Raw genomic sequence first — 227,159 nt, forward strand, 5'->3', positions numbered from 1 at the left:
TCGCGCCGCCCGACTCCGCAAGAACCTTCGTGATCGCCGCCGTCAGCGACGTCTTGCCATGGTCAACATGGCCAATCGTGCCAATGTTGCAGTGAGGCTTCGAACGGTTGAACTTCTCTTTGGCCATAACTCGTTTCCTTCAGCGACATACGGGCCGCGAAAATCGGGCCGTGGGATAGGCGGTTTCCAGCCATTCCGCAAGTGCCGCGCTGCAACGGAGCGCCACTGTCCCGCCGCCAGACCGATACAAACACCCCGGCGCGCTTACGAAGGGGGCGCCGCGCCCTTGTCGGTCCAGTCGGGCGGCAGGCCAAGCCCGTCGCCGACAAGGTCGGCAAAGCCCGGCGCGCGGCCGAAGACGGCGCAGGCCGGGTATTTCGGCGTGCCCTTCAGCGCCATCTGAATCTTCTCCTGCGAGGGCATGTCCGGCAGCTTGCCGAAGGGCGTATCGCCGGTCGAAACCAGCTTGCTGAAGTCCGCGCCGAACTCGGCGGCAAGGACATAGGCATCCCCCTCCTCCGCCACGCGCGAGGCGCCGACCAGGGCGCTGGCGCCGCGCGCCCAGGTCATCGCGACGATCTGATGACCGCTCGGCCCGTAAGCCCCGGCCTCCATCGACAGGCTGCCCAGCCCGATCGGCAGGCGCGGCGTCGGCGCGATGAAATCGGGCAGGAACACGCTTTTGGCGATGCCGAGCCCCTTCGACACCCCCACCATCGTGGCGTCGGTGCGCGTGACATGGGTAACGCTCGCCCGCACCGTCAGGTCAGCCGGCGCATCCGCCGCGACCACCTCGAACCGTTCGCTCAATCCGGCACACAGGGCACGGTCGACCGCATTGGTGACGATGGCGCGCTGCTTCGGCGTGAACGGCGTTGCCAGCGCCGCCGGGGTGAACTGCGTCGGCACGATGCGCACCGTGCGCGCCGCCAGCACCTGTTCCTTGTTGGCGCGCAATGCCGCGCGCGTCAGCGCGCCGTTGGACGGCGCGAGGTCGCTATAGGAGGACAGCGTGCCACCCTGCTCCAGCGGCGCATTGGCACAGCCCCCGATCATGAGGCTGGTGAGGACGCCCATGAGGCGCGGCGCCCGGCCCCTCATCATCCGCCCGACCTCGCGCCACCGGCCTCGCGGGCGGAGGCGCCCATCTTCACTGCGGAGGCCAGCGGGAATCGCGTTCATCGGCTCACTAATTTGCACCAAGTGTAATTTTGCACTGGGTGACGTTTGGCTGTGGCCGATCTATGGCTTAATTCCAGTCGCCAAAGCTGGCGCGGGCGCCCCGCAAGGGGTGCCCGGCGAATCAGAGGGCGGGACGATGGCGAGCATGGCCGGCAAGCCGCAGGGGCTGCGCGCCCGCAAACGCGGCCAGACGCAGAAGCGCCTGCGCGAGGCGGCCCTGCGGCTATTCCTTGAAAACGGCTACGACGCGACCACGCTCGATGACATCGCGGCGGCGGCGGGCGTGTCGCGGCGAACGATCTTCTACTACTTCAGAAGCAAGGACGAGATCGTCTTCCAGCCGATCGACCAGTTCCGCGCGACCTTGGTCGAGCAGGTCGCGACCGGCCTGCCCGACCAGCCTCCCCTGCCCTTGCTGAGGGCGGCGATCATCGGGCTCTGCAGCGATGTTGACGTGCGGCTGGCAATGCAGACCGCCCGGCTGCTGCACGGCACCGATGAGTTGAACACACGCCGCATACTCCGCCACATGCAGCTTGAAGCGGCGATTTTCGAAGCCCTCTGCCAGCGATGGCCCTCGCCCGGGCAACACCCACGGCTCCGTTTCGTGGCCATGATGGCGATCGGCGCCTTGAGGCTCGCCTTGGACGCCTGGATCGGACAGGACGGGACATCATCCCTCGTCTCCTGCGTCGAGGAGGCGTTCGACACGCTGGAGCAGGCGCTGGAGTGGCCTTCCGAGGCACCCGGCGACAGCGGGCGCGCGACATAGAGACCCCAGCCGCATCCGACGTCGGGCGGAGCAGGCATTGCCGGCGCCCTAGCTCACTGGCGCGAAACATTCGGAGAGGAAGGCTGGAGCGGGTGAAGGGAATCGAACCCTCGTCATCAGCTTGGAAGGCTGTTGCTCTACCATTGAGCTACACCCGCGAGGGCCGAGGCAAGCATAGCGGAGAGCGACGTGGTGGGGGAGGTAGGACTCGAACCTACGAAGGCGTAGCCAGCGGATTTACAGTCCGCCCCCTTTGCCGCTCGGGACACTCCCCCTTGCACGTCGGTCGCGCCGCGAGGGCATCGACCACCGACCGTCAAGGTCGTCGGAAACGACACATGAGTATGTGCCGTGACCGTGCGGCGCGCTTTATGGTGGGGTGCCCCTGCCCTGTCAACCCCGCCGGCCCCGGCTATCCCCTGCCGCGGCGCATCGCGACCGGCCGCGCTTCTCCGCCACGGCAAATTGCCAAGCGCCGCGCGGCGTGACAGAAGGCGCCATGAACGACCGTCCGCGCCGCCCTTCCGATCGCCCCACCCACCCCGCCAAGCCCGGCTTTGGCGGCGCCCGCACGCGCGGCGATGGCGCTGGTGGAGGCAAATCCGGCTCGAAGACCGGCGGGCGTCCCCGTCCGGCCGGACGTCCCTTCGGCGAATGGCCGGACGATGTGGCGATTCTCTATGGCTGGCACAGCGTGGTGGAAGCCCTGCGCAACCCGCGCCGCAAGGTGCGCCGACTCATGGCCACGGAAAACGCCCTTAAGCGGCTCGAAGACGAATCGATTCCGCTCAAGACCCCACCGGAACTGGTGCGCCCCGGCGAGATCGACCGCCTGGTCGGGCCGGATGCGGTGCACCAGGGCCTGTTCGCCGAATGCGATCCCCTGCCGTCGCTCGGCCTCGACGACGCCGCCGAGAACGACCTCGTGCTGGTGCTCGACCAGATCACCGATCCGCACAATGTCGGCGCCATCGTGCGCTCGGCGGCGGCGCTGAAGGTCGGCGCCATCATCACCACGGCCCGCCACAGCCCGGCGGCCACCGGCGTGCTCGCCAAGAGCGCCAGCGGCGGGCTGGAACATGTGCCGTTCTGCTTCGTCGGCAATCTCGCCCGGGCGCTGGAAGACCTGAAGAATCGCGGCGTTCAGGTGGTTGGCCTCGACAGCGAGGGACCCGCCGACCTGATCGACACCAAGCTGCGCCGTCCCGTCGCGCTGGTGCTAGGCGCCGAGGGCAAGGGGCTGCGCCAGCTCACGCGCCAGACCTGCGACACGCTCGCCCGCATCGACCTGCCCGGCGCCATCGTCAGCCTGAACGTGTCGAACGCGGCCGTGCTGGCGCTGCATATCGCCCGCCGCGCCATCGGCCAGCCGGGCTGAGCCGAGCACTTCCCCTCAAGACAGAACTAAGCCGGCATAATTCTTTCGCATTGCAGCAAAGACGCCGTTACGACCAATTGCCAATCGTCAAACGCTTACGTTTTCGCCAAGGTTTCCTTTGAGGCAGTGGCGGAACGCAAGAATTCCGCGCGCCGACATCCGGGGCCGGCGCCGCACACGCTTTCGAGCGGGCCGCTTCCGGGAGGAAATGGCCCGGTCGGTGGCGTTCCCAGAGGGACTCCCAAGATCGTTCGGCAAGACTGACGAGGCTCCATAGGGAGTCTGTGGTGTTCAACGCGCATTCAGACGATGCGCGAAGGCATTCTCGCGCGATTATTCTGGGGAAGGGACGAGATCATGAGCGTGACGACGGGAGGGGCGCCAGCAAAGGCGGCGCCGATGACCAAGGAAGAGAGGAAGGTCATTATCGCCTCCTCCGCCGGTACGGTATTCGAGTGGTATGACTTCTATCTCGCGGGCTCACTGGCCGCGAATATCGCAATGACCTTCGTGCCCGGCAGCAACGACACCGCGAAGTTCATCTTCGTGCTGTTCGGTTTCGCCGCCGGCTTCGCGGTGCGCCCCTTCGGCGCGCTGTTCTTCGGTCGCCTTGGCGATCTCATCGGCCGCAAATACACCTTCCTCGTCACCATGACGCTGATGGGCATCGCCACCTTCGCGGTGGGTCTGCTGCCGGGCTACGACACGATCGGCTATGCCGCGCCGGTCATCTTCATCCTCTGCCGTCTCGCCCAGGGCCTCGCGCTCGGCGGTGAGTATGGCGGCGCAGCGACCTATGTCGCCGAGCACGCCCCGCATGGGCGGCGCGGCTTCTACACCTCGTGGATCCAGACCACGGCCACGGTCGGCCTGTTCCTGTCGCTGCTGGTCATCCTGACCCTGCGCCTGTCCATGTCGCCGGAAGACTTCAACGCCTGGGGCTGGCGCGTTCCGTTCCTGCTGTCGATCATCCTGCTCGGCTTCTCGATCTGGATCCGCCTGCAGCTCAGCGAATCCCCGGCCTTCCAGAAGATGAAGGCAGAGGGCACGCGCTCCAAGGCGCCGCTGACCGAGGCCTTCGGCCGCTGGTCCAACGCCAAGATCGCCCTGATCGCCCTGTTCGGCGGCACCGCCGGCCAGGCCGTCGTCTGGTACACCGGCCAGTTCTACGCGCTGTTCTTCCTGACCCAGACACTGAAGGTGGACGGCACGACAGCCAACCTGCTGATCGCCGCCGGCCTGCTGATTGGCACCCCGTTCTTCATCCTGTTCGGCTGGCTGTCGGACAAGATCGGCCGCAAGCCGATCCTGATCGCCGGCTGCCTGATCGCGGCGGCGACCTATTTCCCGCTGTTCGAGAACATCGCCCGCATCGCCAATCCGCAGCTCATTGCGGCGACGGAAAATGTGAAGATCAACATCACCGCCGATCCCGCGAGCTGCGGCACGCTGTTCGACCCGGTGGGCGTGCGCATCTTCACCCGGCCGTGCGATCTCTACCGCCGCACGCTGGCGACCAACTCGATGCACTATGAACTGCAGCCGGGACCGGCGGGCTCGCCCCTCGTCGCCTCGGTCAACGGCACGCCCGTCACCATCGCCGATACCGACAAGGCTGGCGCGGCGCTCGTCGCGGCGGCCCAGGCGGCCGGCTACCCGAAGGTCGGCGACCCGTCGATCCTGAAGCAGCCGACCATTGGCGGCGTCCTCAGCGATCCTCGCTCGCTGTCGGTCATCGGCCTGCTGTTCATCCTCGTGCTCTATGTGACGATGGTCTACGGCCCGATCGCCGCCCTGCTGGTCGAACTGTTCCCGACCCGCATCCGCTACACCGGCATGTCGCTGCCCTACCACATCGGCAATGGCTGGTTCGGCGGCTTCCTGCCGCCCACCGCCTTCGCCATCGTGGCGGCCACGGGCAATATCTTCTCCGGCCTGTGGTACCCGATCGTGGTCGCGCTGATGACGGTGGTCATCGCCATCATCTTCCTGCCGGAGACCAAGGACCGGGACCTCGAAGACTGGCATTGAGCCTTTGCCAACACGCCGGCGGCGCCTTCGGGTGCCGCCGGCCCCATATGAGAACGGCCCCGTCGCAGGACGGGGCCGTTTTTCGTTCAGCGTCACTCGTTCAGTGCGTCTGGAGCGCGGCGATCAGACCGCGGCGGTGACGACGATCTCGACCAGATAGTCCGGGGTGGCGAGCGCCGCCTCGACGGTCGCGCGGGCCGGGGTGTGGCCGGCCGGCACCCAGCCGTCCCACACCGCGTTCATCTCGCCGAAGGTGGCGATGTCGGCGAGGTAGATGGTGGCGGCGAGGATCTTGGTCTTGTCGGTACCGGCGGCGGCCAGCAGCGCGTCAATCTGGTCGAGCACGCCCTTGGTCTGGGCGGCGACGCCGTCGCCGAGCGCAACCTGTCCGGCGACATAGACGACCGAGCCATGGACGACCGCCTGGCTCATGCGCGGGCCGATCTCGATTCTCTTGATGCTCATCTGACAAACTCTGGTTTTCAAAAGGAAAGGCCGGCGGAACGCCCTGGAGGCGAACCGGCCGGCCTTGGTAGCACAGGAAGAACGGGAGCGCCGCCCCCGCCCTTCGGTCAGATGCCGCTCACTGCGGGTTGGTGACGGCCTTCGGCATCGGGCCCATCGTGCCGATGTTGAAGATCTGCACGCGACGATTGATCGGGTCTTCCGGCTTGGACGGCACCTGCAGCGCCTCCTGGCCGAGACCCAGCGCCTGAAGGCGCTCCGGCGACACCTGATAGACCACCACCAGCGCCTGGACGATGGCGTCCGCGCGCTCCTGGCTGAGCTTCAGATTGTACGCGCGGGTGCCGGTCGTGTCGGTGTTGCCCACCACCACGAACTTGTAGTTCCACAGGATCGGGTGATGCAGCGCATCGGCGATGGAACCCAGCGTCTCGTAGGACTCGGGGCGGATGATCGACGAGTTCAGCGCGAACTGAATCTGCACCGTGATCTGCGCCAGCTTGTCGAGCCGCTTGGCGATCTCGGACTTGTCGAGCGGCAGCGGCTTGTTCGCCGCTACGGCGTCCTGCGCCATCTTGCGCAGCAGTTCGACCGTGAGCGAGGGATCGTCATTGGTGACGCCCGACAGCCCCTGGATGATCTGCTGATTGCTGAGGTCGGTCTGCGCCGACGCACTGGTCGCGAGCGGTGCCGCGAGAGAGGCGGCGAGCGCGAGGCCGCCGACGAAACGGATGAAACGGGTCATGATCTGTCTATCCCTGGCTTTGCCGTTTTCGTCAGTTGGCCCAGCCGGCATCGAGCAGCACCTGCTTGCAGGCAGGCCGCACGACCTTGGTCGAGGCGAGCAGGCAGTCCAGCATCTGGGCATCGCCCGGCCGGACGCCGGAGCAGAATTCCTGCGCGCTGGGAGCGCAGATCTTGAACGAGCCCGACTGCGCGGCGACGCGCTTGGCGATCGAGGCCTGAGCGGCCGCGAAATCGTCGAAGCACGCGCGCGGCACCTGATCCTGATGCTGCATCAGGCACTGCATGACCTGACCCGTGCCGATGTTCACCTTTGAGCAGAAACGCTCGATGGAGGGGCCGCAGCTCTTGGCGATCAAGGCGCCGGCCTGCGCATAACTCATCGTCTGCGCGGATGCCGTGCCGGCGGTTGCCGCAAGCAGAAGGGCCCCCAGCCCAAATACGATACCCTTCATGTGTATCTCGCCTCCGTGCGAGTTAGTCGCGGCATACGGGCCGCCCCCGATTCGACGCCCTCGTCGAGCGACGATGGTAATTCTGTCGCAGAACGCAGCGTCATGCGCAATGATTGAGCATCCTGCAACTTTAGGGAAGCTCCGGATTGCCACCTCCCCCCGATGAGCCGGCAGCGCGGGAACAGCTCGCGTGGACCGCGGCGGCAGTGTCTTGACGCCCGGCGCCAGTTGCGGGAAGACGACGCACCCGCCCGGCTGGCGCCCTTCCGCCGGCATGGGACCGGAATGCCGGCTTAGCACAGCGGTAGTGCAGCGGTTTTGTAAACCGAAGGTCGGGGGTTCGATCCCCTCAGCCGGCACCAGTTCCTCACGCCACCCGCCGCAGCCAAAGGCTGCCGCCGCGCCGTGCCAGGAAGTCCGGCAGGCGCGCCGCGAACACCTCCGGATGGTGCCGCGCCATGAACGAATTGAACAGCAGGATTTCAAAGCGTTCGTTGAACTGCAGAAAAGAGCGGACCATATAAGCCTCGTTCCAGGCGCGCCCTTCCTTCAGCCAGTTTTCCGGGTATTCGAACGGCCAGAGGATGTCGTGAATGTGCACCACGACACCCGGCGCGAGACGGGGAATGACTTCGCGGAACGCGAAGTCCACGTCACTGCCTGTCTTCACCACATGCGAGCTGTCGATAAACAGGATGTCGTCGGCTTCCAAAGTGGCGAACAGGCTGTCAGGCATGTCCTGGAGCCTCGCCACGCGGATGTCGCAGCGCAATTTGTCGTCGGCGGTCAACCGACTCAGCAACCGCTCGGGATAGGGCTCGATGAAGGTAAAGCGGGTCTCCAGCGCCGGATCCGCATCCACCGTGTCCAGCATCAGCGCGGAGGAATGCCCGGAACCGACCTCGATGACCCGTTTCGGCCGGAAATGGCGCATCAGCGCGTAGGCCGCCCACGCGTCGGCGAATTCGAAGAACTTATTGTTCTGGTGGTAGCGCGAGAGCGGGCTGGGCTCGGGCAGGCTGCCAAATCGCTCAATCAGAGAAGCTGCGAAGGCGCACTGCGCTTCGGCCCGGAGGTCAATTCCCGGCAATTCTGCTTGCGCCCGTCGAGCCTCCCGTCCGGCCTCCTCCAGAAGCAGCTCCGTCGAGGGTACCGGCGAATAAAAATGTCCCGGTTTGGCAAATTTAAGAAAGGGGTTTGCCTCGGCCAACAGGCCGGCCTGCACGATCCGGCGAAACCGGGAAAAGGGTAGCTTTAACGTGGCAAGCATGGGTGACCTCGTCGTGAATGGCCGATTTTTCAGCACGTTCCCGGTCGCGGTTGGACAGCACTCTGGTCAAAAGCCGGCCCCGTCGAGCCGCGCTACTTTCTTGACCCGCCGAAATCCATCCGAGACAGTGACCTACAATGCACTGCACATGGCGACCATTACACGCAACACGTCGCTAAATACATTTGATAATATCACAACAAATAATATCTTATGATATGCATTATTACTCATTCATGACGTAGAGATATATTCCTCGACATCATCGCCTGTGCCACCACCGACTCCATCGAAGGCCGCGCAGCGGACACGCAGCCCCGCGGACCGTCGCGCGCGGGACGGATCGCGTGCACCGACCGTCCCGCTCCGAGATTCCGCATCATTTATTTCGCGTAAGGCCCTCAGATTCCTTCGAATCAGCTATGTTGATTCAAATTCAGGGGGATCTGGGGATTCCGGACATGCAATCCAAATGGCGGGCACCTGCGTGCTATGTCGGCGTCGCCGTGATCTGCGCTTTGTACCTCTCGGTCGTGCCGGGTGTCAGCATCACCGATGTCTGCGCCGGCGCCGGTCTTGGGGCCGCAGTGATGTGGGCGATCAATGAATGGGAGACCGGCAAGTGGAACGTGGCGGTTCCCGGTCAGGCGGTCGCCGCGACGGCCATCGCCATGCCTTCTTCCGCCATGCCTTCCCCCATCTCGGCGGGCGGGGCGGTGACAGCCGCTCTCGCGGCCACGGCCGCGCCGTCTGACGCGACGGCCGCGCCTTCGGAGGCCATCGCCGCCGAGTCCCGTCCCCGCATTGACTCCGGCGTCGCAACGCCGGAATCGCTGGCGAAATGGGAGATCGACGACAAGGAGCCGAGCTGGGACCCATCCGCTCTCGCGGAAACCTGGGCCAAGCTGCGGCGCGAACTTTCCATCAGCGGCCCGCGACGCCCGCAGGTGGCGCCCGATCTGCCGCGCACCGCTCAATTGGCCAAGGGACCGGTGAATGGACCGGTCACCCCCGCCTCCAAGAGCAGCGTACCGGCCCGCAGCACGGCGCCTGCCGCCCCGGCCAAAGCTGTTCCCGCCCAACCTGCCCCCGCCAAGCCGGCGCTGGGCAGCCTCTCCAAGGCCTATCAGGAAAGCCAACGGGCCAGCGGCACCGGTTCCAAGCCTGGCTCGGTCAGCACCACCGCCAGCCTTGCCGGCAGCAAGTCGTCCTACACGCCCGGCAGTTCCTTCGCCGCTCCTGCCTCCTCCACCGCCACGCCGGCCCGCAAGGTGGCGGGCGGCAGCGCCGAGCCGGCGCGGCCAAATTCTTTCCTGCGTCCGGGCCCGATGCGCCCGCGCTGAGCGCGGCCTTCCCCGGCCGATCGAGCGTTTTAAAGCTCTAGAGACGACAAAGGCCGGAGGGGCACCCCTCCGGCCTTTTTCATTGTGCGCCGCGCCCGCTCATTCCTCGTCGGAATAGCGTTGCTCGGTCCAGGGATCGGCGTGGTTATGATAGCCGCGCTGCTCCCAGAAGCCCCGCTGGTCGGCGGTGCGGAACTCGATCTGCTTGAGCCATTTGGCGCTTTTCCAGAAATACAGATGCGGCACCACCAGCCGCGCCGGCCCGCCATGCTCGGTGGTGAGCGGCTGCCCCTCCCAGCTATGGACGATCAGTGCGGCCTCGGCGCCGAAATCCTCAAGCGTCAGATTGGTGGTGTAGCCATCATAGGAGTGGAGCATCACATGGCTCGCCTCCGGCTTCGGCATCACCAGATCGAGCAGGTCGCGGGTGGCGAGCCCCTCCCAGCGATTGTCATAGCGTGACCAGGTGGTGACGCAGTGGATGTCGGTGGTCTCCTGCGTCTGCTTCTGCGCGCGGAAGGTTTCCCAGTCCCAGGAGAGCGGCTGCTCGACCGCGCCGGTGACATCGAGCCGCCAGCGGTCGAGCGGCAGGCGCGGCTGCATGCCGAGATCGAGCACCGGCCAGTCGCGCACAAGGTGCTGGCCGGGCGGCAGACGGGCGCTTTCCGGGCGCGTCGCCTTGCCGGTCAGGAACTTGCCCTCGCGGGCCCATCGTTGCTTGGTGGTGGTCAGCTTGCTGTCCGCCGGCAGAGCGGCCTCGGGGGCGCTCGCGGGGCTGTCGCTGGTCTCGGACATGGGGGCGGCTCCATCGAAAGGGACGCCCGATCATAGCATGTCCGGCAGCGCGGCCTTGCCGATGGCCACGCTGCCGGATCAGGGATGTGTCTTCCGCGCCGAGAGCGGACAAAGCCCCCGGCGCGGATCAGGCGTGCTTCAGTGAGCGCGCCGGCGGCGCTGCACCATGTTGAGCGCCTCGATACCCGCCGAGAACGCCATGGCCGCGTAGATGTAGCCCTTGGGCACATGCGCGCCGAACCCTTCCGCGATCAGCGTGGTGCCGATCAGCAGCAGGAAGCCGAGCGCCAGCATGATGATGGACGGGTTGTGGTTGATGAAGTTGGCGAGCGGGCCGGCCGCCAGCAGCATGGTCATCACCGCGAATACGACCGCGATCACCATGATCGGGATATGCTCGGTCATGCCGACGGCGGTGATGATGCTGTCCACCGAGAACACCAGATCGAGGATCAGGATCTGCACGATCGCCGCGCTGAAGCTCACCTTGATGAGTTCGCCGGTCGCCTCCTGCTGCTCCTCGTGCGGCGCCATGGTGTGGTGGATTTCCTTGGTCGCCTTCCACACCAGGAACAGGCCGCCGGCGATCAGGATCAGGTCGCGCCAGGAGAAGGCCTGCCCGAACACGGAGAACACCGGCTCGACGAGCTGGACGATGAACGCCACCGTGCTCAGCAGGCCGAGGCGCATGACCAGCGCGAGGCCGATGCCGATCTTGCGCGCGCGGGGACGGATGTCCTCGGGCAGCTTGTTGGTCAGGATCGAGATGAACAGGAGGTTGTCGATGCCCAGCACGACCTCCATCGCGATGAGCGTGACGAGGGCCGCCCAGGCTGCCGGGCTTGCGGCAAGTTCAAGCAGATATTCCAACGGATCACTCCCCGAGAGCGGAACGGCGCGGCGAGCGCGCGCGGTTGCGGTTTCCGCGCTGCTTAACGCCGCGACGGCTGTGATGTTCAATGATGGAAATGAGTGACATGCGAACAGAGGACTCCAGCCGGCGCGACATCGGAAGCGATCCGACATCACGCGAATGCCAGCTCGAGCTTCGCGTCAGAGGGGCCCGGATCAACGGGTGCGACAAGACTAGGGCAGGAGCCGCGCCTTGGCAGCGCCCCGGCATCATGACAGATTGTCGCACCCTCGCCACAAGCACTGAACGCCGCTCCGTAAGGTTTGTTGAAAAGCGACATAAATCTTGACCAAAAGCGACATTGCCGAGCCCCCGCCCCGCCCCGGCTTCCGGGACAGAGGGCGTCATGTCATCGTCCGTTCATCGCCCCTGAATAGAGCGAACCCGGTTTTGCCCCTGGGGGCCAAGGGAGGTACCTATGATCCGCTTTTCTCGCCGTGACATGATGAAGGCCGGCGCCTTTGCGCTGGCTGCGCCGGCCGTGCTGCGCGCCCATGACGCGCTCGCCACCTCCGGCTCGATCACCGTTTATGCCTGGGGTGATTATTTCGACAAGAATACCGTGCTGGCCGACTTCACCAATGCCACCGGCATCAAGGTGAACCTGTCGACCTACGGTTCGAACGAAGAGTGCGAGAACAAGCTGCGCGCCGCCGGCGGCAAGGGCTTCGACATCATCTTCCCGTCGGTCGACACCGGCCCGAACTACTACAAGGACAACCTGCTTCAGCCGATCGACGAAGCGAAGTTCAAGGTCGATCAGGTCGTTCCCTCGATCTATCGCAACTCGCTCACCCTCGGCGCCGCCTATCGCGGCAAGCGTTACCTCGTGCCGTTCGACTGGGGCACCGAGGGCGTGACCTGGGATTCGACCAAGTTCGACAAGAAGTCGGGCGAGATCTCCTATGGCGACATGTGGCTCGCCGATCACCCCAAGCAGACCGCCATCCGCCAGAAGTCGGTGTTCAACGGCGTCGCGCTCTATCTCGACGCGACCGGCCAGGTGCCGTCCAACCGCGGCCTCGACCTCTACAAGTCGGAAGCCGATTCGCGCCGCGTGTTCGAGGGCGTGCTGAAGTACATCGTCGCCCATAAGGGCAATATCGGCGCGTACTGGAACAATGCGACGGAAGCGACCGCCGCCTTCACCGACGCGGGCTGCACCATCGGCCAGACCTGGGACACGACCGGCATCCTGCTGCACCGCAACACCGACAAGAAGTGGCGCTACGGCATGCCCAAGGAAGGCGGCCTTGCCTGGACCGACACCTTCGGCATCCCCGCTGGCGCCGCCAGCGTCGAGCAGGCCTATGCCCTCCTGAACTTCCTCTACCAGCCGGACATCGGCGCCAAGTTCGCCAACACCACCGGCTATAACAGCTGCGCCAAGGGCGCCGAGCAGTTCCTCTCCGAGGACGCCCGCGCCGCCTTCGAAGCCGCGTATCCGGCCGGCACCATCGACAACCTGTTCTGGTGGCCGATGCAGACCGACTTCTACGCCAAGCTCCGCGGCGAATATGTCGAGAAGCTGACCAACAGCTGATCGGGCGCACCCCGGCCCCGCAGGCCGGTTCTTCCCTGACGACGTCATCCCCGGGCTGGTCCCGGGGATCCCCGCCCGCCTCACCGGCGGGTCCACGGACGTGGATGGCCGGGCGCCCGCCCGGCCATGACGGCCCTCATCATGGCTGATGGATTCCCATGCGCGGCAAGGACGTTCGTCTCGACCAGGTCTCGATCCGCTTCGGCGACGCCACCGCCGTGCAGCCGACCGACCTGTCCATCCATGCCGGCGAGTTCTTTTCGATCCTCGGCCCCTCGGGCTGCGGCAAGACCACGATCCTGCGCACCATTTCCGGCTTCATCGAGCCGACGGCCGGACGTGTGCTGATCGGCGGCGAGGACATGGTGGGCAAGGGCCCCAATGAGCGCCCGACCGCCCTCATCTTCCAGAATCTCGCGCTGTTCCCGCTGATGAGCGTCGCCGAGAATGTCGCCTTCGGGCTGGAGGCGCGCGGCGTCGCCAAGGCCGAGCGGCTGCGCCGGGCGCAGGAGCTGCTCGAACTGGTGGCGCTCGGCGGCTATGGCGACAAGAAGCCGGCCGATCTGTCCGGCGGCCAGCGCCAGCGCGTGGCGATCGCCCGGGCGCTGGCGGTGGAACCCTCCGTGCTGCTGCTCGACGAGCCGCTCTCCGCCCTCGACCTCAAGCTGCGCCAGCACATGCGGGCGGAGCTTCGCGCCATCCAGAAGCGGGTCGGCATCACCTTCATCTACATCACCCATGATCAGGGCGAGGCGCTGGCCATGTCCGACCGCGTGGCGGTGATGAGCCGTGGCCGGCTGGAGCAGGTGGCCGATGCCGACACGCTCTATGCCGACCCCGCGACGCCTTTTGTCGCCACCTTCGTCGGCGAGCAGAACGTGCTGCGCGGCACGGTGGCGACGCTGAGCGACGACGATGCGGCCATCGATACGCCGGTCGGGCGGATCATCGGCCGGGCCAAGGGCCCGCTCAAGGTCGGCGACAGCGCGCTGGTGCTGGTGCGGCCCGAGCGGATCACGCTCGGTGGCACCGATGACAACCAGGTGCCCGCCCGCCTCACCGCGCGCAACCTCGAAGGCGCCGCCGTGCACCTGCACTGCGCCGCGCCCGCGCAGAACTTCACCGTCACTGTGACGAACGGACCGGAAGTGCGCGCCCTGCCGGACGAACTGATCCTCTCCTTCAGCCGGCGCGACGCGCTGGTCTATCCCGAAGGGACGCTGGCCCATGGGTAGCCTCGCGCGCGCCTATGGCCGCCCGCTGGCGGCGGTGATCGCCGGCATCACGCTGGTCTGGATCCTCGTCCTCATCCTCGTGCCGCTCGGCGCCATGCTGGAGCAGTCGCTGTGGTGGCGCGACGCCAAGGGCGACGTCTCGCTCCAGATCGACCGCCTCTACAACGAGATTTCCACGCTTCAGCTCGACCGCGCCGGCGCTGCCGATCCGGCCCGCCAGGCCCAGCTCGACGCCGCCATGGCGCAGAAGCAGGCGGAAGCCACGGCGCTGGAGGCGCAGGAGAAGAACCCGCCCAAGACCTATGGGCTGGACAATTTCACCCGCATGAGCGGGCTGCATCTCTACATCTTCGTGCGCACCATCCTCTATGCGCTGATGGTGACGGGGCTGGCGCTGATCGTCTGCTATCCTGTCGCCTATGTGGTGGCGCTGGCGAGCGGGCCGCGCAAGGCGATCATCCTCACCGTCGCGCTGATCGTGCCCTATGCCATCAACGAATTGCTGCGGGTCTATGCCTGGCTGATGATCCTCGACTATCGCGGCGTCATCAACGGCGTGCTGGCGTGGCTGGGCTTCATCAATCTCGATGCCCGCGAGTGGATCCCCTTCCTGGAGAATCCCTCCGCTGTCTTCCTGGCGATGATCTACACCTATGTGCTGTTCATGGTGTTCCCGATGGTGAACACGCTGGAGACGCTCGACCGCAACCAGATCGAGGCGGCGCGCGATCTCGGCGCCTCGACGCTGCGCATCCACCGCCGGGTCATCATTCCCCACGCCAAGCCCGGCATCGCGGTGGGCTGCATCATGACCTTCATGCTGTCGGCCGGCTCCTATTCCGTGCCGGCGATCATGACCCGCGGCCAGGGCGGGGACTGGTTCAGCCAGCTCGTCTACCGGCAGTTCTACGAGAGCAACAACTGGAACATGGGCTCGGCCTATGCGGTGTCGCTGCTGGTGGTCTGCACCGCCTTCATCCTGCTGATGATGCGCCTGTTCGGCGTCGGGCTGCGGGACATCGCGAAATGACGATGTCCCGCGTGTCTCATCCCCCTGTCGACATCCACGCCACTTGCCTCTCCCTCTCCCCCTCGGGGAGAGGTGGCCCGCGAAGCGGGTCGGTGAGGGGCTTTCGCGATTGCGGAGCTTCAAGCCCCCTCACCCCACCCCTCTCCCCGTCGGGGAGAGGGAGTCATGGCGCGCACCGTCTAACGGGAGTCACCCCATGAGCAGCTCGACCGAAAGCGCCGGCGCGCGGCTGGTGCTGAACATCTATATCGGCCTGTTCGTGCTCTATCTCTTCCTGCCGCTGGCGGTGATGTCGGCGGCGGCGTTCAACTCGTTCGACTACCCCTCGGTCACCCAATGGCGCGGCTTCACCCTTCAGTGGTTCGTCGCGCTGGCGCATGACCAGCGGCTGCTGCAGGGCCTCGCCAATTCCGTCATGGTGGCGCTCGGCGTGATCGCCGTATCGATCCCGGCCGGGCTGTGCGGGGCGCTGATCCTGACCCGGCTCGGCCAACGCTCGGGCACCGTGCTCTATTCCGTGCTGGTCTCGCCGGTGCTGACGCCGGGCATCATCCTCGGCATTTCCAGCCTCATCTTCTGGCGCGAATTCGGCGTGCCGGGTGGTCTGTTCGTGGCGGTGATGGCGCAGTCGAGCTTCATCGCCTCCTATGCGATGCTGCTGTTCCTCGCCCGCCTGCAGCGGCAGGACCGCACGCTGGAAGAGGCCGCGCTCGATCTCGGCGCCAGCCACACGCTGGTGTTCCGCCGCATCACCCTGCCCTTCCTCGCGCCGACCTGCTTCACGGCGGCGGTGGTCGCGTTCCTGCAATCTTTCGAGAACTACAATACGACGGTCTTCGCCATTGGCGGCGAGTGGACGCTGGTGACGGAAATCGCCTCGCGGCTGCGCTTCGGCCTGTCACCGGTCATCAATGTGGTGGGCGTGATCTTCGTCGCGCTGACCCTGATCGCCGCCACCACCTATGTGCTGCTGAAAAGCCGCCCGGCACGCTGACGGCGCCCGACGCCGTGTCATCGACAAGCGTATCCGCACCGGGTGTCGCATTCGGCTCTCGGGGTGCTAGAAACTGGCGGGTAGACAGGGCCTTTCGCGGAATCGGAGCCGTTCCATGCACCACACTCTTGTCGCTCGCCTCGCCGCCCTGCCCGTTCTGCTGCTCCTCGCGGCTGGGCCGGCGCTGGCGGGCAGCACGACCATCTCCGGGAACGTGACCACGGAGCGCGTGCCGGACGATTTCGATGCCACCAAATCGACCGACTGGGGCCTTGGCGTCTCCCACACCTTCGACAACAGCGTGATTGTCGCGGTCAACGGCAAATATTACGACACGGCGAATACGAGCAACTACAAGGTCAATCTCGACACCTCGCTCGGCTACACGCATAATTTCGGGGCATTTTCCCTGACCGGCATGGCGGGTGTCGGCCAGCATTTCATCGAATCCGACGATTCGAGCAGCTTCCCCTATTATTTCTTCAGCTTCGCCGCCGACATTCCGATCACCAAGCAGTTCACCTGGACCGCGGTGAAGCTGCGCTACCGCAACGCCTTCGATACCGACAACGACTACAACACCCCTGAAGTCGCCACCGGCATCAGCTTCTGGGCGACCGAGCACACAGCTGTCACCCTGTTCATCGAGCGCGACTGGACCGATGGCGATGTCGCCTATAACGGCATCGAACTCGGCTTCAAGCACAAGTTCTGAGCCGGCTAGGCTCACCCGAACGTGATGCGTCCCGTCGTGACCGTCTGATGCAGCGCCACTAGCTTGCAGCCACGATCCCGATGGGGCCTTCCATCACAACGGAGCCTGCGATGACGATGATCTCCCGCCGCCATGTGCTTGCCGGCGCCGCGAGCCTGCCGGTGCTCTCCGCCGTTCTGCCGCTGCTCGCCGCCAGCACCTCCCCGGCCGCCGCACAGACCACCTCCGGCCAGCAGGTGCCGGGCCTCTACCGCTACAAGATCGGCGATATCGAGGTCACCGCCGTCAATGACGGCGTGCGCTCCTTCCCCCTGCCTGACGGCTTCGTGAAGAATGCCAGCCGCGACGAGGTGAATGCCGCGCTGGAAGCCGCCTTCCAGCCCAAGGACCGGATGAGCATCCAGTTCAATCCGCTGCTCATCAACAATGGCGGCAAGCTCACTTTGATCGACACTGGCAACGGCCCGCAGGAAGGCAATGCGACGGTCGGCCGGCTGATGGCCAATCTCGGCTGGGCCGGGGTGAAGCCGTCGGATGTGAACACCGTGGTGATCTCGCATTTCCACGGCGACCACATCAACGGCCTGCGCGCCGCCGATGGCAGCCTCGCCTTCCCCAATGCCGAGGTGCTGGTGCCCGCCGCCGAGTGGAAATTCTGGATGGACGAGGGCGAGATGAGCCGCGCCCCGGAAGGCCTCAAGGCTAATTTCCAGAATGTGCGCCGCGTGTTCAAGGACATTGACAGCCGGGTGAAGCCCTATGAGTGGGACAAGGAAGTCGTCCCCGGCCTCACCGCGGTGAACGCCGCCGGCCACACGCCTGGCCATACCGCCTATGTGCTGGCCTCCGGCGACGGCAAGCTGTTCATCCAGTCCGACACCACCAACACGCCGATGCTGTTCGCGCGTAACCCGGAATGGCAGGTGCAGTTCGACATGGACGGCGCCAAGGCGACCGAGACCCGCAAGCGGATCTACGACATGGTGGCGGCCGAGCGGCTCCAGCTCACCGGCTATCACTACCCCTTCCCCGCCACCGGCTTCATCGAGAAGGACGGCAACGGCTATCGCGTCGTGCCGGCGGTCTGGAACCCGGTGCTGTAAAGCCGGCCCCACGCATCGCCGCTATTGGCAGGAGCCGGGGGTGAGGCTGTGCCTCGCCCCCGTCTTTCATTCTGGAGCGGGCGCGGCTATGTCTCGCCCCCGACTTTCATTGCAGAGCGAGCCCCTTCATGAGCGACACGCTTCCCGACCGCCTCTCCAGCGATCCGACCAGCCCCTATCACGACGAGGCCCTGCTGGCGCGCGGCGTCGGCATCCGCTTCAAGGGCGTCGAGAAGACCAATGTCGAGGAATATTGCGTCAGCGAGGGCTGGATCCGCGTCTCCGTCGGCAAGGCCCGCGACCGCGCCGGCAACCCGATGACCGTCCTGCTCAAGGGCCCGGTGGAGCCCTATCTGCGCGACGCGCCGCAGCCGGAAGCCCCGCAGGAATAGGCGGCGAATAGGCGGCGGGCCCCGTCGCGCGACAGAGGCCGGGCACACAGCTCAGCCGTCCGTCTCGTTGGCGATCCAGTCGAGATAGTCGGGATCGCCGTCGACGATGGGAATGACCACCACCGACGGCACCTCGTAAGGGTGGCGCGCCCGCACCGCCTGCGCGACGGCGGGGGACAGGTCCTCGCGGGTCTTGAAGATCATCACCGTTTCCTGCGCCCGCTCGATCTCGCCCTGCCAGCGAAAGATCGCCACCATGCCCGGCAATATGTTCACGCAGGCGGCCAGTCCGTCGGCGACGATGGCCCGGCCCGCCGCTTCGGCCTCGACGGCGCTCGGCCAGGTCGTATAGATCATCACCGTGCTGTCCTGATCCGCCGTCATCCTCACCCCTGTCCGGGCTGTCCCGCATGAACGAAGTCGCCCGCCCCACGGACCCGAATGAGGAAGCTGACGCTACGCCAGCATATGGCCGAATCAGCTTTGTCGCGAGCGATGCGCCGGATGCGCAGCAGGCGCGCGCTTTGCTGGTAGAGCGTTACGGCGACGAGCCGGTGGACGAGGCGGACATCGTCGTCGCGCTCGGCGGCGACGGCTTCATGCTCCAGACCCTGCACCGCTTCCGCGACAGCGGCATCCCGATCTACGGCATGAATCGCGGCTCGGTCGGCTTTCTGATGAACAGCTTCCGGCAGGACGACCTGCCCGCGCGCATCGCGGCCGCGCAGCGCGTCGTCATCCATCCGCTGATGATGGAAGCGACCGATGTGAATGGCCGGCTGCACCGCGCCCCCGCCATCAACGAGGTCTCGCTGATCCGCCAGTCCTATCAGGCCTCGAAGCTGCGCATCGCGATCGACGGCAAGATGCGTATGGAGGAGCTGATCTGCGACGGCGTGCTGGTCGCCACCCCGGCGGGCTCGACCGCCTATAATCTGTCGGCACAGGGGCCGATCCTGCCGATCGGCACGCCGCTTCTGGCGGTCACGCCGATTTCCGCCTTCCGCCCCCGCCGCTGGCGCGGCGCGCTGGTGCCGGATCGCGCGCGGGTCGACATCGCCGTGCTGGAATCGGAGAAGCGTCCGGTCAATGCCACGGCCGACCATTTCCAGGTGCTGAACGTGGTGGCGGTGCGGGCCAAGCTCGACCCCAACTCGTCGATGACCATGCTGGTCGACCGCGACCACTCGATGGAAGAACGCATCCTGCGCGAGCAGTTCGGCTGAGGCTCGCCTGAGGCCGGATCAGGCGGCGATGCCGCGCCCGCCCGCCTCGTCCCGCCAGCCGCGCAGCATGGCGAGCAGCCGCTCGGCGCCGGGCTGGCTCTCATAGCGGGCGATCACCTCGTCGAGAATGCGGCGCTTGAGGGCGGCGGTGTCGTCCGACATCTCGCCCGTCTCCTCCGCCTGAACCACTTCCAGCGCGGTGCGGAAGGCGACATAGGCGCCGCGCGGCAGGCCGATGCGGTCATAGACGGTGCGGAAGGAGCGGCCGGAGCGATCGGCCAGCATGGCGGCGACCTGCCCGCTCGGCAGATCGGCCAGCACCGAGACCATTTCCCGGAACAGCCCCACCTCGCCGGAGAGGATGGCGCGCAGCGCCAGAACCGGCGTCAGCTTGCCCTTGGCCCGCATCGTCTCCACCGCCGCGCGCAGCTCGGCAACCGGATCGGCGCGCGTATCGGCGACCGGCTCATGCACCGGGTCCACGCCCTCGGATTCGCAGGCCTCGCGAGCGACGCGCGCGGCCTCGTCCGCGCTCATCCAGCGGCGCTCGGCCACGAAGGCGGAAAGCGTGCCGGCCACTTCGCGGATCAGCGCCTGATGCGTCGACGCCGGCAGATTGGGCCGGGCCAGCAGCGCCTCGCGCATCGCCGGCACATGGCCGTAGCGCGCGACGAGGCAGGCGAGAGTGCCCTCGGTGAGATCGGCGGAGCGGTTGCCGACCAGCGCGAGGCAGGCCTGCGGCCCGGCCTTGCGCGCCAGCACGGCGGCGATTTCGGCCGCGAGATCGCGGCGGGCGGCGATGGCGACGCGCAGCATCTCGTCGTCGGTTTCGCAGAAATGGATGAGTTCGCGCAGGCTCGGCACCGGCGAGCGGGCCAGCATCACCGCGCCCGGCGCCCCGCCCTGCGCGGCGATGCCCAGCACGAGATCGGCCGGCACGAGGGGATGGTCGGCGAGCGCGGCGGCAAGGGCGAGCCGCACCTCGGGAGCAGGATCGCGCGCCAATGCCGGCAGCGCCGCCTCGATCTGCGAGCGGTCGGCGGCGCCGAGATCGGAGCGCAGATAGGCCCGCGCCAGCGCCGAGGTCGCCTTGGCCCGTGCCTCGTCCGGCGCGGTACGGGCCCAGAGCAGAAACTGGCGAACGATCATGGCGGAACCCCTTCTCATCATCGGCGCGGTGATGATGCGGGGTGCCGCCTTAAGAAACGGTTGACCATAAGCCTCGCGGCGACGTTCTCAGTCGCCGCTGCCTTCCTCGGTGTTCAGGCTCGGCGGCGTGGCCTGCTCGCCCACCAGCACGTCGACCGGCTCGTCCTTGCCCGCCTCGACCTTGAAATCCTTGCTGTAGGTCTTGCCGTCATGGCGGGCGACCGCCGTGTATTCGCCTTCCGCCAGCACGAAAGTCGGCGTGGAGTTGATCGATTCCTTGATGCTGTCGCCACCGGGGCTCAGCACCGACCATTGCGCGTCCGCGATCGCCTCGCCACCCGCCGAATTGACCAGCCGCAGCACGATTTCCGCCGCGCGGTGATGCAGCGTGGCGTCGGTCACCTTGCCGGGCGCCACCGAAATATCCGCCTGGATGACCGCATTGCCCTCGCCATAGGTCGAGACGACGTAATAGTCGCCGGCCGGCAGAATGACGAGGTCGCCGGCATTGGCATCGCGGAAATAGGGGCGGCTGGAGGCCCGGCCCTGAAGGAAGCTGCCCTCGAAAATGTCGAAGGTCACCTTCTGCGCGGGGATCTGCTTGTCGCCGATATCGGCCTGCAGCTTGATGCCGCCGGCCGGAAGGGTGATCTGCTCGCGGCGCGATTCATCCCCCACCACGATGCGGCGGGCGATGCTGGCGAGACCGAAGGAGACGTGCACCACATAGCCGCCGGGCGACAGGAAGAACACCGGCGCCGGGTCGGCCGCCTCCGCCACCAGCGGGTAGGCGCCGGAGGGCTCCGGCCGGTCGGCGAAGACGCGCCAGACGAGGCCGCGCGGCACCAGCCCTTCCTTCTCGCCGAAGCGCGCGCTCATGCCGATCGCCGCCTTGCCCGGCGGGGGCTGCGGCAGGATGGTGTGCGGGTCGGCCGCCGCCTTCGGCGCCGCGCCCGCCGGCGCTGTCGCGGCGGGCTTGGCCGCCGGCTTGGTCGGCGTGGCGCTCGGCGTATTGCCCGCGAAGGGCAGCGCCGGCACCACCGTCCCGGCGGAGGGCAGCGTATTCGCGCTCATCTGCTGCGCCAGCGCACCGCCGGGAACGGCGAGGAGCATCAGCGCGGCCACCACCGGCAGGCGCCGGCGCGACAGGCGTGAGGGTTCGGGGCGGCGAGCATCAACCATGGCCGCTTGGTGCCCCCAAAGAGGGGCGAATTCAAGTCAAACCGGCGCCCCCCGCGCCGTGCCGGAACAGGCGCCGCCCGGAGCCGGGGCCGCGCCGGCGCCGGGCCCCGCCTTCGCCTTGGTCGGCGGGCGTGGCCGTGCTACCGGGAGCGCAGCAGAGGACGGATGAATGACCGACGCGCTGACGCTGCTCAAGACCCGCAAGAGCCCGAAAATCTTCGACCTCACCGGCCCCGGCCCCTCCCCGGCCGAGATCGACGAGATGCTCACCATCGCCTCGCGCGTGCCCGATCACGGCAAGCTCGCGCCGTGGCGTTTCATCGTGTTCGAGGGCGAGGCCCGCGCCCGCGCCGGAGAGGCCATCGCGAGCGTCTTTCTCGCCGACCATCCCGATGCCGGCGCCGATCACATCGCGCTGGAGCGCGGACGACTGATGCAGGCGCCGCTCGTCATCGCCGTGGTCTCCAAGGCCGGGCCGCATGCGAAGATCCCGGAATGGGAGCAGACGCTGTCCGGCGCCGCCGCCTGCACGCTGCTCGGGCTCGCTGCCCATGCGCTCGGCTATGCCGCCACCTGGCTCACCCAGTGGTACAGCTACGATGCCCGCGTGCGCGCCGCGCTCGGCCTGTCACAGAGCGAGCGTATCGTCGGCTTCGTCCATGTCGGCACGCTCGCCCGCCCGCAGGAGGACCGCCCCCGCCCGGCGCTCGCCGACATCGTGACGAGGTTCTGACCCATGTTCTACGAGCCCGCCCGCCGCAATCACGGCCTGCCGCATGATCCGCTGAAAGCCATCGTCGCCCCGCGCCCGATCGGCTGGATCTCCACCCTCTCGGAAGACGGGGTGGCGAATCTCGCGCCCTATTCCTTCTTCAATCTGGTGAGCGAGCACCCGACCATCGTCATGTTCTCCAGCGCCGGCCTCAAGGACACGGTGCGCAATGCCCGCGCCAGCGGGCAGTTCGTCTGCAATCTGGCGACGCTGGCGCTGGTCGAGCAGGTCAATCTCACCTCCAAGGCAATCGCGCCGGACGAATCGGAATTCGACCTCGCGGATCTCGCCCGCGCCCCCTCGCGCATGGTGAAGCCGCCGCGCGTCGCGGCCGCGCCCTGCGCGCTGGAATGCGTGGTGACGGAGAGCTACGACCTGAAGGACCGCCACGGCGCGCCCAGCGGGCGCCATGTCACCTTTGGCGAGGTGGTGGGCGTGCATATTGACGACGCTTTCATCGAGGGCGGGCTGGTGCGCACCGACAAGCTCCAGGCGCTCACCCGCTGCGGCTATTTCGACTACGCCTGGGTCGACACGCTGATCTCCGTGCCCCGGCCGGAATGAACCCGTTCACGCGCTCGGCAACCACTTGTTCACCATAATCGCAGTAATATGCCCGCAGTGGACGGGTGGAGGCTTGTTTTAAGATGCGTCGTTTCGATCGCCGTGCCGTGCTGGGCTTCTCGCTCGCCGGTGTCGCCCTGGCTCTTGGCGGGTGCAAGCGCACCACCACGGCGGGCACGCCGCTGACCCCGATGTCGCCGATCTCGTCCTATGCCAGCATCAACCCGGCCGGCACTTACGGCCCGGTCGCCGACCGCTTCCCGATCCAGGCCTTCGACACCTCCTCGATCAACCCGGCCTATACGCGCCGCGAGGTGCCGTTCTCCACCACCGAGCCGGCCGGCACCATCATCGTCGATCCGCGCGAGCACTTCCTTTATTACGTGCTGCCCGGCGGGCGGGCGATGCGCTACGGCGTCGGCGTGGGCAAGGAAGGCTTCGGCTGGTCCGGCACCGCGACCATCAATTCCAAGCAGGAATGGCCGGACTGGTACCCGCCCAAGGAGATGATCGAGCGCCGCCCGGACATCAAGCCGCAGCTCAGCCAGCTCCAGAGCGGCGTCGGCGTGGCCGGCGGCCTGTCGAACCCGCTCGGCGCCCGCGCCATGTATCTGTGGCAGAACGGCAAGGACACGCTGTACCGCATCCACGGCACGTTGGAGCCGCAGACCATCGGCACCAATGTGTCCTCCGGCTGCATCCGCATGATCAACCAGGACGCCATCGACCTCTATAACCGCGTCACCGTTGGCACCCGGGTCGTAGTGCTCGGCGCCCGCACCGGCGTCTGATCGCAAAGCGGCCTGAACGGCATCCGCCCTGCGTCATCGCGGGGCGGATTAAACGGTTGCCCCCCGCCGGTTGCAGTGCAACCTTCGGCATGGCGGGAGACATGATCGAATGAGCGGGCACATCATCACCATCGCCCAGCAGAAGGGCGGCTCCGGCAAGACCACGCTGGCCGCCCATCTCGCGGTCGCGCTGATGCGCAGCGGCGGGCGCGTGGCGCTGCTCGATTGCGACCCGCAGGGCAGCCTCGGCGAGTGGTTCGAGGCCCGCGAGCAGACGCTCGGCGACGACAGGACCGGCCTGTCCTTCCGCACCGCCAGCGGCTGGGGCGCCCGGCGCGAGGCCCGCAGCCTCGCCCGCGACTATGACTTCATCGTCATCGACACCCCGCCGAAATCCGACGTCGAATCCCGCCCGGCCATCGAGGCCGCTCACCTCGTCGCCGTGCCGGTACAGCCGACGCCGATCGACCTGTGGGCCACCCAGCCGACGCTGGAGATGATCGCCAAGGAAGGCACGCCGAGCCTTCTGGTGATCAACCGGGCGCTGGCGCGCGGCGCCCTCACCAAGGAAATCACCGACGCCATCCACGCCCTCGGCCACCCCGCCGCGCAGACCCGGCTCGGCAACCGCGTCGCCTTCGCCTCCAGCATGGGCGAGGGACTGACGGTGATGGAGATCGACCCCGGCAGCAAGGGCGCACTGGAGATGGAAACGCTGGCGCGGGAACTCGTCGCGGCGCTGCCGGGCTGAGCCGCGAGAGACCGGCGGGGCCGGCCTTTTGGAACGGACAGCCCCGAATTCAACCCGAGTCACGCCCAATTTATTGCACAAACGCAATCCGTTCACGTCCCCGCGACCGGGGAACCAGTCGCGCCGCAATGACTTGTCCTCCCGAACGCTCGCTGACGGCCCGGCGCCCCGGAGCAACGCCATGCCCCGGCCCGGCCCGGCGAGTGGATGACACCAAACGGAGACGTGACATGAAGAAGCTCATCATCGCGACCGCCACTGTTGCTTCGCTCGGCTTCGCCAGCGCCGCCTATGCCAACCAGCAGAGCTACAGCAACACCACCCGGCAGCAGACCGTCACCGGTACCTACGACTATGGCTATGACGCGCCGCGCCCCGGCTACCGGACCGCGCCGGCCTACGGGTACAATGGCGGGGTCTATGAGGGCCGCAACGCCACCATGGTCGATCCCGACCGCGCGATGGCCGGCTCCTACAGCGATTCCCGCTATGGCGACGGCCTCACGCCCTATCAGAGCAATCCGGGCGTCGAGCCCTATATCGCCAAGCAGATCGAGATGGATCAGCGCGGCGGCAACTGACGCCGCGGTCCCGCGACCCGGTGACAAAGGCAGGCGCGGCGCCCCTTGCGGGCCCGCGCCTTTCCGCGTGAGAGCCGCTTTTGTCGGCCCGCATCCCATGAGCGCCCCCCTCTCCATACCGGCCTGCGGTTGACGGAGCGCCCGCGGGCGGGCAATCAGACAGGTGCTTTCCATACGGCAAGCCAAAATTCATAGCCGTGAGCGTATCATCGCGGCAAAGTGGTTCGGGCGGCATCGTGCCCTGCCCGGTTCACCGGTCCCCGGACCGCTTTTGCTCGGGTTTGAAAAATTGGCGTGTTGCGTAACAAGAGAGCTGTGTCGACCGAAGCCCGCCTTGCGGGGTGCCTTTGTCGCGCTCTCGGTCATGCTCGCTTTGCCCGCCCCTGCCTTCGCCCAGACAACGCCGGCGGCCGAGCCGGCCCAGACCCCGACCAACGACGCCCAGCCCCAGCCCGGCCTGTTCAACTCCTTCCTCAACCTGTTCAACCCGAACCGGATGGCCGATGACGGCCCGCCGTCCCCGGACGCCACGCCCTATAAGGTGGAGATCGAGGTCAAGGACGCCGGCCGCTCCCTGCGCGAGGCGGTCGAGCAGGCGTCGACGCTGGAAAGCCTCTCCCACCGCCCGCCCTCCGGCGCCGCCGGCCTCGTGCGCCGCGCGCTGTCGGACCGCAACAACATCACCGCCGCGCTCTATGGCGAAGGCTATTATGCCGGGCTGATCCGCATCCGCATCGCCGGGGCGGCGCCGGAAGCCGCCAATATTTTCGAGATCGTCGAGGCCGCCCGCAAGAACGGCCCGGTCCCCGTGCGGGTCGAGGTCGAGCCCGGCCCGCTGTTCACCTTCGGCAAGGTAGCGATCCTCGACGCCCGCACCCGCCGCCCGCTGCCCGACGCGCCGCCGCTTCGGCGCCTGCGCCTGGAGCCGGGCGAACCGGCGCTGGCCCGCAACATCGTGCGGGCGGAGAGCGCGCTGGTGGACCATTGGCGCGCCTGCGGCCACCCCTTTGCGCGCGTCGCCAGCAAGGATGTGGTGGCCGACCATGCCACCAGCACGCTCGATGTCTCGATCTATGTCGAGCCTGGTCCCGTCGCCACGTTCGGTCGCTTCACCGTTTCGGGCGCGGATTTCCTGACGCCCCGCTTTGTCGAGGACCGCATCGAGATCGCGCCGGGCACGCCCTATTCGCCCGAGGTGCTGAACCGCCTGCGCCGCCGGCTGATCGGCTATGAGGCGATCGCCAGCGTGCGGATCGAGGAAGCCGACAAGCTCGATCCCGATGGCAGCCTGCCGATCACGCTGGTCGTCGAGGCCCGCAAGCCGCGCTATGTCGGCTTCAGCGGCACCTATTCCTCGACCGACGGCTCCGCCCTCAACGCTTATTGGGGCCACCGCAATTTGTTCGGCGGTGGCGAGACGCTGCGGCTCGACGCGCAGGCCTCCTGGTTCGGCGAGAAATCGGAGGCGGTGCCCGACGCCGACCCGTTCGGCTACAAGGTCTCCGCCTCCTTCGTGAAGCCGGGCATCTACACCGCGCAGGACGACCTCGTCGCCCAGGCCGCCGTGCTGCGCGAGGTGACCAACGCCTATGTGCGCGAGGCGGTCACCCTGCTGGTCGGCGTGCGGCACCGCTACAACGACAATCTCTCGCTTCAGGTCAGCATCGACCTTGAGGAATCCCGCGTCGAGGACACCACCGGCACCGGCGATTACGGGATTGCCGGCGTGCCCTTCGAGCTGACCTATGACACCCGCGACAACGAGCTCGACCCCTCGCGCGGCGTCCGCTTCGCCGGCACGCTGGAGCCTTTCGCCTATCTCGGCGAGGCCGGCGCCGGGCCGGTCATGGTCAAGGGCGTGTTCTCCGCCTATCACGCCTTCGACGAGGACAAGCGTTTCATCCTCGCCGGGCGGGTGGCGGCGGGCAGCGTGTTCGGCGCCGATCTCACTGACGTTCCGCCGCAGCGCCGCTTCTATGTCGGCGGCGGTGGCTCGCTGCGCGGCTATGACTACCAGTCCGCCAGCCCGCGCAACGCGGACGGCATCATCATCGGCGGCCGCTCCTTCTTCGAGGCGTCGCTGGAAGGGCGCATCCGCGTCACCGACACGATCGGCATCGTGCCCTTTGTCGACATGGGCTCGGCCTATATCAGCGAATGGCCGGATTTCGACGGGCTGAAATATTCCGCCGGCGTGGGCCTGCGCTACTACACCGCCATCGGCCCGCTCCGCCTCGATCTCGCCTTCCCGCTCAATCCGGGGCCGGATGACGGCGATTTCGGCCTCTATGTCAGTCTGGGGCAGGCGTTCTGATGATGCGCATCGTGAAAAGCCTCGCTTTCCTGCTGCTCGGCCTCGTGCTGCTGGCCGCTCTGCTGTTCGGCGCGGTGCAGACCCCGCCGGGCAAGGCGATGCTGGCGCGCCTCGCCTCCTCGCTCGCCTCCTCGCCGCAGATGACGGTCGAGATATCCGACATATCCGGCCTGGTGCCGTTCGACATGCGGATCGGCGCCATCGCCGCCTCCGATGCCGACGGTCCCGTCGCGCGGGTGGACGATCTTCATCTCGCCTGGCGCCCGCTCGCGCTGCTCGACCGCACGCTGGACATCACCCGCCTCGCCGCCGCGCGGGTGCATCTGCTCCGCCTGCCGGCGCCGCTGCGCGAACCGCCCCCGCCCGGCGAGCCGCCCTCCTTCGCCCTGCCGATCCGTATCGCCGAGCTGAGCCTTGGCGACATCGTGCTCGACGAGCCGGTGCTCGGCCATGCCGCCCGGCTCACCCTCACGGGCTCCGCCGACATCGCCTCGCTGGCTCATGGCCTGTCGCTCGATTTCGCGCTGCAACGGCTCGATGCGCCGGGCAGCGTCACCGGCCATGCCGCCTTTGCGCCGGATACAGGGCGCCTCGATCTCGACATCGCCGCGCGCGAACCCGCTGGCGGGCTGATGGCGCGCGCTGCCGGGCTCGACGGCCTGCCGGAGATCGCCGCCACGCTCAAGGGCGCCGGCCCGCTCAATGCGTGGGACGGGCAGCTCGGCCTCAGCGTCGGCGATATCGCGCAGGCCTCGGGTGCCGCCGGCATCCGCGCGGTGCCGCAGGGCCACCGCCTGACGCTGGCGATCGACGCCGACATGGCCCGCCTGCTCCCCGCCGACATCGCCCCGCTGTTCGATGGTCGCACGGAACTGGCCGGCGCGGCGGTGATGGACCCGACCCGCCGTATCACGCTGGAGCCGACCACGCTGCGCGCCGCCGGCCTCGGCGCGGTGGTCAGCGGCACGCGGGCGCCGGACGGCACGCTCGACCTCACCTTCGACGCCAAGGCCGGCGATGCCGCGCGCTTCGCCGCGCTCGCCCCCGGCCTTGGCTGGCAGACGCTCGGCCTCGCCGGCACGCTGAAGGGAGATCCCGCCCGCCCCTCGCTCGACGCCGGCCTCACCGGGCAGGGCCTGGCCGGCGCGGGCTATGGCGCGGCGACGCTGCGGGCCACGCTGCGCACCGTGCCCGAGAATACGGGCGCGCTGGCCGTCATCATCGAGGGCGATGCGGAGGGGCTCTCGGCTGAGGACCCGGAGGTCGCCAGCGCGCTCGGCACCGCCGGCAGCTTCAGCGCCACCGGTTCCCTGCCCGCGAACGGCGCCATTACCCTCACCGAACTGACCGCGCGCCTCACTGCACTGACCGCGCATTTCACCGGCACCGCCACCACGCAGGTGATCGACGGCGATCTGGACGTGCAGCGGCTCGACCTCGCCGCCTTCGGCCCGCTCGCCGGCCGCCCGCTGGCGGGGCAGGCCGCGCTCAAGGCCCGCGTCGCCGCCAGCGCCGATTTCGCGCGCCTGTCGCTGGACATGGACGGCACCGCCACCGGCCTCGTCACCGGCATCGCCCAGCTCGACCGCTTGTTCGGGCCGAGCACGCGCATCGCCGGCGCGGTGGCGCGCGACGGGGCGAACGCCATCGCCATGCGCGACCTCAAGATCAATACCGACGGCCTTGCCGTCACCGTCGATGGCCGCATCGCCACCGACCTCGCCGACCTTACCGCCAAGGTGGCGCTGGACAATCTCAACCGCCTCGACCCGCGCGTCACCGGCGCTCTGCAGGGCGAAGCGGCCTTCTCCGGCACGCTGGACAAGCTCGGCGTCACCGCCACCCTGCGCATCCCGCAGGGCACGGCGCTGGAGCGCCCGCTGCGCGACATCGCGCTCGACGTCACCGCCACCGACATCACCGGCGCGCCCAGTGGCACGCTGCGCCTGTCCGGCGACATTGCCGGCAAGGCGGCGACCGGCACCGGCACGCTCGCCAGCGTCCCGGATGGCGGCTACCGCCTGTCCGGCCTCGATCTCGCGGTCGGATCGGTCACCGCGCGCGGCGATCTCGCGCTCGCCGCCGACCTCAAGGCCACCGGCCGGCTGACCCTTGCCGCCGGCAATCTCGCGGATATCTCCGCCCTAGCCCTCACCGAGGTGACCGGCCGGCTCAATGCCGATGTGACGCTGGATGTGGTCAACGGCCAGCAGCGCGTCGCCGCCACCGGCGATGCCGCGAGCCTCGGCTTTGCCGGCCGCAGCCTCGCCAGCGCCCGCATCGACGCCACTGTGACCGACCCGCTCGGCGTACCGCTGATCAATGGCAGCGCCGATCTGCGCGGCCTCGATCTCGATGGCACAACGGTGGAGAGCGCGACCGTGAAGGCTACCGGCAACGCCTCCGGCACCGATATGAGCGTCGAGGCGCTGGCACAGGGCTTCACTCTCCGCGCCGCCGGCCGGCTGTCCCCACAGGAAGGCGGCGCCCGGCTGCGGCTCGACCGGCTGGCCGCCACGCGCGGTTCTCTGGGTATCACCAGCGCCGCCCCGGCCACGCTGACGCTGAATAACGGCGCCGTGGCGATCGACCGGCTGGTGCTGAACGCCTCGGGCGGCAGCGTCACCGTCGCCGGCACGGCCGGCCAGACGCTCGACCTCACCGTCGATGCCCGCGCCCTCCCCCTCTCCCTCGCCGATCTCGCCTCGCCCGGCCTTAACCTGTCCGGCACGCTGGCCGGCAATGCCCGCCTCACCGGGCCGGCCGGCGCGCCCAATGGCAGCTATGATCTGCGCGTCACCCGCCTCTCCAGCCCGGACCTCGCCCGCTCCGGCGCCGGCCCGTTCGACATCGCCGCCACCGGCGCGCTGGCGGGTGGCCGGGCCACCGTGCGCGCCACGGTGAACGGGCAGAACCTTCAGGGTCTGACGATCAACGGCTCGGTGCCGGTCGGCCCGGGCGATCTCGACCTCGCCATACGCGGCGCCATCAATCTCGCCATCGTCAACCCGATGCTGGCGACCACCGGCGCGCGCGCGCTTGGCACCGCAAATGTCGACGCCACCCTTCGCGGCACGGCGGCGGCACCGCGCGCGGGCGGCACGGTGCGCATCTCCGGCGGGCGCTTCGACGACAATGTGAACGGCGTGGCGCTCGACCAGATACAGGCCGTGCTGACCGGCACGGACCGCTCGATCACCCTCACCTCCTTCACCGGCCGCACCACCAATGGCGGCTCGGTGACCGGCCGCGGCACCATCGCGCTCGATCCGGCGGCGGGCTTTCCCGGCCGCATCGACCTCGATCTGGTCAACGCCGCGATCGTCAACAGCGACCTGATGCGGCTGGTGGCGGAAGGAAGGCTCGGCGTCGAGGGCGCCTTCCTCAACGGCCCGCGCCTCACCGGCCGCATCACCCTGCGCGCGCTCGACATTTCCATTCCCGACCGCTTCGGCGGCGGGGTGCGGGCGATCAATGTCCGCCACGTCAATGCCAGCAAGGCGTTCACCGCCAAGCGCGAACTGGCCCAGTCCCGCCCCACCGGCGCCAGCCGCAATGACGGCATCGGCCTCGATCTGGTTCTGGCGGCGCCGAACAACACGGTGTTCGTCCGCGGCCTCGGCATGGACGCGCAGCTGGGCGGCGAATTGCGGCTCACCGGCTCAACCCGCGCGCCGATCGCGCTGGGCGGCTTCGAGCTGCGGCGCGGCACTTTCGATTTCGCCGGACGGCGCCTCACCTTCACGCGCGGGCGCATCACCTTCACCGGCACGACGGACCCGGAGCTGGACTTCGTGGCGGAGACCACGAGCAACGAGGTGACCGCCCGCATCCTCATCACCGGCCCGGCCTCGCGCCCGGAGGTGAGCTTCACCTCCACCCCGACCCTGCCGCAGGACGAGGTGGTGGCGCGGCTGATGTTCGGCCGCTCGGCCGGCAATCTGAACGCCGGGCAGGCGGTGCAGGTGGCGCAGGCCGTTGCCCAGTTCTCCGGCGGCTCCGGCGCGCTGGAGAATCTGCGCCGCTCGCTCGGCGTCGACAGCCTCGACATCGGCACCAACGAGGCCGGCACCGGCGGTCAGGTCGGCATTGGCCGCCGGCTCAACGACAACATCTATCTCGGCGTGCGGCAGGGCACGACCTCAGGATCGAGCAAGGTCACGGTCGACATCGACGTCACCCGCAACATCCGCCTGCAGGGCGCCACCGGCGCCGATGGCTCGGCCGAAGTCGGCATCGGCGCGCAGTGGGATTACTGACCGCCGTCAGACGACCGGCTTGGCCGTGATGGCGTAGCGCAGCGCCGGGTGCTGGAGCGACAGGCCGGGCTGCAAGGCGAGGCGTGCCGCCGTCACCGCCTCATAGCCGGCGGCATCCGGCAGCGGCGGAATGGTGATCGCCTCACCCATGTCGAGCCCGGCCAGCGCGGCGTCGACCAGATCCTCGGCGCTCATCACCGCCTCGGCCGGAAACAGGTTCTCGTCGAGACCGGCCCGCGCGAAGAACTCGGTCCGCGTCGCACCCGGCAGCACCGCCTGCACCCGCACCGGCCCGCCCTGAAGTTCGCTCTGCAGCGACTGGCTGAAGGCGAGCACATAGGCCTTGGTCGCGGCATAGGCGCCGGGGAAGCCTTCCGGCACCAGCGCCACCACCGAGGCGATGTTGATCAGCGTGCCGCGCCCGCGCCGGGCGAAGGTGTCGACCGCCGCCACCGCGAGCCGGGTCAGCGCCACCACATTGAGCTGCACCATGGCGTCGATCTTGCCGGCATCGGCGCCGACCACGGGCCCCTCCGTGCCCGAGCCGGCATTGTTCACCACCAGCGTCAGCGTCGGGTCTTCGACGATCCGGGCGGCGACGCGGGCGGCGTCCTGCGGCTCGGCGAGATCGGCGGCGAGCACCTCGATCCTGCGGCCCGTCGCGGCCGCCAGCTCGCCCGCCAGCGCCTCCAGCCGCGCGCGGTTGCGCGCGACGAGGATGAGATCGTAGCCCCGCTTGGCGAGGCGGTCCGCATAGACCTTGCCGATGCCGCTGGACGCACCGGTGACGAGGGCGGTACCGGGTGAGGCGTGGCTCATGAACATCTCCTGTGAGGCGGCATCCGCCGTTTTGATGATGACTATCAGGATTATGTCGGGCGCGATGAATCGGCAAGGCCGCCTTGGCGAGAATGAACGGCACGCGGCCGATCCGGGCGGGCGATTCCGACGTAGACTGCGCACCTGTTTCCTCGCCCGGCCGTGATCATGCCCCTGTCCTGCGAACGCCCCGCCCTGGTCTGGCTGCGCGACGATCTGCGCCTGTCCGACAATCCCGCGCTCACCGCCGCCGCGCAGGGCGGGTGTCCGCTGGTGATCGCCTATGTGCTGGAGGAGGACCCGGCTCTGCGCCCGCTCGGCGGCGCCGCCCGCTGGTGGCTCGCCCGCGCCCTCGCCAGCCTCTCCGCGGAGATTGCGCGGCGCGGCGGCACGCTGGTGCTGCGGCGCGGGCGCGCGGCCGACATCATTCCCGCGCTGGCCGAGGAGATCGGCGCCGGCGCGGTCCATTGGAACCGGCGCTACGAGGCCGCGCAGATCGCGCAGGACAGTGCGCTGAAGGCCACGCTGCGCGCGGCCGGCCTCACGGTCGAGAGCTGCAACGGCGCGCTGCTGCACGAGCCCTGGACGGTCGCCACCCAGTCGGGTGGGCCGTTCAAGGTGTTCTCGCCGTTCTTCCGCGCCTCATCGCAGCAGCCGGTGCGTGCGCCCACACGCCTGCCCCCGGTGCTGCGTTTCGCCCCGCCTCCGGCGAGCGAGGCTCTGGCCGACTGGCAGATGGAGCCCACCGCGCCGGATTGGGCTGGCGGCCTGCGCGCGGCGTGGGAGCCGGGCGAGGAGGGCGCGCGGGCGGTGCTGGAGCGTTTTCTCGCGCACGGCCTCGCCGGCTATGCCGAGAACCGCGACCGGCCGGACCTTGAGAATGTCTCGCGCCTCTCGCCCTTCCTGCGCTTCGGCCATCTGTCGCCGCATCAGGTGGTGGCCGCCGCCCGTCATGCCGAGGCGGCGGGCAGCGCCGGCCCGAAGGACATCGCGAAATTCGTCAGCGAGCTGTACTGGCGGGAATTTTCCTATCACCTGCTCTATCACTTCCCGACGCTGGCCACGACGAACTTCAACCCGCGCTTCGACGCCTTCGGCTGGGCCGACAACCCGGCGCAGGAGCGGGCCTGGCAGCGCGGCCGCACCGGCTACCCGATCGTCGACGCCGGCATGCGCCAGCTCTGGGAAACCGGCTGGATGCACAACCGCGTGCGGATGATCGTCGCCTCCTTCCTGATCAAGGACGCGCTGGTGGACTGGCGGCGCGGCGAGGCATGGTTCTGGGACACACTGGTAGACGCTGATCCCGCAAACAACCCGGCGAGCTGGCAATGGGTGGCGGGGTCGGGGGCGGATGCCGCGCCCTATTTCCGCGTCTTCAACCCGGTGACGCAGGGCGAGAAATTCGATCCGAACGGCGATTATGTCCGCCGCTTCGTGCCGGAACTCGCCCGCCTGCCGGCGGAAGCGATCCACAAACCATGGGCGGCCAAACCCGATGTGCTGCGCCGCGCCGGCGTCACGCTCGGCCTCACCTACCCGCACCCGATCCTCGACCACGCGGCCGCCCGCGAGCGGGCACTGGCCCGTTTCGAGGCCATTCGCGGGTAAACGGCGTGGCTCACCCCGCCAATCCGGTTGCCGCCGCGCCGATGGCTGACTAGTTTCAGGCACTTTCCAACGGTGCTTCCAAAAGTGCTTTCCAAGTGGCGGTGATTTCAGGCGATGGACATCCGAAACGGTCTGGTCGAGGCAATCGGCAACACGCCCCTCATCAAGCTCAAGCGGGCATCCGAGATGACCGGATGCACCATTCTGGGCAAGGCGGAATTCCTCAATCCCGGCCAGTCGGTGAAGGACCGCGCAGCGCTCTACATCATCAAGGACGCGGTGGCGCGCGGCGCGCTCAAGCCCGGCGGCGTTGTGGTGGAAGGCACGGCGGGCAATACCGGCATCGGCCTCGCTCTGGTCGGCAATGCGCTCGGCTACCGCTCGGTGATCGTCATTCCCGAGACGCAGAGCCAGGAAAAGAAGGACATGCTGCGGCTCGCCGGCGCCACGCTGGTGGAGGTTCCCGCCGTCGCCTACGCCAACCCGAACAATTATGTGAAGGTCTCCGGCCGCCTCGCCGAGGCGCTCGCCAGGACCGAGCCGAACGGCGCCATCTGGGCGAACCAGTTCGACAACATCGCCAACCGGCAGGCGCATATCGAGACCACCGGCCCGGAGATCTGGGAGCAGACCGAGGGCGAGATCGACGGTTTCGTCGCGGCGGTGGGCACGGGCGGCACCCTGGCCGGCACCGGCATGGCGCTGAAGCAGCGCAATTCGCGCATCAGGATCGCGCTGGCCGACCCGTTCGGCGCCGCCCTCTACAGCTATTACACCACGGGCGAACTCAAGGCCGAGGGCTCCTCGATCACCGAGGGCATCGGTCAGGGGCGCATCACCGCCAATCTCGACGACGCACCGATCGACGTCGCCTATCGCATCCCCGACGCTGAGGCCGTGCAGATCGTGTTCGATCTGCTGGAGCATGAGGGCCTGTGCCTCGGCTCCTCCTCCGGCATCAATGTAGCCGGCGCTATCCGCCTCGCCCGCGAGCTGGGCCCCGGCCACACCATCGTGACCATCCTGTGCGACTACGGCACGCGCTACCAGTCCAAGCTGTTCAACCCCGTCTTCCTGCGCGAGAAGGGCCTGCCCGTGCCGGGCTGGCTGGAGCGCAGCGTCGACCTGCCGAGCGTGCTCGTCTGATGGCCACCCAGCTCCTGTTCCGCGACGACGCCTATCTGCGCGAGACCACGGCCACCGTGACGGCGCTCACGCCCGAGGGCGGCATCGTCACCGACCGTACCGTGTTCTACGCCAATGCCGGCGGCCAGCCGGGCGACACGGGCCTGCTGCGCCGCGCCTCCGGCACCGAGATCGCGCTGGCCACCGCCGTCTATGGGCCGGACAAGGCGGAGGTGATCCACGTTCCCGCAACCGCCGACGGTGAACGGCCTGACATCGGCGAGAGCGTCACACTGGTGCTCGACTGGGACATCCGCCACAAGCGGATGCGCATGCACACGCTGCTGCATCTGCTCTCGGTTGCCCTGCCCTACCCGGTCACCGGCGGCTCCATCGGCGATGCGGAAGGTCGGCTCGATTTCGACATTCCCGAAGCCAATCTCGACAAGGACGCGATCACGGCCAAGCTCGCCGAGATGATCGCCACGGGCGCCGCTGTCACCGAGAGCTGGATCAGCGACGAGGAACTGCTCGCCAATCCCGGCCTCATCAAGACCATGTCGGTCAAGCCGCCCATGGGCACCGGGCGCGTGCGCCTCGTTGCCATTGAGGGGCTGGACCTCCAGCCCTGCGGCGGCACCCATGTGCGCAGCCTGACCGAGATCGGCGCGGCGCAGGTGACCAAGATCGAGAAGAAGGGTCAGCAGAACCGCCGCGTGCGGGTCGGGTGGGCCTGAATCGCCTGGGCGTGAGCTTCTGGGCCTGAAACAGGGCGGCGCATGCCGCCATCGGAGTGAACCATGTCCTATGATCCGCGCTTCGTCAGCACCGAATGGCTCGCCGCCCATCTCGGCGCGCCCAATCTCGTCATCGTCGATGCCTCCTGGCACATGCCGGCGAGCGGGCGCAGCGGCCGGGCGGAATATCTGGAGCGGCACATTCCCGGCGCGGTGTTCTTCGACATCGACGCCATCTCCGACACGTCGAGCCCGCTGCCGCACATGCTGCCGACCGAAATCGTGTTCCGCGCCGCGATGGAATCGCTCGGCATCGGCCGCTCGATGAAGATCGTGGTCTATGACACCGCCGGCCTGTTCTCCGCCCCGCGCGTCTGGTGGACGCTGAAGGCGTTCGGCGCGGTCGACGTGCAGATCCTCGATGGCGGCTTCCCGAAATGGCTGGCGGAAGGCCACCCGGTCGAGGCGGGCGAGCCGACCATCTACCCCGCGAGCTTCGAGGCGCATCTCGACAAAAGCTGGGTCGCCAGCATCGACGAGGTCGCCACCCGCCTCGCCAATGGCAGCGCGCAGGTGCTCGACGCCCGCGCCGCCGAGCGCTTCCGTGGCGAAGTGCCGGAACCCCGCGCGGGGCTGCGCGCCGGCCATATGCCGGGCGCCCGCAACCTGCCGGTTTCCGAGGTGGTGAAGAATGGCCGGCTGGTCGATTCCGACGCCATCCGCGCGGCGGTGGAGGCGGCCGGTATCGACACCAAGCGCCCGATCATCACCAGCTGCGGCTCGGGCGTGACCGCCGCCATCCTGTGGCTGGCGCTCGATGTCATCGGCGCGCGGCCCAAGGCGCTCTATGACGGCTCCTGGACCGAATGGGGCGGCTCCGACCGCCCGGTGGCGACCGGCCCGGCGACGCCCCTGCCCAAAGACTGAACACCCTACCCCGCCAGCGTGAGGATCAGCGGGCCGTTCCGCGTGGCGACCACCGTGTGCTCATACTGCACGGTGAGCGCGCGCGGCTCGCTGTAGAGCGTCCACGGGTCGTCGCCATCCTCGGCGTGCTCCGCGCCGAGCGAGAGGAACGGCTCGACGGTGAAGACCAACCCCTCGCGCATCACCCGCCGCTCCGACGCATCCGGCCAGGTGGCGATTTCCTTCGGCTCCTCATGCAGGCTGTGGCCGATGCCGTGGCTCGCGAGGTTGCGCACCAGCGTGTAGCCATTCTTGCGGGCGAAGGCGCCGACCGCCTTGCCGATGCCCGCCAGCGGTCGGCCGGCGCCGACCTCGCGCAGCCCCGCCCACATGGCGCGGCGCCCATCCTTGCACAGCCGCTCGACCGCGCGGGTCACCGGCGGCACCGCGAAGGACGCGCCGGTGTCGCCGAAATAACCGCCCTTCTCGGCGGAAACGTCAATGTTCACGAGGTCGCCCGGCTGGATCACCCGCGCGCCGGGGATGCCGTGGGCGATTTCCTCATTGACGCTGATGCAGGTGGCGCCAGGAAAGCCATAGACGCTCTCCGGCGCCGAGCGCGCGCCCGCCGCTTCCAGCAACCCGCGCCCGATCTGGTCCAGCTCCGCCGTGGTGATGCCCGGCTCGATCGCTTTGCCCATCGCCTCCAGCGTCACGGCGACGATGCGGCCGATCTCCTTCAGCGCCGTCAGCTCGGCCTCGCTCGTCACCACCATGGGGCTTTCTCTCATCCGGTCGGGAACGGGCCCGAGCGGGCGCGGCAACAATGCGGCCCGCTTTAGCGGGCGGGGCCGGTCCGGGCAAGACGGGGACACGGCCCGGGCGAGCGTCGCATGCCGGAAGGCTTGGCCCGATCGGCCGCATCGGTCATTTTCCGAGACACACTGGCCTGATCGTCCACCTCACTGCACTCACGCGTCATTCGCGTGCAAATAAAAACGGCCGCCCATGACAGGCGGCCGTTACTTTACATTACTTCACCTCGACGCAGACGCGCGCGAAGGCAAGAAAAATGCCTGTATCAGTGCAGAATTTGACTGAGGAACAGGCGGGTGCGCTCGTGCTGCGGGTTGGAGAAGAAGGCTTCCGGCTCGTTCATCTCGATGATCTGGCCGGCATCCATGAAGATCACGCGGTTGGCAACTTGCCGGGCGAAGCCCATTTCATGGGTGACGCACAGCATGGTCATGCCTTCTTCGGCGAGGCTCACCATGGTTTCAAGAACTTCCTTGACCATTTCAGGATCGAGCGCCGAGGTCGGCTCGTCGAACAGCATGATCTTCGGCTTCATGCACAGGGCGCGGGCAATGGCGACGCGCTGCTGCTGACCGCCGGAGAGCTGGCCGGGGAATTTATGCGCCTGCTCGGGAATCTTCACCTTGGTCAGGAAATGCATCGCCAGTTCTTCGGCATCCTTCTTGGGCATCTTGCGAACCCAGATCGGCGCCAGCGTGCAATTTTCCAGAATGGTGAGGTGCGGGAACAGGTTGAAGTGCTGGAAGCACATCCCGACTTCACGGCGGATTTCGTCGATCCGCTTGAGATCATTTGTCAATTCAATGCCGTCGACGACGATGGAGCCCTTCTGGTGCTCCTCCAGCCGGTTGATGCAGCGGATCATGGTCGACTTGCCGGAGCCCGACGGGCCGCAAATGACGATGCGCTCGCCCCGGCGGACCCGCAGGTTGATGTCCTTCAGCACATGGAATTCGCCGTACCATTTATGGACGCCGACCAGTTCAACCGCCACGTCCTTGCCGGGCGGCGTGTGCACGGCGGGAAGTTCGTCGCTGGAAACGATCGAATGTTGTTCAGTCATCTTGGGTCTCCGTCGTTCAGCGTCTGTGGGAAGTATTGAGGCGGCGCTCCACGAAGAGAGAGTAGCGCGACATGCCGAAGCAGAAGAAGAAATAGACGATGCCGGCGAAGGCAAAGCCCGTATACAGCGTCACCGGGCTGGCCCAGTTCGGATCGGTGAAGGAGGCGCGCAGCTGGCCGAGGAAGTCGAAGATCGAGACGATCAGGACCAGCGTCGTATCCTTGAACAAGCTGATGAAACTGTTGACGATTCCGGGAATGACCAGGGTCAGCGCCTGCGGCAGGATGATGAGCCGCATCATCTGGCTCCAGGTCAGCCCCATCGCCATCGCGCCTTCATACTGGCCCTTGGAAATGGCCTGCAACCCGCCGCGCACCACCTCCGCCATATAGGCGGCGGAGAACAGCGCGACACCCACCAGCGCGCGCAACAGCGCGTCGGGATTGGCGCCCTGCGGCAGAAACAGCGGCAGCATGTAGGTCGCGAAGAACAGAACGGTGATGAGCGGCACGCCGCGCCAGAATTCGATGAAGATCACCGACAGCAGACGCACGATCGGCATTTGCGAACGACGCCCCAGAGCGAGCGCAATACCCAGCGGCAGCGACGCCACGATGCCGGTTACGGCGATCACCAGAGTAACAAGCAGCCCGCCCCATTGCCGCGTCTCGACATAGTCGAGGCCGACATCGACGTCCCACGCCATCACCAGCACGCCGAAGGCGGCGAAGACGTAGAGCGTCGAGCGGGCCGCGGACAGCGCCGCGCCGCCGAGCGCGCCGATCAACGCGCCGATCGCCGCCGCGACGATGAGGGCGGTCAGCACGAAATCCACCCAGAAGGTGAGGTTCACCCCGGCGATGGTCGCCCCGCCGGTAAGCGGGCTGATCAGGCCGAACCGCTCCAGCAGGAAGGCGGACGCGTTGATGTTTCCGCCGGTCAGCAGGACGAAGGCAATGATCGGGTACACGACGAAAAACAGCAGCGAATTCAGCCGCTTAATCGGCGCGCTCGGCACCATCAGCGGCACCAGCAGGATGGCGCCGAGGGCAAACACCACATTGGGCCGCCAGCGTTCGGCGATGGGATAGAAGCCGTAGATCAACTGGCCGAATTTGGCATGGATGAAGGGCCAGCAGGCCCCGACATCCGGCCCGAGGCAGGCCTCGCGGTTTTCGCCGGTCCACACCGCGTCGATGAACAGGAAGCGGATCAGCGGCGGAAAGATCAACAACGCCAAGGCGATGCCGACCAGCGTCAGCAGGCCGTTGAGGAAGCTGGAGAACAGGTTCTCCCGCATCCAGCCGATGACACCGAGATTGCGGGACGGCGGCGGAAGCGGCGTCTCCAGTTCGGAACGGATGAAGGTGCCGTCATCAAAGGTCAGGCTCATGGCGCGATCCTCACCGTTCCACAAGCGCGACGCGCTTATTATAGGCGTTCATGATAACCGAGGTGATGATGGACAGAACCAGATAGACGCCCATGGTCATCGCAATGATCTCGATGGCCTGCCCGGTCTGGTTCAGCGTCGTTCCGGCGAATACGGCGACCAGATCGGGATAGCCGATACCGACCGCGAGCGACGAATTCTTGGTCAGGTTGAGATATTGGCTGGTCAGCGGTGGAATAATCACCCGCATCGCCTGAGGTATGACCACCAAGCGCAAGGTTTGACTGTTGCGCAACCCGAGAGAATGGGCCGCTTCGGTCTGGCCGTGGCTCACCGCCTGAATGCCCGCGCGCACATTTTCCGCAATGAAGGCCGCGGTGTAGGTGGCCAGCGCGACGGTGAGGGCGACGAATTCGGGGATGACGCGCGCGCCACCAGAGAAGTTGAAGCCCTTCAGTTCCGGGCGTTCGATGCCGATGGGAAAGCCCGTCACATACATGGCGGCGAGCGGCACAAGGATGAGGATCGCGAGGCCGATCGGCAGCATGGGCAGCCGGCGCCCCGTCTCCTCCTGGCGCGCCCGCGACCAGTAATGGATAAGGATAACGGCAAGAATTGCCGCCCCTATGGACCACAGAACCGTTCCCGTACCCTCATTGAACAGTGGGCGAGGAATGATGATACCGCGGTTCGAGATGAAGACTTCATCAAACAGATTGATACTGTTGCGCGGGCCGGGCATCGCGCTCAGCACCGCGAGATACCAGAACAGGATCTGGAACAGCGGCGGCAGGTTGCGCAGCACCTCGACATAGACGGTCGACAGAAGGCGAACGACGAAGTTCTTCGACAAACGTCCGATGCCGACCAGAAACCCGATGACGGTGGCAAGGATAATGCCGACAACGCCGACGAGAATGGTGTTCAGCAGGCCGACAAAGAAGGCCCGGCCATAAGTCGACGTCTCGCTATAGGGGATGAGAGTCTGGTTGATGCCGAAGCCGGCGGTGTTGTCGAGAAAGCCGAAACCTGTGGCGATCTTCTGTGCCGCCAGATTTTCACTCGCATTATCGACAAACATCCATCCCAGGAAAACGACCGCTAACAGGGCGATCAGTTGCAGCCCGATGCTGCGCACCTTTGGATCGTTGATGAAAGACGTCTTCCCGCCTGATGCGGGCGTTGCCAGGTCCGTCATGGTCCCCCTCACCTCTTTCGAGGCTCACTGCGTCACCCGGCGCCGAACTTTCCGTCAGCTTTCCGGTCGGAAAAGGCTCCCGGCACACTGGCCGGGAGCCCGTTTCGTCAGATCTCAGCGGATCGGCGGGGCGTATTGCAGGCCGCCCTTGCTCCACAGCGCATTCACGCCGCGGGCCAGCTTGAGGGGGGTGTCGGGACCGACGTTCTTGTCATACATCTCGCCGTAATTGCCGACGTTCTTGATGATGAGGTAGGCCCAGTCATTGCCGATGCCCATGCCTTCGCCATACTTGCCCTCGGTGCCGAGCAGACGCTTGACCTCGGGGTTGGCGGTGGACTTGAGCTGCTCGTCGACGTTCTTGGAAGTAACGCCAAGTTCTTCAGCGTTGAGCTGGGCGAACAGGACCCACTTCACGATGTCGAACCACTGGTCGTCACCGTGAGCAACCACCGGGCCGAGCGGCTCCTTGGAGATGATCTCGGGAAGAACGATGTGATCATCGGGATTGGTGAGCTTCAGACGCTCGCCGGCGAGGCCCGAACGGTCGGTGGTGAGCACGTCGCAACGGCCGGCGTCATAGGCCTTGACCACTTCGTCATTGGTAGCAAAGGCAATGACTTCGTAGTTCATGTTGTTGGCGCGGAAGAAGTCCGCCAGGTTCTGCTCGGTGGTCGTGCCGGTCTGCGTGCAGATCGAGGCCCCCGAAAGCTCCATGGCCGAGTTCACCTTCTTGTCCTTGCGGATCATGAAGCCCTGGCCGTCATAATAGGTCACGCCGGTGAAGTTGAGACCAAGTGACGTATCGCGGGTGATCGTCCAGGTCGTGTTGCGCGACAGGATATCGATGTCGCCCGACTGCAGAGCGGTGAAGCGATCCTTGGCGGAGAGCGGCGTATACTTCACCTTCGACGGATCGCCTAGAACGGCCGAAGCGACCGCGCGGCAGAAATCCACGTCGAGACCGGTCCAGCTACCCTTGTCGTCGGGCGTCGAAAAGCCCGGCAGACCCTGGCTCACGCCGCACTGGACGAAGCCCTTCGACTTCACCTGCTCGAGCTTCGTCGCGGCCTGCGCGCCGGATGCCGCGAGGCCAAGGGCGCCCGCGACGGCAAACGTGGAAATGAGGCGTTTCATGTGTGCAGCCTTCTTCATAGGTTTTGAGCTGACGCGCCGCTCGTGGCCCGAACGGCACGCTGCGACAGTTAAAGCAATTCACGTGCCGCTTTGGCTTTAATGAGCGCGGCCCGGCCTGCCCCCTTCGTCTATGACCGCCCCGCACCGTGCGATACGATGCAGCGGAAGACGTTGGGTCATCAGAACGCCGTATTACCCCCCGGTCAAGCACCACCCTCACCCATCCACGCGACTTAGGTCGGTACAAAAATACCTTAGAGTGACTCCACAGCATGACTACTGCCCCCAAAGACCAGACGCCTGCGTCCTATTCAGTGGAAACGGAACTCGTGGTGGCCGGACGAGATCCGGCCCGCTTTGACGGCTTCGTGAATGTACCGATCGTCCGGGGCTCCACCGTGCTGTCGCCCACCGTCGCCGGCCTTGAAGGCCACACCGGGCGCTACACCTATGGACGGCGCGGCAACCCGACCGTGGAGGCGCTGGAGCAGGCGCTGACCGTCATCGAGGGGGGCGCGGGCGTCGTCCTGACGCCGTCCGGTCTTTCGGCGGTCAGCGTCGGCCTGCTGTCGGTTCTCGCGGCCGGCGATCATCTGCTCATGACGGACAGCGCCTACCAGCCGACGCGGCATTTCTGTAATGGCGTGCTGCGCCGATACGGGATCGAGACCACCTATTATGATCCGTTGATCGGCGCCGACATTGCCGGACTGATCCGCCCGAACACGCGGGCGATCTTCATGGAATCGCCGGGCTCGCAGTCCTTCGAGATGCAGGACGTTCCCGCCATTGTGGAGGTCGCGCGGGCCCACGACATCGTCACGCTGATCGACAATACATGGGCGACGCCGCTTTTCTTCCGCCCGCATGATGTCGGCGTCGATCTCTCGATCCAGGCCGGAACGAAATATCTGAGCGGCCATTCGGATCTCAACATCGGTACGATTTCGGCCAATGCGCGGACCTTCGCCCAGGTGAAGCAGACCCATGGCGATCTCGGCATCACCGTTGCACCGGAGGACGCCTTCCTCGGCTCGCGCGGCTTGCGGACCATGGCCGTGCGCCTCGCACGCCACCAGGAGTCCGCGCTCACCCTCGCCCATTGGCTCGCCAGCCGCCCGGAAGTCCTGCACGTACTCCACCCTGCCCTGCCGGAGCACCCCGGCCATGCGCTCTGGAAGCGCGACTTCAAAGGCGCGAGCGGCCTGTTCAGCATCATCCTGAAGCCCGTGCCGAAGGCGGCAACGGATGCCTTCCTCGACAGCCTCGCCTTGTTCGGCCTCGGCTATAGCTGGGGTGGCTTCGAAAGCCTGGCGATCCCGTTCGACTGCAGTACCTACCGCACGGCGACCACATGGGAGCCCGGCGGACCCGGCATCCGGCTCCATATCGGTCTCGAAGGCACGGACGATCTCATCGCTGACCTCGAACAGGGCCTCTCGCGGCTGCGCCGGATGGCCCGCTGAGGTCAGCCGCCGACCCGGCGGTAGAGCGAGAGGCGCACGCCGCGTCCGTCGGCATAGGCGACACCGCCGATGTCGGCGGTGCGCTCGAAACGCAGGCCGAGCGCCTCGGCCCGGCGGACGAAGCGCACCTCCTGCCGCCGCTCGATGAGCACGATGTGGCAGCCGCCCTCGCGCAGGAAATCCGCCGCGGCGGCGCCATCCATCAGGCGGATGCTGCCCGGCAGGAGGAAGGCGAGGCTCGGCTCGTCATAACCGGCCGCCCCCAGCACCAGAGGGCCGCTGCCCGCCGGGCAGTTCTCGCGGCCGACAGCCTCCACCACGCGGGGCGACACCCACAGGCTGCGCATCTGGGGCAGCAGAAGCTGCATCACGCCGAAACCGGAAATCAGCATTCCGACGACCGCCAGCAGAGACGCCTTCTCCGCCCCATACTCGCGAAAGGCTGCCGCCGCCGTGACGAGGGCGAAGAAACCCAGCAGAAGCAGCGGCCACGCCAGCAGGCTGGTTGTGCGGTCGAAAATGGCGAGGCCGAGCAAGGCGAAGACCGCGATGGCGGCGCCGATCACCGGCCAGAGCCAGACCAGCCGGACGAGGCGGGCGTCGGACAGAGCCAGCGCGCCCCGCTCGAGCGCAAGCCCGACAGCAATGGCCACCGCCGGAAAGAGCGGCAGGAGATGGGCGGGAAATTTGGTCGGGATCAGTTCCAGCACAATCCAGGCCGGGATCACCCAGGCCAGCAGAAACTGCACCGCACGCTGGCGACGGGCCTTCCATAGAAGCGGTACGGCCAGCGCCGCCAGCGGCGCGCCCGGCCAGAACATCCCCCAGAATGTCACCAGCAATGTCCCCGGCGGCCCGCCGGCTCCCGAGAAGGAGGGACCAAGGCGCCCCATCAAGGCCCTCCCTGCCGCGACGGCATCACGGTCATCCATCCCGAAATGGCGCAGCAAATACCACAGCAGACCGACCACCCCGCACAGCGCAACCCCCACCACAGGGGCCGTGGCCCGGAGGGGACGCAAAGAGCGATCGACAGCCATCAAGCTGCACAGGGCGAGAAGCGGATAGAAAAGCGCCAGCAGCCCTCGCATGAACAGCGCCGCGGCAATCGCGCCCCAGAACAGGAGGACCAGAGCCCGCGTCGCGTCGGATGGCAGCAGCGTGGCGTGTTCGCCGGCCCGCTCCGGCAAATACAGGCGCGCCAGCGATCCGATCATGGCGGCAGCCGCCGCGAGCATAAGGGCATCCGGCATGGCGAGACGGGCGGCGACACCGACCGAGGCCGAACCCGCGAGCAGAATGGCGGCAAAAAGCGCCGCACGGCGGCCCGTGAAGGCCAGCGCCGCCCAGAAGGTCAGCAGAACGGCGGCTATTGCCGCGAACAGGGAGGGAAGGCGATAGAGCCAGATCGTTCGATCCGCCCGATCCATGCCGATGGCGTCGACACTCGCCACCAGCCCGGCTTGCAGCCAGTGCCATCCAAGAGGGCGTGTATGAGCCCCCTCGCTGCCGATCCGCACCTCCGCCAGCTGGCCGGTCTCGACCATCTGCCGGGTGACAAGGGCGAAACGCGCCTCATCCCGGTCGAGCACCGGAATGGAGAAAAAACCCGGAAGGAAGGCAATGCAGCAGAGGAGGACAAGAATCAGGCTGCATCGACGGTTTGACCGGGAAGCCCAGTCGACGAGCATGACGATACGGCTCGCCAGCCGAAGCCCCCGCAGCGACAACGCTGTCTTCGAACTGTCGTCCTGCAGGGATACGGGCTTCATGATGGTCGTCCGATTCGGTATGATCCGACCATATCAGAAGGGCTTAGCGCCCGCCGTAAAGCGCCCGGCCGGTCAACTCAGCGCATCGAGCGGAATCGTCGTGCCGCAGTAGGCTGCCGCTTCCGCGTTCCAGCCCTTGAGCAGCGTGGGGACCCGCGAGGCGGGGAGCGCCTTCGAGTAAAGGTAACCCTGCGCATAGTCGCAGCCATTGGCACGGAGATAGGACGCTTGTGAGGATGTCTCGACCCCCTCCGCCACCGTCTCTATGCCGAGGCTATGTCCGAGATTTATCACCGCGCGGACGATGGCGGCATCGTCGATATCGTGTTCGATGTCATGGACGAATGAGCGGTCGATCTTGATCCGGTCCACCGGAAACTGCTTCAGATGGCTCAGGGACGCGAAGCCGGTGCCGAAATCATCCAGCGCGATGCGCACGCCGGCCTGGTTGAGCAGCTGAAGGCTCTGCCGTACCGTCTCCGTCCCCCGGCCGAGGAACACCGTCTCGGTCACCTCGATGGTGAGCCGGTCGGTGCCCAGACCGGCCAGATCCAGCGCGGTCAGCACGCGCTCGGGAAGCTCCCCCTGCGCGAATTCGGGCGAACTGACGTTGATCGCGACATGACCATAGTCGCAGCCCATGGCGCCCCAGTTGGCCATGTCACGGGTGGTGAGTTGCAAAAGGCGCTCACCGATTTCGACCGATAGATGGGGATCGTCGAAGATCGCGCTGAACTCCTGCGGACCGAGCAGCCCCTTGCGCGGATGCCGCCAGCGCAGCAGGGCTTCGAAGCCGATGATGGCGCCCGTGGAAAGCGATATCTTGGGCTGGTAATAGGGCAGGAACTCGCCGTTCTTCAGCGCCAGCCGCACGCGCGCCACGAGTTGCACGCGATTTTCCGTCGCCTGCTGCATGCGCGGATCATACTCGATGGCGACTCCCCGCCCGGCCGATTTTGCCCGGTAGAGCGCAATGTCGGCGTTCTTCAGCAAGGTCGAGGGGTCCGTGCCGTGATCGGGGGCGATGGTCACACCGATGCTGCCCCGGCAGGAGAGCGAGGAGCGTCGCGAAACAAAGGGCAGGCTGAGCGCGGCAAGAATGCGCTGTGCCACCACCATGCCATCGCCGGGATTTTCCATCCGGGACAGAAGCACGATGAACTCGTCGCCGCCGAGGCGCGCCACCGTATCGACTTCGCTCACGCTGGCGCTCAACCGCCGCCCCACCTCGATCAGCAGCGCGTCGCCGGCATCATGACCCAGCGTATCGTTGACGTCCTTGAAGTGGTCGAGGTCGACAAGCAGCAGGCCGACATAACCGCCGCTCCGCCGCGTGCGGCGTAACGCGACGTCGAGCTTGTCGCGCATGAGCCCGCGGTTCGGAAGATTGGTCAGCGCATCATGGTTTGCCATGTGCCACATGCGCTGCTCGGATTGCTTCTGCTCCGTTATGTCCTGAAGGATTCCGAAGGCGCGGACAACCTTGCCTCCCTCGATCTCCAATTCGCAACTCTGCCGCACCAGGCGGTGGTGCCCCTGTGCATTGACGAAGGGCAGCTCGATCTCGAAAGGGTCGCCGCTGCGGAGCGCATGCTCGAACTTGCGCAGGAAATGCTGCCGCGCCTCGACCGGGAGATGCGACATCGCCAGTTCCGGCGTCGGCTCGACCCCCGGCAATAACCCATAAATGCCGTATATGCCGTCCGACCAGATCATCCGCGCGGTAGCGACCTCGAACTCCCAGCCACCCACCTTCGCGAGGCGCTCGGTTTGCGCCAGCAAGGTCTGGCGGCGCCAAAGTTCGCGGCTCTGCATTTCGAGCAGGCTTTGGCTCGTGCGGCGATGTTCCAGTTCACGGGTTGTGCGACGGGTCGCTTCGTGGAGACGGAACTGGTCGACGATGACCTGCGTCAGATGCGCGACGATCTCAAGCTCGGCGGGACTGATCTCGCGCGGCTCGGGCCCGAACAGACAAAGGGAACCGATCGGCAGGCCGGGGCGAAGTGCAATCGGCGCGCCCACATAGAAGCGGATATGGGGCTCTCCGGTGACATAGATATTGTCCTGGAAGCGCGGGTCGCGACTGGCATCGGGAATGACCAATATGTCGGACGTCATGATGGTCCAGGCACTGAACGAGTGCGCTCTGGACGTACCCTCGGCATCCCCGAAGCCGGAATTCGCCTTGAAACATTGGCGATCACGATCAATCAGCCCGATGCAGGCGGAAGGCAGACCGAACATCTGCCGCGCCAACACGCAGACCCCCTCCAGCACCGGCGAGGCCGGCGAGTTGAGGATATCCAGCGCATGAAGCTCCGCCAGCCGTTCAGCCTCGTTCTCCGGGATCGGAAAGGCCATTGCTCACCTGGTGGACAGCGGAAGCGGATGGTCGGAATCGGTGGGGCACGGCCGCCGAATCCGCGAAATCTCAGCCGGTTCTGAATGCGTTACAGATCATTTCAACATCAACATCACAGAACGACAATAGGCGCTTACTCGGCAGCCGGCTGCGCGGCCGTCACCAACCCGCCGGCCTCTTCAATGAAGCGTGCAACCTCCTCCACGCCCACGCCAGCGCGAATGTTGGAAAACACGAAAGGCCGCCGTCCCCGCATCCGGCGGGCGTCGCGATCCATCACCTCAAGCGAGGCCCCGACATAGGGCGCGAGGTCGATCTTGTTGATGACAAGCAGGTCGGATCGGGTGATGCCAGGGCCACCCTTGCGCGGTATCTTCTCTCCGGCCGACACGTCGATCACATAGATCGTCAGGTCCGCGAGTTCCGGCGAGAAGGTCGCGGCAAGATTGTCCCCGCCAGACTCGATCAGGATAAGATCGAGATGGGGAAAGCGTCCCCTCATCTCCCCGATCGCCGCCAGATTGGCCGAGGCGTCTTCGCGGATGGCGGTGTGGGGGCAGCCGCCGGTCTCCACGCCCATGATTCGATCCGCCGGCAGGGCGCCCGCTCGGGTGAGGATTTCGGCATCCTCCTTGGTGTAGATGTCGTTGGTGATCGCACAGAGATCGTAGCGGTCGCGGAAGATCCGGCACAGCGCCTCCATCAGCGCCGTCTTGCCGGAACCGACCGGCCCGCCAATGCCGACACGAAGCGGCCCGCTGCTCTCATATGCCATGGAAATCCTCGCCTTCAGCTTCTGAATAGCCGCGTATACTGCGTCTCGTGACGCATCGACGCGATGTCCGATGCAAGCGCCGCGCCGCCAAGCCGGACAAGCGGCACCTCGGCTGCCCGCCGCGCAACCCGGCGAGCGACCTTGGTCGCCGCCGCCAGGGCGATGTTTCCATCCGTCTGCCCAAGCGGCACAAGGCGCACCGCCGAGGAGATCAGATTGGCCGCCACCGCGCCGAGATAGGCCGACAGGGTCGCTGGCAACGGAAGGGCATGGGCCGCGCTCGCGATACCGACCGCCGCCGGATAGGCGACGCGCCCGCTCCAGACCGACGGCAGCCGATCAATGACAGGCGACGGCCAGGCGACCCGCGTGGCGGCGATGAAGGCGTCGCCCTGGTTCAGCGTCTCCATCTGCCGCTCGCGCGAGGGAGCGAAGGCCGCGGCGAGTTCAAGCACCTCCCGCAGAGCCACATCGTCCTGATCGTCCACCGCACTATACGCATGCGCCAGCAGAACCGCGTCGGCGAAGGGGCCTCCGTGATGGAGGAGATCGTCCACCCAGGCGATCAGCGAACCGACATCGACGATGGCCTGCGTCTCCACCGCCCATTCGAGCCCATGGGAATAGGCAAAGGCGCCAACCGGATAGGCCGGCGACAGCCAAACGAACAGCGGCAGGAGATCGGGTAAGGCGCCGACCAGCTCAGTCTCCTCACCGGTCATGCGCCGTGCCTAATGGCCATGATCGCCGGCGCGCTTGTGATCATGATCGTGGTCGTGATGCTCGTGGTCGGCATGTTTATGGTCATGATGGTCATGCCCGCACCCACAATCATCACCATGGGCGTGCTCATGCTTGTGTTCATGAGCGGCCTCCTGGACATACAGCACGTCGCGAGCCGGAGCAGCATGCGCGTGATGCTCATGCTCGTGATGGCCGTGATCATGGTCATGCCCGCAGCCGCAGGCGTCTCCGTGCGCGTGCTCGTGATGATCGTGCGCGTGGCCATGGGCGAGGTGTCCATGCGCCTCAGCCGCCTCATAGGCCCCGCCTTCCGGCTCGAAGGCCGCGTCGACGATCGCCACCGTCGCCCCAAGGCCACGCGCCATCTCTTCCAGCACCGTGTCGCGGGCAATGCGAATGCGGTCGGCAAGCAGTTCCGCCGGCACATGCCGGTTGCCGAGATGCCAGGCGAGGCGAGCCAGGTGATGGGCGTCGTGGGCGTAGATTTCCGCCACCGGCTCCTCGGCGGCGACCACCACGACGATGCGGCCATCGTCCAGCGCCAGGCCGTCGCCCTGCTTCAGTCGGGTGGCTTCCGGCAGATCGAGCAGGAAAGCGACATCACCGTCGCCACGCATGGCGATGCGGCGGCGGTAGCGGCCGTCATGCGGCAGCACGACGCGATCAGCGGCGGTGGAGGCATCCCAATTGCCGGCGGGCAGGAGCGAACGGGCACGGATCATGATCGGTCTCCTCGAAGCATGTGCCGCAAAGGTGGTGTGCCTTTGCGGCGAAGCCATGCCTCGGCTGATGAAATCGCGGCGCGCGGCGCCGACCGATGCTTAGAACAGGAAATAGCGCTGCGCCATGGGCAGTTCGCTCGCCGGCGCGCAGGTGAGCAACTCGCCATCGGCCCGCACCTCGTAGGTCTCGGGGTCGATCTCCAGCTGCGGCGTCGCGCTGTTGTGGACCATCGACGCCTTGGAGATGCCGCCGCGCACATTCTCGATAGCGACGAGGCGCTTCTCCAGCCCGAGCTTGGCACCGACATTCAGTTCGATTGCCGCCTGCGACACGAAGGTAAGGCTGGTCGCGGTCCGCGCCTTGCCGAAGGCACCGAACATGGGACGGTAATGCACCGGCTGGGGCGTCGGGATAGAGGCATTGGGGTCGCCCATCTGCGCCGCGACGATCATTCCGCCCTTGATCACCATATCCGGCTTGGTGCCGAAAAAGGCCGGTGACCAGACAACGAGATCGGCCAGCTTGCCGGTCTCCACCGAGCCGATATGGCGCGACATGCCGTGCGCGATAGCCGGATTGATCGTGTATTTGGCGATGTAGCGCTTGGCGCGCGCATTGTCGTTGCGCTCGCTGTCGCCCGGCAGAAGGCCGCGCTGCAGCTTCATCTTGTGCGCGGTCTGCCAGGTGCGCGTGACCACCTCGCCGAGCCGGCCCATGGCCTGGCTGTCCGAGCTCATCATCGAGATGGCCCCGAGGTCGTGCAGGATATCCTCCGCCGCGATGGTCTCCTTGCGGATACGGCTCTCGGCAAAGGCGAGGTCCTCGGCGATCAGAGGGTCGAGATGGTGGCAGACCATGAGCATGTCGAGATGCTCATCGAGCGTGTTGATGGTGAAGGGCCGCGTCGGATTGGTGGAGGACGGCAGCACGTTCGGCAGGCCGACCACCTTCATGATGTCCGGCGCATGCCCGCCGCCCGCGCCTTCCGTGTGGAAGGCGTGAATGGTGCGGCCCTTGAAAGCGGCGACGGTGTCTTCCACGAAACCGCTCTCATTGAGCGTGTCGGTGTGGATCATCACCTGAATATCGTACTCATCGGCGACCGAGAGGCAGTTGTCGATGGCGGCCGGCGTCGTGCCCCAGTCCTCGTGAAGCTTGAGCGCGCAGGCGCCCGCCTCGATCTGCTCAACGAGCGGGCCGGGCAGAGAGACATTGCCCTTGCCGGAAAAGGCGAGGTTTACCGGAAAGCTGTCCGCGGCACGGAGCATCATCTCGATGTGCCAGGGGCCGGGCGTGCAGGTTGTGGCATTGGTGCCCGCTGCCGGACCCGTTCCGCCGCCGAGCATGGTGGTGACGCCGCTCATCAGCGCGTGCTCGATCTGCTGCGGGCAGATGAAATGGATGTGGCTGTCAAAGCCGCCCGCCGTGATGATCTTGCCCTCGCCGGCAATGATCTCGGTCGAGGCGCCGATGATGATGGAAACGCCCGGCTGGATCGCCGGGTTGCCGGCCTTGCCGATGCCGCAGATGCGACCATCGCGGACGCCGATATCGGCCTTCACGATCCCCCAATGGTCGAGGATCAGCGCATTGGTGATGACGGTGTCCACCGCGCCGTCGCCGCGCGTGACCTGGGACTGGCCCATGCCGTCGCGAATGGTCTTGCCGCCGCCGAACTTCACCTCCTCGCCGTAGACGGTGAAGTCCTTCTCCACCTCGATGATCAGCGAAGTGTCGGCGAGCCGCACGCGGTCGCCGGTGGTCGGCCCGAACATCTCGGCATAGGTGGCGCGGGAAATCTTGATCGACATGGCACATCCGTTTCGGCGATCGGGCGAGCAAAAGGCGCGGAAGTCAGGGTGTCAGAGACGGCCCATGATGGCCTGGCGGAAGCCATAGACCTCCCGCTGGCCGGCGAGCGCGACGAGCTTGACCTCGCGGCTCTGGCCCGGCTCGAAGCGCACCGCCGTACCCGAGGGGATGGCAAGGCGCATGCCGCGGGCCTTGTCGCGATCAAAGCTGAGAGCCGGGTTGGTTTCGAAGAAATGATAGTGACTGCCAACCTGGATCGGCCGGTCGCCAGTATTTGCCACGGTGAGGGCGACGATCTCGCGCCCGGCCAGAAGTTCGACCTCCCCTTCCTCCAGCAGCATCTCACCGGGAATGCCCGCGGGATGAGCGGACGGAATGGGCTCATGCACGGTGACGAGCTTGGTGCCGTCCGGGAAGGTCGCCTCGACCTGGATGTCGTAGATCATCTCGGCGACACCCGGCATGACCTGGTCGGCGGTGAGCACTTGAGTGCCCAATGTCATCAACTCCGCGACCGTCTTGCCATCGCGCGCGCCTTCCACCACCACATCGGTGATCAACGCCACCGCCTCGGGATGATTGAGCTTCACGCCGCGCTCAAGGCGACGGCGGGCGACCATGGCGGCCATGGCGACGAGGAGCTTGTCCTTCTCGCGCGGGCTGAGGTTCATCAGTCAGGTCTCCGGCAGGGCAATGGCAGTCGGTGGAAAATCAGGCTGTGGCGGCAAGTGTCGCTCGCTTGCATCAGCAATGCCAGATGCGAGGGACCTCGGCGATGCCGAGCGCCGTGATGGCGCGGCGGATCGCCGTCTCCAGCGGGGCGCCGTCGCGCGCGAGCAGCCGCACGCAGAGCATCCCGTCCCAGGCACTGACGCCCGCATCGAGATGATCGGGCAGGTCGTCCGGCAATCCTAGCGCCTCGCGGACCGCATCCAGGCGGCTTTCCGCATCTGGAGCGACGAGCAGCAGCGTGGCGAAGGCCGCCCATCCGCCCGCACATGCCCGTCGATCCAGGATCGCGGAGATGTCACCCTCAAGCACCATGCCGTCGGCGAAAATGAGTTTTCCGGCCCGCCTTATGCGCCAGCTATCAACCAGTTCGCCATGCGAGAAACGCTCGCCACGCGCCGTTCGGCCGAGAATGACCGGCTCCACCAGCAGCAGCCGGGCATCCCCTGCCACCTCTGCCTGAATGGAGCGTTGCACCCGCGCGCCATCGAACACGATCGTCGCCTGTGGCATCCATTCGAGCACCGTACCGGCCTGGGCCATGAGGTCGACCATAATGCCGGTGACGGCGCCATCGGAGCGGTAGATCTTCTCAGCCGCCTGCGTCGTGACCACGAGTTGGGCAGTCTCTGCCGCGCGAATGATCGTTTGCGAGGTATCGCCGCCGGTCAATCCACCGCCGGTATTGATCAGCACCGCCTCCAGCGCACGACGGCGCCGGCCCGACAGCGGAAAACGCGCACGGGCGAAACCCGACTCTTCAATGCGTCCCCGTATGGTTCGCTCGCCGAGTCCCACCGCCTCGAACAGGATCCGCCCATGCCCGCGCCGTTCGACCGGAATGGTGGCGGCAGCGTCAGACGGCAATTCGATTGCGTACATCCGGGTCCTCAAGGGCGGCGCCGTCGCCCGACATCACCACCGCGCCGCGCTCCATCACGATGAAGCGGTCGGCCAGTTCCTTGGCGAAGTCGAAATACTGCTCGACCAGCACGATGGCGATATCGCCCTTGCTGCGCAAGTAGCGGATGGCGTTGCCGATATCCTTGATGATGGAAGGCTGGATGCCTTCGGTCGGCTCATCCAGCACCAGTACTTTAGGGCGCATTACCAATGCCCGGCCAATGGCAAGCTGCTGCTGCTGGCCGCCCGAGAGATCGCCGCCGCGCCGGCGCATCATCGAATCGAGCACCGGAAACAGCGAGAACACATCATCGGGGATGAAGCGGTCGGCGCGCTTGAGCGGCGCGAAACCGGTCTGGAGATTTTCCGCCACGGTAAGCAAGGGGAATATCTCGCGCCCCTGCGGGACGAAGGAGATGCCGCGCCGCGCCCGCTCGGCGGGCGCCATGGTGGTTATGTCCTCGCCATTGAAGCGGATGGCCCCCTTGGCGACGGGCGCCTGGCCGACAATGGCGCGCATGAGGCTGGTCTTGCCCACGCCGTTGCGGCCCAGCACGCAGGTGACCTTACCCGGCTCCGCCACCAGCGAGACACCCCGCAGCGCCTGTGCGGCGCCGTAGAACAGATTGACGTCCTGAACTTCAAGCATGAGCCTAGCGTCCCAGATAGACTTCGATGACGCGCTCATTGGCGCTGACCTGGTCGAGCGTGCCCTCGGCCAGCACGGAGCCTTCATGCAGGCACATGACCCGCACGCCGAGATCGCGCACGAAGGTCATGTCATGCTCGACGACGACGACCGAATGGCCGTTGGCATTGATCTCGCGCAGCAATTCGGCGGTCTGTGCGGTCTCGGCATCGGTCATGCCGGCCACCGGCTCGTCGACCAGCAGAAGCTTGGGGTCCTGCGCGAGCAGCATGCCGATCTCCAGCCACTGTTTCTGGCCGTGCGAGAGCTCGCCGCCCAGCCGCCAACGGTGATCGGTGAGCTTGATGGTCTCGAATATCTCGTCGATCAGCGCGCGCTCCGCCGCGCTCTCGCGGCGGAAAATGTTCGGCAGGGCCGAACGCTGCCCCTTGAGGGCGAGGCGCAGATTGTCGATCACCGTGTGACTCTCGAACACGGTCGGCTTCTGGAACTTGCGGCCGATGCCGAGCGTGGCGATCTGCGTCTCATCCAGCTTGGCCAGATCGGTGGTGCCGCCGTTAAAATAGACGTCGCCCTTGTCCGGGCGGGTCTTGCCGGTGATGACGTCCATCATGGTGGTCTTGCCGGCCCCGTTGGGGCCGATAATGGCCCGCATCTCGCCGGGATCAACGGTGAAGGAGAGCGAGTTGAGCGCCCGGAAGCCATCGAAGGTCACGGTGACGCCGTCGAGGTAGAGCAGCGCCTCGGTCAGCGACTTCTTCTCGGCGCCGAGGCCATCGGGAGCTTCAGGAGCCACCATATCGATCGCGTTCATCGTGGGGCTCCTCATTCGGCCGGCTTGGGCGAGGCGAGCGGCGCATCCGCGCCGTCCGGCGGTGGGCGCCGCTTCTCGCGCCACTCATAGAACGTGCCGACAATGCCCTTGGGCAGGAACAGGGTCACGGCGACAAACAGGCCGCCGAGCATGAACAGCCAGTAGGGTGCGAGCATGCCCGAGGTGAAGTAGGTCTTGGCGTAGTTCACCAGAACGGCGCCGAGCGCCGCGCCGACCAGCGTGCCGCGCCCGCCGACCGCCACCCAGACGATGATCTCGATCGAATTGGCCGGCGAGAACTCGGACGGATTGATGATGCCGACCTGCGGCACATAGAGCGCGCCGGCGATGCCCGCCAGCATGGCGGAGACGACGAAAGCGACCAGCTTGTAGTTCTCCGCCCGGTAGCCGGTGAAGCGGACGCGCGTCTCGGCATCGCGAATGGCGATCAGCACCTTGCCGAAATGCGAGCGCACGAGGAACCGGCACAGCACATAGCCGAGCCCCAAGGCCAGGGCGGAGAGGACGAAGAGAACAAGGCGCGTACCGTCGGACTGGATGTTGAAGCCGAGAATGTCCTTGAAGTCGGTCAGGCCGTTATTGCCGCCGAAGCCCATGTCGTTGCGGAAGAAGGCCAGCAGCAGGGCGAAAGTCATCGCCTGGGTGATGATCGACAGATAGACGCCTGTAACGCGCGAGCGAAACGCAAACCAGCCGAAGACGAGAGCAAGAATACCCGGCGCCAGCAGCACCATAAGTGCGGCGAAGGGGAACATGTCGAAGCCGTACCAGAACCAGGGTAGCTCCTTCCAGTTCAGGAACACCATGAAATCCGGCAAAATCGGGTCGCCATAGACGCCACGCGTGCCGATCTGGCGCATCAGATACATCCCCATCGCATAGCCGCCGAGTGCGAAGAACGCGCCATGGCCGAGCGAGAGAATGCCGACATAGCCCCAGATCAGATCGACCGAGAGGGCGAGCAGGGCGTAGCAGAGATATTTGCCGAGCAGCGAGACCACATAGGTCGGCACATGCAGCGCCGAATCCGGCGGCGTCATCAGGTTCAGGGCGGGCACCAGAACGGCAGCCGCCACCAAAATCGCGAGGAAAATCATGCCGCTAGGACCAAGCAGCGCGGGTTGACGTGTATCGCTCATGCTCATGCTTCGATCGACCTCCCCTTGAGGGCGAAGAGGCCTCGGGGGCGTTTCTGGATGAAGAGGATGACGATCACCAGCAGGGCGATCTTGCCGAGCACCGCGCCGGCATAGGGCTCCAGCATCTTGTTGGCGATGCCGAGCGACATGGCGCCGACCAGCGTGCCCCAGAGATTGCCGACGCCGCCGAAGACGACGACCAGGAAGCTGTCAATTATGTAGCTCTGCCCGAGGTTTGGCGACACGTTGTCGATCTGGCTCAGGGCGACACCGGCAATTCCGGCGATGCCCGAGCCGAGGCCGAAGGTCATCGCATCGACCCAATTGGTGCGGATTCCCATCGCCGCGGCCATGCGCCGGTTCTGTGTGACGGCCCGCATTTCGAGGCCGATGCGGGTGACGCGCAGTACAGTGAGGAGTGCAATGAAGACAATCAGTGCAAAAACGATGATCCACAGCCGGCCATAGGTCACCGACATGTGGCCGAGCTCGAACGAGCCGGACATCCAGCTCGGCGCCCCGACCTCGCGGTTGGTCGGCCCGAAGATGGTGCGGATCGCCTGCTGGAGGATGAGCGAGATACCCCAGGTCGCCAGCAGCGTTTCCAGCGCCCGCCCATAGAGAAAACGGATCACCGTGCGCTCGATCAGCACGCCGATCAGCCCGGTGAACAGAAAGGCGAGCGGGATGGCGATGATCAGCGACCAGTCGAACAGGCCGGGATAATTCTGCCGGATCACCTCCTGCACCACGAAGGTGGTGTAGGCGCCGAGCATGACCATCTCGCCATGCGCCATGTTGATGACGCCCATCACGCCGAAGGTGATGGCGAGGCCGATGGCGGCGAGCAGCAGGACGGAGCCGAGCGAGACGCCGTACCAGATATTCTGCGCGATCGCCCAGGTGGCGAGGTTGCGCTCGATGCCGGCGATGGCGTCGGTCGCCGCCTGCTTCACCTCGGGCGCCGCGCTGTCCGGCACGCCGCGCAGGATGGCCAGCGCCTCCTGATTGCCTTCGGCGGCGACCAGCTGAACGGCGGCGATGCGCTCGGCCGGGGTGATGCCCTCCTTGGCGATGAGGATGGAGGCGCGGGCCAGCACCAAGGCGGTCTTGACCTTGGGGTTGCTCTCCTTGGCGAGCGCGGTGTCGAGCGCCGGCAGCGCCGCCTCGTCGCGCGAACGGGCCACGGCGATGGCGGCGTCGATACGCTTGGCAGGATCGGGGCTGACGAGCGACAGCGCACCATTGGCCGCCTCGATGGCGCGGCGCACCCGGTTGTTGACGCGCACCGGCTTCACGGCGGGCGCCGGCGCAACGGCCTGCATCGTCAGCGGGTCGATCAGGCCGGTATCGGTGCGGATGAAGATCTGCCGGGGCGCGGTCGAGGAATAGACCAGCTTGCCATCGGCGAGCGCCGCGACGATCTGCGCGGCGGCGGGGCTGCCGCTCAGGGCCAGCGCGCCAAGCGCGGCTTCCGTGTCGGCGTAATTGTCATTGGCGAGCTGCGCCAGCGGGGCGCTGATATCCTGCGCCTGCGCGGCGCGGGACAAGGCCAGCGAGCCGGCGAGCGAGCCGGACAGCATGGCGCAGAACGCCAGGAGGGCGACAAGCAGGGCGCGGCCGGAGCCACGGAGTCGTGCGCGGGAGTTCATCATCATCCGTCGGTGTGCGGAGACGTAGGGCCGGAGCGCGCTCCGGCGGCGACGGCGGGCGGCACTGAGCTTTCCTGTCGATCAGATGTTCGATCCGATCGGAAAGGGCACCAAGGCACCGCAGGTGCCGGCCGCCCGTGGGCGACCGGCGATGCGAGGACGGTCAGGCGTTGCGGCTCACTGGCCGGCGCCGCCGCACTTGCCCGTCTTGACGTTGAAGTTGCCGCAGTTCAGCGGCTTGCGCCAATCCGCGATCAGGTCCTTCGACCCTTCGAGGTGGGGCGACCACTCTTCGGCAACGATCAGGCCCGGGGTCTGCTCGACGATGTCGAACTGGCCGTCATCCTTGATCTCGCCGATCAGCACCGGCTTGGTGATGTGGTGGTTCGGCATCATCGCCGAATAGCCGCCCGAGAGGTTCGGCACGGAGACGCCGATGATCGAGTCGATCACCGCGTCCGGATCGGTGGTGCCGGCCTTCTCGACCGCCTTGACCCACATGTTGAAGCCGATGACGGTGGCTTCCATCGGGTCATTGGTCACGCGCTTGTCGTTCTTGGTGTAGGCCTGCCACTTCTTGATGAAGTCCTTGTTCTCCGGCACGTCGACCGACTGGAAGTAGTTCCACGCGGCGAGGTGGCCGACGAGCGGCTTGGTGTCGATACCGGCGAGTTCTTCTTCACCGACCGAGAAGGCCACGACCGGGATATCGGTCGCCTTGATGCCCTGATTGCCGAGTTCCTTGTAGAACGGCACGTTGGCGTCACCATTGATGGTGGAGACCACCGCGGTCTTCTTGCCAGCCGAGCCGAACTTCTTGATGTCGGCGACGATGGTCTGCCAGTCGGAGTGGCCGAACGGCGTGTAGTTGATCATGATGTCCTCGGCCTTGACGCCCTTGGACTTCAGATAGGCTTCGAGGATCTTGTTGGTCGTGCGCGGATAGACATAGTCGGTGCCGGCGAGCACCCAACGCTGCACGTCCTCGTTTTCCATCAGATAATCGACGGCCGGGATCGCCTGCTGGTTCGGGGCGGCACCGGTGTAGAACACGTTGCGCTCGCTCTCCTCGCCCTCATACTGGACGGGGTAGAACAGCAGGCCGTTCAGTTCCTTGAACACGGGCAGCACGGACTTGCGCGACACCGAGGTCCAGCAGCCGAACACGACCGCGACCTTGTCCTTGGACAGGAGTTCGCGCGCCTTCTCGGCGAACAGCGGCCAGTTGGACGCGGGATCGACGACCACAGCCTCAAGCTTCTTGCCGAGCACGCCGCCCTTGGCGTTCTGCTCCTGCACCATGAACAGCACAGTGTCCTTCAGCGTGGTCTCGCTGATGGCCATGGTGCCGGAGAGCGAATGCAGCACACCGACCTTGATGGTTTCCTGGGCGTGCGCGGGCACGCCGGCGCCGGCCAGCGCGAGGGCAGCCGCGCCGAAGGCGGCGCGACCGGCGACCCGCCGCGCCTGACTGAACAGGTTGAGCATCTTATTTCCCTTCTGGATTTCACACGCAGGACCCCCGTCCGCGTGCCGATGGGGAAGTTTGCAATGCCCGTGCCAAGTTCCGCGATGCCGCCCGGAAACGCTGCGCAATAGTAATTCAAATTTCGATCCATCGAACTTGCCTAAGAAGCATGCAGCAGCATCATGAAATAGGCGAAGAATGTTCGACCTTTGTCTTATGTGTATACATTTCAGGTCTACCTGCCCGCTCCTCAACCGTGCCGGACATCGCCAAGGCGCGCGAGGGCGAGATCGAGCGTGGCATCCGTCTTGGCAAAGCAGAAGCGGACAACACTGCGCACCGCCTCCTGCGCGTAGAAGGCCGAGACCGGGATCGCCGCCACCCCGCGCTGCGTCACCATCTGCTGGCAGAACGCCGCATCGTCGATGTTGAGGGCGAGCGGGGCCAGATCGACATTGAGGAAATAGGTCGCCGACGAGGGAAGCACGGGAAATCCCGCCTGCGAGAGCCCGAGAGCCAGCCGGTCCCGCGAACGCTGCAACTCGGCGCGGGTGTCCAGAAACCAGTCACGCGGCTTGCCCAACCCATAAGCCACGGCGTGCTGGAGGGCCGGCGGCGTGGTGAAGGTCAGGAACTGGTGCGCCTTGGACAGCACCTTCATCAGCCCCGGCGCGGCGCAGACGAAGCCGACCTTCCAGCCGGTCATGCCGAATATCTTGCCGGCCGAGCCGATCTTCACGCTGCGCTCGCGCAGGCCCGGCAGGCTGAGACAGGACTGGTGGATGTGCCCGTCAAAGATCACATGCTCCCACACCTCGTCACTTACCAGAACCGCGTCCGAGCGCCGGCAGAACGCGGCCAGCAGCTCCAGTTCCCCGCGCGAAAACACGCGGCCGGTGGGATTATGCGGGTTGTTGAACAGCACCAGCCGGGTCTTCGGCGTGAACGCCGCCGAGAGCGCCTCTTCGGTCAGTTCCCAGTAAGGCGGCGCCAGGCGGACCAGCCGCGCGACGCCGCCGGCACGCTGCACCAGCGGCAGATAGGCATCATAGAGCGGCTGGAACAGCACCACCTCGTCGCCCGGTTCGATCAGCGCCAGCAGCGCACCGGCCAGCGCCTCGGTGGCGCCGGAGGTGATCATCACCTCGGCTTCCGCGTCGAGGTCGAGCCCCTGCCAGTGGCGGTAGTGATCGGCGACGGCGTGCCGAAGCTCCGGCAGGCCCATCATGGGCGGGTACTGGTTCCAGCCATGCACCACCGCCTGCGCCGCCTTCTCGCGCACATCCAGCGGGCCGGGATCATCGGGAAAGCCCTGCCCGAGATTGACCGCCTGATGCTCGCGCGCGAGGCGCGACATGGTCTCGAACACCGTGGTCGGCAGGTTGGCGAAAAGCGTGTTCATTCCACAGTCCCGGAACGGAAACGAAAAGCTTGGACACAAAGCGCGCGTCCTTATCGTTCCCGCCGGGACAAAAGAAAAGGGGCCGCGCCGAGGGTCCCTTGCCGATCTCCATCCGATCCGATCAGACGCGGGAGTTCAGCGCCTCGGTTCAGGCAACAAGAGCCGCGTGGTTGTCGAAGCGCAGGTTCTTCTTGACGCGGCTGACCACACCGACCGATTCCCCATCCGTCGCCAGCAGCGCGATCTCGCCAAGACCGCTTGTCGCCAGGAACTGGCCCGCCTCACGCGTCGGGGCGAGGCCGCAGCCATCCACCAGCGTCAGACCGCCGATGAAGCGTCCGTCGCGGCGCCACACCGCGACGCGGTTGCCGCGCGGGCTGGCGGCGGCGACATAGGCGCCGGAAGCGTCGAAGGCGACCGAGCCGACATAGGTGCGCAGCCCGCGCCATTCCGCGTCCGGCGCGTCGAAAGCGGTGAGCCGCGCGTCCGCCACCGCATAGAGCAGCGGGCGGGCGAGGCCGTCGGCGAGCAGGTCCTGCGCCGCGACGACGGTGAAGCCGTCCGGCGCGCGGGCGAGATGGCGCAGCGAGAGCGAGGCGAGATCCTCCTCCAGCGCCGCCACCGCGCGGGTGGCCCCGTTCAAAGGGTCGAGCCGCGCGACGCTGGCGCCGGCGATCTCCGCGCCCACGGCCTCGGGCGTGTGCGGCTCGACCCCGCCATTGGCGACGATGAGCGCGCCGCCCGCCGGCAGCAGGTCGTGCGGACCGATGCCGGACGACGTCCATTCCGCCTCGATGGCGAAGGCCGCGCCGACGATGCGGCGGGTCACCACGCCCTGCCCGCTCGCCCGCTCGATCTCCACCGCCAGGAAGCGATCCCCACCGTCGATGAACCGGCCATGGCCGGAGAAGACGCGCCCCTCCCCCGGCTCGAAGGTCGCGAGCACCGTGCCGGCGCGGCGGTCGAACAGGATGGCGGTGGTGCCGGGCCGGCGCGCGACCGCGATGGCGGTACGCCCGTCCGGGCAGGGCTCGACCCAGTGCAGCCGCTGCCCGCCCAGCCCGACCGGCGTCGCGTTAAGGTCCGGGGACAGCACCACCGGCGCGAAGCCCTCGCCAATGCCCGCCGTGCCGACCCATTCGGCGTCGAGCTGATGATCCTGCGCATGGGCGGCGCCGCCGAACAGCACGCGCGGGGCCGCCGCGAGAGCGCCGAGCACGCTGCGACGGGAAAGTTCGAACAGGCCCATGCTCGTCTCCTCAGTCGCCGTCGAGCGCGTTGAAGCCGAGCGGCACGCCGAGGCCGGAGGCCAGCGGACTGGCAACGCTCGCCTGCGCCGCCTTGAAGGCGGTGATCGCGGCCTGAAGCGTCTTGCGCCCCGCGGCCGTGGTCGCCGCCTCGCCAATGTCCTCGGGCAACGCCTTCGCCGCCGCGTCGGCCCCCGCCATGGTCTTCTCGATAGTCGCGCGGCCCTTGGCGTCCAGCCCCACGGCGAGCCTGTTGGCCAGATCGTCGGCGCTGGCGATGATGGCGAGGATGGTCGCATGCGAGAGGCCGCTGCGCCGGCGGTCCGCCAGCAGCGGCTTGGCGTCGTCCGCGCTCTTGCCCAGCACCACCAGAAGACGCTGATCCACCACGCGCTGATAGGCGCCGGCCAGATCGGTGACGATCTGGCTCAGCAGGGCCTCGGGATCCGGGAAATAGACGGCGTCGGATTTGCCGGCCAGCAATTGCGCCAGCAACCCCGACTGCCGGTCGCCCCAGCCCTCACGCAGCTCAGCGGCGATGGTCGCGAGGTTGAGCGCGATCGCCCGGCCAAGGGCGCAGCGACGCGTTGCCTCCGCCCCAACCACCAGCGCCGCCGCCGCGCCGTCATCATAGAGGACGCGCTCCAGCGCCGGCAGGCCCTGCACCGCCGCGCTCAGACGGAAGAAGCGGTCCGGCCCCAGCCGCTCATCGGTCGCGTCGCCGATGATCTCGGCCACCGAACGGCCGACCGCGTTGCGCCGCTCCGGGAACAGGTTGAAGCGATCCGGCCGCAGCGACAGCATGACCGGGCCGAAGGTGATGAACTCGACCGAGGCCCAGGCGTCGGAGACCGCGGCGAAGCGGGTCTTGAGTTCGGCGACGCCCTCCGCTGTCGGTTTGGCGCAGAAGGTCTCCCATGCTTTTTGCTGGGATCGGGTGGCGGCGAGCAGCGCGTCATAGCGCGGCAGCAGCCATTGCTCGACCACCTCGGGCGCGGAGATGACGGCGGCATTGGCCCGGCTGACCAGCAGGCCCGAGAGCAAAGCCGTCGCGCCGGCGACGCCCGGCAGTGCTTGCGCCGCGTGACCGATCTGGCTTGCCAGCGCGAGCGCCAGCGCAAAGGGAGAACGGTTCATTGGCGGCCTCGGTCAGAGTGAAGACACATAGTCGAGCAGGAGACGGCGCTGGCGGTCATCCAGCGCCTCGAAGCGGGCACGGGCCCCGGCGGCCTCGCCGTCGTGCCAGCGCACCGCCTCCGCGACGGTCGCGGCGCGGCCGTCATGCAGCAGGCCCTGAGCGCGCGCCAGCGAACGCGACAGGCCGGCCAGCGGCGCGGTGCGCCATTCAGCGGCATCCGCTCCCGGCACGCCGGAACTGTCCGCCAGCCCCTCGCCCATGTCGTGCAGCAGCACATCGGTGAACAGGGCAAGGCTGGCGCCATCGCGCGTCGGCAGCGAGGGGCGATGGCAGGTGGCGCAGCCGGTGGCGGCGAACAGCTTTTCGCCGCGCCGGTCGGGCTCGCTGGCTGGCACCTTCAGGCTGCGCAGATAGGTGACGATGCGGGAGACGATGGCGTCGGAGATTTCCGGCTCGCCTTCCGCCTCGCGGCCATGAGGGGCGTTGCGGCAGGCGGTCTGCGCGTCCGTGCAATCGCCCCAAGGCTCGGGGCGCAGCGGCGTCGAGAGGCCGAGATCGAGCGCAAAGGCTTCCGATGTCTGGCTGGCGAGATCGGCATGGCTCGCCTTCCAGCCGAAGCGGCCGATCATCGAGCCCCCTTCGGCGTGGTCGAGCCGGCGCGCGCGTCCCCGCACGCCGTCGCCATCGCGGTCCTGCGGGTCTTCCAGCGCGAGAATGGCGGCATCGTCGACGCGCTCCAGCCGACCGCGTCCGCGCAAATCCGGCGCCGAGCGCAGCGAGATATGGGTGGCGGGATCGAGCGGGCCATAGCCCGGATCATCCGCGCGCGGCACGCGACGCCTCTTCTCATCGGCGACGCCAATAGTGCCCTCGGCGGGCACGCCCGGCAGCGTCATGGTCTCCAGCCGGTGGCCATAGACCGGGTCCGGCCCGCCATCGGGCTGGAACAGGGACAGCACCAGCCCGAGCCCTTCCGGCCGCCCCTCCGCATTCACCGCCGTCGCGCCCCGGCCGGCGCCGAGATGGCAGGCGGAACAGGAGCGGGCATCGAACAGCGGACCCAGACCGTCATTGGCGCGGGTGGAACTCGGCGCCGGCACCCAGGGCCGCTCGAACAGCGCCTTGCCGATGGCGACGTCCAGCCCGTCCTCCGCGGCGGTGGCGGGGAGCGGCAGCAGCAGGGAGGCGAGCAGCAGGGGGATGGCGCCGATCCGGGATACAGCGGAGACTCCGCCGAAGGCGCCCTCCCCCTCACCACAGCCCTCTCCCCGACGGGGCGAGGGAGCAAGCTCGGCATGGCCGAATAGGCGTGAGCGGGCACCCATCACACCACTCGGAACCAGCCCATCATGCCGGTCTCCATATGTTCGAGGATGTGACAGTGGAAGACCCAGTCGCCGGGCGCGGCGACGAAGGCGATGTCGACCGCCTCGCCGGGCTGCACCAGCACGGTGTCGGCGAAATGCAGCGGCAGGCGCCCCTTGCTGGAACCGAGCACGGCGAAGGCGTGGCCGTGCAGGTGGATCGGGTGGGGAAAGCGTGTCTCGTTCTTGATGGTGATGCGGTAGCTCTTGCCCACCTCCATGCGCGCCAGCGGCGGCGGCAAGCCGAGCCGCGTGCCGGCCGACCAGGAAACCTGGCCGATCGACCAATAGGTCGCCGCGCCCACGCAGAAGCTCGCCACCAGCGCCTTGGCGAGCGGATCGTCGGGCGGCAGGCCGAGTTCCTGAACGGCGGCATCGGTCGCCTGCTGGAGGGTGAAGGAGAGCGCCTCGGCCTTCTTCAGCTCCGGCGCCGGCAGCGTGGCGGGCGGCAGGGCGAGCGGACCCTTGCGCGGCTTTGTCCGGCCCCGCGCGGTGAGCGTGGCGAAGGCATAGACATCGGATGCGCGGTAGTCGCCCAGCGTCACCGGCGCGCCTGAGGCCGGCATGCGCACATGCAGGTCGATGCGCTGCGCCGGACCCATGCGCCAGATGCCATCCGGCAGGTCGTCGAGCTTCACCGGCTTCAGCGCATGGCCGTCCACAGCGATCAGCCAGGCCTCGCCGCCCTCGACGCCAATATCCATCACGCGGGTGGAGTCGACATTGAGGATGCGCAGGCGCACATCGCCGCCGGCGGGAGCGTCGAGCGCGAGGCGCGGCTGGCCGTTGCAGGTGCGGGTGGCGCCATAGGTGCCGGCCTTGGAGGCGCCGTCGGCCTCGGTGAGCGGCAGGAAGCTGCCGTCCTCGGCGAGGCGCCAGTCCTTCAGGCAGAGCACATGCTCGGCATCGAAGCGCGGGTCGCGCGGATCCTCGACGATGAGCACGCCGACCAACCCGCGCCCGGCCTGCCCGGTCTCGTCGCAATGGGGGTGGAAGAAAAAGGTGCCGGGATCGTCCAGCGGCAACTGGTGGACGAAGCGCCCGCCCGGCTCGACCAGCGGCTGGGTCAGCGGGGGCACGCCGTCGAATTCGTTCGGCATGCGGATGCCGTGGAAATGCAGCGAGCTGCCCTCATGAAGCCCGTTCGCATAGGTCGCCTCAAGCCGGGCGCCGCGTGGCAGACGGATGAGGCGGAAGGGCTCGCCATCATAGGCGTAACAGGGCGTCGCAGGTCCGTCCGGGCCGAGCAGGCGCATGTCCAGCGGGCCGGCGGCGAGTGTCAGCCGGTCGGTCGGCAGGAAAGGCGCCGGCGCGCGCGCCTGCCCAAGGCGCGAGGGAGCGATCGCTCCCAGCGCACCGAGGGCCGCGCCCGCGCCGAGAAAGGCGCGGCGCGAGAGACCCGCGCCGCGTGACCTCATGACGGCCTCACTGACCGACCTTGGAGGGGTCGTCCAGGCTGTCCGAACCCTCGACCTTGATCTTCAGCTTCAGCGCGGCGACCACGCCCTCGAAGCCGCGGGTCTGGGCGACCAGCGAATCGACGCCGGTCTGCACCAGCTTGTTGCCGGCCGCGTTGCCCTCGCCGATCATCTGGTCATAGGCTTCCTTGCCGCTGTCGGCCTCGTCCTTGATCGCCTTCAGCGCGGCGAGCGCGGCGTCGACCTTGGCGTCGGCTTCCTTCGCCGCGTCCGGCGCCTTGGCGGCCGCATAGGCGGCGACCGAGGGGCCTTCCACGACCGTGCCATCCACGCGGGTGTACTTGCCGCGATAGATCGAGGCGATGCCCAGCTCGTCGTAATAGTGCGAGTTGTGGGTGTTGTCGGAGAAGCAGTCATGCTCCTCCTCCGGGTCGTGCAGGATGAGGCCGAGCTTCATCCGCTCGCCCGCCAGCTCGCCATAGGAGAGCGAGCCGAGGCCGGTGAGGATGGTGCCGAGCGCGGCCTTGTCCTTCTGCTTGAGCACGGCGGCGCGGGCCTTGCCCTTGGCGCTCCACGCCTTGGCCATGTCCTCGAGGTCCGACACGAGCAGGTCGGTCGCGGCCTTGAGATAGGCGGCGCGGCGGTCGCAATGGCCGTTGGTGCAGTTGGCGGTGTCGTAATCGGTGGCGGGACGCTTGCCGGCGCCCGGCCCGGTGCCGTTCAGATCCTGGCCCCACAGCAGGAACTCGATGGCGTGATAGCCGATGGCGACGTTCGACTCGACGCCGCCGGCCTCCTGCAGGCTGTCGAGCAGCTTGGGGGTGATCTTGCTGGCGTCGATGGTCTTCTTGCCGACGCGGATCTTGGTGTTGGCGATCACATTGGCGGTGTAGAGCGGGTTCTCGTCCGAGGCGTCGCCATAGGACTTGGCGTCGACATAGTCGATCAGACCCTCGTCGAGCGGCCAGGCGTTCACGCGTCCTTCCCAATCGTCGACGATGGCGTTGCCGAAGCGGAAGCCCTCGGTCTGCTGGTAGGGCACGCGGGCGGCCTTCCACGCAGCCTTGGCCGCGTCGAGATTGGCCTGCGTCGGCGCGGCGATGAAAGCGTTGACCGCGCTCTGCAGGTCCTTGGCCGTCTTCAGGCTGTCGCCATACATCGCCTCGGCGATGTTGGCATAGGTGACGATAACGTCGTGCACCTTCGGCGCCGCGGTCTGCGCCGCGGCCGGACCGGCGGCGATGATGGCGCCGAGCGCAACGGCGGCCAGCAGCGGTGCGGCAAACAAGGTTTTGGCTCGCATGGTTTCTCCTCCCGTCGCCCCCACAGGCGTTCGTGATCGGAGACTCCTACGCCAGCCCTGCAAGACGTCGCAAGTGTTCGGCTGTCAGATTAGAATTATTACATACTTTCGATATTCAAAGACCGCGCGGCGTGACCGTCAATACGTTGCGTTACTTTTGACAGCGATGACAATTATGACGCAGCGTCGAGAAGGGGTTGCAGCGCCTCGCGTAGGTCGTCATCCGAGACGCGCGCCAGCGGGCAATAGAGCTTCGCCGCCTCGGTGCGCCGGCCCGGCCGCATCACCAGCACGACCGTCTCGGCTCCGCCGCAGGCCGGGTCACCGCAGGCGATCTCGGTGATCGACACGGTGGTGTCCTCGCCAACGCCGAGTATCGCCCGTGCCCGCGTCGCGAGTTCGCGCGCGGCGTCGGGGGCCGCTTCCTCGCTCTGCCCGCGACGGAAAAACAGACGTGCCATCACGCTCCTCCTCAGGCCGGCGATGCCGTGCCCGCCAGCAGGTAAGCCCCGCCGCGCTCCGCCGCAAGCGCCGGACGCACCGCTGTCCGCCGCCAAACTATAGACGACTGTCACTGTTTAGAACTATAATAATAACGGAAGATAATCGTTGTTTATTCTCTTCGCTCCGAGTAATCATCTCCTCGCTGGCAGCTTCATCTAACCGCTGGCGACGTTATTGCTGCCGCTTTCTCAAAGCGGCACAGGTTTCGCGAGGCCCTTTCCCGGCAGGTCTCGTGAACCGCGCGGGACGATGGCACGCGCTCCCTCAGCCGTCGTCCCGCGCTTCAGCCCGCTCCCGCGGGCGGGCGCACCATTCCCCCGACCAGATATCCGGCGTCTCCCGACCGAGACGGGCCAGTACGCCTTTGGCGGCCGCGACACCCGTCGCGAAGCAGGCCTGCAGCAGATAGCCGCCGGTCGGCGCCTCCCAGTCCAGCATTTCGCCCGCGAGGAACAGGCCGGGCCGGACACGCAGTTCCAGCCCTTCGGTCAATTCATCGCGCGACACGCCACCCGCCGATGAGATGGCCCGCTCCAGCCCGGCCATGCCGGTGACGGTGAGCGGCAGATGTTTGATGAGGGCGGCGAGGCCGGCGGGGTCCGAGGGCAAGGCTCCCGAGGCCCCCGCCCCCTCGCGCAGCAGGCCCGCCGCTGCCGGCGAGAGACCCGCCGCCTTGCGCAGACGGTTGGCCAGCGACTCGCCCTTGCGGCTGGCGCCGAGGCGTTCCGCGAGACGCTCAAGGGAGAGGTCGGGCCGCAGGTCGAGGGTGAGGATCGCGCGGCCATCCCGCGCCACCACGTCGCGCAGCCGGCCCGAAAGGGCGTAGACCGCGCCCCCCTCAAGCCCGGAAGGGTCGATCATCGCCTCGCCACGCACCGTTGCGCCATCGACCGTCAGCGCGATGCGCTTGAGCGGCTCACCGGCGAAGCGCGAGCGGAACATATCGGACCAGCCGATCAGCGCGCCGCTATTGGCCGGCCGCAAGGCGGCCACTTCAACGCCGAGGCCACGCAGCCGAGGAACCCAGCCGCCATCGCTGCCCAGACGCGGCCAGCTTGCCCCGCCGAGCGCCAGCAGCGTGGCATCCACTGTAATGGCCTCCTCCCCCTCCGGCGTCGCGAAGCGCAAGGCGCCGGCCGCGTCCCAGCCCAGCCAGTGATGGCGCGCGGCGAGGCGGACCCCGAGACCGTCCAGCCAGCCAAGCCAGGCCCGCAGCAGCGGCGAGGCCTTGAAGCTCTCCGGGAACAGCCGGCCGCTGGAACCGATGAAGGTGGCGATGCCCAGCCCCTCCGCCCAGCCCTGCAAGCGGCCGGGCGGAAAAGCGTCGATCATCGGCGCCAGCCACTCCGCCGCCGCGCCATAGCGGGCGAGGAAGGTCTCGCGCGGCTCGGAATGGGTGAGGTTCAGACCGCCCCGGCCGGCGATCAGGAATTTGCGGGCGGGCGAGGCCATCCGCTCATAGAGGGTCACCGCGCAACCGCCGCGCGCCAGCACCTCCGCCGCGATCAGCCCGGCGGGTCCGGCGCCGATGATGGCGATTGTCGGCTTTCGCGAGTCGGATGAAGGCTTTGCGTTCACCGGTTCACATTCCGATTCCGTGTGAAGTCCGGCGCAATTGCCGAGTCGGCTCCAAGGGATAGAAGCGGATTGCGCGACACCGATTCAGTCCCACTGCGCGAGGCTGAAAGACTGATTCAACTCGGTGCCATCGCGATTCCGAAAACGGCGCCATCTTATTGATCTTTCAGGTGATGTCGGGAATCGCGACATCGCAGACCCGCAGATTGACCTGCGTGCGGCCCTGCCAGCTATCAAGTTCCAGCATGCCGGCGACATGGACGGTCTGGCCGCGCGCGGCGAGCAGCGCCTGCCCCAGCGGGGTGTTCACCGCGCGGAAGGCGACACCAGACAGAACCGTGCCGTCCGAGCTTCGCAAGCGCAGGCGCACCTGTTCGGAATTGCCGGGCTCGGCATAGACCAGACGATGCGCCGGGAAGGCGAAGATCGGTTGCGGATTGCCGGCACCATAGGGACCGGCCCGCTCGATCAGTTCGACCAGTTCCGGCGTCGCCCCGGCGGCCGAGAGCGCGCCGTCGATCACCGTCTCGTCGACGCCCCTCGCCTCCTCGACCGCGCCGGAAAGCACCTCGTCGAGATAGGCCCTGAGATCGCCGAGCCGCTCGCGGGCGATGGTCAGCCCGGCCGCCATGGCGTGGCCGCCGCCCTTGACCAGCAGCCCGCGATCGACCGCGCCGCGTACCGCACGCCCGACATCGACGCCGGGAATGGAGCGCGCCGAGCCGGACCCCATCGGCCCGGTGAAGGCGATGGCAAAGGCCGGACGGCCGAACTTCTCCTTCAGCCGGGCAGCCACCAGCCCGACCACGCCGGGATGCCAGCCCTCACCCGAGGACAGGATCACCGTGCCCTCCCCGGCAAGGCCGAGCGAGGCCTCCGCCTCGGCTTCCGCCTGCGCGACGATGGCCCGCTCGACCTGCTGGCGCTCGGTGTTCAGCCGGTCAAGCTCGGAGGCGATCACCGCCGCTTCGATAGGGTCGCGGGCGAGCAGCAGCTTGGTGCCGAGCGCGGCATCGCCGATGCGCCCGCCGGCATTGATGCGCGGCCCCAGCAGGAAGCCGAGATGCCACGCCTTGGGCGGACCGGACAGCCGCGCCGCGTCCATCAGCGCCGTCAGCCCCGGCCGCAGGCGCTGGCGCAGCACGATCAGCCCCTTGGTGACGAAGGCGCGGTTGAGGCCGGTGAGCGGCACCACATCCGCCACCGTGCCGAGCGCCACGATGTCGAGAAAGGACAGCAGGTCGGGGGCCGGTCGGGCATCGGTCCAGAAGCCGCGCTGCCGCAATTCGCGCACCAGCCCGACAGCGGTGACGAAGACGAGGCCGACGGCGCAGAGATGGCCGAGGCCGGAGAGGTCATCGGCCCGGTTCGGGTTCACCAGCGCGGTGACTTCCGGCAGGCTCTCGCCGGCCTGGTGATGGTCGATTACCACCACGTCCATGCCGAGTTCGCGGGCGCGGGCGAAGGGCTCGAAGCTCATCGTGCCGCAATCGACCGTCACCAGCAGCCGGGCGCCCTGCGCCGCCAGCCCTTCGATGGCAGGGATATTGGGGCCATAGCCTTCGAAGATGCGGTCGGGAATGTAGAAGGCGGGGTCGAGACCGCCGGCCCTGAGCACCTCGACCAGCAGCGCGGTCGAGGTGGCGCCATCGACATCATAGTCGCCGAACACCGCGACCGGCTCGCCCTTCTCCACCGCATCGGCGAGGCGGGCGACGGCGGGCGCCATGTCGGTCAGCGTATCCGGGTCGGGCAGCAGCCGGCGCACCGTGGGGTCGAGATAGGCCTCGACCTCGTCGATGGCGACGCCGCGCCCGGCCAGCACGCGGGCAAGGATTTCCGGCACGCCCTGGCGCTGGACGATGGCAAGCGTCACCTGCGCGCCGCGCGCGTCGAGCCGCTCGCGCCAGAAACGGCCGCAGGCGGAGTGCTTCACGCCAAGGAAGGGACGCGGGGCCGGGGCGGCTGTGGGAAGGGTCAGACTCATGAAGCGAGGATAAGCCCTAACTTGGCGGGCGCGTCGAGGGGGCGGAACGGCCGGCGGGCGCTGCCGGACGCGGAGGGTCATGAACATGTCGTGCGATTGTGGCCGCAGCGACATGGAGGACGGTCAGGAAAGGCGATCTCGGCTCACCCGATCCTCACGACAGGAGACCCGTCATGTCGCTGCGTTCCTCGCTGCTCGCCAGTGCCGCTGTCGCGCTGTTGGCGCTTGCCACCGCCGGCACCGCCGCCCGCGCCGACCAGACCTATCCGGCGACGCTCGCCGGCCATGCCGCGCTGCCGGCCGAAACCTTCATCGAGATGCCGGCCGACGCGCCGGCAGACCTCAAGACCTCCGGCAAGTTCACCACCGGTACCCGTGTCGAGGTGCTGGGCTCGGTGATGGGCAAGTCGGCCGGGCGCCCGACGGGCGTCTCGGTGCCGTTCAAGGGCCAGCCGGTTCAGGGCCATTCGGGCATCAAGGTGATGCCGGACGGCTCGTTCTGGATCATCACCGACAATGGCTTCGGCTCGAAGGCCAACAGCCCCGACGCGGCGCTGTTCCTGCGCCATTACACGGTCGACTGGGCGGCGGGCGCGTTCCAGCCGGTCGAGACCATCTTCCTCACCGATCCCGACAAGAAGGTGCCGTTCCGCATCGTCCATGAGGGCACGGACAAGCGTTACCTGACCGGCGCCGATTTCGACATTGAGAGCTTCCAGATCATCGGCAACGATCTGTGGATCGGCGAGGAATTCGGTCCCTTCCTGATCAAGGCGGATCTCACCGGCAAGGTGCAGCAGGTGTTCGAGACGGTGGCCGGCGAGACGCCGGTCCGCTCGCCCGACAGCCCGTCCGTCACCTCCCCCGCCGCGCCGAACGCGCCGACCGCCTTCAATCTGCGCCGCTCCAAGGGCTATGAGGGCATGGCCGCCTCCAAGGACGGCAAGTTCCTCTACGCCCTGCTCGAAGGCCCGCTCTGGGACGCTGACAAGAAGGACTGGCAGAAGACCGCGGACGGCAAGGAATTCCTGCCGATCCTCGAATTCGACGTCGCGGGCGGCAAATGGACCGGCCGGATGTGGCAGTACGTTCTCGAGCAGAACGGCAACGCCATCGGCGACTTCAACATGATCGACGGCACCACCGGCCTGATCATCGAGCGCGACAATGGCGAAGGCACCAAGGACAAGGCCTGCGCCGAGGGCACGAAGGGCCCGGACTGCTTCCACGATCTCGCCAAGTTCAAGCGCATCTACAAGATCGAGCTGACCGACGCCAATGCCGGCCAGCCGGTGCGCAAGATCGGCCATATCGACCTGATGAACATCGCCGACCCGAACAAGGTCGCCCGCAAGCCGCTGAATGACGGCGTGCTGACCTTCCCCTTCTTCACCATCGAGAATGTCGATGTGGTCGACGCCACGCATATCGTGGTCGGCAACGACAACAACCTGCCCTTCTCCTCCTCGCGGGACCCGGCGAAGGCGGACGACAACGAGCTGATCCTGCTCGACGTGGGCGATTTCCTGAAGGCGAAGTGAGCTTCGGGTGAACTGAGCCTCGCGACATCGGGGGCCGGGGCGGCGACGCCCCGGTCCTCACGCCGTGTCCGGCAGGGTCGGCGGCGCGGCCGGCTTGCGCAGGATGAGCGCGACGCCGACCACCATCACCAGCGCCCCCAACAGCTTCACCGGCGAGGGCTCGTCGCCGATCAGCACGATGCCGAACAGCACGGTGAGCAGCGGGTTGAGCATCGAATAGGGCACAACCTCATTCACCGAATGGCGCTGCAGCAGCCAGTACCAGATGCCGTAGGCGAGGATGGACGAGCCGATGGCGCTGTAGATCACCGCCATCCAGCCATGCAGGCCGGCCGTCTCGATCATGCCCCAGCGATCCACCTCGAAGAACCATGAGGCGAGGAACAGCTGCGGCACGGAGAACAGCGAGGACCAGCCCATCATCGTCATCGGCGAGACACCGGGCAGCCGGTTGACGATGAGATTGGTCACCGCCCAGCCGGTCGCGCTGGCCACCAGCAGGCCAAGACCCAGCGGGCTCGGCAGGGTCGGGCCGGCGGCGAGGATGAGGATGCCGGCCAGCGAAATGGCGAGCCCGGCGCTGCGCAGGCGGCCCAGCGGTTCCTTCAGCAGCAGACAGGCCAGCACCGTCGCGATCGGCGCCCCGAGCTGGATCACCACGGCGCTGGTGCCGGCCTCCGCATGTTCGAGCGCGGCGAACAGCAGGCCGAAATGCACCGTGCCGAAGGTGAAGGACACCAGGATGATGCCCGGAAGCTGCGCGCGGCTCACACGGGTAAAGGGCACCACCAGCACTGAAACCACGACGAATCGCAGCGCCGTGGTCAGCAGCGGCGGGATCTCCGCCACACCGAGCTTGATGACGATCATGTTCAGCGCCCAGACACCGACGACGGCGAGGGCAAGCAGCTTGTCGCGAAGGGGCATGAAGCGGAGCACTGGCGAGGCGAGGAAGAGGCGGCCCCGGGCGGAAACCGACCACCGGCGAGAGCGAGTCCGGCCAGCGCGACGCTGATAACCCCAGCAGGCGACAAAGCAAAGGCGGCGATCGCCATGCCTGCCCCGCGCCTTCCTCATGATGAGCCGCGGCGCCCTGCCCTCTTGCGACAGGAGGCGAGCGCATTAAGGTGCGCGCCATGCTCGATCTCTCGCTTCTCGGCCGCCTTTCCTTTCAGCACGCCGCCCCTTTCAAGCCGCCGCTGCCGCCCGGCCGGCATGATCTCGGCCTGTTCGACACGCGCGACTATGTGCTGATCGTGCCGGAGGGCATCGACGCCGCCCGCCCGACGCCCCTGATGTGCCTGTTCCATGGTGGTGGTGGCAGCGCGGAGAAAATCCTGCCGATCATGCGCCGCCATGCGGAGGAGCGGGGTTTCCTGCTGCTGGTACCGCAATCGCTGTTTCCGACCTGGGACATCGTCATCGCCGGCAATGGGCCGGACCGCGAGCGGCTCGATATCGGGCTGGCCGAGGTGGCCTCCCGCTTCACGCTGGATCCCACCCATGTCGCCTTTGCCGGCCATTCGGATGGTGGCAGCTATTCGCTCTCGAACGGGCTCAGCAATGGGCAGATCGTGACCCACATCCTCGCTTTCTCAGCCGGCTTCATGACGGTGCTGGCGCAAGAGGGCTCGCCCAAGGTGTTCATCGCGCACGGGCAGCAGGACACGCAGACGCCGATCGACACGGCCGGCCGCTCGCATGCCGCGACGCTGCGTCATGCCGGCTATGAACTCACCTATGTCGAGCATGGCGGGCCACACGCCTCGCAGCCGGCCATGGTCCGGCTCGGGGTGGATTACTTCCTGAAGGACCTCACGCGGCCGGCGTGAGCGGTCCGGCGTCGTCGCCCCGCTAGCGGGCTCCTGGGGTGGGCTTGGGTCGATCTTGGGCCGGACCCTTGGACCGGCGGGCCTGACGAGGATTACCTAACGGCACGCCAGAAACAAAAAGGCCGGCACGAGGCCGGCCTTTCCTGGCGATCGGTCGGGGACGCGATCAGGCGACCTTCTTCACCGACTGGGCGATCTCGGCCACTTCGGCATCGTACTTCGCGAGCAGGCTGGCGAAGGCATCGCCGCCGGCCTTGAGCGCCGACTTCACGTCGGACGTCCAGGTCGTGTTGCGCAGCGTGAAGGTCGTGGTCGCCGACGAACCGTACTTCGTCGACAGATGAGCATTGACCTTGAAGGGGATCGGCTCGGACGCCAGGTAGCTGGTCGTCGGGTGCTCCGTCACGAAAGCCGTGTAGGTCTCGGCGACCTCCTTGTAATTGCCGGCCGCGATCAGCGTATCGATCGTCTTGAGGAAGGCGGGGAGCTCGGAGTGAGAAGCGGGCATGGGTCGTTCCCTTCGCAATTGGCGTTGCATTCTTGCGGAATGCTGGTCGGCGATGGCCTTGGTATACAGCACACCGGACCGCTTCCATAGCCCGAGGTAAGCCCAAGCCGGCGATCCCGCAACCCTCCTCACACGCCGCCGGCATGGCCGGAGGGTGGGTTAAACGCAACAGGGCGCCCTGCGGCGCCCTGCTCCATCGCGAATATGTCCCGGCGCTCAGTCGAGATGGAACTTGGAGAGGTCGCGGTGCTCGGCCTCGATCCAGCGGACGGTGCCGGAGGCGGAGCGCATGACGACGGTATGGGTCTTCACCACGCCCCGCTCATATTTCACGCCCTTGAGCAGATTGCCGGTGGTCACACCGGTGGCCGCGATCAGGCAGTCGCCACGCACCATGTCGGTGATGGTGTAGATCTTCTTCGGGTCGGCAATGCCCATCTTCTTGGCGCGCTCGCGCTTTTCCTCGGTGTCGAGGATGAGGCGCGTATACATTTCGCCGCCGATGCAGCGCAGCGCCGCAGCCGCCAGCACGCCTTCCGGCGCGCCGCCCGTGCCGAGATAGATGTCGACACCGGTCTCGTCCGGGTTGGTGGTGTGGATGACGCCGGCCACGTCACCATCGGTGATGAGCTGCACGGCAGCGCCGGTCTTGCGCACCGCCTCGATCAGCGCCGCATGGCGGGGACGATCGAGGATCAGCGCGGAAATCTCCGACGGCTTCACACCCTTGGCCTTGGCCAGAGAGTGGATGTTGTCCTCGGGCGAGCCGTCAATGTCGATCGTGCCCTTGGGATAGCCCGGCCCGATGGCGATCTTGTCCATGTAGACGTCGGGGGCGTAGAGCAGCGTGCCGCCTTCCGCCATCGCCATCACCGCGATCGAGCCGGGCATGTTCTTGGCGCAGAGCGTGGTGCCTTCCAGCGGATCGACGGCGATGTCGACGGCGGGGCCCTTCCCCGTGCCGAGTTCCTCACCGATGAACAGCATCGGCGCCTCGTCGCGCTCACCCTCGCCGATGACGATGCGGCCGGCGATCGGCAGGCGGTTCAGCTCGCGGCGCATGGCGTCCACCGCGGCCTTGTCCGCCGCCTTCTCGTCCCCACGCCCGCGCAGGCTGGCCGACGCCACCGCCGCACGCTCGGTGACGCGCACCAGTTCGAGCGTCAGGATGCGCTCGAGCGCCTGACCCGCCTTGACCGTAATCTCTTCCGCCATCGTCCAGCCCCTCTTAGTCCTTTTCGATCCGAATCACCTGCGGCGGCAACGCGATCACGCCGTCGATCTCGATGGCGGCGATCGCGCGGCGGACCGCGTCCTCGTTGGTGGCGTAGGTGATCAGCACCACGGGTGCCGGGTCCTCCGCGCTTTCCGCACGATCGCCCCCGTGAGGCCGACCGCGGCGGTGCTGCATTATGGACTCGAGCGAAATATTCTGCTCGGCCATATGACGGGCAATGGCTGCCGCCGTTCCGGGCCGGTCCACCGCCGCCAGGCGGATATAATACCCTCCTTCATGACGCTGGATTGCCGCCTTGCCGGCCGGACGCAGCGTTTCCGCGCGCCAGCCAAAGGGTGTGCCCGACGAGCCACTGGCGAGATCGCAGATATCGCCGACCACGGCCGAGGCGGTGGCATCGCTGCCCGCACCGGGACCCACCAGGGTCAGCGCCACCGCATCGCCATCAATGGCGACGGCGTTGGTGACGCCGGAGACCTGGGCGATCGGCCAATGTTTGGGAACCATGGTCGGGTGCACACGCAGCTCGACCGTGCTTTCCGTGCGCGCCGCGACACCGAGCAGCTTGATGCGATAGCCAAGCTCATCGGCGGCCTCCAGATCGGCCAGCGTGATGGAGCGGATGCCCTCGACATGGATGGCATCGGGGTCCGGCTGCACGCCGAAGGCCAGCGCGGCGAGCAGCGAGAGCTTGTGCGCGGTGTCGAAGCCATCGACGTCAAAGGTGGGATCGGCTTCGGCATAGCCGAGCTTCTGCGCCTGATCGAGGCAGGATTCGAAGGACAGGCCCTCGTCGCGCATCCGGGTCAGGATGTAGTTGCAGGTGCCGTTGAGAATACCGGAGACGCGGGCGATGCGGTTGCCGAGCAGCGCCTCGCGCAGCGTTTTGATGACCGGAATGCCGCCAGCGACCGCCGCCTCGAAACGGATGCCGACGCCCTTGGCCTCAGCCGCGCTGGCCAGCGTCACACCATGATGGGCGAGCAGCGCCTTGTTGGCCGTGACGACGGTGTGGCCGGCCGCGATGGCGACCTCGACCGCCGCTTTCGCGACGCCTTCATGACCACCGATCAGTTCGACGAAAACGTCGATCTCCGGATCGCCCGCGAGCGCCACCGCATCGTCGAACCAGCGCAGACCGGAAAGGTCGCAATCGCGATTGCGGGATGGGTCGCGGGCGCTGACGGCGACAACCTCGACGGCCCGACCCGTGCGGGCGGCGATCTCATCCTTGCGACGCGCCAGCATGCGCACCACGCCCGCGCCGACCGTCCCGAGGCCGGCGATGCCAATTTTCAGCGGCGGCGCCATAATGTGTCCGAACTCAACAGAAGACCAGAAAGCGGCGCCGCCCGGGAGGACCGAGCGTCAACGCGCCGCAGCGAGAGGGACGACGTTGTGCAATGTTTCCGCACCCGTTTCAAGGAACCGCCGGACATTGCGGGCGGCCTGCCGGATACGCTGCTCGTTCTCCACAAGCGCGATGCGGACATAGTCGTCGCCATGCTCGCCAAAGCCCACGCCCGGCGCGACCGCCACATCCGCCTTTTCGATCAACAGCTTGGCGAATTCGACGCTGCCCATGTGGCGGAACTTCTCGGGGATCGGCGCCCAGGCGAACATGGAGGCGCTCGGCACGGGAATGTCCCACCCCGCCTTGCCGAAGCTCTCCACCAGCGCGTCGCGGCGCTTCTTGTAGACCGCGCGCATGTCGGCGATGCAATCCTGCGGGCCGTTGAGCGCCGCCGTGGCCGCCACCTGGATCGGCGTGTAGGCGCCGTAGTCGAGATACGACTTCACCCGCGCCAGCGCCGCGATCAGCCGCTCATTGCCGACCGCGAAGCCCATGCGCCAACCGGCCATGGAGAAGGTCTTGGACATGGAGGTGAACTCGACCGTCACATCCATGGCGCCCGGCACCTGCAGCACCGAAGGGGGCGGGTTGCCGTCGAAATAGACCTCGGAATAGGCGAGGTCGGACAGCAGGATCAGGTCGTGCTTCTTCGCGAAGGCGACGCAGTCCTTGTAGAAATCGAGATCGGCGACGCACGCCGTCGGGTTCGACGGGTAGCAGAGCACGAGCGCCAGCGGCGAGGGAATCGAATGCGCCACCGCGCGCTCCAGCGCCCGGAAGAACTCCGGCCCCGGCTCGCAGGGCACGGAACGGATCGCCGCGCCGGCCATGAGGAAGCCGAAGGCGTGGATCGGGTAGGACGGGTTCGGCACCAGGATCACGTCGCCCGGCGCGGTGATGGCCTGCGCCATATTGGCGAAGCCTTCCTTCGAGCCGATGGTGGCGACCACCTGCGTATCGGGATTAAGCTTCACCCCGAAGCGGCGCTCATAATAGGCCGCCTGCGCGCGGCGCAGACCCGGAATGCCCTTCGAGGCCGAATAACGGTCGGTACGAGGGCGGCCGATAGTGTCCTTGAGCTTCTCCACCACATGGGCCGGGGCATCGAGGTCCGGGTTGCCCATGCCGAGATCCACGATATCGGCGCCGCCGTTGCGAGCGATGGCCTTCACACGGTTGACCTGCTCGAAGACGTAGGGCGGCAGCCGGCGGATACGGTGGAAATCGGTCATCGGTCTCAAGCTCCCAACCGCCCCGATTCATCGGATAGCGGCACATTGGCGCTACATATCACTGTTCCTGCGCCCGCACAGCGAGAGATCGCAGGCAAAACGGGCAGAAGCGTGATGATAACTGTCGCAGCGCCCGTATCCGCAAGTCAGTTCACGCAAAGGCCTACTGCGGTTGCTCGCTTTCGGTCTCGACTTGCTGCTGTTGCCGGGCAAGACCCTGCAGGTCCGTTTGCATTTTGGCGGTCTGCGCCGGTGTCATGACCGGGCGATCGCCGACCTGCGCCGGGGCGCCGAAATTCGGATAGGCCTGTTCCTGATGTGGCAGGATTGGCTTGGCCATCTCCGGCGGCACGAACGCGGAACATCCGGCGAGCGCCAGCGCCGCGAGGACGGCGGCCATGGCCGCGATCCGGGCAGGATGTGTCATGCTCTTCATCTCCCGGTTATCTCCCGCGCTCACCGTCCATCCGCTCCATCGGGCTGATACGCACTCGCACCCGCCCGACGGCACGTCTATGATGCCCCACCTATGGACGCACGCACCCGCGGGGACAAGCGGTGAGTAATCGACGCACGATCGGAAAACCGGCCGCCGACGACACGACGCAGCCGACCCGCACGCCACGATCCGCCGCCTCGGCCAGCCAGCCGACGCCGTCCAGGAGCCGCAAGGGCAAGGCACCCGCCCCCCCGGAGGCGGACGAGAAGCCGATTCCTGCGCCGGCTGAACGCGCGCCATCCAGCGCGCGGAAATCGACCAAACGTCCGGCTTCGACATCCGAATCGCCCGCCGCATCCCCTGCCGCGGTCAGGACAGTGAAAACTGCCGCCGCCAAGACAGCCCGGTCCGGGTCATCCAAGACCGCGCCCGCCGCCACGCCCCGCTACGCCATCCGCCCCTCGCAGCGCCGTGCAAAAGCGGCCGGCGAGAGCGCCGCCGCGGCCGAATCCGCGGCGCCCATGCCGCCATTGCGAATCGAGCCAAAGGCCGAGGTGGCGCGCACGCCCTCACCCGCCTCGCCCCCCCCGCCCGAGCCGCTGGCCACCGGGCCGATCGACCTCCAGGCCTTCGCCGGCAACCTCGCCCGGTTGGTCGAAGAGGGCGGCAAGGCGATGGCGGCCTATATGCGCCCGCGTGAGGAAGGGCTGATTCAGGACGACGTCGCCGAGGATATCGCCGACGTGATGAAGACCATCGGCAACGTCGCCGAGTACTGGCTTGCCGACCCCAAGCGCACCGTCGAGGCGCAGTCGCGGCTGATCGGCGGCTATCTCGAATTATGGTCGTCGACGCTGAAGCGGCTCAGCGGCAAGGAGACCAAGCCGGTGGCCGAGCCGCCGCCGCGCGATGCGCGATTTACGGATTCGGAATGGACCAGCAATCCGTTCTTCGACACGTTGAAGCAGACCTATCTGCTCACCGCCAACTGGGCGGAGACCATGGTCGATGAAGCCGACATCGACGCCCACACCAAGCACAAGGCGGAGTTCTATGTCCGCCAGATTGCCGGCGCCGTCTCGCCCTCCAACTTCGTGCTGACCAACCCGGAACTGCTGCGCACCACCCTCGCCTCTAATGGCGAAAATCTGGTGCGCGGCATGAAGATGCTGGCCGAGGATATCGAAGCCGGCGGTGGCGACCTGAAGATCCGCCAGACCGACAACAGCAAGTTCCGGGTTGGCGAGAACCTCGCCTCCACGCCGGGCAAGGTGATCTTCCAGAACGAATTGATGCAGGTCATCCAGTACGCGCCGCAGACGGAGAGCGTGCTGGCGGTACCGGTGGTCATCATCCCGCCCTGGATCAACAAGTTCTACGTGCTCGATCTGACGGCGGAAAAATCCTTCATCCGCTGGGCGGTCGAGCAGGGGCTCACCATCTTCGTGGTCTCCTGGGTCAATCCGGGCCCCGAACTCGCCGGCAAGGGGTTCGAGGACTACATGAAGGACGGCGTGCTCACCGCCTTCGAGGTCGCGAAGAAGGCCAGCGGCACGAAGGAACTGCACGCGGTCGGCTATTGCGTCGGCGGCACCATGCTGGCCATGACGCTCGCCTGGCTGGCGGCAACGGGGCGGGAGGTCGGCCTGCGCTCGATCACCTTCCTCACCACGCAGGTCGACTTCACCTTTGCCGGCGATCTCAAAGTGTTCATCGACGAGGAACAGATCAGCCATCTCGAACGCAAGATGCTGGAATCCGGTGTGATGGACGGCCGCAAAATGGCCAACGCCTTCAACATGCTGCGCGCCAACGACCTGATCTGGCCCTATGTGATCAACAACTACCTGAAAGGCCAGGCGCCGTTTCCCTTCGATATCCTCTACTGGAACTCGGATTCAACGCGCCTGCCGGCGGCGAACCATTCGTTTTATTTGCGCAATTGCTATCTCGACAACCGGCTGGCGCAAGGCAGCCTGATGCTGGGCGGCAAGCTTCTGGACCTGAAGAAGATCGACCTGCCGATCTACAATGTGGCGACGCGTGAGGATCACATCGCGCCCGCCGCCTCGGTCTTTCTCGGCGTGCAATTGTTCGGCAATCCCGGCCGCTTCGTGCTGGCGGGCTCGGGCCATATCGCCGGCGTCATCAACCCGCCGGCACGCGGCAAATACCAGTACTGGACCGGCGGCCCGCCAACCGGAAAGCTCGACGACTGGATCGCCAAGGCCGAGATGCACCCCGGCTCCTGGTGGCCGGACTGGTTCGCCTGGATCGAGCAGCAGGACGCCCAGCGCGTGCCGCCCCGCCTTCCCGGCAAGGGGCCGTACAAGGCGATCGAGGACGCGCCCGGCAGCTATGTGAAGGTGAAGGCGTAGCGGCCATCGCCCTCGCCGCGCCCGGCCCTTCCGTCACTCCATGTCATCCCGGCCAAGGCGCAGCGTAGAGCCGGGACCGCTCCTTCATCGGAAGCGTTACCGCGTCACCCGATCCCGGATCGGCCTACTGCCGTCCGGGATGATGGGTTTTACCTCACGGGAACATGGCGATCTGGTCGATGCCCATCGTCTCGGGATAGCCGAGCACGAGATTCATGTTCTGCACGGCCTGGCCCGACGCGCCCTTCACGAGGTTGTCGGTCGTCGAGATGACGATGACGCGGTCCGCCGCGCGGTCCTTCACGACGCCGATAAACGCCATGTTGGAGCCCTTCACGAAGCGCGACTGCGGTATCTGGCCGAGCGGCAGCACATGCACGAAAGGCTGGCCCTTGTAGAAATCCGACAGCACCCGATGCACGCCCTCCGCGCCGATGCCCGGCCCGGTCTTGACATAGATCGTCGCATAGATGCCCCGGCTCATCGGGATGAGATGCGGCGTGAAGCTCGGCACCACGGCGCGCCCGGCGGCCTTGGAGAATTCCTGGTCGAGCTCCGCCATGTGGCGGTGGCTGCCGACGCCATAGGCGTGCATCCCGTCCGTCACCTCGGTGTAGAGCAGGCTTTCCTTGGCCGAGCGGCCCGCGCCGGTGACGCCGCTCTTGGCGTCGATGACGATATGCTCGGGGTCGATGGCGCCGGCCTCGATCAGCGGCACCACCGGCAGGATCGCCGTCGTGGTGTAGCAGCCGGGATTGGCGACGAGCCGCGCCTTGCGGATGTCGTCGCGATAAAGCTCGACCACGCCATAGACGGCTTCCTGCTGAAGCTCCAGCGCCTGATGCGGGTGGCCGTACCACTGCTCATAGGCGCCGGGATCGCGAAGCCGGAAATCGGCCGAGAGGTCGACCATCTTGATATGCGGCGCGCTCTCGAACACACGCTTGATGACCTGCTGCGTGGTCCCGTGCGGCAGGGCGCAGAAGGCGAGGTCGACACCCGACCAGTTCACCTCGTCGATGGTGATCAGCGTCGGCAGGTGCAACGGCGCGAATTGCGGGAAGACCTCGGCCATGCTCTGCCCGGCCTTGCGGTCGGCCGTGAGGGCGACGATCTCGACGCGCGGATGGCGGACCAGCAGGCGCACCAGTTCCGCACCGGTGTAGCCCGAGGCCCCGAGGATGGCGATCCGTGCCTTGCTGTCCGTCATGTCGAGCGTTCCTGTCGCTAAGCGTGGAACCCGCGCCATTACACCGGATGCATGGCGCGGGAAAGACAGGGATGCCCGCGCGGCACGCATAGCCGAGGCGCGGCAGCAGCCGGAACAAGCAAGGTCGCCGCGACTTGCCACTCGCGCTCCAGCGGCGCGCCCCTTGGAATGGACCTCCCCATGATGCACCCCCTCGCCTTCTTCTCGCTCGGTATGGACATGGCCCGCCTCGGCCTCGACGCACAGGCGGTGGTGGCCGAGCGCCTGACCCGCCTTGCCCGAGGGGACCTCGCCGCCGGCATCGAGGCGTCCCTCATGATGAGCGAGAAGGCGCTGGCCATAAGCGAGGTCAATGCCCGCCTCGCCACCGCTGCCGCCACCGGCAGGCTGGACACGGTCGGCGCGGACATTGTGCGGCTCTATGGCCGCAAGGTGCGGGCCAACCGCACGCGCCTGCGCTGCTAGATATGTTCCCCTCCTGTTCACGCGCCTGACTCGGACGGGCATAATGTGGTCTAATGGAATCGCTCTCCTGCCAGACCTAGCGAAAGCCCGCCTGCCCCATGTCCGATCCGAACCTGTTCGACCTCCCGCCTGAGGCGCCGCGTCCGGCTGCGTCGAAGCCCGCGCGCTCGGCGGCCCCTGCTCCCGCCACGCTGCCGGGCGAGAGCGGTTATACCGCGGCCCATATCGAGGTGCTGGAAGGGCTGGAGCCGGTACGGCGGCGGCCGGGCATGTATATTGGCGGCACCGACGAGAAGGCGCTGCATCACCTCTTCGCCGAGGTGATCGACAATTCGATGGACGAGGCGGTCGCCGGCCATGCCAGTTTCATCGAGGTTGAACTCACCTCGGACGGCTTCCTGACCGTCACCGACAATGGCCGCGGCATTCCGATCGAGGAACACCCGAAATACCCCGGCAAGTCGGCGCTCGAGGTGATTCTCACCACGCTGCACGCCGGCGGCAAGTTCGACAGCAAGGTCTACGAGACCTCGGGCGGCCTGCATGGCGTCGGCATCTCCGTGGTCAATGCACTGTCCGACGTGCTGGAGGTCGAGGTGGCGCGCGGGCAGATTCTCTACCGCCAGCTTTATTCGCGCGGCCTGCCGACAGGGCCGATCCAGGAGATCGGCCGCGTGCAGAACCGGCGCGGCACGCGCGTGCGCTTCCACCCGGACGCGCAGATCTTCGGCGAGAGCGCGCAATTCAAGCCGGCCCGCGTCTTCAAGATGGCGCGCTCCAAGGCCTATCTGTTCGGTGGCGTGGAGATACGCTGGCAGTGCGATCCCGCCCTTGTCGCCGGCACGGATATTCCGCCCAAGGCGGTCTTCCGCTTCCCCGGCGGGCTCAAGGACTATCTGTCGGCCGACATTGAGGGCCACGCGCTGGTCCATTCGGACATCTTCGCCGGCAAGACCTCGCGACCGGGTGGGCATGGCGCCGCCGAATGGGCGGTGGCGTGGCTGGGCGACGCGGACGGCTCGATTTCCTCCTACTGCAACACCATCCCGACCGCCGAGGGCGGCACCCATGAGACCGGGCTGCGCGCGGTTCTGCTCAAGGGCCTGCGCGACCATGCCGAGCGCACCGGCAACACCAAACGCGCCGCCATCATCACCGCCGACGATGTGATGACCGGCTGCGCGGCGATGCTCTCGGTTTTCGTGCGCGAGCCAGAGTTTCAGGGCCAGACCAAGGAAAAGCTGGCCACCGCCGAGGCCGCCCGCATCGTCGAGGCGGCGCTGCGCGACCCGTTCGACCATTGGCTGGCCGGCAACCCGCCGCAGGCAATCCGCCTGCTCGACTGGGTGATCGAGCGCGCCGAGGAGCGGCTGCGCCGCCGGCAGGAAAAGGAAGTCTCGCGCAAGAGCGCCGTGCGCAAGCTGCGCCTGCCCGGCAAATTGGCGGATTGCTCCAATAATTCCGCCGCGGGGTCCGAACTTTTCATCGTCGAGGGCGACTCGGCCGGCGGCTCGGCCAAGCAGGCGCGCGAGCGCCAGACCCAGGCCGTGCTGCCACTACGCGGCAAGATCCTCAACGTCGCCAGCGCCGGACGCGACAAGCTGGCGCAGAACCAGCAGCTCTCGGACCTGATCCAGGCGCTCGGCTGCGGCACCGGCGCGCACTATCGCGACGAAGATCTGCGCTATGAGCGCGTGATCATCATGACCGACGCCGATGTCGACGGCGCCCACATCGCCTCGCTACTGGTCACCTTCTTCTTCCGGCAGACCCCGAAGCTGATCGAGAACGGCCATCTCTTCCTCGCCGTGCCGCCGCTCTACCGCATCACGCAGGGCGCCAAGACGCTCTACGCCCGCGACGAGGCGCATCGCGACGAGCTTCTGCGCAAGGAATTTTCCAGTCGCGGCAAGGTCGATATCGGTCGGTTCAAAGGTCTCGGCGAGATGATGCCGGCGCAGCTCAAGGAAACGACGATGAGCCGCAAGACGCGCATGCTGCTGCAGGTCACCATCGACGACGCCGAGCGCGCCGCGACCGTCGATATCGTCGAGCGGCTGATGGGCAACAAACCCGAAAGCCGCTTCGCCTTCATCTCCGAACGCGCCGCCTTCGCCAGCGAGGAGCTGCTGGATATTTGAGGGTGGGCGGCAGCGTCTACCGCCGCTCCAGCGCAATCCGTGCCGCGAGCGCCAGGAATATGCCGCCGGTCGCCATCTGAAGCGCGCGGGCAATGTGGGCGCGGGTGCCGATCCAGCCACCAAGACGGCCGGCAAAGGCGCCCACGGCGATGTTGATGATGGTCCCGCCGGTATTGAGGATGGCGCCGAGGATCAGGAACTGGACAAAGGTCGACCCGCGCGCCGGGTCGACGAATTGCGGCAGGAAAGCCAACACGAAGACCGCGACTTTCGGGTTGAGCAGGCTCACCACCACCGCATCGCGCCAGGCCTTGGCGGCAGAGCCACGCGCCAGACCGGGAGAGGTCAGGAGCGGGCTCGGCGCGCGAAACGCCTGCACCGCCAGATAGATCAGATAGACCACGCCGGCCCAGCGGATCGCCTCGAAGGCGGCGGGATGGGTCGCCAGCACGGCGGCGAGGCCGATGCCGGCGGCGAGCGTGTGGAGCAGCACACCTGTGGCAATCCCGAAGCTCGCCGCCACGCCGGCGCGCGGGCCCGATTTCATGCCCTGCCCCAGGCAGAACAGCATGTCGTTGCCGGGCGTGAGGTTGAGCGCCAGCGCCGCCGGCACGAAGACGAGAAGCGTGTCGGCGGGAACGAGCATCAGGCGTCCTCCTCCGTCTCGGGCGTGGTGTCGACGTCGATGATCTCCATGACACCGGCGGGCAGGATCACCTCATCGCCGATCCACTTGCCCAGCAGGGTGCGCGCGACCGGCGAGACCCAGCCGATGCGACCGTCGCGGGGCTCGGCCTCGTCCTCGCCGACGATGCGGAAGCGCAGGCAGCGGCCCGTCTCATCCTCCAGCGTGACCAGCATGCCGAACGTGATGGCCTCGCCATTCTGCGGCGGATCCGTCGGCTCGGCATTGGCGCGGCGCGCGGACCAGTAGCGCAACTCCCGCGAGGCGCTGGCGACAGCGGCGCGATCCCCCGCCACGGTGGCCGCCGCGAGCGCCTCGCGCTGCCGGGTTATCGCCCGCTCGATCAGCACGACGCCGCGCCGGGTGACGAGATTGCGGTGGGGGCTGACCAGCCTTTCGGGCAGGCTGTCCCCGCCGCCATCCTCCTTCACGAAGGCCCGGCTCATGGAGACACCCGTTGATGCAACATTCCCTTGCGGCGACGCTTGCCGGCCGAGCCGGCGGAAGTGGCGATTTTCATTGACTTTCCGAGCTTTGTGCCTAAGGTGCGGCCGTCGTCTGACCTTAACCGACTGATGCGCTCCGCGCGACGACAACTCAGCCGGCCCCGGTTACGGCTCGGGGCCAGGCGGGCGGTGCGCAGCCGCAGAATTGATCCCAGATGCCTTTTAAAGAACTGGGCCTGAGCGACAAGGTGCTCTCGGCCGTTGCCGATACCGGTTACACCGAACCGACGCCGATCCAGGCGCAGGCCATTCCGCACGTGCTCGCCCGGCGCGACGTTCTGGGACTTGCCCAGACAGGTACCGGCAAGACGGCGGCCTTCACGCTGCCGATGCTCACCTTGCTCGAGCAAGGCCGCGCCCGCGCCCGCATGCCGCGCACGCTCATCCTTGAGCCGACACGCGAGCTGGCCGCACAGGTCGAAGAAAACTTCGTCAAATACGGCAAGAATCACAAGCTCAACGTCGCCCTGCTGATCGGCGGCGTTTCCTTCGGCGATCAGGATGCCAAGCTGGTGCGCGGCGTCGATGTGCTGATCGCCACGCCGGGCCGCCTGCTCGACCATATCGAGCGTGGCCGCCTGTTGCTCTCCGGCATCGAGATCCTCGTCATCGACGAGGCCGACCGCATGCTCGACATGGGGTTCATCCCGGACATCGAGCGGATCTGCAAGCTGGTGCCGTTCACCCGGCAGACGCTGTTCTTCTCGGCCACCATGCCGCCGGAGATTCAGCGCCTGGTGTCGCAGTTCCTGTCGAATCCGGTGCAGATCGAGGCCTCGCGCCCCTCGTCCACCGCCTCGACCATCACGCAATTGCTCGTCGCCTCCGGCAAGGAGGACTATGACAAGCGCGAGACCCTGCGCAAGCTGATCAACGAAGGCGAAAACCTTCAGAACGGCATCATCTTCTGCAATCGCAAGAGCGAAGTCGCGGTGGTGCACAAGTCGCTGCTGCGCCATGGCTACAAGGCCGTGTGCCTGCATGGCGACATGGACCAGCGTTCGCGCATGCAGGCGCTGGACCAGTTCCGCACTGGCGATGCCACCCTGCTGGTGGCGTCCGACGTGGCGGCGCGCGGTCTCGACATTCCCGCCGTGAGCCATGTGTTCAACTATGACACGCCGCATCACGCCGAGGACTATGTTCACCGCATCGGCCGTACCGGCCGGGCCGGTCGGGCCGGCGCCGCCTTCACCATCGTGACGGCGGGCGAGGTCAAGTCGCTGGCGGCGATCGAGAAGCTCATCGGCCGCCCCATCGACTGGAAGGACGGCGTCTCGCTGGACGCCCTGCCGCCTTCCGAGCCGCGCCGCGAGCGCAGTGGCGGCGAGCGCAGCGAGCGGGGAAGCGAGCGTGGACGTGGCGGCCGGGATCGCGGCCGCAGCCGTGCCCCCGAGCGCGACGCCGAGGATCGCGACCGCAAGGGCGCGCGTCCGGCCCGTCGCCGCACCGCCGAGGAAGCGGGTCCCGTCGAGGCGGCGGAAGCTGTGCCGCTGGCCATCGTTGCCGACGCCCCGCCGAAGCCGTCGCGCCGCCGTGCCAAGGCCCCGGCTCCGGCCGACGCCGATGCGGCCATTGCGCCGGTTGCCGAACCCGTGGCTCCGCGCGCGCCGCGTGAACCCCGCAATGGTGGATCGCGTACCGAGACGCCGCGCGCCGCCAAGGCCCCGGCCCGCGCGCCGGTCACGCCGCTGACGCATCGCCGCGAGGAGCGTTCGGCGGCCGACGAGCCGGCCGATACCTCGCACCTGCCGGCCTTCCTGCTGCGCCCCGTGCGCATCAAGGTCAGTTGAGCCGCACGGCCTGGCACAGTGCCCCCTCTATCAAGAGGGGCGCCACGCTTCAGGTTGTTCTCGGGATCGGGGCGCGCCGTCGGGGCGCCTCGGCTTTGGCGCGGTGCGCAAGGACGAGCGCCTGCCGCGCCAGCGCAGCCGCCTCCTCCGGGTCGTCAAATGCGGCCTCAGGCATCGACCAGTAGCCGAGACTCACGCGCCGGCCACGCGCCTCATAGGCAAACGGCTCACAGCCGCGCGACGACAATTCGTCCGCGAAAGCCTTGTCGGCCTTGAGGTAGAGCCGCCCCTGCGCGACGAGGGCGAACATCACGCCCTCGGCGTAAACGCCCAGTCCCCCGAACATGCGGCGGCAGCGAATCTCTCCGAAGGCGATGAACAGATCGGCAAGCGACGCTTCATCCATTCGGCTCTCCGGTCAGGCCGGGCGCGCCTCGGTGAGCTCGGAGTGGACCGGCGTGATCGCCACCGATTCGCCGCAGCCGCAGGCGGAGGTCTGGTTCGGGTTGTTGAACACGAACTGGGCGGCGAATTTGTCGGTCTTGTAGTCCATCTGCGTGCCGAGCAGATACAGGATCGCCTTCGGGTCGATCAGCACCTTCACGCCCTTGTCCTCGACCACCTCGTCGAAGCGGCCCGCCTCTTCCGCGAACTCCATCGTGTATTCCATCCCGGCGCAGCCGCCATTCTTCACGCCGATGCGCAAGCCCGCCACGGGCTTGTCGGAGCGGAAGATGATCGCGCGCACGCGTTCGGCGGCGGCGTCGGTCAGCGTCAGGACAGGCGGGCGGGAGCGGATCTGGGTCATGATTTCTGGTCTCCTAATCGGCGCCGGTTCAAGGCCGACGGATCGGTTCCATTAAGATGGGGTATGCCGGCATCGCAAGCAAGCTCGGCAAGGTCGAGGCATCACGCCTCACGCATCAATAGTTCGGCCAAAGGCCTGGCGTCGCCAGTTCGACCATGTTCTGGTCAGGGTCGCGGAAATAGAGGCTGACGCCCCCGCCCTTCCAGTCGACGCGGCTCTCGATGGCCACACCATGGGTGTCCAGATGCCCGCGCCACTCTTCCACCGAGGTCGCGGGAATCCCCAGCGCGTAATGCAAAGGTCCATGCCCGTCATGCGGGGGAATGGACCCCTCCGCCATGTGCACGGTTTCGAGCGTGGCGCCCCGCAGGAACAGCAGGAGGACGCTGCCCGGCCCGGCGTCATAGGCGCAGAAGCGGTCATCCGCGATCATGGGCGTCAAACCCAGCACCGTCTCGTAGAAGGTGCGGGCGCGGCCGAGATCGTCGACATACAGCCCGGTCTCGACGACACCGGAGATTGGCGGGGCCTGCTTCGCCGCCGCCGTCACCCGCGTCACCACAGGTTCAGCGTCAGCCGCGCCTCTTCCGACATGCGGCCCTGATCCCAGGGCGGATCGAAGGTGAGGTTGACGGTGACGCCCGAAATGCCGCCGACACTCGCCACCGCGCCTTCCACCATACCGGGCAACTCGGCGGCGGAGGGGCAGTTCGGCGTGGTCAGCGTCATCTCGACGGCAACCTGCCGGTCATCGGCGATATCGACCTTGTAGATGAGGCCGAGCTCATAGATGTCGACCGGGATTTCCGGGTCGTAGACGGTTTTCAAAGCAGTGACGATCTCGTCCGTCAGCCGCTCCAGTTCCTCCTGCGGAATGGACGAACCGAAGGCTGCCGCGTTGGGCGCGTCGGAGGCGAGGTTTCCGGTGGCTTCGCTCATGCGAAAAGATCCTGAGCCTTGATGAGGGCGTCGGCGAGAATGTCGACTTCCTCATGCGTGTTATAGAGCGCGAACGACGCCCGGCACGTCGCTGTCACACCATATCGCCCCAGAAGCGGCATCGCGCAATGGGTGCCGGCGCGAACAGCGACGCCCGCGCGGTCGATGATGGTGGCAATGTCGTGCGGATGCGCGCCCTTCACGTCGAAGGCGAAGATCGCGCCCTTGCCCGGCGCGTTGCCATAGATGGTGACGGAATTGATGCGCGAGAGCCGGTCCTTGGCATAGGCGGCGAGCGAGGCCTCGTGCGCGGCGATGCGCTCGCGGCCCAGGCTTTCCATATAGACCAGCGCCTCGCCGAGCCCGATCGCCTGCACGATGGGCGGCGTGCCGGCCTCGAAACGGTGGGGCGGCTCGCCATAGGTCACGCCCTCCTCGGTGACGGTGCGGATCATCTCGCCGCCGCCCTCGTAAGGCGGCATCTTCTCCAGCAGCGCGCGCTTGCCGAAGAGGACGCCGATACCGGTCGGCCCATAGAGCTTATGGCCGGTGACGGCATAGAAATCGGCATCGAGATCCTGCACATCGACCGGAATGTGGACGGCAGCCTGCGCGCCATCGACCACCACCAACGCCCCGGCCTCATGGGCGAGGCGGATGATCTCCTTGAGCGGCGTCACCGTGCCCAGCACATTCGACATGTGGGTGATGGCGACGATCTTGGTGCGCTCGGTCAGCAGCGCCTTGAAGGCGTCGAGATCGAACGCGCCCTCTTCCGTCACCGGCGCCCATTTGATGACCGCGCCCTTGCGCTCGCGCAGATAGTTCCAGGGCACGATGTTGGAATGGTGCTCCATAATGGAGAGCACGATCTCGTCACCCTCGCGGATCGACTGGCCGAGCGAGGACGCCACCAGATTGATCGCACCGGTGACGGAGCGGGTGAAGATCACCTCGTCCAGCGTCGGCGCGTTCAGAAAGGCCCGGCAACGCTCGCGCGCCTGCTCATAGGCTTCGGTCATCGCATTGGCGAGATAATGCAGACCGCGATGAACGTTGGAATATTCGTTCTCATAGGCGTAGCGCATCCGGTCCAGCACCTGCACCGGCTTCTGCGCCGAGGCGGCATTGTCGAGATAGACCAGCGGCTTGCCATAGACCTGCTTCGACAGGATCGGAAAATCCTGTCGGACGCGGGCAACGTCGTAAGTGCCGTTGGAAACGGCGGGGTGGGTCATGGTCATCGGCTGCACCCGTCATGGACGGCGCGTGCATCACGCCGTCATGCCCGGGTTTATCCCGGGCACCCACGCCTTACGCGTGGCAGGAAGACGTGGATGGCCGGGACAAGCCCGGCCATGACGATATCAACGGACGCGCAGCGCCCTCACGCCCGCGCCTTCAGCCAGGCTTCCGCCCGCTCGACCAGCGCCTCGCGCAGCCCGTCATGCTCGACCGTCTCGATGGCCTCGCCGACGAAAGCCTGAACCAGCAGGCTCTGCGCTTCCTTGTGCGGAATGCCGCGGGCGCGCAGGTAGAACAGCAGATCGTCGTCGATCGCCCCGCAGGTGGCACCATGGCCGCACTGCACGTCGTCGGCGAAGATCTCCAGCTCCGGCTTGTTGTCCATCTCGGCTTCGTCGCCGAGCACCAGCGCGCGGCTCATCATCCGCCCATCGGTCTTCTGGGCGGCCTGACGCACGATGATTTTGCCCTGGAACACGCCGCGGGTCTGGTCGTCGAGCACGGTCTTGAACAGCTCGCGGCTCTCGCAGCCCGGCACCTGGTGATCGACCAGCAGGGTCGAATCCGCGTGCTGGCGGCCTTTCAGCAGGGTGGCGCCATTGAAGCCGACATGGCTGCTCTCGCCGGACAGCGTCGCGTAGAGCGAGGTCCGCGCCACCGCCGCGCCGATGCCGAAGGAGAAGGCATGCACCTGCGCCTGCCGGCCCACATCGAACAGCAGGGTCGACAAATGGAAGGCGCCGGTGCCCTCTTCCTGCAACCGCACGACATCGAGATGGGCGTCGTCGCCGACGGTGAACTCGGTGGCGCTGTTGGCCTGATAGGCCATCGCCTCCGGCCCCTCGAAGCTCTCCGCATAGGTGAGCTTGGCGCCCGCGCCGACCACGACGAGCGAGCGCGCATAGCTCGCCGCCGCGCTGGCCCCGGCGAACACATGGGCCACATGGATCGGCCGCTCGATCACCGCGCCCGGTGCCACGGTGACGATGACGCCATCCCTGGCCAGCGCCGTGTTGAGTGCCAGTGCCGCGTCATAGCGGCCCGGCAATATACCGCCGATGCGGCTGAGCACCTCGTCGCCCGCCGCTGTGGCGGCGGCCAGCGTGGTGACGCTCAGACCCGCCTCCAGATCGGCAAGGTCGGACAGCTCCGGCACCACGGCGCCATTGGCGACGACGATGCGGCGCGCCTCGACGCCGCGCAGCAGCGTGGCGCGCGCATCCGCCTCGGCGACGGCGGCGGTGCCGGCGACCGGGACGGCCTCGCGCATCAGCGTGCGCAGATCGGTGTACTTCCATTCTTCGACCCGCCGGTGCGGCAGGCCGTGCTCGGCGAAGCTGCGGGCGGCGGCGAGGCGCAGATCGGCCAGCCGGTCGCCACTCGCGGGCAGCCCGTCCAGAGCGGCGATGAACGCCTGCTCGGCCGGGGTCCGGATGGGACGGATTTCAGCGTTCATCTCATCCACCTCAGGCCGCGTCCTGCTGATACTCGGCATAGCCATTGGCTTCGAGCTCGAGCGCCAGTTCCTTGCCGCCCGACCGCACGATCCGGCCCTTGTGCATCACATGCACGAAGTCCGGCACGATGTGGTTCAGCAGGCGCTGATAATGGGTGATGACGATCATCGCCCGGTCCGGCGACCGCAGGGCGTTCACGCCCTCGGACACGACCTTGAGGGCGTCGATGTCGAGGCCGGAATCGGTCTCGTCGAGGATGCACAGCTTCGGCTCGAGGATCGCCATCTGCAGGATCTCGGCGCGCTTCTTCTCGCCGCCGGAGAAGCCGACATTGACGCCGCGGCGCAGCATGTCCTGGTTGATGCCGAGGTTCGCCGCCTTGTCCTTCACGAGGCGCAGGAAGTCGGGCGTGGAGATTTCCGCCTCGCCGCGCTTCTTGCGCTGCGCGTTCAGCGCCGAGCGCAGGAAGGTCATGGTGGCGACGCCCGGCACTTCGATCGGGTACTGGAAGGCGAGAAACACGCCCTTGGCGGCGCGCTCGTCGATTTCCATCTCCAGCAGATCCTCGCCGTCGAGGCTCACCGAACCGTCGGTGACCTCATAGTCTTCCTTGCCGGCGAGGATGTAGGAGAGCGTGGACTTGCCGGAGCCGTTCGGCCCCATGATGGCGTGAACCTCACCCGGGTTCACCGTCAGCGAGAGGCCCTTGAGGATCTCCTTGCCGTGATCGCCGTCGATCTTGGCGTGGAGGTTGTCGATGTTGAGCATGGCCATGTCGTTCATTCCGTATCTGGAGCGCGGCGTCCCGGTCGGGGCGCGCTGAAAGTCTGGGACACGATCCCGGAGCGCGGCGGCGCCGCCTCCGGGAGGATGGTGACGGGCGTCAGCCCACCGAGCCTTCGAGGCTCACGGCGATCAGCTTCTGCGCCTCCACGGCGAACTCCATGGGGAGTTGCTGAAGCACGTCCTTGACGAAGCCGTTGACGATCAGCGCCGTCGCTTCTTCCGGGTCGAGGCCGCGCTGGCGGCAGTAGAAGAGCTGATCCTCGGAGATCTTCGAGGTGGTCGCCTCATGCTCGAACTGGGCGCTGCTGTTCTTCGACTCGATATAGGGCACGGTGTGCGCCCCGCATTTGTCGCCGATGAGCAGGCTGTCGCAATTGGTGAAGTTGCGCGCGCCGGTCGCCTTGCGGTGCGCCGTCACCAGGCCGCGATAGGTGTTGTCCGAGTGGCCGGCGGCGATGCCCTTGGAGATGATGCGGCTCGACGTGTTCTTGCCGAGATGGATCATCTTGGTGCCGGAATCGACCTGCTGGTAGCCGTTGGAAATCGCGATCGAGTAGAACTCGCCCTGCGAATTGTCCCCGCGCAGGATGCAGCTCGGGTACTTCCAGGTGATGGCCGAACCGGTCTCGACCTGCGTCCAGGAGATCTTGGAGCGGTCGCCACGGCAGTCGCCACGCTTGGTGACGAAATTGTAGATGCCGCCCTTGCCGTCCTTGTCGCCCGGATACCAGTTCTGCACCGTCGAGTATTTGATCTCGGCATCGGCCAGCGCGACCAGCTCGACCACCGCCGCATGCAGCTGGTTCTCGTCGCGCTGCGGAGCGGTGCAGCCTTCGAGATAGCTCACATAGGCGCCTTCATCGGCGATGATGAGCGTGCGCTCGAACTGGCCGGTGTTGCGCTCATTGATGCGGAAATAGGTCGACAGCTCCATCGGGCAGCGCACGCCCTTCGGCACATAGACGAAGGAGCCGTCGGAGAAGACCGCCGAATTCAGCGTGGCGAAATAGTTGTCCGTCACCGGCACGACCGAGCCGAGATACTGGCGCACCAGCTCGGGATATTCGCGCACCGCCTCGGAGATCGGCATGAAGATCACGCCGGCCTTGGACAGCTCCTCCTTGAAGGTGGTGGCCACCGAGACCGAATCGAACACCGCGTCGACCGCGACCTTCGAGCCGCCGCTCTGGATTCCGAGCAGCGCATCGCGCTCGCGCAGCGGGATGCCGAGCTTCTCATAGGTGGCGAGGATTTCCGGGTCGATGTCGTCGATCGACAGGGCTTCCTTCCGCTTCGGCGCGGAATAGTAATAGAGCTCCTGATAGTCGATCGGCGGGTAGCTGACGCGGGCCCAGTTCGGCTCCGGCATGGTCTGCCAGCGACGGAAGGCCTCCAGCCGCCACTCCAGCATCCATTCCGGTTCATCCTTCTTGGCAGAGATGAAACGGACGGTGTCTTCGGTCAGACCCTTGGGTGCCTTCTCGGATTCGATTTCCGTGAAGAACCCGTACTTGTACTGATCGACATCTAAGGAGCGGACCTGGTCCACTGTCTCCTGAACGGCCGGCATCGCTTTTCTCCTCTCCCACGCGGGTTCAAGGCCCGCGGGTCAGGCCAACACTTCCATAAAGGCACCGTGCGACGGTACCTATACGCACGACCGCGCCACGCGGACGTGGCGCCCTTCTCCATCACGCCGCGGCGCGACGACGCAAAAGACCCGGCAACACCCGGCGAATTACGCCGAGCGCCCGGTCAACATCCTCTTCCCCGCTCGACCATCCGAAGGACAGCCGGAAGGCGGACCGCGCGATCCGCTCGGGCACGCCCATCGCGGTCAGCACATGCGATGCCGCCACCTTGCCCGAGGAGCAAGCCGCGCCGGCACTCACCGCAAGGCCGGCGAGATCGAGCGCGATCACGATCGTTTCGGCCGGCACGCCCGGAAGCGACAGGCACGAGGTATTGGGCAGGCGATCAACATCACCGACGAGCAGAACGAGCTCGGGGAACTCGCACCTTAGAGCGTCTTCAAGCCGTTCGCGCAAGGCATGGATGCGGGTTTGTTCGCTCTCCACGCTCGCGCCGGCGCGCTCGGCCGCGGCTCCGAAGGCAAGAACCGCCGGCACATTCTCGCTGCCGGCCCGCAGCCCCCGCTCCTGTCCGCCGCCGGCGAATACCGGCGCAGGGCGAAGATCGGGATCGGCCATGACCAGCGCACCCGACCCCGGCGCGCCGCCGAGCTTGTGGGCCGAGAGCGAGGTCAGGTCCGCTCCGAGCGCCGGCAGAGAAATCGGAATGCGGCCCGCCGCCTGCACCGCATCGGTGTGGAGCAATCCGCCTCGCGCATGCACCCGTCGGGCGATCTCCGCCACCGGCTGGATCACGCCGGTTTCGTTATTCGCCAGCATCACCGAGGCGAAGACGCGCCGCCCGGCCGCCGCATGGCGCTCCAGAGCCGCATCGACCTCGTCGAGCCGCACCCGGCCCCGCGCATCCACCGGCAGGATATCGAGCTGATCCGCCCGGAAACGATGGCCGCGCAGCACCGCCGCATGCTCCACCGCGCTGGTGAGCAGGACGTCGAAAGAGAGCTTTTCCTCGCCGTGGCGATAATCCGGCGTCAGCGCCAGCGTATCGGCCTCGGTGCCGCCCGCCGTGAAGACGACGCCGCGCGGGTCCGCGCCCAGCAAGGCCGCCACGCGCAGCCGCGCCGTCTCCATCGCCGCGCGGGAGGCCCGCCCCTCGCTATGCACGGAGGAGCCATTGCCCGTCGCGGCCAGCGCGTCGAGCAGAGCCTGCCGGGCCTCAGGCCGCACCGGCGAGGTGGCGTTATGGTCGAGATAGGTTCGTTCGGTCATGATGTCCGTGCTGGCAGTCTCAAGCTACGGCACTATATAGGTTGGCGTCGCCCGATCCGCCCGCGCTTTCTGCGCGAAATGCTTGCAAATTAAGGCCGCGTCCTTCATAGGTTGGCGTCCGTCATCTTCGAAGGGATGTCTTGGCTCTACAGGTTGTAGATGCTTGCCGCGCAACCCGACGTAGAACATTAGAATTATTCTAATAAGTTAGGGCTCACACCCCGTGTCGTCAAGGCGCCTGCGGTAGAAAGCGGTCCTGCAGGACGGCGGGCAGCCAACCGGACGCCTCCCTCCGACGGACAACTGATTCCCGGCACCGCATCCCAAGGTCACTGAACTTCATGCCTGAGGTCATCTTTACCGGCGAGAAGGGGCGGCTAGAAGGCCGCTACCAGCCCGCCAAAACCCGTCATGCGCCGATTGCCATCATCCTGCATCCGCACCCGCAATTCGGGGGCACGATGAACAATCCGGTCGTCTACAACCTCTACTACCAGTTCGTGAACCGTGGCTTCTCCACGCTGCGCTTCAATTTCCGCGGCGTCGGACGCAGCCAGGGCTCGTTCGATCACGGCCAGGGCGAACTCGCGGATGCCGCCGCCGCTCTGGACTGGGCCCAGTCGATCAACCCGGATGCGCGGGCCTGCTGGATCGCCGGCTTCTCCTTCGGCGCCTGGATCGGCATGCAATTGCTGATGCGCCGCCCGGAGGTGGAAGGCTTCATCTCCATCGCCGCACCCGCCAATCTCTATGATTTCTCGTTCCTCGCGCCCTGCCCCTCCTCCGGCCTGTTCGTGCATGGCGACAAGGACGCGGTCGTGCCCTTCTCCGCCGTCACCGGCCTTGTGGAGAAGCTGAAGACGCAGAAGGGCATCATCATCGAGCAGCAGACCGTGGCCGACGCCAACCATTTCTTCGACGGCAAGACCGAGGATCTGATGGAGGTGATCGGCGGCTATCTCGACCGGCGCCTGCCGGAGACCGCCAAGAAGACCGGCGCCGCCTGAACCACTGGCGCCGATAGCCCCCAAACAAAAAGCCCGGCATCTCTGCCGGGCTTTTTCTTTACGACGGCCGGTCGCTCAGTTGAGCACGAGGCGGGACGGGTTGGTCACCACCACGTCCTCGCCGCGGCGGGCGATCTCGACGAGGCTGGCAGCGGTACCTTCCGCGCCGGGCACGGAGAAGCTCACGGCCTGTTCCGGCTGCAGCGTCGCGGCAACACGGATCGGCGCACCGCCGCCGACGCTCAGCGTCGCGACGACATGATAGCCGTCCGGCCGCGGGGTGTAGTAGGCGACGCCACGGATGTAGCCGATATTGATGGTCTGGGCGGTCGCCGGACGAATGCCCGCCTTCTCCGACGCGCGGACGGGGGCGATGATGGCGACGGCGAGAAGCCCGGCCGCAACGGCCAAGGGCAGAATGTCACGAGAGAGGCTGCGCATCTCGATTGCTCCAAGTTTCTGTCCAGGCCTGTTGATTCAGAAGCTGCCTGCCTGGCGAGCCGGACTTCCGGGAGCCCTCAAGATACGCAAAATATTGTGCGCTGCATCATATGTTTGCGCAACGCACCATTGCGTTTAAGGAATACTGCGACATTCTGCACGTGGATTTAGTTTTTCTGAATTAACCGTTCAGATTCGCTGCATGCCCGGCCGCAGGACGACGCCACCCGTGAGCGGATGCGCCACGCCGGTGGTGGACGGAAAGCTCAGCGGCAGGCCTTTCAGCGCGCGCACCGCGAGGAAGGCGAAGGCCTGCGCCTCCATGTCGTCGATCGACCAGCCGACCTTGTCCGCCGCCACCGTCTCGATGCCGGTGCGAACGCTCAGCATGCGCAGCAGCGTCGCATTATGCGCGCCGCCGCCAGCGACGATCAGACGGGTGGGCCGTGCCGGCAGGAACGGCAACACCGCGTCCACGCTCGCCGCGCTCAAGGCGGTCAGCGTCGCCGCCCCATCCGCCGTGCTCATGGCGTCCAGCCCGGCATGCTCATTGACCCAGGCGCGGAAATCATTGCGGTCGAGCGATTTCGGCGGCGGCCGGTGGAAGAACGGATGGGTCATCAGCCGCGCGACGGCCGCTTCGTCCACTTTGCCCCAACTGGCGATCAGACCGTCCTCGTCGAAGGGCAGATCGGTGCGGGCCTTGATGAAATCGTCGACCAGCGCATTGGCCGGTCCGGTGTCGCAGGCGATCGGATCGCTCATCCCGTCGACATAGGTGACGTTCGCCACCCCGCCGAGATTGAGCACCAGCAACGGCTTGGGCGGCCCGAGCCCACGCGCCAGCGCCCGGTGATAGACCGGCACCAGCGGCGCCCCCTGCCCACCGGCCGCGACATCGGCGGCGCGCATGTCATAGACCAGCGTCGCCCCCTCCCCGGTCGTCATCCCCTGCACCGCACGCGCCAGCGCCGGACCATCGCCAAGCTGCACGGTCAGCCGGATCTCCGGCCGGTGCAGCACGGTCTGGCCGTGATAGCCGATGACGTCGACATCGCGGTAAGCCGGGAACTCCTTGAAAAAGCTCGCCAGCGCCTGCCCGTGGCGCTCGGTCGAGAGCCGCTCCACGCGGGCGAGGACGCCCGGCCGGGCGTTGCGGTCGGTCATCTCGCGCGCATCGGCGATCGCCCGGACCAGCAGGTCGCGGAACGCCTGTTCGTACACATAGGTCCGCCCCGGCCCAAACGAGGCGACGCTCTCGCCATCGGTCTCGATCAGCGCCACGTCGATGCCGTCGAGCGAGGTGCCGCTCATCAGCCCAATCGCCTTCAACGGCCGGTCCATATGGTTTCCTCGGGGTGCTTTCGCTGCGCGAAGCTGTTAAATCACCCGCCCGTTCCTAAGATCGCGTTGATGCCGGCAGGCCTGTCATGACCAAGTTTCGTTCCGATTTCCTCCGCACACTCGATGAACGCGGCTTCATCCATCAGATTTCGGATGAGGCGGGCCTTGATGCGCTGTTCGCGACGGAAACCGTGACCGCCTATATCGGCTTCGACCCGACCGCGCCCAGCCTGCACGCGGGCGGCCTGATCCAGATCATGATGCTGCACTGGATGCAGGCCACCGGCCACCGTCCGGTCTCGCTGATGGGCGGCGGCACCGGCATGGTCGGTGATCCGTCCTTCAAGGACGATGCGCGTCAGTTGATGACGGTCGACACCATCGAGTCCAATATCGCCTCGATCAAGCGGGTATTCGCCAACTACCTCTCTTACGGGGCTGGTCCGCGCGATGCGCTGATGATCAACAATGCCGACTGGCTGCGCGATCTCAACTATCTCGAATTCCTGCGCGATGTCGGCCGGCATTTCTCGGTCAACCGCATGCTGTCCTTCGACAGCGTGAAGACCCGGCTCGACCGCGAGCAGTCGCTGTCCTTCCTCGAATTCAACTACATGATCCTGCAGGCCTACGACTTCGTCGAGCTGAACAAGCGGTACGGCGTGCGCCTGCAGATGGGCGGCTCCGACCAGTGGGGCAACATCGTCAACGGCATCGATCTCGGCCACCGCATGGGCACGCCGCAACTCTACGCCCTCACCTCGCCGCTGCTCACCACCTCGTCCGGCGCCAAGATGGGCAAGTCGCTGTCCGGCGCGGTGTGGCTGAACGCGGACATGCTCGGCCCTTACGAGTTCTGGCAGTACTGGCGCAACACCGAGGATGCCGACGTGTCGCGCTTCCTCAAGCTCTACACCACGCTGCCGATGGACGAGATCGCGCGCCTGTCGACGCTGGCGGGTTCCGAGATCAACGAGGTCAAGAAGATCCTCGCCACCGAGGTCACCGCCATCCTGCACGGTCGCGCGGCGGCGGACGCGGCGGCGGAGACCGCACGCAAGACCTTCGAGGAAGGCGCCATCTCCGGCGATCTGCCCACGGTCGAGGTGTCGATGGGCGAACTGGAAGCCGGCATCGGCGTGCTCGCCGCCTTTTCCGAGAAGACCGGGCTGGTCGCCTCCAATGGCGAGGCGCGCCGGCAGATCAGGGGCGGCGGCCTCAAGGTGAACGATGTCACCGTCACCGACGACAAGGCGATATTGACCCCGCGCGACCTCACCCCTGAGGGCGTCATCAAGCTGTCCTTCGGCAAGAAGAAGCACGTCCTGCTGAAGCCGGTCTGAGCCCTGCGGGCGTCATCCCGGACGGCCGCAGGACCGATCCGGGATCGTGCCCCTTAAGCAGCGATCCCGGCTCTGCGCGTCGCTACGGCCGGGATGACGCTTCGCGATCCGGGCGGCCGCGCGAACGCCTACCGCGTCGGGATCGTCGCCGGAGGCGTCGGGTCGGGGGCCTGGCGGAACTCGAAGATCTTGCGCAGAAAGCCCGGCGCGACCGCCGAGATCGGGTTGATGCGCAATGTCGGACCCGACAACGGGCCGACAATCTCATAAGTCACGCCCACCAGCCCCTCATTGGGTCCGCCGCCGAGGAAGAAGCCGAGCACCGGCACGCGGCTGAACAGATTGTTCAGCCCGTAGGCGGGCACATAGGTGCCGCGCACCGAGATCCGGTCGGCGGCGAAATCCAGATTGCCGTCGAAGGTCGAGCCGATGGACGGGCCCCATATGGCGCCGTCCTTGATGTCCAGCACTTCCGCCGTGCGCACGAAGTCCACCTGCAGCTTGCGAAAGACGATGGCCGAGCCCGGGGAGAGCTTGCCGTCGCGCTGCGCGGCCGGCGCGGCGGCGATCAGGCGGTCGAGGCCGGTTTCCCCGCGAATGATGAAGTCGCGCATATTGACGACGCCGGCCTGCGCCGCCCCATCGCCGCGCGGCGCGTCGACCTCGATCCACAAATCGCCGCCATAGATGCGCGGGTAGAGATTGATGAAGCGCAGCAGCGCGCCGGCATCGGTGGTCGTGACCCGCAGCAAGGGCCGCCCCCGGTCGCGGGCAACCAGCTCGCCCTTTACCCCGCCATCGCGGCCGACCAGCGCGCCGAGCGAGAAGGCCCGCAGGTCGCCATTGCGGCGCGACAGCTTCAGCACGGCCTGACGCATGGTCTCGCCATTATTGCCGACCACCACGCCGAGATTGACGTCGAGATCGACATCGGCCGGCTTTTCGTTCTGGCGTCCGGCAACAGGGGCTTCGAGCAGGCTCTTGAGGAAGGCACGCGCCTCGATCACCTCGCCGCGGACGGTGATCTTCATCGCCCCGTCGGCGGTCTCCGCCTTCACGCTGGCATTGTCGCCGTCGGAAAGCTGGAAGGTCGGCAGGTTGGCGCTGATGAAGGCCGCCTTGGAGTCGAGTTCCACGGTGCCGCGTATGTTGACGCCCTGCCCGGTGACCACGAGATTGTCGAGCCTTGTGCCCTTGGCGGTCAGCGTCGCATCGGCGGTCAGGCGTGCCGCCTTGCCAATCGGCTTCGACCAGCCGGGAACGAGTTCGGCGAGCCGGGCACCGGTGAGATCGAGATCGACCTCGATCGACTTTGTCTTGGGTCCGATCGAGCCGGTGAGCTTGACGCCGACGTTCCCGGACAGGCCGCCGAGGTCGAGGGCGAGCCTAGTGCGGGCCGCGTCGTCGAGATTGGCGGCAAGGGTGAAGGTGGCGTTGCCCTGGGTCGGGCGGGTATATTCGAAACTGGCGGGCGCCCCGCCGATCTTGCCGTCACCGCGCAGTACCGCCGCCGCCGGAGTGACGAAGACCTTGACCGAGGCGTCCTCAAGCTTCTGGCCCATGAGGATATTGTCGAGGCCGAAGCCGGTCAGGCTGGCATCGAAGGCATAGTCCACGTCGGCAGGCTGGATATTTTCCGACAGGCGGATGTTGACCTGAGCCGAGCCGGCGATGTCGCCCTTGACCGCCGTGGGATCAAGCCTCTCCTCGGGCGGCACCGGAAGCGGCGACAGGCCGATGAGTTCGACCGCCGCCGCGGCAGATCCCTCGAGCGAGAACTGCACCTTGGCCGCCGGCTTGTCCATGATGGTGTTGGGCACATCGAACACGCCCTGCGGCAGATTGAGACGACGCCCCGCCGGGCTTTCCATGTAGCCCTTGGTCGCCGTCACCTGGGCCGAGCGGCCCTTCCCGTGCACCAGAATGTCGGCACCGCGCACGGCGGGCATGTTCGGAACCGGCTGGAAGATGCCATTGGTGCCGGAGATAAGGATATCCACGGCATCGTTTGGCAGCGGCTTCTGCTTGTTGCCGATGGACGACAGGGGCGCCAGGAATGAGATCTTGGCCGACTGGACCTCGCCGGAGATCATATTGTCATAGACCCATTGCCGCACTTCCGGCGCGGCGACCAGCGGCCACATGCGCTTGAGCGACGTGGCGGACATCGGCGTTGCCGACATGTTCAGGCCGAGAGCCGGCTCCTCACCGGACAGTTCGAGCCCGCCGGACAGATCGATACCGCCCTGCGCGCCGCGCAGCACACCCTTGTCGATCGCGATCCGCTTCGCCGCGGGATCGTAGGACAGCGCCAGCTGGTTATTGTCGAGCACAAAGGGCGGATCCTTGTCGGCATAGCGCCCACCACCGCCGAAACTCGCGGTCGAGCGGGTGGCCTCAAGCGTCCAGCGGCCCTCGGCGGTGTCGGGAACCGACAGCCGCGCGGCGATATCCATCATGAACGGCCCGGCATGGGCGGCCAGCGTGTCGATCATCACGACTTTCGCGGCGGGATCGAAACGGAAGGCGATCGTCACCTCGTCGAGCATCATCCGGCCGGCGACGTCCGCCCCCATCTGGAACTCGCCCGCCCCGGCCACAAGCCGCCCGGTGCTGGCCAGCACCAGACCGGTCGGGTCGATATCGGCGGAGAAATCGACCGACAGCGGCGAGGTGGCATGAATGTCATCCCCGGCCTTGCCGGCGGCGATCAGCAGATCGCGCGGCGCGAGATCGCGCACACCGACGCTCACCGTCCGGCGGCCATCCGCGAGCGGGCCGATCGCGGCGCGCGCCGACCACGGCCCATCCGTGCCGCCCGACTTCAGGTCAAAGGCCATGCCCCCGGTCTCCGGGCTGGAGACGCTGAGGTCGATATCGTTGAACGTCCACTGGCGCCCGCTCGCCTCGCTGCGCACGATGAGCGTGCCGTCCTTGAGGCCAAGCTGGCTGAGCGCGCCGCCGTCAAGGCCACCCTGATCGAACCCCTTGGCAATGGCGGCAAGCGCCGGGATGCGCAGCGGAAGAAGCGGCGTGCCGTCCGCCGTCGCCTCGGCCGGGGCCGATGACGCCTCGTTCGAGGCGGGCGCGGCCGAGGGGTCTTTCACGGCGACAGGCGCGAGCGGCGCCTGCAGCGGCTTTGCTCCCTCGGTGGAAATGGCGACGGTGCCCTGCGGGTCGATTCGCACCGTGACCGTGACGCCGACAAGATCGACCCGCTGCGGTCGCATCAACCAGGGCAGCAGGGTGTCCTGCATCTCGACTTCGGCTTGCGGAGCGGTCGCGATGATTTCGCCGGCGGCATCGCGCACCACGATATCGCTGGCACGCAGCAGCATGCCGCCATCCGCGGCCCGGTCGCCCGTGATCGCGCCGATCTGCACCGTCTGGCCCGGCGCGAGACGCGCTTCGAGCGCGCGCTCCACATAAGGCCGGGCCATGTCGATGGTGAGCACGCCGAACAGGAAGAAGGCATAGACCAGCCCCGCCATCAGCAGCGTGCCGCCGAAGACGCTGCCGACGGACCAGCCGCAGACGGTCAGCCATCGCCGACGCCGACGCGAGGGCGGCACCTCGCATACTTTCGGAAGGCGGCGCAGGCGCGGGCGCTTGCCCGGCCCCGCGCGGCCCTCGCCGCCCTTGCGCGTCGTCGTCTCGTTCATCTACCGACCGAATCTCCAATCGCGGTATAATGCCTGCGCATAGGCTCTATCGCGACATCCTGTCTGCAACTTGTCGGCCGCCCGATCTGCGGCCACCGCCGACGCGTAAAAGTCAGGAAGCCCTGCGGAAATCGCCGCAAAAGCCGACGAAAGGAAGGCAGATGACGACCCTTGCTCCTGGCATGCCCGCTCCCGACTTCAGTCTCGTTTCCGATACGGGAGAAACGGTCAGCCTCACCGGCTGCCAAGGCCGCAAGCTGGTGCTCTATTTCTATCCAAAGGCCGGCACGTCCGGCTGCACGGTGGAGGCGCACGATTTCAACCGGCTGAAAAGCGCGTTCGACTCGGCCGGCACGACGGTTGTCGGCATCTCGCCCGACCCGGCCAAGGCGCTGGCGAAATTCCGCGCCAAGGAAGGCCTCACCTTCCCGCTCGCCGGGGACGAGGAGCATGGAATGCTCGAAGCCTATGGCGTATGGGCGGAAAAGTCGATGTACGGCAAGAAGTACATGGGCGTCGAGCGCACCACGGTGCTGATCGACGCCGCCGGCAAGATCGCGCAGGTCTGGCCAAAGGTGAAGGTGGCCGGCCACGCCGAGGAGGTGCTCGCCGCCGCCAAGGCGCTTTGATCGACGAGACACGGTCGGCGGGAGCCTGAAGCGGCTCCCGTTTTGCGTCAGTCGACGTCGTCGATGCTCGACGGCCCGCCGCCATAGGCGCGCTGGGCGAGCGCCGCTTCCATGAAGGGATCGAGATCGCCGTCCAGCACCTCCTGCGGCGTACCGGAGGTGACGCCGGTGCGCAGGTCCTTCACCAGCTGATAGGGCTGGAGCACATAGGATCGGATCTGGTGGCCCCAGCCGATATCGGTCTTGGCGGCCTGATCGGCGGCGGCCTGCGCCTCGCGCTTCTTCAGTTCCATCTCATAGAGCTTGGCGCGCAGCATTTCCCACGCCGTGGCGCGATTCTTGTGCTGCGAGCGATCGCCCTGCGCCACCACGGCGATGCCGGTCGGAATATGGGTGAAGCGCACCGCCGATTCGGTCTTGTTCACGTGCTGGCCGCCCGCGCCGCCCGACCGCATCGTGTCGATGCGCAGATCGCTTTCCTTGATGTCGACCACGATCCGGTCGTCGATCACCGGATAGACATCGACGGAGGAGAACGAGGTCTGGCGCCGCGCGTTCGAATCGAAGGGCGAGATGCGCACCAGACGGTGCACGCCGCCCTCGGTCTTCAGCCAGCCATAGGCATTGTGGCCCTTCACCAGAATGGTCGCCGATTTGAGGCCGGCGGTCTCACCCGCCGATTCTTCGATCAGCTCGACCTTGAAGCCGCGCCGCTCCGCCCAGCGCGTGTACATGCGAAGCAGCATCAGGGCCCAGTCCTGACTGTCGGTGCCGCCGGCGCCGGCATGGACTTCGAGATAGCTGTCATTGGCGTCGGCCTCGCCCGACAGCAAGGCCTCGAGCTGGCGGCGGGCGACTTCGGCCTTCAGCTTGGCCAGCGCGGTCGCGGCCTCGGCGACGATGCCCTCATCGCCTTCCATTTCGCCCAGCTCGATCAGCTCGACATTGTCATTCAGCTCGCGCTCGATCCGCTCCAGCGAATTAAGCCCATCCTCCAGCGTGCCGCGCTCCTGCATCAGCTTCTGCGCGCGCTCGGGGTCGTTCCACAGATTGGGGTCCTCGGCGAGAGCATTGAGCTCGGCGAGGCGGGCCTTGGAACGGTCGAAATCGATGTGCTGCCGCAGCAGGACGGCGGCTTCGCGGATTTCGTCGACGCTCGCGGCGAGCTCGGCGCGCATGATCGGTCACTCTCGAAAGGACGTGAAAGGCGGCGGAAAATAGAGAGGTTGGCGGAGGCTGTAAACGCCCCGCCGGCAAAGCACCCGCCGCCGTGACGGGACTTGCGTCGTTGTATGGCCCGGCTAGCCTTGCCGCATCAACCAGGAAAGTCCCCCATGCATCTCATCGGCATGCTTGATTCCCCCTATGTGCGCCGCGTCGCCGTGTCGCTTCGGCTGCTCGACCTGCCCTTCACTCATGAGGCGGTGTCGGTGTTTCGCCATTACGACCGCTTCGCCGCCATCAATCCGGTGGTGAAGGCGCCGACGCTGGTGACCAATGACGGCATTGTGCTGATCGATTCCACCCTCATCCTCGACCATGTCGAGCGTCTGGCCGATCCGGCGCGCTCGCTGGTGCCGGCGGATATCGCCGCCCATGCCCGCAGCCAGCGCATTATCGGCCTGTCGCTGGCGGCCTGCGAAAAGGCGGTGCAGATCGTCTATGAGCGCGAGCTGCGCCCGGAGGAAAAGCGTCATCAGCCCTGGCTCACCCGCATCACCGGCCAGCTCGCGGCCGCCTGCCGGCTGCTCGACGCGGAGATCGCGCCAGCCGAGGGCTGGCTGCTCAGTGAGCGACCGATGCAGGCGGATGTCTCCACGGCGGTGGCGTGGACCTTCATCCGCCATATGGTGCCGGACGAGGTCCCCGCCGACGCCTATCCGGCCATCGCGCGGCTGGCCGCGCGCGCCGAGGCGCTGCCGGCCTTCATCGCCTTCCCGCATGAGGGCTGACGGTCATCGCGAAAGGACCGGCGCGCCTCAGTAGAGGCCGCCCGTCCCGCTGCCGCCGATCACCCGATCCGCTTCCGGAGAGACGCCCACCGGGCGCCCCGACGAATCGGTCGCGCCGATGATCGAGTAGCTGTCCGGGGGCGCCGTGCCGGGCTTGAACGCTTCGAGAATCGAGCCCTCGCCCGGCCCGGCCCGCAGGCCGGTCTTCGGGTTGATGCGGATCAGCTTCATGCCCGGCGGCACGCGGAACGGCACGGCCGGACGGTCCGCCAGCGCCATCTGCATGAAATCGCGCACTACAGGCGCGGCGATCAAGCCGCCCGTCGAGCCCTTGCCCATCGGCTTGGGCGTATCAAAGCCGAGATAGACCGCCACCACCATGTCCGGGGTAAAGCCCACGAACCAGGCGTCCTTCTCCTCATTGGTGGTGCCGCTCTTGCCCGCCACCGGCTTGCCGAGAGCCTTCAGCGCCGTGCCGGTGCCGCGCTGCACCACGCCTTCCATCATCCCGACCAGCTGATAGGCGGTCATCGGGTCGAGCACCTGCTCGCGCCGGTCGATCAGCGTCGGCTCGGGCTGGTCCTGCCACTGGGCGGCATCGCAACCGCGGCACTCGCGCTCGTCATGCTTGTAGATGGTCTTGCCGTAGCGATCCTGGATGCGGTCGACCAGCGTCGGCTTCACCCGCTTGCCGCCATTGGCGAAGATCGAATAGCCGCCCGCCATCCGCATCACCGTGGTCTCGCCGGCGCCGAGCGACATGGAGAGCACCGGCAGCAGGTTGTCGACGATGCCGAAACGCTTGGCGTAATCGACGATGATCGGCATGCCGAGGTCATTGGCGAGGCGGACCGTCATCACGTTACGCGACTGTTCGAGGCCGAAGCGCAGCGTCTGCGGGCCGTAGAACTTGCCGGAATAGTTTTCCGGCCGCCACGTCGCCTGTCCGGCCTGGTTCAGCTCGAACGGCGCGTCGAGGACGATGCTCGACGGCGTGTAGCCATTGTCGATCGCGGCGGCGTAGACGAAGGGCTTGAAGGAGGAGCCCGGCTGGCGCTGCGCCTGCGTCGCGCGGTTGAACTGGCTCTCATCGAAGGAGAAGCCGCCGGCCATGGCAAGCACACGGCCGGTCCACGGGTCCATCGCCACCAGCGCGCCCTCGACGCGCGGCTGCTGGCGCAGGCGCCACTGGTCCGGCTTGCCCTGCACCTGTTCGACATAGATCACGTCGCCGGGCTTCAGGATGCTGGCAACGCCGCCCTTGGCGCCGCGCACGGCCCATTTGGCGCCATCGGCGGTCACAATACCGACATCGCGCTGCGAGGAGAGCGCGCCGGAACGGTCGCGCTGCGGCTGGAGGCCGATGCGCGCGCCCTGCGCGTCCGATTCGAGCACCACGGCAAGCCGCCAGGGGATGTCGGTATAGGTGCGCACATCGGCGAGGCGCGCGCCCCAGTCCCCACCGGTATCGATGCGGTTGACGACGCCGTGCCAGCCGCGCTGCTCGTCATAGCGCGTCAGCCCGGCGAGCAGCGCCTCCTTGGCGATCTGCTGAAGCTTCGGGTTGAGCGTGGTGCGCACCGAGAGGCCGCCGCCATAGAGCTTGTCCTCGCCATAACGCTCGAAGATCTCGCGGCGAACTTCCTCGGCGAAATATTCGGCGGAGAAGATGTGCGCGCCGGTCGGGCGCACGACGACGGAGAGATCGGTCGCCTTGGCCTCGGTCGCCTGCTGCTCGGTGATGTAGCCGTTCTCGGCCATGCGATCGATCACCCAGTTCCGGCGCTCGACCGCGGCCTCGTGACGGCGGAACGGGTGATAATTGTTCGGGCCCTTGGGCAGAGCGGCCAGATAGGCCGCCTCGGGAATGGTCAGTTCCGAGACCGACTTGTCGAAATAGAGCAGCGAGGCGGCGGCGACGCCATAGGAGCCGATGCCGAGATAGATCTCGTTGAGATACAGTTCGAGGATCTTGTCCTTGGAATAGGCGCGCTCGATGCGCAGGGCGAGCAGCGCTTCCTTGATCTTGCGGTCGAACGAGACCTCATTGGTCAGGAGGAAGTTCTTGGCCACCTGCTGGGTGATGGTCGAGGCGCCCTGCGGCCGCCGGCCCGAGCCGTAATTCTGGGCGAAGGCATAGGCGGCGCGGCCAATGCCGGTGACATCGATGCCGCCATGCGAATAAAAATTCTTGTCCTCGGCCGAGATGAAGGCGTCGAGGACGAGCTTGGGGATGTTCTGGATCGGCAGATAGAGCCGGCGCTCCTTGGCATATTCGGCCAGCAGCGAGCCGTCGGCCGCGTGCACGCGCGTCATCACCGGCGGCTCGTAATTCTGCAGCTGGGAATAGTCGGGCAGATCCTGGGAGAACTTCCAGACAAAATAGCCGGCGACCGCGCCGCCGACCACGAACAGAATCGTGCCCAGGGCGAACAGGAAGCCCAAGAACCGCAGAAGCAGCCGCATGCGGCCGTGTCCCCTCAAGCTGGGACATCGCCCGCGCCATGCGCGATACGAGTCCAATAATGTGACGTCGCCCGCGCCCCCTGTGCGGGGCAACTATGGCCGTATCGCGGCCAGTCAGGGCGTGGAGCCGGCGGCGGAGTCGCCCGACGGGCGACCCATGCTGGCCGGCATTGCCACGGCCGGCCCGTCTGCCGGCCCCTGAGCCGCGAAATAGGCGTTGATGGCCGAGACCATGGCGTCGGTGACACTAGACTGCCAGTCCGCCGATGTCATGAGCTCAAGATCCTTCGTGCTGGAAAGATAGCCCAGTTCGAACAGTACCGAGGGGACGTCCGGCGCCTTCAGCACCTTGAAACCCGCCGATTTCAGCGGCGCCTTGTGCATCCGCGCGGTTTCCGCGACGCTGCCCACCAGCGTGCGGGCAAAATGGGCGGAAAAGTTGCGCGTCTCGCGCTGCGCCAGATCGAACAGGATGCCGGCGACATCGGCCGGCTCCTCGGAAAGATCGAGCCCGGCGATCATGTCCGCCTTGTTTTCCGAATCAGCGAGACGCTGCGCCTCGGCGTCGGAGGCACGGTCGGACAGCGTATAGATGGTGGCGCCGCGCGCATCGCCGTCGCGGGCCGACAGCGAATCGGCATGCAGCGAGATGAACAGCCGCGCATTGTTCTCGCGGGCAAAGCGCACGCGCTGGCCCAGCGCGACATAGGTGTCGCTCTCGCGGGTCAGCAGGGCGCGGTACTTGCCGGTTTTCTCCAGCTTGTCGCGCAACTGGGAGGCGATGGAGAGCACGATATCCTTTTCGGTCACGCCGCGCGCCGCGTTCACCGCCCCGGAATCGATGCCGCCATGGCCCGGATCGAGCACGATCACCGGCCGGAGGTCGCCGGCGGCGGCGGCTTCGGATTTCGGCATTTCCGGCTGCTGCGAGGGGCGCACCGGCGCGGCGACGCTTTTCAGGAAGGTGGCGCGGTCGGTCTTGATGAGGTCGATGACAAGACGCGCCGGCTGGCCGTCCATCGGCTCCAGCACGAAGGCCTTGTCCACCGTCACCGGCGCGGCGACATCCATCACGATACGCGCTTTGCCCGGCGCGAACAGGCCGAAGCGGTAGGCGCTGACCAGGCCCCGCCCCTCGCGCCCGGCACTCGCCGGCAGGGCGAACACCACGCCCGGCACGTCGATCACGACGCGGTAGGGATCGGCCAGGGTGAAGGCGCCCAGCGGCACGGCGCGCGAGAGGTCGATGACGAGGCGGGTACGTTCCTTGTCGCCCGCCAGCCGCGCATCGGTGGCGACCGCCGGCTCGGCGCCCGCAACCTCATCCGGGATAGCCGGTCCGCCCGTCGCCTGCGCGAGAACAGGCATGCCCGCGCCGGCGCACAGAAGCGCCGCCGACAGAACCAGCCCGATCATCGCGTTTCGCCACATCATCGCGTCAGCGATCCTCCAGCAGGACTGTGTGAGGGATAAGGCGCGCGCCTGCGCCTTCCAGCGGATTACTATCCGAATAGGAAGCCACGGTTAACCATTCCTTGCCAGCCGGGTGCCGACTTGCCCGGCGCGTGTCCGGTCGGCAACGCGGCCCGGACGCAAATGGGACACGATCCTTGCCAAATCGGCACGCATGCCGCTATTAAGGGCATGCATATGGTTCGCATTCCGGGTCGCTCGCTTGACATCCGGCTTTCGCGGTCCGACGGCGGGGCGTCCCTCACCGGGATGTCCGTCCACGGTCATGATTGGGCCCCTTCGCGGGCGCGTGGCTTTGACAGCGGAAGATTTTCCGCGCGCCTTCGCATCGCTGGTGCCGACGTCGTTTCCGGGTCCCGGCCGCAGGATGATCGTGCGCTCATTTGCGCGCATGTCCGCGGGGCAGGCGATCATGTGCCTCGAGCCGGATCGGCCCCGATCGCGGCTTGCCCTGTTCGGTCGAGGAATGGACGACAGCACACGATGACGCGTCAGCCGGCAAGTGCGGATCAGGTGGCAGACGGTGTTTTCCGTCGCGCTCATATCCGCCGGGCCGTGTCGTCCTCATGCCGTCCGCGCCGCGTGAATGTGGCGTCGCTTCCTTATTCCCCCTTCTGCGACCTGTTTTTGGTCCGCGCTTACTGGCACGGCCCCAGCCGTCCGGCGTCCCAGGGGACGTCGCCGCTGCCGTTGCCGCATATGAGAGTTCAATGGCCAACAAGATGCTCATCGACGCCACCCACCCCGAGGAGACTCGGGTCGTGGTGGTGCGCGGCAACCGAGTCGAGGAATTCGACTTCGAGGCCGCCAACCGCAAGCCGCTGCGCGGCAACATCTACCTCGCCAAGGTAACGCGGGTAGAACCTTCCCTTCAGGCCGCCTTCATCGAATATGGCGGCAACCGGCATGGCTTCCTCGCCTTCAGCGAGATCCATCCCGATTACTATCAGATCCCGGTTGCCGACCGGCAGGCCCTCCTCGACGAGGAAGAGCGCCAGCAGCGCAAGGAAGCCGAGGCGGAGAACGAGGACCGGCCGACCCGCGTGCGCCGTCGTGGTGCCGCCAAGGATGCCGGTGGCGACGAGACGGTCTCCGAGGCCGCGTCCGGCGAGGATGGCGACAACGACGCCGCCGAAAAGCCCCGTGGCCGCTCGCGCCGTCGCCCCTCCCCCGATGACGAGCCCACCGGCGAGGTCGAGGAAATCGCCGGCGAGGAAGATGTCGTCGAGCAGGTCGGCTCCGATGACGCGATGGAAGAAGTGCCGGAGCGGGGCACCCCGCGCGTGCGTGCCCGCCAGTACAAGATCCAGGAAGTCATCAAGCGCCGGCAGATCATGCTGGTGCAGGTCGTCAAGGAGGAGCGCGGCAACAAGGGGGCGGCGCTGACCACCTATCTGTCGCTGGCCGGCCGCTATTCGGTGCTGATGCCGAACACCGCGCGGGGCGGCGGCATTTCCCGCAAGATCACCTCGGCCGAGGACCGCAAGCGGCTCAAGGAAGTCGCCTCCGATCTCGACGTGCCGGAGGGGATGGGCGTCATCCTGCGCACCGCCGGCGCGAACCGCACCAAGACCGAGATCAAGCGCGACTTCGAGTACCTGCTGCGCCTGTGGGAAAATGTGCGCGAGCTGACCCTCGGCTCCACCGCGCCCTCGCTGGTCTATGAGGAAGGCTCGCTGATCAAGCGGTCGATCCGCGATCTCTACAACAAGGACATCGACGAGGTTCTGGTCTCCGGCGACGAGGGTTATCGCGAGGCCAAGGACTTCATGCGCATGCTCATGCCGAGCCATGCGAAGAATGTGAAGCCCTACAAGGAATTGCAGCCGATCTTCACCCGCTTCGGGGTGGAGAGCCAGCTCGACGCGATGTTCCTGCCGCAGGTCCAGCTGAAGTCCGGCGGCTATCTCGTGATCAACCCGACCGAGGCGCTGGTCTCGATCGACGTGAACTCGGGCCGTTCGACCCGCGAGCACAATATCGAGGACACCGCGCTCAAGACCAACCTCGAAGCGGCCGAGGAAGTCGCCCGCCAGCTGCGCCTGCGCGATCTGGCCGGCCTCGTCGTGATCGACTTCATCGACATGGACGAGAAGCGCAACAATCGGGCGGTCGAGCGCAAGCTCAAGGACTGCCTGAAGAACGACCGCGCGCGCATCCAGCTCGGCCGCATCTCGCATTTCGGCCTGATGGAGATGAGCCGCCAGCGCATCCGCACCGGCGTGCTGGAAAGCTCCACCGAGGTCTGCCCGCATTGCGGCGGCACCGGCCATGTGCGCTCCTCGCCGTCGGTCGCGCTGCAGATGCTGCGCGCCGCCGAGGACATTCTCCAGCGTTCCAACACGCATAATCTCATCATCCGCACCCGGAACGAGAACGCGCTCTATGTGCTCAACCACAAGCGCGCGCATCTGCACGAGCTGGAGGAGCGTTTCGGCGTCCTCCTCACGATCAGCGCCGATCAGACCCTGACCGGCCTCACGCCCTTCGCCATCGACAAGGGCGAGGCGGTGCTCAACCCGATCCCGCTGCCGCGCCCGGCCGAGATCGTAATGGAGCCGGAGGAGATCGAGCCCGAGATCGCCGAGGAACCCGAAGAGGAAGTCGAGGAAGTCCGCGTTGTCGAGCGCGAGAGCGCCCCGGCACCGGCCGCCGCGAATGGCGAGGCGGATGGCGGGGAAGGCAATCGTCGCCGTCGCCGTCGGCGCCGTCGGCGGCGCGGGGGTGGCCAGAATGGGGAAAACGGCAACCGCACCCAGGATGAGGGCGGCGTCGAGACCTCCGGCATCGAGTTCGAGGATGACGACAGCGACATGGATGGCGAGGCCGGCGGCGACGCTTCCCACGCTTCCGTGCCGGATGCCCCGGCGGAGATCACCGCCGAAATGGCCGCTACCGCAGACGTGACCGCCGAAGCGCCGGTGGCCGGTGACGAGGCGGCTCAGGCTGTCGAGCTCGCCGAAGCCGCCGGCGACAGCGTGGCGCCCGCCTCCGCCGAGCAGACGGCCGTCGAGGAGACGCCCGCCGAAGACGCCAAGCCGCGCCGTGGTCGCCGTGGCGGTCGCCGCACCCGCAAGGGTGATGCCGAAGCCGGCGAGGCCGCGCCCGAGGCTGCCGCCTCTGAGGCCGTCGCCCCGACAGCCGACGTGACGGTCGAGGAACCGAAGGCCGAAGAAGTGAAGGCCGCGCCCAAGCCGCGCCGCCGTCGCTCCACCGTGCGCGAGGCCGCCCCGGCGGTCGCGACGGATACGGCCGAGGCCGTGGTGCAGGAAGCCGTGACGCAGGAACCCGCGCCTGCCGAGTCCGTGGCTGCCGAGTCGGCGCCAGCGGAAGCGGCGCCGGTTGAGGTTTCTCCTGTCGAGGCCTTTCCTGTCGAGGCAGCCCCGGTGGAAACGGCCCCGTCCGCGACCGAGGCCCCAACCGAAGCGCCCGCCGACCCGGATCGCCCGCGCCGCACCGGCTGGTGGCAGCGCAAGATCTTCGGCGAGTAAGCCCCTCTTCGGCGCGTGAGCCGACGGGTCAACGACCCATCCCAAACAGCAAAACGGCGCCTCGCGGCGCCGTTTTCTTTTGTCGTGTCGCGCGGCTCAGGCCTTCAGCGCCGCCACATTGTCGGCCACCCAGCCGGCGAGCGTGCGCGGGGCATGGCCGGTCAGCCGCTCGACATCGCCGGTCACCACCGCCGTCCAGCCTTCCCGCACCGGGTAGAAGATGGAGGCGAGGAACGCCGCATAGTCCGCCGGCACGCCGGCGCCGGTGAGAATGCCGATGAAGGTGGCATCGTCCACCGCCTGGTAGGCCACCGGCTTGCCGAGCGCCGCCGCGAGGATATCCGCCGCCGCGTCATAGCCGAGCGCCTCCGGGCCCGTCAGATCATAGGCCGCGCCGTCGAAACGGTCGCTGGTGAGGGCGGCCGCCGCGCTGTCGGCGATGTCGCGCGTGTCGATGAAGCTGGACTTGCCCTCCCCCGCCGGCACGGCAATGACGCCGGCATGGTCGATGCCGGGCTTCCAGAAGTTCAGGAAATTATCGGCGAACCAGTTCGGGCGCAGCACGACATAGGGCACGCCGGAACGCTCAAGCGCCAGTTCGACCTGACGATAGGGAATCGACTCGTCGGCATTGGCCCCGAGCACGCTGAGGAAGACCACCTTCACCCGCCGCGCCACCGCCGCCTCGACCACCGGCATCAGCAATTCGGTGATCGCGGTGTTGCCGGTCGGCAGCATGAGGAACAGCCGGTCGGCACCCTCAAGCGCCGGCCCGAAGGTGGCGGGGTCGGCGAAGTCGAACGCGACGCCTTCCGCGCCCTCCACCGGGCCGCCGGAACGGGAGGCAGCCTTCACCGCCGCTCCCTTGGCCAGCAGCGCCTTGACCAGCGGACGCCCGATCGTGCCGGTCGCGCCCAGTACGAGAACCTTGCCTGTCATCCTCATGCTCCTTAGTATCCATTTGAAACCATGTTTCGAATGGATACATATCCGCTGCCGAAGATCGGCAAAAGAGAGCACTTTCAAGTCACAAGGTAGCCACGAGGTAACTGCCTCGGGCAGGCGGACTCACAGAGCGGGATCACAGAATGGACGCCGGCCCCTTTCCTTTCGACGTGTATGAGGACCAGTGCCCGACGCGCATGGTGCTCGACCGCCTCGCCGACAAATGGGCGCTGCTGCTCATGCTGCGGCTGGCCGACGGGCCGTTGCGCTTCAATCAGCTGCGCCGGGACGTGAAGGGCATCTCGCAGAAGGTGCTCTCGCAGACGCTGAAGAAGCTGGAGCGCGACGGGCTGGTTACCCGCACCGTCTATCCCACCGTTCCCGTGACCGTCGAATACGCCCTCACCCCTCTGGCGCAGACGCTGCGCGAGCCGGTGGAGGCCCTTACCCGCTGGGCCGAATCGCATATGGACGCCGTGCAGGCCGCCCAGCAGGCCTATGACGCAGGGGCAGCGGCGCGCTGAGGCGCGGCCGCGCCAGCGCCATTACGTCATCCCTTGCGCAGGAAGTCGCCGATCCGCTCCACCGCTTCGCGCATCTCGCCGGCCGAACCGGCATAGGACAGGCGCAGATAATGGTGGCCGCGATGCGGGTCGAAATCGACGCCCGGCGTCGCCGCCACATGCGCCTCATCGAGCAGGCGGCGGGCGAAGGCGGCAGAATCCTCGGTGAAGCGCGACACATCGGCATAGAGATAGAACGCGCCGTCCACGGGCAGGAACTCCGGCAGCCCCGCCTTGGGCAGGCCGTGGGTGAGGATCAGCCGGTTCTCCTCATAGCCGTGCTTCACCGCCTCCATTTCCGCCGCGCCATCAAAGGCGGCCTCGGCGGCGATCTGCGAGAGAGTGGGCACGGAGATCATCAGATTCTGCTGCAACCGCTCGACCGCCCGCACCAGCGGGGCCGGCATCACCATCCAGCCGACGCGCCAGCCGGTCATGCAGAAATATTTCGAGAAGGAATGGATCACCGCCGCCTGCGGGCTGATCGCGGCCGCCGTCGCGGCGGGAAAGGCGTAGTCGAGCCCGTGATATATCTCGTCGGAGATGAATCGGATGCCCAGCCCCTCGGCGGTGGCGATCAGTTCCGCCAGCGCCTCCGGCCGCATCATCGTGCCCGTCGGATTGGCCGGGCTCGCCACCAGCCCCCCCTTCAGCGGAGCGCGGGCATGGGCGGCGCGCAGCGCGTCGGGGGTGATGACCCAGCGCGACGCCGCATCGGTCTCGATCAGCACCGGCTCGCAACCCAGCGCGGTCAGGATATGGCGATAGGGCGGGTAGCCGGGATTGGCGATCGCCACCCGGTCGCCGGCCTCGAACATGGAAAGAAAGGCGAGCAGGAACCCGGCCGAGGAGCCGGTCGTCACGACGACGCGCGCCGGGTCGAGATCGAGATCATAGGTCTCGGCATAATGGCGGGCGATGCGGGCGCGCAGCCCCGGCAGGCCGAGCGCGGTGGTGTAGCCGATCCGCCCATGCTCCAGCGCGCGCTTCGCCGCCTCGCGGGCACTGTGCGGGGCGGGCGCGGCCGGCTGCCCGACCTCCATGTGAATCACCTGCCCGCCGGCTGCCTCGATGCGCGCGGCGCGCTCCATCACGTCCATGACGATAAAGGGGGCGATGTCGCTGCGCCGGGAGGCTCCGGCGAGAAGGGTGGCAGCTTGTTCGGGAGAAGGAGCGGGCATTGCGGTTATGTTGCTCAACTTTGCCGTTCCGTCGTATCCGTGCCGCAATCTCCGGCTGGTGTCGGAACGTGTTCAATGGAAGATGATCGGCGGATGGGTTGACCCTGACCCGACGACAGCGTCAGGTCGCCGCGACCGCCAGCACTCGATGGATGATGCCTCTGAGCCGCATTGACAACCCCTTGCTTGCGCCAATGACGCTGCGCACGGTTCGCCCCGCGCGCGAGCGCGGCCTGTTGCGCGGGATTGCCACCACCCTCGCCTTCCTGGCCGCCGGGGCTCTCCCCGTCGCGCCGGCCCAGGCGCAGTCCCAGCGCAACCCGACGATCATCCGCGACGCGGAGATCGAGGCGCTGATGCGCGACTATACCCGCCCCATCTTCAAGGCGGCCGGCCTGACCCAGCAGAACATCCAGGTCGTGCTGATCGGCAATGACTCGTTCAACGCCTTCGTCGCCGACGGCAAGCGCATCTTCATCAATACCGGCACGCTGAAGCAGTCGCCGACCCCCAATGAGGTGATCGGCGTTCTCGCCCATGAGACCGGCCACATTGCCGGCGGTCATCTCGCGCGGATGCGCCAGCAACTGGAATCGGCGCAGACCGCCGCCATCGTCGGCATGTTGCTGGCGGCCGGCGGCGTCGCGGCCGGCGCCTCCGCGGGCTCCAGCATGGCAGGCAACGCCGCCGCCGGCGCCATGACCATGCCGCAGGAGATGGTCCGGCGCACCATGCTGGCCTATCAGCGCAGCGAGGAGCAGGCCGCCGACCGCTCGGCGATCACCTATCTGAACGCCACCAAGCAGTCACCCGCCGGCATGCTGAAGACCTTCGAGCGGCTGCAGAACGACCAGATCTTCATCAGCCAGCGAATCGACCCCTATGCGCTGAGCCATCCGATGGCCGCCGAACGCATCGCCGTGCTGTCCGACCTCGCGCATAAGAGCCCCTATTTCAACGTCAAGGACTCGCCCGAGCTTCAGGCCCGCCATGACATGATGCGCGCCAAGCTGGTCGGTTATACCCAGTCGCCCGATGCGGTGGCGCGAATCTATGGCTCGCAGGGCAATTCGCTGCCGGCCCGCTATGCGCGGGCGATCTCGGCCTATCGCTTCGGCAGCATCGCCGATGCCACCCGGCAGATCGACGGGCTGATCGCCGAGCAGCCGCGCAACCCTTATTTCTACGAGATCAAGGGCCAGTCCCTGCTGGAGGCGGGGCGCCCCCGCGAGGCCATCGCGCCGCTGCGCCGGGCGGTCGAACTGTCGAACGGCAACCCGCTCATCCGCATGATGCTCGGCCAGGCGCTGGTCGCCACCAGCGACAAGTCGATGATGGACGAGGCGGTGCGCGAGCTGAATTTCGGCCTGCAGCGCGAACCCGCCTCGCCCATGGGCTGGCGCTATCTCGCCATGGCCTATGGCCAGCGCGGCGATTATCCCAATGCCGATCTCGCCTCCGCGCAGTCCGCACTGCTGAATGGCGAATATCGCCTGGCCCGTGAACTTGCTACGCGGGCCAAGACCAAGTTTCCGCTCGGCTCGCCCGGCTGGCTCAAGGCCGACGACATCCTCAATTTCAAGCCGCCGCAGGAAGCCATGCGGCGCAAGCCCACCTAACCGGAGAGAGATATGCCGCCGCTGAACCTACTTCGCCGTGCAGGCCGCGGGCTGCTGGCCGCGTCCCTTGCCCTCGGCATCGGCATCGCTCCGGCAGCGGCGCTCGACGACACCCAGCGCAAGGAATTCGAGGGCGTGATCCGCGATTACCTCATCAAGAATCCCGAGGTGATCCAGGAAGCCATCATGGAGCTGCAAAAGCGCCAGGCGGCCAGCGAGGCCACCCAGCGCCAGCAGGCGCTCGCCACCATGAAGCCGCTGGTGTTCGATTCCCCACGCGGGGTGATCGTCGGCAATCCGCAGGGCGACGTCACGCTGGTCGAGTTCTTCGACTATAATTGCGGCTATTGCCGCCGCGCGCTGGCGGACCTGCAGCAGCTCATGAAGAACGACCCCAAGCTCAAGGTCGTGCTGAAGGAATTCCCCGTGCTCGGACCGGGCTCGGTCGAGGCGGCGCAGGTTGCCGTGGCCGTGCGCCTTGCCGCGCCGGACAAATATTACGCCTTCCACGAGAAGCTGCTGAGCGAGCGCGGCCAGGCCAACAAGGCCAAGGCGATCGAGGCGGCGGTGGCGGTCGACGTCGACAAGGCGGCGCTGGAGAAGGCGCTGGCCAACCCGGAAGTGAACGCGACGCTTCAGGAAAGCCTGCAGATCGCCGACTCCCTCGGCATCGACGGCACGCCGTCCTATGTGGTGGGCGACGCGGTGATCGTCGGCGCGGTTGGTCACGACCAGATCAAGGGCGCCATCGATTCCATGCGCAAATGCGGCAAGGCGCAGTGCTGAGCACGGCCCCGGCGCGTTTCGCCGCTGGGGGTTAATGGCGCCTGATGCCTGCAAGGGCTTGGCGTGCGCGCGCCCTTTGCCTATAACCCCGCGTCCCCCCGGCACGCGCCGGGGGAAGCTGGCTCTTTGAGGCGCGATGACGGACACCGTCCACGTCCTGAACGGACCGAACCTGAACCTGCTCGGCACGCGCGAGCCGGAGGTGTACGGCCGTGCGACGCTGGCCGATGTCGAAGCCGCCTGCCGTACCGCCTGCGAGCGGCACGGACTTGGCCTCGTCTTCCGCCAGAGCAACCATGAGGGCGAGCTGGTCACCTGGCTTCAGGAGGCGCGGGGCAGTCTTGGCGTGGTGCTCAATGCCGCCGCCTATACCCACACCTCCATTGCCCTCGCCGATGCGATAAAGGCCGTCGGCCTCAATGTCGTCGAAGTCCACTTGTCCAACGTCTTCGCGCGCGAAGCCTTTCGTCATCATTCCTATATTTCGCCGGTCGCTCGCGCGGTGATCTGCGGGCTGGGGATTGATGGCTACCGGCTCGCCATAGACGCGCTGGCCGCGAGCCGCGTGAACTGAGGGGGACGGGGCGACCGTCACGGGATCATGATGAAAACCAACAAGCCCAACATCGACCCCGCGCTGGTGCGCGAGATCGCCAATCTCCTCTCCGAGAGCGACCTCACCGAGATCGAGGTTCAGCACGAGGATCTGCGCATCCGCGTCGTGCGCGCCGCGCCCACGGTCTATGCCGCGCCGGCGCCGCTCGCCGTTGCCGCCCCGGCCGCCGCGCCGGCAGCGGTGGCTCCTGCCGCCCCGGCGGCGAGCGAGGATCCGTCCAAGCATCCCGGCGTCGTGCCCTCGCCGATGGTCGGCACCGCCTATCTCGGCCCGGAGCCGGGCGCCCGTGCCTTCATCGAGGTCGGCACGGTGGTGAAGGAGGGGCAGACCCTTCTCATCGTCGAGGCGATGAAGACCATGAACGCCATTCCCGCGCCGCGCGCTGGCACGGTCACCCGCATTCTCGTCGATAATGGTCAGCCGGTCGAATATGGCGAGCCGCTTGTGATCGTCGAGTGAGGAGCGCCTGATGTTCGGCAAGATCCTCATCGCCAATCGGGGCGAGATCGCCTTGCGGGTGCTGCGCGCCTGCAAGGAACTCGGCATCGCCACCGTGGCGGTGCATTCCACCGCCGACGCCGACGCCATGCATGTCAAGCTCGCCGATGAGAGCGTGTGCATCGGCCCGCCGGCCGCCAAGGACAGCTATCTCAACATTCCCGCCTTGCTGGCCGCCTGCGAGATCACGGGCGCCGAGGCGGTGCATCCGGGCTACGGCTTCCTGTCCGAGAATGCCCGTTTCGCCGAAATCCTGATCGACCATGGCGTCGCCTTCATCGGGCCCAAGCCCGAGCATATCCGCATCATGGGTGACAAGATCGAGGCCAAGCGGACCGCCAAGAAGCTCGGCATTCCCTGCGTGCCGGGCTCCGAGGGCGGCATCACCTCCGATGAGGAGGCTTCGCGCGTCGCCGACGAGATCGGCTATCCGGTCCTGATCAAGGCCGCCGCCGGTGGTGGCGGACGCGGCATGAAGGTCGCCCGTTCGTCGGACGAACTCTCCTCTGCCCTGTCGCAGGCCCGCTCGGAAGCCCGTGCCGCCTTCGGCGACGATGCGGTCTATATCGAGAAATATCTCGGCACCCCCCGCCACATCGAGATTCAGGTTCTCGGCGACGGCCAGGGCAACGCCATCCATCTCGGCGAGCGCGATTGCTCGCTGCAGCGCCGGCACCAGAAGGTGTGGGAGGAAGCGCCCTCCCCGACCATCACCGCCGAGCAGCGCGCCCGCATCGGCGAGACCGTCGCCAAGGCGATGCGCGACATGAAGTATCTCGGCGCGGGCACCATCGAGTTCCTGTACGAGAATGGCGAGTTCTACTTCATCGAGATGAACACCCGCATCCAGGTGGAGCATCCGGTGACCGAGGCGATCACCGGCATCGACCTGATCGCCGAGCAGATCCGCGTCGCCGCCGGTCAGGCCCTGACGATCCGCCAGGAAGATGTGGTGCTCAACGGCCATGCCATCGAGTGCCGCGTGAATGCCGAGCATCCGCGCACCTTCCGCCCCTCGCCGGGCAAGATTTCCTACTGGCACACGCCGGGCGGGCTGGGCGTGCGGGTCGATTCAGCGGTGTATCAGGGCTATACGATCCCGCCCTATTACGACAGCATGATCGGCAAGCTCATCGTCCACGCCAAGTCGCGCGAGGAATGCCTCAACCGCCTGCGCCGGGCGCTGGACGAGTTCGTCGTGGAAGGCATCGAGACCACGCTGCCGCTGTTCCGCGAGCTGGTGCAGAACGCCGACATCAAGCGCGGCGCTTATGACATCCACTGGCTGGAGCACTTCCTGGCCGAGGGCGAGCCGGGTTCCTGAGCCCGCCGCACCAGCGCCGACAATCACGATGGCCGGGCTTGTCCCGGCCATTGGCGTTTTCAGGCCGGCTGGCGGTTGGCCGCTACCCGCCTGCCCGGACTTGGTGCGCGCGGCCTGGGCGAATTGTGACGTTGCCCAAGGCGGCTGGCCTTCACAGCACCGCCCATCTCCTTCATTCTGGCGTCATGTCACGCCCGCGCGAACATCAGGTCGAGATCACCCCGGAAGTCCTGCTGAAGGCCTATGCCTGCGGTATCTTCCCGATGGCCGAAAGCGCCGATGATCCCGGCCTCTACTGGATCGAGCCGGAGCGTCGCGGCGTCATTCCGCTGGGCGATTTCGCCATCTCCAGCCGCCTTGCCCGCACCGTGCGCTCCGACCGCTTCGAGGTGCGGATCGACTATGATTTCGAGGCGGTGATCGATGGTTGCGCCGCCCCGGCGGAAGGGCGCGGCTCGACCTGGATCAACCGGCGCATCCGCAAGCTCTATTGCGATCTCTATGAACGCGGCTTCTGCCACTCGGTCGAGACCTGGGAAAATGGCGAGCTGGTCGGCGGCCTCTATGGCGTGCGGCTCGGGCGCGCTTTTTTCGGCGAGAGCATGTTCCACACGGCGCGCGACGCCTCGAAGGTGGCGCTGGTGCATCTGGTGGCGCGGCTGCGCAAGGGCGGCTTCACCCTGCTCGACACCCAGTTCGTGACCGATCACCTGCGCAGCTTCGGCGCGGTCGAGGTGACGCGCCGGCATTATCACCGGCTGCTGACGCAGGCGCTGGAGGGCGAGGGTGATTTCTACTGCTGGCCGCCGGGCGAGGCGATCACCGGGTCGCTCTGCTTGCAGTCGCTGAGCCAGACGTCATAGATCGGGTGCTCGACACCGTGCAGGCCGGGGCTGGATGCGAACATCCAGCCCCCGAACAGCGGCTGCACCTTCCCGTCCAGCGTGATCTCCTGCACCTCGACGAAGCCCGTCGTGTTCTGCGACTCGGTTGAGGGGCGCGTGTAGCAGGCGCGCGGGGTGATGCGCAGCGCGCCGAACTGCACGGTCTCATTGATCGCCACGTCGAAGGAGATGATGCGGCCGGTGATCTTGTCGAGGCCGGAGAAGACGGCGGTCTTGTTGACGATCTTCTCGGCCGGGGGCTGCACCACCTCGATATCGCCGCTCGGGCCGATCGTCGCCTGTCCGGGCACGTCGGGCTGCGCCGGCGCGGGCACGCGCGGCTCGCTGCCCTCCACCGGTTCCATGATCGAGGGAACGCCCACCCCGCCGGGCGGCGAATCGGGGTTCTCGACCGCCCCCGGCGGCGGGGCGAGCGGCTGCGATTCGACCCCGCCCTGCCAGCCCTGCTGGGCGGCAAGCGGACCGCTCACGGCAAGGGACGCCACGGCGGCGAGGAGCAGGGAACGCATCGAAGCGGAAAGCATCGCAAGGCCTCGGAAATCGCGCGCCGGGCGGGGCGCGCGCCTCGCGTCAAGATGCGGGGCAATGCGGCGATGTCGGGGCGGGCCCGGTGAAAAGCCCGGCAGGGGCGCGGGAAGTGTCACCCGCGTCGCCTCACCGGCGCGGTCCGATCACTCGGGCGTCCACGCCTTGTAGTCGCCGGTGACGGTCGGGCGATGGCCGAAACCGACGGTCGAGCCGGCCGGGCGATAGGCATTGGCCGTGCCGGTCGGGTTCGGCCGGTGCGGCTTCTCCCACTCGCGGGCGACATAGGTTTCCTGCGGCGGGGCCACATCGCTGCGCTGATGCATCCAGGCGTGCCAGCCCGGCGGAATGGCGGTTGCCTCGGCCAGGCCGTTATAGATCACCCAGCGACGCTCGAAGCCGAGCGCCGGGTCGATCTTGCCGCCCTTGGTCCGGTAATAGGTGTTGCCGAACTCATCCGTGCCGACCAGTTCGCCATAGCGCCAGGTGTGGAAGCGCGTGCCCATGGTCTGGCCGTTCCACCAGGTGAAGGTCTCGATGAGAAAGTCGGAAAGCTTCACGGAAATCGTCCCTGCGCCGGCTGCAAGATGCGCCGGAACATGCCACCCGGACCGGCCCATGTCCAGCGCGGGCGGCGCTCTGGCGGCGTTTAACCACGGGCGCAGATAGCCGTAAGTCAGCCAGAACACGGGGTGTCACACGGAAACCGGCGCCCGGCCGGGGGCGAAGGATGGCGCTGAGGCACCCTTTCGACATATCCGCTCCCGCATCGCTGCACACGCCACGCGCCAGCACTGCCAAGCCCCCACTAGTAGTAGGTCAACGGCACTGCTCTACCGCATGTCGCGCGCTGAGCCGCTCAGGGTGTTGCGCATCGACACGGCCCGGTTCATCCTGTTTTCAAGCTTCGATTCTGGACGTGCGTCACATAAGTCGCGTGAGCACCAGTGCGTAAAAGCGGTGATCCCCGCTTTCCAGCCAATTCAATGCCGAAAGCACGAGCTGGGACGGATCGGTACACCTGAACTCGCGTTCGCGTTAATATCCTGGCAACATCTGGATGAGACACTACATCTAGACGACAGCGGGTCGCCATCCACAACAGATCGCGCCCAGGTTCAAATCGAGGTTTGCCTCCGGACCGGAATCGGGGCACGTTTATGTCACAATCACGAAACCGGTTGGGCCGGGTTTTCAAACAGTCCGCCCCATAGTTGCTGGCCCCTTGCGGTGTCCGGCACGGGCTTTTTTGACCATGGATGGGCGCCCTCAGCGGCGCTGCGAGGGACGACGATCATGCGCATCGAGCGCCGCTATACCAAAGCCGGCCAGTCACCTTACGCCGCGATGGCGTTCCGCAAGGCGACGAGCGAAATTCGCAATCCCGACGGGTCGGTGGTGTTCCGCCTCGAAGGCATCGACGTGCCCGAGCACTTCTCGCAGGTCGCGACCGACATTCTCGCGCAGAAGTATTTCCGCAAGGCCGGCGTTCCCGCCCGCCTGAAGAAGGTCGAGGAAGAGACCGTCCCCTCCTTCCTGTGGCGCGGCACGCCGGACGACAAGGCGCTCGGCGCCCTGCCGGAGAAGGAGCGTTTCATCGGCGAGCACGATGCGCGCCAGGTGTTCGATCGTCTGGCCGGCACCTGGACCTATTGGGGCTGGAAGGGCGGCTATTTCGACACCGACGAGGACGCGCAGGCCTTCTTCGACGAGCACCGCTACATGCTGGCCATGCAGATGGCCGCGCCGAACTCGCCGCAATGGTTCAACACCGGCCTGCACTGGGCCTATGGCATCGACGGCCCGAGCCAGGGTCATTTCTATGTCGATTACGTCACCGGCAAGCTGACCCGCTCGAAGTCCTCCTACGAGCATCCCCAGCCGCATGCCTGCTTCATCCAGTCCGTGGGCGACGACCTCGTCAATGAGGGCGGCATCATGGACCTGTGGGTGCGCGAGGCGCGCCTGTTCAAATATGGTTCGGGCACGGGCTCCAATTTCTCGGCGCTGCGCGGCGAGGGCGAGAAGCTCTCCGGCGGCGGCCGCTCCTCCGGCCTGATGAGCTTCCTGAAGATCGGCGACCGCGCCGCCGGCGCCATCAAGTCGGGCGGCACCACCCGCCGCGCCGCCAAGATGGTGGTGGTCGATGTCGATCACCCGGATATCGAGACCTATGTCGACTGGAAGGTGAAGGAGGAGCAGAAGGTCGCCGCTCTCGTCACCGGCTCCAAGATCGTCGCCAAGCACATGAAGGCCGTGATGAAGGCCTGCGTGAATTGCGAGGGCGAGGGTGACGACTGCTACGACCCAGAAAAGAACACCGCGCTGAAGCGCGAGATCCGCGCCGCCAAGAAGTCGCTGGTGCCGGAGAACTACATCCTGCGCGTGATCCAGTTCGCCAAGCAGGGCTACACCGACATCGACTTCCCGATCTACGACACGGATTGGGATTCCGAGGCGTATCTCACCGTCTCCGGCCAGAACTCGAACAATTCGGTGCGCGTCGACGACGCCTTCCTCACCGCGGTCGAGGCCGATGGCGAGTGGAACCTCACCTCGCGCATCACCGGCAAGGTGACGAAGACGCTGAAGGCGGCGGAGCTGTGGGAGAAGATCGGTCACGCCGCCTGGGCCTGCGCCGATCCGGGCATCCAGTTCCACACCACGGTCAATGACTGGCACACCTGCCCGGCCGCCGGCCCGATCCGCGCGTCCAACCCGTGCTCGGAATACATGTTCCTCGACGACACGGCGTGCAACCTCGCCTCGCTGAACCTGCTGCAGTTCCGCCAGGCCGATGGCACGTTCGATGTGGCGAGCTATGAGCATGCCTGCCGGCTGTGGACGGTCGTGCTGGAAATCTCGATCCTGATGGCGCAGTTCCCCTCGAAGGAGATCGCCAAGCTCTCCTACGAGTACCGCACCCTCGGCCTCGGCTACGCCAATATCGGCGGCCTGCTGATGACCTCCGGCATTCCCTATGATTCCGACGAGGCCCGCGCCTATTGCGGCGCCCTCACCGCGATCATGACCGGCGTCGCCTATGCGACCTCGGCCGAGATGGCCAAAGAGCTCGGCCCGTTCGCCGGTTACAAGCCGAACGCGACCGAGATGCTGCGCGTCATGCGCAACCATCGCCGCGCCGCCTATGGCGAGAAGGGCGGCTATGAGGGGCTGAACACCAACCCCGTGCCGCTCGACCATGCCAAGGTGAAGCAGCCTCAGCTGGTGGAACGCGCCAAGGCGACCTGGGATCTGGCGCTGGCGCTGGGCGAGGAGCATGGCTACCGCAACGCCCAGACCACGCTGCTCGCGCCCACCGGCACGATCGGCCTCGTCATGGATTGCGACACCACCGGCATCGAGCCCGACTTCGCGCTGGTGAAGTTCAAGAAGCTGGCCGGCGGCGGCTATTTCAAGATCATCAACCGCGCCGTGCCGGAGGCGCTGCGCACGCTCGGCTATTCCGAGAGCCAGCTCGCCGAGATCGAGGCCTATGCGGTCGGTCACGGCTCGATCACCCAGGCGCCGGCCGTCAATCATGGCTCGCTGCGCGCCAAGGGCTTTGACGACGCGATGCTCGCCAAGGTCGATGGCAGCGTGAAAAGCGCCTTCGACATCAAGTTCGTGTTCAACCGCTGGACGCTCGGCGACGAGGCGCTCGCCAAGCTCGGCGTGCCCGCCGACAAGATGGTCGATCCCACCTTCGACCTGCTCACCTTCCTCGGTTTCTCGAAGAAGGACATCGAGGCCGCGAACATCCATGTCTGCGGCGCCATGACCCTTGAAGGCGCGCCCTTCCTCAAGGTCGAGCACTACCCGGTGTTCGACTGCGCCAATGCGTGCGGGCGCATCGGCAAGCGTTACCTCTCGGTCGAGAGCCACATCCTGATGATGGCGGCGGCGCAGCCCTTCCTGTCGGGCGCCATCTCCAAGACCATCAACATGCCGAACAACGCCACGGTGGAGGACTGCAAGCAGGCCTACATGCTGTCCTGGCGTCTGGCGCTGAAGGCGAACGCCCTCTACCGCGACGGCTCCAAGCTCTCCCAGCCGCTCAACTCGCAGCTCATCGCCGACGAGGACGAGGAGGAGGATGCGGTCGAGACGCTGCTGGAGAAGCCCGCCGCCGCCCGCGCCACCCAGATCACCGAGAAGATCGTCGAGAAGATCATCGAGCGCGTGGTCGCCATCCGCGACCGCGAGAAGATGCCGGATCGCCGCAAGGGCTATACCCAGAAGGCCGTGGTCGGCGGCCACAAAGTGTATCTGCGCACCGGCGAATATGATGACGGCCGCCTCGGCGAGATCTTCATCGACATGCACAAGGAAGGCGCGGCGCTGCGCTCCTTCATCAACAACTTCGCCATCTCGGTGTCGCTGGGTCTCCAGTACGGCGTGCCGCTGGAGGAGTATGTCGACGCCTTCACCTTCACCCGCTTCGAGCCCGCCGGCCCGGTGCAGGGCAACGACACGATCAAATATGCGACCTCGATCCTCGACTACATCTTCCGCGAGCTGGCCGTGTCCTATCTCGCCCGCAACGACCTCGGCCATGTCGACCACAGCGAGTCGAATTTCGACGCGCTCGGCAAGGGCGTGGACGAAGGCAAGGCGGCGCCCGGCGTCACGTCCGCCTCGCGCATGGTGTCGAAGGGCCTGACGCGCGGCCGCTCGGTCGGGCTGATGGTGGTGCCGGCCGGCTCCACTGTGACACCGACCACGGCGCAGGCGGCCACCAACGTCACCGCGCTGCGCGGCGCCGTGCAGGGCGCGACCGCCCTCAAGGCGGAGCCGGAGGAAGAGACCGTCGGCGCGACCGACGCCCTGCCCTGGGCTGCCCCGGCACCCGCCGCCGGCCCGAGCAAGTCGGAAGCCCGCGCCATCGCCCGCGCCAAGGGCTATGAGGGCGAATCCTGCCCCGAGTGCCAGAACTTCACCATGGTGAGGAACGGCACCTGCCTGAAGTGCGAGACCTGCGGCTCTACGACGGGCTGCAGCTGAGGCTGGGAAGATGGGCGAAGCCGCAGCTAGAAAGAGCGCGACGGCGCAACTAATTGCAAAGTTCCCAACATGCGCGTTCTGCTGCGGACTTCGCCCATCCTCAACCCGCGAACATATTCCTCCAACTGCGCTATTTGATAACGGCCAAAGACCTCGCGATATCGTTATTCCCGCGTGTGATGACTGCAATCGCGGGTCAAGCACAGCTGATTTGGTCATCGCATTAATGTCCCGCTGGAGTATAAATCCAACAGGACATGAAGATTTGGATCACACACACCTTAGCAGGCGGCTATCGAAGCAAGCACCGGAAATCATAACAGAGCTAACTCGGTTTGACGGCGGTGTTCAACAGAAGAAAGCACGGAGGCACCTCGAAAGCCAAGGAGTAACGGTTCCTCCAGGCTTTAAAGCCGTCTCCATAGGACCAAAGACAATACCTTACATAAATCAGTTCTGCTATAAACTTTCTGCCGGACTATACTTTCACCACATCAATGAAATTCTAAAAACACCCGGACAGATATGGATACGTTGGCAAACAAAGGAAGATTTGAGCGCCTCGGGCCCAATGCATGAATTCATATCAATATTACCAGAATACAATTCTTTATCTCAAGGCAAATGGAAAACAAATGAAATATTTGAATACAAACTTTATGCCGAAAAAGAAAAATTAATAGTTGCGTTTGCCGCGCGCTTGCGTAGCGCCTTGTACATATATGGGATTGCTACTGGCTTGCCATTAAGCAGAGACACTTCCAAAAGATGGGTTGACGCGATTGATCTAAATTCAATTCCGACAACCGAGCGTTTTTCTAGACGATTCTAGTGACCCAAAAATGCCCCCCACCCTCACCACGCCCCGCCTGATCCTGCGCACGCACCGGCGGGAGGATTTCGAGGCTTATGCCGCCATGTGGGCGGAGCCCGCGGTGATCAGGTTCATCGGCGGGCAGCCCTTCGCGCGCGAGGCGGCGTGGAGTCGGTTCCTGCGCCATCCCGGCCTCTGGCAGTTCCTCGGCTTCGGCTCCTTCGCGGTGGAAGAGCGCGCCAGCGGCGCCTTTATCGGCGAGGTCGGGTTTCATGATTTCAAGCGCGCCCTTACCCCCTCGATCGAGGGGACGATGGAAGCGGGCTGGGTGTTTGCCGGCGCGGCGCAGGGCAAGGGCTATGCGCGCGAGGCGATGATTGCGGCGCTCGGCTGGGCGGATGCGCATGGCAGGGGGGACCGCCTCACCTGCATGATCCAGGAAGGCCACGACGCCTCGCTGCACATCGCCGGCAGGCTTGGCTTCACGCGCGCCGGGCTTGGCCTTTATGGCGGGCGCGAGATGGTGCTGCTGGAGCGGCCACGCGGCACACTTCCCTAGAGGAATATTCCTCCACCGACAGTCACCCAAAGAAAAAGCCGCCACCCGGCGAGGAGTGGCGGCTTCATTCCGGGACGCGCACGGCGACCCGCAGCGGCATCAGCCGACGCGCAGGTTGACCGCCGAGGTCTTGCCCGAACGCTGGTCGGTCTGCAGCTCGAAGGAAACCTTCTCGCCATCGCGCAGGCCCTGCAGGCCCGAGCGCTGAACCGCGCTGATATGCACGAACACGTCCTTGCCCGAGCCGTCGGGCTGGATGAAGCCGTAGCCCTTCTGGTCGTTGAACCACTTCACGGTGCCGGTCTCAGTAGACATCAGGGTAGTCTCACGTACGAGGTTGCACATTCAGCGGGAGCCTTGCCACGCGAGCCCAGCCCCTGCCGCAGGGTCGAATTTGGAAGAAAAGCTGAACCTGCACCCGGCAATGCCAAGGTGAGACGGCCCAGAGTCCAGCCAAAATCTGGCATGAAGACTAGCGCGAATACGCGCCAATGCAAGGGCCGGTGCCGCTGCGGAAAACCACTGAGCCGGCAAATGTCGCCATCCCCACCAAGAAACGGCGACATTTATATTGAATCTAAACGGACCATCCGGTCCGCTAACCTACCGCATCACCGCTCAGAGCGGGCGCAGGTTCACGGCCGAGGTCTTGCCCGAACGCTGGTCGGTCTGCAGCTCGAAGGAAACCTTCTCGCCTTCACGCAGGCCCTGAAGGCCCGAGCGCTGCACGGCGCTGATGTGGACGAACACGTCCTTGCCCGAGCCGTCCGGCTGGATGAAGCCGTAGCCCTTCTGCTCGTTGAACCACTTAACGGTGCCGGTATCAGCCATAGAAAGAAACCTTAGGAGACCAGGATTTAGCAACGAACGCCGAATGACGCCCGCGGGTTGCAGACGGCTTGCGAAAACCTGTGCGCCCAAGGGCAGCACAGTCCTTCGATCAAATCCGTGCCTGCCCAGATTGGCGAGGAATGTGGCTTTTAGACGGCAGAAATCGCCACGATCTCGCCATGTCTATGGCGAAATTGCGGAAACTTTCTTCATGGGAAGATGCCGGTCGCGGCCACGGCTGGCCGGACCGGTTCAGTAGCAATAATCGTAGCTGACGCGCACCACCCGGCCGTTCGGGTAGCGGTAATGGCAGGTGCCGCGCTTGATGTAATAGCGCCCCTCGGGACCCCGGCTCCGGCCCAGCGCCGCCCCGCCCGCCGCGCCGAGCGCGCCGCCCAGCAGCACGCCGGTGCCGGTGCCGATCAGCGCGCCGCCAATAATGGCCCCGGTCACCCCGCCGAACACCGCGCCCTGCATCGCCCCGCCATTGCCGCCGGCCTTGGCGGGCGCGGCAGCAAGGCACAGGCCCATGGCGAGGATGGCAGCACAGCGGCGAAGCATCAGGTTCCCCCCGGAACGCGGCGCGGGGCGACCCGGCGGCATGGTGGCGAACGTTACCCACCGGCAGGTTACGGCGCGATTAAGGTCGCCCGTCGCGCCGTCGATCCGCCGCCAACCCGCCCGCATGAAAAAGGGCGCGCCCGGAAACCCGCGCGCGCCCTATATCAAAAGCCGCAAGGCTCAGCCGTTCTGCGCCTCGACCACGGCGATGGCGGTCATGTTGACGATGCCGCGCGCCGTCACCGAGGGGGTCAGCACGTGCACCGGCCGCGCCGTGCCGAGCAGGATCGGGCCGACGGGGAGCGCATCGCCGAACACCTTGACCATCTGGTAGGCGATGTTGGCGGCGTCGAGATTGGGCATGACGAGGATGTTCGCCACGCCCTGCAGGCGCGAGCCCGGCAGCACCCGCTCGCGCATCTCCGGCACCAGCGCGCTGTCGCCTTCCATCTCGCCATCGACCATCAGGTCCGGCGCCTTCTCAAGGATCAGGTCCAGAGTCTGGCGCATCTTCACCGCGCTCGCATCGTCGCGCGAGCCGAAGTCGGAATGCGACAGCAGCGCCACCTTGGGCTCGATGCCGAACCGCTTCACATGCGCGGCGGCCAGGATCGCCATCTCGGCGAGGTCCTCCGGCGAGGGCTCCGTCGTCACCTGCGTGTCGCACAGGAAGAACGCGCCCTTCTGGGTCAGCAGCATGGACAGCGCCGCCACGTCGCGCACGCCCGGCGCGAGGCCGATAATGGTGCGGATATGGCGCAGATGCCGGATGAAGCGGCCTTCGACGCCGCACAGCATGGTGTCGGCATCGCCCCGCACCACCGCCAGCGCGGCGATCACGGTCGGGGTGGTGCGCACCAGCGTGCGGGCGAGTTCCGGCGTCACGCCGCGCCGGCCGGCGCGCTCGACATAGGTGTTCACATAGTCGCGGTAGCGCGGATCGTCCTCGGGATTGATGAGGTCGAAATCCTGGCCCGGCCGGATGGAGAGGCCGAAGCGTTCAAGGCGTGTCTCCACCACCGAGGGGCGGCCGATCAGGATCGGGCGGGCGATGCCCTCCTCCACGACGACCTGCGCCGCGCGCAGGATCCGCTCATCCTCGCCCTCGGCATAGATGACGCGCTTGGGCGCCTGCCGGGCGAGGGTGAAGATCGGCTTCATGACGAGGCCGGAGCGGAACACGAAACGGTCGAGCTGCTCCTGATAGGCGTCGAAATCGGCGATCGGCCGCTTGGCGACGCCGGACTCCATCGCCGCCTTCGCCACCGCCGGCGCCACGCGCAGGATCAGCCGGGGATCGAAGGGCGAGGGAATGAGCGAGTTGGCGCCGAACACCGGGGTCTCGCCGCTATAGGCGCGGGCGACGACGTCCGAGGGCGCCTCGCGGGCGAGTTCGGCGATGGCGTGGACGGCGGCGATCTTCATCGCCTCGTTGATCTGGGTCGCGGCGGCATCGAGCGCGCCGCGGAAGATGAAGGGGAAGCACAGGACGTTGTTGACCTGATTCGGGAAGTCCGAACGGCCGGTGCAGATCATCGCGTCGGGCCGGGCCTCGCGGGCGAGATCGGGCATGATCTCGGGCGTCGGGTTGGCCAGCGCCATGATCAGCGGGCGATCCGCCATCACCTTCAGCATCTCGGGCTTGAGCACGCCACCGGCGGAGAGGCCGATGAAGATGTCGGCGCCGGAAATCGCCTCGGCCAGCGTGCGGGCCTCGGTCTTCTGGGCGAAGGCCCCCTTATAGGGGTCCATCAGGACCTCGCGGCCCTCATAGACCACGCCTTCGATGTCGGTGACCCAGATATTCTCGCGCTTGGCGCCCATGGAGAGCAGCAGCCGCAGCGTGGCGATGGCCGCCGCGCCGGCGCCGGAGGTGACGATCTTCACCTCCTCAAGCTTCTTGCCGCCAATATGCAGCGCGTTGACGACGGCGGCGGCGACGATGATCGCGGTGCCGTGCTGGTCGTCGTGGAAGACGGGAATGCCCATCATCGCACGCAGCCGTTCCTCGATCTCGAAGCACTCGGGTGCCTTGATATCCTCGAGGTTGATGCCGCCGAAGGTCGGCTCCAGCGCGGCGACGACGCTCACCACATGGTCGGGTTCGAGCGCGTTGATCTCGATGTCGAACACGTCGATGCCGGCGAATTTCTTGAACAGAACCGCCTTGCCTTCCATCACCGGCTTGGAGGCTTCCGGCCCGATATTGCCGAGCCCGAGCACCGCCGTGCCGTTGGAAACCACCGCGACGAGATTCTGCCGGCCGGTCAGTTCGGCGGCGAGTTCCTTGTCGGCGGCGATGGCCTCGCACACCGCGGCGACGCCGGGCGTATAGGCAAGCGCCAGGTCGCGCTGGTTGGCGAGAGGCTTGGTCGGCTGGATCTCCAGCTTCCCCGGACGGGGCAGGCGGTGATAGACGAGCGCCCCTGAGCGCAGGTCATCGGAGATATACGAGGCCATTGCGTTTCCTTCCCCCGGAACAGGTGGCACAGCATGGGGTTCTCCCTTGCCGTACACTGAGTTTCCGATTTTGTAATGCCCGCCTTTCGACGGTTCGTTAAGCTGGCACTCCACGACGGCACGCGGAGCTGAGCCCTCCACCCGTGCGTACCGTCAATTCTCAGGTCGTATTCCCATGCGCAAGACATTTGTCATCGCGACCGTCGCCCTGCTCGTCGCCCTGGTGGGCGGCTATTTCGCGCTGGGCGCCATCGTGAACCATTTTGCCCGCCGCCAGGTGGACACGCTGTTCGCCGATCTCGGCGCCGCGGGCATCGAGGCGCATCGCGGCGAGGTGCGCTACGATCTGTTCAAGGGCCTGTTCAACATCGAGAATGTCTCCTTCACCTCGCCGGGCCAGGGCTCGCTCAAGCTGACCTCGCTGGTCGCCGAGGGCGTGGCCCGCGCGGATGACCGCCGCTTCACGGCGCGGCAGATCACCATTCGCGAATTCTCCTTCGATGGCCCGGCCCCGCTGGCGCCGATGATCGACACCAGCTACCGCGCGCCGAAGATCGAGATCACCGGCGTCGAAGGGCCGACGGTCGTCACTCCCACCGGCACCGATCCGGCGCAGATCGCCCTCGCCGTGATCGAGGCGATCAAGGTCGCGCGCATCTCCATCCCGGAATCGCTCGCCACCACCCGCGCCGGCATCGGGCCGGAGCGGATCGAGACCGATGTCACCCATGGTGCCGTCACGCTGGAGGATATTTCCGGCGGGCGCATCGCCCGCGCCAGCATCGAGCCCTCGCGCTTCACCATGGGCGGCGCGCCGGCCAATGCCGCCAGCGGTCGGATCGGCCGCATCAGCGCCGATGCCGTCGATATCGTGCCGGTGCTGATCCTGCTCGACCCGGAGCGCCGGCGCACCGAGGAGGGTTACCGCCCCCTCTATGGCGCGCTGTCGGTCGACGGCTACGAGATCAAGGCCGATTCCGGCCTCACCCAACGCTGGGGTTCGCTGGCGATCGCGGACATCGCCATCCGCCCCGCCGCCATTCCCGCCGAGGATCTGATGGTGGCCGGCGAGCGCCTGCAACAGCTTGCCGCCAAGGGCGAGCAGCCCGCACCGGCGGAACTCGCGGCCCTGCTGCGGGCGCTCGGGGCCACCTATGACGGGTTGCGCATCGGCTCCATCGCGCTGAAGGAGCTGACCGGCCAGGAAGCCGACGGCACCAAGGCGGAACTCGCCTCGCTCACCGCCGGCCCGCTGGAAGACGGGCGGCTGGCGAGCATCGCCCTCGACCGGCTGAAGGGCACGGAAGCGGACGGCAAGGTATTCCGGCTGGATACGCTGACGATCGGCGGGCTGCGCCCCGGCGCCATTCTGGAACTCTCCGCCGACGCGGTAGAGGACCCGCAGGCCGCCAAGGGCCTGCCCTGGCTGATGCGCGTCTTCGGCGTGGTCGGCAGCTTCAGCATGGAAGGCGCGGAAGCCCCGGTCGAAGAGGGCGGCGACCCGGTGGTGGTCGACCGCGCCTCGCTGTCCTGGAGCGGGGAGACCGATGCCCTGCCGACCCGCATCGCCGCCTCGCTGCGCGTCACCGGCCCGACCTCGGCCTTCGCCACCGACAAGCCGCTATTCGCGCTGGTGCCGGACGGGATGCAGCGCGCCAGCGTGGCGGTCGACATTGGCGGGGAGTGGAACGAGGCGGCCAGCACCCTCACCCTCGCCCCGCTCTATGCCGAGGTGTCGGACGCCTTTGCCCTGTCGGTGACGCTGTCCATGAAGGATGTCGACGACGCGCTGTTCTCGCCCCAGCCGGACGAGGCGCTGGCCGGCGCGCTCGGCGCCAGCCTCGCCGCGCTGGAGATCACCGTCTCCGATGCCGGCATCTATGAGCGCAAGCTGGAGGAAGCCGCCCGCCAGCAGGACATGGACCCGCAGGCGCTGCGCCAGCTGCTCTCGGGCTTCGCCGAATTGCTGCTCGCCCAGACGGTCAGCGACCGGCCTGATCTGGAGCCCGCCGTGCAGGCCTTCATCGGCTTCATGCAGAAGCCGCTCGGCACGCTGGCCCTGCGCGTCACCCCGCGCGGCGAGGAACTGCCGGTGCTGACGATCGTCGAGACGCTGCAAAGCGAGGAGCCCCTGACCCTGATCGACGAGATCAACATCGAGGTCATCGACGCCGCCTCGCCGATCAAGCCCTGAGGGCGAAGCCGTGATGGCTCAATCCTGACACGTCATGGCCGGGCTTGGCCCGGCCATCCATGTCTTGTGCGGGTGTGCAGAGTTGGCAGCCAAGACGTGGATCCCCGGGGTCAAGCCCGGGGATGACGACGTGGGCGCCCGCCTACTTCTCCGGCAGGTTGGTGCGGATGTGCAGCTCGCGCAGCTGCTTCGGGCTTGCCTCATTGGGCGCGCCCATCAGAATGTCCTGCGCCTGCTGGTTCATCGGGAAGATCGAGATTTCCCGCAGATTGGTCACGCCGCAGAGCAGCATGACGATGCGGTCGACACCGGCCGCCATGCCGCCATGGGGCGGCGCGCCATATTGGAAGGCACGGTACATGCCGCCGAAACGCTCCTGCACCGTCGCCTCGTCATAGCCGGCCAGCTCGAACGCCTTCACCATCGCCTCGGGGCGGTGGTTGCGGATGCCGCCGGAGGCGATCTCGTAGCCATTGCAGGCGATGTCGTACTGGAACGCCTTGATGGTCAGCGGGTCCTGCCCGTTGAGCGCCTCAAGCCCGCCCTGCGGCATGGAGAAGGGGTTGTGCGAGAAATCGACCTTCTTCTCGTCCTCGTTCCACTCGTAGAACGGGAAGTCGACGATCCAGGCCAGCTCGAAGCGGTCGAAATCGACCAGCTTCAGTTCCTCGCCCACCTTGGTGCGCGCCGCGCCGGCGAACTTGACGAACTTTTCCGGGTTGCCGGCGACGAAGAAGGCGGCGTCGCCATCCTTCAAGTTAAGTTGCTGGCGTAGTTGTTCAGTACGTTCATGTCCCAAATTCTTAGCAATCGGGCCTGCGGCCTCATACTCGCCAAAATACGCACTTCGCAATAGATTAACCTGTTCCAAATCGCCTTGAGCGATATGGGCGTCAATTCGCCGGAGAACTTCTTCAGACTCTTGGTCAGTAAGACCTGGTAGACGTTCGTCCCTTTCCTGCGCGTAATCCCAAAATCCCTTTTTCGCTCTCGCACGGGTTTCGTGATCACCGAAGATCGCACCAAGGGTTAATGGCAACGATTCGCCAAGCTCGAACAGAACCTGCTCAAGCGGATTACGAGCGCGCTTACGCCACATGATGTAGCCGAGCCCCGGCTGGCCTTCGCCCTGCGCCCACGAGTTCATGCGGTCGCAGAAGGCGCGGGAGCCGCCGCCGGTGCCGGGAATGGCCCACACGCGGTTCTTCTCGTCTTCCAGCAGGCGCGCGAACACCTTGAAGCCCGAGCCGCGGAAATGCTCGGAGACGTCCTGCATCTCGATCGGGTTGCGCAGGTCCGGCTTGTCGGTGCCGTATTTCTGCATCGACACGGCATAGGGAATTCGGAGCCAGTTCTTCGTCACCGGCTTGCCGTCGGCGAAGGCCTCGAACACGCCGGTGATGACCGGCTCGACGGCGGCGAAGATATCTTCCTGCTCGACGAAGCTCATCTCCAGGTCGAGCTGGTAGAACTCGCCCGGCAGGCGGTCGGCGCGCGGGTCCTCGTCGCGGAAGCAGGGGGCGATCTGGAAATAGCGGTCGAAGCCGCTCATCATGATGAGCTGCTTGTACTGCTGCGGCGCCTGCGGCAGGGCGTAGAACTTGCCGGGGTGCAGGCGCGAGGGCACGAGGAAATCGCGCGCGCCTTCCGGCGAGGAGGCCGTGAGGATCGGCGTCTGGAACTCGAAGAAGCCCTGCCCCTTCATCTTCGCCCGCATGGCGTCGATGATGGCGCCGCGCGTCATGATGTTCTTGTGCAGCTTCTCGCGGCGCAAATCGAGGAAGCGGTAGCGCAGCCGCGTCTCTTCCGGGTACTCGACATCGCCGAAGACGGGGAGCGGCAGCTCGGCGGCGGGGCCCAACACCTCGATCTCGGTGGCGTACATCTCCACCTGCCCGGTCGGCAGGTCGGGGTTCTCGGTGCCGGCGGGGCGCAGGCGCACCCGGCCATCGACGCGGATCACCCATTCCGCGCGCACCGTCTCGGCCAGCTTGAAGGCCGGGCTGTCGGGATCGACCACCACCTGCGTCAGGCCGTAATGGTCGCGCAGATCGACGAACAGCACGCCGCCATGGTCGCGGATGCGGTGGCACCAGCCCGAAAGGCGGGCGGTCTCGCCGACATCGCTCGCGCGAAGGGCTCCGCAGGTATGCGTGCGATAGCGGTGCATGGGTCTATCCCGAGGCTTTTCGCGGCGTACCGCCGCGCGTCAGAAACACGTCACCCCTCTCGCGGGGCGCGCGGAGGGGTGCATGCAGGGCTTGGATTTGTCAAGAAGAGAGGGGTGCGCCGGGGGACAGAGCGCGGCCCCGCCCCGTCAGCGCGCCGGGCTCACGGGACGTAGCGCAGCTCGAGGCTGGAGACGCCCAGCGCCAGCGAGGCGCCGACATTGCCTTCGACCGAGACCGGGTTGAGCGCATAGGACTTGTCGGAACCGACCAGCACATTGGCACCGACGCCGACGCTGAGCGCCACATCGCCGGAGACGCCGCCATAGGGGCCGGCCAGCGCGCCGGGCGTCACCTGCTTGGTCAGCGCCAGGACGCCCCAGGTCATCACGCCGCCGCCGGTCACGCCGAGATCGAGGCCGACGCTCTTGATGACGCCGGAATAACGCTGCACCGGGGTGTTGTCGGACGGGGTGTAGGTGCAGGCGAGTTCCTGCTTGGAGCTGATGATCATGCCGATCGACGCGCCGGCATTGCAGACGAGGACGCCGGTCTTGACGCGGTCGGCGGCGGTCGCCGGAACGGCGGCAAGAGCGAGGATGGTGGCGGTGGCGGCGAAAAGCACGTTCTTCATGGGTTTCCCCCTCTGGCGGCCGGTGGCACCGGCATGGAATCGACTAACCAAACTAAGAGCACATGGTTAACGCTTGTTGGCGATTTTACGCATGTTAGGTGTCGTCTCGCGCGTGCGACTCCGCTAAGAAGCACGCGACATGAACATGATCACCACAACCGACGCCCTTAGCGCGGCCTGCGAACGGTTTGCCAACCACCGTTTCGTGACCGTCGACACCGAATTCCTGCGCGAGACCACCTTCTGGCCGAAGCTGTGCGTCGTGCAGATCGCCAGCCCGGACGAGGCGGTGGTGATCGACGCCATCGCCGAGGGGATCGACCTCGCGCCCTTCTTCGCTCTGATGGCGAATGAGGCGGTGCTGAAGGTGTTCCACGCCGGCCGGCAGGACATCGAAATCGTCTGGCACCTGGCCGGCATCATCCCGCATCCGGTGTTCGACACCCAGGTCGCCGCCATGGTGCTCGGCCATGGCGATTCCATCTCCTATGACCAGCTCGTGCAGCGCGTGAATGGCGAGGTGCTCGACAAGTCGCTGCGCTTCACCGACTGGTCGCGCCGCCCGCTCACCACCGCGCAGATCGCCTATGCCGAGGCCGACGTCACTCATCTGCGCGACGTCTATCTGCGGCTGGAGGCGGACCTCGCCAAGCGCGGCCGCGCCGACTGGGTCGGCGAGGAAATGGCGGTTCTCACCTCGCCCGAGACCTACCGGCAGGAGCCCGAGCGGGCCTGGGAGCGGCTGCGCTCGCGCGCCCGCAAGCCCAAGGACCTCGCCGTGCTGATGGAGGTCACCGCCTGGCGCGAGCGCGAGGCGCAGGCCCGCGACATTCCCCGCTCGCGCATCCTCAAGGACGACGTGATCGGCGAGATCGCCAGCCAGCACCCCACCACGGTGGAACGGCTCGGCCAGTTGCGCTCCATCCCCAAGGGGTTCGAGCGGTCCCGCGCCGGCGAGCAGATCATCGAGGCGGTGAAGGCCGGTCTTGCGCTCGATCCCAAGACCCTGCCGCGCATCGAGCGCGACAAGCCGCTGTCGAACGGCGCCTCGGCCACGGTCGAGCTGCTGAAAGTATTGCTACGCATGACCTCCGAGCAGCACGGCGTCGCCGCCAAGGTCATCGCCACGGTGGATGATCTGGAGCGCATCGCCTCGGAGGACGAGCCGCAGGTTCAGGCCCTCACCGGCTGGCGCCGCGAATTGTTCGGCGAGAGCGCGCTGGCGCTGAAATCCGGCCATCTGGCGCTGGCCATGCAGCGCGGCCGGGTGATTGCGGTGGAGCGGTAGTCGTCCCGGACGATCGTCTTACCGGAACAAGGGGGCGGCACCCGCCCCCTCGCTCATCGCCTTGCCTCAGTCCGTCGCCAGCACGTATTCGCGCCCGATCAGCCGGGCCAGCGTACGCATGCGGCTGGCCACCCGGTCGCTGCCGAGCAAGGCCAGATCGTCCTTGAGGTGCAGCACCAGCCGGCCCTTTTCCACCAGCATCGGCGTCACCGGCAGCGTGCCCGGCATCGCCGCCGAGATGATGTAGGCGACGCGCATCGCCGCGCCGAGAATGCGCGCCCGGTCCAGCAGCCGCGCCGACACCAGTTCGCGGATGCGCGGAGAGAGATCCTCGTCGACCAGCCCCGCATGGCGGTAATAGATCGCCAGCGCCAGGAAGGCGCGGCCGGGATGGTCGACGCCGATGAAGGCGGCATGGGCGATCAAATTGAGGCTCTGCTCGCCGCGATAATCGGGATGCGCCCGCCAGCTGATGTCGGCGAGCAGGCAGGCGGCATGGCGCAGCCGCTTCTCCTCGACGCTCTCGTCAATGCCGGAATGGGCCATGAAGCGGTCGGTCCACTCGATCAGCTCCCAGCCATGGGCGGGGGAGCGCGAGCGCACCTTGTTCAGCTCGGCCGTGGCGGCGATCAGCGGATCGGCCGGCTTCTCCTCGGCGGAGAGCAGCTCATAGAGCAGCCCCTCGCGCACGCCCTGCGCGGAGATGAAGATGTTGGCCGGCTTGCCGACGCGGATCAGATGCTCCAGCACCAGCGCGCCATAGGCGAGCAGCGGCCGGCGGGCTTCCGCCACCGTGTCGATGCGCGAGAGCGTGTCGATCGGCACGCGCAGCACGAGGCGGCAGAATTCCTGCGCCTCGCGGGCGGGGATGACATAGCCATGCATCACATGCAGCGGGTAGCCGCGCTGGAACATGTGCAGCCGCGCCAGGGCGCGCCAGGTGCCGCCCACCGCGTAGAAGGTGCGGCCCTTGAGATGTTCGAGATGCGGCTCCTTGGCGAGCACATCCTTGACGATCTTCTCGGCCTTCTTCAGCGAGCGGCCGGAAGTGTCCTGCAAGGCGAGGCCGCCGAGCGGGAAGGTCACGCCGGCGCCGATCCGCTGGCCGTGGACATCGGCGAGTTCAAGAGAGCCGCCGCCGAGATCGCCGACCACGCCATTGGCGTGGTGCACGCCGGACAGCACGCCGAGCGCGGAGAGCTGCGCCTCGCGCTTGCCGGACAGCAGCTCCACCTCGGTGCGGCAGATCTGCGTGCAGGCGGCGATGAATTCCGGCCCGTTCGAGGCATCGCGCGCCGCCGCGGTGGCGAGCACATAGAGCTGCCCGACGCCCATGCGGTCGCACAGCACGCGGAAGCGGCGCAGCGTGATGAGCGCCTTCTCCACCGCGTCGGCATTGAGCCGCCCGGTGGTCAGCACCTCGCGGCCGAGGCCGCAGGATGCCTTTTCATTGAAGATCGGGGTCGGCGAACGGGAGAGCCGCTCATAGACCACCAGGCGGACCGAATTGGACCCGATGTCGATCACGGCGATCGGCGCACCGGCCACGAGGCTTGAGGAGGCCTCGCTCACGATTTCGGTCATGCGGTCACGGACGCTCGCGACGGCGGACGAGGCTTCTGGGCGAGGAATCCTTGAGCGACTTGCCACGTCCCGACAAACTCGGATTGGTCATGAAATACTTCTGGGCGTTGAACTTCTCCTCGCCCTCGCCCGGCACTATGCGTTGCGAGGAGCCATCCGACAAGACACGCCAGCTCTGCTGGTTGTCCTGCAGGTTGGCGACCATGATCTGGTCGAGGATCTGCATGTGGACGGTGGGGTTGGTGATCTGGCACAGCGCCTCGACCCGACGGTCGAGATTGCGCGGCATCAGGTCGGCCGAGGAGATGTACATCGCCGCTTCGGGATGAGGCAAGCCGTGGCCGTTGCCGAAGCAGTAGATACGCCCATGTTCCAGGAAGCGGCCGACGATCGACTTCACCCGGATGTTCTCGGACAGGCCGGGCACGCCCGGCCGCAGGCAGCAGATGCCGCGCACCACGACATCCACCGGCACGCCGCTCTGGCTGGCGCGGTAGAGCGCGTCGATGATCATCGGATCGACCAGCGAGTTCATCTTCAGCCAGATCGCCGCCGGGCGACCGGCCTTGGCGAATTCGATCTCGGCGGCGATGTGGTCGAGGATGCGCTTCTTCAGCGTCAGCGGGGCGATCGACATCGTCTCCAGCTCCGCCGGCTCGGCATAGCCGGTGATGAAGTTGAAGATGCGCGCCACGTCGCGGCTGATCGCCGGGTCGGCGGTAAAGAAAGAGAGGTCGGTATAGATGCGGGCCGTGATCGGGTGATAATTGCCCGTGCCGACATGGCAGTAGCTCGCCAGCGTGCCGCCCTCGCGGCGCACCACGAGCGAGAGCTTGGCGTGGGTCTTCAGCTCCAGGAAGCCGAACACCACCTGCACGCCCGCGCGTTCCAGATCGCGCGCCCAGCGGATATTGGCTTCCTCGTCGAAACGCGCCTTCAGCTCGACCAGCGCGGTCACCGACTTGCCGGCCTCGGCCGCTTCCGCCAGCGCCTTGATGATCGGGCTGTCGGAGGAGGTGCGGTAGAGCGTCTGCTTGATGGCGACGACGTTCGGGTCGCGCGCCGCCTGACGCAGGAACTGCACCACCACGTCGAAGGATTCATAGGGGTGATGGACCACGAGGTCCTTCTCGCGGATCGCCGCGAAGCAGTCGCCGGCATGGTCGCGGATGCGCTCGGGGAAGCGCGGGTTGTACGGCTTGAACTTCAGGTCCGGCCGGTCGACGCCGACCAGCTGGCTGAACTCGTTCAGTGCCAGCACGCCGTCCACCAGGAAGATTTCGTCGCCGGTGACGCCCAGCTCGCGCGCCACGAAGATCCGCAGCTCCTCCGGCATGGTCGATTCGATCTCAAGCCGGATCACCTGGCCGAGGCGGCGCCGCTTCAGCGCCGATTCGAACTGGCGCATCAGGTCTTCCGCCTCTTCCTCGACTTCGAGGTCGCTGTCGCGGATGACGCGGAACCCGCCAAGGCCGCGCACCTGATAGCCGGGGAACAGCCGGCCGATGAACAGGCCGATCATCTGCTCCAGCGTGATGAAGCGCATCGCGCCGTTCTCGCCATCCGGCAGGCGGATGAAGCGGTCGATCTTCGCGGGGACGCGAATCAGCGCGCTCATGGTGCGCCCGTCGCTGATGCGCGCGAGGTGCAGCGCCAGCGAGAAGCCGAGATTGGGAATGAAGGGGAAGGGATGGGCCGGGTCGATGGCCAGCGGGGTCAGCACCGGGAAGACGTGGCTGAGGAAGAACTCGTCGAGAACCGCGCGGTCCGCCTTGGTCACATCGGCGCCGTCCATCAGCACGACGCCGGCCTCGGCGATGAGGCCGCGCAGCTCGCGCCAGCGCGCCTGCTGGTCCTCGCCCAGCTCGATCACGGCGGCGCCGATCAGCGGCAGTTGCTCGGCCGGGGTCAGCCCGTCCGGGCTCTTGCCGCCATAGCCTTCGCGCACCTGCTCCTTCAGGCCGGCGACGCGGACCATGAAGAACTCGTCGAGATTATTGGCCGAGATGGAGAGGAAGCGCAGCTGCTCCAGCAGCGGGTGCTCGCGGTTGGAGGCTTCCTCCAGCACGCGGCGATTGAACTGGAGCCAGGACAGTTCGCGATTGATGAAGCGGTCGGGCGAAGCCATCAGCTCGGCTTCGAGCGGCACCGGCGCGACCGGCTGATGGACCGGCGGCTCACCCAGTTCGACATGCGCAACAGCGTGCGCCTCACCCTCGGTCACGGTCGACACTCCATCCTGTATGACCGCGTCCTGTTGAGGGAGCGGTGGCTTCTTCCGGCGGGAAGGTCGCCGCGCATCGTGACGGCTGGATGACATGCTGCACCTTAAAGCTCAGGTCAATCGGTGAGGTCCGGCGCACCGGGCGCCGTGGCCGCAAGAGCGACACCTCGTGCACGAAGGAGTTCGGAAGCCAGCGCCCGCGTCAAGGGCCGCTTGCGCGCCAGCGCCTCGCTGTCCAGCGCCGCGATAATCTCGCGCAGCCCGGCGATGGAACGCTCCACCCGCGGCAGCAGATAGGCGAGCAGCGCCTCGTCCGGGGCGATCTGCCGGTCGGCGAACAGCTTCACCGCCACCGCCGCCAGCAGCGCGTCGTCCGGCGGGCCGAGCACCGCGGTCGGCATGGCGCGCAGGCGCGAGCCGAGATCGCGCGTCGCCATCGCGGCGGCCAGCACGGCCGGGGCCCGGCGGGCGGTCAGCAGCACCCGGGCATCCTGCTCCTTGGCGAGATTGATGAGGTGGAACAGCGCCGCCTCGTCGAGCGGCCCCTCGCCGAGATCCTCCACCACCAGCGCGCCGCTCTCCAGCACATGCGGCAGTGCCGGGATCAAGAGATCGCGCGCGGCAATGACCGGCGCCCCGCTTGCCTGCGCGAAGATGGCGGCAAGGTGCGATTTGCCCGCCCCTTCCGGCCCGACCAGCGCCACCAGCGGGGCGGGCCAGTCCGGGAAGGAGTCGATCAGCGCCAGCGCCGCCTCATTGGCCGGCGCCGGCAGGAAATCGTCGCGCGAGCGGCTGTCCGCATGCGGCAGGTCGAGGGGCAATTGGCGCGTGGCCATGGCTCAGCTCACCCGGCGGTCCGGGATGGCCGGCACGGCCGGAACCGGGGCGGGAGGCGCCAGCGCGGCCGGTTCCTGCTCGCCGGTATAAAGTGGGCTTTCCAGATATTGGTCGATGGCGAAGCGCACCAGCACGCCGCCCGCCGCCGCCAGCGGCACCGCCAGCAGCAGGCCGAGGAAACCGAGCAGATAGCCGAACGCCAGCAGGGCGAACATCAGCCACACCGGGTGCAGGCCGACACTGTCGCCCACCAGCTTGGGCGAGAGAATATAGCCCTCGATGAACTGGCCGAACACGAAGATGCCGATCACCAGCCCGATCATCCAGTAATCCGGGAAGAACTGGACGATGGCGACGCCCGCCGCCAGCACCAGCCCGGTGAGCGAGCCGACATAGGGGATGAAGGTGATGATCCCCGAGACGAAGCCGATGACGAAGCCGAAATTCAGCCCGGTCATGGTGAGGCTGATGGCGTAGAAACTGCCGAGGATCAGGCACACCAGCGACTGGCCGCGCACGAAGCCGGCAATCGCCCGATCCATGCGGCAGGCCAGCGTGCGGATCACCGGGCGGTTGCGCACCGGCAGCCAGCCATCGACCTTCTCCACCATGTGGTTCCAGTCGTTGAGCATGTAGAAGGCCACTACGGGCGTGATGACCAGCAGCGAGAACACCGAGATCAGCGCCTGCCCGCCGGTCCAGATCGACTGGATCAGGGAGAGCATGTAGGTCGCGCCCTGCGACACCAGCTCGTTCAGCCCCTGCCGGATCGCCGGCATCCGGTCGCCGACGAAATTGCGCAGCCAGGCCGCATCCTCGCCGGCCATCAGGTTCTGCAGCTTGACGATATATTCGGGCAGCCGCTCGATGAAGGCGGCAAGCTGCGAGCCGAAGATCGGCAGCACCAGCAGCATCAGCAGGATGGCGAGCATCAGGGTCAGCGCGATGGTCGCCAGCGACGCCGCCAGCCGGTTGACGCCCCAATGCTCCAGCCGGGTCGTGACCGGGTTGAGGAAATAGGCCAGCGCCAGCCCCGCCACGAAGGGCAGCAGCACGCTCGACAGCAGCCACGCGGTGAGGATCACCACGAACAGCACCGTCAGCCAGAAAATCACCTGCTTGTGCCAGGCCATCCGAACTCCCTTGCGCCGCGATACGCACGCACCCTTGATACAGGAAAATGCGACAGGGATGATGCCGCAAGCGGGTCATTCCCGCTATCCACCCTCGATCCCCGCGCCATGCACAGGCAAATCCCGCGCCGCCCGGTGGTTCCATGACGCGCCCATAATGGCGGACCATGGTGACGGACCCTAGTGGCGTGCCGCGCGCCGCCATGGCACGGAAGCTGATCGCGAAAACCGGGGGGCCGCACGGCTTTCGGAAAGGACACGGCCATGGCGCAGGACACGCCGCTCGACGACCCGCTCTATACCGATGCCGCGCTGGTCGCGTTCTACGACGCGGAAAACGAGGGGGGCGAGGACCGCGCCTTCTGCGCTGATCTGGCCCGCGCGGCCGGCTCGGTGCTGGATCTGGGCTGCGGCACCGGCGCCTTTCTGGCCGGCCTCGACGCCGGCGAGCGGGTCGGCGTCGATCCCGCTGGGGCGATGCTGGAGGTGGCGCGCCGCCGGCCGGGCGGGGCGGAGGTCCGGTGGATCGAGGCCGATGCCCGCCACCTTGCCCTCGACCGCCGCTTCGACCTGATCGTGATGACCGGCCACGCCTTCCAGGTCTTCCTCACCGAGGACGACCAGCGCGCCGCCCTCGCCAGCATCGCCCGCCACCTCGCCCCGGGGGGACGCTTCATTTTCGACAGCCGCAACCCGGCCTGCCGGGAATGGGAGGAATGGCAGCCGGCCGCGTCCGAGCGCCAGATCGAGCACCCCCGCCACGGCCGCGTGACGGCGTGGAACACGGCGGTGCAAGATGAGGCGAGCGGCATCGTCACCTATGGCACCTTCTATCGCCTCGCCGACGGGCGGGTGCTGAGCGCGGACAGCCGGATCCGCTTCACCCCCGCCGCCGATCTCGCCCGGCTGATCGCGGCGGCCGGTCTCGCGGTCGATCGCTGGCTCGGCGACTGGGCCGGCGGGCCGATGACGCCGCAATCGGCGGAGATCATCCCGCTCGGCCGGCTCGCCTGAACCCCACGCTGCGCCTTCCGCAGCGGCAGCGGTGACGGCCCGGCGCGGCTGTGGCACAAGGCGGGCTCCTCTCCTGCCGGTGCCTGCCGATGCGTTCCTCCGTCATCACCTCCGCCGTCGTCGCCGCGCTGGTCGGCTTTGGCGGCACGCTCGCCCTGATCGTCGCCGCCTCGCAGGCGGTGGGCGCCACCCCGGCGCAGACCGCCTCGGCGGTGATCGGCCTGTGCCTGTCGATGGCGCTGACCAGCGCGTGGCTCGGCTGGCGCCACAAAATGCCGATCATCACCGCCTGGTCGACGCCCGGCGCCGCGCTGATCGCCGGCTCGCACGGGCTGACCGTCGAGACCGCGGTCGGCGCCTTCCTGCTGGCGGGCGTGCTGATCCTCGTCACCGCCGCGGTGAAGCCGCTCGGCACGCTGGTGCAGCGCCTGCCGGTCGCCATCGCCGCCGCCATGCTGGCGGGCGTGCTGTTCCGCTTCTGCACCGCGGTGTTCACGGCCGGGCAGGCCGATCCGCTCCTCGTGCTGCCGCTGGTGCTGATCTTCCTGGTGGCCCGGCGCATCAACCCGTTCGGCGCGGTGCTGGCGATCCTCGTCATCGGCATCGCGCTGGCCTTCTTCCTCGGCCGCGTCGGCCCGCTGCCGGATGTGACGCTGCTGCCGAGCGTCACCCTGATCTGGCCGCGCTTCGAGGTGCAGGCGCTGATCGGCATCGGGGTGCCGCTCTATGTCGTCACCATGGCCTCGCAGAACCTGCCCGGCCTCGCCGTGCTGCAGGCCGCCGGCTACAAGGCGCCGGCGCCCTCGATCCTCGCCGCGACCGGCCTCGCCTCGCTGCTCACCGCGCCGCTCGGCTCGCTCACCTCCAACCTCGCCGCCATCACCGCCTCGATCTGCACCGGCCCGGACGCCCATCCCGACCCGGAAAAGCGGTGGATGACGACGCGCTTCTACGCGCTGGCCTATCTGGTGCTGGCGGCCGGCGGCGCCTCGGTGGTGGCGCTGATCGCCGCCCTGCCCGCCGGGCTGGTGGCGACCTTCGCCGGCCTTGCCTTGCTGGGCCCGCTGGTGAACGCGCTCGGCACCGCCATGGGCGATGCCGGCAAGCGTTTCCCCGCCGTGCTGACGCTGGCGGTGACCGCCTCCGGCGTGTCGATGCTCGGCATCGGTTCGGCCTTCTGGGGGCTGCTGGCCGGCCTTCTCGCGCTCGGCATCGACCGCGCCGGGCGGCGCTGATCCACCCGCGCGCTTGCGGGCGCACGGATAAGCGGCTAATCCGCCAGCATCTCCCGGAAGGACCAGAGCGGCTTCAGATGAGCGACACCGAAAAAGGCCTCAGCTATCGCGATGCGGGCGTCGATATCGACGCCGGCAACCGGCTGGTCGATCTCATCAAGCCGCTGGTCAAGGCCACCCGCCGCCCCGGCGCGGATGCCGACATTGGCGGCTTCGGCGGGGTATTCGATCCCAAGGCCGCCGGCTTCAAGGATCCGCTGATCGTCGCCACCACGGACGGCGTCGGCACCAAGCTGAAGATCGCCATCGAGACCGGCCGGCACGAGACCATCGGCATCGACCTGGTCGCCATGTGCGTCAACGATCTCGTGGTGCAGGGCGCCGAGCCGCTGTTCTTCCTCGACTATTTCGCCACCGGCAAGCTGGCCCCCGAGGTCGGCGCCACCATCGTCGCCGGCATCGCCAAGGGCTGCAAGGAGTCCGGCTGCGCGCTGATCGGCGGCGAGACCGCCGAAATGCCCGGCATGTATTCGGACGGGGATTACGACCTCGCCGGCTTCTCGGTCGGCGCTGTCGAGCGCGGCGAGCTGCTGCCCTCCCCGAATGTGCGCCCCGGCGACGTGCTGCTCGGCCTCGCCTCCTCGGGCGTGCATTCCAACGGCTATTCGCTGGTGCGCCGCATCGTCGAGGTCTCCGGCCTGCCCTGGGACGCACCCGCCCCCTTCGCGCCCGGCAAGACGCTCGGCGAGGCGCTGCTCACCCCGACCAAGCTCTATGTGAAGTCGGCGCTGTCGGTCATCCGCGCCACCGGCAAGGTCAAGGCGCTCGCCCACATCACCGGCGGCGGCCTCACCGAGAACCTGCCGCGCGTGCTGCCCAAGGGCACGATCGGGCGCATCGACCTGTCCGGCCTTACCGTGCCGCCGGTGTTCCGCTGGCTGGCGCAGGTCGGCAAGGTGGCGCCCGAGGAAATGCTGCGCGCCTTCAACTGCGGCATCGGCATGGTCGTGGTCTGCGCCCCGGAGGATGCCGAGACGGTGGCCGACGCGTTTGCCGAGGCGGGCGAGGAAGTGATCCATCTCGGCGCCATCGAGCCGGGCGAAGGCGCGGCCCATACGGTCTATGACGGCACGCTCGCCGTCGACGCCGCGCTTTAACCAACATCCTTCGAGGCCCGGCGTCGCCGGGCACCTCAGGATGACGTCGATTTAACAGCCCCGTCATCCTGAGGCGCGAGCCAAGCGAACCTCGAAGGATGGCCAAGCAGAGAGCGCCCATGACCAAGCCCCGCGCGGCCGTCCTCATCTCCGGGCGCGGCTCCAACATGATGTCGCTGATCGAGGCGGCCAGCGCGCCGGATTACCCGGTCGAGATTGCCGTGGTCATCTCCAACCGGCCGGAGGCGCATGGCCTCGCCCGCGCGCAGGCCTGCAACATCCCCACCCGCACGCTCGACCACAAGGCCCATGCCGACCGCGCCGCCTTTGACGCCGCGCTTCACGCGGTGCTGGAGGAAGAACAGGCCGATTTCGTCTGCCTCGCCGGCTTCATGCGCCTGCTCACCGCCGGCTTCGTCGAGAAGTGGCAGGGGCGGATGATCAACATCCATCCCGCGCTGCTGCCGAGCTACAAGGGTCTGCACACCCATGAGCGGGCGCTGGCGGACGGGGTGAAAATCCACGGCGCCACCGTGCATTTCGTGACCCCGGAAATGGATGTCGGCCCGATCATCATGCAGGCCGCCGTGCCGGTGCTGGAGGGCGACACGCCCGACAGCCTCGGCGCCCGCGTGCTGGCGCAGGAACACGTCATCTACCCCGCCGCGCTGCGGCTGGTGGCGGAAGGCCGCGCCCGCATCACCGAGGGGCGCGTCGCCATCGACGAGTTCGAGATCGCCCCGCCCGCGCTGGTGGTGCCGCCGGCCGGCTGATCTCAGGCGATGCCCACCGCGCGGATGGTGGGCTCGGAATTCTCCACCGCGTCGACGGGCGCGATCGAGACCTGCATCCCCGTCATCTCGGCATTGCCATAGATCGTGGCGAAGGCCGCGTCCGCCGCATCATGGCCGACGCCGATGCGCACCAGCCCTTGCAGCGCCGCCATGCGGGTCGGATCGAACAGATACCAGGCGCCGTCGAGATAGCATTCGAACACGGCGTGGAAATCGGGCGGTTCGAGCTGCCAGGCATAGGAGCTGGCGAAGCGCGCGGGGATTCCGAGCGAGCGGCAGAAGGCGATGCCGAGATGGGCGAAGTCCCGGCACACACCGGCCCGCTGCACCATCGTGTCATTGGCCGAGGTTTCCGAATTCGAGCTGCCGCTCAGATAATCGACATGCTCGTAGATCCAGTTGCAGATCGCGGTCACCCGCTGGTGGCCGGGCGGCAGATCGCCGAATTCGCGATAGGCGAAGCGTGCCAGCTGGTCCGACTGGCAGTAGCGGCTCGGGTTGAGGAAGGTCATGACGTCGAGCGGCAGCTCCGCCACCGGCGTCTCGCGCAGGGTCGTGGGGTCGGCGTCATGCATGGCCAGTTCGACAATCGCATCATAGGCGACCTCGAAACGGCCGGGCTCGATCACCGCGCGCACCAGCCGCGTGCCGCCCGCCGTCTCGAAACGGTCGAGCGGCACGGACGGGCTCATCGTCAGCGTTTCCGAGAGGATCTTCTGGTTGCGCAGTTCCGCCGCCTCGATGTTGAGGATGAAAGCGGTCCTGTCGCGCACCTCATAGGCGAGCCGGGCGGCGACGGAGAATTTCATGGCGACTAATCCGGTTGAGGAGCGGCGACGTCGATATGACGCCCACATCGTCCCACGGTTCCCGAAATACCGCTGCAAGGCGGCCCCGAAAATTGCCACTAGCCCTCACCCCGCGTGATGCGCACGCGGTTGTCGTGGAAAGCCGCGCCGCCCACGGGCGCGACCGGGTCCGCGCCGGTCAGCGCGTTGATGCCCTGCCCGCCCTCATGGGCACGGTTCGGCCAGATCGATTCCGCCACCACCACCCCGCGCCGCACCCCGGCGAAGGGGCGCACATGCAGAAGCACCTCGCCGCGCGCGCTGGCGACACAAGCGAGTTCGCCCGCCGCGAGGCCGAGCGCGGCGGCGTCCTCCGGGTGGATCATCAATTCGGGCCGCTTCTCGCGGCTGGCCGAACTCGGCGTCTCGGTAAAGGTCGAGTTGAGGAAGGAACGCGCCGGTGAGGTGACGAGACGGAATGGATACGCCTCGTTCGCTTCCTCGATGACGTTCCAGTGGTCCGGCCATGGCGGCATGTCCGCGACCGGCCCGAATTTCGACGGGGCCGCATAGGGCACCCCGGCCCAGTCCGGCTTCAGGCGGAACTTGCCGTCCGGCCAGTTGAAGCCCTTCAGATAATGCGCCGTCGCGAAATCCGGCTGCACGTCGAGGAAACGCTTTTCCTCCAGCTCCGCCAGCGTGCCGCGCCCGGTCGCCTGCAAGGTCCAGTCGATGATCTCGCGCGGGCTCATGGCAAAGCCCCGATGCTGCGCGCCCAGCCGCTCGGCCAGCGCGCCGATCACCTCATGGTTGGAGCGGCACTCGCCCGGCGGCTCGACCAGCTTGGGGCCGAGGATGACGTACTGGTTGCCGCCGCCCTGATAGAGGTCGTCATGTTCGGTGAACATGGTCGCCGGCAGCACGATGTCGGCCATCGCCGCCGTCTCGGTCATGAACTGCTCATGCACCGCGACGAACAGATCCTCGCGCGCAAAACCTGCCCGCACCCGCGCCTGATCCGGCGCGACGGAGACCGGGTTGGTGTTCTGGATGAACATCGCCGTCACCGGCGGGCCACCGGCCAGCGCGTCGGGGTCGCCGGCGAGAATGTCGCCGATGCGCGACTGGTCGAGCTGGCGGCCGGGACGGGGGCGCGCGTCGCCCTGACTGGCCTCACCGGCCTGACTGTCCACCTCATCGAACCGCGGGGCGAGGAGATCCAGCCCCTCGATCAGCGTCTTGTTCCAGCGGTAAATGGCCGAATTGGTGTGGAAAGCACCCCCACCCTCGTGCCGCCAGGCCCCCGTCACCGTGGGAATGCAGGTCACCGCATGCATCGCCACCGCGCCATTGCGCGAACGGGTAAAACCATACCCCGCGCGGATGAACGTCTTCGGCGTGCGGCCGATGGCGTGGGCGAGCGCCTCGATCTCCGCCGCCGGCAGACCGGTGAGCGCCTGCGCCCACTCCGGCGTGCGGTGCTCAAGATGCGCTTCAAGACCGGCCGGATCATCAGCAAATTCAGTGAGATAGGCGCGATCGGCGAGATCGTCGCGGAACAGCACATGCATGATCGCGCAGGCCAGCGCCGCATCCGTGCCCGGCCGGATCAGCACGGGAATATCGGCCTGCTCCATGGTCGGCGAGCGGTATACATCCACCACCGCGATCTTGGCGCCGCGCTCCTTGCGGGCGCGGATGGCGTGGGTCATCACATTGACCTGCGTCGCCACGGGGTTGGTGCCCCAGATCACCACGAGATCGGCCTTCGCCATCTCGCGCGGATCCGGCCCCGCCAGCCGGCCTGTGCCGGCCATGAAGCCGCTCCACGCCGGATTGACGCAAATGCTTGAGAAGAAACGCGAATATCCCATCGCATGGGTCAGCCGGTTGATGCCGTCGCGCATCACCAGCCCCATCGTGCCGGCATAATAATACGGCCAGACGGCCTCCTTCCCGTGCACTTGCGCGGCGCCACGGAAGCGATCGGCGATCTCGTCCAGCGCCTCGTCCCAGGAAATCGGGGCAAAGCGCCCCTCCCCCTTGGCCCCGATCCGGCGCAGCGGCTGGGTCAGGCGATCGGGATGATGGGCCCGCTCGCCGTATCTTGCTACCTTCGCGCAGATGATTCCGGCGGTGTAGCTGTTGGCGCTTGATCCCCGCACGCGCCCGATCCTCCCGCCGGAGATGTCGATCTCCAGCGCGCAGGTGGACGGGCAGTCATGGGGGCAGGCGGAATAGCCGGTAAGGCTGGGCAGGCTGTGCTGATTCATGAAAAGGCGCTCCGCCACTATCCTAGCGGAGCGCCTCATCTTTTTACATGACGGCGTTATGCAAAACGCCGCAAAAGCGATCAGTGCGTGCCGACCGCCGCCGACGCGCGACGGCTCTTCACGATCCAGCCGAACGCGACAACAAAGACCGCCCCGACGACCGCCGCGAGATAATGCGGCAGCGGGCCGGGCTTCAGGCCCACCGGATCCTCGGGATCGGCAATGGTCTCGACAAAGTTCGGCCCCATGACCTGCATGGCCTCAAGTACCACCTTGTCGCTCACCAGCATCTCACCGGCGATCCAGCCCAGCAGCGCCGCGCCGAACCAGATGAGGATCGGAAAGCGCGAGATCAGCTTCAGGATCAGCTGCGAGCCGAAGACGATCAGCGGAATGGTAAGCAGCAACCCGAAGATGAACAGCTCGGCATGGCCCCGCGCCGCGGCGGCGATCGCCACCACATTGTCGAGGCTCATCACCGCGTCGGCGATGGCGATGGTGCGCACGGCCTTCCACAGGCTGTCCGCGCCTTCCACATGATGTCCCTCGCCACCCTCGTCGAGCACCAGCTTGATGGCGATCCAGAACAGCAGCAGGCCGCCGACGACCTTCAGGAACGGCACGCCGAGCATGTAGGAGACGACCAGCGCGAAGATGATGCGCAGGCCGACGGCCGCACCGGCGCCCAGCAGAATGCCCCATTTACGCTGCTTCTCCGGCAGGGAGCGGCAGGCCAGGGCGATGACGACGGCATTGTCGCCGGACAGCAGCAGATCGATCCAGATGATCTGGAGCAGTGCTACCCAGAAGATAGGGCTCGAGAAATCCATTATTTCCTCTCGGGTCGTATCGGGATGAGCAGGACAGGTTCGCGGCAGGTTTCTGGCATACCTTATTAAATACACCAGAAATCTGCCTCCAAACTGATTGCGCCCGCGACACGGGAGGTCGCGGGCGCATCAGGGAGGGAACCCAGTTCGATGTTCAGACTACGCCGAATGCGCCCCGCGGCGCAGCCGGGTCATCATCCAGCCAAGCGACAGCACGATCACCGCGCCGGCAGCCGCGGCGGCATACTCGTAGTGGTGGACGAGGGCTTCGCCGAAGTATTCCAGCACCTTGACGTCGGAGACGAACATCTCGCCAGCGACCCAGCCCAGCAGGGCCGCGCCCGCCCAGACCAGGAAGGGGAAGCGGGCCAGCAGCCCCATGATGAGCGCCGCGCCAGCGATGATCATCGGTATGGAGATGACGAGACCGATGATGATCAGCGTCCAGTCGCCATCGGCGACGGCGGCGATGGCGACGACATTGTCGAGGCTCATCACCAGATCGGCCACCGCAATGGTGCCGACGGCGCGCCACAGGCTGTCATGCGCGGCAACGCCGCCCTCCTCGCCTTCCGCCTCGGGGACGACGAGGTCGACGGCGATGTACAGCAGCGCCAGCGAGCCGACGATGCGCAGCCACGGCATGCCGAGCAGCACGGCGATGATGGCCGTGAAGACGATGCGCATGCCGACCGCGACACCCGCGCCCAGAATCATGCCGGTGCGGCGCATCTTGTCAGGCAGCGAACGGCACGCCATCGCGATGACGACGGCGTTGTCACCGGACAGCAGAACGTTGATCCAGATGATCTTGAGAAGTGCCAGCCAAAAAAGTGGCTCTAGATAGCTCATTAGACGGTTCCCTCACCTCTCCCCCGCGAGCGGACGAGACTTTGAAATGGTTCAAGCGGCGTTGGCGCGCCGTGCGACGGTGAGGCAAGAGGAGGTGGCTCCGGCGGGCCCACTCCCGGGCGCTCTTGGCGCGCCAAATCGGCATCCCCGCTGCGGGCCACTTCTCCGTGGCCGGACCCCCGCAGCGCCCATGGGAGGAACATACATAATAATCTATTCGGCCGCCAACCCCATATTCGGCATTTTCCGAGTTACCAATGCTGCAACCGCGCATATTTACGCTGCCACGCACAAGAAAAACCCCGCCCGGTTGCCCGGACGGGGTCTGGTTTTAGCAAAGCCAGCCGCGAAGACTGGCGATCAGCCGATGATCAGCCGACGATCTCGTTGCCCGCGAAGAACTGCGCGATTTCGATCGCGGCGTTCTCCAGGCTGTCCGAGCCATGGGCCGAATTCTCACCGACCGAAAGGGCGAAATCCTTGCGGATGGTGCCCTCGGCGGCGTTCGCCGGGTTGGTGGCGCCCATCACTTCACGGTACTTGGCAACCGCGCCTTCGCCTTCCAGCACCTGCACGACGATCGGGCCGGAAATCATGAAGTCGACCAGCTCACCGAAGAAGGGGCGCTCCTTGTGGACCGAGTAGAAGGTCTCGGCCTGGGCGCGGGTGAGAAGCATGCGCTTCTGCGCGACGATGCGCAGGCCAGCCTTCTCAATATAGGCGTTGATGGCGCCGGTCAGGTTGCGCTGGGTCGCATCGGGCTTGAGGATCGAAAAGGTGCGCTCGAGCGCCATGATGGTCTTCCTTGAACGTGATGTTGATCCGTGATCGGAGCGGCTTATAGCGTTGGCATCCCATCCCGACAAGACGGGCCGTCCATCCTGCCGAAAGCCGATCCGGCAGCCTCTTTAAGCGGGGCATGTGCGACGGGCGGACGACAGCCTTCACATCGGCGTGCGACGACGCAAGGAACGGGTGTTCGCGGCTTGCTGGAAACCGGATCCGGGCGCATCTGTGCGGCAACAGACGACGGCACTTCCCTACCACATGCCTGCACAGCCGACAGCCTTGCTATGGCGCACGAAAGCCCGACCGATGACGAAGCTGCTTTTTCCGCTCCTGAGTGCCGGCCTGTTGCTGGGCGGCGCGCTGCTTCTGCCGCGCCTCACAGCCGCCGACGCGAATGCCGAAGCGGCCGAAACGAAAGGCTACCGGACCTGTTTCCTGGAACGCAGCTTCGTCGCCGAAGGCACGCCCCGGCTCGAGACGAAGCGCCGCTGCGTATTCGAGGAGTAATCGCGGTTCACGACTTCATGATCGGCCCTTGGAACCTTCTGCCGCGTACACACGTTAAGTCGACGTTAACGAAGCGCATGAGGCAACCACGAATGAACGACGGCGTATCTGCTCGTTCCTTTGAGCCAGCCGCGGCAAGCGGCGGGTGCAGGTCCTGTGTGTCGAGAAACAGATGCTGCGCCGCAAGGCGACAGGCAAGTGAGTGTAAATACATGCGTTTCTGACAGTCCGGTGGCTGATCCGCCGGGAGGTGGAAGGAGCCGGACATGTTGAAAACCGTGATGATAAGTGCCGTTGCGGCGGTCATGGGCTTCACCGCTCTTTATGTGGGCGCGGCCTCGGCAACGGGCTATTTCAAGCGCGCGCCGCAGGTGGCGACGGTCGAGATTCCCGTCAAGCCGATCGCCGGTGACTGCGTGATGCAGACCCGCTGGATGAGCGACGCCGGCCGCATGGTCCGCGTGGAACGTCCCGTCTGCTACTGAGTTTCAGGAATAGGCTCGCGGCATCCCACTCCCCCCAAGCCCCGACGCGAGCCCGTAGCCCCGGCTCCTCCCCCCAGGGAGCCGGGGCTTTTCTTTGCCTGCTCGCCCCCCAAAACCGCGGGCGCCCCCTGCTTTCCGCGGATGAAAGATGAACGCCAGCCAACGGAGCATTCAGACTGCGTTGCAGGCCGGCTGGATAGTTTGGCCATGTTCCGAAATGCCGGAGCAACCTGGCTGAACCAGACTGTACCGCCGACCCGGTGCTGTGTTCGGTGCACCCGGCCCCGCCCTGCGGTGGGGCCGGGATCAGGCCGTGGACGGCATGCCAGACGGCATCCCATCACCGGCACGCAATCGGCGCCATCTCCAATCGGAATTGGTCGGCCACCCCTTGCCGCGCCATGATGACCCCGATCACCCTGTGGCTCGGGAGTTTGCCATGTCCTTTGACGACGCCGCCCAGGCGACGAGTGCCTCCTCCGGCATCACCACGGCCCTGCTGGGGCGCTATCGTCAGTTCGCCGCTTATAATGAATGGGCCAACCAGCGGCTTTACGCGGCCGCCGCGACGCTCAGCGACGATCAGTACCATGCGGATGGTGGCGCTTTTTTCGGCTCCGTCCATGGCACGCTGAACCATCTGCTCGCCACCGACCGTATCTGGCTGCGGCGTATCACCGGCCAGGGCGAGGCACCGGGCCGGCTGGATGCCATCCTGTTCGACACGCTGCCCGAACTTGCGGGCGCGCGCCGGGTCGAAGACGAGCGCCTCCTTGGGCTTGCCGAGGAGCTGACGGCCGAGCGGCTGATGGGCGAACTGACCTATTCCAACATGACCGGCGCGCGCTTCGCCCAACCGCTCTGGACGGTGCTGGATCATCTGTTCAACCATCAGACCCATCATCGCGGACAGGTTCACGCGCTACTCACCAGGCGGGCTGGGCCGGATGCCGGGCCCTCGCTCGATCTGATCGCGCTGCAACGGGAAACCGGCACGGCACACGCCGCATCTGTGTGACGCAGGCGGTCACATTGCGCCGGCGCGATAGGTCAGCGGGCGCTTGCCCGCAGGCCGTGCCCGAGGCACAAGACGCCCATGATCACCTTCGACGATATTTCGCTGCGCGTTGCCGGCCGCCTGCTCATCGACCACGCCTCCGTCTTCATCCCGGAAGGCGGCCGGATCGGGCTGGTCGGTCGCAACGGCACCGGCAAAACCACGCTGTTCCGCGCCATCACTGGCGATCTGTCTTTGGAAACCGGCAATATACGGATTCCGAACGCCGCGCGTATCGGCCAGGTGGCGCAGGAGGCCCCGGCGGGTCCCGAGCGCCTGATCGACGTCGTGCTGGCGGGAGATACCGAGCGCGCGGCCCTGCTGAAGGAGCGGGCGACTGCGCAGGACCCGGCGCGCATCGCCGATATCGAGCTGCGGCTTGTCGACATCGACGCCCATGCCGCCCCGGCCCGCGCCGCGCGCATTCTGGCGGGCCTCGGCTTCGACGAGGCGGCGCAGCAGCGCGCCTGCGCGGAGTTCTCGGGCGGCTGGCGCATGCGCGTCGCGCTCGCCGCCGTGCTTTTCGCCGAACCGGATCTTTTGCTGCTCGACGAACCGACCAATTACCTCGATCTCGAAGGTACGTTGTGGCTCCAGGACTATCTCGCCCACTACCCCCGCACCGTGCTGATCGTCAGCCATGACCGCGAACTGCTGAACCAGTCCGTCTCCTTCATCCTGCATCTGGACCAGCGCAAGCTGACTCTCTGGCGCGGCGGTTATGACAGCTTCGAGCGCCAGCGTTCGGAGAAGCAGGTCGTCGACCAGAAGGCGCGGATGAAGCAGGAGGCCAAGCGCAAGCATATGGAAGCCTTCGTGCAGCGGTTTCGGGCCAAGGCGACCAAGGCGCGCCAGGCACAGTCCCGTATCAAGGCCCTCGCGCGCATGGCTCCTATAGCCGAGGCGGTCGGCGAGGCGGCGACCGCCATTTCCATCCGCCACCCGGAGCGCCTGCTGTCCCCACCGATCCTGAAGCTCGACGGCGTCTCCGCCGGATATGAGCCGGGCCGGCCGATCCTGCGGAACCTGACGCTCCGCATCGACCATGACGACCGCATCGCCCTGCTCGGGCCGAACGGCAACGGCAAATCGACCTTCGCCAAGCTGATCTCCGATCGCCTCGCCCCGCTGGGCGGCAAGGTGGTGCGGGCGGCGGGGCTGGAGATCGCCTATCTCGCCCAGCACCAGCTCGATGAGCTCGTGGCCGAGGATACGGTCTATGACCATGTGCGCCGGCTGATGCCGGACGCGCCGGAGGCGAAGGTTCGCTCGCGCGCGGCGGAGATGGGTTTTTCGGGTGAACCGGCAAACACGAAGATCGCCGCGCTGTCGGGTGGCGAGAAAGCACGGCTATTGCTGGGTCTGGCGGCGTTTCGCGGCCCGCATCTGCTCATACTCGACGAGCCGACCAACCATCTCGACATCGCCTCGCGCCAGGCGCTGGTGGAGGCGCTGAACGAGTTTCCCGGCGCGGTGATCCTCATCAGCCATGACCGCTCGCTGCTCGACGCCGCCGCCGAGCGGCTGTGGCTGGTCGCGGATGGGACGGTGAAGCCCTATGAGGGCGATCTCGACGAGTATCAACAGCTCGTGCTGCGCCGAAGCCCGCCTAAGAGCACGCCAAAGTCGGAGGATGGCGGCACCAGGCCGGCGGCGCCGAAGCGGCCGGCGCTCGGCCCGCTGCGCAAGCAGATCAAGGAGGCGGAATCGGCCATGGCGAAGCTGGAAAAGCAGCTCGCCGAGTTCGATGCGAAGCTTGCCGCGCCGGGCCTGTATGAGAAAGACCCGCGCGAGGCGGCGCGGCTGGCCAGCGCGCGCGCGGAATGCGGCGATCGGCTGGTGCATGAGGAGGAGCGTTGGATCGCTCTCTCGGCCGAGCTGGAACAGATCGAGGCCGGCATTTAAGCCCACGGCCTCAAGCCACAACGCAACAGCTCACTGAAGATACAGGAACATGGGTGGCCCGGCCGCCCGTGTGACTGCGCGCGCCTTGGCGCGGCCTCAGGAGACGCTCGCCCAGAGGAGAGGGTTGCCCAGCCGCCCGGCAGAAGCCGTCACGCCTGTGCGGCAAACAAAAAGAAACCCCGGCACAAGGCCGGGGTTTCCATCACGTCAGAGAGTGACGAGATCAGAAGGCGCGACGGACCGACAGGATGACCTGGTTGAAGTCCGAGGAGCTCACGAGGTTGCCGAAGCCGTCCTCGACCGGGGAGTCGTAATCCGCCTGGCCGTAGGTGTACTGAGCCACGAACAGCAGGTTCTTGACCGGGGTCCAGTTCAGGCTGGCGCCGATGTTGTAGAGGCTGAAGCCCGAGGTCTCGGTGCCCCAAGCCGCTTCCGGAACGTCGAGTTCGCCGTAGTTGCCGAACACAACGCCGTAGACGGCGGGAGTGAAGTAGTGGGTCAGCTCGGCAGCGACGGTCCAAGCCTTCGCCGACTCGTACTCGCCGGTAACCGGGTTGTAGTAGACGTCCGCAAGGGTCGTGAACGGAGCATACGAACCGGTGATGCCGGTGTACTCGATGGCGCCATCGCCATAGGAGGCTTCAATGTAGAGGGTGTCACCCTCGCCGAGAGCGTTCAGGTTGAACTTCACGCCACCGAGGACGGCCCAACCAACGTCGGAGTCGCTGTTCCAGCCATACAGGTCGGAGTCAAGCTGACGGACCATGCCCGACACCTGGAAGCCGCCCCACTCGCCTTCATAGTTGACGTTGCCGACGAGGGCCGGCAGATCGGTCTGGAAGTCGGCACCGAAGTCGACGCCGTTCGCACGCTGCGAGTCGTCTTCGATCGCGATCGTGGCGGTGAAGCCGTTGCCGAAGTCAGCGGTGTAAGCGGCGACGATCGAGTTCTCGTCCGAGGTGATTTCGACCGAGTCGATACCCCAAACGTTGTTGTCGGCGTAGTAGTCGAAGAACGACTGAACCTTACCGAAGGTGAAACCAGCGAACTGGATGTAGGCCTTATCGAGAGCGGCCGACACGTCTTCGCTGTAATCGGTCGGCGAGAAGGAGTCCGAGCCGTAGGTCAGGCGGTATTCGATGTACGAACGGAGCGTGCCGTACTCGGTCTGGGTGCGGGCGTCGAGGCGGATCGCGCCACGGGCCTTGAAGTAGGTCTCGCCGAAGTCAGCGCTCGGCAGATAGTTGTAGTCATTGTAGTTATAGTCGGTCTGCACGAAGCCACCGAGCTTCAGGCAGGTGTCCGAGCCGGGGATGTAGTAGAAGCCCGCGCCGTAGGTGGAGCAGATCTTCACATATTCCGCAGCCTTCGCCTTCACAGGCAGATCGGCCGCCGCAGCAGTCCCGACCATCGCGAGCCCGGCAACCGAGCCGAGCAGTACATTCTTCATGACCGTCTTCATTTCATTCTCCCCCAAATTGGACCAATGTTGGGTTTTCGATTGTCAGGATCCGCCGCAAGCCGCGACATCCGTGAATGATATTGTTTGAAACGACTGTGCGGTGCAAAGCCAAAGTGGCTCCAAACAGGCCCAGACGGCCATTCGGCAACTGAGTGTTGCCATCCGGACACAATTTTCACGCCCCCGGAGGACGGTCGTCGCCACATCGGGGCAACGTAGAAAAGCATGGTAAATCAAGGCTTAACGAAAATGGACGTTTATTGAGGCCGGGGCGAATGTGGCAGTCGGCGCCTTGAAGCGGCCCGCTTTCACCGCTGCGCCCAGCGCCCTTCCGGGGTCTGCTGCCAGTAGGCAACGGCGTGGCCGGCGGCCTTCGCGGCGCGCCATTGGGCCCGCGCATGGTCGATTTCCTCGGGATCGCCGCCGTCAAACAGGTGAATCACCCGCACATAGCCACCGATATCGCCGACCGTGGCGCGCTCGATGAAGAATCGCACGGTCGCGCCGTTGGGATTCGCGTCGTCCGTGGTCAGGAGAATCGGCTGGCGCGCCGGCTCGCCCTGCCGGTCCGTGCCGTGCGGCAGGAAAGCCGCGTCGTCATAGGTCCACAGAAGCTGGTCGAGCGAATCGACCCGCTCCGGGGAAGAGGCCTGCACGACACAGCGCCAGCCCCGCTCCAGGCATTTCTCCAGCAATTGCGGTAGGGCGGCCTCCAGCGGCCGCCCCTGCAAATGATAGAAGAAGACCTCGGTCATCGCTGAGCGCCGGCTCAGGCTTCGTAATGATCGGCGACGAGCTGGTCGAGCAGGCGCACGCCCCAGCCGCCGCCCCAGCTCTTGTTGAACTCGGTCGCGGGCGAGTTGATCGCCGTGCCGGCGATGTCGAGATGCGCCCACGGCACATCGCCGACAAAACGCTTGAGGAACTGCGCGGCGGTGATCGAGCCGCCGAAGCGCCCGCCGGTGTTCTTCATGTCGGCGAACTTCGAATCGACGAGCTTGTCGTACTCGGGCGACAGCGGCATCCGCCACACCTTCTCGCCGGTCGCCTGCCCCGCGCGCGCCAGCCGCTCGGCCAGCGAATCGTCATTGCTGAACAGGCCCGCATGTTCGGTGCCGAGCGCCACCATGATGGCGCCGGTGAGCGTGGCGAGGTCGACCATGAATTGCGGCTTGAAGCGTTCCTTGGCGTACCAGAGCACATCGCCCAGCACGAGCCGGCCTTCCGCATCGGTATTGATGATCTCGATGGTCTGCCCGGACATGGAGGTGACGATGTCGCCCGGGCGCTGGGCGTTGCCGTCCGGCATGTTCTCGACGAGGCCGATCAGGCCGACCACATTGACCTTGGCCTTGCGGCTGGCGAGGGCATGCATGAGGCCGACGACACAGGCGGCACCGCCCATGTCACCCTTCATGTCCTCCATGCCGGCGGCCTGCTTGATCGAGATACCGCCGGTGTCGAACACGACGCCCTTGCCGACGAAGGCGAGCGGCGGGGTGTCGTTCTTCGCGCCGTTCCAGCGCATCACCACGACATGGCTGTCCTGCGAGGAGCCTTGGCCGACGCCGAGCAGCGCGCCCATGCCGAGCTTCTTCAGGTCCTTCTCGTTCAGGACCTCGACATCCACACCGACCTTGGCGAGGTCGCCCGCGCGCTTGGCGAATTCGGTGGGGGTGAGCACATTGGCCGGCTCATTGATCAGGTCGCGGGCGATGATGACGCCCTCGCCCACACCTTCCCGCTTCTTGAAGGCGCGCTTCGCCGCAGCGTCGCTCTCTATATAGAGAGTCACCTTCGGCTTGGCGGCGGCCTCCTCAGGCTTCTTCTTGGTCTTGTAGCGATCGAAGGCATAGGCGCGCAGCTTCATGCCGAGCGCGAATTCCGCCGCCGCCTCGGGCGCGACCGGGGCCTCGGGCAGCGCCAGGACAATCGCCACATCCTTGGCGACCGAGGATAGCCGCCCCATGGCCGCGCCGCCGAGCTTCAGCCAGTCGAGCGCCTTGAGTTCGCCCGCCTTGCCGACCCCCATCACGATCAGGCGGGTCGCATCGAGGCCTGCCGGCGCGAGAAGGTCGAGCACCTTGCCGGCCTGCCCCGAAAACCGCTCGGCTTGCGCGGCGCGGGCTACCGTCTCGGCCCCGGCACCCAGCAGCGCAGACGTCTCGGGCGCCAGCGTCGGCACACCCACATCCGCGCCCTCTGCCGCGAGCACGACGACCACACCGTCGAGCGCGGACGGGATCTTGGCGAAACTGAACTTCACGGTATCGGGCATTGGGGCACCTTGGCTGAAAATAGCACTCTGGCCTTCTGTTTAGCCGAATGCGGGTCCGCCGACGAGGCCCGGCACACGGGATGGTGAACCACGCGCGCAAAGCCGCCCTATTTGCGCCCGGCGCCGAGGGCGCTTATTGATCTCGCCGAGGAACGGTCGCCGGGGCGGCGGACGTTACGAAGTTTGCAACGGGAATCGCCGCTCGATGACTCGACTGGACCGTTACGTGTTCCGCGCGGCCGCCACGGCCTTCATCGGAACGCTGGTCGTACTTGCCGGCATGATCTGGGTGACGCAGGCGCTGCGCGAACTCGACATCATGACCACACAGGGCCAGACCATCCTGGCCTTCGTGTTCATCACCAGCCTCGCTTTGCCCGCCCTCATCCTCGGCCTCGCCCCGGCCGCCCTGTTCATGGCCGTTTCGCACACGCTTTTCCGCATGAACAGCGATTCGGAGATCGTGGTGGCGAGCGCCGCCGGCATCTCCACCGTGCGCTTCCTGCGCCCGCTTCTGGTGCTGGCGCTCATCGTCGCCGCACTGTGCACCGCCTTGTCGATGGAACTCGTGCCCGCGGCGCTGCGTCAGTTCCGCTATGAGATCAGCCGCGTGCGTGCGGATGTGGTCGCCTTCATCGCCCAGCCCGGACGCTTCACCCCGCTCGCAGACGGCATGGTGTTCAATGTGCGCGAGCGCAACGCCAGTGGCGTGCTCGGCGGCATCTTCATCAATGACGCCCGCAATCCCAACGAGGTGAGCACCTATCTGGCCGATCGCGGCCAGGTGGTGGACAGCCCGGAGGGGACGTTCCTCATTCTTGAGGACGGCGCCATCCATCGTCGCACCACCGGCAAACCGGACAGCAACGTGGTCGAATTCCAGCGTTATGCCTTCGACCTGTCGCCCTTCACCTCAGGGGCGGACAACACCGTGTACCGCGCACCGGAGCGTTCCTTCCGCGAATTGCTGAATCCCGATCCGAACGACCCCGCCTTCCAGCGCGATCCCGGCCGGTTCACCGAAGAAATTCATCGCCGCCTGTCGCTGCCGCTTTATGTGCTCGCCTTTTTCGGCATCGCCTGCGCGGCGCTGGCCGAGCCGCGCACCACGCGCGAGGGCCGCGGCCTGGCGCTCGCGGCGACGGCGCCTTTCGTGATCGTGCTGCAGGTGACGAGCTTCGGCCTTATCAATCAGGTGCGCAACAACCCGGATATCGTGCCCTTCGTGTATCTCGTGCCCGTGGTCTTCCTCATCGGCTCGATCCTGTCGCTGAGCGGGCGGTTCAAGCCGCGCATGCCGAAGGCAATGGCTCTTTATATCGACCGGATGGCGCAGCGCGTCGTACGGGCAACGGTGAACTGAGCGCCATGATCATCACCAGCCAGTGGGAACACCTCCCGTGATCGGCCCCACGCTCGGTTTCTATTTCGGCCGGCGGTTCCTGAGCTCGGTGCTTGGGATCTTCGTCGGCTGCGTCTTCCTCATCATGCTCATCGACTTCCTCGAGATGTCGCGACGCGTGGGTGAGCGGGATGTGGATTCGTTCACGCTGCTGCTGGTCATCCTCTACCGGGCGCCCTTCTTCACCGAGCAGTTGCTGCCCTTCGCGGTGCTGTTCGGCGCCATCGGCACATTTCTGACGCTATCGCGCCGGCTCGAACTCGTCGTGGCCCGCGCCGCCGGCATCTCCGCCTGGCAGTTCATCTTCCCCGCCTGCCTGCTGGCGGTGCTGCTCGGGGTGTTTTCCACAACGATCTACAATCCGATGTCCGCCGACTTCAAGGAGCGCGCGAACCGGATCGAAGCGGAGATATTCAACCGCCAGACCGGGCTGTTCGCCTCGACCGGCGGGGGGTTCTGGATCCGCCAGCAAAGCGTCGACGGACAGGCCATCATCCAGGCCGGCGCCAAAGTCGATGGCGGGCGCCAATTGTCCGGCGTTAACGTTTTCTTGTTCGGTCCCGATGGCAAGCTGCAGGAACGCATCGAAGCGCGTAACGCCACCCTCGAAGACGGAGCCTGGCGACTGAGCGAAGCCCGGGTCTTAACTCCCGGTCTAGGATTGCAGTCGTACGATACCTACATGGTCGCCACGAATCTCACCCCGAATCAGATCGAGGAAACGCTGCAGAGCGATACCGTCCCGTTCTGGAATCTACCCGGGGCGATCGAGGCGGCACGCCGTGTCGGCTTCGGTGTGGAACGCTATCGGCTGCAGTATCAGTCGCTCCTCGCCCGGCCCATGCTGCTGCTGGCGATGGTGCTGATCGCCGCCTCGGTGAGCCTGCGCGTGTTCCGCTTCGGCGGGATCGGCCAGACGATTCTCGGTGGCGTGGCCGCCGGCTTTCTGCTTTATGTGTTCACCAAGCTCGCCGAGGATCTCGGTGAGGCCGGGATCGTGCATCCCATTATTGCAGCGTGGTTTCCAGCGGTCGTTGGGGCATTGATGGGCGTTCTCATCCTGCTTCACCGGGAGGACGGATGAAGGTCGGCACACCCAAGGCCGGCCAGGCGGAAATGGTGGTCTCGCGGCATAAGGGTCGCTTGAGCACCTCCGCTTGTTGGCTGTTCGTCACGGTGATCTGTAGCTCGCTGGGCGTCGTTGCCTCGGCGCCGGATGCGTTTGCGCAGGCGCCGACCAACACCAACTCCGCGGCGCGCGAAATGCTGGCCGAACGCCAGCCGACCGATCCCAATGCCAAGATGCTCGTGACCGCCGATGAGCTGGTCTACGACTACAATCGCAATGAGGTCATCGCCGACGGCAACGTCCAGATCTATTACGACGGGGCGGTGCTGGAAGCGAAGCGGGTCGTCTATGACCGCACCGCCAGCCGCCTGCGCGCGGAAGGTGGCGTTCGGCTGAAGGACAAGGACGGCAAGGTCATCTCGGCCGAGAGCCTCGACCTGTCCCAGCAGTTCACCGACGGCTTCGTGACCTCGCTGCGCATCGATACGCCGGACAATATGCATTTCGCCGCCGCGCGCGCCGACCGCTCGGGCGGCGACACGACGGTGCTGACCAGTGGCGCCTACACGCCCTGCGAACCGTGCAAGACCGATCCGACCAAGCCGCCCATGTGGCAGATCAAGGCGGCGCGGATCATCCATAAGGAAAAGGAACAGACGATCTATTTCGAGAGCGCCCGGCTCGAATTCCTGGGCGTTCCGATCGCGTGGGTGCCCTATATGTCGGCGCCCGATCCGACCGTGAAGCGCAAGTCCGGCTTCCTGATCCCCAGCTTCATCAACACGAGCGAGATCGGCTACGGCGTCACCATCCCGTATTTCTGGAACATCGCGCCCAATCTGGACGTGACGTTCTCGCCGATGTTCCTCACCAAGCAGGGCGTCCTGTTCGACGGCACCTTCCGGCATCGGCTGGAGACCGGCATCTACAGCATCCGCGCCGCCGGCATCGAGCAGGAGGACAAGGACGCGTTCCTTGGCCAGCCCGGCTATCGCGACCAGCGCGGCATGATCGAGACGCACGGCCGGTTCAACCTCAACCAGCAATGGTACTGGGGCTGGGATGGCTGGCTGACCTCCGACAAGACGTTCATGGAGGATTACGACCTCATCAGCGACGCGAAGAAGGAAGTCACGTCGCAGCTCTACCTGGTCGGCCAGGGTGATCGCAGCTATTTCGATGCGCGGATCCAGTACTTTACGGGCCTGACGTCCTATGACGTCCAAGACCAGCAGCCAGTCGTCCACCCGGTGATCGACTACAGCAAGACGCTGGACCAGTCGTTCTTCGGCGGCGAGTTCAGCTACGACTTCAACATGATCAGCCTGACGCGAGACCAGATCGACATTCGCGCCACCTCCTCGGAATATGCCGTCCAGAACGTCACCGAGGGTCCGGGCAATGAGTGCGACCTGTCCTCGATGAGTGCCGATCCGGCGGTGCAGCGGCAGAACTGTCTGATGCGCGGCATGGCCGGCAGCTATACCCGCGTGTCCGGCATAGCGAACTGGCGCCGTACCTTCATCGACAATGCCGGCCAGTCCTGGACGCCGTTCCTGAACGTCCAGCTCGACGCCGCGCAGGTCGATCCCGAGACGGTGGACTATCCGTGGCTGTCGTCGAACAGCGAGTCGCTGGTGCGCGCCATGCCGGCGATCGGCCTCGAATATCGCTATCCGTTCATCGCGGTGCAGAGCTGGGGTACCCAGACCATTGAGCCGATCGCTCAGGTCATCGTCCGCCCGGACGAGACCGACATTGGCGACTTCCCCAACGAAGACGCCCAGAGCCTGATCTTCGACGACACCAACCTGTTCGAGATCAACAAATATTCCGGCTATGACCGGGTCGAGGGCGGCACCCGCGCCAATGTCGGCATCCAGTACACCGCCAACATCCGCGGCGCCGGGCAGGTGAACGCGCTGTTCGGCCAGTCCTACCAATTGGCCGGCCAGAACTCCTATGCCTATTACGACATGGCCAATACCGGTGCCGATTCCGGTCTTGAGGACGATGTCTCCGACTATGTCGCCCGGCTGTACTACGCGCCGAACAAGAATTTCGCCCTCATCAACCGCTTCCGTTTCGACAATGACGACTGGTCGGTCGAGCGTTACGAGTTCGAAGGCCGCGCCACCATCAACAAGCTGACGCTCTCGGCGACCTATGGCCTGTATGCCGCCCAGCCGGAGCTCGGCTATTATGAGGAGCGTCAGGGCGTGCTCGGCGCGGGCCAATACAAGATCAATGAGAATTGGAGCGTCCTAGCGGCCTCGCGCTTTAACCTGCACGAGAACGAGATCGACTACTCGCTGTTCGGCGTGTCCTATGCGGATGACTGCTTCGGCCTGACGCTGTCCTACAAGTCGGACTACACCGAGAGCGGCAATCGCGAGCGGGTCGACACGGTGCTGCTGACCATCAGCCTGCGCACCCTCGGTGCGGCCGGGTTCTCGTCGCAGGTCGGCTCCACCATGAGTTCGGATGAATGATCCGGCGCGCCCCGGGCGCAGCACTGTGATCAAGCCGTCGTATTGACGCCACAACCGCTCGTCAGAAGAAGCTGATGGCTTCCCCTGAGAGACGAGCGTGCCATGGGGTTCCGGTGGGGTTCCAATGGATTTCCTGGCGGCCAGAGGAGAATGAGGCGGGACATGACGACGCGGAGCCGGCACGGCACTCTTGAGTGCGCTCGCCACAATGGTCGCAGCGCGACGACGCGCCTGCTCGCGCCCCTGCTCCTTTCGGTCGGCCTTTGCGTCATGGCGGCGCCGCTGGTGTCCAGTCCGGCGGCCGCTCAGCAGGTCCTCGTCCTCGTGCAGGGACAGCCCATCACCAGCTTCGACGTGGCGCAGCGCATCAAGCTTGCCCAGCTCACCGAGCGTCGTTCGCTCAGCCAGAAGCAGGCGCTCGACGACCTCGTCAACGAGAAGCTGAAGATTGCCACGGCCCAGCGTTACGGCATCACCGCCGACACGGACGAGGTGAACAAGCTGTTCGCCTCTATGGCGAGCCGCGGCGGACGCACCCCGGACCAGCTTACGCAGGCGCTCGGCACGTCGGGCCTCAGCGCCGCGACGCTGAAGGAAAAGATGCGCGCCGACTATGTCTGGAACAACTATGTGCGCGGCCGCTATTCCTCCGTCACCACGATCCGCGATTCCGACGTTTTCGCCGCCCTTGAGACCAAGGGCGAGGATCTGACCAAGGCCCAACGCACCACCGAATACACGGTGCGGCAGATCGTGCTCGTGGTCTCGCGTACCGCGCCGGATGCCAGCCGCGCCCAGCGCATGGCGGAAGCCAACGCGCTGCGCAAGCGGTTCACCGATTGCGAGAGTGGCGTCACCGATGCCCGCTCGTTGAAGGAAACGGTGGTGCGCGACCCCGTCATCCGCACCTCGGCCGACATGAGCGCGCCGCTGCGCAAGATCATGGACGAGATTCCGGTCGGCCAGACCACGGCACCGGAAGTCACCCGCGCCGGCATCGAAATGGTCGCGATCTGCTCGCGCCGCGAAATCATTGGTGAAAGCGCGCAGAAGCGCGAAGTGAAGCAGGAACTTCAGACCAAGCAGTTCGATGCGCTTTCCAAGCGACTGCTGGACGAGGCCCGCAAATCGGCCATGATCCAGTACCGCTGACCCCATGCCCGAACGACCCGAGTCCGAACCATCTGACTCTGAACGATCCGCGACTGCGCCCTCCGTCCCGGCTCTCGCCCTGACGCTGGGCGAGCCGGCCGGCATCGGACCGGACATCGCCTTGCGTGCCTGGGAACACCGGGCGGAACTCGGCCTGCCCGCCTTCTTCGTCACCGGCGACCCGGCCTGTCTGCGCGCACGCGCGGCGCGGCTCGGCGTGGCCGTAACCATCCGCGAGTGCGCCCCAGAAGACGCCGCCCGGCTGTTTCCCGACGTGCTGCCCGTAGTGCCGGCCGGCCCGGTCGTGACCGCCCAGCCCGGCGCGCCGGATGCGACCAGCGGCCCGGCCGCGAAAGCGGCGATCAACGCCGCCGTGCGGCTGGTGCAGGCGGGGCGGGCAAGTGCCGTCGTCACCAACCCCATCGCCAAATCGGTGCTCTATGCCGCCGGCTTCAGCTTTCCCGGCCATACCGAGTATCTGGCCTTTCTGGCCAGCGAGCCGGCGCCGCGGCCGGTGATGATGATATGGTCGCCGGAACTCGCGGTCATCCCCGCCACCATCCATATCCCGATCGCCGAGGTGGCAAGCCGTCTGACCCGCCAATTGCTGGTCGAGACCGCCCGCATCGCCGCCCGCGACCTTCAGCATCGCTTCGGCATCGCCCGTCCCCGCCTCGCCTTTTGCGGGCTGAACCCGCATGCGGGGGAGGAAGGCACGATCGGCCGCGAGGATGAGGACGTCACCCGTCCCGCCATCGAGGCGCTCAGGGCCGAGGGAATCGATGCACGTGGCCCCTTCCCGGCGGACACGCTGTTCCATGCCAAGGCGCGCGTGGCCTATGACGTGGTGATCGGCGCCTATCATGATCAGGTTCTGGCGCCGGTGAAGACGCTCGCTTTCGACCGGGCGGTGAATGTCACGCTCGGCCTGCCCTTCGTCCGCACCTCGCCCGATCACGGCACCGCCTTCGACATCGCCGGCACCGGCAAGGCCGATCCGTCGAGCCTGATCGAGGCGCTGCGCCTCGCCCGCCGCCTCGCCGATGTCGACCGCGCCGGGGCGTTAGCACCTTTGCCCGCTCTGGCCGGAGAACCCGCATGAGCGGCATCGACGATCTGCCCCCGCTGCGCGACGTCATCCGCGAGCATGGCCTCTCGGCGCTGAAGTCGCTCGGCCAGAACTTCCTGCTCGACCTCAACCTCACCTCGAAGATCGCCCGCACTGCCGGTCGGCTGGAGGGCGTGACGGTGGTGGAAATCGGCCCCGGACCGGGCGGGCTGACCCGTGCCATTCTGGCGCTGGGGCCCGACAAGGTCATCGCCATCGAGCGCGACTCGCGCTGCATCGCCGCGCTCACCGAGGTCGCCGCGCATTATCCGGGCCGGCTGGAGGTGGTGGAGGGCGACGCGCTCCAGACCGACTATTCCGCTCTGGCACCCGCCGGCGGGCGCGCCGTCATCATCGCCAACCTGCCCTATAATATCGCGACGCCGCTGCTGATCGGCTGGCTCTCCACCGATCCTTGGCCGCCCTGGTATGAGAGCCTGACGCTGATGTTCCAGCGCGAGGTGGCCGAGCGCATCGTTGCCGCGCCGGGCACCAATCATTATGGGCGCCTCGCCATCCTCACCGGCTGGCGGGCCACCGCGCGCATCGCCTTCGACGTGCCGGCCTCGGCCTTTGTGCCGGCGCCCAAGGTGACGTCCTCGGTGGTGCATATCGTCCCGCGCCCGGCCCCCCTGCCCTGTTCGCTCAAGGCGCTGGAGCGGGTGACGGAAGCGGCCTTCGGCCAGCGCCGCAAGATGCTGCGCCAGAGCCTGAAAAGCCTCGGCGTCGACACCGCCGCCCTGCTCGACGCGTCCGGCATCGAACCGACCGAGCGCGCCGAGCAAGTGCCGGTGGAGGGCTTCGTGACCCTCGCCAATAATTGGGTCACCCTGCGGGCGGGAACGTCTCAGTCCGTCAGCGACGCCAGTTCCTGATCCAGCCGCTCGACGATCGGCGGCAGGCCGAGCTGGCGCTCGCGGCGCAGGCGTTCGGCGGCGAGAATGGCCTGGAGGCTGTTGAACGTCGTGTTCAGATCCTCATTCACCAGCACATAGTCATATTCGCGCCAGTGGGCGATCTCGGTGCGGGCGTTCTTCAGCCGCTTCTCGATGACGCCGGAGGCATCCTCGGCCCGGCGCTCCAGCCGCGTCTTCAGCTCATGTGCCGAGGGCGGCAGGATGAACACGCCGACAATGTCGGTGCGCATCTTCTCGTAGAGCTGGAGCGTGCCCTGATAGTCGATGTCGAACAGCACGTCCTTGCCGGCGGTCAGGGCGTTCTCCACCGGCTCGCGCGGCGTGCCGTAGAAATTGCCGTGCACCTCCGCCGATTCCAGCAGGTCGCCGGCATCGCGCAGCTTCTCGAAACGCTCGCGCTTGATGAAATGGTAGTGGATGCCCTCGACCTCGCTCGGCCGGCGCTCGCGCGTCGTCACCGAGACGGAGAGATGCATCTCGGGATGCTCTTTCAATAGAAGCTGCGCCAGCGTCGATTTACCGGCCCCCGATGGCGAGGACAGAACCAGCATCAGCCCGCGACGCGCGACCGAAATAACGGATGGATTGGTCATGCGCGCCTCACTCGATGTTCTGGACCTGCTCGCGGAACTGCTCGACCAGCCCCTTGAGTTCGAGGCCGATGGCGGTCAGCGAGACGTCGTTCGCCTTGGAACAGAGCGTATTGGTCTCGCGGTTGAATTCCTGGGCCAGAAAGTCGAGCTTGCGCCCGACCGCCCCGCCCTCGCCCAGCATGGCGCGGGCGGCGGCGACATGGGCGACCAGCCGGTCGAGTTCCTCGCGCACATCCACCTTGGCGGCCAGCATCAACGCTTCCTGATGCAGGCGGTCGGGATCGAAATTCGCCCCGGTGTCCAGAAGCGTGCGGATCTGCTCGGCGAGTTTGGCGCGGATCGCTTCGGGCTGGCGGGTGGGGTTGGCCTCGGCGGCGGCGGTCAGCTGCTCGATGCCGTCGAGCCGCTCATGGAGCACGCCCGCCAGCGCCGCGCCTTCCTTGGTCCGCATGGCAGCGAGATCGGCGATCGCCTGCTCGAAGCCCGCCGTCACCGCCTGCTCGGCCTCGCGGCGCTGGGCCTCGCTGTCTTCCGCCTCGGTCACGTCGAGCACGCCCTTGAGGGAGAGCAGGCTCTCAAGCCGCACCGCCGGCGCGTCGAGTTCGGCCGCGACCTTGGCGACGGCTGCCGCCACCGCGCGCAGCACCGGCTCGTTGACGCGCACGCTGACCGCCGAATCGGCCCGCGTCATCGCGAGCGTCGCATTGACATTGCCGCGCGCCAGCGTGCGTGAGGCGATTTGCTTCAGGGGAACCTCAAGCCCGTCCCAGCCGGCGGGCAGGCGCAGGCGCAGGTCAAGGCCCTTGCCGTTCACCGACTTCACTTCCCAGGTCCAGTGCCATGCGCCGGCCTGTCCCTGGGTGCGGGCAAAGCCCGTCATGCTGACCAGCGCCATACTGTCTCCCCTGCCGCGCATCATCGCGGCGCGCGGACCATAACGATGGTGTCCCGGCGCCTCAAGGCGGCTAGTTGATGTCCGGGGTTGCGCCGGTGTTGCCCTGGGTCCCGGCCGGCTGGCTGGAGGGGTCGATCTTGCGGTCGCGCTCGATCTGCCGCCAGCGCGCGACATTGCGGTTGTGCTGGTCCAGCGTCTCGGCGAAGGCGTGGCCGCCCGAACCATCCGCCACGAAATACAGCGCCTTCGACTTGGCGGGATTGGCCGTCGCCTCCAGCGAGGCCCGGCCGGGATTGCCGATCGGGCCCGGCGGCAGGCCGGGAATGGTGTAGGTATTGAACGGCGTCGGCGTGGTGATGTCGGTCCGCGTGATCGGCCGGTCCAGCCGCCCCTTGCCGCGCACCAGCCCGTAGATGATCGTCGGGTCGGATTGCAGCCGCATCTTCTTGTTGAGCCGGTTGACGAACACGGCGGCGACCTCCGGCCGCTCCTGCGCCACGCCGGTCTCCTTCTCGACGATCGAGGCAAGGATGACCAGTTCCTCAGGCGATTTCAGCGGCAAAGCGGGATCGCGCTTTTGCCAGATTTCCTTGAGCAGCGTGTCCTGCGTGCGGGCCATGCGGCGCAGCACGTCCTCGCGCGAGGTGCCGCGTGTCACCTTGTAGGTGTCCGGCAGCAGGCTGCCCTCGCGGGGCACCTGGCGGATGGCGCCGGACAGTTCCTCCATCTCCAGCAGGCGCTGCACGATCTGGTCGCTGGTCAGCCCCTCGGGAATGGTGACGTTGTATTCTATGACCTTGCCGGAAACGATGGTGTCGAGCACCTGCCGGATCGAAGCCTGCCCGGCGAATTCATACTCGCCCGCCTTCAGCTTGCCGGACGAGCGCGTGCCGACCGCCGCGCCGACGAACACCCATTTGTCGGTGATGATCCCGCGCTTCACCAGCAGGTCGGCAATGTCCATCAGGCCCGATTCGCCGGGAATGATGATCGCCGTGTCCTGCGGCAGCGGGCCGGGCGCGTCGTAGCGTTTCAGGCCGACCCAGAGCGCGCCGCCGCCCAGCAGGATCACCATCAGCAGAAGGGTGAAGACCGCGCTTCCCGCCACCACCAGCGGATGCCCCGCACGCTTGGAGGCGCGGCGGGTACGTAGCGGTTTGGCGGCCGGCGCGGGAGCAGTGCCCGGCGTCTCGGCAGGAGCGGGCGTCGGCTCGGGAGGTGTCTGATCGGTCATCGGTTGCCTCGCCTGGCGTCCGCAGGCAGCGCAACGCACAGGCAGACTACCCTCAAATATGGCGAAAGCGGGAACCCGGAGTGGGGCAAAGCCTGGCTTTTCCCCTACGCCCGGCCCGCTTTGCCGCTAGTGCGCGTAACGCTTGAAGACCAGCGACGCGTTGGTACCGCCAAAGCCGAAGGAGTTCGACAGCGCGTAATCAATGGTGCGGGCACGCGGGGTATGCGGCACCAGATCAATCGGCGAATCGATCGACGGGTTGTCGAGATTGATGGTCGCCGGGGCGATCTGGTCGCGGATGGCGAGCAGCGAGAAGATCGCTTCCACCGCACCCGCCGCACCGAGCAGATGGCCGATGGACGACTTGGTGGACGACATCGACACCTTGGCCGCGGAATTGCCGAGCAGGCGCTTCACCGCGCCGAGCTCAATCTCGTCCGCCATGGTCGAGGTGCCGTGGGCGTTGATGTAGTCGAGGTCACCCGCCGTGATGCCGGCGCGCTTCAGCGCCGCCTGCATGCAGCGGAAAGCACCATCGCCATCCTCCGACGGGGCGGTAATATGATAGGCGTCGCCGGACATGCCGTAACCGACGACCTCTCCATAGATCTTGGCGCCGCGCGCCAGCGCGTGGTCGAGCGCCTCGACCACGACCACGCCCGCGCCCTCGCCCATGACGAAACCGTCGCGGTCCTTGTCATAGGGACGCGAGGCCTTGGTCGGCGTGTCGTTATAGCTGGTCGACAGTGCCCGGCAGGCGGCGAAGCCGGCGAGCGCCAGACGGTTGACCGGCGATTCGGTGCCGCCCGCGACCATCACATCCGCATCGCCGAAGGCGACGAGACGGGCGGCGTCGCCAATGGCGTGCGCGCCGGTCGAGCAGGCGGTGACGACCGCGTGATTCGGCCCCTTGAGGCCGTGCGCGATCGAGACATAGCCACCCGCCAGATTGATCAGGCGGCCGGGAATGAAGAAGGGGGACACGCGGCGCGGGCCACGTTCCTGCAACAGCAGGCTGGTCTCGGCGATGCCCTGAAGGCCGCCGATGCCGGAGCCGATGAGCACGCCCGAGGCGCACTGGTCCTCATAGGAGGTCGGATGCCATCCGGCATCGTCCAGCGCCTGCTTGGCGGCGGCCATCGCATAGACGATGAACTCGTCGACCTTGCGCTGTTCCTTCGGCTCCATCCACTGGTCGGGATTATAGGTGCCGTCGGAGCCATCGCCGCGCGGGATCTGACAGGCGATCTTGGCCGCCAGGTCGGACACATCGAAATTCTCGACGCGACCGGCGCCACTTTCGCCGGCCAGCAGCCGTCTCCACGTGGTTTCCACGCCGCAACCGAGCGGCGTCACCATGCCGAGGCCGGTAACGACGACACGCCTCATCCGATGTCTCCGGGGAACGTTAGATAGGAAACGCTGCGACGGACGAACCGCCGCAGCGTCGAACGGGCCTCAGGCCGCGTTCTTTTCCAGGAACTTGATGGCGTCGCCGACGGTCAGGATCGTCTCGGCGGCGTCGTCGGGAATCTCGCAGTTGAAGGCCTCTTCAAAGGCCATGACCAGCTCGACCGTATCGAGGCTGTCCGCGCCGAGATCGTCGATGAAGCTGGCATTCTCGGTAACCTTCTCGGGCTCGACACCCAGATGCTCGGCTACAATCTTCTTCACGCGCTCGGCAATATCGCTCATCGGTTCACCCTCGTCCGTATCCGGAGGTTGCTACGTTGTTCCAATTGGCCCCCGCGTGGGCACGCGGTTTTGGCGGCCTGTTTTCTGCCCCGATTACAGGAAATGCCCGGACGGCCCCGCTGTTTCTCGCGGCGTCCACCCCTGTGAGCCGAGGCGGTCGTTAGCACACTTCATTCGGCAAAACCAGCGCCCTAGGGGGCGCGGGACCGCCGGTCTCGGCGCGCGTCGTCAGATCATGGCCATTCCGCCATTCACATGCAGAGTCTGCCCGGTGACATAGCCGGCCTCGCTGGAAGCCAGGTAGACGGCCGCCGCCGCGATGTCCTCCGGCGTGCCGAGGCGCGCCGCCGGAACCGCGGAGAGAATCGCGTCCTTCTGCTTGTCGTTCAGCACATCCGTCATCGGCGTGGCGATGAAGCCCGGCGCGATGCAGTTGACCGTGACGCCGCGCGCGGCGACTTCCTTGGCCAGCGCCTTGGACATGCCGATCATGCCGGCCTTGGCGGCGGCATAATTGCCCTGGCCGGCATTGCCGGTCACCCCGACGATCGAGGTGATGCCGATGATGCGGCCGGTGCGCCGGCGCATCATGGAGCGCGCGGCGGCACGGGTCAGGCGGAAGCCGGCGGTCAGGTTCACCTGGATCACCGTGTCCCACATCTCGTCGGTGAGGCGCACGAACAGCCCGTCGCGGGTGATGCCGGCGTTGTTCACAAGAATATCGAGGACGCCCATGGCCTCCTCGGCCTGCGGCACCAGCGCCTCGACCTGCTCATTGTTGGAGAGGTCGCAGGGCAGCACGAAGCTGCGCTCGCCGAGCTGCGCGGCCAGTGCCTCCAGCGCCTCGCGGCGGGTGCCGGAGAGCGCCACGGTGGCGCCGCGGGCATGCAGAGCGGTGGCGATGGCGCCGCCGATGCCGCCCGTCGCGCCGGTAACGAGAGCGGTTTTTCCGGTCAGATCGAACACGGGAGTCTCCTAGGTTCAGGCCGTCGCGGGCGCAGCGGCGAAGGCCGCCACATCCTCGGGCGTGCCGACATTGGCGGAGGCGACCTCGCGGGCGATGCGCTTGGTGAGGCCGGAGAGCACCTTGCCGGTGCCGACCTCGACAAGCCGCGTCACGCCCGCACCCGCCATGAAGGATACGCATTCGCGCCAGCGCACGGTGCTCGTCACCTGCTTGACCAGCAGCGCGCGGATTTCGGCCGGGTCGGTCACCGGGGCGGCCGTCACATTGGCCACCAGCGGCACCTTGGGGGCGCGCATCGCGACCTCGGTCAGCGCCTGCGCCATCGCATCCGCCGCCGAGGCGATCAGGCTGCAATGGAAGGGGGCGGAAACGGTCAGCAGCACGGCGCGGGCCGCGCCCTCGCGCTTGGCGATCTCGCAGGCCCGGGCCACCGCCGCGGCGTTGCCGGAGACCACGACCTGGCCCGGCGCATTGTCATTGGCGATGTCGCAGACCTCGCCCTGCGCGGCTTCGGCGGCAACGGCGGCCACCTTGTCGAAGTCGAGGCCGAGGATCGCGGCCATGGCGCCGGTGCCGACCGGGGTCGCCGCCTGCATGGCGGTGCCGCGCAGGCGCAGCAGCCGGGCGGTATCGGCGATGGAGAAGGTGCCGGCGGCGGCGAGCGCGGAATATTCACCGAGCGAATGGCCGGCCACGAACGCCGCGTCGCGGGCGAGGTCGAGCCCCGCCTCGCTCTCCAGCACCCGCAGCGCGGCGAGCGAGGCCGCCATCAGCGCCGGCTGGGTGTTGGCGGTGAGCGTCAGGGCCTCGATCGGCCCCTCCCACATGATCGCGGAAAGCTTCTCGCCGAGCGCCTCGTCCACTTCCTCGAAGACGGCGCGGGCGGCGGTGAAATTGTCGGCGAGCGCCTTGCCCATGCCGACCGCCTGACTGCCCTGCCCGGGAAACACAAAGGCGCTGCTCATATCGTGACGTATTCCATTCGTTAAGAATTGGCGGGCGCAGGAACACTGCCCTGCGCCGCCTGTCAAGCCGCGCAGCAAATGCCCCCCTGCCCCGGTCCCATCAAGGTCAGGCCGGAGGCGGGCCGCCAGAGGCCCTCTCCGTCGTTGCCGATGGCAGCTTCGAGAAAGCTCAGACGCCTACGCGTTTAGCATGATCAAGATCATCATATTCGTCGGAAGTCTTGCGGCCGCGTCCATCGGGCTGGCGTCGGCCGTGCTGATCCTCTGGCTCGGGCGCACCGCCCCCCGGCGAATACGCCGGGCATGGCGGGCGCTGGCCGTCCTGCTGATGGCGGGAGCCTGCCTGAAGGCCTACCTCTCGCTTCACCTGTTCATCAATCACATCGAGACCGCCGCGCACGATCTCGACATCCTGTCGCCGATCCTTGGCCTCTGCGGCAGCCTCTGCATGCTGGCAATGGTGATCCTGACGCGCGAATCTCTCGGCGATCCGCTGAAGGTGGCGGACCTCAGGAAAGCGGCGTTCACCGACACGCTGACCGGCCTGCCGAACCGCCGCAGTTTCGACATGGCGGTCGTCGAACGGGTCGAGATCGCGCGCCGGCGCAATCAGCCTCTGGCGCTCATCATGTTCGACATCGACCATTTCAAGGCCATCAACGACTGGCACGGCCATGACGCGGGCGACGCGGTGCTGCGCGAGATCGGGCGCTGCCTGCGGCATGGCCAGCGCGACAGCGACATGGCGTTCCGCATGGGTGGGGAAGAGTTCATCCTGCTGCTGCCGGCCACCGATCTGACCCAGGGAACGCTGGTCGCCGATCGTCTGCGCAAACAGCTTGGCGATGTGAATATCGACAAGGACGGGCAACGGATAAGCGTTACGACGAGCGCCGGCGTCGCCCTGCTGCGCCCCGGCGACGACGCGGCCTCCCTGCTCCAGCGCGCCGACGCGGCGCTCTACAGCGCCAAACGCAGCGGCCGCAACCGGGTCTGCCTGGAATCCTGCCCGGTGGTCCAGCTTGCGACGGCGGCTCAGGGGTGAGCGTCACCGCGCGGCTGGAAATCCATGGCGCTCTTGATTTCCCGGCGATTGCGCGTATAAGCGCGCCACTGTCAGTCCCGGCCGGGGGCTGAACGGACGGCTATGCTTTGGCTTTTGCCCGCATGGCAGGAATCATCCGATCTCCGCTGTCCCGTGTCCCCGCCTTCGAGATTGTTCGAGCCTTTCCCGAGGCTCGAAGGGCTCGGCGTCGGGATGATGGCCGCAATTGTGCGGAAAACCTAAGGAAAGGCACGAGACATGGCTCTTTATGAGCATGTGTTCCTCGCGCGCCAAGACGTGACGGCGCAGCAGGTCGAGGAACTCACCGCCCGCTTCAAGGGCGTTATCGAGGCGAATGGTGGTTCGGTCACCAAGACCGAATATTGGGGTGTGAAGACCCTCACCTATCGCGTTCGCAAGAACCGCAAGGCGCACTTCTCGCTGCTCAACATCGACGCTCCGGCTCCGGCCGTCGCCGAGATGGAGCGCCAGATGCGCATCGACGAAGACATTCTGCGCTTCCTCACCATCCGCGTCGAGACGCTCGAGGAAGGCCAGTCGGTCATGCTGCAGAAGCGCGACCGTGACGATCGTGGCGACCGCGGCTTCGGTGATCGTGGCTTCGGCGGCGATCGCGGCTTTGGTGGCGGCGGCCGCAGCTTCGGCGGCGATCGCGGCGACCGTGGTGGTGATCGCGGCCCGCGCCGTGATCGTGAAGAGGCTCCGGCCAACGTGGAGACTGAGTGATGGCATTCGGTGGCACCGGCGGCATGGCCGCCAATTCGTCCGGCGCTCGCCGTCCGTTCTTCCGTCGTCGCAAGACCTGCCCGTTCTCGGGCGCCAATGCGCCGAAGATCGACTACAAGGACGTGCGTCTGCTGCAGCGTTACATTTCCGAGCGCGGCAAGATCGTTCCGTCCCGCATCACGGCGGTCTCCGCCAAGAAGCAGCGTGAGCTGGCCCAGGCCATCAAGCGCGCCCGCTTCCTCGGCCTGCTGCCCTTCGTGATCCGTTGATCGCGTGACATTCCGTCCCCGGCTCCGGCCGGGGACGTTCTTCAAGTGAGATTTACGACAGGCCGGCGGGAATCACCCTGCAGGTCTTGGCTGAGGCGGACGCGATCCTCCTCTAACCGCCCAAGCGGGACAGCTCGTCGATGGTTCAGCTCTGGCTCATAGCGTTCGGCGCCGGTGCGGCGTCCGCCCTTCTGGTGGCAACCGTTGCCTCTGGCAGCGCCATCGCTTTGCCGCTGTTCTATCTTGCCCCCCTGCCCATTCTCATCGTCGGCCTCGGCTGGTCGCAGGTCGCCGCTCTGGTGGCCGGCTCCGCCGCCGCCGTGGCGCTCGCGCTGGCCTTCGGGCTGGAGCTGATGCTGGCCTATGTCGCCGGCGTCGGCCTGCCCGCCTATGTGCTGGCCTATCTCGCGCTGATGGCCCGCCAGGACGCGCCCGACGGCCCGCTGGTCTGGTTCCCGGTCGGGCGCATCGTGCTCGCCGCCGCCGTGCTCGGCTGCCTTGCCGTGGCGGCGCTGATCCCGCTCGTCGCCGGGTCGATCGAGGATTATCAGGCGGCGCTGCGCACCCTGTTCCAGGCCATGCTGTCGGCCGATCCCGCCACCCCGGCGGATGCCGACACGGCGCGGCTGATCGACCTGCTGGTCACCGTCATGCCGCCCGCCGCCGCGCTCATCACCATGGTGACGCAGATCGGCAATCTGTGGATCGCCGCCCATGTGGCGCGCATGTCCGGCCGGCTCATGCGGCCCTGGCCGGACCTCGCCGCCATCACCGTGCCGCAGGGAACCGTCGCCCTGCTCGCCGGCGCCTTCATCGGCGCCTCGCTGTCCTCCGGCTTCATCGGCCTCGTCTGCGAACTGCTCGGCGCGACGCTGGTGATGGCCCTCGCCTTCATCGGCCTCGCCACCCTGCACTGGATCACCCGCGGCGCGGGCGGGCGCACGCTGGTGCTGGGCACGGTGTGGATCGCCGCTCTCGCCCTTGGCTGGCCCTTCGCGCTGCTGGCGGTGCTGGGCGCGATCGAAACCCTCTTCGGAATCCGGCGCCGTTTCCGGCGCGGCGGAACCGGCGGACCGCCGGCCGCCAACGAAGCCTGACACTTATTCAAATCGAACGATCGAATGGAGAACTGAAATGGAAGTCATTCTGCTGGAGCGCGTGGCCAAGCTTGGCCAGATGGGCGAAGTGGTCCGCGTCAAGGACGGGTTCGCCCGCAATTTCCTCCTGCCCTCGGGCAAGGCGCTGCGCGCCACCAAGGAAAACAAGACCCGCTTCGACTCGATGAAGGCGCAGCTTGAGACCCGCAATCTCGAGCTCAAGAACGAAGCCGCCAAGGTCGGCGAGAAGCTCGCCGGCACCACCGTCGTGCTCGTGCGCCAGGCGGGCGAGACCGGCCAGCTCTACGGGTCGGTGTCCACCCGCGACATCGCCGACGCGCTGACCGCGACCGGCTTCACCGTCGAGCGCCGCCAGATCGTCCTCAACCACCCGATCAAGTCCATCGGCCTGCACGCCGTGCCGGTCACCCTCCACCCGGAGGTCGAGGTGTCGGTCTACGCCAACGTCGCCCGCAGCGCCGAGGAAGCCGAGCGTCAGTCGCGCGGTGAAGACCTCTCCGTCCGTCGCGATGATGACGAGGACGAGGATGAGGATGAAGCCCCGGCCGAAGCCCCCGCCGAGGACGATGCCGAGGCGGAAGACGAGCAGGCCTGAAGTATTCCCTAGCGGAATACGCCAAATTGCGTAGCCCGGCCGCCTCGCGGCCGGGCTTTTTTGTTATGTCTGCAATCTGCGCGTGTTGCGGCAGGCCGTTTGTTGTGATGCAATGGTAAGCATCATCTAGATAAGCCCAGCGAATGGGCAGGCAGTTCTCCGTGCGGAGACTGGCCTCGACGGCTGGCCGCCGTATGACTGCCTGTGGTCGGAGTGGACCATGGAACGGTTGCTCTTGCAGGTCATCTCCCGCGTCGTCCGGCGCGGTACGCTCAGCGTCACCCTCGCTTCCGGCCGCCGCGCCAGCTTCGGCGACGGCACCGGCATCCCGCTCGCCATGCGCTTCACCTCGGTGCAATGGCAGCGCCGGGTCTGCCTCGATCCCGAACTGGCCTTGGGCGAGGCCTATATGGATGGCGGCCTCATTGTCGAGCAGGGCGACATCGCCGACATCCTCGCTCTGTTCATGGCCCAGGTCGGCCTGGCCGTGCCGAGCGTCAGCGCCAAGCTGTTCATGAAACTGCGCTTCCTGTTCCGGCGCCTCGCGCAGTTCAATCCGCGCGAACGCTCGCAGCAGAACGTCGCCCATCATTACGATCTCGACGGGCGGCTCTATTCGCTCTTTCTCGATGCCGACCGGCAATATTCCTGCGCCTATTTCGAGCGGCCGGACCAGACGCTGGACGACGCGCAGCTCGCCAAGAAGCGCCACATCGCCGCCAAGCTGCTGTTCGACCGGCCGGACCTCGCCACGCTCGATATCGGCTGCGGCTGGGGCGGCATGGGGCTGTATCTGGCGGAGAATGCCGGCGCCCGCGTCACCGGCGTCACCCTCTCGCAGGAGCAGCTCGGCGTCGCCCGCAACCGCGCGAATGAGCGCGGCCTCGCGGAGCGCGCCGCCTTCCGCCTGCAGGATTACCGCGACACGCCCGGCCCGTTCGACCGGATCGTCTCGGTCGGCATGTTCGAGCATGTCGGCGTCGGCCATTACGACGAGTATTTCGCGCGGGTGGCGGAACTGCTGACGGATGACGGCGTCGCGCTGATCCACTCCATCGGCCGCTCGGAAGGTCCGGGCATCACCAATCCGTGGATCGCCAAATACATCTTCCCCGGCGGCTATATCCCCGCCCTGTCCGAGGTGCTGCCCGCCATCGAACGTGCCGGGCTCTATGTCACCGACATCGAGATCCTGCGCCTGCATTATGCCGAGACGCTCAAGGCCTGGCGCGAACGCTTCCTCGCGCATCGCGAGGAGGTCGAGCGACTCTACGATGCGCGTTTCGTGCGCATGTTCGAGTTCTACCTCGCCTCCTCGGAAATGGCCTTCCGCCATCAGGGGATGATGATCTTCCAGGTGCAGCTCGCCAGGCGCGAGGGGGTGGTGCCGATGACGCGCGGCTACATCGCCGAGGCCGAGGCGGCGCTGAAGGCGATGGAGACCCGCCACCGGCCGGGCCTGCGGCTGGCGGGGGAATAGCGCGCGCCTCCTGTTACCGCATGGCTTGGCACTCTCCCGGTGCGGAATCGCGTCAAGCGGGATTCCGCTTTCCACAGGCCCTCCACAGGACAAAAATAGGACGCACGCGATTCGCCCGGACTCGTTCGCCGTGGTGGCGTTAGCTGTGAGCCAGCCCCAGCACACCCGGATACGCCATGCTCGATTCCCCCGCCCGCCCCTCGGCGGCGTCAGAAACGAATTTCCGCAGCGCGCCTCACAATATCGAGGCCGAACAGGCGCTGCTGGGCGCGATCCTGGTCAATAACGAAGCCTTCTACCGCGTCTCCGACTTCCTTGAGCCGCGCCATTTCTTCGAGCCGATCCACGTCTCGATCTACGAGACCACCTCCGCGCTGATCCGCGCCGGCAAGGTCGCGACCCCGGTTACGCTGAAGACCTTCCTGCCGGCCGATTTCGACGTCGGCGGCATGACGCCCTCGCACTATCTCGCCCGCCTCGCGGCCGAGGCGACGACCATCATCAATGCCGAGGATTACGGCCGCACCATCTACGACCTGTCGGTGCGCCGCGACCTGATCGCGATCGGCGAGGAGATCGTCAACGAGGCCTATGAGGCGGCGATCGACGCGACGCCGCAGGACCAGATCGAGGACGCGGAAAAGCGCCTCTACGAGCTGGCCGAGACCGGCCGCTATGATGGCGGCTTCCTGCGCTTCAACGACGCGCTGAAGGAAGCGGTGGACATGGCGAGCCGCGCCTTCCAGCGCGAGGGCCATCTGTCGGGCACCGCCTCCGGCCTCGACGACCTCGACCAGATGATGGGCGGCCTCCAGCCCTCGGACCTCATCATCCTCGCCGGCCGACCGGCCATGGGAAAGACCTCGCTCGCCACCAACATCGCGTTCAATGTGGCGGCGGCCTATCGCTCGGAGACGCTGCCGGACGGTTCGATCAAGGCGATCGACGGCGGCGTGGTCGGCTTCTTCTCGCTGGAAATGTCGGCCGAACAGCTCGCCACCCGTATTCTCGCCGAACAGGCCGAGATCGCCTCCTACAAGATCCGCCGCGGCGACATCACCGAGCACGAGTTCGACAAGCTCGCGAGCTGCGCGCAGATGATGCAGACCATCCCGCTCTATATCGACGACACCGGCGGCATCTCCATCGCCCAGCTGCGCGCCCGCGCCCGGCGGCTGAAGCGCCAGCGCGGTCTCGATTTCATGGTGGTGGACTATCTCCAGCTGCTCACCGGCTCGTCCAAAAGCTCCTCGCAGGGGCGCGTGCAGGAAATCACCGAGATCACCACCGGCCTCAAGGCGCTGGCCAAGGAACTGGGCGTGCCGATCATGGCGCTGTCCCAGCTCTCGCGTCAGGTGGAATCGCGCGACGACAAGCGCCCGCAGCTTTCGGACCTGCGTGAATCCGGCTCGATCGAGCAGGACGCCGACGTGGTCATGTTCGTGTTCCGCGAGGAATATTACCTCAAGGGCAAGGAGCCGAAGGAAGGCTCGGAGGAATGGTTCAAGTGGGACCAGGACATGAAGGCGGCACAGGGCATCGCCGAGGTCATCATCGGCAAGCAGCGCCACGGCCCGACCGGCACGGTGAAGGTCTCGTTCGAGGCGCAGTTCACGCGCTTCTCCAATCTGGCCCAGAGCGACCGCCTGCCGGAACATTGAGCCCCGCCCCAACCCGCCCGACCGAGTGCCCCGCGTGACCGACAGCCCCACCCCCCTCGCCGAAGCCGGCGGCCTGCTGACGATCGACCTCGGCGCCCTGCGCGCCAATTACGAGGAGATCGCCCGCCGCGTGGCGCCGGCGCGGGTGGCCGGCGTGGTCAAGGGCGATGGCTACGGCATCGGCCTCGTGCCGGCCGCCACCGCGCTCTGGGAGGCCGGCGCGCGCCAGTTCTTCGTCGCGCTGCTCGCCGAGGCGCGGGCGCTGCGTGCCGCGCTGCCGGAGGCCGAGATATTCGTGCTCAACGGGCTGTTTGCCGGCACCGAGGCCGTCTATCGCGATGCGAAGCTGCGGCCCGTGCTCGGCAGCGTGCCGGATGTGGCGCGTTGGCGGGATTTTTGCGCCGACATCGGCGAGCCGCTCCCCGCCGCCGTTCATGTCGATACGGGCATGAACCGGCTCGGCCTGTCGCCGAGCGAAGCCATCGGCCTTGCCGAGGGGCGCCAGGAGCTGGGATTCCCCATCGCCCTGCTGATGAGCCACCTCGCCTGCGCCGATGAACCCGACCACCCGCTCACCGCGCACCAGCTTGAGGATTTCCGGGCGGTGCGCGCGCTGTTCCCGGATGTGCCGGCCTCGCTCGCCAACTCGGCCGGCGCCATGGGCGATGCGACGCTGCATTTCGACCTCGTGCGGCCGGGCATCGTCATCTATGGCGGGCGCCCGCGAAACGACCTCGCCCCGCTCCGGCCGGTGGCGCGGCTCGATCTGCGCATCGTGCAGCTGCGCCATGTGCATGAAGGCGAAACCGTCGGCTATGGCGGCGCGCATACGGCGCTGCGGCCGAGCCGCGTCGCCATTCTCTCAGCCGGCTATGCAGATGGCATTCCGCGCCTTGCCGGGGCGTCCGATCTGCGTCCGGGCGCGGAGGCGGTGGTGGCGGGGCGGCGCTGCCCGTTGATCGGGCGCATCTCCATGGACCTGCTGGCGGTCGATGTCACCGATGTGCCGGAAGACGGCGTGCTGCCGGGCGACTGGGCGACCCTGCTAGGCGAGGGCCTCGGCCTTGAGGATCTGGCCCGCCATTCGCACACGATCGATTACGAGATCCTGACCTCGCTCGGCCAGCGCTTTCACCGCCGCTGGACGTAATGCGACTTCAGCCGGGCATCCGCCGGCAGGCCGTGGCGGACATGCTCGCGCACCGCCTGGACCATATCCTGGCCGTTCTCAAGCCAACTGGGCAGCACCACGGCGCGCCCGTCATCGAAAAGCACGTCCAGGCGAAGAACCGGCTGGTCGCTGTCGTTGTAACTCTTGCGGCTCAGCAGACCTTTGACGTCTTTCCACGCGACGAAGCGACCTGACCAAAGGTAAACTCCGTCACCGGTAACTTTGTACACAAACGAACGCCGCCAAAACCACAGCGCAAGACTGCCAATTCCACATGTGAGCGGCAGCAATATCAGCAGCCACATAAGGAAGCGGTTGTTGGGACGCGCGGTGACTTGTTCCATATCGATCCCGTAAGAGCGTGGGCGCGCCGCGTCCATACCATATTTCTGGTTTGTCGGTAATTTAGTAATGCAAGCAAAAAACATACCGATGACGGAACGCCTCGGCTGACCGGCCCGCACGCCCGCCTGAAGCTGGGCGCTTGAGGGGCGCCCATGTGGCCCGACTTGCCCTATGTCTCCGACCTCTGCATGACGGTCGGCATCGACGCGATTCGCGAGTATCCCATGGCCAAGCGCCCGGCTTCCTTCATCTGCCAGACCTGCGGCGCGGCTCACACGCGCTGGCAGGGACGCTGCGATTCCTGCGGCGCGTGGAACAGCATCGTGCAGGAGGAAGAGGCCGGCGGCTCGGTCCCGCCCTCGCAGCGGGCCAACCGGCGTGGCCGGCTGATCGCCCTGGAGAGCCTGTCCGGCACCTCCGAGGATGCGCCGCGCGTCTCCGTCGGCATCGGCGAACTCGACCGTGTGGCCGGCGGCGGGCTGGTGCCGGGCTCCGTGCTGCTGATCGGCGGCGATCCCGGCATCGGCAAGTCGACCCTGCTGATCCAGGCCTCGGCCGCCCTCGCCAAGGCCGGCCATCGCATCATCTATGTGTCGGGCGAAGAGGCGGTGGCGCAGGTTCGTCTGCGCGCCGAGCGGCTGGGCTTGGCCGACGCGGCGGTGGAACTCGCCGCCGAAACCAATGTCGAGGACATCGTCGCCACCCTTTCGGAAGGCCGCAGGCCCGCCATGGTGGTGATCGACTCCATCCAGACCATGTGGACCGACACGGTGGAGTCCGCCCCCGGCACGGTCACGCAGGTCCGCTCCTCCGCGCAGATCCTCATCCGCTACGCCAAGCGCGCCGGCGCCGCCGTCATCCTTGTCGGCCATGTCACCAAGGACGGGCAGATCGCCGGCCCGCGCGTGGTCGAGCACATGGTCGACGCGGTGCTCTCCTTCGAGGGCGACGGCGCCCACCAGTTCCGCATCCTGCGCGCCCAGAAAAACCGCTTCGGGCCGACCGACGAGATCGGCGTGTTCGAGATGACCGGCCTCGGCCTGCGCGAGGTGGCGAACCCGTCCGAACTGTTCCTGTCGAACCGCGACCGCGGCGCGCCGGGCACCGCCGTCTATGCCGGCATGGAAGGAACGCGCCCGGTGCTGGTGGAAATTCAGGCGCTGGTCGTCCCCACCAGCCTCGGCACGCCGCGCCGCGCCGTGGTCGGCTGGGATCCGAGCCGGCTCTCCATGGTGCTCGCGGTGCTCGAAGCGCGCTGCGGCGTGAAGCTCGGCGCCCATGACGTGCATCTCAACGTCGCCGGCGGCTTCCGCATCACCGAGCCGGCGGCCGATCTCGCCGTGGCAGCGGCGCTGATCTCCTCGCTCTCCGGCGCGGTGCTGCCGGCCGACGCGGTGTATTTCGGCGAGGTCAGCCTCACCGGCGCGGTGCGGCCCGTGCCCCATTCCCCGGCCCGGCTGAAGGAAGCGGCCAAGCTGGGCTTCGCCCGCGCGGTGGCGCCGGAGGGCAAGCCTGCCGGCCGGGACAGCGCCGGCGCACGCGGCGAGCCGCAGGAATCGCCCCTGCTGGTGGAAACCGTCGCCTCGCTCGGCGACATCGTCGCCGGCATCGCCGCGCTCGGCCCGAAACGCCCCCGCGCGCGGGATACGGAAGAGGGATGACGGCCCGCCTGTGCCGCGCTATACCTCGCGCGGCTCCAATCGGGGCCCCACGCCTTTGAGATTCGCCGCTCCCTCGTGGAGCCGCTCGGTCACGGTGCGCACGACTTGACGCTGCTCGATATCATCCTCATCGCCGTGATGGTGGTCTCCGGCCTTCTGGCCATGGTCCGCGGTCTGGTGCGCGAAGTCTTCGCCATCGCCTCCTGGATCATCGCGGCCGGGGTCACGCTCTACGCGTACCCGCTGGTTCTGCCCTATGCGAAGCAGTACATCGCCAATGACACCTTCGCCATGGCGGCAAGCGTGGGCGGCGTGTTCCTGCTGACGCTGCTGATCGTCTCGATCATCACCGTGCGCATCTCCGATCTGGTGCTCGACAGCCGCATCGGCGCGCTCGACCGCACGCTGGGCTTCCTGTTCGGCCTCGGACGCGGATTCCTGATAATGGTGGTGGCCTTCCTGTTCTTCAACTGGCTGGTCCAGAACGAGCAGGGCCAGCCCGACTGGATTCGTGACGCCCGTTCCAAGCTGGTCTTGCAAAGTGCCGGTGACTGGCTCATCTCCATTCTGCCGGAAGATCCCGAGAGCCTGATACGCGACATTCGCAACTCGCGGGATGCGGAGCCGACCGAGCCGCCGCCGGAGCCGTTCAACCCGGCTCCCTCGACGACACCGTCGGCGCCATAATTTGACCGCGCCTTCGGGGCACAGCGCCCCCGACGACGTGCGTTGCACTTGAGCAGTGGAAAGCGGCGCAGCCTTGAACTGCGCAGAGCGGAGCAATGGTCACATGGCCGATCTAGCCGTTGATGGCATGGTGCCGAAACCCGTCGATGCCAATGATCATTATGATGATTACGGGGACACGCTGCGCGAGGAGTGCGGCGTGTTCGGCATTTACGGGCACCCCGATGCCGCGGCGATCACCGCCCTCGGCCTGCACGCGCTGCAGCATCGCGGCCAGGAGGCAGCGGGCATAACCACTTATGATGGCCAGCGTTTTCACTCCGAGCGCCGCCTCGGACTGGTCTCCGACGCGTTCTCGGACGGCGAAGCGATCAAGCGCCTGCCCGGCCATATCGCGGTCGGCCATGTACGCTACTCGACCACCGGCGAGACCATCCTGCGCAATGTGCAGCCGCTCTTTGCCGAACTCGACGGCGGCGGTTTCGCCATCGCCCATAACGGCAACCTGACCAACGGCCTCAGCCTGCGCCGCCAGCTCATCCGCGATGGCGCCATCTGCCAGTCCACCTCCGATACCGAGGTGATGCTACACATGGTGGCCCGCTCCAAGCGCGGCCGCTTCACCGAGCGTTTCATCGACGCGCTACGCGCCATCGAGGGCGCCTATGCCTTTGTCGGCCTCACCAACAAGAAGCTGGTGGGCGCCCGCGACCCGCTCGGCATCCGCCCGCTGGTGCTCGGCGAGCTGGACGGTCACCCGATCCTGACCTCCGAGACCTGCGCTTTGGACATAATCGGTGCGCGTCACGTGCGGGACATCGAGCCCGGCGAAGTGATCGTCTTCTCCTCCGACAAGGTCGAGACGCTGCGCCCCTTCGGCGCGGTGAAGCCACGCCCCTGCATCTTCGAGTACATCTATTTCGCCCGGCCGGACTCGATCGTAGGCGGCCAGTCGGTCTATCAGGTGCGCAAGAATATGGGCATGCACCTCGCCGCCGAGGCCCCGGCCAATGCCGACCTCGTCGTGCCGGTGCCAGATTCCGGCGTGCCCGCCGCCATCGGCTATTCGCAGGCCTCGGGCCTGCCCTATGAGCTGGGCATCATCCGCAACCACTATGTCGGCCGCACCTTCATCCAGCCCACCCAGTCGGTCCGTGACCAGGGCGTGCGCATGAAGCATTCGGCCAACCGCGCCGTGGTAGAGGGCAAGCGCATCGTGCTGATCGACGACAGCCTGGTGCGCGGCACGACCTCGGTGAAGATCGTCCGCATGATGCGCGAGGCCGGTGCCCGCGAGGTGCATTTCCGCATCTCCTCGCCGCCGATCACCCACCCCGACTATTACGGCATCGACACGCCGGATCGCGACAAGCTGCTCGCCGCGACGCACGACCTAGAAGGCATGCGCCGCTATATCGGCGCCGACAGCCTCGCCTTCCTCTCCATCGACGGCATCTACAAGTCGATGGGCCATGAGGGGCGCGATCCGGTCAACCCGCAATTCACCGATCATTGCTTCACCGGCGAATACCCGACGCCGCTCACCGATCGCGCCGGCGAAGTGGCCCCGCGCCAGCTCTCGCTGCTCGCCGAAGCGAGCTGACCGGAGACGGGCGGACATGGTCGAGCTTTCCGAGTGGCATCGCGGACGGCTGATCGACCATGTCTCGCTGGTGGTCGCCGATTACGCCGCCAGCCGCCGCTTCTATGCGGCGGTGCTGGAAGTGCTCGGCGTGCCGCTGGTCGAGGGTGACGGCTATTTCTTCGCCGACGAGTTGTTCGTCTCGCCGGGCGAGCCCCTCACCGGGCGGGCGCATATCGCCTTCCAGGCGGGGGATGAGGAAACGGTCCGCCGCTTCCATGCCGCCGCCCTCGCGGCCGGCGGGCGCGACAATGGCGCGCCGGGCCCGCGCGCCTATCACCCCGGCTATTACGCCGCCTTCGTGCTCGACCCCGAAGGCAATAATATCGAGGCTGTCTTTCACGGCCCGCACCGGCGCTCCGCACCCTCGGTGGTGATGACGGACGCCCCCTAAGCTTCGAGGAACCGCCATGTCCGATCTTTCCGACGCGCGCCCGCTCGCCGGCCGCTACGCCCTCGTCACCGGCGCGACCCGCGGCATCGGTCAGGCGACCGCCCTCGCCCTCGCCGGCGCCGGCGCCCATGTGGTGGCCGTCGGCCGCACCTCCGGCGCGCTGGAGGAACTGGACGACGCGATCGTCAAGGCCGGCTCGACCGCCACCCTCGTGCCGCTCGACCTCAAGGACGGCGCGGCGATCGACCGGCTCGGCGGCGCGCTCTATGAGCGGTTCGGCAAGCTCGACATCTTCATCGGCAATGCTGGCGTGCTCGGCCCCATGACCCCCCTCGCCCAGGTGGAGCCGAAGGAGTGGGACGACGCGCTGGCGATCAACCTCACCGCCAACTGGCGGCTGGTGCGCTCGCTGGACCCGCTGCTGCGCCTCTCCACCGCCGGGCGGGTGGTTCTGGTGTCCTCGGGCGCGGCGCACAAGGCGCGGGCCTTCTGGGGCACCTATGCGGTCACCAAGGCGGGGCTGGAGGTGCTGGCGCGTACCTGGGCCAACGAGGTGATGAACATCTCGAACCTGAAGGTGAACCTGATCAATCCCGGCCCGGTCGCCACCAAGATGCGCGCCAAGGCGTTTCCCGGCGAGGACCCGAACACCCTGCCCGCCCCCGAGGACGTGGCCGAGGCCATCCTTGCCCTGTGCCTGCCCGGCTTCGAGCAGACCGGCCAGCTCTACGACTTCCCGACCCGCGCGCTCAAGGCGTTCCCGGTTCCGGCGTGAGGATGCGGCGGCGGGCGAAGATCGCCACCGCCACCACCACGCCGACCAGTTGCAGCAGCGCGCCCACCGCCTCCGGTACGCTCGGCAGGCGCTGCTCGAAGGCCAGGCCGTAGCCCAGCCCGAACACCGTCTCGGCAACGATCAGCTGCGCCGAGAGGGCCATGGGCAGGCGCTCGGAGGCGACCACCCAGCCATAGGTGCCGAGCCACGAGGTGACGACACCCATCATCAGCGCCCACAGGAAGAAGTTCTGGGTCGCCGGGGCGGCGAGATCCAGCATGGCCGGGCCGCTGGAGATGAAGGGCAGCAGCATCAAGGCCAGCGCGCCGCAGCCCACGCCCTGCACCCCGGTCCAGCGCAGCGCGTCCGGGGCGTCCGGGGCGCGCATGACCACGGCATTGACCATGCCATAGGCGATCCACATCACCAGCGCGAAGACCGACAGCGCGACGCCGACCAGCAGATTGCCGACCTCGCCGGACGGGGCCTCCTGCAGGCTGGCGACATTGACCACGCCAAGGCCGGCGGCGATCAGGCACAACGGCACGGCGAGGCGCCGCCACGGCAGCGAGCGTTCGCGAAAGTTCGCGGCGATGGCCAGCAGCACCGGCGCGGTGCCGGTGATCAGCGGCGGCAGCACCGCCCCCGCCAGCAGCACGGCATAGGAAATGGCGAGGAAATAGCCGAACGTGCCGACGGCGCCGAGCACCAGACCCGTCAGCAGCATCCGCCTGGACATGCCGGTGGGGCGGAAAAGCGGGATCGCCATCAGCGCCACGCTGACGATCCCGAAGATCAGGTAGCGGATGACGGAAATATCGAGCGCGGTGAACGGCTCCACCACGCGCGGCGCGATGAAGGCGAGCCCCCACAGCGCCCCGGTCATGAGGCCCGCAAGAATGCCGATCAGCATGGCAGTGACCAATTGAAGACGCCCACGCCGAAGAGGCGCGTCGCCGGATGCCGGATGGAGGGAAGGCGCCGTCCGAGGGACAGCGGAGGGAAGACGCAAATTATAAGCGCAGGACGGCATGCGAGCGAAGGAAAATCGTTTCGCCCGAAGAAACTGCAGCGCGAACTGTCAGGTGGCGCGACGCCGGCGGACTCTCGCCCGCCGGTTAGCCTCCCCTACTCCTTCTCGGCGTAGGGATTGTCCTTCTCGCGCAATGTCAGCCGGATCGGCACGCCCGGCAGGTCGAAGCTGGTGCGCAGCTTGTTGACCAGATAGCGCAGATAGCTCTCGGGCAGCGCGTCGGCGCGCGAGCAGAACAGCACGAAGCTCGGCGGGCGCGCCTTGGGCTGCGTCATGTAGCGCAGCTTGATGCGCCGGCCCGACACCGCCGGTGGCGGATGATCGCTGGTCATCTCGATCAGCCAGCGATTCAGCGGGTTGGTGGCGATGCGGCGGTTCCACACCTGGTAGGTCTGCTGGATGGCGCGCACCAGACGGTCGAGCCCGTCGCCGGTGAGACCGGAGACCATCACCACCGGGGCACCCTTGACCTGCGGCAGCCAGTGGTCGGCTTCCTCGCGCATCCGGGCCGCCATGCCCGGCTGGTCCTGCACCAGATCGGATTTGGACAGCGCCAGCACGACCGCCCGTCCCTCGCGCTCGGCAAGGTCGGCGATGCGCAGGTCCTGCTCCTCGAACGGGTGGGTGGCGTCGATCAGCACCACCACCACCTCGGCGAAGCGCGCGGCGCGCAGCCCGTCGGCAACGGAGAGCTTTTCCAGCTTGTCCTCGATGCGGGCACGCTTGCGCATCCCCGCCGTGTCGAACAGGCGCAGGGCGACGCCGTGATGCTCGATATCGACCGCGATCGAGTCGCGGGTGATCCCGGCCTCGGGTCCGGTCAGCAGCCGGTCCTCGCCGAGCAGGGCATTGATCAGGGTCGACTTGCCGGCATTCGGGCGACCGAGCACGGCGACGCGGATCGGGCGCCGGGCCCGCTCCTCATCGGTCTCTTCCTCCACCTCATCACCCTCATCGGCCACGAAGACCGAGAGGGCGCGGACGAGGTCCGCCATGCCGTCGCCATGCTCGGCCGACAGCTCCACGGGGTCGCCCAGACCCAGCGAATAGGCATCGAGCGAGCCCGCCTGCGAGCCCTTGGCCTCGGCCTTGTTGGCCACCAGAATCGTGTGTTTGCCGGACTTTCGGGCGAGATCGGCAAAGGTGCGGTCGCTCGGCGTGATGCCGGCCTTGGCGTCGATCAGGAACAGCAGAACGTCGGCGTCGTCGATCGCCGTCTCGGTCTGCGCCCGCATCCGCCCTTCCAGCGTCTCGGCCTTGGCCTCTTCCAGCCCCGCCGTGTCGATCACCCGGAAGGACAGATGACCCAGACGCCCCTCCCCCTCCCGCCGATCCCGCGTAACCCCCGGCCGGTCATCGACCAGCGCAAGGCGCTTTCCAACCAAGCGATTGAAAAGAGTGGACTTTCCGACATTGGGCCGGCCGACGATGGCAACGGTCGTGGTCATGGACGGCGCCTCCGAGCGCCTCACTGAGCCGGGGTCGCCGGCGCCGGCGTCTCCGGCGGGAGTTCATATTTGGCGGAATTGGCCGGCTGCGGCGGCGGCGCATTGTAGTCCACGCCCGGCACCCCCTCGGGGAACACGGGAGCGCGCGCGCCCGGCAGCGGTTTTTCCTTTTCCGTGAAGGGGTTCATCTTGTCGAGCGTCTCGCAGCCGGACACCGCCAGAGCGAGGCCGAGAATGGGCAGCAGCCCCAGAACGCGACGCAGCCGCGGCGAACGCGGCGTGGCAGGCTTCGTCATGGAGTTCTCCTCACTGGACAGCGGGCGCGGCGGCCGGAGCCGTCGCCCCCGCCGGAGCGGCCGTGGCGTCGGGCGGGACCTGCGCGCTGGCCAGCGTGCGCATCAGCTCCGCGCGACGGCGCAGGCCGGGCGGCGTCTGGCCATCGTCAAGGATGGTGGTGAAGGTCGCGCTCGCCGCCTTGTAGTCCCCGGCCTTGTACTGGGCGAGGCCGAGAAGCTCACGCGCGGAGTGCCGGAAGGCGCCCTGCGGTTCGTTCAAGGGGTTGATCCGCTGTTGAAATTCCGCGAGCGGCGCGGTGTCGACGAGCAGCATGGCCGCGCGCAGGCGCGCCACGTCCTGCATCAGCGGACCGATGCTGGAGTCCCCGGCAAGGGCATCAAACTCGGTCACGGCCGCCTTCGGGTCGGTCCCCGCCAGTTCGATGGCGGCCCGGAAGCGCGCCAGCGTGCGGTAACCGGCCGGCGCATCCTTCTCCATCGCGGCGAACGCGGCCTCCGCCTCGGCGGTCTTGCCCTGCGTCGCCAGTTGCATGGCCGCCTCGAAGCGGGCGCCGGCTTCCTGCGCCTGCTGGGTCTTCCACCACTCATAACCGCGCCAGCCGGCCACCGCGACGACGATCAGCACCGCTAGCGCGATGAGATAGACGCCATAGCGGCTCCAGAGGCGCGAAAACCGCTCTCGGCGAAGATCCTCGTCGATCTCGTGGAAAATATCGGCCATGTGGTGTCCGTGAGCAGGTCGTTCGACAGGTGCCGGCATCCGCGTGCAAGTGCGTGCCGACATGGAAAAAGGCCGCGTAAACTACCGATGCGGCTTGAACAAGGCAAATCTACCGCCGTCCCGGCCAGCGCGCCGCTTCACGCCTTCTTTGGCGCATAGACATGCTCCGGGCCGGGGAAAGTGCGGGCGCGCACCTCTTGGGCATAGGATTCGACGGCGGCCCCGATGGCCGGGCCAATGTCCGCGAACTTCTTCACGAAGCGCGGCACCCGGTCCGACAGGCCGAGCATGTCCTCCAGTACCAGGATCTGCCCGTCGCAGGCCACCGAACCGCCAATGCCGATGGTGGGCGGGGCCACCTCATCGGTGATCTGGCGGGCCAGCGGTTCGGAAATCGCCTCAAGGACGATGGAAAAGGCGCCGGCCTCGGCAATCGAGCGCGCATCGTCGAGGATCAGCGCCGCGCTTGCCTCGTCGCGCCCCAGCGCCTTGAAGGAGCCGAGCGTGTTGATGGCCTGCGGGGTGAGACCCACATGGCCCATCACGGGCACGCCGCGATCAGCCAGGAAGCGCACCGTCTCCGCCATGCGCCGCCCGCCCTCCAGCTTCACCGCGCCCGCCCCGGTCTCCTTCAGCACGCGCGAGGCGGTAGCAAAAGCCTGCTGCGGCGAGCCTTCATAAGAGCCAAACGGCAGGTCGACGACCACCAGCGCATGCGAGGAGCCACGCATCACCGCCTGCCCCTGCAGGATCATCATCTCAACCGTCACCGGCACCGTCGTTTCCATGCCGTGCATCACCATGCCCAGCGAATCGCCCACCAGCATGAAGTCGACATGCGGGTCGATGAGGCGCGCCGTGTGGGCGTGATAGGCCGTCAGCGAGACGATGGGCTCGCCACCCTTCCGGGCGCGAATATCCGGGGCTGTAAGGCGGCGAGCGGCGGACTGAACCGACATCCGGAGCGTTTCCTCTTGTTTTTCTAGGGCTTGTCAGCCCATTACCGGCACCCCGATGATGTAGGGGTGGAGCCCGAAGGCGAGCACGGCATAAAGCACAACACCGCCGAGGATCGCAACGAGGTCGCCTCCCCAGCCCGCCGGCGCCACCGGCAGCGGGGCGTTGCGGCGCTTGGCCATGATCCGCAGAACCACCGCCCAGCCGAGGATGACGACGGCGAGCGTCACCGTCGCGGCATCCCCATTGGAGATGAGGTGCGCCAGCGCCCAGGTCTTGATCGCCACGAGGAAGGGGAATTTGAGCCACGCCTTGATGTGGCTCGGCACCAGAGCGGCCACGGCGGCGATACAGGCGATCAACATCAGCAGCAGCGCCAGATGGCGCAGGCCCACCGGCGGATCATAAAGCTGCACCGGCCCTTCGGCCCGCCACTGGCCGAAGCCATAGGCCATCATCAGCAGGGCGATCGCGGCAAGGACGCCGTGGATCATGCGGTAGGTGGTGGCTCCCAGCATGTCGTTCGCCGCGCCAACCATCTTGCGACGCGCGGATACGAGATGGATGGCAACAAACAGCGCCAGGCCGGCGAGCATCAGGATCATGGGGTGGCTCCGCGAGATGAGTGCGGCGCGAAGCTAGATCGTTTCCAAGCCGGGCGCCATCGGGCTTGCGGTCGCGCATCGCTCCGTCTGGTTGCGGTCAGGTAAACCATAACGAGCATGTACGCTCACGCTCCGCAACGTCACGTGCCAGACTGGCCGCTCTTGCGGGGGAGCTGGGATGAAGCGCATCCTTTTGATCATACTGGCCACACTGGCGCTCTCACTGGCGCACGTGCCGCACGCCCGTGCACAGGCGGTAGTCGCTCACATCGACCTGTCCACGCAAAGCATGGAGGTCTGGGTCGAGGGCTGGCGGAGATACACCTGGCCGGTTTCCACGGCGCGCAAGGGGTACCGGACCCCCGTCGGCACGTTTCATCCGTACCGCATGCACCGACGCTATTTCTCGCGCAAATACGACAATGCGCCGATGCCCTATGCGGTCTTCTTCCACAAGGGCTATGCCATCCATGGCACCAACGATCTGCGGCGCCTCGGGCGCCCGGCGTCGCATGGCTGCATCCGCCTTCATCCGGAAAATGCCAAGACCTTGTTCTCACTTGTCAGCGAATTCGGACGGAGTAATACCGAGATCGTCATTACGCGATGATCGAGGCCGACAGACGCGGCTGACGATCTGCTGCTTCACATGCAGCCTAACAACGCACAGCGGGGCGGGCGTCCGGCAGCCGCGGGAATTCATTGATGTTGCTGGACTATGTGACTCTGCTTACCGCCGTCGGCATATCCGCCGCCTGCCTTTCAGCGATGATCTTCATCGGCTGGCTGATGGGCCCCAAGGACTCCTTCCTGCTCAACTGCGCGATCGGTGGCGCCCTCTGCGGCCTGGGACTCCTGCTTTACGGCTTTTATGTCGCGACCCCCAAGGTGGCGATCGCCGTCGCGGCTTTCTGCATCATACTTGTCGGCCTGTCCCTGCTGGTGGGCGCGGGCTACCGATTCCGCACGGAGCGGCCATCACGCCGGCTTGTCACCACTCTTGCCATCATCGCGAATGTCCTGGCCTTGCCCTTGCTCATTCTCGGCTATAGCGGCATCGGTTTCGCGCCGATCAACGCCACCGTGGCCGTATTGCTGTTCCTTGTGGCTGGACAATACTGGGGCGCCCGCCGTCACGCCCCCGTCGCCATTGGCGGGCTGTGCGTTCTCTATTCCCTGATGGGACTCACCTTCCTGCTCTGCGCGATCATCATTGCCATAGATGGCCGTCTGACACTGCCAGGCGCGCCCTCCGGTTGGGCCGAGGATTTTTCGCTGCTGGTCATGATCGCCTGCGTCCCCGGCATCGGCGCCGTGACGCTGACATTGAGCCAGACCCGGACCGCACGTGAACACCAGCGGGCCGCGATGACCGACTCGCTGACCGGTTTGATGAACCGCCGCGCCCTGTTCAAGGCGCAGGGCGGCTGTCCCATCGCCGCCGGGACAGCCATCATCGTGTTCGACATCGACCACTTCAAAAGCATCAATGATAGTCACGGGCACGCCGTCGGCGATCAGGTGATCGTCCAATTCGCCCGCGCGATCGAACGTGAAATCCCGAAGGACACTCTTGCCGCGCGGCTCGGCGGCGAAGAATTCGCGCTGGTCGTTCCCTCATCCTCGGCGGACCGGGCTTTTCGGCTTGCCGAGAATGTGTGTCGGTACTTTGCGCAGATGTCGACCTCGATCGGCATTGCCGGCTTCTCAAGCACTGCCAGCGCCGGCATTGCCTTCGGCGTCGTCCACGGGGGAACCTTTGAGCAGGTACTGAACGAGGCCGACAAGGCACTTTATGCCGCCAAGCGCAGCGGGAGAAACCGCGTCATTCCAGCGGAGCCGAGGCTTTATGGATAGCGCGCGAGAAGGTGGCCTCAGGCCGCCTTCTTCACGTCCTTCACATCGGTGAAGACGATGCCGGGCCAGCGATCGCCTGTGTAGCCGATCATGAAAGCCGAGGGGCTGAGGAACACCAGATCGCCATCGAGGTCCTCCGCCGTCGAGAGGCGATTGCCGGCGGCGAATTCGTCGAGCCGCTTAGGATCGGCCGCCGAGACCCAGCGGGCAAGCTGAAACTCGGACATGTCGAAGCCGACATCGAGCCCATACTCGGCCTCCAGCCGGTTCTTCAGCACGTCGAGCTGAAGGGGACCGACGACGCCGACGAGAGCGGGCGAGCCATCCGTCGGGCGGAAGACCTGGACGACGCCCTCTTCCGCCATTTCCTGCAGCGCCTGCTTCAGCTTCTTGGCTTTCATGGCGTCGGAGAGCTTTACCCGGCGCAGGATTTCCGGTGCGAAGCTCGGCACGCCGACGAAGTTGATCTCCTCGCCCTCGGTCAGCGTGTCGCCGATGCGCAGATTGCCGTGATTGGGGATGCCGACCACGTCGCCGGCATAGGCTTCCTCCGCCAGTTGGCGATCCTGCGCGAAGAAGAACTGCGGCGTGGCCAGGCTCATCGGCTTGCCGGTACGCACCAGCTTGGCCTTCATGCCGCGCTGGAGCCGGCCCGAACACAGCCGCGCAAAGGCGATACGGTCCCGATGATTGGGGTCCATGTTCGCCTGGATCTTGAAGACGAAGGCCGTCATGCGCGGTTCCTCCGCTTCGACGCGGCGCTTGTCGGCGTCCTGCGCCCGCGGTGGCGGGGCGTAGCGGCCGAGCCCTTCGAGCAGGTCGCCGACGCCGAAATTGCGCAGCGCCGAGCCGAAATAGACCGGCGTCAGATGGCCTTCGAGGAAGGATTCAAGGTCGAACGGGTTGCAACCCTCGCGCACCAGACCGAGTTCCTCGGCGAGCGCCGGCTCTTCCAGCGTTACGTTAAGCGCGGCGATCTCCGCCATGCTCATCTGCCGCAACGGGCCTGTCTTGCCTTCGTCGCCATCGAGCAGGCGCATGCCACCGGTGGCGACATCCATGGTGCCGACAAAGTCGCGCCCGCGGCCCACCGGCCAGGTCATCGGCGAGGTGTCGAGCGCCAGCGTCTTCTCGATCTCGTCGAGAATCTCGAACGGATCACGACTCTCGCGGTCCATCTTGTTGATGAAGGTGATGATCGGAATATCGCGCAGCCGGCAGACTTCCAGCAGTTTGCGCGTGCGTGCCTCGATACCCTTGGCCGCATCGATCACCATCACCGCCGCGTCGACCGCGGTCAGCGTGCGGTAGGTGTCTTCCGAGAAGTCCTCATGGCCCGGCGTGTCGAGCAAGTTGAACACATGCCCGTCGAACTCGAAGGTCATCACCGACGTCGCGACGGAAATGCCGCGCTCGCGCTCGATCGCCATCCAGTCCGAACGCGTCGAGCGTCGGTCCTTCTTGGCGCGCACCTGTCCGGCGAGCTGGATCGCGCCGCCGAACAGCAGCAGCTTTTCGGTCAGCGTGGTCTTACCCGCATCCGGATGAGAGATGATCGCGAAGGTGCGACGGCGCGCCACTTCAAGCGCGATCGGCGAGGCGGCGGAGTTGGAGAGAGCGTTCATAGGCCGGAAATGGCAGGGATGAGGCGCGGGATCAAGGGGCGTGCGGCACGTCCGGTGATTCAGCCGAACCGCGCCGCGTAGGCCTCCGGCTTGAAGCCGACGAGCAACGTACCATCCGCGTCGAGCACCGGCCGCTTGATGAGCGAGGGCTGCGCCTGCATCAGCACCAGTGCCTTGCCCTCGTCGATATCGGCCTTGTCGGCCTCATCGAGCTTGCGGAAGGTGGTGCCGGCGCGGTTCAGCAGCGGTTCCCAGCCGACCTTGCCCGCCCACTCCTGCAACCGCCCAAGGTCGATGCCGGACGCCTTGTAGTCGTGGAACTGGTAGGCCACGCCCTGCGCGTCGAGCCAGGCGCGCGCCTTTTTCATCGTGTCGCAGTTCTTGATGCCATAGATCGTGACAGCCACGCGGAACCTCGCAAAGCTCAGCCGAGCGCGAGGATCCGCGACACGGCGCGCCTCGTCATAACGCCGGCCAGATGCGCGCGATAGGCGCCGGTGCCGTGGATGTCGCTGATCATCGCGTCACCGTCGAGCCAAAGCCCGTCCAACGCGGACGGATCGAAGTCGGTCATAAGCGCGGCCTCGGCCTCGCTCCAGCGGAACACCCCGCCTTGCCCGGTGCCGGTGATGGCCACGCGCACCTTGCCCATGCCGCGCCAGACAAAGGCGCCCGCCATCGCATAGCGGGAAGCCGGATTGGGGAACTTCTCATAGGCTCCCTGCCCGCCGAGCGGGAAGATCACCTTGAGGATCACTTCCGCAGGCTCCAGCGCCGTCTCGAACAGATCACGGAAGAAATCCCCGGCCGGGATCTCCCGCTTGTCGGTCACGATCGTCGCATCAAGCGCGAGACAGGCGGCGGGATAGTCGGCGGAAGGGTCGTTATTGGCGATCGAGCCACCCAGCGTGCCGCGATTGCGCACCGCCGGATCGCCGATCAGCTCCGCCAAAGCGGCCAACGCCGGGAGCGCCTCACGCACCAGCGGGGACGCGGCGACATCGGCGTGGCGGGTCATGGCGCCGATGACCAGCGTGTCGCCCTCGCGCGACATGCCGGCAAGACCGGGAATGGCGGCGAGGTCGATCAGGTCGCTCGGGCTGGCAAGACGTTGCTTGAGGGTCGCAATAAGCGTCTGGCCGCCGGCGAGGAGCTTGGCCTCGTCATTACCGCCGAGAAGGGCATGAACCGTCGGCAGGTCCGTCGGGCGGTGATAGGTGAAGGGGAACATGCCGCTCACTCCGCCGCCGCGGGCACTGCCGCCATGGCCCGGGCGCCCGCCATGATGGCCAGCACGATATTATGATAGCCCGTACACCGGCAGATATTGCCTTCGAGCTCCGTGCGCACGGTCGTCTCGTCCATAACCGGGCCGTGGCGACGCACCATATCCAGCCCGGCCATGATCATGCCCGGCGTGCAGAAGCCGCATTGCAGGCCGTGGTGCTCGCGGAAGGCCTCCTGCATCACATGCAGATGCTCCGGCCCGCCAATGCCCTCCACCGTCGTCACCTCCAGCCCATCCGCCTGAACGGCGAGCACGGCACAGGCCTTCACGCCCACCCCATCGAGCAGCACCGTGCAGGCGCCGCACTGGCTGGTGTCGCAGCCGACATGCGTGCCGGTGAGGTTCAGCGTGTCGCGCAGCAACTGCACCAGCAGCGTGCGCACGTCGATGGTGGCGGTGACGTCCGCGCCATTGACGGTCAGGGTAATGGTCTGCATCGGCTTGCTCCCGGTCGCCTATGCGCGAAACGCTATTCGGTGGTGACGTCGACGGGCGCCGGCGCCACAAGCAGGGCAAAGGCCCCGAAGAACTCGCCCGCCAGCTTCTTAGAGGTCCCCTCGATGAGCCGGGCGCCAAGCTGGGCGATCTTGCCGCCAACTTTCGCCTGCGCCTCGTAATTGAGGATGGTGACACCCTCCTCCTCAATCAGCCAGACCTTCGCCCCGCCCTTGGCGAAACCCGCGACGCCCCCCTGCCCCTCGCCGTAGATGCGGTAGGCGGTGGGCGGTTCAAGGTCGGACAGCGTCACCGCGCCGGCAAAGGCGGCCTTCACCGGCCCGATCTTCAGCACGACCTTGGCGGTGAACTCGGTCGGCGACGTCTGCACCAACTCCTGGCATCCCGGAATGCACTGACGCAGTATCTCCGCATCGTTGAGCGCGCGCCACACCTCCTCGCGAGGGGCCTCAATGCGCTGGGAACCGGTCAAATCCATAGGGCACCTGAATTTTCTGCGCGGCCACGACGGAGCAGTCACCTTGAGGCCGGCCCGGTGCCTGAGCAACCCATGTGCCAACCCTCGAATAACCACGCTTCCGCCGCTACCAGCCTCCGCCGGGAACCGGCCTGAAGCGAAAATGCCCGCATAGGAGGCGCGCGCTGCATAAAATTGACGCAACGCTAAGTGTCAATCTTTATTGAGCAAAATTGCATTATTGGTATGGTCACATAGCACACCATACCTGCCGCAGCGTAGTGCGCTTTCCAGCACCGCGGCCGACGCGTTCCGAGCGGCCCCTCCCAGCGGGGCGAGACAACCACACGCCGTTCCAGAACAGGGAAGACTGACATGTCCGACATGGGTTTGCTCCGCTCCGCCCGCCTCGCCTTGCTGGCGGGCGGTCTTGCCGCCGGCCTTCTCGCCGCCGGCGCTGCCAAGGCGCAGGAAGTCATCAAGATTGGCGCGCCGCTCGCGCTCACCGGAGGCCTCGCCGACGAGGGCAAGAAGCAGGACATCGTCTGGAAGATGTGGGTCGAGAAGGTCAATGCCGCCGGCGGCCTTCAGGTCGGCGACAAGAAGATGAAGGTCGAGCTGATCGAGTACGACTACCAGTCGGAAGGCCAGCGCGCGAGCCAGCTCGCCGAAAAGCTCATCAATGACGACAAGGTGCAGTTCCTCTTCGCGCCCTTCGGTTCCGGCCATACCAAGATCGTCGCCGGCGTCGGCGAGCGGTACCAGATTCCCACCATCGCCTGCGTCGCCTCCTCCGAGAGCGTCTTCGACCAGACCTTCAAGCATCTGTTCGGCACGCTCTCGCCGAATGGCGGCATGACCACGGCCATGGTGAAGCTGTTCAAGGAAAAGTACCCGGAGACCAAGACCATCGCCGTTCTCGGGCGCGACGACGTGTTCCCCAAGTCGATGGCCGAGGGCATCGCCAAGGCGGCGGAGGCGCAGGGCCTGACCGTTGCCTACAAGGAACTCTATCCGGTCGGCACGATGGATCACGCCGCCGCGCTGTCCTCGATCAAGGCCACCAAGCCCGACTGGATCTACATCACCGGCTATACGCAGGACCTGATCCTTGCCCGCAAGCAGATGCAGGATCTCGGCGTCACCGCGCCCATCGTCACCATGGTGACGGGCCCGTCCTACAAGGAATTCACCGAAGGCCTCGGCAAGCTGGCGAACGGCATCACCTCGTCGAGCTGGTGGCACCACGCGACCTCCTACACCGGCGAGGGCGTGTGGCCGACCACCGCCGCTTTCTATGAGGAGTTCAAGGCGAAGACCGGCGGCGATCCCGACTATGTGCACGGTTCCTGTGCCGCCGCTGGCGAGGTGATCGCCGACGCTCTGGAGCGTACCGGCTCGCTCGACAAGGCGAAGTTGCGCGATGCGATCGCCGCAACCGACATCCAGACCTTCTACGGCCCGATCAAGTTCGGCCCGAACGGTATGAACCTGCCGCGCGAACTGCCGATCATCCAGGTGCAGGACGAGACCATCAAGGTGCTCGCCCCGGCGGCCATCAAGAACGCCGACATGATCGCCATGCCGAAGTGACCACCGCAGCGACGTGACCAAACGGCCCATCACGCGATGCGGCAGGTGTCTTGCCACTCTGCCGCATCGCCCGCGCCGCTGATCGCGATCTCAGGAAGCCCATGGCCATCTATCTGCAAACACTCGTCAACGGCCTGATGCTCGGCGCACTCTATGCGTGCCTGGCCGTCGGCTTCTCGCTGGTGTGGGGCGTGCTGAACGTCATCAACATGCTCCACGGCTCCTTCATCATTCTCGGCGGCTACCTCACCTATTTCGCCTGGCACGCTTACGGCATCCATCCGGTCATCATGCTGCCGGTGGTCGCCGCCCTCATGTTCGCCCTCGGCTTCGCGCTCCAGCGCGGCCTGATCAACAAGGTCGTCAGCGCCCCGGTGCTCACCACACTGACGCTGACCTTCGGGCTGGACATGATCCTCTACAACGCGATGACCTATTTCTTTACGGCGACGCCGCGCCGGATCACGCTCGATCTCGGCGCGATCAGCCTCGGCCCGATCACGCTTCCGGTAGACCGCCTGCTCGGCACCGGTCTCGCCCTGCTGCTGACCCTGCTGCTCTATGCGGTGATGCGCGGCTCCAGCATCGGGCGCGCCATCGTCGCCGTGCGCATGGACCGCATGGCCGCGGAACTGATGGGCATCCGCACCGACCGCATCTACGCCATCACCTTCGGCATCGGCGCGTTGATGGCGGGGGCCGCCGGCGTCGTCTTCGCCACCATCTTTCCCATCACCACCAATGTCACCGGCATCTGGCTCGGTAAGGCCTTCGTGGTCTGCGTCGTCGGTGGCCTCGGCTCGGTGCCCGGCGCCCTGGTGGGCGGGCTCGTGCTCGGACTGGTGGAGAGCTTCGCGGGCCATTGGTTCGGGCCGCAGCAGGCGATGACGGCCGGCTTCCTGCTCATGCTGGTGCTGCTTCTCACCCGCCCCACGGGCCTCGTCGGCGTGAAGGGTTACGAATGAAACCGCTCCCGCTTTACGCGTCGCTTGTTGTCGGCCTCGCCATCCTCGCGGCCGCACCGCTCTATGGCGATAATTACGTGGTCCGCACCGCCGCCATCGTCGCCATGTACGGGGCGCTGGCCACATCGTGGAACTTCATCGGCGGTTTCACCGGCTATCCCTCGTTCTCTACCGCAGCCTTCTTCGGACTTGGCGCCTATGTCGGCGCGCTGTGCCAGCGCAGCGGCGTCCCCATGGTCGTGGCCTGGGCCATCGCTTCCGTCGCTGTGGCGGCTTTCGCGGCACTGCTGGGCGGCATTCTGCTGCGGCTGCGCGGCCATTACTTCGCCATCGGCTCGATCGCCGTGGTCGAGCTGTGCCGCCTCATCGTCTCCTCCTGGTCGAGCCTCACCGGCGGCGGCGACGGGCTGAACCTGCCACTGGTCCAGGGCACCCCGGAGGACCTGATGCGGTTCTTCCTGATGGTGATGCTGGTGATCCTGGCGGCAAGCCTCCTCGTGACAATTCTCGTCGATCGCTCCCGTCTCGGCTTCGGCCTGCGCTGCATCCATCAGAACGAGGATGCGGCGGCCATGGTCGGCGTCAACACCACCGCCTACAAGGTCGCCGCCTATACACTCTCCGCCGTGTTCTGCGCCGCCGCGGGCGCTACCTATGCCTCCTGGACCGGCTATATCGACCCGACCGATTCCTTCCAGATCGTCCTGACGGTGAAGGTCGTCGTCATGGCGCTGCTGGGCGGCGCCGGCACCATTCTCGGACCGGCCATCGGCGCGGCGGCCTTCGTGCTGCTCGAAGAGGTGTTCTGGGCCAACTTCATCGACTGGAACCGCGCCATTCTCGGCCTGGTGATCGTGGTGCTGATCTTCTTCCTGCCCGGCGGCCTGCTCAGCCTGCGCCGCCGCCTGATGCCGGGAGGCGCCGCATGAGCGACCCGATCCTGCGGCTCGAGGGAGTCTCCAAGACCTTTGGCGGCCTGAAGGCCCTCACCGATGTGTCCTTCGGGCTCAATGAAGGCGAAGTCGTCGGCCTGATCGGACCGAACGGCGCCGGCAAGACCACGCTGGTCAATGTCGTCACCGGCAATCTGCGCCGCAGTTCCGGCCGGATCATGTTCGAGGGCGAGGATGTAGGACTGCAAAAGCCCTATCAGGCCGCGCGCAGGGGCCTTGCCCGCACCTTCCAGATCGTCCAGCCCTTCCCGGCCATGACAGTGCTGGAGAATGTCACCGCCGGCGCGCTGTTCGGGGGCGGCGCGGCTTCGGTGGGCGACGCGCGGGACAAGGCCCGGCAGAGCCTTGAATTTGTCGGACTGGCGCCTCTGGCCGACCGGCCCGCCGCAAACCTCGCTCTGGCAGCACGCAAGCGGCTGGAACTGGCCAAGAGCCTCGCCATGAACCCGAAGGTGCTGATGCTCGACGAGGTGAATGCCGGGCTCAATTCCTCCGAGATCGATGGCGCGCTCGACCTCATCCGCAAGATCGCCGACAGCGGCGTCACGGTGCTCATCATCGAGCATCTGATGAAAGTGGTGCTCTCGCTGTCGAAGCGCCTTCTGGTGCTGCATCACGGCCAGCTCATCGCCGACGGCCCCAGCCGGGAGATCGTCTCGGACGAGCGGGTGATCGAGGCCTATCTCGGTCAGAAATTCGCGGCGCGGCTCAAGGAGATGCACCATGGCTGAACCGCTGCTCTCGCTTTCCGGCGTCACCTCGGGCTATGGCCAGATTCAGGTACTGTGGGGTATGGACCTCGCGGTGAATGCGGGCGAGGTGGTGGCGCTGGTCGGCTCGAATGGCGCCGGCAAGAGCACGCTGCTGCGCACCATCTCCGGGCAATTGGCACCTAGCGCCGGCTCGATCCGTTTCGACGGCACGGAAATCGGCGGATCCCGACCGGACATCATCCTCAAGGCCGGCATCGCCCATGTGCCGGAGGGGCGGCGCCTGTTTCGCGGCCTTACGGTGCGCGACAATCTCCTGCTCGGCGCCTATCTGCGCACCGACAAGCAGGCCATCGCCGACGATCTGGAATGGGTGTTCGAGCTGTTTCCGATCCTGCGCGAGCGCCAGCGCCAGGACGCGACGACGCTGTCAGGCGGCGAGCAGCAGATGTGCGCGGTCGGGCGGGGCATCATGTCCCGGCCACGTTTGCTGATGATCGACGAACTCTCGCTCGGCCTCTCGCCGCGCATGGTGGAGCATCTCGGCAATGCGCTGGTCGCCCTCAACAAGGCGGGCCAGACCATTCTGCTGGTCGAGCAGGATGTGATGACCGCCTTCGAACTCTCAAACCGCGCCTATATCGTCGAGAATGGCCGCGTGGCACGCACCGGCGCCTCGGCTGAGCTGGCCCGCGACCCCACGGTCAGCGACGCCTATCTGTCGATATAACCTCAATGCAAGAAATAAGAATTTGCATCATTGGTTCTATCATTAGTATCATCGAAAACGTGCGGTACGCCGCATCCACTGGAACTGCGATCGAGTCCGCATGAACCCCTTCGAGCTCCCCTCCCGCGTCGTCGATGACGGCATCTACGCCCGCACCGTGGCGCATCTGCGCGAACGCGGCATCGTCCTCCCGCGCTTTTCCGAACTCGCGGCGCCGGAAACCATCCCTGCCGCGACCCGCAAGCTCGCGGCGCAGGCCGATCGCAATGCGCCGGATGGGCGCAATCTGTTCGGGGTGCATTGGTTCAATCAGGCGGACAGTGTGAACGGTGTGACCGTCCCGTCCTTCCTTGAGCTGCCCTCCGCCATCACCGGGGTTCCCGCCCGCATCATCGTCATGCAGGGCCGGCATTTTCCGATGATCCGGGCGCATAAGGTGCTGGCGGCCTATGCCTGCCTCGCCCCGCGTCTCGTCTCCGGCATGTTCGACCCGACGCATCACCGCGCGGTATGGCCGTCCACCGGCAATTATTGCCGGGGCGGCGTCGCCATCTCGCGCATTCTCGGCTGCCACGGCGTCGCCGTGCTGCCGGGCGGGATGAGCGCGGAGCGGTTCAACTGGCTGGAGCAGTGGGTTACCGACCCGTCCGATATCGTGCGCACGCCGGGCACGGAGTCGAATGTGAAGGAGATCTATGACGCCTGCGCCGAGATGGCGAAGGACGAAGGTAACTTCATCCTCAACCAGTTCTCCGAATTCCCGAACTACCTCGCCCATTACGCCATGACCGGCACCGCTGCCGGCCGGCTGTTCGAGGCGCTGAACAGCTCCGGCACGCTGAACCTCGCGGCCTTCGTCGCCGGCACCGGCTCGGCCGGCACGCTGGGCACAGGCGATTATCTGAAGGAAACCTACGGCGCCCGCATCGTCGCCATGGAGCCGGTGGAATGCCCGACGCTGCTCTATAACGGCTTCGGCGAGCACAACATTCAGGGCATCGGCGACAAGCATGTGCCGCTGATCCACAACGTCACCAATACCGACCTGATCGCCGGCGTCTCCGACCATGCGACGGATGATCTCGGCTTGCTGTTCGGCTCAAAGGCCGGCCGCACCTACCTCGCCGAGCGGCGCGGTATCGACGCGGCGACGCTGGATGGCCTGGCGGAACTCGGCTTCTCCGGCATCGGCAATGTGCTGGCGGCGATCAAGACCGCGCGGCGCCTCGATCTCGGCGAGACCGATGTCATCATCACCGTGGCGACGGACGGCGCGGAGCTTTACCCGAGCGAGCTCGCCGCCCATCTCGCCCGCCGGGGCGGGACGTTCGACCAGATCGACGCAGCCGAGGCGTTCGGCCAGCACCTGCTCGGCGGGGATGCCGACCATGTGCTCGAACTCGACCACCGCGAGCGCCAGCGCGTGTTCAACCTCGGCTACTACACCTGGGTCGAGCAGCAGGGCATTTCCGTCGAGGATTTCGACCGCCGCCGCCACCAGAGCTTCTGGAAGGAGCTGCGGGATTCGCTTCCCGTGTTCGACGAGATGATCGACCGCATGAACCGCGATGTCGGCATCGCCCAGGCGGCGTGAGGAGAGCGATCCGTGACGCCCCTGTCCTATTCCGAACTCCGGCAGCGTACCCGAGAGCGTGACCGCAGCCTGCGCGACAAGGTGACGACGCTGGAGGACGCCGTGCGGCTGGTCCAGAACGGCGATCATGTCGCTGTCGGCGGCTGCACGGCGTCGCGCACCCCCTTCGCGCTGATCTGGGCGCTGGTGCGGGCGCAGAAGCATGATCTTACCGTCTCGCGCTCGATCGTCTCGACCGAGGGCGACATCTTCTACGCCTCCGGCCTGTCCCGGCACATCATCACCAGCTGGTTCAGCCAGGGCATTGTCTGGGGTGTGTCCAAGGTGATGCGGGCCTACACGGAATCGAAGCGCGCGCGCTTCGAGGAGTGGAGCCACATGGCGATGGGCCTCCGCTACCGCGCCGGCGCCATGGGCGTGCCCTTCATGCCGATGCGCTCCATGCTCGGCTCGGATGTGCTGGCGCGGGTCAGCGGCGATGAGGGCCCCGCCGACGCGGCCTTTGCCGCCGCCAAGACCATGGAATGCCCGTTCACCGGTGAGACGCTGCTGCTGGTGCCCGCGCTCAACCCGGATGTGGCGATCATCCATGTCCAGCGATGCGACGCCTATGGCAACGCCCAGCTCGACGGCCTGACCTTCATGGACATCGACATCGCGATGGCCGCCAACCGGGTGATCCTCACCACCGAGCGCGTGGTCTCCAACGAGCAGATCCGCCGCCACCCGGACCAGACCAAGATCGGCTTCTTCACGGTGGATGCGGTGGTCGAGGTTCCCTTCGGCAGCGCGCCGCACGAGTGCTACGGCCTCTATGAGCCGTTCTACAGCCATATGGACCTGTACGCGCAGATGACGGCGCGCGACCCGGAAGCGGGTGCGCAGGCCTATCTCGAACGCTTCTATCACGAGCCGAAGAATTGGGCGGATTACCTCAACCGCATCGGCATGGCCGAATTGCTGGACGCCCAGCGCCGCGGGAGTGGCATCTATGACGACTGAACGCGCCCGCGCCGGCCTCTCGCTAGCGCCCGTCCCCGGCTATACCGGCTCGGAACTGCTCGCGGTGATGAGTGGGCGTCTGCTCAAGGATGGCCAGACTGTCTTTGCAGGTGTGGGGATACCTCTACTCGCCGCCATCCTCGCGCAGAAGACCCACGCGCCGGGCCTCACCATTCTGTTCGAGGGCGGGGTCATCGGCCCCTTCGTCGAAGCCGGTAAATTACCACCGTCGACCAATGAGCAACGCTGCACCCGCCGCGCCAATATGCTGGTGTCGATCACCGAAGTGCTGCTGATGCTGCAGCGTGGCTATGTTGATGTCGGCTTCATGGGCGGGGCGCAGATCGACCGGTTCGGCAATCTCAACTCCTCCTTCATCGGTGACCCGAACGCCCCGAAGATCCGCCTGCCGGGCACGGGCGGGGGCAATGACATCGCCTCGCTCGCCGACATGATCGTCGCCATGAAGCATGAGAAGCGGCGCTTCGTGGAGAAGGTCGACTTCATCACCAGCCCCGGCTTTCTCGACGGCGGCCAGACCCGCGCCGAGCGTGGCCTGCCGGCGGGCGGCATGTTCCGCGTCGTCACCGATCTCGGCATTCTCGGCTTCGACGACACCAGCCGGGCGATGACGGTGGTGGCGCTACATCCGGGCGTCTCGGCGCAGGATATCAAGGCCAATACGGGCTTTGATATCCCCGTCCCGGCCGACGTGCCGACCACGGAGGCGCCGACGCCTGAGGAACTCGCCATCCTGCGCGAACTCGATCCGCAGCAGCTTTACACGGCCTAGCTTCCTTCTCCCTCTCCCCATTGGGGAGAGGGTCGGGGTGAGGGGCCTTCCCTCGCTCCGCCCCCTCACCCGCCGCGCCGCGGCGACCTCTCCCCCACGGGGAGAGGTGAGTTAACAGAAGGCCTGCCCATGCCCGCCCCCGTCTCCTTTGGCATCGCGATGCGCAATTTCACCCGCTTCCCGGAAATGCCGGATGCGGGCGCCCTGATCGACTATGGCGTGCGGATGGAGGAACTCGGCTTCGAGTCGCTCTGGGTGTGGGACCACATCCTGCTCGGCACAGACCCACATTTTCCGATCATCGACTCGCTCTCGCTGCTCACCGCCGTGGCGGCGCGCACCAAGACCATCAAGGTCGGTACTGGCGTACTGGTACTGCCGCTGCGCAATCCGGTCATTCTCGCCAAGCAGCTTTCCTCGCTCGACCTGATCTCGAACGGCCGGCTAATGCTGGGCGCGGCGGTGGGATGGTACAAGCGCGAGTTTGATGCCGTCGGCATTGCCTATGAGCGTCGCGGCAAAATCATGGACCGCAACCTCGACATACTGAAGCGGCTGTGGACCGAGGATTCCGTCACCGGCCAGTGGGACGAACTGAATCTGCGCAACGCGGTCATGTTCCCCAAGCCGGTGCAGAAGCCACACCCGCCGATCCTGATCGGCGGCTATGTCGATGTGGTGCTGAAGCGCGCGGCGACAAAGGGCGATGGCTGGCTCACCTACTTCTATACCCCTGAGGCGTATAACGAATCCTGGGCGAAGATCACCGCCTATGCCGAGGAAGCCGGGCGCGATCCGGCCGAACTCTACAGCCTCAACCAGTTGCCGATCTATGTCGGCCCGCGCGAGGTCGGCATGGCGAAGATGAACGAATGGCTCCACGCCGAGTGGGATCTGTCCAAGGGGTCGCTCTCGACCTTTGACAGCGCCATCGTCGGCACCCCGGCAGAATGCGCCGAGCAGATCGCCGCCCATATGGCCACCGGCGTGAAGAAGATCGTTTTCGTGCCGTGGCGCTATGAGAAGGAGCAGATCGACCTGCTCGCTCATGACGTGCTGCCGCTGCTGCGCAGATAGGCGCGCTGGTTTCCTATCCCTCCGCCTTGGAGGGTAGCCCGCCCCGGCGGGCTGGTGAGGGGTCGATGACCCCCTCAACGCCCCTCACCCCTTTTTCTCGCTGACAAGGCGATGTGGTCGGCCTTAGCCGCGCAGCGCCGCGAGGCTCCCCGTCCGGGCGTGCTTGCCGGCGGCCGGCTCCTGCCGCGGCGCCAACGCATCGGCGGCATAGGAACGCTGTTTCTGGCGCGAGGGCGCCTCGTCATAAGTGGTGGTGCGCTGGCGGGCGATGCGGCCCGCCGCTCGAATGGCCGCCTCCATGCGATCGGGCGCGAATTCCTGGCCATGCATGCCGCCAGCGGCGCGGCTGATCGATTCATCCATCAGCGTGCCGCCGATGTCGTTCGCGCCGGCCTTCAGCGCGGCCACAATGCCGCCCTCGCCCAGCTTCACCCAAGACGCCTGGATGTTGGTGATGAGCGGGTTGAGCGCCAGCCGGCCGACCGCGTGCATCAGCAACGCCTCGCGCCGGCTCGGACCGGCGCGCGTGCCGCCCTTGAGGTATAAAGGTGCCTCCATATGCAGGAAGGGCAGCGGCACGAACTCGGTGATGCCGCCGGTTTCCGCCTGCAGGCGGCGCAGGCGCAGCAGATGGCGCGCCCAGTGATGATAGCCGTCGACATGGCCGAACATGATGGTCGATGTCGTCTTCAGGCCGACACGGTGCGCGGCGCCGATGATGGCCAGCCATTGCGCCGTATCGAGCTTGTCCGGGCAGATGATGGCCCGCACCTCGTCGTCGAGGATTTCCGCCGCCGTGCCCGGCAGCGTGCCAAGGCCCGCCTCCTTCAGCCGCGTGAGAAAATCCGGGATCGACAGGCCGAGCGTCGCGGCACCGTGCTGCACTTCCAGCGCGGAGAAGGCATGGACATGCATGTCCGGCACGGCCTGCTTCACCGCGCGGACAATGGCGAGGTAGGTTTCGCCGGAAAAATCCGGGTGAATGCCGCCCTGCATGCACACTTCGCTCGCCCCGCGCTGCCACGCCTCGATGGCGCGGCGCTGGATCTCGCCGAGGTCAAGCTCATAGGGCCGGCCACGCAGATGCTCGTGCTGGCGCCCTTTTGAGAACGCGCAAAAGCCGCAGCGATAGGCGCAGACATTGGTGTAATTGATGTTGCGGGTAACGACATAGGACACGGTCTCGCCGACCGTCTGGCGCCGCAACTCATCGGCCGCGTCGAACACCCGCTGGGCCCGCGCACCGCGCGCGTCGAACAGAGTGACGGTCTCGTCTTCCGCCAGTTCGCGGCCGGCAAAAGCCTTGTCGATGATGGCGTCGAGCCGGCTATCGGTCCCCGCCAGCGCGGGCGCCGCCGGCCATTCGACGAGGCTCGCCCCCTCCTCCTCGCCCACCCGCCAGGCGCTCTCATGAGCGAGGCCTGCGCCATCGGCGCGGCGCAGGACATGGGGCGCGACGTGCGGATGAAGCCAGGTCGCGCGCGCCGCAAGATGACCAGGATAGACCGCGAGGCGTGGGGCCAGAACCTTGCCCGCACGGGCGGTAGCCGCGCCGAGAGCCGCGAGCGCCGGCCAGGGCGCCTCGGGGTTCACATGATCCGGCGTGACCGGCGACACGCCGCCCCAGTCATTGATTCCGGCGTCGATCAGCGCCTTCAGCCCCTCCGGCTGGAGATTGGGCGGCGCCTGAACCGACATGGCTGGACCGAGGATCAGCCGCGCCACCGCCACGGTCCACAGATGATCCTCCAGCGAGGGCTCCAGTGCCTCGGCCATCTTCGTGCCGGCCTTGGCGCGGAAATTCTGGATGATGACTTCCTGCACATGGCCGTGCCGCTCATGGCTGTCGCGGATCGCCAGCAGCGCCTCGACGCGCTCCTCCCGCGTCTCGCCTATGCCGATCAGCAGCCCCGTGGTGAAGGGCACGCGGGCGCGTCCGGCCGCCTCCAGCGTCGCGAGCCGGACCGGAGGCCGCTTGTCGGGCGAACCGAAATGCGGGCCGCCGCGCGCCGAGAGACGCTCGGCGGTGGTCTCGATCATCAGCCCCTGCGAGGCGGAGACCTCGCGCAGCCCGGCGAGATCGGCCTCGTCCATGACGCCGGCATTGAGATGCGGCAGCAGGCCGGTCTCCTTGAGGACCAGCGTGGCCATGGCCTTGAGGTATTCAAGTGTTGTCGCGTAGCCGAGCGCGGCCAGTTCCTCGCGAACCGCGCGATAACGCAGCTCCGGCTTGTCGCCGAGCGTGAACAGCGCCTCGTCGCAGCCGACGCGGGCGCCGGCGCGGGCAATCTCCAGCACCTCGTCGGGGGTAAGATAGGACCTCTGTCCTTTCCGGGGGGGATGCGCGAAGGTACAATAATGACACACGTCGCGGCAGAGCTGGGTCAGCGGGATGAACACCTTGCGCGACACGGTGACGGTCGTGCCGAAACCGGCGTCGCGCACCCGCGCTGCCGCCGCCATCAGGGCCGCAAGATCGGTCCGCGCGGCAAGGCCGAGGGCCTCATCGCGCGACAGCTGGGCGCCCGCGGCAACCGCTCCCCAAGGCTCCCGCGCCGCCACAGCTCAGGCCTTCATCAGCTCGGGAAGCGTGACCAGCTCGACGCCGGCGTCGCGTAACGCATCGCGGCAGGCGGCGGCGACGGCGATGGCGGTCGGCTCATCGCCATGGACGCAGAGCGAGTCGAACGCGGTCGGCATTTTCTTGCCGTTGACCGAGAGAATTTCGCCATCCAGCACCATACGAACGACACGCTCCGCCGCCACCGCCGGCTCCTTGATGACGGCCTGCGGATGGGTGCGCGTGAGCAGATTGCCCTCATCATCATAGAGGCGGTCGATGAAGGCCTCGCGCGCCAGCGGCAGGTCGAGCGCCAGCGCGGCCTTCTCCATCTGCGAACCGGAGAGGGCAAGATAATACAGCGTGGGATCGACGGTCTTGATCGCCCGACCGATGGCCAAGGCATAATCGGCATCCACCGCCGCCATATTGTTCAGCGCGCCATGCGGCTTCACATGCGTGACCTTGGCCCCGGCATAGTTGGCCATGCCGATCAGCGCGGCGATCTGGTAGGCCACGAGATATTCGAGATCGGTGGCGCTCATGCGGATATGCCGACGCCCGAAACCCCAGATATCGTTGAAGCCGGGATGGGCGCCGATCGAGACACCATTGGCCTGCGCCTGGAGGCACACATCGCGCATCACCGTCGCGTCTCCCGCGTGCAGGCCGCAGGCGACATTGACGCTCTGCACGATTTTCAGGATCTCGGCGTCATTGCCGATCTGATAGTGGCCATAGCCTTCGCCCATATCGGCGTTGATATTGATGCGCTGCGCCACAGGAGCCTCCGATAGGTCAATTCAGACCACTATTAACACATTAGATAATAATGGATTTCAAGCTCAAACATACTAACATTAGGATGATTGCTGCAAGGGCGTGGGGATAGATGGAGAACGCAGGCGCCAACAAGACGGGGGAAGGTGGAAAGCGGGCCATCGGCACGCTCTGCCGCTTCCTGCCCGTGGGCGACACGGCCTTTGCCGTGGAGTTCGGAAACGCGATCTCGCCCGACATAAACGCCCTGGTGCATCGCGCCGCAGCACTTCTGGCGACGGCGCCGCCCGAGGGGCTTGTGGAGACGGTTCCCACCTTCCGCTCGCTGCTGGTGCATTACGACCCCTGCCGCACCTCGGCGCAGGCGCTGCAAGCCGCTATCGCGGAACTTGATCTCGGCGAGACCGGTGTCGTGACACCTCCGCGAACCTGGCGGCTGCCGGTCCTCTATGGCGGCGATGCGGGGCCGGATCTGGACGAGGTCGCCCGCGCCACGGGGCTCTCGACCGCTGAGGTCGTGGCGCTGCATGCGGGGACGACCTACCGCGTCTATGTGCAGGGCTTCCTGCCCGGTTTTGCCTATCTCGGCGACCTGCCGGCGAGGCTGGACCTGCCGCGCCTGACCACCCCGCGCGTGCGGGTCCCTCCCGGCTCGGTCGCCATCGCCCAGCGGATGACGGGTGTGTACCCGATTGAATCGCCCGGCGGCTGGCGGTTGATCGGCAACACGCCGATCCGATTTTTCGACCCGGCTAGCGCGCCGCCGACACTGTTCGCGCCGGGCGATGGGGTGCGCTTCGTGCCGGTGGAAGCCATCGAGCATGAGCGAATCCGCGCGGCCGTTACGCGCGGGGAGTACGCGCCGGAATGCGAGGCAACCCCATGACGGCGCTGCGTATTCTCCAGCCGGGGCCCCAGACCAGCGTGCAGGATCGCGGGCGCATCGGCTTCCAGGCCTTCGGCGTGCCCGTATGCGGCGTACTAGACGCGGTGGCGCTGCGCCTCGCCAACGCGCTGGTCGGCAACCCCGCCACGGCCGCCGCGCTGGAAATGCGCCTTTCCGGACCTAGCTTTATCGCGGAGGGCGGCGCCGTGCGGATCGCGCTGGCCGGCGCCACGGCCCGCATCGATGTCAGCCACGACGGCGAGACGCGCGCTTTTCCGGGCTGGCGGGCGATCGAGGTGCCGGAGGGCGCGAGCGTACGGATCGGGGCGCTGGGCGGTAGCGGGTGCGCCATTCTTGCGATCGCTGGAGGCATCATGACACCTCTCGTCATGGGATCACGCTCGACCGACCTCAAAGGCCGGTTCGGTGGGATCGAGGGCCGTGCGCTGGCGGCCGGCGACGAGGTGCCGATCGACGCAAGCGACCTCTCCGGCCCCTGCCTCGAACTGCCGCGACCGCCCGCGAGCGTCTTTTCAGCCACGCTGCGTGTGGTGATGGGACCCCAAGCCGAGGCCTTCACCGAGGCGGGGCGGGAGACCTTCCTCTCATCCCCTTATCGAGTCTCCCGCGAGGCCGACCGGATGGGGATGCGCCTTGAGGGGCCGGCGCTCGGCTTCGTCAAAAGTGCGGACATCGTCTCGGACGGCATCGCCACCGGCTCGATCCAGGTGCCGGGCTCCGGCCTGCCCATCATGCTGCTGGCCGACCATCAAACCATTGGCGGCTATGCCAAAATCGCCACCGTGATTTCCGCCGACCTGCCGGCCGCCGGGCGCCTGCTGCCGGGCGCGGAGATACGCTTTGCGGCGGTGAGCGTGGCGGAGGCGGAGCAGGCGCGGCGGGAGCTGGAGAGCGAGATGGCGCGCCTGATCGCGAGCCTCGTCCCGGTGCGCGAGGGAGCACGGGTGGACATGGACGCGCTATGGCGTGCGAATCTGGTGTCCGGCGTCGTTTCGGCGCTGGAAACCGAGTAACGGCGCGGGGTCGCGGATAGGATTACATGATACTGAAGATAGGAAGATCTTGCCGATTCTGACATGACATGACGCCGCCCAGCGGCTCCATCGGAACCGACCTGCCCATGCTGAAAGACCACGCGGCCGCTCTGGCCAGCCCCGACTACCGGCGCAGCCCGGTACCGCGCTATCTGCAGATCGCCGGCGTCATTCGCCGCCGGATCGAGGACGGGGTATGGGGCCCGAACGAGAAAATCTCGACACTGCAAGAGCTTGAGGCCGAGTTTCGGGTGGCTCGCGTCACCGTGCGGCAGGCTGTCGAGGTGCTGCAGAGCGAGGGGCTGGTGCGGCGTATCCAGGGCAAGGGGACGTTTGTCTCCGGCTCGGTGGAGGAAAAACGCTGGCTCAAGCTCGATCTGAAATGGCACTCGCTGGCCGGCACGATCGGCGCCAACGTGCCGCGATTCCTGCCGGTTTCCGCCAACCCGCCCGCCCCGGCGATCCGGCCGGAGGATGGCGAGACGGCATCATCCTACCGCTATCTGGAGAGCGTGCAGTCGCGGCGCGGGCAGCCCTATTCCTATGCCCGCGTGCATTTCGACGAGCGGCTCTATGCGCTGGCGCCGGAACGCTTCGACCGCGAGCCGACCATCAGCGTGGTGGCGACGCTGGAGGGCCTCACGGTGACGAAAGCCCGGCAATCCTTCATCGTCGGTACGGTGGAACCGCGCGTGGCCAATCTTCTGGCGACGGGAATCGGCTTTCCCACGGTCGAGGCGCATCTCGTGATCACCGACGCGACGGGCGTGGTGATCTATGTCGCCGATATCATCTATCGCGGCGACTGCGTGCAGCTCGACGTTGACCTTCTCGGCTGAAGTCTTTGATAGACAAGAATTTTAGCCGCGCCCGAACAGGCGGGCGAGCCAGCCCTTGAGCAGGGACAGGACCAGCGAGCCGGCATCCAGCGGGGCGGCTTGAGGTGCCAAGACACCTCCCTTGACCGCGCCATCGAGATTGGCGGCGAAGGCACCGGTGAGGCGGGCGGCGAGGTCGCGGGCGATGGCGCCACGGCTCATCTGGGCCAGCGGCCCCTGGAGCACATAGGCCACATCGACGCACACATGCGTGCCATTTTCGCTTTTTTCTTCAAGGCGATAGACCAGCCGCGCCTGCACCCGCGTGGCGCTCCTGGCATCCACGCCCCGCCCGTCAATGGCACCGGACCAGGTCGACGGATCCGCTGAGATCTGCCCGACGCCGCCGAACGCGGCCTGCATCGGGCCGAGCTTGACGCGCATTTCCGCCTTCAGGCTGCGCCCGTCCGACGGTTCGGAAAGGCTGGCGCCGGGTAGGCAGGCGATCACGCGCGCGGGGTCCTGAAAAAGCGCCCAGACCGTCGCACGGGGCGCGCCCACGTCGAATTCCTGAACGATTTCAATGGGATTGCGCAGCGGCTCGATGGTGAAGGCCGCATCTTCCGGCGCCGCGGCGGGCGCTTTCTGAGGTTCAATAATACCGATACGCGAGGTCGGCGGCACCGGGAGCGTCAGCGGCGAGGCATAAAGGGGCGGCGCGACCAGGGTGCCACGGGTGACAAGAGGCGCCTCGCCCGCACGCTCGGCCGCAACCGATTGAATGGCCTTGATAATTCCGACATAGCCGGTGCAGCGGCAGAGATTTCCCGCCAGTTCGTGGCGGATCGCATCCGTGTCGAGACCGGGGCGGCGCAGCACGATGTCGCGCGCCATGACGAGCATGCCCGGCGTGCAGAATCCGCACTGCAAAGCGTGCTCGCGGGTGAACGCCGCACGCAGTTCGACCATCACGGGATCGTCGATAAGTCCTTCTATCGTCGTGATTTTTGCCCCCTCCAGCGCCACCGGAAAAGCGATGCAGGAGCGGGCGGGGGCGCCGTCTATGAGGATGGTGCAGGCGCCGCAGACGCCGTGCTCGCAGCCGAGATGGGTGCCGGTGAGGAGCAGATCCTCGCGCAGGAAATCGGCCAGGCTCTGGCGCGGCTCGACCTCGGCCTCGATGGGACGGCCATTGACCTCGATCGACAGGGCATGTGTCACGGCATTCATGCGGGAAGGCTCTCGGGCTCAAGCGCGGCAATCGCCTCGCGGATCACGGCGCGGCGCAGACGGAAGCTGGCGGGGTCGGCGGCAAGCCCGGCTTCACGCAGGACTTCGTCAATTTTATCAACGTCTTGCAGGATGAAACGGGCATCCTGAATCACCACCTGCCGGGCCTCGGTGGCGCCGATAGCGAGGCGAAAAACGCCGCGCGCGGGGTCGTAGAGTACCGCGCACATCGCTTCCGCGAACTCGCCGACCTTGCGGCAGGACTTGCGATAACCGAAGCGGGCGGTGCCATGACACCGCGGAATCACCACACCCTCGACGATTTCCCCCTCCCCCAAAGCCGTCTCGAAGGCCCCGGTGATGAAGTCCTCGACGGGCATTTCCCGGCGGAGTGTCGGTGCAGTGAGGTGACCAGTCAGGCTTGTGAGGGTGACGAGGCTTACTTGCGCGCCCAGCGCGGCGAGCGTGGTCGGCCAGTCGGCGGCGGGGTCGGCATGGGCGAGGCTGCCGCCGATCGTGCCGCGATTGCGTACCGCGCGGTACGCGATGCCCCGCGCGATGCGGGCGAGGAAGCCGGGCGTCGGGTCCGGCACCGCGCCATCCTCGAACTCGGCATGGGTGATCGCCGCGCCATAGAGGATGGCGTCGGGGCGCTCCTCCACCGCGCGCAGTTCGGGCAGCGCACCGACATGAACGAGGAGCGAGGGTCGGGCGAGGCGCAAATTCAGCATCGGGCCGAGGCTCTGCCCGCCCGACAGCGGTTTGGCGCCCGTGTCCTCCTTGAGCGCGGTGAGCGCGGTGGGAAGATCGGCGGGGCGCAGATAGTCGAAACGGGCGGGCTTCACGCGGCGCCCCCTTCCGCAAGCTGGCGGGCGCGCGCGGCGAGCACGGCCTCGCGCACCCGGCGGGGCGTCATCGGCGAGACGGTGAGCTCGACGCCGAGATCGGCCAGCGCGTCATTGATGGCATTGCCAATGGCGGCGGGCGGGGCGATGGCGCCGCCCTCGCCAATGCCCTTCTGCCCGAAGCGGGTGTTGGGCGAGGGCGTTTCCATGTGCTGGATCCTCACCGGCGGCATCTCATTGGCGCCGGGCAGCAGATAATCGGCGAAGGTCGAGGCGAGCGGCTGGCCGTTCTCGTCATAGACCATCTCCTCATAAAGCGCGGTACCGATGCCCTGCGCGGTGCCGCCATAGATCTGGCCGTCGACCACCATCGGGTTCAGCAGCACGCCGCCATCCTCGACGATGACGTAATCGAGGATCTCCACCTCGCCGGTCTCCGGCTCCACCGCGATGACGCAGGCATGGGTGGCATAGGAGAAGGTGCCGGTATCGACCACCGGCCGGTAGCCGGCGACGAGGTCGAGCCCGTCCGGGTCGGCATCGACAGGCAGGTTCTGCGGCGCGCGGTAGAAGGTGTGGGCGATCTCGCGGAAGGTGACGGAGCCGGACGGGCCGACGACCTTCGCGTCTTCGATCCGCACGGCATCGAGTGGCGCCTGAAGCAGATGCGCGCCGATGCGCTTGATGCGTTCGCCCAGCTTGTCGCAGGCGCTCGCCACCGCGCCGCCCGCCATCACGCCCGAGCGCGAGCCCCAGGTGCCGGTGGAATAGGGCGTCATCGCCGTGTCGCCATGCACGACATTCACCAGCTCCGGGTCGATGCCCAGCACCTCGCAGGCGATCTGCGCCAGCGTGGTCTCCATGGACTGACCGTGGCTCTGGTTGCCGACGCGCACCTCCAGCGTGCCGTCGGGCGTGAGGCGGGCGCCGCATTGCTCGAAGCCGGGCACCATGGGAATGCCCCAGCCATGATAGACCGAGGTGCCGTGCGCGCCCTGCTCGCAATAGACGGCATAGCCGAGCCCGATGCGCCGCCCATCCGCCTCGCCCTGCTGCTGGCGGGCGCGCACCGCCGCATGGCCGATCATCTCATGCGCGCGGCGCAGGCTCTCGGGATAGTCGCCCATGTCGAAATCCTTGCCGGTGATGGACCGGAAAGGCATCTGGTCGGGCCGCACGAGATTGCGCAGCCGAACCTCATAGGGCTCAAGGCCGGCGGCGCGGGCCACCGCGTCGATCATCAGCTCCATCGCCGTGCACACGCCGGTGCGGGCGACGCCGCGATAGGGCACGATGGGCGGCTTGTTGGAGCACACCGACAAAACGCGGGCGCGGTAGGCCGGCAAATTGTACGGGCCCGGCAGGTTGGAGACGACCTGCGCGCCCTCGAGGCAGGCCGAGAACGGGTAGACCGAATAGGCGCCGGCATCGACATGGGCGGAGGCCTCGAAGCCGAGCAAATGGCCGTCCGCATCCGCATAGGCGGTCATGATGTAATGGTGCTCGCGGCAATTGGCGGCGGCGATCAGGTGCTCGCGCCGGTCCTCCAGCCATTTGATCGGCCGGTCGAGCTTGAGCGCCGCCCAGGCGCAGCACACTTCCTCGGGCTGAAGCAGCCCCTTCCAGCCGAAGCCGCCGCCGACATCGGGGGCGACGACGCGGATCTTGCGCTCGTCCAGCCCGAGACACTCGGCAAGGCCGGAGCGGACGATGTGCGGCATCTGCGTCGAGGTCCACAGATGAAGCTGCTCGGTGTGGCGCTCGGAGACGGCGATGCAGCCCTTGCCCTCCAGCGGCGCCATGCACTGCCGGCTGGTGCGCACCTCGCGCGTCACCTTGATCGGGGCATCCGCCAGCGCCTCGGAGAGGTTCTTCTCGGTCTGCGAGATCAGGAAGACATTGTCCGGCCAGTCCTCATGAATGCGCGCCGCCTCCGGGGTCGCCGCGCGCAGCATGTCGTAATTGGCGGGAAGCTCCTCATAGCCGACGCGGATTTCCTCGGCGAGATCCTCCGCCTCGGCCCGCGTTGGCGCCAGCACCATCACCACCGGCTCGCCGACGAAGCGCACCTTGCCGCTCGCCAGCGAGGGCTGGGCGGAGACGCGGAAGCCCGGCAGGCCGGTCTTGGCGAGAATGTCCTTCACGCCCATCATGTCGTCATGGGTGAAGGCGCGGCCCTTCAGATGGGCGGGGATATGGATGGCGGTGATGCGGGCATGGGCGAGGGTCGAGCGCACGAAAGCGACTTCGAGCTGGCCCGGAAATCGCATGTCGCCGATGAACCGCCCGCGCCCTTCCATGAGCCGGGCATCCTCCTTGCGCGGGAGGGAGGCGCCGACGCCGCGCGCCGGCTTTTCCCGCCCGTCAACCGCCTGCTGGCCGACCATGAACGCCCCTGACGACACCCGCCTCAAACCTCGCGTTGAAGATGCTATCTTCTTCGATATTCGACATTATCGTACGTTATGTGCTGATGATTGCGCAAATAGAATGATTGGCAAGTGAGCACAATCATGCGATGCCTTTTTGCGCGGCAGAATGAGGGAGCGGCGCGATGAAGTTCGGTCTGGGGCAGCCTTTCCGGCGGGTCGAGGATCTGCGGTTCATCACCGGCACCGGCCGCTTCACCGACGACATTCACTATGAGGGCGAGTTGTTCGCCGCCGTGGTGCGCGCGCCTGTCGCCCATGGCGTGCTGAACGGCGTCGATGTGAGCGCCGCGCGCGAGATGGAGGAGGTGCTGGCGGCGTACACCGCCGATGACCTCGCCGCCGACGGCATCGGCTCGCTCCCCGTCATCATCGTGCTCGACCATGTGAATGGCGAGAAAATGCCCCTGCCCGCCCACACGCTGCTGGCCGGCGGCAAGGTGCGCTATCTCGGCGAGCCGGTCGCCTTTGTGGTGGCGACCAGCGCCCGCGCGGCGCAGGACGCGGCGGAAGCCGTGATGCTTGACATTGACGATTTGCCGGCCGTGGTCGAGCCCGCCGACGCGCTCGCCGAGGACGCGCCGGAGCTGTTCGCGGAAGCGCCGGGCAATCTCGCGCTGCACTGGCGGCTGGGCGAGATCGACGCGGCCGATGCCGCGCTCGACGCCTCGGCGCGGGTGGTGGAACTGGAGCTCATCAATAACCGCATCGTCGTCTCCTCGATGGAGCCACGCAACGCCATCGGGCTGTATGATGCGGAAGCCGGCCAGTTCACGCTGGTGACGGGCAGCCAGGGCAGCCACATGATCCGCGACTTCATGTTCGAGGGCGTGTTCGGCCTGCCGGCCGACAGGCTGCGCGTCATCACCCCCGATGTCGGCGGCGGCTTCGGCATGAAGGCCATTCCCTATCCCGAACAGGCGCTGGTGCTCTATGCCGCGCGCAAGCTCGGCCGGCCGGTGCGCTGGCAGTCGAGCCGGGCGGAAGCCTTCCTGTCGGACACGCAGGGCCGCGACAACGCCTCAAAGGCGTGGCTCGGGCTCGATGCGGAGAACCGCTTCACCGCGCTGAAGGTGGAGACGCTGGCCAGCGCCGGCGGGGCGCTCTCGGCCTTCGGCGTCTATTGCCCGACACTGTCCGGCCCGCCCATGGCGCCGGGCGTCTACAAGGTCCCGGTGGTGGCGACCGATGTGCGCATTGCTTACACCAATAACGCGCCGATCGACGCCTATCGCGGCGCCGGGCGGCCGGAAGCGGCCTATCTGATCGAGCGGCTGGTCGACAAGGCGGCGCGCGAGATCGGCATCGGGCCGGACGCGCTGCGCGCGCTCAACATGATCCCGCCCGAGGAGATGCCGCACACCACGGCAACCGGCGTGACCTATGATTCCGGCGATTTCGTCCGGGTGATGCACAAGGCGATGGAGGCGGCCGACTGGGCCGGTTTTTCCGCGCGGCGGGCCGTGGCGGATGGAAAGCTCCGCGGCATCGGCCTCGCCTATTACATCGAGCGCACCGGCGTGCCCGGCAAGGAAGGGGCGCGGGTGGAGATCGCCACGGATGGCGCGGTGATCGTGCATGTCGGCACCCAGTCCACCGGCCAGGGCCACGAGACCACCTATGTGCAGATGACCGCCGAGGCGCTGGGCCTCGACCCCGCCTGCATCACGGTGAAGACCGGCGATACCGACCATCCCATCCCCTCCGCCGGCGGCACGGTCGCCTCGCGCTCCATGGTGCATGGCGGCGGCGCGGTGAAGCTCGCCGCCGGGGCCTTGCTCGCCAAGGCAAGCCATGCGGCGGCCAAGCTGCTCGAGGTGAACGAGCGCGAGCTGGATTTCGACGACGGCCTGTTCCGCGTGCCCGGCACCAACCGGCATGTCGGCATCGTCGATGTCGCCGCCAAGGTCGGCGGGCTGGAGGGCATCGGCGATTTCGAGCAGATGATCGGCACCTTCCCCAATGGCGCGCATGTCTGCGAGGTCGCGGTGGACCCGGAGACGGGGTTCATCAAGGTCAAACGCTACACGGTGGTCGACGATTTCGGGCGCACGCTGAACCCGCTGGTGCTGTCCGGTCAGGTGCATGGCGGCATCGCGCAGGGGATCGGCCAGGCAATGACCGAGCGCACCGTGTACGACCCCGAGACCGGGCAGCTGCTGTCCGGCTCGTTCATGGATTACGGCCTGCCGCGCGCCGACGACGTGCCGTTCTTCTCCGTGACGACGCAGAACACGCCCTGCACGACCAACCCGCTCGGCATCAAGGGCGCAGGGGAAGCCGGCGCCATCGGCGCCCCGCCCGCCTTCGTCAACGCCGTGGTGGACGCGCTGTCGGGCCTCGGCATCACCCATCTCGACATGCCGCTCACCCCGTCGCGGGTGTGGGAGGCGGTTCAGGCGGCGAAAGCCTTGGCGCGCCAGACGTCGTATGATTAGAGTTCTGACGTCTTTCGTTCGAACGCGTTGATGAATCCGCCTGTGCCTGTCTCATCCGCGACATCGAGCGACACATCAGCCCTTGCCGCCGGCTCTCCCGACTTCGCGGCGCTCTGCCGGATCGCGCGGGATCTTCTGGATATGCCCTTCGCCTGCCTGTGGCAGGGCGACCATGTAGGGCTGGCCGGCAGCGACGACGGCACCTTCGGGCGCTCCGTCGCCGCCGCTCTTCAGACGGGCTTGCCGCCCGATGATCCCGCATCGCCCCTGCTCGTCCTCGGCGATACGCGGGATGGCCCTGCCCTCGCTAAGCTGAGCGGGATCGCGGGAGAGGAGCGCGTGCGCTTTCTCGCCGTGCTGAAGGTCCCCGTACCCGCAGCTTGCCACCTCGAACCCTGCCGCCTTGCCGTCTTCGACACGCGGCCGCGTGATTTCGACGCCGACCAGCGGCGGCGGCTGCTGGATCTCGGCACCCTCGCCGGTCAGGCCCTGCAGTTGAGCTGGCAGGCGGAGCTCGCCCGCCTGCAGGAGACGGAATTCCGCCTGCTGGCGGAGACCTCGACCGACACGATCGTGCGCGGCAATCTCGAGGGCATCCGCCTTTATATCTCGCCCTCCGTGCGCGCCCTGCTCGGTTATGAGCCGGAAGAGCTGATCGGCCATCGCGCGATCGACATCGTTCACCCGGATGATCGTGAGAGCTTCGGCGCGCTCATGGCGGAGATCCGCGCGGGTAAGCTTGAGACCGGGGCTTCCGAGGTGCGTCAACGTCATAAGGACGGCCATTGGGTGTGGATGGAAGCCTCGGTCCGGCTCACCCACGACCCGGCCACGGGAGCCGCCAATGGCTATGTGGCTTCCGTGCGCGACATCCAGCGGCGCAAGCAGGCGGAAAGCCACCTCGAATATCTGGCGTCGCACGACACGCTCACCGGCCTCGCCAACCGTGCGGTCTTCGACAGGCGGCTGGCGGAGGCCGTCCTCCAGGCGCAGCGGGATGGACGCCGCTTCGCCCTTTTCTGCATGGACATCGACGGCTTCAAGCGCATCAACGACACGTTCGGCCATCAGGCCGGGGATGCCGTGTTGCGCGAAGCCGCGCGGCGGTTTCAGGCCGCCATAGGGGACGACGACACCGCGGTCCGGTTGGGCGGCGATGAATTCGCCTTGATACGGATGCTGGACAACACCGACGCCGCCGTCTCGGTGACCACGATGGCAGGGCGTCTGATCGATGCGATGGCGCGTCCGATCCTGTTCCGGGCACATGAGATTCAGGCCACGCTCAGCATAGGCATCGCGCTGGCCCCGCAGGACGGGTTGGATGTCGATCAGATCCTCTCGGCAGCGGACCGCGCGCTTTATGCCGCCAAACTCGGTGGCCGCAACACGTACCGTTTTGCCTCCCGCTGAGCCCCCCCAGGCCACAGGGTCGCGTGCCCAGGCCCTTTGGCTACGGCACCTCCGGCCGTGTCGCTTCCTCCGGCCACCAGCCATCGTCGCGCAGGGTGAAGCGGGGGCAGCCATAGGCGGCGCGGATGGTCTCGGGCGGGAGGACATCCGCCATCGCCGAGACCCAGCGATTGGTCTGCTTCATCGCCACTACCATGCCGGCGATCTGCGCCCCGGCGCGGGCCATCAGCCGGCAGGCGGCGATGGCGGTGGCGCCGGTGGAGATGGCGTCGTCGACCAGCACCACGCGCCGGCCCTCGACCAGCGGCAGCAGGTTCGGGTCGAGCCGCAGCCGCTTGCCGGCCTCCGGCGAGGTGATGGAGGAGACCGGCTCGGAGAGCGCGTCGGCGTACCAGAACTTGCGGGAATAGCCGAGCGGCACATAGCGCGTCTGGCCGAGCCGCTCCGCCACCAGCGCGGCGAAGGACAGGCCGAGCGTCGGCAGGCCGGCGATTACCTGCGCCCCCAGCCCCTGCGCCTCCTCCGCCATCGCGTCAGCCAGAGCGGCGACCACCTGATGCGATGCCTGATTGGCGATCAGCGAGGCCACCGCGTGGGCCGCAACGGCGTGGGGGCTGCCCGGCAGGCGGCGCAGCGGCAGGACGAGGACGCGCCCATCCGGCAGCGTCACCGGATAGCCGAACCGGTAGGGCGGCGCGGCGGAGACGCCGTGCGGTACGGCGGGGTGCAGTTCCTGCCAATAGGCCAGCGTGGATTCGGTGAAGTCGTCAGACACGCGCAGCGGCCTTTCCTGTCATCCGGTGGAGCGGCGATGGCCGGGGCGCTCTCTATCCTGCCG

General features: G+C 66.8%; 200 protein-coding genes and 3 tRNA genes. 91 read left to right on the forward strand and 112 right to left on the reverse strand.

Annotated elements, in window-relative coordinates; translation table 11 throughout:
* Together KIP89_RS11850 and KIP89_RS11855 are read right to left on the reverse strand one after the other, a co-directional pair.
* On the reverse strand, positions 1–127 hold a 127-nt coding region (locus KIP89_RS11850; RefSeq protein ID WP_250152467.1), incomplete at its 3' end, for a GTP-binding protein.
* A gap of 137 nt (positions 128–264) precedes the next feature.
* Positions 265–1,077, reverse strand: a complete 813-nt coding sequence (locus KIP89_RS11855; protein WP_250152430.1) for a DUF3313 domain-containing protein — start codon at positions 1,075–1,077, stop codon at positions 265–267.
* A gap of 250 nt (positions 1,078–1,327) precedes the next feature.
* Between KIP89_RS11855 and KIP89_RS11860 the strand changes: the two genes are divergently transcribed.
* The gene (locus tag KIP89_RS11860) at positions 1,328–1,954 is read left to right on the forward strand and encodes a TetR/AcrR family transcriptional regulator (protein ID WP_213755657.1); all 627 of its coding nucleotides are present in this window, start codon (positions 1,328–1,330) and stop codon (positions 1,952–1,954) included.
* 84 nt (positions 1,955–2,038) lie between these two features.
* Here KIP89_RS11860 and KIP89_RS11865 read toward each other — a convergent pair.
* Both KIP89_RS11865 and KIP89_RS11870 read right to left on the reverse strand, forming a co-directional pair.
* Positions 2,039–2,112, reverse strand: a tRNA-Gly gene (locus KIP89_RS11865).
* 32 nt (positions 2,113–2,144) lie between these two features.
* Positions 2,145–2,229 (reverse strand) — tRNA-Tyr (locus KIP89_RS11870).
* A gap of 224 nt (positions 2,230–2,453) precedes the next feature.
* Here KIP89_RS11870 and KIP89_RS11875 point away from each other — a divergent pair.
* Both KIP89_RS11875 and KIP89_RS11880 read left to right on the forward strand, forming a co-directional pair.
* Positions 2,454–3,332 carry a TrmH family RNA methyltransferase gene (locus KIP89_RS11875; RefSeq protein WP_213755658.1) on the forward strand — a complete coding sequence of 293 codons (879 nt, stop codon included), beginning with the start codon at positions 2,454–2,456 and terminating at the stop codon, positions 3,330–3,332.
* A gap of 357 nt (positions 3,333–3,689) precedes the next feature.
* Positions 3,690–5,363 (forward strand): MFS transporter, encoded by a 1,674-nt coding sequence (locus KIP89_RS11880; RefSeq protein ID WP_213755659.1) that lies wholly within the window; start codon positions 3,690–3,692, stop codon positions 5,361–5,363.
* 123 nt (positions 5,364–5,486) lie between these two features.
* On the opposite strand, the gene KIP89_RS11885 is transcribed toward KIP89_RS11880, so the two are convergent.
* From KIP89_RS11885 to KIP89_RS11895, 3 genes are all read right to left on the reverse strand, one after another.
* A complete protein-coding gene (locus KIP89_RS11885; RefSeq protein ID WP_213755660.1) occupies positions 5,487–5,828 on the reverse strand; it encodes a RidA family protein in 342 nt (113 codons plus the stop codon).
* Between the two features lie 118 nt (positions 5,829–5,946).
* Positions 5,947–6,573, reverse strand: a complete 627-nt coding sequence (locus KIP89_RS11890; RefSeq protein WP_213755661.1) for an OmpA family protein — start codon at positions 6,571–6,573, stop codon at positions 5,947–5,949.
* 31 nt (positions 6,574–6,604) lie between these two features.
* Positions 6,605–7,027 (reverse strand): cysteine rich repeat-containing protein, encoded by a 423-nt coding sequence (locus KIP89_RS11895; RefSeq protein ID WP_213755662.1) that lies wholly within the window; start codon positions 7,025–7,027, stop codon positions 6,605–6,607.
* 287 nt (positions 7,028–7,314) lie between these two features.
* On the opposite strand from KIP89_RS11895, the gene KIP89_RS11900 reads away from it, so the two are divergent.
* Positions 7,315–7,389 (forward strand) — tRNA-Thr (locus tag KIP89_RS11900).
* A gap of 5 nt (positions 7,390–7,394) precedes the next feature.
* On the opposite strand, the gene KIP89_RS11905 is transcribed toward KIP89_RS11900, so the two are convergent.
* Positions 7,395–8,297 carry a class I SAM-dependent methyltransferase gene (locus KIP89_RS11905; RefSeq protein ID WP_213755663.1) on the reverse strand — a complete coding sequence of 301 codons (903 nt, stop codon included), beginning with the start codon at positions 8,295–8,297 and terminating at the stop codon, positions 7,395–7,397.
* Positions 8,298–8,758: 461 nt separating this feature from the next.
* On the opposite strand from KIP89_RS11905, the gene KIP89_RS11910 reads away from it, so the two are divergent.
* Complete coding sequence (locus tag KIP89_RS11910) at positions 8,759–9,640, forward strand: hypothetical protein (RefSeq protein ID WP_213755664.1); 882 nt, start codon at positions 8,759–8,761, stop codon at positions 9,638–9,640.
* Positions 9,641–9,739: 99 nt separating this feature from the next.
* Here KIP89_RS11910 and KIP89_RS11915 read toward each other — a convergent pair whose 3' ends face one another.
* The gene (locus tag KIP89_RS11915) at positions 9,740–10,435 is read right to left on the reverse strand and encodes a sulfite oxidase-like oxidoreductase (protein WP_213755665.1); all 696 of its coding nucleotides are present in this window, start codon (positions 10,433–10,435) and stop codon (positions 9,740–9,742) included.
* Positions 10,436–10,573: 138 nt separating this feature from the next.
* A complete protein-coding gene (locus KIP89_RS11920; protein WP_213755666.1) occupies positions 10,574–11,305 on the reverse strand; it encodes a TerC family protein in 732 nt (243 codons plus the stop codon).
* A gap of 461 nt (positions 11,306–11,766) precedes the next feature.
* On the opposite strand from KIP89_RS11920, the gene KIP89_RS11925 reads away from it, so the two are divergent.
* The 7 genes from KIP89_RS11925 to KIP89_RS11955 all read left to right on the forward strand — a co-directional run bounded on the left by KIP89_RS11925 (position 11,767) and on the right by KIP89_RS11955 (position 18,360).
* Positions 11,767–12,891, forward strand: coding sequence for an extracellular solute-binding protein (locus KIP89_RS11925; protein WP_250152431.1), 1,125 nt, complete (start codon positions 11,767–11,769; stop codon positions 12,889–12,891).
* A 158-nt stretch (positions 12,892–13,049) separates the two neighbouring features.
* Entirely contained in the window at positions 13,050–14,126 is a 1,077-nt protein-coding gene (locus KIP89_RS11930) for an ABC transporter ATP-binding protein (RefSeq protein ID WP_213755667.1), read from the forward strand.
* Complete coding sequence (locus KIP89_RS11935; RefSeq protein WP_213755668.1) at positions 14,119–15,156, forward strand: ABC transporter permease; 1,038 nt, start codon at positions 14,119–14,121, stop codon at positions 15,154–15,156. Before KIP89_RS11930 ends, KIP89_RS11935 begins: the two co-directional genes overlap by 8 nt.
* Positions 15,157–15,352: 196 nt before the next feature.
* Positions 15,353–16,150 (forward strand): ABC transporter permease, encoded by a 798-nt coding sequence (locus KIP89_RS11940; protein ID WP_213755669.1) that lies wholly within the window; start codon positions 15,353–15,355, stop codon positions 16,148–16,150.
* Between the two features lie 115 nt (positions 16,151–16,265).
* Positions 16,266–16,865 carry a hypothetical protein gene (locus KIP89_RS11945; protein WP_213755670.1) on the forward strand — a complete coding sequence of 200 codons (600 nt, stop codon included), beginning with the start codon at positions 16,266–16,268 and terminating at the stop codon, positions 16,863–16,865.
* Positions 16,866–16,975: 110 nt separating this feature from the next.
* A complete protein-coding gene (locus KIP89_RS11950; RefSeq protein ID WP_213755671.1) occupies positions 16,976–17,968 on the forward strand; it encodes an MBL fold metallo-hydrolase in 993 nt (330 codons plus the stop codon).
* Between the two features lie 128 nt (positions 17,969–18,096).
* Positions 18,097–18,360 (forward strand): DUF3297 family protein, encoded by a 264-nt coding sequence (locus KIP89_RS11955; protein ID WP_213755672.1) that lies wholly within the window; start codon positions 18,097–18,099, stop codon positions 18,358–18,360.
* A gap of 51 nt (positions 18,361–18,411) precedes the next feature.
* Here the strand turns inward: KIP89_RS11955 and cutA are convergent, their stop codons facing one another.
* Complete coding sequence (cutA, locus tag KIP89_RS11960) at positions 18,412–18,744, reverse strand: divalent-cation tolerance protein CutA (RefSeq protein ID WP_213755673.1); 333 nt, start codon at positions 18,742–18,744, stop codon at positions 18,412–18,414.
* A 26-nt stretch (positions 18,745–18,770) separates the two neighbouring features.
* Between cutA and KIP89_RS11965 the strand changes: the two genes are divergently transcribed.
* Positions 18,771–19,586, forward strand: coding sequence for an NAD kinase (locus tag KIP89_RS11965; RefSeq protein ID WP_213755674.1), 816 nt, complete (start codon positions 18,771–18,773; stop codon positions 19,584–19,586).
* Between the two features lie 18 nt (positions 19,587–19,604).
* Here KIP89_RS11965 and KIP89_RS11970 read toward each other — a convergent pair whose 3' ends face one another.
* Together KIP89_RS11970 and KIP89_RS11975 are read right to left on the reverse strand one after the other, a co-directional pair.
* Complete coding sequence (locus KIP89_RS11970; protein ID WP_213755675.1) at positions 19,605–20,735, reverse strand: DUF2336 domain-containing protein; 1,131 nt, start codon at positions 20,733–20,735, stop codon at positions 19,605–19,607.
* 87 nt (positions 20,736–20,822) lie between these two features.
* Complete coding sequence (locus KIP89_RS11975; RefSeq protein ID WP_250152432.1) at positions 20,823–21,917, reverse strand: RgsD C-terminal domain-containing protein; 1,095 nt, start codon at positions 21,915–21,917, stop codon at positions 20,823–20,825.
* Positions 21,918–22,086: 169 nt separating this feature from the next.
* Between KIP89_RS11975 and KIP89_RS11980 the strand changes: the two genes are divergently transcribed.
* The 7 genes from KIP89_RS11980 (at position 22,087) to KIP89_RS12010 (ending at position 31,949) form a co-directional block, all read left to right on the forward strand.
* A complete protein-coding gene (locus tag KIP89_RS11980) occupies positions 22,087–22,650 on the forward strand; it encodes a nitroreductase family protein (RefSeq protein WP_213755676.1) in 564 nt (187 codons plus the stop codon).
* Positions 22,651–22,653: 3 nt separating this feature from the next.
* Positions 22,654–23,253 carry a flavin reductase family protein gene (locus tag KIP89_RS11985; protein WP_213755677.1) on the forward strand — a complete coding sequence of 200 codons (600 nt, stop codon included), beginning with the start codon at positions 22,654–22,656 and terminating at the stop codon, positions 23,251–23,253.
* Between the two features lie 83 nt (positions 23,254–23,336).
* A complete protein-coding gene (locus KIP89_RS11990) occupies positions 23,337–24,044 on the forward strand; it encodes a L,D-transpeptidase (protein WP_213755678.1) in 708 nt (235 codons plus the stop codon).
* A gap of 109 nt (positions 24,045–24,153) precedes the next feature.
* Positions 24,154–24,795 (forward strand): ParA family partition ATPase, encoded by a 642-nt coding sequence (gene parA, locus KIP89_RS11995; RefSeq protein WP_213755679.1) that lies wholly within the window; start codon positions 24,154–24,156, stop codon positions 24,793–24,795.
* Positions 24,796–25,025: 230 nt separating this feature from the next.
* Entirely contained in the window at positions 25,026–25,376 is a 351-nt protein-coding gene (locus KIP89_RS12000; RefSeq protein ID WP_213755680.1) for a hypothetical protein, read from the forward strand.
* 334 nt (positions 25,377–25,710) lie between these two features.
* Positions 25,711–27,690, forward strand: coding sequence for an autotransporter assembly complex protein TamA (locus tag KIP89_RS12005; RefSeq protein WP_250152433.1), 1,980 nt, complete (start codon positions 25,711–25,713; stop codon positions 27,688–27,690).
* Positions 27,690–31,949, forward strand: a complete 4,260-nt coding sequence (locus KIP89_RS12010) for a translocation/assembly module TamB domain-containing protein (protein WP_213755681.1) — start codon at positions 27,690–27,692, stop codon at positions 31,947–31,949. Before KIP89_RS12005 ends, KIP89_RS12010 begins: the two co-directional genes overlap by 1 nt.
* A gap of 6 nt (positions 31,950–31,955) precedes the next feature.
* On the opposite strand, the gene KIP89_RS12015 is transcribed toward KIP89_RS12010, so the two are convergent.
* On the reverse strand, positions 31,956–32,768 hold the full coding sequence (locus KIP89_RS12015) for an SDR family NAD(P)-dependent oxidoreductase (protein ID WP_213755682.1): 813 nt from the start codon (positions 32,766–32,768) through the stop codon (positions 31,956–31,958).
* Positions 32,769–32,936: 168 nt separating this feature from the next.
* Between KIP89_RS12015 and KIP89_RS12020 the strand changes: the two genes are divergently transcribed.
* From KIP89_RS12020 to sseA, 4 genes are all read left to right on the forward strand, one after another.
* A complete protein-coding gene (locus KIP89_RS12020) occupies positions 32,937–34,379 on the forward strand; it encodes a cryptochrome/photolyase family protein (RefSeq protein ID WP_213755683.1) in 1,443 nt (480 codons plus the stop codon).
* Positions 34,380–34,493: 114 nt separating this feature from the next.
* A complete protein-coding gene (locus tag KIP89_RS12025; protein WP_213755684.1) occupies positions 34,494–35,525 on the forward strand; it encodes a cysteine synthase A in 1,032 nt (343 codons plus the stop codon).
* Positions 35,525–36,241 (forward strand): alanyl-tRNA editing protein, encoded by a 717-nt coding sequence (locus KIP89_RS12030; protein ID WP_213755685.1) that lies wholly within the window; start codon positions 35,525–35,527, stop codon positions 36,239–36,241. The genes KIP89_RS12025 and KIP89_RS12030 overlap by 1 nt, the downstream gene beginning before the upstream one ends.
* Before the next feature lie 63 nt (positions 36,242–36,304).
* Positions 36,305–37,168 (forward strand): 3-mercaptopyruvate sulfurtransferase, encoded by an 864-nt coding sequence (gene sseA, locus KIP89_RS12035; RefSeq protein ID WP_213755686.1) that lies wholly within the window; start codon positions 36,305–36,307, stop codon positions 37,166–37,168.
* Positions 37,169–37,173: 5 nt separating this feature from the next.
* On the opposite strand, the gene map is transcribed toward sseA, so the two are convergent.
* The 5 genes from map to KIP89_RS12060 form a co-directional block, all read right to left on the reverse strand.
* Positions 37,174–37,923 (reverse strand): type I methionyl aminopeptidase, encoded by a 750-nt coding sequence (gene map, locus KIP89_RS12040; RefSeq protein WP_213755687.1) that lies wholly within the window; start codon positions 37,921–37,923, stop codon positions 37,174–37,176.
* A gap of 305 nt (positions 37,924–38,228) precedes the next feature.
* Positions 38,229–39,026, reverse strand: coding sequence for an amino acid ABC transporter ATP-binding protein (locus KIP89_RS12045; RefSeq protein WP_250152434.1), 798 nt, complete (start codon positions 39,024–39,026; stop codon positions 38,229–38,231).
* Positions 39,027–39,042: 16 nt separating this feature from the next.
* Positions 39,043–40,419 carry an amino acid ABC transporter permease gene (locus KIP89_RS12050; RefSeq protein WP_213755688.1) on the reverse strand — a complete coding sequence of 459 codons (1,377 nt, stop codon included), beginning with the start codon at positions 40,417–40,419 and terminating at the stop codon, positions 39,043–39,045.
* A gap of 10 nt (positions 40,420–40,429) precedes the next feature.
* Positions 40,430–41,617: an amino acid ABC transporter permease gene (locus tag KIP89_RS12055; RefSeq protein WP_213755689.1), complete on the reverse strand. Its 1,188-nt coding sequence runs from the start codon at positions 41,615–41,617 to the stop codon at positions 40,430–40,432.
* Positions 41,618–41,731: 114 nt separating this feature from the next.
* The gene (locus tag KIP89_RS12060; RefSeq protein ID WP_213755690.1) at positions 41,732–42,754 is read right to left on the reverse strand and encodes an amino acid ABC transporter substrate-binding protein; all 1,023 of its coding nucleotides are present in this window, start codon (positions 42,752–42,754) and stop codon (positions 41,732–41,734) included.
* Positions 42,755–43,026: 272 nt separating this feature from the next.
* On the opposite strand from KIP89_RS12060, the gene metC reads away from it, so the two are divergent.
* Entirely contained in the window at positions 43,027–44,220 is a 1,194-nt protein-coding gene (gene metC / locus KIP89_RS12065; protein ID WP_213755691.1) for a cystathionine beta-lyase, read from the forward strand.
* Between the two features lie 2 nt (positions 44,221–44,222).
* Here the strand turns inward: metC and KIP89_RS12070 are convergent, their stop codons facing one another.
* The 22 genes from KIP89_RS12070 to recJ all read right to left on the reverse strand — a co-directional run bounded on the left by KIP89_RS12070 (position 44,223) and on the right by recJ (position 71,724).
* Positions 44,223–45,992: an ArnT family glycosyltransferase gene (locus KIP89_RS12070; protein WP_213755692.1), complete on the reverse strand. Its 1,770-nt coding sequence runs from the start codon at positions 45,990–45,992 to the stop codon at positions 44,223–44,225.
* Positions 45,993–46,064: 72 nt separating this feature from the next.
* A complete protein-coding gene (locus KIP89_RS12075; RefSeq protein ID WP_213755693.1) occupies positions 46,065–48,353 on the reverse strand; it encodes a putative bifunctional diguanylate cyclase/phosphodiesterase in 2,289 nt (762 codons plus the stop codon).
* Between the two features lie 134 nt (positions 48,354–48,487).
* Positions 48,488–49,129, reverse strand: coding sequence for an urease accessory protein UreG (gene ureG / locus KIP89_RS12080; protein WP_213755694.1), 642 nt, complete (start codon positions 49,127–49,129; stop codon positions 48,488–48,490).
* Positions 49,130–49,143: 14 nt separating this feature from the next.
* Positions 49,144–49,851, reverse strand: coding sequence for an urease accessory protein UreF (locus KIP89_RS12085; protein WP_213755695.1), 708 nt, complete (start codon positions 49,849–49,851; stop codon positions 49,144–49,146).
* A gap of 9 nt (positions 49,852–49,860) precedes the next feature.
* Positions 49,861–50,595: an urease accessory protein UreE gene (locus KIP89_RS12090; protein WP_213755696.1), complete on the reverse strand. Its 735-nt coding sequence runs from the start codon at positions 50,593–50,595 to the stop codon at positions 49,861–49,863.
* 99 nt (positions 50,596–50,694) lie between these two features.
* Complete coding sequence (gene ureC, locus KIP89_RS12095; RefSeq protein ID WP_213755697.1) at positions 50,695–52,407, reverse strand: urease subunit alpha; 1,713 nt, start codon at positions 52,405–52,407, stop codon at positions 50,695–50,697.
* Positions 52,408–52,458: 51 nt separating this feature from the next.
* Positions 52,459–53,079, reverse strand: coding sequence for an urease subunit gamma (locus KIP89_RS12100; RefSeq protein ID WP_213755698.1), 621 nt, complete (start codon positions 53,077–53,079; stop codon positions 52,459–52,461).
* A 73-nt stretch (positions 53,080–53,152) separates the two neighbouring features.
* Positions 53,153–54,019, reverse strand: coding sequence for an urease accessory protein UreD (locus KIP89_RS12105; protein WP_213755699.1), 867 nt, complete (start codon positions 54,017–54,019; stop codon positions 53,153–53,155).
* Positions 53,994–54,689 carry an urea ABC transporter ATP-binding subunit UrtE gene (urtE, locus tag KIP89_RS12110; protein WP_213755700.1) on the reverse strand — a complete coding sequence of 232 codons (696 nt, stop codon included), beginning with the start codon at positions 54,687–54,689 and terminating at the stop codon, positions 53,994–53,996. Before urtE ends, KIP89_RS12105 begins: the two co-directional genes overlap by 26 nt.
* A gap of 4 nt (positions 54,690–54,693) precedes the next feature.
* Entirely contained in the window at positions 54,694–55,488 is a 795-nt protein-coding gene (gene urtD, locus KIP89_RS12115; RefSeq protein WP_213755994.1) for an urea ABC transporter ATP-binding protein UrtD, read from the reverse strand.
* Positions 55,489–55,514: 26 nt separating this feature from the next.
* Complete coding sequence (urtC, locus tag KIP89_RS12120) at positions 55,515–56,669, reverse strand: urea ABC transporter permease subunit UrtC (RefSeq protein ID WP_213755701.1); 1,155 nt, start codon at positions 56,667–56,669, stop codon at positions 55,515–55,517.
* Entirely contained in the window at positions 56,666–58,315 is a 1,650-nt protein-coding gene (urtB, locus tag KIP89_RS12125; RefSeq protein ID WP_213755995.1) for an urea ABC transporter permease subunit UrtB, read from the reverse strand. The genes urtC and urtB overlap by 4 nt, the downstream gene beginning before the upstream one ends.
* Before the next feature lie 177 nt (positions 58,316–58,492).
* Complete coding sequence (urtA, locus tag KIP89_RS12130; RefSeq protein WP_213755702.1) at positions 58,493–59,803, reverse strand: urea ABC transporter substrate-binding protein; 1,311 nt, start codon at positions 59,801–59,803, stop codon at positions 58,493–58,495.
* Positions 59,804–60,033: 230 nt separating this feature from the next.
* A complete protein-coding gene (locus KIP89_RS12135) occupies positions 60,034–61,185 on the reverse strand; it encodes an aminotransferase (RefSeq protein ID WP_213755703.1) in 1,152 nt (383 codons plus the stop codon).
* Positions 61,186–61,333: 148 nt separating this feature from the next.
* Positions 61,334–62,434 (reverse strand): DUF1513 domain-containing protein, encoded by a 1,101-nt coding sequence (locus KIP89_RS12140; protein ID WP_213755704.1) that lies wholly within the window; start codon positions 62,432–62,434, stop codon positions 61,334–61,336.
* 10 nt (positions 62,435–62,444) lie between these two features.
* Positions 62,445–63,569: an imelysin family protein gene (locus KIP89_RS12145; RefSeq protein WP_213755705.1), complete on the reverse strand. Its 1,125-nt coding sequence runs from the start codon at positions 63,567–63,569 to the stop codon at positions 62,445–62,447.
* A 12-nt stretch (positions 63,570–63,581) separates the two neighbouring features.
* Complete coding sequence (locus tag KIP89_RS12150) at positions 63,582–64,895, reverse strand: di-heme oxidoredictase family protein (protein ID WP_213755706.1); 1,314 nt, start codon at positions 64,893–64,895, stop codon at positions 63,582–63,584.
* On the reverse strand, positions 64,895–66,352 hold the full coding sequence (locus KIP89_RS12155; protein WP_213755707.1) for a multicopper oxidase family protein: 1,458 nt from the start codon (positions 66,350–66,352) through the stop codon (positions 64,895–64,897). The genes KIP89_RS12150 and KIP89_RS12155 overlap by 1 nt, the downstream gene beginning before the upstream one ends.
* Positions 66,353–66,359: 7 nt before the next feature.
* A complete protein-coding gene (locus KIP89_RS12160) occupies positions 66,360–67,655 on the reverse strand; it encodes an imelysin family protein (RefSeq protein ID WP_213755708.1) in 1,296 nt (431 codons plus the stop codon).
* A 173-nt stretch (positions 67,656–67,828) separates the two neighbouring features.
* Positions 67,829–68,116 (reverse strand): hypothetical protein, encoded by a 288-nt coding sequence (locus tag KIP89_RS12165; RefSeq protein ID WP_213755709.1) that lies wholly within the window; start codon positions 68,114–68,116, stop codon positions 67,829–67,831.
* Between the two features lie 307 nt (positions 68,117–68,423).
* The gene (locus tag KIP89_RS12170) at positions 68,424–69,737 is read right to left on the reverse strand and encodes a BaiN/RdsA family NAD(P)/FAD-dependent oxidoreductase (RefSeq protein ID WP_369807133.1); all 1,314 of its coding nucleotides are present in this window, start codon (positions 69,735–69,737) and stop codon (positions 68,424–68,426) included.
* A gap of 166 nt (positions 69,738–69,903) precedes the next feature.
* Positions 69,904–71,724 carry a single-stranded-DNA-specific exonuclease RecJ gene (gene recJ, locus KIP89_RS12175; RefSeq protein WP_213755710.1) on the reverse strand — a complete coding sequence of 607 codons (1,821 nt, stop codon included), beginning with the start codon at positions 71,722–71,724 and terminating at the stop codon, positions 69,904–69,906.
* Between the two features lie 173 nt (positions 71,725–71,897).
* Here recJ and KIP89_RS12180 point away from each other — a divergent pair, with 173 nt between their 5' ends.
* Entirely contained in the window at positions 71,898–73,265 is a 1,368-nt protein-coding gene (locus KIP89_RS12180; protein WP_369807134.1) for an esterase-like activity of phytase family protein, read from the forward strand.
* Between the two features lie 57 nt (positions 73,266–73,322).
* Here KIP89_RS12180 and KIP89_RS12185 read toward each other — a convergent pair whose 3' ends face one another.
* Positions 73,323–74,192 (reverse strand): DMT family transporter, encoded by an 870-nt coding sequence (locus tag KIP89_RS12185; protein WP_213755711.1) that lies wholly within the window; start codon positions 74,190–74,192, stop codon positions 73,323–73,325.
* A 209-nt stretch (positions 74,193–74,401) separates the two neighbouring features.
* Between KIP89_RS12185 and KIP89_RS12190 the strand changes: the two genes are divergently transcribed.
* A complete protein-coding gene (locus KIP89_RS12190) occupies positions 74,402–75,097 on the forward strand; it encodes an alpha/beta hydrolase (protein WP_213755712.1) in 696 nt (231 codons plus the stop codon).
* A 166-nt stretch (positions 75,098–75,263) separates the two neighbouring features.
* Here KIP89_RS12190 and KIP89_RS12195 read toward each other — a convergent pair whose 3' ends face one another.
* The 5 genes from KIP89_RS12195 to KIP89_RS12215 form a co-directional block, all read right to left on the reverse strand.
* Positions 75,264–75,605 (reverse strand): hypothetical protein, encoded by a 342-nt coding sequence (locus KIP89_RS12195; protein WP_213755713.1) that lies wholly within the window; start codon positions 75,603–75,605, stop codon positions 75,264–75,266.
* A 216-nt stretch (positions 75,606–75,821) separates the two neighbouring features.
* Complete coding sequence (gene glpX, locus KIP89_RS12200) at positions 75,822–76,820, reverse strand: class II fructose-bisphosphatase (RefSeq protein ID WP_213755714.1); 999 nt, start codon at positions 76,818–76,820, stop codon at positions 75,822–75,824.
* A 13-nt stretch (positions 76,821–76,833) separates the two neighbouring features.
* On the reverse strand, positions 76,834–78,153 hold the full coding sequence (locus KIP89_RS12205) for a homoserine dehydrogenase (protein ID WP_213755715.1): 1,320 nt from the start codon (positions 78,151–78,153) through the stop codon (positions 76,834–76,836).
* A 57-nt stretch (positions 78,154–78,210) separates the two neighbouring features.
* On the reverse strand, positions 78,211–79,428 hold the full coding sequence (locus KIP89_RS12210; protein ID WP_213755716.1) for an LL-diaminopimelate aminotransferase: 1,218 nt from the start codon (positions 79,426–79,428) through the stop codon (positions 78,211–78,213).
* A gap of 163 nt (positions 79,429–79,591) precedes the next feature.
* Entirely contained in the window at positions 79,592–79,864 is a 273-nt protein-coding gene (locus tag KIP89_RS12215; RefSeq protein ID WP_213755717.1) for a hypothetical protein, read from the reverse strand.
* A gap of 524 nt (positions 79,865–80,388) precedes the next feature.
* Between KIP89_RS12215 and phaC the strand changes: the two genes are divergently transcribed.
* Entirely contained in the window at positions 80,389–82,245 is a 1,857-nt protein-coding gene (gene phaC, locus KIP89_RS12220; protein WP_213755718.1) for a class I poly(R)-hydroxyalkanoic acid synthase, read from the forward strand.
* A 154-nt stretch (positions 82,246–82,399) separates the two neighbouring features.
* Here the strand turns inward: phaC and argC are convergent, their stop codons facing one another.
* Complete coding sequence (gene argC, locus KIP89_RS12225; protein ID WP_213755719.1) at positions 82,400–83,455, reverse strand: N-acetyl-gamma-glutamyl-phosphate reductase; 1,056 nt, start codon at positions 83,453–83,455, stop codon at positions 82,400–82,402.
* Positions 83,456–83,635: 180 nt separating this feature from the next.
* On the opposite strand from argC, the gene KIP89_RS12230 reads away from it, so the two are divergent.
* Together KIP89_RS12230 and parE are read left to right on the forward strand one after the other, a co-directional pair.
* Positions 83,636–83,920, forward strand: a complete 285-nt coding sequence (locus tag KIP89_RS12230; protein ID WP_250152435.1) for a hypothetical protein — start codon at positions 83,636–83,638, stop codon at positions 83,918–83,920.
* A 98-nt stretch (positions 83,921–84,018) separates the two neighbouring features.
* Positions 84,019–86,061: a DNA topoisomerase IV subunit B gene (gene parE / locus KIP89_RS12235; RefSeq protein WP_213755720.1), complete on the forward strand. Its 2,043-nt coding sequence runs from the start codon at positions 84,019–84,021 to the stop codon at positions 86,059–86,061.
* A gap of 16 nt (positions 86,062–86,077) precedes the next feature.
* On the opposite strand, the gene KIP89_RS12240 is transcribed toward parE, so the two are convergent.
* Both KIP89_RS12240 and KIP89_RS12245 read right to left on the reverse strand, forming a co-directional pair.
* Positions 86,078–86,707, reverse strand: a complete 630-nt coding sequence (locus KIP89_RS12240; protein ID WP_213755721.1) for a LysE family translocator — start codon at positions 86,705–86,707, stop codon at positions 86,078–86,080.
* Positions 86,707–87,192, reverse strand: a complete 486-nt coding sequence (locus KIP89_RS12245) for a GreA/GreB family elongation factor (protein ID WP_213755722.1) — start codon at positions 87,190–87,192, stop codon at positions 86,707–86,709. The genes KIP89_RS12240 and KIP89_RS12245 overlap by 1 nt, the downstream gene beginning before the upstream one ends.
* A 215-nt stretch (positions 87,193–87,407) precedes the next feature.
* Here KIP89_RS12245 and KIP89_RS12250 point away from each other — a divergent pair, with 215 nt between their 5' ends.
* Positions 87,408–89,045: a DEAD/DEAH box helicase gene (locus tag KIP89_RS12250; protein ID WP_213755723.1), complete on the forward strand. Its 1,638-nt coding sequence runs from the start codon at positions 87,408–87,410 to the stop codon at positions 89,043–89,045.
* A gap of 49 nt (positions 89,046–89,094) precedes the next feature.
* Here KIP89_RS12250 and KIP89_RS12255 read toward each other — a convergent pair whose 3' ends face one another.
* The 9 genes from KIP89_RS12255 to KIP89_RS12295 form a co-directional block, all read right to left on the reverse strand.
* The gene (locus tag KIP89_RS12255; protein WP_213755724.1) at positions 89,095–89,451 is read right to left on the reverse strand and encodes a TfoX/Sxy family protein; all 357 of its coding nucleotides are present in this window, start codon (positions 89,449–89,451) and stop codon (positions 89,095–89,097) included.
* A 12-nt stretch (positions 89,452–89,463) separates the two neighbouring features.
* A complete protein-coding gene (locus tag KIP89_RS12260; RefSeq protein ID WP_213755725.1) occupies positions 89,464–89,853 on the reverse strand; it encodes a HesB/IscA family protein in 390 nt (129 codons plus the stop codon).
* A gap of 115 nt (positions 89,854–89,968) precedes the next feature.
* Positions 89,969–90,412, reverse strand: coding sequence for a VOC family protein (locus tag KIP89_RS12265; protein WP_369807135.1), 444 nt, complete (start codon positions 90,410–90,412; stop codon positions 89,969–89,971).
* Positions 90,409–90,792, reverse strand: coding sequence for an SUF system Fe-S cluster assembly protein (locus tag KIP89_RS12270; RefSeq protein WP_213755726.1), 384 nt, complete (start codon positions 90,790–90,792; stop codon positions 90,409–90,411). The genes KIP89_RS12265 and KIP89_RS12270 overlap by 4 nt, the downstream gene beginning before the upstream one ends.
* Entirely contained in the window at positions 90,789–92,036 is a 1,248-nt protein-coding gene (locus KIP89_RS12275) for a cysteine desulfurase (RefSeq protein ID WP_213755727.1), read from the reverse strand. Before KIP89_RS12275 ends, KIP89_RS12270 begins: the two co-directional genes overlap by 4 nt.
* A 143-nt stretch (positions 92,037–92,179) precedes the next feature.
* Positions 92,180–93,493 carry a Fe-S cluster assembly protein SufD gene (sufD, locus tag KIP89_RS12280; RefSeq protein ID WP_213755728.1) on the reverse strand — a complete coding sequence of 438 codons (1,314 nt, stop codon included), beginning with the start codon at positions 93,491–93,493 and terminating at the stop codon, positions 92,180–92,182.
* 10 nt (positions 93,494–93,503) lie between these two features.
* Positions 93,504–94,262: a Fe-S cluster assembly ATPase SufC gene (gene sufC / locus KIP89_RS12285; RefSeq protein ID WP_213756000.1), complete on the reverse strand. Its 759-nt coding sequence runs from the start codon at positions 94,260–94,262 to the stop codon at positions 93,504–93,506.
* A 115-nt stretch (positions 94,263–94,377) separates the two neighbouring features.
* Complete coding sequence (gene sufB / locus KIP89_RS12290; RefSeq protein WP_213755729.1) at positions 94,378–95,850, reverse strand: Fe-S cluster assembly protein SufB; 1,473 nt, start codon at positions 95,848–95,850, stop codon at positions 94,378–94,380.
* Between the two features lie 121 nt (positions 95,851–95,971).
* A complete protein-coding gene (locus KIP89_RS12295; RefSeq protein ID WP_213755730.1) occupies positions 95,972–97,141 on the reverse strand; it encodes a cysteine desulfurase family protein in 1,170 nt (389 codons plus the stop codon).
* A gap of 341 nt (positions 97,142–97,482) precedes the next feature.
* Between KIP89_RS12295 and KIP89_RS12300 the strand changes: the two genes are divergently transcribed.
* Entirely contained in the window at positions 97,483–98,148 is a 666-nt protein-coding gene (locus tag KIP89_RS12300; RefSeq protein ID WP_213755731.1) for an alpha/beta hydrolase, read from the forward strand.
* Positions 98,149–98,223: 75 nt separating this feature from the next.
* Here the strand turns inward: KIP89_RS12300 and KIP89_RS12305 are convergent, their stop codons facing one another.
* Both KIP89_RS12305 and KIP89_RS12310 read right to left on the reverse strand, forming a co-directional pair.
* A complete protein-coding gene (locus tag KIP89_RS12305; protein ID WP_213755732.1) occupies positions 98,224–98,589 on the reverse strand; it encodes a hypothetical protein in 366 nt (121 codons plus the stop codon).
* 189 nt (positions 98,590–98,778) lie between these two features.
* A complete protein-coding gene (locus tag KIP89_RS12310) occupies positions 98,779–99,933 on the reverse strand; it encodes an anhydro-N-acetylmuramic acid kinase (protein WP_213755733.1) in 1,155 nt (384 codons plus the stop codon).
* A gap of 86 nt (positions 99,934–100,019) precedes the next feature.
* On the opposite strand from KIP89_RS12310, the gene tyrS reads away from it, so the two are divergent.
* Positions 100,020–101,276, forward strand: a complete 1,257-nt coding sequence (gene tyrS, locus KIP89_RS12315) for a tyrosine--tRNA ligase (RefSeq protein ID WP_213755734.1) — start codon at positions 100,020–100,022, stop codon at positions 101,274–101,276.
* 128 nt (positions 101,277–101,404) lie between these two features.
* Here tyrS and KIP89_RS12320 read toward each other — a convergent pair whose 3' ends face one another.
* Complete coding sequence (locus KIP89_RS12320; protein WP_213755735.1) at positions 101,405–104,938, reverse strand: YhdP family protein; 3,534 nt, start codon at positions 104,936–104,938, stop codon at positions 101,405–101,407.
* 161 nt (positions 104,939–105,099) lie between these two features.
* Between KIP89_RS12320 and bcp the strand changes: the two genes are divergently transcribed.
* Positions 105,100–105,567, forward strand: coding sequence for a thioredoxin-dependent thiol peroxidase (gene bcp / locus KIP89_RS12325; RefSeq protein ID WP_213755736.1), 468 nt, complete (start codon positions 105,100–105,102; stop codon positions 105,565–105,567).
* 47 nt (positions 105,568–105,614) lie between these two features.
* On the opposite strand, the gene prfB is transcribed toward bcp, so the two are convergent.
* Complete coding sequence (gene prfB / locus KIP89_RS12330) at positions 105,615–106,745, reverse strand: peptide chain release factor 2 (protein WP_213755737.1); 1,131 nt, start codon at positions 106,743–106,745, stop codon at positions 105,615–105,617.
* Between the two features lie 156 nt (positions 106,746–106,901).
* On the opposite strand from prfB, the gene KIP89_RS12335 reads away from it, so the two are divergent.
* The gene (locus KIP89_RS12335) at positions 106,902–107,519 is read left to right on the forward strand and encodes a glutathione S-transferase (protein WP_213755738.1); all 618 of its coding nucleotides are present in this window, start codon (positions 106,902–106,904) and stop codon (positions 107,517–107,519) included.
* 27 nt (positions 107,520–107,546) lie between these two features.
* Here KIP89_RS12335 and KIP89_RS12340 read toward each other — a convergent pair whose 3' ends face one another.
* Positions 107,547–109,985 carry a penicillin-binding protein 1A gene (locus KIP89_RS12340; protein WP_213755739.1) on the reverse strand — a complete coding sequence of 813 codons (2,439 nt, stop codon included), beginning with the start codon at positions 109,983–109,985 and terminating at the stop codon, positions 107,547–107,549.
* 114 nt (positions 109,986–110,099) lie between these two features.
* Complete coding sequence (locus KIP89_RS12345; RefSeq protein ID WP_213755740.1) at positions 110,100–111,419, reverse strand: N-acetylmuramoyl-L-alanine amidase; 1,320 nt, start codon at positions 111,417–111,419, stop codon at positions 110,100–110,102.
* 749 nt (positions 111,420–112,168) lie between these two features.
* On the opposite strand from KIP89_RS12345, the gene KIP89_RS12350 reads away from it, so the two are divergent.
* The gene (locus KIP89_RS12350; protein WP_213755741.1) at positions 112,169–114,949 is read left to right on the forward strand and encodes an Rne/Rng family ribonuclease; all 2,781 of its coding nucleotides are present in this window, start codon (positions 112,169–112,171) and stop codon (positions 114,947–114,949) included.
* Positions 114,950–115,045: 96 nt separating this feature from the next.
* Here KIP89_RS12350 and KIP89_RS12355 read toward each other — a convergent pair whose 3' ends face one another.
* Positions 115,046–115,888 carry an SDR family oxidoreductase gene (locus tag KIP89_RS12355; RefSeq protein WP_213755742.1) on the reverse strand — a complete coding sequence of 281 codons (843 nt, stop codon included), beginning with the start codon at positions 115,886–115,888 and terminating at the stop codon, positions 115,046–115,048.
* Between the two features lie 149 nt (positions 115,889–116,037).
* On the opposite strand from KIP89_RS12355, the gene KIP89_RS12360 reads away from it, so the two are divergent.
* On the forward strand, positions 116,038–116,418 hold the full coding sequence (locus KIP89_RS12360; protein ID WP_213755743.1) for a winged helix-turn-helix transcriptional regulator: 381 nt from the start codon (positions 116,038–116,040) through the stop codon (positions 116,416–116,418).
* A 26-nt stretch (positions 116,419–116,444) separates the two neighbouring features.
* On the opposite strand, the gene KIP89_RS12365 is transcribed toward KIP89_RS12360, so the two are convergent.
* The gene (locus tag KIP89_RS12365; protein ID WP_250152436.1) at positions 116,445–117,638 is read right to left on the reverse strand and encodes a pyridoxal phosphate-dependent aminotransferase; all 1,194 of its coding nucleotides are present in this window, start codon (positions 117,636–117,638) and stop codon (positions 116,445–116,447) included.
* A gap of 194 nt (positions 117,639–117,832) precedes the next feature.
* On the opposite strand from KIP89_RS12365, the gene KIP89_RS12370 reads away from it, so the two are divergent.
* The 6 genes from KIP89_RS12370 to aat all read left to right on the forward strand — a co-directional run bounded on the left by KIP89_RS12370 (position 117,833) and on the right by aat (position 123,344).
* A complete protein-coding gene (locus tag KIP89_RS12370) occupies positions 117,833–119,257 on the forward strand; it encodes a M48 family metalloprotease (RefSeq protein ID WP_369807152.1) in 1,425 nt (474 codons plus the stop codon).
* A gap of 12 nt (positions 119,258–119,269) precedes the next feature.
* Positions 119,270–120,043: a DsbA family protein gene (locus KIP89_RS12375; RefSeq protein WP_213755745.1), complete on the forward strand. Its 774-nt coding sequence runs from the start codon at positions 119,270–119,272 to the stop codon at positions 120,041–120,043.
* Between the two features lie 136 nt (positions 120,044–120,179).
* Positions 120,180–120,617 (forward strand): type II 3-dehydroquinate dehydratase, encoded by a 438-nt coding sequence (gene aroQ, locus KIP89_RS12380; protein WP_213755746.1) that lies wholly within the window; start codon positions 120,180–120,182, stop codon positions 120,615–120,617.
* Between the two features lie 30 nt (positions 120,618–120,647).
* Positions 120,648–121,118 (forward strand): acetyl-CoA carboxylase biotin carboxyl carrier protein, encoded by a 471-nt coding sequence (accB, locus tag KIP89_RS12385; RefSeq protein ID WP_369807153.1) that lies wholly within the window; start codon positions 120,648–120,650, stop codon positions 121,116–121,118.
* A gap of 10 nt (positions 121,119–121,128) precedes the next feature.
* A complete protein-coding gene (gene accC, locus KIP89_RS12390) occupies positions 121,129–122,481 on the forward strand; it encodes an acetyl-CoA carboxylase biotin carboxylase subunit (protein ID WP_213755748.1) in 1,353 nt (450 codons plus the stop codon).
* A gap of 185 nt (positions 122,482–122,666) precedes the next feature.
* Positions 122,667–123,344 (forward strand): leucyl/phenylalanyl-tRNA--protein transferase, encoded by a 678-nt coding sequence (gene aat / locus KIP89_RS12395; protein WP_213755749.1) that lies wholly within the window; start codon positions 122,667–122,669, stop codon positions 123,342–123,344.
* Here aat and KIP89_RS20145 read toward each other — a convergent pair.
* Both KIP89_RS20145 and KIP89_RS12405 read right to left on the reverse strand, forming a co-directional pair.
* The gene (locus KIP89_RS20145) at positions 123,275–123,895 is read right to left on the reverse strand and encodes a DUF2155 domain-containing protein (RefSeq protein WP_369807137.1); all 621 of its coding nucleotides are present in this window, start codon (positions 123,893–123,895) and stop codon (positions 123,275–123,277) included. The two genes, aat and KIP89_RS20145, sit on opposite strands and share 70 nt — an antisense overlap.
* Before the next feature lie 162 nt (positions 123,896–124,057).
* Positions 124,058–124,471 carry an NADH:ubiquinone oxidoreductase subunit NDUFA12 gene (locus KIP89_RS12405; RefSeq protein WP_369807138.1) on the reverse strand — a complete coding sequence of 138 codons (414 nt, stop codon included), beginning with the start codon at positions 124,469–124,471 and terminating at the stop codon, positions 124,058–124,060.
* Positions 124,472–125,207: 736 nt separating this feature from the next.
* Here KIP89_RS12405 and KIP89_RS12410 point away from each other — a divergent pair.
* Genes KIP89_RS12410 through KIP89_RS12420 form a run of 3 tightly spaced genes read left to right on the forward strand, consistent with a single transcriptional unit; the run spans position 125,208 to position 130,288 of the window.
* Entirely contained in the window at positions 125,208–128,915 is a 3,708-nt protein-coding gene (locus KIP89_RS12410; RefSeq protein WP_213755751.1) for a vitamin B12-dependent ribonucleotide reductase, read from the forward strand.
* A gap of 10 nt (positions 128,916–128,925) precedes the next feature.
* Positions 128,926–129,747: a hypothetical protein gene (locus KIP89_RS12415; RefSeq protein ID WP_213755752.1), complete on the forward strand. Its 822-nt coding sequence runs from the start codon at positions 128,926–128,928 to the stop codon at positions 129,745–129,747.
* A gap of 10 nt (positions 129,748–129,757) precedes the next feature.
* A complete protein-coding gene (locus tag KIP89_RS12420) occupies positions 129,758–130,288 on the forward strand; it encodes a GNAT family N-acetyltransferase (protein WP_213755753.1) in 531 nt (176 codons plus the stop codon).
* A 99-nt stretch (positions 130,289–130,387) separates the two neighbouring features.
* Here KIP89_RS12420 and KIP89_RS12425 read toward each other — a convergent pair whose 3' ends face one another.
* From KIP89_RS12425 to KIP89_RS12440, 4 genes are all read right to left on the reverse strand, one after another.
* Complete coding sequence (locus KIP89_RS12425; protein WP_213755754.1) at positions 130,388–130,603, reverse strand: cold-shock protein; 216 nt, start codon at positions 130,601–130,603, stop codon at positions 130,388–130,390.
* Positions 130,604–130,906: 303 nt separating this feature from the next.
* Positions 130,907–131,119 (reverse strand): cold-shock protein, encoded by a 213-nt coding sequence (locus KIP89_RS12430; protein ID WP_213755755.1) that lies wholly within the window; start codon positions 131,117–131,119, stop codon positions 130,907–130,909.
* A 252-nt stretch (positions 131,120–131,371) separates the two neighbouring features.
* On the reverse strand, positions 131,372–131,680 hold the full coding sequence (locus tag KIP89_RS12435) for a hypothetical protein (protein ID WP_213755756.1): 309 nt from the start codon (positions 131,678–131,680) through the stop codon (positions 131,372–131,374).
* Between the two features lie 180 nt (positions 131,681–131,860).
* Positions 131,861–134,140 carry an NADP-dependent malic enzyme gene (locus KIP89_RS12440; RefSeq protein ID WP_213755757.1) on the reverse strand — a complete coding sequence of 760 codons (2,280 nt, stop codon included), beginning with the start codon at positions 134,138–134,140 and terminating at the stop codon, positions 131,861–131,863.
* A gap of 175 nt (positions 134,141–134,315) precedes the next feature.
* On the opposite strand from KIP89_RS12440, the gene KIP89_RS12445 reads away from it, so the two are divergent.
* Positions 134,316–136,334, forward strand: coding sequence for an aq_1923 C-terminal domain (locus KIP89_RS12445; RefSeq protein WP_213755758.1), 2,019 nt, complete (start codon positions 134,316–134,318; stop codon positions 136,332–136,334).
* A gap of 142 nt (positions 136,335–136,476) precedes the next feature.
* Here the strand turns inward: KIP89_RS12445 and aspS are convergent, their stop codons facing one another.
* Positions 136,477–138,504 carry an aspartate--tRNA ligase gene (gene aspS, locus KIP89_RS12450; RefSeq protein WP_213755759.1) on the reverse strand — a complete coding sequence of 676 codons (2,028 nt, stop codon included), beginning with the start codon at positions 138,502–138,504 and terminating at the stop codon, positions 136,477–136,479.
* Between the two features lie 161 nt (positions 138,505–138,665).
* Complete coding sequence (locus KIP89_RS12455; RefSeq protein ID WP_213755760.1) at positions 138,666–139,136, reverse strand: DUF992 domain-containing protein; 471 nt, start codon at positions 139,134–139,136, stop codon at positions 138,666–138,668.
* A 139-nt stretch (positions 139,137–139,275) separates the two neighbouring features.
* Here KIP89_RS12455 and rnd point away from each other — a divergent pair, with 139 nt between their 5' ends.
* Positions 139,276–140,424 (forward strand): ribonuclease D, encoded by a 1,149-nt coding sequence (rnd, locus tag KIP89_RS12460; RefSeq protein WP_213755761.1) that lies wholly within the window; start codon positions 139,276–139,278, stop codon positions 140,422–140,424.
* Between the two features lie 66 nt (positions 140,425–140,490).
* Here the strand turns inward: rnd and ppx are convergent, their stop codons facing one another.
* The 4 genes from ppx to KIP89_RS12480 form a co-directional block, all read right to left on the reverse strand.
* Positions 140,491–142,008, reverse strand: coding sequence for an exopolyphosphatase (gene ppx, locus KIP89_RS12465; RefSeq protein ID WP_213755762.1), 1,518 nt, complete (start codon positions 142,006–142,008; stop codon positions 140,491–140,493).
* A 4-nt stretch (positions 142,009–142,012) separates the two neighbouring features.
* Positions 142,013–144,193, reverse strand: coding sequence for an RNA degradosome polyphosphate kinase (locus tag KIP89_RS12470; RefSeq protein WP_369807154.1), 2,181 nt, complete (start codon positions 144,191–144,193; stop codon positions 142,013–142,015).
* 155 nt (positions 144,194–144,348) lie between these two features.
* Positions 144,349–145,068: a P-loop NTPase family protein gene (locus KIP89_RS12475; RefSeq protein ID WP_213755763.1), complete on the reverse strand. Its 720-nt coding sequence runs from the start codon at positions 145,066–145,068 to the stop codon at positions 144,349–144,351.
* A gap of 3 nt (positions 145,069–145,071) precedes the next feature.
* Complete coding sequence (locus KIP89_RS12480) at positions 145,072–146,202, reverse strand: AI-2E family transporter (protein ID WP_213755764.1); 1,131 nt, start codon at positions 146,200–146,202, stop codon at positions 145,072–145,074.
* 264 nt (positions 146,203–146,466) lie between these two features.
* On the opposite strand from KIP89_RS12480, the gene KIP89_RS12485 reads away from it, so the two are divergent.
* The 4 genes from KIP89_RS12485 to purN all read left to right on the forward strand — a co-directional run bounded on the left by KIP89_RS12485 (position 146,467) and on the right by purN (position 150,381).
* A complete protein-coding gene (locus tag KIP89_RS12485) occupies positions 146,467–147,216 on the forward strand; it encodes a class I SAM-dependent methyltransferase (protein WP_213755765.1) in 750 nt (249 codons plus the stop codon).
* Between the two features lie 89 nt (positions 147,217–147,305).
* On the forward strand, positions 147,306–148,451 hold the full coding sequence (locus tag KIP89_RS12490; protein ID WP_213755766.1) for a benzoate/H(+) symporter BenE family transporter: 1,146 nt from the start codon (positions 147,306–147,308) through the stop codon (positions 148,449–148,451).
* Between the two features lie 77 nt (positions 148,452–148,528).
* A complete protein-coding gene (purM, locus tag KIP89_RS12495; protein ID WP_213755767.1) occupies positions 148,529–149,608 on the forward strand; it encodes a phosphoribosylformylglycinamidine cyclo-ligase in 1,080 nt (359 codons plus the stop codon).
* A gap of 119 nt (positions 149,609–149,727) precedes the next feature.
* A complete protein-coding gene (gene purN / locus KIP89_RS12500; RefSeq protein WP_213755768.1) occupies positions 149,728–150,381 on the forward strand; it encodes a phosphoribosylglycinamide formyltransferase in 654 nt (217 codons plus the stop codon).
* A 2-nt stretch (positions 150,382–150,383) separates the two neighbouring features.
* On the opposite strand, the gene KIP89_RS12505 is transcribed toward purN, so the two are convergent.
* The 5 genes from KIP89_RS12505 to ndk all read right to left on the reverse strand — a co-directional run bounded on the left by KIP89_RS12505 (position 150,384) and on the right by ndk (position 155,939).
* Positions 150,384–151,211: a transglutaminase-like domain-containing protein gene (locus KIP89_RS12505; RefSeq protein ID WP_213755769.1), complete on the reverse strand. Its 828-nt coding sequence runs from the start codon at positions 151,209–151,211 to the stop codon at positions 150,384–150,386.
* Positions 151,212–151,309: 98 nt separating this feature from the next.
* Positions 151,310–153,463, reverse strand: a complete 2,154-nt coding sequence (locus tag KIP89_RS12510) for a molybdopterin-dependent oxidoreductase (RefSeq protein ID WP_213755770.1) — start codon at positions 153,461–153,463, stop codon at positions 151,310–151,312.
* Between the two features lie 80 nt (positions 153,464–153,543).
* Positions 153,544–154,293, reverse strand: coding sequence for a TerC family protein (locus tag KIP89_RS12515; RefSeq protein WP_213755771.1), 750 nt, complete (start codon positions 154,291–154,293; stop codon positions 153,544–153,546).
* A 159-nt stretch (positions 154,294–154,452) separates the two neighbouring features.
* Positions 154,453–155,145, reverse strand: a complete 693-nt coding sequence (locus tag KIP89_RS12520) for a TerC family protein (protein WP_213755772.1) — start codon at positions 155,143–155,145, stop codon at positions 154,453–154,455.
* A 371-nt stretch (positions 155,146–155,516) separates the two neighbouring features.
* Positions 155,517–155,939 (reverse strand): nucleoside-diphosphate kinase, encoded by a 423-nt coding sequence (gene ndk / locus KIP89_RS12525; protein WP_213755773.1) that lies wholly within the window; start codon positions 155,937–155,939, stop codon positions 155,517–155,519.
* 301 nt (positions 155,940–156,240) lie between these two features.
* On the opposite strand from ndk, the gene KIP89_RS12530 reads away from it, so the two are divergent.
* The 4 genes from KIP89_RS12530 to KIP89_RS12545 all read left to right on the forward strand — a co-directional run bounded on the left by KIP89_RS12530 (position 156,241) and on the right by KIP89_RS12545 (position 159,888).
* Positions 156,241–156,441 (forward strand): hypothetical protein, encoded by a 201-nt coding sequence (locus tag KIP89_RS12530; protein ID WP_213755774.1) that lies wholly within the window; start codon positions 156,241–156,243, stop codon positions 156,439–156,441.
* Positions 156,442–156,707: 266 nt separating this feature from the next.
* Positions 156,708–156,926, forward strand: a complete 219-nt coding sequence (locus KIP89_RS12535; protein WP_213755775.1) for a hypothetical protein — start codon at positions 156,708–156,710, stop codon at positions 156,924–156,926.
* 496 nt (positions 156,927–157,422) lie between these two features.
* Complete coding sequence (locus KIP89_RS12540) at positions 157,423–157,944, forward strand: DinB family protein (protein WP_369807155.1); 522 nt, start codon at positions 157,423–157,425, stop codon at positions 157,942–157,944.
* Between the two features lie 78 nt (positions 157,945–158,022).
* On the forward strand, positions 158,023–159,888 hold the full coding sequence (locus KIP89_RS12545) for an ABC-F family ATP-binding cassette domain-containing protein (protein ID WP_213755777.1): 1,866 nt from the start codon (positions 158,023–158,025) through the stop codon (positions 159,886–159,888).
* Positions 159,889–160,111: 223 nt separating this feature from the next.
* Here the strand turns inward: KIP89_RS12545 and KIP89_RS12550 are convergent, their stop codons facing one another.
* From KIP89_RS12550 to KIP89_RS12560, 3 genes are all read right to left on the reverse strand, one after another.
* On the reverse strand, positions 160,112–161,350 hold the full coding sequence (locus tag KIP89_RS12550) for a porin (protein ID WP_213755778.1): 1,239 nt from the start codon (positions 161,348–161,350) through the stop codon (positions 160,112–160,114).
* A gap of 308 nt (positions 161,351–161,658) precedes the next feature.
* Positions 161,659–162,105, reverse strand: coding sequence for a DNA polymerase III subunit chi (locus tag KIP89_RS12555; RefSeq protein ID WP_213755779.1), 447 nt, complete (start codon positions 162,103–162,105; stop codon positions 161,659–161,661).
* Between the two features lie 14 nt (positions 162,106–162,119).
* Positions 162,120–163,628 (reverse strand): leucyl aminopeptidase, encoded by a 1,509-nt coding sequence (locus KIP89_RS12560; RefSeq protein ID WP_213755780.1) that lies wholly within the window; start codon positions 163,626–163,628, stop codon positions 162,120–162,122.
* A 205-nt stretch (positions 163,629–163,833) separates the two neighbouring features.
* Here KIP89_RS12560 and lptF point away from each other — a divergent pair, with 205 nt between their 5' ends.
* From lptF to rsmA, 6 genes are all read left to right on the forward strand, one after another.
* Positions 163,834–164,991, forward strand: a complete 1,158-nt coding sequence (lptF, locus tag KIP89_RS12565) for an LPS export ABC transporter permease LptF (protein ID WP_213755781.1) — start codon at positions 163,834–163,836, stop codon at positions 164,989–164,991.
* A 37-nt stretch (positions 164,992–165,028) separates the two neighbouring features.
* The gene (gene lptG / locus KIP89_RS12570; protein ID WP_213755782.1) at positions 165,029–166,114 is read left to right on the forward strand and encodes an LPS export ABC transporter permease LptG; all 1,086 of its coding nucleotides are present in this window, start codon (positions 165,029–165,031) and stop codon (positions 166,112–166,114) included.
* A complete protein-coding gene (locus KIP89_RS12575) occupies positions 166,111–168,591 on the forward strand; it encodes an LPS-assembly protein LptD (RefSeq protein WP_213755783.1) in 2,481 nt (826 codons plus the stop codon). The genes lptG and KIP89_RS12575 overlap by 4 nt, the downstream gene beginning before the upstream one ends.
* Before the next feature lie 162 nt (positions 168,592–168,753).
* Positions 168,754–169,743 carry a peptidylprolyl isomerase gene (locus tag KIP89_RS12580; protein WP_250152439.1) on the forward strand — a complete coding sequence of 330 codons (990 nt, stop codon included), beginning with the start codon at positions 168,754–168,756 and terminating at the stop codon, positions 169,741–169,743.
* A 4-nt stretch (positions 169,744–169,747) separates the two neighbouring features.
* Positions 169,748–170,845, forward strand: a complete 1,098-nt coding sequence (gene pdxA, locus KIP89_RS12585; RefSeq protein ID WP_213755784.1) for a 4-hydroxythreonine-4-phosphate dehydrogenase PdxA — start codon at positions 169,748–169,750, stop codon at positions 170,843–170,845.
* Entirely contained in the window at positions 170,842–171,726 is an 885-nt protein-coding gene (gene rsmA / locus KIP89_RS12590; RefSeq protein WP_213755785.1) for a 16S rRNA (adenine(1518)-N(6)/adenine(1519)-N(6))-dimethyltransferase RsmA, read from the forward strand. Before pdxA ends, rsmA begins: the two co-directional genes overlap by 4 nt.
* On the opposite strand, the gene gmk is transcribed toward rsmA, so the two are convergent.
* From gmk to fabD, 7 genes are all read right to left on the reverse strand, one after another.
* On the reverse strand, positions 171,699–172,361 hold the full coding sequence (gene gmk / locus KIP89_RS12595; RefSeq protein ID WP_213755786.1) for a guanylate kinase: 663 nt from the start codon (positions 172,359–172,361) through the stop codon (positions 171,699–171,701). The genes rsmA and gmk overlap by 28 nt on opposite strands.
* A 7-nt stretch (positions 172,362–172,368) precedes the next feature.
* Positions 172,369–173,256: a YicC/YloC family endoribonuclease gene (locus tag KIP89_RS12600; protein ID WP_213755787.1), complete on the reverse strand. Its 888-nt coding sequence runs from the start codon at positions 173,254–173,256 to the stop codon at positions 172,369–172,371.
* Between the two features lie 70 nt (positions 173,257–173,326).
* The gene (gene mltG / locus KIP89_RS12605) at positions 173,327–174,490 is read right to left on the reverse strand and encodes an endolytic transglycosylase MltG (RefSeq protein ID WP_213755788.1); all 1,164 of its coding nucleotides are present in this window, start codon (positions 174,488–174,490) and stop codon (positions 173,327–173,329) included.
* Between the two features lie 126 nt (positions 174,491–174,616).
* A complete protein-coding gene (gene fabF, locus KIP89_RS12610; protein WP_213755789.1) occupies positions 174,617–175,879 on the reverse strand; it encodes a beta-ketoacyl-ACP synthase II in 1,263 nt (420 codons plus the stop codon).
* A 69-nt stretch (positions 175,880–175,948) separates the two neighbouring features.
* On the reverse strand, positions 175,949–176,185 hold the full coding sequence (locus tag KIP89_RS12615; protein WP_013165911.1) for an acyl carrier protein: 237 nt from the start codon (positions 176,183–176,185) through the stop codon (positions 175,949–175,951).
* A 228-nt stretch (positions 176,186–176,413) separates the two neighbouring features.
* Positions 176,414–177,151 carry a 3-oxoacyl-[acyl-carrier-protein] reductase gene (gene fabG, locus KIP89_RS12620; RefSeq protein WP_213755790.1) on the reverse strand — a complete coding sequence of 246 codons (738 nt, stop codon included), beginning with the start codon at positions 177,149–177,151 and terminating at the stop codon, positions 176,414–176,416.
* 15 nt (positions 177,152–177,166) lie between these two features.
* Complete coding sequence (gene fabD / locus KIP89_RS12625) at positions 177,167–178,117, reverse strand: ACP S-malonyltransferase (RefSeq protein WP_213755791.1); 951 nt, start codon at positions 178,115–178,117, stop codon at positions 177,167–177,169.
* A 190-nt stretch (positions 178,118–178,307) separates the two neighbouring features.
* On the opposite strand from fabD, the gene KIP89_RS12630 reads away from it, so the two are divergent.
* From KIP89_RS12630 to alr, 8 genes are all read left to right on the forward strand, one after another.
* Positions 178,308–179,162 (forward strand): GGDEF domain-containing protein, encoded by an 855-nt coding sequence (locus KIP89_RS12630; protein WP_213755792.1) that lies wholly within the window; start codon positions 178,308–178,310, stop codon positions 179,160–179,162.
* Between the two features lie 258 nt (positions 179,163–179,420).
* Complete coding sequence (gene rpsF / locus KIP89_RS12635; protein ID WP_213755793.1) at positions 179,421–179,909, forward strand: 30S ribosomal protein S6; 489 nt, start codon at positions 179,421–179,423, stop codon at positions 179,907–179,909.
* Positions 179,909–180,178: a 30S ribosomal protein S18 gene (gene rpsR, locus KIP89_RS12640; RefSeq protein WP_213755794.1), complete on the forward strand. Its 270-nt coding sequence runs from the start codon at positions 179,909–179,911 to the stop codon at positions 180,176–180,178. Before rpsF ends, rpsR begins: the two co-directional genes overlap by 1 nt.
* A 140-nt stretch (positions 180,179–180,318) precedes the next feature.
* A complete protein-coding gene (locus tag KIP89_RS12645) occupies positions 180,319–181,275 on the forward strand; it encodes a DUF2232 domain-containing protein (protein ID WP_213755795.1) in 957 nt (318 codons plus the stop codon).
* A 37-nt stretch (positions 181,276–181,312) separates the two neighbouring features.
* Complete coding sequence (gene rplI, locus KIP89_RS12650) at positions 181,313–181,891, forward strand: 50S ribosomal protein L9 (protein ID WP_213755796.1); 579 nt, start codon at positions 181,313–181,315, stop codon at positions 181,889–181,891.
* A gap of 220 nt (positions 181,892–182,111) precedes the next feature.
* Positions 182,112–183,371 carry a cyclopropane fatty acid synthase gene (locus tag KIP89_RS12655; RefSeq protein WP_213755797.1) on the forward strand — a complete coding sequence of 420 codons (1,260 nt, stop codon included), beginning with the start codon at positions 182,112–182,114 and terminating at the stop codon, positions 183,369–183,371.
* Between the two features lie 176 nt (positions 183,372–183,547).
* Positions 183,548–185,032, forward strand: coding sequence for a replicative DNA helicase (locus KIP89_RS12660; RefSeq protein WP_213755798.1), 1,485 nt, complete (start codon positions 183,548–183,550; stop codon positions 185,030–185,032).
* A gap of 34 nt (positions 185,033–185,066) precedes the next feature.
* Complete coding sequence (gene alr, locus KIP89_RS12665; RefSeq protein ID WP_213755799.1) at positions 185,067–186,182, forward strand: alanine racemase; 1,116 nt, start codon at positions 185,067–185,069, stop codon at positions 186,180–186,182.
* Here alr and KIP89_RS12670 read toward each other — a convergent pair.
* On the reverse strand, positions 186,164–186,547 hold the full coding sequence (locus KIP89_RS12670; RefSeq protein ID WP_213755800.1) for a hypothetical protein: 384 nt from the start codon (positions 186,545–186,547) through the stop codon (positions 186,164–186,166). The genes alr and KIP89_RS12670 overlap by 19 nt on opposite strands.
* Positions 186,548–186,772: 225 nt before the next feature.
* Here KIP89_RS12670 and radA point away from each other — a divergent pair, with 225 nt between their 5' ends.
* From radA to KIP89_RS12695, 5 genes are all read left to right on the forward strand, one after another.
* Positions 186,773–188,209 (forward strand): DNA repair protein RadA, encoded by a 1,437-nt coding sequence (gene radA, locus KIP89_RS12675; protein ID WP_213756005.1) that lies wholly within the window; start codon positions 186,773–186,775, stop codon positions 188,207–188,209.
* Positions 188,210–188,314: 105 nt separating this feature from the next.
* A complete protein-coding gene (locus tag KIP89_RS12680; protein ID WP_213755801.1) occupies positions 188,315–188,896 on the forward strand; it encodes a CvpA family protein in 582 nt (193 codons plus the stop codon).
* Between the two features lie 103 nt (positions 188,897–188,999).
* Positions 189,000–190,499 carry an amidophosphoribosyltransferase gene (gene purF, locus KIP89_RS12685; RefSeq protein ID WP_213755802.1) on the forward strand — a complete coding sequence of 500 codons (1,500 nt, stop codon included), beginning with the start codon at positions 189,000–189,002 and terminating at the stop codon, positions 190,497–190,499.
* Positions 190,500–190,515: 16 nt separating this feature from the next.
* Positions 190,516–190,932 carry a VOC family protein gene (locus KIP89_RS12690; protein WP_213755803.1) on the forward strand — a complete coding sequence of 139 codons (417 nt, stop codon included), beginning with the start codon at positions 190,516–190,518 and terminating at the stop codon, positions 190,930–190,932.
* A gap of 16 nt (positions 190,933–190,948) precedes the next feature.
* Complete coding sequence (locus KIP89_RS12695) at positions 190,949–191,707, forward strand: SDR family NAD(P)-dependent oxidoreductase (RefSeq protein WP_213755804.1); 759 nt, start codon at positions 190,949–190,951, stop codon at positions 191,705–191,707.
* Here KIP89_RS12695 and KIP89_RS12700 read toward each other — a convergent pair.
* From KIP89_RS12700 to KIP89_RS12725, 6 genes are all read right to left on the reverse strand, one after another.
* Positions 191,682–192,620 (reverse strand): DMT family transporter, encoded by a 939-nt coding sequence (locus KIP89_RS12700; protein WP_213755805.1) that lies wholly within the window; start codon positions 192,618–192,620, stop codon positions 191,682–191,684. The genes KIP89_RS12695 and KIP89_RS12700 overlap by 26 nt on opposite strands.
* Positions 192,621–192,835: 215 nt before the next feature.
* Complete coding sequence (der, locus tag KIP89_RS12705; protein ID WP_213755806.1) at positions 192,836–194,188, reverse strand: ribosome biogenesis GTPase Der; 1,353 nt, start codon at positions 194,186–194,188, stop codon at positions 192,836–192,838.
* A gap of 20 nt (positions 194,189–194,208) precedes the next feature.
* Positions 194,209–194,484, reverse strand: coding sequence for a hypothetical protein (locus KIP89_RS12710; RefSeq protein ID WP_213755807.1), 276 nt, complete (start codon positions 194,482–194,484; stop codon positions 194,209–194,211).
* A gap of 10 nt (positions 194,485–194,494) precedes the next feature.
* Entirely contained in the window at positions 194,495–195,205 is a 711-nt protein-coding gene (locus tag KIP89_RS12715; protein ID WP_213755808.1) for a tetratricopeptide repeat protein, read from the reverse strand.
* A gap of 137 nt (positions 195,206–195,342) precedes the next feature.
* Complete coding sequence (gene panB / locus KIP89_RS12720; protein WP_213755809.1) at positions 195,343–196,164, reverse strand: 3-methyl-2-oxobutanoate hydroxymethyltransferase; 822 nt, start codon at positions 196,162–196,164, stop codon at positions 195,343–195,345.
* A 33-nt stretch (positions 196,165–196,197) separates the two neighbouring features.
* Positions 196,198–196,767: an NnrU family protein gene (locus KIP89_RS12725; RefSeq protein ID WP_213755810.1), complete on the reverse strand. Its 570-nt coding sequence runs from the start codon at positions 196,765–196,767 to the stop codon at positions 196,198–196,200.
* A 178-nt stretch (positions 196,768–196,945) separates the two neighbouring features.
* Here KIP89_RS12725 and KIP89_RS12730 point away from each other — a divergent pair, with 178 nt between their 5' ends.
* Positions 196,946–197,377 (forward strand): L,D-transpeptidase, encoded by a 432-nt coding sequence (locus tag KIP89_RS12730; protein ID WP_213755811.1) that lies wholly within the window; start codon positions 196,946–196,948, stop codon positions 197,375–197,377.
* Positions 197,378–197,472: 95 nt separating this feature from the next.
* Positions 197,473–198,624 carry a GGDEF domain-containing protein gene (locus tag KIP89_RS12735; RefSeq protein ID WP_213755812.1) on the forward strand — a complete coding sequence of 384 codons (1,152 nt, stop codon included), beginning with the start codon at positions 197,473–197,475 and terminating at the stop codon, positions 198,622–198,624.
* Positions 198,625–198,641: 17 nt separating this feature from the next.
* Here KIP89_RS12735 and KIP89_RS12740 read toward each other — a convergent pair whose 3' ends face one another.
* Genes KIP89_RS12740 through KIP89_RS12760 form a run of 5 tightly spaced genes read right to left on the reverse strand, consistent with a single transcriptional unit; the run spans position 198,642 to position 202,471 of the window.
* Positions 198,642–200,249, reverse strand: coding sequence for a peptide chain release factor 3 (locus KIP89_RS12740; protein ID WP_213755813.1), 1,608 nt, complete (start codon positions 200,247–200,249; stop codon positions 198,642–198,644).
* A 59-nt stretch (positions 200,250–200,308) separates the two neighbouring features.
* On the reverse strand, positions 200,309–200,656 hold the full coding sequence (locus KIP89_RS12745) for an ArsC family reductase (protein WP_213755814.1): 348 nt from the start codon (positions 200,654–200,656) through the stop codon (positions 200,309–200,311).
* Between the two features lie 17 nt (positions 200,657–200,673).
* Entirely contained in the window at positions 200,674–201,480 is an 807-nt protein-coding gene (locus KIP89_RS12750; RefSeq protein WP_213755815.1) for an FAD binding domain-containing protein, read from the reverse strand.
* Positions 201,481–201,485: 5 nt separating this feature from the next.
* Positions 201,486–201,974 carry a (2Fe-2S)-binding protein gene (locus KIP89_RS12755; protein ID WP_213755816.1) on the reverse strand — a complete coding sequence of 163 codons (489 nt, stop codon included), beginning with the start codon at positions 201,972–201,974 and terminating at the stop codon, positions 201,486–201,488.
* Positions 201,975–202,006: 32 nt separating this feature from the next.
* On the reverse strand, positions 202,007–202,471 hold the full coding sequence (locus KIP89_RS12760; protein WP_213755817.1) for an SRPBCC family protein: 465 nt from the start codon (positions 202,469–202,471) through the stop codon (positions 202,007–202,009).
* A 354-nt stretch (positions 202,472–202,825) separates the two neighbouring features.
* On the opposite strand from KIP89_RS12760, the gene KIP89_RS12765 reads away from it, so the two are divergent.
* From KIP89_RS12765 to KIP89_RS12805, 9 genes are all read left to right on the forward strand, one after another.
* Positions 202,826–204,043 carry an amino acid ABC transporter substrate-binding protein gene (locus KIP89_RS12765; RefSeq protein ID WP_213755818.1) on the forward strand — a complete coding sequence of 406 codons (1,218 nt, stop codon included), beginning with the start codon at positions 202,826–202,828 and terminating at the stop codon, positions 204,041–204,043.
* A 101-nt stretch (positions 204,044–204,144) separates the two neighbouring features.
* On the forward strand, positions 204,145–205,008 hold the full coding sequence (locus tag KIP89_RS12770; RefSeq protein ID WP_213755819.1) for a branched-chain amino acid ABC transporter permease: 864 nt from the start codon (positions 204,145–204,147) through the stop codon (positions 205,006–205,008).
* Complete coding sequence (locus tag KIP89_RS12775) at positions 205,005–205,937, forward strand: branched-chain amino acid ABC transporter permease (protein ID WP_213755820.1); 933 nt, start codon at positions 205,005–205,007, stop codon at positions 205,935–205,937. The genes KIP89_RS12770 and KIP89_RS12775 overlap by 4 nt, the downstream gene beginning before the upstream one ends.
* Complete coding sequence (locus tag KIP89_RS12780; RefSeq protein ID WP_213755821.1) at positions 205,934–206,692, forward strand: ABC transporter ATP-binding protein; 759 nt, start codon at positions 205,934–205,936, stop codon at positions 206,690–206,692. Before KIP89_RS12775 ends, KIP89_RS12780 begins: the two co-directional genes overlap by 4 nt.
* The gene (locus KIP89_RS12785; protein WP_213755822.1) at positions 206,685–207,401 is read left to right on the forward strand and encodes an ABC transporter ATP-binding protein; all 717 of its coding nucleotides are present in this window, start codon (positions 206,685–206,687) and stop codon (positions 207,399–207,401) included. The genes KIP89_RS12780 and KIP89_RS12785 overlap by 8 nt, the downstream gene beginning before the upstream one ends.
* A gap of 100 nt (positions 207,402–207,501) precedes the next feature.
* Entirely contained in the window at positions 207,502–208,995 is a 1,494-nt protein-coding gene (locus KIP89_RS12790; protein ID WP_213755823.1) for a pyridoxal-phosphate dependent enzyme, read from the forward strand.
* A 12-nt stretch (positions 208,996–209,007) separates the two neighbouring features.
* Positions 209,008–209,997, forward strand: a complete 990-nt coding sequence (locus tag KIP89_RS12795) for a CoA transferase subunit A (RefSeq protein ID WP_213755824.1) — start codon at positions 209,008–209,010, stop codon at positions 209,995–209,997.
* A complete protein-coding gene (locus KIP89_RS12800; protein WP_213755825.1) occupies positions 209,987–210,790 on the forward strand; it encodes a CoA-transferase subunit beta in 804 nt (267 codons plus the stop codon). The genes KIP89_RS12795 and KIP89_RS12800 overlap by 11 nt, the downstream gene beginning before the upstream one ends.
* 129 nt (positions 210,791–210,919) lie before the next feature.
* Entirely contained in the window at positions 210,920–211,867 is a 948-nt protein-coding gene (locus KIP89_RS12805) for an LLM class flavin-dependent oxidoreductase (protein ID WP_213755826.1), read from the forward strand.
* A gap of 123 nt (positions 211,868–211,990) precedes the next feature.
* Here KIP89_RS12805 and cofH read toward each other — a convergent pair whose 3' ends face one another.
* Positions 211,991–214,429 (reverse strand): 5-amino-6-(D-ribitylamino)uracil--L-tyrosine 4-hydroxyphenyl transferase CofH, encoded by a 2,439-nt coding sequence (gene cofH / locus KIP89_RS12810; protein WP_369807140.1) that lies wholly within the window; start codon positions 214,427–214,429, stop codon positions 211,991–211,993.
* Positions 214,430–214,432: 3 nt separating this feature from the next.
* Positions 214,433–215,209 (reverse strand): LamB/YcsF family protein, encoded by a 777-nt coding sequence (locus KIP89_RS12815; protein WP_213755827.1) that lies wholly within the window; start codon positions 215,207–215,209, stop codon positions 214,433–214,435.
* Between the two features lie 110 nt (positions 215,210–215,319).
* On the opposite strand from KIP89_RS12815, the gene pxpB reads away from it, so the two are divergent.
* The 3 genes from pxpB (at position 215,320) to KIP89_RS12830 (ending at position 217,987) form a co-directional block, all read left to right on the forward strand.
* Positions 215,320–216,093 (forward strand): 5-oxoprolinase subunit PxpB, encoded by a 774-nt coding sequence (pxpB, locus tag KIP89_RS12820; protein WP_213755828.1) that lies wholly within the window; start codon positions 215,320–215,322, stop codon positions 216,091–216,093.
* Positions 216,090–217,127, forward strand: a complete 1,038-nt coding sequence (locus KIP89_RS12825) for a 5-oxoprolinase subunit C family protein (RefSeq protein ID WP_213755829.1) — start codon at positions 216,090–216,092, stop codon at positions 217,125–217,127. Before pxpB ends, KIP89_RS12825 begins: the two co-directional genes overlap by 4 nt.
* Before the next feature lie 68 nt (positions 217,128–217,195).
* Positions 217,196–217,987: a GntR family transcriptional regulator gene (locus KIP89_RS12830; protein WP_250152440.1), complete on the forward strand. Its 792-nt coding sequence runs from the start codon at positions 217,196–217,198 to the stop codon at positions 217,985–217,987.
* Between the two features lie 21 nt (positions 217,988–218,008).
* On the opposite strand, the gene KIP89_RS12835 is transcribed toward KIP89_RS12830, so the two are convergent.
* From KIP89_RS12835 to KIP89_RS12845, 3 genes are read right to left on the reverse strand one after another with little or no spacing between them, the layout of a single operon-like run.
* Positions 218,009–219,196 (reverse strand): xanthine dehydrogenase family Fe-S subunit, encoded by a 1,188-nt coding sequence (locus KIP89_RS12835; RefSeq protein WP_213755830.1) that lies wholly within the window; start codon positions 219,194–219,196, stop codon positions 218,009–218,011.
* A complete protein-coding gene (locus tag KIP89_RS12840; RefSeq protein ID WP_213755831.1) occupies positions 219,193–220,041 on the reverse strand; it encodes an FAD binding domain-containing protein in 849 nt (282 codons plus the stop codon). The genes KIP89_RS12835 and KIP89_RS12840 overlap by 4 nt, the downstream gene beginning before the upstream one ends.
* Positions 220,038–222,428: a xanthine dehydrogenase family protein molybdopterin-binding subunit gene (locus KIP89_RS12845; protein ID WP_213755832.1), complete on the reverse strand. Its 2,391-nt coding sequence runs from the start codon at positions 222,426–222,428 to the stop codon at positions 220,038–220,040. The genes KIP89_RS12840 and KIP89_RS12845 overlap by 4 nt, the downstream gene beginning before the upstream one ends.
* Before the next feature lie 167 nt (positions 222,429–222,595).
* On the opposite strand from KIP89_RS12845, the gene KIP89_RS12850 reads away from it, so the two are divergent.
* Positions 222,596–224,908: a xanthine dehydrogenase family protein molybdopterin-binding subunit gene (locus tag KIP89_RS12850; RefSeq protein WP_213755833.1), complete on the forward strand. Its 2,313-nt coding sequence runs from the start codon at positions 222,596–222,598 to the stop codon at positions 224,906–224,908.
* Positions 224,909–224,950: 42 nt separating this feature from the next.
* Positions 224,951–226,321 carry a diguanylate cyclase domain-containing protein gene (locus KIP89_RS12855; protein ID WP_213755834.1) on the forward strand — a complete coding sequence of 457 codons (1,371 nt, stop codon included), beginning with the start codon at positions 224,951–224,953 and terminating at the stop codon, positions 226,319–226,321.
* Positions 226,322–226,361: 40 nt separating this feature from the next.
* Here the strand turns inward: KIP89_RS12855 and KIP89_RS12860 are convergent, their stop codons facing one another.
* Entirely contained in the window at positions 226,362–227,096 is a 735-nt protein-coding gene (locus KIP89_RS12860; RefSeq protein ID WP_213755835.1) for a phosphoribosyltransferase, read from the reverse strand.
* Positions 227,097–227,159 lie beyond the last annotated feature (63 nt).

It is taken from the genome of Ancylobacter radicis (genome assembly GCF_018449475.1).
Classification (GTDB): Bacteria; Pseudomonadota; Alphaproteobacteria; order Rhizobiales; family Xanthobacteraceae; genus Ancylobacter; species Ancylobacter radicis.

Excerpts from the sequence above, each read along its gene's own strand:
- KIP89_RS11855 (WP_250152430.1), bottom strand. The coding sequence starts at position 1,077 with ATGGGCGTCCTCACCAGCCTCATGATCGGGGGCTGTGCCAATGCGCCG.
- KIP89_RS11860 (WP_213755657.1), top strand. The coding sequence starts at position 1,328 with ATGGCCGGCAAGCCGCAGGGGCTGCGCGCCCGCAAACGCGGCCAGACG.
- KIP89_RS11875 (WP_213755658.1), top strand. The coding sequence starts at position 2,454 with ATGAACGACCGTCCGCGCCGCCCTTCCGATCGCCCCACCCACCCCGCC.
- KIP89_RS11880 (WP_213755659.1), top strand. The coding sequence starts at position 3,690 with ATGAGCGTGACGACGGGAGGGGCGCCAGCAAAGGCGGCGCCGATGACC.
- KIP89_RS11885 (WP_213755660.1), bottom strand. The coding sequence starts at position 5,828 with ATGAGCATCAAGAGAATCGAGATCGGCCCGCGCATGAGCCAGGCGGTC.
- KIP89_RS11890 (WP_213755661.1), bottom strand. The coding sequence starts at position 6,573 with ATGACCCGTTTCATCCGTTTCGTCGGCGGCCTCGCGCTCGCCGCCTCT.
- KIP89_RS11895 (WP_213755662.1), bottom strand. The coding sequence starts at position 7,027 with ATGAAGGGTATCGTATTTGGGCTGGGGGCCCTTCTGCTTGCGGCAACC.
- KIP89_RS11905 (WP_213755663.1), bottom strand. The coding sequence starts at position 8,297 with ATGCTTGCCACGTTAAAGCTACCCTTTTCCCGGTTTCGCCGGATCGTG.
- KIP89_RS11910 (WP_213755664.1), top strand. The coding sequence starts at position 8,759 with ATGCAATCCAAATGGCGGGCACCTGCGTGCTATGTCGGCGTCGCCGTG.
- KIP89_RS11915 (WP_213755665.1), bottom strand. The coding sequence starts at position 10,435 with ATGTCCGAGACCAGCGACAGCCCCGCGAGCGCCCCCGAGGCCGCTCTG.
- KIP89_RS11925 (WP_250152431.1), top strand. The coding sequence starts at position 11,767 with ATGATCCGCTTTTCTCGCCGTGACATGATGAAGGCCGGCGCCTTTGCG.
- KIP89_RS11930 (WP_213755667.1), top strand. The coding sequence starts at position 13,050 with ATGCGCGGCAAGGACGTTCGTCTCGACCAGGTCTCGATCCGCTTCGGC.
- KIP89_RS11935 (WP_213755668.1), top strand. The coding sequence starts at position 14,119 with ATGGGTAGCCTCGCGCGCGCCTATGGCCGCCCGCTGGCGGCGGTGATC.
- KIP89_RS11940 (WP_213755669.1), top strand. The coding sequence starts at position 15,353 with ATGAGCAGCTCGACCGAAAGCGCCGGCGCGCGGCTGGTGCTGAACATC.
- KIP89_RS11945 (WP_213755670.1), top strand. The coding sequence starts at position 16,266 with ATGCACCACACTCTTGTCGCTCGCCTCGCCGCCCTGCCCGTTCTGCTG.
- KIP89_RS11950 (WP_213755671.1), top strand. The coding sequence starts at position 16,976 with ATGACGATGATCTCCCGCCGCCATGTGCTTGCCGGCGCCGCGAGCCTG.
- KIP89_RS11955 (WP_213755672.1), top strand. The coding sequence starts at position 18,097 with ATGAGCGACACGCTTCCCGACCGCCTCTCCAGCGATCCGACCAGCCCC.
- cutA (WP_213755673.1), bottom strand. The coding sequence starts at position 18,744 with ATGACGGCGGATCAGGACAGCACGGTGATGATCTATACGACCTGGCCG.
- KIP89_RS11965 (WP_213755674.1), top strand. The coding sequence starts at position 18,771 with ATGAACGAAGTCGCCCGCCCCACGGACCCGAATGAGGAAGCTGACGCT.
- KIP89_RS11970 (WP_213755675.1), bottom strand. The coding sequence starts at position 20,735 with ATGATCGTTCGCCAGTTTCTGCTCTGGGCCCGTACCGCGCCGGACGAG.
- KIP89_RS11975 (WP_250152432.1), bottom strand. The coding sequence starts at position 21,917 with ATGGTTGATGCTCGCCGCCCCGAACCCTCACGCCTGTCGCGCCGGCGC.
- KIP89_RS11980 (WP_213755676.1), top strand. The coding sequence starts at position 22,087 with ATGACCGACGCGCTGACGCTGCTCAAGACCCGCAAGAGCCCGAAAATC.
- KIP89_RS11985 (WP_213755677.1), top strand. The coding sequence starts at position 22,654 with ATGTTCTACGAGCCCGCCCGCCGCAATCACGGCCTGCCGCATGATCCG.
- KIP89_RS11990 (WP_213755678.1), top strand. The coding sequence starts at position 23,337 with ATGCGTCGTTTCGATCGCCGTGCCGTGCTGGGCTTCTCGCTCGCCGGT.
- parA (WP_213755679.1), top strand. The coding sequence starts at position 24,154 with ATGAGCGGGCACATCATCACCATCGCCCAGCAGAAGGGCGGCTCCGGC.
- KIP89_RS12000 (WP_213755680.1), top strand. The coding sequence starts at position 25,026 with ATGAAGAAGCTCATCATCGCGACCGCCACTGTTGCTTCGCTCGGCTTC.
- KIP89_RS12010 (WP_213755681.1), top strand. The coding sequence starts at position 27,690 with ATGATGCGCATCGTGAAAAGCCTCGCTTTCCTGCTGCTCGGCCTCGTG.
- KIP89_RS12015 (WP_213755682.1), bottom strand. The coding sequence starts at position 32,768 with ATGAGCCACGCCTCACCCGGTACCGCCCTCGTCACCGGTGCGTCCAGC.
- KIP89_RS12020 (WP_213755683.1), top strand. The coding sequence starts at position 32,937 with ATGCCCCTGTCCTGCGAACGCCCCGCCCTGGTCTGGCTGCGCGACGAT.
- KIP89_RS12025 (WP_213755684.1), top strand. The coding sequence starts at position 34,494 with ATGGACATCCGAAACGGTCTGGTCGAGGCAATCGGCAACACGCCCCTC.
- KIP89_RS12030 (WP_213755685.1), top strand. The coding sequence starts at position 35,525 with ATGGCCACCCAGCTCCTGTTCCGCGACGACGCCTATCTGCGCGAGACC.
- sseA (WP_213755686.1), top strand. The coding sequence starts at position 36,305 with ATGTCCTATGATCCGCGCTTCGTCAGCACCGAATGGCTCGCCGCCCAT.
- map (WP_213755687.1), bottom strand. The coding sequence starts at position 37,923 with ATGGTGGTGACGAGCGAGGCCGAGCTGACGGCGCTGAAGGAGATCGGC.
- KIP89_RS12045 (WP_250152434.1), bottom strand. The coding sequence starts at position 39,026 with ATGACTGAACAACATTCGATCGTTTCCAGCGACGAACTTCCCGCCGTG.
- KIP89_RS12050 (WP_213755688.1), bottom strand. The coding sequence starts at position 40,419 with ATGAGCCTGACCTTTGATGACGGCACCTTCATCCGTTCCGAACTGGAG.
- KIP89_RS12055 (WP_213755689.1), bottom strand. The coding sequence starts at position 41,617 with ATGACGGACCTGGCAACGCCCGCATCAGGCGGGAAGACGTCTTTCATC.
- KIP89_RS12060 (WP_213755690.1), bottom strand. The coding sequence starts at position 42,754 with ATGAAACGCCTCATTTCCACGTTTGCCGTCGCGGGCGCCCTTGGCCTC.
- metC (WP_213755691.1), top strand. The coding sequence starts at position 43,027 with ATGACTACTGCCCCCAAAGACCAGACGCCTGCGTCCTATTCAGTGGAA.
- KIP89_RS12070 (WP_213755692.1), bottom strand. The coding sequence starts at position 45,992 with ATGAAGCCCGTATCCCTGCAGGACGACAGTTCGAAGACAGCGTTGTCG.
- KIP89_RS12075 (WP_213755693.1), bottom strand. The coding sequence starts at position 48,353 with ATGGCCTTTCCGATCCCGGAGAACGAGGCTGAACGGCTGGCGGAGCTT.
- ureG (WP_213755694.1), bottom strand. The coding sequence starts at position 49,129 with ATGGCATATGAGAGCAGCGGGCCGCTTCGTGTCGGCATTGGCGGGCCG.
- KIP89_RS12085 (WP_213755695.1), bottom strand. The coding sequence starts at position 49,851 with ATGACCGGTGAGGAGACTGAGCTGGTCGGCGCCTTACCCGATCTCCTG.
- KIP89_RS12090 (WP_213755696.1), bottom strand. The coding sequence starts at position 50,595 with ATGATCCGTGCCCGTTCGCTCCTGCCCGCCGGCAATTGGGATGCCTCC.
- ureC (WP_213755697.1), bottom strand. The coding sequence starts at position 52,407 with ATGTCGATCAAGATTTCCCGCGCCACCTATGCCGAGATGTTCGGGCCG.
- KIP89_RS12100 (WP_213755698.1), bottom strand. The coding sequence starts at position 53,079 with ATGAACCTCAGCCCGCGCGAGAAGGACAAGCTCCTCGTCGCCATGGCC.
- KIP89_RS12105 (WP_213755699.1), bottom strand. The coding sequence starts at position 54,019 with ATGTACGCAATCGAATTGCCGTCTGACGCTGCCGCCACCATTCCGGTC.
- urtE (WP_213755700.1), bottom strand. The coding sequence starts at position 54,689 with ATGCTTGAAGTTCAGGACGTCAATCTGTTCTACGGCGCCGCACAGGCG.
- urtD (WP_213755994.1), bottom strand. The coding sequence starts at position 55,488 with ATGGTGGCTCCTGAAGCTCCCGATGGCCTCGGCGCCGAGAAGAAGTCG.
- urtC (WP_213755701.1), bottom strand. The coding sequence starts at position 56,669 with ATGAGCATGAGCGATACACGTCAACCCGCGCTGCTTGGTCCTAGCGGC.
- urtB (WP_213755995.1), bottom strand. The coding sequence starts at position 58,315 with ATGAACTCCCGCGCACGACTCCGTGGCTCCGGCCGCGCCCTGCTTGTC.
- urtA (WP_213755702.1), bottom strand. The coding sequence starts at position 59,803 with ATGCTCAACCTGTTCAGTCAGGCGCGGCGGGTCGCCGGTCGCGCCGCC.
- KIP89_RS12135 (WP_213755703.1), bottom strand. The coding sequence starts at position 61,185 with ATGAACACGCTTTTCGCCAACCTGCCGACCACGGTGTTCGAGACCATG.
- KIP89_RS12140 (WP_213755704.1), bottom strand. The coding sequence starts at position 62,434 with ATGGGCCTGTTCGAACTTTCCCGTCGCAGCGTGCTCGGCGCTCTCGCG.
- KIP89_RS12145 (WP_213755705.1), bottom strand. The coding sequence starts at position 63,569 with ATGAACCGTTCTCCCTTTGCGCTGGCGCTCGCGCTGGCAAGCCAGATC.
- KIP89_RS12150 (WP_213755706.1), bottom strand. The coding sequence starts at position 64,895 with ATGGGTGCCCGCTCACGCCTATTCGGCCATGCCGAGCTTGCTCCCTCG.
- KIP89_RS12155 (WP_213755707.1), bottom strand. The coding sequence starts at position 66,352 with ATGAGGTCACGCGGCGCGGGTCTCTCGCGCCGCGCCTTTCTCGGCGCG.
- KIP89_RS12160 (WP_213755708.1), bottom strand. The coding sequence starts at position 67,655 with ATGCGAGCCAAAACCTTGTTTGCCGCACCGCTGCTGGCCGCCGTTGCG.
- KIP89_RS12165 (WP_213755709.1), bottom strand. The coding sequence starts at position 68,116 with ATGGCACGTCTGTTTTTCCGTCGCGGGCAGAGCGAGGAAGCGGCCCCC.
- recJ (WP_213755710.1), bottom strand. The coding sequence starts at position 71,724 with ATGAGTCTGACCCTTCCCACAGCCGCCCCGGCCCCGCGTCCCTTCCTT.
- KIP89_RS12180 (WP_369807134.1), top strand. The coding sequence starts at position 71,898 with ATGTCGCTGCGTTCCTCGCTGCTCGCCAGTGCCGCTGTCGCGCTGTTG.
- KIP89_RS12185 (WP_213755711.1), bottom strand. The coding sequence starts at position 74,192 with ATGCCCCTTCGCGACAAGCTGCTTGCCCTCGCCGTCGTCGGTGTCTGG.
- KIP89_RS12190 (WP_213755712.1), top strand. The coding sequence starts at position 74,402 with ATGCTCGATCTCTCGCTTCTCGGCCGCCTTTCCTTTCAGCACGCCGCC.
- KIP89_RS12195 (WP_213755713.1), bottom strand. The coding sequence starts at position 75,605 with ATGCCCGCTTCTCACTCCGAGCTCCCCGCCTTCCTCAAGACGATCGAT.
- glpX (WP_213755714.1), bottom strand. The coding sequence starts at position 76,820 with ATGGCGGAAGAGATTACGGTCAAGGCGGGTCAGGCGCTCGAGCGCATC.
- KIP89_RS12205 (WP_213755715.1), bottom strand. The coding sequence starts at position 78,153 with ATGGCGCCGCCGCTGAAAATTGGCATCGCCGGCCTCGGGACGGTCGGC.
- KIP89_RS12210 (WP_213755716.1), bottom strand. The coding sequence starts at position 79,428 with ATGACCGATTTCCACCGTATCCGCCGGCTGCCGCCCTACGTCTTCGAG.
- KIP89_RS12215 (WP_213755717.1), bottom strand. The coding sequence starts at position 79,864 with ATGAAGAGCATGACACATCCTGCCCGGATCGCGGCCATGGCCGCCGTC.
- phaC (WP_213755718.1), top strand. The coding sequence starts at position 80,389 with ATGCCGCCATTGCGAATCGAGCCAAAGGCCGAGGTGGCGCGCACGCCC.
- argC (WP_213755719.1), bottom strand. The coding sequence starts at position 83,455 with ATGACGGACAGCAAGGCACGGATCGCCATCCTCGGGGCCTCGGGCTAC.
- KIP89_RS12230 (WP_250152435.1), top strand. The coding sequence starts at position 83,636 with ATGATGCACCCCCTCGCCTTCTTCTCGCTCGGTATGGACATGGCCCGC.
- parE (WP_213755720.1), top strand. The coding sequence starts at position 84,019 with ATGTCCGATCCGAACCTGTTCGACCTCCCGCCTGAGGCGCCGCGTCCG.
- KIP89_RS12240 (WP_213755721.1), bottom strand. The coding sequence starts at position 86,707 with ATGCTCGTTCCCGCCGACACGCTTCTCGTCTTCGTGCCGGCGGCGCTG.
- KIP89_RS12245 (WP_213755722.1), bottom strand. The coding sequence starts at position 87,192 with ATGAGCCGGGCCTTCGTGAAGGAGGATGGCGGCGGGGACAGCCTGCCC.
- KIP89_RS12250 (WP_213755723.1), top strand. The coding sequence starts at position 87,408 with ATGCCTTTTAAAGAACTGGGCCTGAGCGACAAGGTGCTCTCGGCCGTT.
- KIP89_RS12255 (WP_213755724.1), bottom strand. The coding sequence starts at position 89,451 with ATGGATGAAGCGTCGCTTGCCGATCTGTTCATCGCCTTCGGAGAGATT.
- KIP89_RS12260 (WP_213755725.1), bottom strand. The coding sequence starts at position 89,853 with ATGACCCAGATCCGCTCCCGCCCGCCTGTCCTGACGCTGACCGACGCC.
- KIP89_RS12270 (WP_213755726.1), bottom strand. The coding sequence starts at position 90,792 with ATGAGCGAAGCCACCGGAAACCTCGCCTCCGACGCGCCCAACGCGGCA.
- KIP89_RS12275 (WP_213755727.1), bottom strand. The coding sequence starts at position 92,036 with ATGACCATGACCCACCCCGCCGTTTCCAACGGCACTTACGACGTTGCC.
- sufD (WP_213755728.1), bottom strand. The coding sequence starts at position 93,493 with ATGAACGCTGAAATCCGTCCCATCCGGACCCCGGCCGAGCAGGCGTTC.
- sufC (WP_213756000.1), bottom strand. The coding sequence starts at position 94,262 with ATGCTCAACATCGACAACCTCCACGCCAAGATCGACGGCGATCACGGC.
- sufB (WP_213755729.1), bottom strand. The coding sequence starts at position 95,850 with ATGCCGGCCGTTCAGGAGACAGTGGACCAGGTCCGCTCCTTAGATGTC.
- KIP89_RS12295 (WP_213755730.1), bottom strand. The coding sequence starts at position 97,141 with ATGACCGAACGAACCTATCTCGACCATAACGCCACCTCGCCGGTGCGG.
- KIP89_RS12300 (WP_213755731.1), top strand. The coding sequence starts at position 97,483 with ATGCCTGAGGTCATCTTTACCGGCGAGAAGGGGCGGCTAGAAGGCCGC.
- KIP89_RS12305 (WP_213755732.1), bottom strand. The coding sequence starts at position 98,589 with ATGCGCAGCCTCTCTCGTGACATTCTGCCCTTGGCCGTTGCGGCCGGG.
- KIP89_RS12310 (WP_213755733.1), bottom strand. The coding sequence starts at position 99,933 with ATGGACCGGCCGTTGAAGGCGATTGGGCTGATGAGCGGCACCTCGCTC.
- tyrS (WP_213755734.1), top strand. The coding sequence starts at position 100,020 with ATGACCAAGTTTCGTTCCGATTTCCTCCGCACACTCGATGAACGCGGC.
- KIP89_RS12320 (WP_213755735.1), bottom strand. The coding sequence starts at position 104,938 with ATGAACGAGACGACGACGCGCAAGGGCGGCGAGGGCCGCGCGGGGCCG.
- bcp (WP_213755736.1), top strand. The coding sequence starts at position 105,100 with ATGACGACCCTTGCTCCTGGCATGCCCGCTCCCGACTTCAGTCTCGTT.
- prfB (WP_213755737.1), bottom strand. The coding sequence starts at position 106,745 with ATGCGCGCCGAGCTCGCCGCGAGCGTCGACGAAATCCGCGAAGCCGCC.
- KIP89_RS12335 (WP_213755738.1), top strand. The coding sequence starts at position 106,902 with ATGCATCTCATCGGCATGCTTGATTCCCCCTATGTGCGCCGCGTCGCC.
- KIP89_RS12340 (WP_213755739.1), bottom strand. The coding sequence starts at position 109,985 with ATGCGGCTGCTTCTGCGGTTCTTGGGCTTCCTGTTCGCCCTGGGCACG.
- KIP89_RS12345 (WP_213755740.1), bottom strand. The coding sequence starts at position 111,419 with ATGATGTGGCGAAACGCGATGATCGGGCTGGTTCTGTCGGCGGCGCTT.
- KIP89_RS12350 (WP_213755741.1), top strand. The coding sequence starts at position 112,169 with ATGGCCAACAAGATGCTCATCGACGCCACCCACCCCGAGGAGACTCGG.
- KIP89_RS12355 (WP_213755742.1), bottom strand. The coding sequence starts at position 115,888 with ATGACAGGCAAGGTTCTCGTACTGGGCGCGACCGGCACGATCGGGCGT.
- KIP89_RS12360 (WP_213755743.1), top strand. The coding sequence starts at position 116,038 with ATGGACGCCGGCCCCTTTCCTTTCGACGTGTATGAGGACCAGTGCCCG.
- KIP89_RS12365 (WP_250152436.1), bottom strand. The coding sequence starts at position 117,638 with ATGCCCGCTCCTTCTCCCGAACAAGCTGCCACCCTTCTCGCCGGAGCC.
- KIP89_RS12370 (WP_369807152.1), top strand. The coding sequence starts at position 117,833 with ATGACGCTGCGCACGGTTCGCCCCGCGCGCGAGCGCGGCCTGTTGCGC.
- KIP89_RS12375 (WP_213755745.1), top strand. The coding sequence starts at position 119,270 with ATGCCGCCGCTGAACCTACTTCGCCGTGCAGGCCGCGGGCTGCTGGCC.
- aroQ (WP_213755746.1), top strand. The coding sequence starts at position 120,180 with ATGACGGACACCGTCCACGTCCTGAACGGACCGAACCTGAACCTGCTC.
- accB (WP_369807153.1), top strand. The coding sequence starts at position 120,648 with ATGAAAACCAACAAGCCCAACATCGACCCCGCGCTGGTGCGCGAGATC.
- accC (WP_213755748.1), top strand. The coding sequence starts at position 121,129 with ATGTTCGGCAAGATCCTCATCGCCAATCGGGGCGAGATCGCCTTGCGG.
- aat (WP_213755749.1), top strand. The coding sequence starts at position 122,667 with ATGTCACGCCCGCGCGAACATCAGGTCGAGATCACCCCGGAAGTCCTG.
- KIP89_RS20145 (WP_369807137.1), bottom strand. The coding sequence starts at position 123,895 with ATGCGTTCCCTGCTCCTCGCCGCCGTGGCGTCCCTTGCCGTGAGCGGT.
- KIP89_RS12410 (WP_213755751.1), top strand. The coding sequence starts at position 125,208 with ATGCGCATCGAGCGCCGCTATACCAAAGCCGGCCAGTCACCTTACGCC.
- KIP89_RS12415 (WP_213755752.1), top strand. The coding sequence starts at position 128,926 with ATGGGCGAAGCCGCAGCTAGAAAGAGCGCGACGGCGCAACTAATTGCA.
- KIP89_RS12420 (WP_213755753.1), top strand. The coding sequence starts at position 129,758 with ATGCCCCCCACCCTCACCACGCCCCGCCTGATCCTGCGCACGCACCGG.
- KIP89_RS12425 (WP_213755754.1), bottom strand. The coding sequence starts at position 130,603 with ATGTCTACTGAGACCGGCACCGTGAAGTGGTTCAACGACCAGAAGGGC.
- KIP89_RS12430 (WP_213755755.1), bottom strand. The coding sequence starts at position 131,119 with ATGGCTGATACCGGCACCGTTAAGTGGTTCAACGAGCAGAAGGGCTAC.
- KIP89_RS12435 (WP_213755756.1), bottom strand. The coding sequence starts at position 131,680 with ATGCTTCGCCGCTGTGCTGCCATCCTCGCCATGGGCCTGTGCCTTGCT.
- KIP89_RS12440 (WP_213755757.1), bottom strand. The coding sequence starts at position 134,140 with ATGGCCTCGTATATCTCCGATGACCTGCGCTCAGGGGCGCTCGTCTAT.
- KIP89_RS12445 (WP_213755758.1), top strand. The coding sequence starts at position 134,316 with ATGCGCAAGACATTTGTCATCGCGACCGTCGCCCTGCTCGTCGCCCTG.
- aspS (WP_213755759.1), bottom strand. The coding sequence starts at position 138,504 with ATGCACCGCTATCGCACGCATACCTGCGGAGCCCTTCGCGCGAGCGAT.
- KIP89_RS12455 (WP_213755760.1), bottom strand. The coding sequence starts at position 139,136 with ATGAAGAACGTGCTTTTCGCCGCCACCGCCACCATCCTCGCTCTTGCC.
- rnd (WP_213755761.1), top strand. The coding sequence starts at position 139,276 with ATGAACATGATCACCACAACCGACGCCCTTAGCGCGGCCTGCGAACGG.
- ppx (WP_213755762.1), bottom strand. The coding sequence starts at position 142,008 with ATGACCGAAATCGTGAGCGAGGCCTCCTCAAGCCTCGTGGCCGGTGCG.
- KIP89_RS12475 (WP_213755763.1), bottom strand. The coding sequence starts at position 145,068 with ATGGCCACGCGCCAATTGCCCCTCGACCTGCCGCATGCGGACAGCCGC.
- KIP89_RS12480 (WP_213755764.1), bottom strand. The coding sequence starts at position 146,202 with ATGGCCTGGCACAAGCAGGTGATTTTCTGGCTGACGGTGCTGTTCGTG.
- KIP89_RS12485 (WP_213755765.1), top strand. The coding sequence starts at position 146,467 with ATGGCGCAGGACACGCCGCTCGACGACCCGCTCTATACCGATGCCGCG.
- KIP89_RS12490 (WP_213755766.1), top strand. The coding sequence starts at position 147,306 with ATGCGTTCCTCCGTCATCACCTCCGCCGTCGTCGCCGCGCTGGTCGGC.
- purM (WP_213755767.1), top strand. The coding sequence starts at position 148,529 with ATGAGCGACACCGAAAAAGGCCTCAGCTATCGCGATGCGGGCGTCGAT.
- purN (WP_213755768.1), top strand. The coding sequence starts at position 149,728 with ATGACCAAGCCCCGCGCGGCCGTCCTCATCTCCGGGCGCGGCTCCAAC.
- KIP89_RS12505 (WP_213755769.1), bottom strand. The coding sequence starts at position 151,211 with ATGAAATTCTCCGTCGCCGCCCGGCTCGCCTATGAGGTGCGCGACAGG.
- KIP89_RS12510 (WP_213755770.1), bottom strand. The coding sequence starts at position 153,463 with ATGAATCAGCACAGCCTGCCCAGCCTTACCGGCTATTCCGCCTGCCCC.
- KIP89_RS12515 (WP_213755771.1), bottom strand. The coding sequence starts at position 154,293 with ATGGATTTCTCGAGCCCTATCTTCTGGGTAGCACTGCTCCAGATCATC.
- KIP89_RS12520 (WP_213755772.1), bottom strand. The coding sequence starts at position 155,145 with ATGAGCTATCTAGAGCCACTTTTTTGGCTGGCACTTCTCAAGATCATC.
- ndk (WP_213755773.1), bottom strand. The coding sequence starts at position 155,939 with ATGGCGCTCGAGCGCACCTTTTCGATCCTCAAGCCCGATGCGACCCAG.
- KIP89_RS12530 (WP_213755774.1), top strand. The coding sequence starts at position 156,241 with ATGACGAAGCTGCTTTTTCCGCTCCTGAGTGCCGGCCTGTTGCTGGGC.
- KIP89_RS12535 (WP_213755775.1), top strand. The coding sequence starts at position 156,708 with ATGTTGAAAACCGTGATGATAAGTGCCGTTGCGGCGGTCATGGGCTTC.
- KIP89_RS12545 (WP_213755777.1), top strand. The coding sequence starts at position 158,023 with ATGATCACCTTCGACGATATTTCGCTGCGCGTTGCCGGCCGCCTGCTC.
- KIP89_RS12550 (WP_213755778.1), bottom strand. The coding sequence starts at position 161,350 with ATGAAGACGGTCATGAAGAATGTACTGCTCGGCTCGGTTGCCGGGCTC.
- KIP89_RS12555 (WP_213755779.1), bottom strand. The coding sequence starts at position 162,105 with ATGACCGAGGTCTTCTTCTATCATTTGCAGGGGCGGCCGCTGGAGGCC.
- KIP89_RS12560 (WP_213755780.1), bottom strand. The coding sequence starts at position 163,628 with ATGCCCGATACCGTGAAGTTCAGTTTCGCCAAGATCCCGTCCGCGCTC.
- lptF (WP_213755781.1), top strand. The coding sequence starts at position 163,834 with ATGACTCGACTGGACCGTTACGTGTTCCGCGCGGCCGCCACGGCCTTC.
- KIP89_RS12575 (WP_213755783.1), top strand. The coding sequence starts at position 166,111 with ATGAAGGTCGGCACACCCAAGGCCGGCCAGGCGGAAATGGTGGTCTCG.
- KIP89_RS12580 (WP_250152439.1), top strand. The coding sequence starts at position 168,754 with ATGACGACGCGGAGCCGGCACGGCACTCTTGAGTGCGCTCGCCACAAT.
- pdxA (WP_213755784.1), top strand. The coding sequence starts at position 169,748 with ATGCCCGAACGACCCGAGTCCGAACCATCTGACTCTGAACGATCCGCG.
- rsmA (WP_213755785.1), top strand. The coding sequence starts at position 170,842 with ATGAGCGGCATCGACGATCTGCCCCCGCTGCGCGACGTCATCCGCGAG.
- gmk (WP_213755786.1), bottom strand. The coding sequence starts at position 172,361 with ATGACCAATCCATCCGTTATTTCGGTCGCGCGTCGCGGGCTGATGCTG.
- KIP89_RS12600 (WP_213755787.1), bottom strand. The coding sequence starts at position 173,256 with ATGGCGCTGGTCAGCATGACGGGCTTTGCCCGCACCCAGGGACAGGCC.
- mltG (WP_213755788.1), bottom strand. The coding sequence starts at position 174,490 with ATGACCGATCAGACACCTCCCGAGCCGACGCCCGCTCCTGCCGAGACG.
- fabF (WP_213755789.1), bottom strand. The coding sequence starts at position 175,879 with ATGAGGCGTGTCGTCGTTACCGGCCTCGGCATGGTGACGCCGCTCGGT.
- KIP89_RS12615 (WP_013165911.1), bottom strand. The coding sequence starts at position 176,185 with ATGAGCGATATTGCCGAGCGCGTGAAGAAGATTGTAGCCGAGCATCTG.
- fabD (WP_213755791.1), bottom strand. The coding sequence starts at position 178,117 with ATGAGCAGCGCCTTTGTGTTTCCCGGGCAGGGCAGTCAGGCGGTCGGC.
- KIP89_RS12630 (WP_213755792.1), top strand. The coding sequence starts at position 178,308 with ATGATCAAGATCATCATATTCGTCGGAAGTCTTGCGGCCGCGTCCATC.
- rpsF (WP_213755793.1), top strand. The coding sequence starts at position 179,421 with ATGGCTCTTTATGAGCATGTGTTCCTCGCGCGCCAAGACGTGACGGCG.
- rpsR (WP_213755794.1), top strand. The coding sequence starts at position 179,909 with ATGGCATTCGGTGGCACCGGCGGCATGGCCGCCAATTCGTCCGGCGCT.
- KIP89_RS12645 (WP_213755795.1), top strand. The coding sequence starts at position 180,319 with ATGGTTCAGCTCTGGCTCATAGCGTTCGGCGCCGGTGCGGCGTCCGCC.
- rplI (WP_213755796.1), top strand. The coding sequence starts at position 181,313 with ATGGAAGTCATTCTGCTGGAGCGCGTGGCCAAGCTTGGCCAGATGGGC.
- KIP89_RS12655 (WP_213755797.1), top strand. The coding sequence starts at position 182,112 with ATGGAACGGTTGCTCTTGCAGGTCATCTCCCGCGTCGTCCGGCGCGGT.
- KIP89_RS12660 (WP_213755798.1), top strand. The coding sequence starts at position 183,548 with ATGCTCGATTCCCCCGCCCGCCCCTCGGCGGCGTCAGAAACGAATTTC.
- KIP89_RS12670 (WP_213755800.1), bottom strand. The coding sequence starts at position 186,547 with ATGGAACAAGTCACCGCGCGTCCCAACAACCGCTTCCTTATGTGGCTG.
- radA (WP_213756005.1), top strand. The coding sequence starts at position 186,773 with ATGGCCAAGCGCCCGGCTTCCTTCATCTGCCAGACCTGCGGCGCGGCT.
- purF (WP_213755802.1), top strand. The coding sequence starts at position 189,000 with ATGGCCGATCTAGCCGTTGATGGCATGGTGCCGAAACCCGTCGATGCC.
- KIP89_RS12690 (WP_213755803.1), top strand. The coding sequence starts at position 190,516 with ATGGTCGAGCTTTCCGAGTGGCATCGCGGACGGCTGATCGACCATGTC.
- KIP89_RS12695 (WP_213755804.1), top strand. The coding sequence starts at position 190,949 with ATGTCCGATCTTTCCGACGCGCGCCCGCTCGCCGGCCGCTACGCCCTC.
- KIP89_RS12700 (WP_213755805.1), bottom strand. The coding sequence starts at position 192,620 with ATGCTGATCGGCATTCTTGCGGGCCTCATGACCGGGGCGCTGTGGGGG.
- der (WP_213755806.1), bottom strand. The coding sequence starts at position 194,188 with ATGACCACGACCGTTGCCATCGTCGGCCGGCCCAATGTCGGAAAGTCC.
- KIP89_RS12710 (WP_213755807.1), bottom strand. The coding sequence starts at position 194,484 with ATGACGAAGCCTGCCACGCCGCGTTCGCCGCGGCTGCGTCGCGTTCTG.
- KIP89_RS12715 (WP_213755808.1), bottom strand. The coding sequence starts at position 195,205 with ATGGCCGATATTTTCCACGAGATCGACGAGGATCTTCGCCGAGAGCGG.
- panB (WP_213755809.1), bottom strand. The coding sequence starts at position 196,164 with ATGTCGGTTCAGTCCGCCGCTCGCCGCCTTACAGCCCCGGATATTCGC.
- KIP89_RS12725 (WP_213755810.1), bottom strand. The coding sequence starts at position 196,767 with ATGATCCTGATGCTCGCCGGCCTGGCGCTGTTTGTTGCCATCCATCTC.
- KIP89_RS12730 (WP_213755811.1), top strand. The coding sequence starts at position 196,946 with ATGAAGCGCATCCTTTTGATCATACTGGCCACACTGGCGCTCTCACTG.
- KIP89_RS12735 (WP_213755812.1), top strand. The coding sequence starts at position 197,473 with ATGTTGCTGGACTATGTGACTCTGCTTACCGCCGTCGGCATATCCGCC.
- KIP89_RS12740 (WP_213755813.1), bottom strand. The coding sequence starts at position 200,249 with ATGAACGCTCTCTCCAACTCCGCCGCCTCGCCGATCGCGCTTGAAGTG.
- KIP89_RS12750 (WP_213755815.1), bottom strand. The coding sequence starts at position 201,480 with ATGTTCCCCTTCACCTATCACCGCCCGACGGACCTGCCGACGGTTCAT.
- KIP89_RS12755 (WP_213755816.1), bottom strand. The coding sequence starts at position 201,974 with ATGCAGACCATTACCCTGACCGTCAATGGCGCGGACGTCACCGCCACC.
- KIP89_RS12760 (WP_213755817.1), bottom strand. The coding sequence starts at position 202,471 with ATGGATTTGACCGGTTCCCAGCGCATTGAGGCCCCTCGCGAGGAGGTG.
- KIP89_RS12765 (WP_213755818.1), top strand. The coding sequence starts at position 202,826 with ATGTCCGACATGGGTTTGCTCCGCTCCGCCCGCCTCGCCTTGCTGGCG.
- KIP89_RS12770 (WP_213755819.1), top strand. The coding sequence starts at position 204,145 with ATGGCCATCTATCTGCAAACACTCGTCAACGGCCTGATGCTCGGCGCA.
- KIP89_RS12775 (WP_213755820.1), top strand. The coding sequence starts at position 205,005 with ATGAAACCGCTCCCGCTTTACGCGTCGCTTGTTGTCGGCCTCGCCATC.
- KIP89_RS12780 (WP_213755821.1), top strand. The coding sequence starts at position 205,934 with ATGAGCGACCCGATCCTGCGGCTCGAGGGAGTCTCCAAGACCTTTGGC.
- KIP89_RS12785 (WP_213755822.1), top strand. The coding sequence starts at position 206,685 with ATGGCTGAACCGCTGCTCTCGCTTTCCGGCGTCACCTCGGGCTATGGC.
- KIP89_RS12790 (WP_213755823.1), top strand. The coding sequence starts at position 207,502 with ATGAACCCCTTCGAGCTCCCCTCCCGCGTCGTCGATGACGGCATCTAC.
- KIP89_RS12800 (WP_213755825.1), top strand. The coding sequence starts at position 209,987 with ATGACGACTGAACGCGCCCGCGCCGGCCTCTCGCTAGCGCCCGTCCCC.
- KIP89_RS12805 (WP_213755826.1), top strand. The coding sequence starts at position 210,920 with ATGCCCGCCCCCGTCTCCTTTGGCATCGCGATGCGCAATTTCACCCGC.
- pxpB (WP_213755828.1), top strand. The coding sequence starts at position 215,320 with ATGGAGAACGCAGGCGCCAACAAGACGGGGGAAGGTGGAAAGCGGGCC.
- KIP89_RS12825 (WP_213755829.1), top strand. The coding sequence starts at position 216,090 with ATGACGGCGCTGCGTATTCTCCAGCCGGGGCCCCAGACCAGCGTGCAG.
- KIP89_RS12830 (WP_250152440.1), top strand. The coding sequence starts at position 217,196 with ATGACGCCGCCCAGCGGCTCCATCGGAACCGACCTGCCCATGCTGAAA.
- KIP89_RS12835 (WP_213755830.1), bottom strand. The coding sequence starts at position 219,196 with ATGAATGCCGTGACACATGCCCTGTCGATCGAGGTCAATGGCCGTCCC.
- KIP89_RS12845 (WP_213755832.1), bottom strand. The coding sequence starts at position 222,428 with ATGGTCGGCCAGCAGGCGGTTGACGGGCGGGAAAAGCCGGCGCGCGGC.
- KIP89_RS12850 (WP_213755833.1), top strand. The coding sequence starts at position 222,596 with ATGAAGTTCGGTCTGGGGCAGCCTTTCCGGCGGGTCGAGGATCTGCGG.